The organism is Paenibacillus sp. y28 (genome assembly GCF_037137075.1).
Taxonomy (GTDB): domain Bacteria; phylum Bacillota; class Bacilli; order Paenibacillales; family NBRC-103111; genus JBBBNV01.
The window spans coordinates 325,279-555,964 of sequence record NZ_JBBBNV010000001.1 but is presented as its reverse complement, the minus strand read 5'-3'; the positions used below and the strand labels follow the sequence as shown (position 1 = coordinate 555,964).

Annotated in this window: 219 protein-coding genes, 1 tRNA gene and 2 pseudogenes (1 of these 222 cut by a window edge); 182 read left to right on the top strand and 40 right to left on the bottom strand. The window is 52.8% G+C overall.

The genetic code is table 11. From position 1 onward, the window contains the following. The 45 genes from plsY to WBG83_RS02290 all read left to right on the top strand — a co-directional run. Positions 1-215, top strand: partial view of a glycerol-3-phosphate 1-O-acyltransferase PlsY gene (gene plsY, locus WBG83_RS02510; RefSeq protein ID WP_336742381.1) — the 3' end only. Its footprint begins 397 nt before the window's first position; 215 of the gene's 612 nt are visible here — the last part of the coding sequence; its start codon lies beyond the left edge, outside the window; its stop codon occupies positions 213-215. A gap of 6 nt (positions 216-221) precedes the next feature. After that, complete coding sequence (locus tag WBG83_RS02505) at positions 222-1,265, top strand: NAD(P)H-dependent glycerol-3-phosphate dehydrogenase (RefSeq protein ID WP_336742380.1); 1,044 nt, start codon at positions 222-224, stop codon at positions 1,263-1,265. A gap of 111 nt (positions 1,266-1,376) precedes the next feature. Further along, complete coding sequence (locus tag WBG83_RS02500) at positions 1,377-1,652, top strand: stage VI sporulation protein F (protein WP_336742378.1); 276 nt, start codon at positions 1,377-1,379, stop codon at positions 1,650-1,652. 361 nt (positions 1,653-2,013) lie between these two features. After that, complete coding sequence (locus tag WBG83_RS02495) at positions 2,014-2,193, top strand: DUF2768 family protein (RefSeq protein ID WP_336742376.1); 180 nt, start codon at positions 2,014-2,016, stop codon at positions 2,191-2,193. 11 nt (positions 2,194-2,204) lie between these two features. After that, positions 2,205-2,501: a 2Fe-2S iron-sulfur cluster-binding protein gene (locus WBG83_RS02490; RefSeq protein ID WP_336742374.1), complete on the top strand. Its 297-nt coding sequence runs from the start codon at positions 2,205-2,207 to the stop codon at positions 2,499-2,501. A gap of 3 nt (positions 2,502-2,504) precedes the next feature. Beyond that, positions 2,505-3,116, top strand: coding sequence for a nucleotidyltransferase domain-containing protein (locus WBG83_RS02485; RefSeq protein WP_336742372.1), 612 nt, complete (start codon positions 2,505-2,507; stop codon positions 3,114-3,116). 4 nt (positions 3,117-3,120) lie between these two features. Beyond that, positions 3,121-3,465 (top strand): 2Fe-2S iron-sulfur cluster-binding protein, encoded by a 345-nt coding sequence (locus WBG83_RS02480; protein WP_336742370.1) that lies wholly within the window; start codon positions 3,121-3,123, stop codon positions 3,463-3,465. Next, on the top strand, positions 3,459-4,196 hold the full coding sequence (locus WBG83_RS02475; protein WP_336742368.1) for a hypothetical protein: 738 nt from the start codon (positions 3,459-3,461) through the stop codon (positions 4,194-4,196). The genes WBG83_RS02480 and WBG83_RS02475 overlap by 7 nt, the downstream gene beginning before the upstream one ends. A gap of 253 nt (positions 4,197-4,449) precedes the next feature. Then, entirely contained in the window at positions 4,450-5,928 is a 1,479-nt protein-coding gene (gene spoIVA / locus WBG83_RS02470) for a stage IV sporulation protein A (protein ID WP_336742366.1), read from the top strand. 153 nt (positions 5,929-6,081) lie between these two features. Beyond that, positions 6,082-6,354 (top strand): HU family DNA-binding protein, encoded by a 273-nt coding sequence (locus WBG83_RS02465; protein WP_336742364.1) that lies wholly within the window; start codon positions 6,082-6,084, stop codon positions 6,352-6,354. A 165-nt stretch (positions 6,355-6,519) separates the two neighbouring features. Further along, positions 6,520-6,596, top strand: a tRNA-Pro gene (locus WBG83_RS02460). A gap of 159 nt (positions 6,597-6,755) precedes the next feature. Beyond that, complete coding sequence (locus WBG83_RS02455) at positions 6,756-7,676, top strand: phosphatase PAP2 family protein (protein ID WP_336742362.1); 921 nt, start codon at positions 6,756-6,758, stop codon at positions 7,674-7,676. 106 nt (positions 7,677-7,782) lie between these two features. Further along, complete coding sequence (mtrB, locus tag WBG83_RS02450) at positions 7,783-8,001, top strand: trp RNA-binding attenuation protein MtrB (RefSeq protein WP_336742361.1); 219 nt, start codon at positions 7,783-7,785, stop codon at positions 7,999-8,001. Between the two features lie 72 nt (positions 8,002-8,073). Then, positions 8,074-8,610, top strand: a complete 537-nt coding sequence (locus WBG83_RS02445) for a hypothetical protein (RefSeq protein WP_336742360.1) — start codon at positions 8,074-8,076, stop codon at positions 8,608-8,610. Positions 8,611-8,706: 96 nt separating this feature from the next. Then, positions 8,707-9,570: a heptaprenyl diphosphate synthase component 1 gene (locus WBG83_RS02440; RefSeq protein ID WP_336742358.1), complete on the top strand. Its 864-nt coding sequence runs from the start codon at positions 8,707-8,709 to the stop codon at positions 9,568-9,570. Between the two features lie 11 nt (positions 9,571-9,581). Further along, positions 9,582-10,310 (top strand): demethylmenaquinone methyltransferase, encoded by a 729-nt coding sequence (locus WBG83_RS02435; RefSeq protein WP_336742357.1) that lies wholly within the window; start codon positions 9,582-9,584, stop codon positions 10,308-10,310. Between the two features lie 4 nt (positions 10,311-10,314). Next, positions 10,315-11,187: a UbiA-like polyprenyltransferase gene (locus tag WBG83_RS02430; RefSeq protein ID WP_336742355.1), complete on the top strand. Its 873-nt coding sequence runs from the start codon at positions 10,315-10,317 to the stop codon at positions 11,185-11,187. Then, positions 11,184-11,789, top strand: coding sequence for a UbiX family flavin prenyltransferase (locus WBG83_RS02425; RefSeq protein WP_336742353.1), 606 nt, complete (start codon positions 11,184-11,186; stop codon positions 11,787-11,789). The genes WBG83_RS02430 and WBG83_RS02425 overlap by 4 nt, the downstream gene beginning before the upstream one ends. Positions 11,790-11,793: 4 nt before the next feature. After that, positions 11,794-12,657, top strand: coding sequence for a menaquinone biosynthesis protein (locus WBG83_RS02420; RefSeq protein WP_336742351.1), 864 nt, complete (start codon positions 11,794-11,796; stop codon positions 12,655-12,657). Beyond that, positions 12,654-13,628, top strand: coding sequence for a polyprenyl synthetase family protein (locus tag WBG83_RS02415; protein WP_336742349.1), 975 nt, complete (start codon positions 12,654-12,656; stop codon positions 13,626-13,628). Before WBG83_RS02420 ends, WBG83_RS02415 begins: the two co-directional genes overlap by 4 nt. A 74-nt stretch (positions 13,629-13,702) precedes the next feature. Beyond that, complete coding sequence (gene ndk / locus WBG83_RS02410; protein ID WP_336742348.1) at positions 13,703-14,146, top strand: nucleoside-diphosphate kinase; 444 nt, start codon at positions 13,703-13,705, stop codon at positions 14,144-14,146. An 80-nt stretch (positions 14,147-14,226) separates the two neighbouring features. Further along, entirely contained in the window at positions 14,227-15,006 is a 780-nt protein-coding gene (locus tag WBG83_RS02405; protein ID WP_336742346.1) for a CheR family methyltransferase, read from the top strand. A 155-nt stretch (positions 15,007-15,161) separates the two neighbouring features. Beyond that, a complete protein-coding gene (locus tag WBG83_RS02400) occupies positions 15,162-15,323 on the top strand; it encodes a hypothetical protein (protein ID WP_336742344.1) in 162 nt (53 codons plus the stop codon). 260 nt (positions 15,324-15,583) lie between these two features. Beyond that, a complete protein-coding gene (gene aroC / locus WBG83_RS02395; protein WP_336742341.1) occupies positions 15,584-16,744 on the top strand; it encodes a chorismate synthase in 1,161 nt (386 codons plus the stop codon). A 3-nt stretch (positions 16,745-16,747) separates the two neighbouring features. Continuing rightward, positions 16,748-17,842: a 3-dehydroquinate synthase gene (gene aroB / locus WBG83_RS02390; protein ID WP_336742340.1), complete on the top strand. Its 1,095-nt coding sequence runs from the start codon at positions 16,748-16,750 to the stop codon at positions 17,840-17,842. Between the two features lie 3 nt (positions 17,843-17,845). After that, positions 17,846-18,220 carry a chorismate mutase gene (gene aroH / locus WBG83_RS02385; RefSeq protein WP_336742338.1) on the top strand — a complete coding sequence of 125 codons (375 nt, stop codon included), beginning with the start codon at positions 17,846-17,848 and terminating at the stop codon, positions 18,218-18,220. A gap of 542 nt (positions 18,221-18,762) precedes the next feature. Continuing rightward, positions 18,763-20,298 (top strand): anthranilate synthase component I, encoded by a 1,536-nt coding sequence (gene trpE, locus WBG83_RS02380; RefSeq protein ID WP_336742337.1) that lies wholly within the window; start codon positions 18,763-18,765, stop codon positions 20,296-20,298. Positions 20,299-20,322: 24 nt separating this feature from the next. Further along, positions 20,323-21,363 (top strand): anthranilate phosphoribosyltransferase, encoded by a 1,041-nt coding sequence (gene trpD, locus WBG83_RS02375; protein WP_336742335.1) that lies wholly within the window; start codon positions 20,323-20,325, stop codon positions 21,361-21,363. Beyond that, positions 21,353-22,159 (top strand): indole-3-glycerol phosphate synthase TrpC, encoded by an 807-nt coding sequence (gene trpC, locus WBG83_RS02370; protein ID WP_336742334.1) that lies wholly within the window; start codon positions 21,353-21,355, stop codon positions 22,157-22,159. The genes trpD and trpC overlap by 11 nt, the downstream gene beginning before the upstream one ends. Positions 22,160-22,164: 5 nt before the next feature. Beyond that, entirely contained in the window at positions 22,165-22,860 is a 696-nt protein-coding gene (locus WBG83_RS02365) for a phosphoribosylanthranilate isomerase (protein WP_336742332.1), read from the top strand. Beyond that, a complete protein-coding gene (gene trpB, locus WBG83_RS02360; protein WP_336742331.1) occupies positions 22,853-24,058 on the top strand; it encodes a tryptophan synthase subunit beta in 1,206 nt (401 codons plus the stop codon). The genes WBG83_RS02365 and trpB overlap by 8 nt, the downstream gene beginning before the upstream one ends. Then, positions 24,045-24,851 carry a tryptophan synthase subunit alpha gene (trpA, locus tag WBG83_RS02355; RefSeq protein ID WP_336742330.1) on the top strand — a complete coding sequence of 269 codons (807 nt, stop codon included), beginning with the start codon at positions 24,045-24,047 and terminating at the stop codon, positions 24,849-24,851. Before trpB ends, trpA begins: the two co-directional genes overlap by 14 nt. A 27-nt stretch (positions 24,852-24,878) precedes the next feature. Beyond that, positions 24,879-25,979, top strand: a complete 1,101-nt coding sequence (hisC, locus tag WBG83_RS02350; protein WP_336742329.1) for a histidinol-phosphate transaminase — start codon at positions 24,879-24,881, stop codon at positions 25,977-25,979. Positions 25,980-26,109: 130 nt separating this feature from the next. Next, positions 26,110-27,201, top strand: coding sequence for a prephenate dehydrogenase (locus tag WBG83_RS02345; protein WP_336742327.1), 1,092 nt, complete (start codon positions 26,110-26,112; stop codon positions 27,199-27,201). Positions 27,202-27,666: 465 nt separating this feature from the next. Next, positions 27,667-28,299, top strand: coding sequence for an RNA polymerase sigma factor (locus WBG83_RS02340; protein WP_336742325.1), 633 nt, complete (start codon positions 27,667-27,669; stop codon positions 28,297-28,299). 8 nt (positions 28,300-28,307) lie between these two features. Further along, positions 28,308-28,910: an anti-sigma factor family protein gene (locus tag WBG83_RS02335; RefSeq protein ID WP_336742323.1), complete on the top strand. Its 603-nt coding sequence runs from the start codon at positions 28,308-28,310 to the stop codon at positions 28,908-28,910. 147 nt (positions 28,911-29,057) lie between these two features. Further along, positions 29,058-30,176 carry a hypothetical protein gene (locus WBG83_RS02330; RefSeq protein ID WP_336742321.1) on the top strand — a complete coding sequence of 373 codons (1,119 nt, stop codon included), beginning with the start codon at positions 29,058-29,060 and terminating at the stop codon, positions 30,174-30,176. A 76-nt stretch (positions 30,177-30,252) separates the two neighbouring features. Further along, on the top strand, positions 30,253-30,774 hold the full coding sequence (locus WBG83_RS02325; protein WP_336742319.1) for a gamma carbonic anhydrase family protein: 522 nt from the start codon (positions 30,253-30,255) through the stop codon (positions 30,772-30,774). A gap of 46 nt (positions 30,775-30,820) precedes the next feature. Then, positions 30,821-31,003, top strand: a complete 183-nt coding sequence (locus WBG83_RS02320) for an IDEAL domain-containing protein (protein WP_336742318.1) — start codon at positions 30,821-30,823, stop codon at positions 31,001-31,003. Positions 31,004-31,348: 345 nt separating this feature from the next. Further along, positions 31,349-31,762, top strand: coding sequence for a DUF2487 family protein (locus WBG83_RS02315; protein ID WP_336742316.1), 414 nt, complete (start codon positions 31,349-31,351; stop codon positions 31,760-31,762). 247 nt (positions 31,763-32,009) lie between these two features. Continuing rightward, entirely contained in the window at positions 32,010-32,555 is a 546-nt protein-coding gene (locus WBG83_RS02310) for a QcrA and Rieske domain-containing protein (RefSeq protein WP_336742313.1), read from the top strand. Between the two features lie 15 nt (positions 32,556-32,570). Then, positions 32,571-33,242 carry a menaquinol-cytochrome c reductase cytochrome b subunit gene (qcrB, locus tag WBG83_RS02305; RefSeq protein WP_336742311.1) on the top strand — a complete coding sequence of 224 codons (672 nt, stop codon included), beginning with the start codon at positions 32,571-32,573 and terminating at the stop codon, positions 33,240-33,242. A gap of 22 nt (positions 33,243-33,264) precedes the next feature. Beyond that, positions 33,265-34,140 (top strand): c-type cytochrome, encoded by an 876-nt coding sequence (locus WBG83_RS02300; RefSeq protein WP_336742309.1) that lies wholly within the window; start codon positions 33,265-33,267, stop codon positions 34,138-34,140. An 86-nt stretch (positions 34,141-34,226) separates the two neighbouring features. Continuing rightward, a complete protein-coding gene (locus tag WBG83_RS02295) occupies positions 34,227-34,853 on the top strand; it encodes a DUF1405 domain-containing protein (RefSeq protein WP_336742307.1) in 627 nt (208 codons plus the stop codon). A gap of 45 nt (positions 34,854-34,898) precedes the next feature. Continuing rightward, a complete protein-coding gene (locus WBG83_RS02290) occupies positions 34,899-35,756 on the top strand; it encodes a sporulation protein YpjB (protein ID WP_336742305.1) in 858 nt (285 codons plus the stop codon). Positions 35,757-35,764: 8 nt separating this feature from the next. On the opposite strand, the gene WBG83_RS02285 is transcribed toward WBG83_RS02290, so the two are convergent. Further along, a complete protein-coding gene (locus WBG83_RS02285; protein WP_336742303.1) occupies positions 35,765-36,631 on the bottom strand; it encodes a YitT family protein in 867 nt (288 codons plus the stop codon). A gap of 123 nt (positions 36,632-36,754) precedes the next feature. Between WBG83_RS02285 and WBG83_RS02280 the strand changes: the two genes are divergently transcribed. The 14 genes from WBG83_RS02280 to WBG83_RS02215 all read left to right on the top strand — a co-directional run bounded on the left by WBG83_RS02280 (position 36,755) and on the right by WBG83_RS02215 (position 50,275). Next, on the top strand, positions 36,755-37,090 hold the full coding sequence (locus WBG83_RS02280) for a nucleotide pyrophosphohydrolase (RefSeq protein WP_336742300.1): 336 nt from the start codon (positions 36,755-36,757) through the stop codon (positions 37,088-37,090). 61 nt (positions 37,091-37,151) lie between these two features. Further along, positions 37,152-37,667 carry a tetratricopeptide repeat protein gene (locus WBG83_RS02275; RefSeq protein ID WP_336742298.1) on the top strand — a complete coding sequence of 172 codons (516 nt, stop codon included), beginning with the start codon at positions 37,152-37,154 and terminating at the stop codon, positions 37,665-37,667. A 45-nt stretch (positions 37,668-37,712) separates the two neighbouring features. Next, positions 37,713-38,516: a 4-hydroxy-tetrahydrodipicolinate reductase gene (gene dapB, locus WBG83_RS02270; protein WP_336742295.1), complete on the top strand. Its 804-nt coding sequence runs from the start codon at positions 37,713-37,715 to the stop codon at positions 38,514-38,516. Between the two features lie 77 nt (positions 38,517-38,593). After that, positions 38,594-39,022 carry a methylglyoxal synthase gene (gene mgsA, locus WBG83_RS02265; protein WP_336742294.1) on the top strand — a complete coding sequence of 143 codons (429 nt, stop codon included), beginning with the start codon at positions 38,594-38,596 and terminating at the stop codon, positions 39,020-39,022. Then, positions 39,006-39,713 carry a bacillithiol biosynthesis deacetylase BshB1 gene (gene bshB1, locus WBG83_RS02260; RefSeq protein WP_336742292.1) on the top strand — a complete coding sequence of 236 codons (708 nt, stop codon included), beginning with the start codon at positions 39,006-39,008 and terminating at the stop codon, positions 39,711-39,713. The genes mgsA and bshB1 overlap by 17 nt, the downstream gene beginning before the upstream one ends. A gap of 28 nt (positions 39,714-39,741) precedes the next feature. Beyond that, entirely contained in the window at positions 39,742-40,896 is a 1,155-nt protein-coding gene (gene bshA / locus WBG83_RS02255; protein WP_336742290.1) for an N-acetyl-alpha-D-glucosaminyl L-malate synthase BshA, read from the top strand. 14 nt (positions 40,897-40,910) lie between these two features. After that, complete coding sequence (locus tag WBG83_RS02250; RefSeq protein ID WP_336742289.1) at positions 40,911-42,242, top strand: CCA tRNA nucleotidyltransferase; 1,332 nt, start codon at positions 40,911-40,913, stop codon at positions 42,240-42,242. Between the two features lie 18 nt (positions 42,243-42,260). Further along, positions 42,261-43,241 carry a biotin--[acetyl-CoA-carboxylase] ligase gene (locus WBG83_RS02245; protein ID WP_336742288.1) on the top strand — a complete coding sequence of 327 codons (981 nt, stop codon included), beginning with the start codon at positions 42,261-42,263 and terminating at the stop codon, positions 43,239-43,241. Between the two features lie 367 nt (positions 43,242-43,608). Next, positions 43,609-44,490, top strand: a complete 882-nt coding sequence (gene panB, locus WBG83_RS02240; protein WP_336742286.1) for a 3-methyl-2-oxobutanoate hydroxymethyltransferase — start codon at positions 43,609-43,611, stop codon at positions 44,488-44,490. A gap of 1 nt (position 44,491) precedes the next feature. After that, positions 44,492-45,382 (top strand): pantoate--beta-alanine ligase, encoded by an 891-nt coding sequence (panC, locus tag WBG83_RS02235; RefSeq protein ID WP_336742285.1) that lies wholly within the window; start codon positions 44,492-44,494, stop codon positions 45,380-45,382. Positions 45,383-45,399: 17 nt separating this feature from the next. Further along, positions 45,400-45,792: an aspartate 1-decarboxylase gene (gene panD, locus WBG83_RS02230; RefSeq protein WP_336742284.1), complete on the top strand. Its 393-nt coding sequence runs from the start codon at positions 45,400-45,402 to the stop codon at positions 45,790-45,792. 242 nt (positions 45,793-46,034) lie between these two features. Next, positions 46,035-46,754, top strand: coding sequence for a tetratricopeptide repeat protein (locus tag WBG83_RS02225; protein WP_336742283.1), 720 nt, complete (start codon positions 46,035-46,037; stop codon positions 46,752-46,754). Between the two features lie 48 nt (positions 46,755-46,802). Further along, a complete protein-coding gene (dinG, locus tag WBG83_RS02220; protein WP_336742281.1) occupies positions 46,803-49,655 on the top strand; it encodes an ATP-dependent DNA helicase DinG in 2,853 nt (950 codons plus the stop codon). Then, positions 49,655-50,275, top strand: a complete 621-nt coding sequence (locus WBG83_RS02215; protein WP_336742279.1) for a redox-sensing transcriptional repressor Rex — start codon at positions 49,655-49,657, stop codon at positions 50,273-50,275. The genes dinG and WBG83_RS02215 overlap by 1 nt, the downstream gene beginning before the upstream one ends. A 62-nt stretch (positions 50,276-50,337) precedes the next feature. Here the strand turns inward: WBG83_RS02215 and WBG83_RS02210 are convergent, their stop codons facing one another. Beyond that, positions 50,338-50,958, bottom strand: a complete 621-nt coding sequence (locus tag WBG83_RS02210) for a DUF47 domain-containing protein (protein ID WP_336742277.1) — start codon at positions 50,956-50,958, stop codon at positions 50,338-50,340. A 246-nt stretch (positions 50,959-51,204) separates the two neighbouring features. Between WBG83_RS02210 and WBG83_RS02205 the strand changes: the two genes are divergently transcribed. Further along, positions 51,205-52,476, top strand: coding sequence for an amidohydrolase (locus WBG83_RS02205; RefSeq protein ID WP_336742619.1), 1,272 nt, complete (start codon positions 51,205-51,207; stop codon positions 52,474-52,476). Continuing rightward, entirely contained in the window at positions 52,476-52,964 is a 489-nt protein-coding gene (locus WBG83_RS02200) for a hypothetical protein (protein WP_336742276.1), read from the top strand. The genes WBG83_RS02205 and WBG83_RS02200 overlap by 1 nt, the downstream gene beginning before the upstream one ends. Before the next feature lie 106 nt (positions 52,965-53,070). On the opposite strand, the gene WBG83_RS02195 is transcribed toward WBG83_RS02200, so the two are convergent. Then, entirely contained in the window at positions 53,071-54,816 is a 1,746-nt protein-coding gene (locus WBG83_RS02195) for a methyl-accepting chemotaxis protein (RefSeq protein ID WP_336742274.1), read from the bottom strand. 344 nt (positions 54,817-55,160) lie between these two features. On the opposite strand from WBG83_RS02195, the gene WBG83_RS02190 reads away from it, so the two are divergent. The 5 genes from WBG83_RS02190 (at position 55,161) to WBG83_RS02170 (ending at position 60,245) form a co-directional block, all read left to right on the top strand. Continuing rightward, the gene (locus WBG83_RS02190; protein ID WP_336742272.1) at positions 55,161-55,691 is read left to right on the top strand and encodes a hypothetical protein; all 531 of its coding nucleotides are present in this window, start codon (positions 55,161-55,163) and stop codon (positions 55,689-55,691) included. Next, a complete protein-coding gene (locus WBG83_RS02185) occupies positions 55,684-57,189 on the top strand; it encodes an AAA family ATPase (RefSeq protein ID WP_336742270.1) in 1,506 nt (501 codons plus the stop codon). Before WBG83_RS02190 ends, WBG83_RS02185 begins: the two co-directional genes overlap by 8 nt. Positions 57,190-57,345: 156 nt before the next feature. Next, positions 57,346-58,221, top strand: a complete 876-nt coding sequence (locus tag WBG83_RS02180) for a 3-hydroxyacyl-CoA dehydrogenase family protein (RefSeq protein ID WP_336742268.1) — start codon at positions 57,346-57,348, stop codon at positions 58,219-58,221. Further along, positions 58,218-59,429 carry an acetate/propionate family kinase gene (locus WBG83_RS02175; protein ID WP_336742266.1) on the top strand — a complete coding sequence of 404 codons (1,212 nt, stop codon included), beginning with the start codon at positions 58,218-58,220 and terminating at the stop codon, positions 59,427-59,429. Before WBG83_RS02180 ends, WBG83_RS02175 begins: the two co-directional genes overlap by 4 nt. Before the next feature lie 147 nt (positions 59,430-59,576). After that, positions 59,577-60,245, top strand: a complete 669-nt coding sequence (locus WBG83_RS02170) for a DnaD domain-containing protein (protein WP_336742265.1) — start codon at positions 59,577-59,579, stop codon at positions 60,243-60,245. Positions 60,246-60,375: 130 nt separating this feature from the next. Here WBG83_RS02170 and WBG83_RS02165 read toward each other — a convergent pair whose 3' ends face one another. Both WBG83_RS02165 and WBG83_RS02160 read right to left on the bottom strand, forming a co-directional pair. After that, complete coding sequence (locus WBG83_RS02165) at positions 60,376-61,587, bottom strand: MFS transporter (RefSeq protein WP_336742264.1); 1,212 nt, start codon at positions 61,585-61,587, stop codon at positions 60,376-60,378. Between the two features lie 20 nt (positions 61,588-61,607). Continuing rightward, on the bottom strand, positions 61,608-62,186 hold the full coding sequence (locus tag WBG83_RS02160) for a TetR/AcrR family transcriptional regulator (RefSeq protein WP_336742262.1): 579 nt from the start codon (positions 62,184-62,186) through the stop codon (positions 61,608-61,610). Between the two features lie 179 nt (positions 62,187-62,365). On the opposite strand from WBG83_RS02160, the pseudogene WBG83_RS02155 reads away from it, so the two are divergent. After that, positions 62,366-63,011, top strand: a pseudogene (locus WBG83_RS02155) (ABC transporter ATP-binding protein); the annotation flags it as partial. Between the two features lie 329 nt (positions 63,012-63,340). Here WBG83_RS02155 and WBG83_RS02150 read toward each other — a convergent pair. Then, positions 63,341-64,558 carry a nitrate/nitrite transporter gene (locus WBG83_RS02150; protein WP_336742259.1) on the bottom strand — a complete coding sequence of 406 codons (1,218 nt, stop codon included), beginning with the start codon at positions 64,556-64,558 and terminating at the stop codon, positions 63,341-63,343. Positions 64,559-64,998: 440 nt separating this feature from the next. On the opposite strand from WBG83_RS02150, the gene WBG83_RS02145 reads away from it, so the two are divergent. From WBG83_RS02145 to WBG83_RS02110, 8 genes are all read left to right on the top strand, one after another. Next, positions 64,999-66,264: a molybdopterin molybdotransferase MoeA gene (locus WBG83_RS02145; protein WP_336742257.1), complete on the top strand. Its 1,266-nt coding sequence runs from the start codon at positions 64,999-65,001 to the stop codon at positions 66,262-66,264. Positions 66,265-66,296: 32 nt separating this feature from the next. Then, a complete protein-coding gene (locus tag WBG83_RS02140; RefSeq protein ID WP_336742255.1) occupies positions 66,297-66,443 on the top strand; it encodes a hypothetical protein in 147 nt (48 codons plus the stop codon). Beyond that, positions 66,437-67,057 (top strand): molybdenum cofactor guanylyltransferase, encoded by a 621-nt coding sequence (gene mobA, locus WBG83_RS02135; protein WP_336742253.1) that lies wholly within the window; start codon positions 66,437-66,439, stop codon positions 67,055-67,057. Before WBG83_RS02140 ends, mobA begins: the two co-directional genes overlap by 7 nt. 64 nt (positions 67,058-67,121) lie before the next feature. After that, the gene (gene mobB / locus WBG83_RS02130; RefSeq protein WP_336742251.1) at positions 67,122-67,625 is read left to right on the top strand and encodes a molybdopterin-guanine dinucleotide biosynthesis protein B; all 504 of its coding nucleotides are present in this window, start codon (positions 67,122-67,124) and stop codon (positions 67,623-67,625) included. Positions 67,626-67,960: 335 nt separating this feature from the next. Further along, positions 67,961-69,016 carry an ABC transporter ATP-binding protein gene (locus tag WBG83_RS02125; RefSeq protein ID WP_336742249.1) on the top strand — a complete coding sequence of 352 codons (1,056 nt, stop codon included), beginning with the start codon at positions 67,961-67,963 and terminating at the stop codon, positions 69,014-69,016. Beyond that, entirely contained in the window at positions 69,016-69,825 is an 810-nt protein-coding gene (locus WBG83_RS02120) for an ABC transporter permease (RefSeq protein ID WP_336742247.1), read from the top strand. Before WBG83_RS02125 ends, WBG83_RS02120 begins: the two co-directional genes overlap by 1 nt. A gap of 7 nt (positions 69,826-69,832) precedes the next feature. After that, positions 69,833-70,657 carry an ABC transporter permease gene (locus tag WBG83_RS02115; protein WP_336742245.1) on the top strand — a complete coding sequence of 275 codons (825 nt, stop codon included), beginning with the start codon at positions 69,833-69,835 and terminating at the stop codon, positions 70,655-70,657. 15 nt (positions 70,658-70,672) lie between these two features. Then, complete coding sequence (locus WBG83_RS02110) at positions 70,673-71,206, top strand: copper amine oxidase N-terminal domain-containing protein (protein ID WP_336742243.1); 534 nt, start codon at positions 70,673-70,675, stop codon at positions 71,204-71,206. Between the two features lie 39 nt (positions 71,207-71,245). Here the strand turns inward: WBG83_RS02110 and WBG83_RS02105 are convergent, their stop codons facing one another. From WBG83_RS02105 to WBG83_RS02065, 9 genes are all read right to left on the bottom strand, one after another. Beyond that, entirely contained in the window at positions 71,246-72,271 is a 1,026-nt protein-coding gene (locus WBG83_RS02105) for a hypothetical protein (RefSeq protein ID WP_336742241.1), read from the bottom strand. A gap of 374 nt (positions 72,272-72,645) precedes the next feature. After that, complete coding sequence (locus WBG83_RS02100; RefSeq protein WP_336742239.1) at positions 72,646-72,984, bottom strand: L,D-transpeptidase; 339 nt, start codon at positions 72,982-72,984, stop codon at positions 72,646-72,648. A 318-nt stretch (positions 72,985-73,302) separates the two neighbouring features. Beyond that, on the bottom strand, positions 73,303-73,974 hold the full coding sequence (gene mtnB, locus WBG83_RS02095) for a methylthioribulose 1-phosphate dehydratase (protein ID WP_336742237.1): 672 nt from the start codon (positions 73,972-73,974) through the stop codon (positions 73,303-73,305). Continuing rightward, on the bottom strand, positions 73,971-74,633 hold the full coding sequence (locus WBG83_RS02090; RefSeq protein ID WP_336742236.1) for a 2-hydroxy-3-keto-5-methylthiopentenyl-1-phosphate phosphatase: 663 nt from the start codon (positions 74,631-74,633) through the stop codon (positions 73,971-73,973). Before WBG83_RS02090 ends, mtnB begins: the two co-directional genes overlap by 4 nt. Next, positions 74,630-75,910, bottom strand: coding sequence for a 2,3-diketo-5-methylthiopentyl-1-phosphate enolase (locus WBG83_RS02085; RefSeq protein ID WP_336742235.1), 1,281 nt, complete (start codon positions 75,908-75,910; stop codon positions 74,630-74,632). The genes WBG83_RS02090 and WBG83_RS02085 overlap by 4 nt, the downstream gene beginning before the upstream one ends. Before the next feature lie 36 nt (positions 75,911-75,946). Next, positions 75,947-76,870: a pyrroline-5-carboxylate reductase gene (gene proC / locus WBG83_RS02080; protein WP_336742234.1), complete on the bottom strand. Its 924-nt coding sequence runs from the start codon at positions 76,868-76,870 to the stop codon at positions 75,947-75,949. A 26-nt stretch (positions 76,871-76,896) separates the two neighbouring features. Then, the gene (locus WBG83_RS02075; RefSeq protein ID WP_336742233.1) at positions 76,897-78,144 is read right to left on the bottom strand and encodes a glutamate-5-semialdehyde dehydrogenase; all 1,248 of its coding nucleotides are present in this window, start codon (positions 78,142-78,144) and stop codon (positions 76,897-76,899) included. Continuing rightward, positions 78,141-79,274 carry a glutamate 5-kinase gene (proB, locus tag WBG83_RS02070; RefSeq protein ID WP_336742232.1) on the bottom strand — a complete coding sequence of 378 codons (1,134 nt, stop codon included), beginning with the start codon at positions 79,272-79,274 and terminating at the stop codon, positions 78,141-78,143. The genes WBG83_RS02075 and proB overlap by 4 nt, the downstream gene beginning before the upstream one ends. Positions 79,275-79,658: 384 nt before the next feature. Further along, a complete protein-coding gene (locus tag WBG83_RS02065; RefSeq protein WP_336742618.1) occupies positions 79,659-80,861 on the bottom strand; it encodes a pyridoxal phosphate-dependent aminotransferase in 1,203 nt (400 codons plus the stop codon). Between the two features lie 221 nt (positions 80,862-81,082). On the opposite strand from WBG83_RS02065, the gene WBG83_RS02060 reads away from it, so the two are divergent. After that, complete coding sequence (locus WBG83_RS02060; protein ID WP_336742230.1) at positions 81,083-81,880, top strand: carbon-nitrogen family hydrolase; 798 nt, start codon at positions 81,083-81,085, stop codon at positions 81,878-81,880. Here WBG83_RS02060 and WBG83_RS02055 read toward each other — a convergent pair. Beyond that, positions 81,877-82,776 (bottom strand): LysR family transcriptional regulator, encoded by a 900-nt coding sequence (locus WBG83_RS02055; RefSeq protein WP_336742228.1) that lies wholly within the window; start codon positions 82,774-82,776, stop codon positions 81,877-81,879. The genes WBG83_RS02060 and WBG83_RS02055 overlap by 4 nt on opposite strands. Positions 82,777-82,899: 123 nt before the next feature. Between WBG83_RS02055 and leuC the strand changes: the two genes are divergently transcribed. The 15 genes from leuC to gyrA all read left to right on the top strand — a co-directional run bounded on the left by leuC (position 82,900) and on the right by gyrA (position 106,754). Continuing rightward, positions 82,900-84,327 (top strand): 3-isopropylmalate dehydratase large subunit, encoded by a 1,428-nt coding sequence (gene leuC / locus WBG83_RS02050; protein WP_336742227.1) that lies wholly within the window; start codon positions 82,900-82,902, stop codon positions 84,325-84,327. A 23-nt stretch (positions 84,328-84,350) separates the two neighbouring features. Beyond that, a complete protein-coding gene (leuD, locus tag WBG83_RS02045; RefSeq protein ID WP_336742225.1) occupies positions 84,351-84,956 on the top strand; it encodes a 3-isopropylmalate dehydratase small subunit in 606 nt (201 codons plus the stop codon). 277 nt (positions 84,957-85,233) lie between these two features. Next, complete coding sequence (locus WBG83_RS02040; protein ID WP_336742223.1) at positions 85,234-86,757, top strand: N-acetylmuramoyl-L-alanine amidase family protein; 1,524 nt, start codon at positions 85,234-85,236, stop codon at positions 86,755-86,757. 4 nt (positions 86,758-86,761) lie between these two features. Next, a complete protein-coding gene (locus WBG83_RS02035) occupies positions 86,762-87,295 on the top strand; it encodes a GerMN domain-containing protein (protein WP_336742221.1) in 534 nt (177 codons plus the stop codon). 139 nt (positions 87,296-87,434) lie between these two features. Further along, positions 87,435-90,116 carry an S-layer homology domain-containing protein gene (locus tag WBG83_RS02030; protein ID WP_336742219.1) on the top strand — a complete coding sequence of 894 codons (2,682 nt, stop codon included), beginning with the start codon at positions 87,435-87,437 and terminating at the stop codon, positions 90,114-90,116. Positions 90,117-90,385: 269 nt separating this feature from the next. Next, a complete protein-coding gene (gene nth, locus WBG83_RS02025; RefSeq protein WP_336742216.1) occupies positions 90,386-91,057 on the top strand; it encodes an endonuclease III in 672 nt (223 codons plus the stop codon). Between the two features lie 20 nt (positions 91,058-91,077). Further along, positions 91,078-91,350 (top strand): NAD/NADP transhydrogenase alpha subunit, encoded by a 273-nt coding sequence (locus WBG83_RS02020; protein WP_336742214.1) that lies wholly within the window; start codon positions 91,078-91,080, stop codon positions 91,348-91,350. Positions 91,351-91,394: 44 nt separating this feature from the next. After that, on the top strand, positions 91,395-95,126 hold the full coding sequence (locus tag WBG83_RS02015; protein WP_336742212.1) for a dynamin family protein: 3,732 nt from the start codon (positions 91,395-91,397) through the stop codon (positions 95,124-95,126). A gap of 367 nt (positions 95,127-95,493) precedes the next feature. Next, complete coding sequence (locus WBG83_RS02010; RefSeq protein ID WP_336742210.1) at positions 95,494-97,308, top strand: ABC transporter ATP-binding protein; 1,815 nt, start codon at positions 95,494-95,496, stop codon at positions 97,306-97,308. Next, on the top strand, positions 97,305-99,176 hold the full coding sequence (locus WBG83_RS02005; RefSeq protein WP_336742208.1) for an ABC transporter ATP-binding protein: 1,872 nt from the start codon (positions 97,305-97,307) through the stop codon (positions 99,174-99,176). The genes WBG83_RS02010 and WBG83_RS02005 overlap by 4 nt, the downstream gene beginning before the upstream one ends. Positions 99,177-99,381: 205 nt before the next feature. Next, a complete protein-coding gene (locus WBG83_RS02000) occupies positions 99,382-100,167 on the top strand; it encodes a GDSL-type esterase/lipase family protein (RefSeq protein ID WP_336742207.1) in 786 nt (261 codons plus the stop codon). Positions 100,168-100,216: 49 nt separating this feature from the next. Further along, positions 100,217-101,227 (top strand): ABC transporter ATP-binding protein, encoded by a 1,011-nt coding sequence (locus WBG83_RS01995; protein ID WP_442955780.1) that lies wholly within the window; start codon positions 100,217-100,219, stop codon positions 101,225-101,227. Then, positions 101,220-102,218: an ABC transporter permease gene (locus WBG83_RS01990; protein WP_336742204.1), complete on the top strand. Its 999-nt coding sequence runs from the start codon at positions 101,220-101,222 to the stop codon at positions 102,216-102,218. Before WBG83_RS01995 ends, WBG83_RS01990 begins: the two co-directional genes overlap by 8 nt. Before the next feature lie 84 nt (positions 102,219-102,302). Continuing rightward, the gene (gene parE, locus WBG83_RS01985) at positions 102,303-104,306 is read left to right on the top strand and encodes a DNA topoisomerase IV subunit B (protein ID WP_336742203.1); all 2,004 of its coding nucleotides are present in this window, start codon (positions 102,303-102,305) and stop codon (positions 104,304-104,306) included. Between the two features lie 6 nt (positions 104,307-104,312). Further along, positions 104,313-106,754: a DNA gyrase subunit A gene (gene gyrA, locus WBG83_RS01980; RefSeq protein ID WP_336742201.1), complete on the top strand. Its 2,442-nt coding sequence runs from the start codon at positions 104,313-104,315 to the stop codon at positions 106,752-106,754. Here the strand turns inward: gyrA and WBG83_RS01975 are convergent. Continuing rightward, complete coding sequence (locus WBG83_RS01975; protein WP_336742200.1) at positions 106,745-107,008, bottom strand: hypothetical protein; 264 nt, start codon at positions 107,006-107,008, stop codon at positions 106,745-106,747. The two genes, gyrA and WBG83_RS01975, sit on opposite strands and share 10 nt — an antisense overlap. A 191-nt stretch (positions 107,009-107,199) precedes the next feature. Here WBG83_RS01975 and WBG83_RS01970 point away from each other — a divergent pair, with 191 nt between their 5' ends. Next, complete coding sequence (locus tag WBG83_RS01970; protein ID WP_336742198.1) at positions 107,200-107,610, top strand: MarR family winged helix-turn-helix transcriptional regulator; 411 nt, start codon at positions 107,200-107,202, stop codon at positions 107,608-107,610. A gap of 108 nt (positions 107,611-107,718) precedes the next feature. Here the strand turns inward: WBG83_RS01970 and WBG83_RS01965 are convergent, their stop codons facing one another. Continuing rightward, a complete protein-coding gene (locus WBG83_RS01965) occupies positions 107,719-108,579 on the bottom strand; it encodes a class I SAM-dependent methyltransferase (RefSeq protein WP_336742197.1) in 861 nt (286 codons plus the stop codon). A gap of 302 nt (positions 108,580-108,881) precedes the next feature. Here WBG83_RS01965 and glgB point away from each other — a divergent pair, with 302 nt between their 5' ends. The 23 genes from glgB (at position 108,882) to WBG83_RS01850 (ending at position 132,674) form a co-directional block, all read left to right on the top strand. Continuing rightward, positions 108,882-110,798, top strand: a complete 1,917-nt coding sequence (gene glgB, locus WBG83_RS01960) for a 1,4-alpha-glucan branching protein GlgB (protein WP_336742196.1) — start codon at positions 108,882-108,884, stop codon at positions 110,796-110,798. After that, the gene (locus WBG83_RS01955) at positions 110,795-111,949 is read left to right on the top strand and encodes a glucose-1-phosphate adenylyltransferase (protein WP_336742194.1); all 1,155 of its coding nucleotides are present in this window, start codon (positions 110,795-110,797) and stop codon (positions 111,947-111,949) included. Before glgB ends, WBG83_RS01955 begins: the two co-directional genes overlap by 4 nt. Next, the gene (gene glgD, locus WBG83_RS01950) at positions 111,946-113,061 is read left to right on the top strand and encodes a glucose-1-phosphate adenylyltransferase subunit GlgD (protein WP_336742193.1); all 1,116 of its coding nucleotides are present in this window, start codon (positions 111,946-111,948) and stop codon (positions 113,059-113,061) included. Before WBG83_RS01955 ends, glgD begins: the two co-directional genes overlap by 4 nt. 175 nt (positions 113,062-113,236) lie before the next feature. Beyond that, positions 113,237-114,667, top strand: coding sequence for a glycogen synthase GlgA (gene glgA / locus WBG83_RS01945; protein WP_336742191.1), 1,431 nt, complete (start codon positions 113,237-113,239; stop codon positions 114,665-114,667). Positions 114,668-114,756: 89 nt separating this feature from the next. Continuing rightward, positions 114,757-115,287 carry a hypothetical protein gene (locus tag WBG83_RS01940; RefSeq protein WP_336742189.1) on the top strand — a complete coding sequence of 177 codons (531 nt, stop codon included), beginning with the start codon at positions 114,757-114,759 and terminating at the stop codon, positions 115,285-115,287. 386 nt (positions 115,288-115,673) lie between these two features. Further along, on the top strand, positions 115,674-116,507 hold the full coding sequence (locus WBG83_RS01935) for a class I SAM-dependent methyltransferase (protein WP_336742187.1): 834 nt from the start codon (positions 115,674-115,676) through the stop codon (positions 116,505-116,507). Between the two features lie 43 nt (positions 116,508-116,550). Continuing rightward, positions 116,551-116,793 carry an acyl carrier protein gene (locus WBG83_RS01930; protein WP_442955774.1) on the top strand — a complete coding sequence of 81 codons (243 nt, stop codon included), beginning with the start codon at positions 116,551-116,553 and terminating at the stop codon, positions 116,791-116,793. Beyond that, a complete protein-coding gene (locus tag WBG83_RS01925; RefSeq protein WP_336742185.1) occupies positions 116,790-118,154 on the top strand; it encodes a hypothetical protein in 1,365 nt (454 codons plus the stop codon). Before WBG83_RS01930 ends, WBG83_RS01925 begins: the two co-directional genes overlap by 4 nt. 25 nt (positions 118,155-118,179) lie before the next feature. Further along, positions 118,180-119,322, top strand: coding sequence for a UDP-glucuronosyltransferase (locus WBG83_RS01920; protein WP_336742183.1), 1,143 nt, complete (start codon positions 118,180-118,182; stop codon positions 119,320-119,322). Next, positions 119,312-120,421 (top strand): radical SAM protein, encoded by a 1,110-nt coding sequence (locus WBG83_RS01915; protein ID WP_336742181.1) that lies wholly within the window; start codon positions 119,312-119,314, stop codon positions 120,419-120,421. Before WBG83_RS01920 ends, WBG83_RS01915 begins: the two co-directional genes overlap by 11 nt. Positions 120,422-120,459: 38 nt before the next feature. Further along, on the top strand, positions 120,460-121,650 hold the full coding sequence (locus WBG83_RS01910; RefSeq protein WP_336742179.1) for a radical SAM/SPASM domain-containing protein: 1,191 nt from the start codon (positions 120,460-120,462) through the stop codon (positions 121,648-121,650). 22 nt (positions 121,651-121,672) lie between these two features. Then, positions 121,673-122,680 (top strand): Gfo/Idh/MocA family protein, encoded by a 1,008-nt coding sequence (locus WBG83_RS01905; RefSeq protein WP_336742178.1) that lies wholly within the window; start codon positions 121,673-121,675, stop codon positions 122,678-122,680. A gap of 161 nt (positions 122,681-122,841) precedes the next feature. Next, a complete protein-coding gene (locus tag WBG83_RS01900) occupies positions 122,842-123,846 on the top strand; it encodes an ABC transporter ATP-binding protein (protein WP_336742176.1) in 1,005 nt (334 codons plus the stop codon). Beyond that, positions 123,821-124,630, top strand: a complete 810-nt coding sequence (locus WBG83_RS01895) for an ABC transporter permease (RefSeq protein ID WP_336742613.1) — start codon at positions 123,821-123,823, stop codon at positions 124,628-124,630. Before WBG83_RS01900 ends, WBG83_RS01895 begins: the two co-directional genes overlap by 26 nt. 6 nt (positions 124,631-124,636) lie before the next feature. Further along, the gene (locus tag WBG83_RS01890) at positions 124,637-125,437 is read left to right on the top strand and encodes an ABC transporter permease (protein WP_336742174.1); all 801 of its coding nucleotides are present in this window, start codon (positions 124,637-124,639) and stop codon (positions 125,435-125,437) included. Positions 125,438-125,480: 43 nt separating this feature from the next. Then, the gene (gene rfbF / locus WBG83_RS01885; RefSeq protein ID WP_336742172.1) at positions 125,481-126,266 is read left to right on the top strand and encodes a glucose-1-phosphate cytidylyltransferase; all 786 of its coding nucleotides are present in this window, start codon (positions 125,481-125,483) and stop codon (positions 126,264-126,266) included. Positions 126,267-126,268: 2 nt separating this feature from the next. Next, the gene (locus WBG83_RS01880; RefSeq protein ID WP_336742170.1) at positions 126,269-127,360 is read left to right on the top strand and encodes an NAD-dependent epimerase/dehydratase family protein; all 1,092 of its coding nucleotides are present in this window, start codon (positions 126,269-126,271) and stop codon (positions 127,358-127,360) included. After that, on the top strand, positions 127,357-128,619 hold the full coding sequence (locus WBG83_RS01875; RefSeq protein ID WP_336742168.1) for a UDP-glucose dehydrogenase family protein: 1,263 nt from the start codon (positions 127,357-127,359) through the stop codon (positions 128,617-128,619). Before WBG83_RS01880 ends, WBG83_RS01875 begins: the two co-directional genes overlap by 4 nt. A gap of 7 nt (positions 128,620-128,626) precedes the next feature. After that, positions 128,627-128,899 carry a phosphopantetheine-binding protein gene (locus WBG83_RS01870; protein ID WP_336742167.1) on the top strand — a complete coding sequence of 91 codons (273 nt, stop codon included), beginning with the start codon at positions 128,627-128,629 and terminating at the stop codon, positions 128,897-128,899. A 25-nt stretch (positions 128,900-128,924) separates the two neighbouring features. Continuing rightward, positions 128,925-129,917, top strand: a complete 993-nt coding sequence (locus tag WBG83_RS01865) for an LLM class flavin-dependent oxidoreductase (RefSeq protein WP_336742166.1) — start codon at positions 128,925-128,927, stop codon at positions 129,915-129,917. A 22-nt stretch (positions 129,918-129,939) separates the two neighbouring features. Then, a complete protein-coding gene (locus tag WBG83_RS01860) occupies positions 129,940-130,959 on the top strand; it encodes a BtrH N-terminal domain-containing protein (protein ID WP_336742165.1) in 1,020 nt (339 codons plus the stop codon). A gap of 150 nt (positions 130,960-131,109) precedes the next feature. Next, a complete protein-coding gene (locus WBG83_RS01855) occupies positions 131,110-131,379 on the top strand; it encodes an acyl carrier protein (protein WP_336742163.1) in 270 nt (89 codons plus the stop codon). A 269-nt stretch (positions 131,380-131,648) separates the two neighbouring features. Then, complete coding sequence (locus WBG83_RS01850) at positions 131,649-132,674, top strand: hypothetical protein (RefSeq protein WP_336742161.1); 1,026 nt, start codon at positions 131,649-131,651, stop codon at positions 132,672-132,674. Between the two features lie 448 nt (positions 132,675-133,122). Here the strand turns inward: WBG83_RS01850 and WBG83_RS01845 are convergent, their stop codons facing one another. The 4 genes from WBG83_RS01845 to WBG83_RS01830 form a co-directional block, all read right to left on the bottom strand. Continuing rightward, positions 133,123-133,254 (bottom strand): hypothetical protein, encoded by a 132-nt coding sequence (locus tag WBG83_RS01845; RefSeq protein WP_336742159.1) that lies wholly within the window; start codon positions 133,252-133,254, stop codon positions 133,123-133,125. A gap of 5 nt (positions 133,255-133,259) precedes the next feature. Beyond that, positions 133,260-134,648 carry a class II fumarate hydratase gene (fumC, locus tag WBG83_RS01840; RefSeq protein ID WP_336742157.1) on the bottom strand — a complete coding sequence of 463 codons (1,389 nt, stop codon included), beginning with the start codon at positions 134,646-134,648 and terminating at the stop codon, positions 133,260-133,262. A gap of 380 nt (positions 134,649-135,028) precedes the next feature. Continuing rightward, complete coding sequence (locus WBG83_RS01835) at positions 135,029-136,312, bottom strand: type II restriction enzyme (protein ID WP_336742155.1); 1,284 nt, start codon at positions 136,310-136,312, stop codon at positions 135,029-135,031. Continuing rightward, positions 136,299-137,144 carry a DNA adenine methylase gene (locus tag WBG83_RS01830; protein WP_336742153.1) on the bottom strand — a complete coding sequence of 282 codons (846 nt, stop codon included), beginning with the start codon at positions 137,142-137,144 and terminating at the stop codon, positions 136,299-136,301. Before WBG83_RS01830 ends, WBG83_RS01835 begins: the two co-directional genes overlap by 14 nt. A gap of 206 nt (positions 137,145-137,350) precedes the next feature. Here WBG83_RS01830 and WBG83_RS01825 point away from each other — a divergent pair, with 206 nt between their 5' ends. The 24 genes from WBG83_RS01825 to WBG83_RS01710 all read left to right on the top strand — a co-directional run bounded on the left by WBG83_RS01825 (position 137,351) and on the right by WBG83_RS01710 (position 161,832). Further along, positions 137,351-139,192, top strand: a complete 1,842-nt coding sequence (locus tag WBG83_RS01825; RefSeq protein WP_336742152.1) for an HSP90 family protein — start codon at positions 137,351-137,353, stop codon at positions 139,190-139,192. Next, the gene (locus tag WBG83_RS01820) at positions 139,189-140,247 is read left to right on the top strand and encodes a hypothetical protein (protein ID WP_336742150.1); all 1,059 of its coding nucleotides are present in this window, start codon (positions 139,189-139,191) and stop codon (positions 140,245-140,247) included. Before WBG83_RS01825 ends, WBG83_RS01820 begins: the two co-directional genes overlap by 4 nt. A gap of 145 nt (positions 140,248-140,392) precedes the next feature. Continuing rightward, complete coding sequence (locus WBG83_RS01815; protein WP_336742149.1) at positions 140,393-141,448, top strand: hypothetical protein; 1,056 nt, start codon at positions 140,393-140,395, stop codon at positions 141,446-141,448. A 293-nt stretch (positions 141,449-141,741) separates the two neighbouring features. Beyond that, positions 141,742-142,008, top strand: a complete 267-nt coding sequence (locus tag WBG83_RS01810) for a hypothetical protein (protein ID WP_336742147.1) — start codon at positions 141,742-141,744, stop codon at positions 142,006-142,008. Between the two features lie 220 nt (positions 142,009-142,228). Then, positions 142,229-142,918 carry a hypothetical protein gene (locus WBG83_RS01805; protein ID WP_336742145.1) on the top strand — a complete coding sequence of 230 codons (690 nt, stop codon included), beginning with the start codon at positions 142,229-142,231 and terminating at the stop codon, positions 142,916-142,918. A 6-nt stretch (positions 142,919-142,924) separates the two neighbouring features. Further along, the gene (locus WBG83_RS01800; RefSeq protein ID WP_336742143.1) at positions 142,925-143,113 is read left to right on the top strand and encodes a hypothetical protein; all 189 of its coding nucleotides are present in this window, start codon (positions 142,925-142,927) and stop codon (positions 143,111-143,113) included. A gap of 1 nt (position 143,114) precedes the next feature. Beyond that, positions 143,115-143,519 (top strand): metallophosphoesterase family protein, encoded by a 405-nt coding sequence (locus WBG83_RS01795; RefSeq protein ID WP_336742141.1) that lies wholly within the window; start codon positions 143,115-143,117, stop codon positions 143,517-143,519. An 89-nt stretch (positions 143,520-143,608) separates the two neighbouring features. Next, the gene (locus WBG83_RS01790; protein ID WP_336742139.1) at positions 143,609-144,226 is read left to right on the top strand and encodes a hypothetical protein; all 618 of its coding nucleotides are present in this window, start codon (positions 143,609-143,611) and stop codon (positions 144,224-144,226) included. Between the two features lie 18 nt (positions 144,227-144,244). Continuing rightward, on the top strand, positions 144,245-144,628 hold the full coding sequence (locus WBG83_RS01785) for an immunity 22 family protein (protein WP_336742137.1): 384 nt from the start codon (positions 144,245-144,247) through the stop codon (positions 144,626-144,628). 16 nt (positions 144,629-144,644) lie between these two features. Further along, the gene (locus tag WBG83_RS01780; protein ID WP_336742135.1) at positions 144,645-145,274 is read left to right on the top strand and encodes an SMI1/KNR4 family protein; all 630 of its coding nucleotides are present in this window, start codon (positions 144,645-144,647) and stop codon (positions 145,272-145,274) included. Positions 145,275-145,331: 57 nt separating this feature from the next. Beyond that, on the top strand, positions 145,332-145,832 hold the full coding sequence (locus WBG83_RS01775) for an SUKH-3 domain-containing protein (RefSeq protein WP_336742133.1): 501 nt from the start codon (positions 145,332-145,334) through the stop codon (positions 145,830-145,832). A gap of 49 nt (positions 145,833-145,881) precedes the next feature. Next, positions 145,882-146,073 carry a hypothetical protein gene (locus WBG83_RS01770; RefSeq protein ID WP_336742132.1) on the top strand — a complete coding sequence of 64 codons (192 nt, stop codon included), beginning with the start codon at positions 145,882-145,884 and terminating at the stop codon, positions 146,071-146,073. A gap of 135 nt (positions 146,074-146,208) precedes the next feature. Beyond that, positions 146,209-147,048 carry an STM4015 family protein gene (locus tag WBG83_RS01765; RefSeq protein WP_336742130.1) on the top strand — a complete coding sequence of 280 codons (840 nt, stop codon included), beginning with the start codon at positions 146,209-146,211 and terminating at the stop codon, positions 147,046-147,048. 2 nt (positions 147,049-147,050) lie between these two features. After that, a complete protein-coding gene (locus WBG83_RS01760) occupies positions 147,051-148,322 on the top strand; it encodes an STM4014 family protein (protein ID WP_336742128.1) in 1,272 nt (423 codons plus the stop codon). Next, complete coding sequence (locus tag WBG83_RS01755; protein ID WP_336742126.1) at positions 148,319-149,104, top strand: STM4013/SEN3800 family hydrolase; 786 nt, start codon at positions 148,319-148,321, stop codon at positions 149,102-149,104. Before WBG83_RS01760 ends, WBG83_RS01755 begins: the two co-directional genes overlap by 4 nt. A gap of 27 nt (positions 149,105-149,131) precedes the next feature. Continuing rightward, positions 149,132-150,496 carry an STM4012 family radical SAM protein gene (locus WBG83_RS01750; RefSeq protein WP_336742124.1) on the top strand — a complete coding sequence of 455 codons (1,365 nt, stop codon included), beginning with the start codon at positions 149,132-149,134 and terminating at the stop codon, positions 150,494-150,496. Continuing rightward, complete coding sequence (locus tag WBG83_RS01745) at positions 150,493-151,353, top strand: STM4011 family radical SAM protein (protein ID WP_336742122.1); 861 nt, start codon at positions 150,493-150,495, stop codon at positions 151,351-151,353. Before WBG83_RS01750 ends, WBG83_RS01745 begins: the two co-directional genes overlap by 4 nt. A 534-nt stretch (positions 151,354-151,887) precedes the next feature. Then, on the top strand, positions 151,888-153,411 hold the full coding sequence (wsfD, locus tag WBG83_RS01740) for a glycan biosynthesis hexose transferase WsfD (protein ID WP_336742120.1): 1,524 nt from the start codon (positions 151,888-151,890) through the stop codon (positions 153,409-153,411). After that, on the top strand, positions 153,381-154,220 hold the full coding sequence (locus WBG83_RS01735; RefSeq protein WP_336742118.1) for a GGDEF domain-containing protein: 840 nt from the start codon (positions 153,381-153,383) through the stop codon (positions 154,218-154,220). Before wsfD ends, WBG83_RS01735 begins: the two co-directional genes overlap by 31 nt. Next, positions 154,210-155,886, top strand: coding sequence for a hypothetical protein (locus WBG83_RS01730; RefSeq protein WP_336742116.1), 1,677 nt, complete (start codon positions 154,210-154,212; stop codon positions 155,884-155,886). The genes WBG83_RS01735 and WBG83_RS01730 overlap by 11 nt, the downstream gene beginning before the upstream one ends. Positions 155,887-155,891: 5 nt before the next feature. Beyond that, a complete protein-coding gene (locus tag WBG83_RS01725) occupies positions 155,892-157,154 on the top strand; it encodes a glycosyltransferase (RefSeq protein WP_336742114.1) in 1,263 nt (420 codons plus the stop codon). Between the two features lie 10 nt (positions 157,155-157,164). Then, complete coding sequence (locus tag WBG83_RS01720) at positions 157,165-159,285, top strand: cellulose biosynthesis cyclic di-GMP-binding regulatory protein BcsB (protein ID WP_336742112.1); 2,121 nt, start codon at positions 157,165-157,167, stop codon at positions 159,283-159,285. Between the two features lie 5 nt (positions 159,286-159,290). Then, entirely contained in the window at positions 159,291-160,352 is a 1,062-nt protein-coding gene (locus WBG83_RS01715; protein WP_336742110.1) for a glycoside hydrolase family 113, read from the top strand. Positions 160,353-160,641: 289 nt separating this feature from the next. Then, complete coding sequence (locus WBG83_RS01710; RefSeq protein WP_336742108.1) at positions 160,642-161,832, top strand: hypothetical protein; 1,191 nt, start codon at positions 160,642-160,644, stop codon at positions 161,830-161,832. Between the two features lie 287 nt (positions 161,833-162,119). On the opposite strand, the gene WBG83_RS01705 is transcribed toward WBG83_RS01710, so the two are convergent. Next, positions 162,120-163,043, bottom strand: coding sequence for a response regulator (locus tag WBG83_RS01705; RefSeq protein WP_336742106.1), 924 nt, complete (start codon positions 163,041-163,043; stop codon positions 162,120-162,122). Beyond that, the gene (locus WBG83_RS01700; protein ID WP_336742105.1) at positions 163,043-164,383 is read right to left on the bottom strand and encodes a sensor histidine kinase; all 1,341 of its coding nucleotides are present in this window, start codon (positions 164,381-164,383) and stop codon (positions 163,043-163,045) included. The genes WBG83_RS01705 and WBG83_RS01700 overlap by 1 nt, the downstream gene beginning before the upstream one ends. Positions 164,384-164,519: 136 nt before the next feature. Here WBG83_RS01700 and WBG83_RS01695 point away from each other — a divergent pair, with 136 nt between their 5' ends. The 8 genes from WBG83_RS01695 (at position 164,520) to WBG83_RS01660 (ending at position 173,680) form a co-directional block, all read left to right on the top strand. Next, on the top strand, positions 164,520-165,794 hold the full coding sequence (locus WBG83_RS01695) for a cation:dicarboxylate symporter family transporter (protein WP_336742103.1): 1,275 nt from the start codon (positions 164,520-164,522) through the stop codon (positions 165,792-165,794). Between the two features lie 211 nt (positions 165,795-166,005). Then, the gene (locus WBG83_RS01690; protein ID WP_336742102.1) at positions 166,006-166,518 is read left to right on the top strand and encodes a DUF4241 domain-containing protein; all 513 of its coding nucleotides are present in this window, start codon (positions 166,006-166,008) and stop codon (positions 166,516-166,518) included. Between the two features lie 308 nt (positions 166,519-166,826). Then, complete coding sequence (locus WBG83_RS01685) at positions 166,827-167,270, top strand: hypothetical protein (protein ID WP_336742100.1); 444 nt, start codon at positions 166,827-166,829, stop codon at positions 167,268-167,270. A gap of 279 nt (positions 167,271-167,549) precedes the next feature. Next, positions 167,550-168,272 (top strand): SMI1/KNR4 family protein, encoded by a 723-nt coding sequence (locus WBG83_RS01680; protein ID WP_336742098.1) that lies wholly within the window; start codon positions 167,550-167,552, stop codon positions 168,270-168,272. 104 nt (positions 168,273-168,376) lie between these two features. Continuing rightward, a complete protein-coding gene (locus WBG83_RS01675) occupies positions 168,377-169,471 on the top strand; it encodes a lipocalin family protein (protein WP_336742096.1) in 1,095 nt (364 codons plus the stop codon). A gap of 168 nt (positions 169,472-169,639) precedes the next feature. After that, positions 169,640-170,029 (top strand): hypothetical protein, encoded by a 390-nt coding sequence (locus tag WBG83_RS01670; RefSeq protein ID WP_336742094.1) that lies wholly within the window; start codon positions 169,640-169,642, stop codon positions 170,027-170,029. A gap of 246 nt (positions 170,030-170,275) precedes the next feature. Beyond that, complete coding sequence (locus WBG83_RS01665; protein WP_336742092.1) at positions 170,276-171,187, top strand: methyl-accepting chemotaxis protein; 912 nt, start codon at positions 170,276-170,278, stop codon at positions 171,185-171,187. A 60-nt stretch (positions 171,188-171,247) separates the two neighbouring features. After that, complete coding sequence (locus WBG83_RS01660) at positions 171,248-173,680, top strand: EAL domain-containing protein (RefSeq protein ID WP_336742090.1); 2,433 nt, start codon at positions 171,248-171,250, stop codon at positions 173,678-173,680. A 121-nt stretch (positions 173,681-173,801) separates the two neighbouring features. Here WBG83_RS01660 and WBG83_RS01655 read toward each other — a convergent pair whose 3' ends face one another. From WBG83_RS01655 to WBG83_RS01635, 5 genes are all read right to left on the bottom strand, one after another. Further along, the gene (locus tag WBG83_RS01655; protein WP_336742612.1) at positions 173,802-174,683 is read right to left on the bottom strand and encodes a peptidase domain-containing ABC transporter; all 882 of its coding nucleotides are present in this window, start codon (positions 174,681-174,683) and stop codon (positions 173,802-173,804) included. Positions 174,684-174,716: 33 nt separating this feature from the next. Beyond that, on the bottom strand, positions 174,717-175,514 hold the full coding sequence (locus WBG83_RS01650) for an ABC transporter transmembrane domain-containing protein (protein ID WP_336742088.1): 798 nt from the start codon (positions 175,512-175,514) through the stop codon (positions 174,717-174,719). A 63-nt stretch (positions 175,515-175,577) separates the two neighbouring features. Beyond that, entirely contained in the window at positions 175,578-176,870 is a 1,293-nt protein-coding gene (locus WBG83_RS01645) for a cyclic nucleotide-binding domain-containing protein (protein WP_336742086.1), read from the bottom strand. Positions 176,871-176,893: 23 nt separating this feature from the next. Beyond that, positions 176,894-177,157 carry a peptidylprolyl isomerase gene (locus WBG83_RS01640; RefSeq protein ID WP_336742085.1) on the bottom strand — a complete coding sequence of 88 codons (264 nt, stop codon included), beginning with the start codon at positions 177,155-177,157 and terminating at the stop codon, positions 176,894-176,896. Between the two features lie 355 nt (positions 177,158-177,512). Next, complete coding sequence (locus WBG83_RS01635) at positions 177,513-178,541, bottom strand: LacI family DNA-binding transcriptional regulator (protein ID WP_336742083.1); 1,029 nt, start codon at positions 178,539-178,541, stop codon at positions 177,513-177,515. Between the two features lie 491 nt (positions 178,542-179,032). On the opposite strand from WBG83_RS01635, the gene WBG83_RS01630 reads away from it, so the two are divergent. Genes WBG83_RS01630 through rbsD form a run of 5 tightly spaced genes read left to right on the top strand, consistent with a single transcriptional unit; the run spans position 179,033 to position 181,983 of the window. Continuing rightward, positions 179,033-179,371 (top strand): UxaA family hydrolase, encoded by a 339-nt coding sequence (locus WBG83_RS01630; protein ID WP_336742081.1) that lies wholly within the window; start codon positions 179,033-179,035, stop codon positions 179,369-179,371. Continuing rightward, on the top strand, positions 179,368-180,531 hold the full coding sequence (locus WBG83_RS01625) for a UxaA family hydrolase (RefSeq protein WP_336742079.1): 1,164 nt from the start codon (positions 179,368-179,370) through the stop codon (positions 180,529-180,531). The genes WBG83_RS01630 and WBG83_RS01625 overlap by 4 nt, the downstream gene beginning before the upstream one ends. A gap of 52 nt (positions 180,532-180,583) precedes the next feature. Beyond that, positions 180,584-181,378, top strand: a complete 795-nt coding sequence (locus WBG83_RS01620; protein WP_336742077.1) for an SDR family NAD(P)-dependent oxidoreductase — start codon at positions 180,584-180,586, stop codon at positions 181,376-181,378. A gap of 12 nt (positions 181,379-181,390) precedes the next feature. Then, positions 181,391-181,600 carry a hypothetical protein gene (locus tag WBG83_RS01615; RefSeq protein WP_336742075.1) on the top strand — a complete coding sequence of 70 codons (210 nt, stop codon included), beginning with the start codon at positions 181,391-181,393 and terminating at the stop codon, positions 181,598-181,600. Then, the gene (rbsD, locus tag WBG83_RS01610) at positions 181,597-181,983 is read left to right on the top strand and encodes a D-ribose pyranase (protein ID WP_336742073.1); all 387 of its coding nucleotides are present in this window, start codon (positions 181,597-181,599) and stop codon (positions 181,981-181,983) included. The genes WBG83_RS01615 and rbsD overlap by 4 nt, the downstream gene beginning before the upstream one ends. 171 nt (positions 181,984-182,154) lie before the next feature. Here rbsD and WBG83_RS01605 read toward each other — a convergent pair whose 3' ends face one another. The 3 genes from WBG83_RS01605 to WBG83_RS01595 all read right to left on the bottom strand — a co-directional run bounded on the left by WBG83_RS01605 (position 182,155) and on the right by WBG83_RS01595 (position 184,964). Further along, positions 182,155-184,056 carry a glycosyl hydrolase family 18 protein gene (locus WBG83_RS01605; RefSeq protein WP_336742071.1) on the bottom strand — a complete coding sequence of 634 codons (1,902 nt, stop codon included), beginning with the start codon at positions 184,054-184,056 and terminating at the stop codon, positions 182,155-182,157. A gap of 195 nt (positions 184,057-184,251) precedes the next feature. After that, on the bottom strand, positions 184,252-184,530 hold the full coding sequence (locus WBG83_RS01600; RefSeq protein WP_336742069.1) for a YxcD family protein: 279 nt from the start codon (positions 184,528-184,530) through the stop codon (positions 184,252-184,254). After that, complete coding sequence (locus WBG83_RS01595) at positions 184,530-184,964, bottom strand: hypothetical protein (protein WP_336742067.1); 435 nt, start codon at positions 184,962-184,964, stop codon at positions 184,530-184,532. Before WBG83_RS01595 ends, WBG83_RS01600 begins: the two co-directional genes overlap by 1 nt. 144 nt (positions 184,965-185,108) lie before the next feature. Here WBG83_RS01595 and WBG83_RS01590 point away from each other — a divergent pair, with 144 nt between their 5' ends. The 8 genes from WBG83_RS01590 (at position 185,109) to WBG83_RS01555 (ending at position 194,557) form a co-directional block, all read left to right on the top strand. Next, positions 185,109-185,663: a DUF309 domain-containing protein gene (locus WBG83_RS01590; protein ID WP_336742065.1), complete on the top strand. Its 555-nt coding sequence runs from the start codon at positions 185,109-185,111 to the stop codon at positions 185,661-185,663. Then, positions 185,663-186,397 carry a response regulator transcription factor gene (locus tag WBG83_RS01585; RefSeq protein WP_336742063.1) on the top strand — a complete coding sequence of 245 codons (735 nt, stop codon included), beginning with the start codon at positions 185,663-185,665 and terminating at the stop codon, positions 186,395-186,397. Before WBG83_RS01590 ends, WBG83_RS01585 begins: the two co-directional genes overlap by 1 nt. Next, positions 186,394-187,890 carry a sensor histidine kinase gene (locus tag WBG83_RS01580; protein WP_336742061.1) on the top strand — a complete coding sequence of 499 codons (1,497 nt, stop codon included), beginning with the start codon at positions 186,394-186,396 and terminating at the stop codon, positions 187,888-187,890. The genes WBG83_RS01585 and WBG83_RS01580 overlap by 4 nt, the downstream gene beginning before the upstream one ends. Positions 187,891-188,272: 382 nt before the next feature. Continuing rightward, on the top strand, positions 188,273-188,815 hold the full coding sequence (locus tag WBG83_RS01575; protein ID WP_336742059.1) for a hypothetical protein: 543 nt from the start codon (positions 188,273-188,275) through the stop codon (positions 188,813-188,815). A gap of 39 nt (positions 188,816-188,854) precedes the next feature. Further along, entirely contained in the window at positions 188,855-190,525 is a 1,671-nt protein-coding gene (locus WBG83_RS01570; protein WP_336742058.1) for an efflux RND transporter periplasmic adaptor subunit, read from the top strand. After that, positions 190,506-191,252: an ABC transporter ATP-binding protein gene (locus tag WBG83_RS01565; RefSeq protein WP_442955779.1), complete on the top strand. Its 747-nt coding sequence runs from the start codon at positions 190,506-190,508 to the stop codon at positions 191,250-191,252. The genes WBG83_RS01570 and WBG83_RS01565 overlap by 20 nt, the downstream gene beginning before the upstream one ends. After that, entirely contained in the window at positions 191,249-192,433 is a 1,185-nt protein-coding gene (locus tag WBG83_RS01560; RefSeq protein WP_336742054.1) for an ABC transporter permease, read from the top strand. Before WBG83_RS01565 ends, WBG83_RS01560 begins: the two co-directional genes overlap by 4 nt. A 36-nt stretch (positions 192,434-192,469) precedes the next feature. Further along, positions 192,470-194,557 (top strand): hypothetical protein, encoded by a 2,088-nt coding sequence (locus WBG83_RS01555; RefSeq protein ID WP_336742052.1) that lies wholly within the window; start codon positions 192,470-192,472, stop codon positions 194,555-194,557. Between the two features lie 163 nt (positions 194,558-194,720). Here WBG83_RS01555 and WBG83_RS01550 read toward each other — a convergent pair whose 3' ends face one another. Beyond that, complete coding sequence (locus tag WBG83_RS01550) at positions 194,721-195,047, bottom strand: iron-sulfur cluster biosynthesis family protein (protein ID WP_336742050.1); 327 nt, start codon at positions 195,045-195,047, stop codon at positions 194,721-194,723. A gap of 153 nt (positions 195,048-195,200) precedes the next feature. On the opposite strand from WBG83_RS01550, the gene WBG83_RS01545 reads away from it, so the two are divergent. From WBG83_RS01545 to WBG83_RS01515, 7 genes are all read left to right on the top strand, one after another. Further along, positions 195,201-196,718: a carboxypeptidase M32 gene (locus WBG83_RS01545; protein ID WP_336742048.1), complete on the top strand. Its 1,518-nt coding sequence runs from the start codon at positions 195,201-195,203 to the stop codon at positions 196,716-196,718. Positions 196,719-196,914: 196 nt separating this feature from the next. Continuing rightward, entirely contained in the window at positions 196,915-197,715 is an 801-nt protein-coding gene (locus WBG83_RS01540) for an alpha/beta hydrolase (RefSeq protein WP_336742047.1), read from the top strand. A gap of 184 nt (positions 197,716-197,899) precedes the next feature. Further along, on the top strand, positions 197,900-198,298 hold the full coding sequence (locus tag WBG83_RS01535; RefSeq protein WP_336742045.1) for a DnaJ family domain-containing protein: 399 nt from the start codon (positions 197,900-197,902) through the stop codon (positions 198,296-198,298). A gap of 245 nt (positions 198,299-198,543) precedes the next feature. Further along, entirely contained in the window at positions 198,544-199,554 is a 1,011-nt protein-coding gene (locus tag WBG83_RS01530; protein ID WP_336742043.1) for an ABC transporter substrate-binding protein, read from the top strand. A gap of 25 nt (positions 199,555-199,579) precedes the next feature. Continuing rightward, entirely contained in the window at positions 199,580-200,389 is an 810-nt protein-coding gene (locus WBG83_RS01525; protein WP_336742041.1) for an ABC transporter ATP-binding protein, read from the top strand. Continuing rightward, positions 200,386-201,234 carry an ABC transporter permease gene (locus tag WBG83_RS01520; RefSeq protein ID WP_336742039.1) on the top strand — a complete coding sequence of 283 codons (849 nt, stop codon included), beginning with the start codon at positions 200,386-200,388 and terminating at the stop codon, positions 201,232-201,234. The genes WBG83_RS01525 and WBG83_RS01520 overlap by 4 nt, the downstream gene beginning before the upstream one ends. Positions 201,235-201,289: 55 nt before the next feature. Next, complete coding sequence (locus WBG83_RS01515; RefSeq protein WP_336742037.1) at positions 201,290-202,252, top strand: aromatic acid exporter family protein; 963 nt, start codon at positions 201,290-201,292, stop codon at positions 202,250-202,252. Between the two features lie 75 nt (positions 202,253-202,327). On the opposite strand, the gene WBG83_RS01510 is transcribed toward WBG83_RS01515, so the two are convergent. From WBG83_RS01510 to WBG83_RS01500, 3 genes are all read right to left on the bottom strand, one after another. Next, positions 202,328-202,531 carry a hypothetical protein gene (locus WBG83_RS01510; RefSeq protein WP_336742035.1) on the bottom strand — a complete coding sequence of 68 codons (204 nt, stop codon included), beginning with the start codon at positions 202,529-202,531 and terminating at the stop codon, positions 202,328-202,330. A gap of 435 nt (positions 202,532-202,966) precedes the next feature. Further along, on the bottom strand, positions 202,967-204,634 hold the full coding sequence (locus WBG83_RS01505; protein ID WP_336742033.1) for a GMC oxidoreductase: 1,668 nt from the start codon (positions 204,632-204,634) through the stop codon (positions 202,967-202,969). A gap of 17 nt (positions 204,635-204,651) precedes the next feature. Beyond that, a complete protein-coding gene (locus WBG83_RS01500) occupies positions 204,652-206,121 on the bottom strand; it encodes a GMC family oxidoreductase (protein ID WP_336742032.1) in 1,470 nt (489 codons plus the stop codon). A gap of 83 nt (positions 206,122-206,204) precedes the next feature. Between WBG83_RS01500 and WBG83_RS01495 the strand changes: the two genes are divergently transcribed. Then, on the top strand, positions 206,205-207,086 hold the full coding sequence (locus WBG83_RS01495) for a sugar phosphate isomerase/epimerase family protein (protein ID WP_336742030.1): 882 nt from the start codon (positions 206,205-206,207) through the stop codon (positions 207,084-207,086). Between the two features lie 71 nt (positions 207,087-207,157). On the opposite strand, the gene WBG83_RS01490 is transcribed toward WBG83_RS01495, so the two are convergent. From WBG83_RS01490 to WBG83_RS01475, 4 genes are read right to left on the bottom strand one after another with little or no spacing between them, the layout of a single operon-like run. Then, positions 207,158-208,255, bottom strand: coding sequence for a GerAB/ArcD/ProY family transporter (locus WBG83_RS01490; RefSeq protein ID WP_336742029.1), 1,098 nt, complete (start codon positions 208,253-208,255; stop codon positions 207,158-207,160). A gap of 45 nt (positions 208,256-208,300) precedes the next feature. Continuing rightward, positions 208,301-208,528: a hypothetical protein gene (locus WBG83_RS01485; protein ID WP_336742027.1), complete on the bottom strand. Its 228-nt coding sequence runs from the start codon at positions 208,526-208,528 to the stop codon at positions 208,301-208,303. Between the two features lie 36 nt (positions 208,529-208,564). Next, entirely contained in the window at positions 208,565-209,737 is a 1,173-nt protein-coding gene (locus WBG83_RS01480; protein ID WP_336742025.1) for a Ger(x)C family spore germination protein, read from the bottom strand. Positions 209,738-209,741: 4 nt separating this feature from the next. After that, positions 209,742-211,235: a spore germination protein gene (locus tag WBG83_RS01475; RefSeq protein WP_336742023.1), complete on the bottom strand. Its 1,494-nt coding sequence runs from the start codon at positions 211,233-211,235 to the stop codon at positions 209,742-209,744. Between the two features lie 312 nt (positions 211,236-211,547). On the opposite strand from WBG83_RS01475, the gene WBG83_RS01470 reads away from it, so the two are divergent. The 14 genes and pseudogenes from WBG83_RS01470 to WBG83_RS01405 form a co-directional block, all read left to right on the top strand. After that, positions 211,548-213,533: a methyl-accepting chemotaxis protein gene (locus WBG83_RS01470; RefSeq protein ID WP_336742021.1), complete on the top strand. Its 1,986-nt coding sequence runs from the start codon at positions 211,548-211,550 to the stop codon at positions 213,531-213,533. 417 nt (positions 213,534-213,950) lie between these two features. Further along, entirely contained in the window at positions 213,951-214,514 is a 564-nt protein-coding gene (locus WBG83_RS01465; RefSeq protein ID WP_336742019.1) for an outer spore coat protein CotE, read from the top strand. A 121-nt stretch (positions 214,515-214,635) separates the two neighbouring features. Beyond that, on the top strand, positions 214,636-216,111 hold the full coding sequence (locus WBG83_RS01460) for a putative amidoligase domain-containing protein (RefSeq protein WP_336742017.1): 1,476 nt from the start codon (positions 214,636-214,638) through the stop codon (positions 216,109-216,111). A 117-nt stretch (positions 216,112-216,228) separates the two neighbouring features. Beyond that, a complete protein-coding gene (gene mutS / locus WBG83_RS01455; RefSeq protein WP_336742016.1) occupies positions 216,229-218,931 on the top strand; it encodes a DNA mismatch repair protein MutS in 2,703 nt (900 codons plus the stop codon). Between the two features lie 170 nt (positions 218,932-219,101). Further along, positions 219,102-220,541 (top strand): S41 family peptidase, encoded by a 1,440-nt coding sequence (locus tag WBG83_RS01450; protein ID WP_336742015.1) that lies wholly within the window; start codon positions 219,102-219,104, stop codon positions 220,539-220,541. A gap of 4 nt (positions 220,542-220,545) precedes the next feature. Next, positions 220,546-222,636 carry a DNA mismatch repair endonuclease MutL gene (gene mutL / locus WBG83_RS01445; protein ID WP_336742013.1) on the top strand — a complete coding sequence of 697 codons (2,091 nt, stop codon included), beginning with the start codon at positions 220,546-220,548 and terminating at the stop codon, positions 222,634-222,636. Then, positions 222,637-223,410, top strand: a complete 774-nt coding sequence (locus WBG83_RS01440) for a class I SAM-dependent methyltransferase (protein ID WP_336742011.1) — start codon at positions 222,637-222,639, stop codon at positions 223,408-223,410. Then, positions 223,407-224,396 (top strand): tRNA (adenosine(37)-N6)-dimethylallyltransferase MiaA, encoded by a 990-nt coding sequence (gene miaA / locus WBG83_RS01435; protein WP_336742009.1) that lies wholly within the window; start codon positions 223,407-223,409, stop codon positions 224,394-224,396. Before WBG83_RS01440 ends, miaA begins: the two co-directional genes overlap by 4 nt. A gap of 4 nt (positions 224,397-224,400) precedes the next feature. Further along, positions 224,401-224,646, top strand: a complete 246-nt coding sequence (gene hfq / locus WBG83_RS01430) for an RNA chaperone Hfq (RefSeq protein WP_336742008.1) — start codon at positions 224,401-224,403, stop codon at positions 224,644-224,646. Between the two features lie 163 nt (positions 224,647-224,809). Next, positions 224,810-227,539, top strand: coding sequence for a transglycosylase domain-containing protein (locus WBG83_RS01425; protein ID WP_336742006.1), 2,730 nt, complete (start codon positions 224,810-224,812; stop codon positions 227,537-227,539). A 109-nt stretch (positions 227,540-227,648) separates the two neighbouring features. Continuing rightward, positions 227,649-228,320 (top strand): peptidylprolyl isomerase, encoded by a 672-nt coding sequence (locus WBG83_RS01420; protein ID WP_336742004.1) that lies wholly within the window; start codon positions 227,649-227,651, stop codon positions 228,318-228,320. Between the two features lie 4 nt (positions 228,321-228,324). Beyond that, positions 228,325-228,984: an alpha/beta hydrolase gene (locus WBG83_RS01415; RefSeq protein WP_336742002.1), complete on the top strand. Its 660-nt coding sequence runs from the start codon at positions 228,325-228,327 to the stop codon at positions 228,982-228,984. A 122-nt stretch (positions 228,985-229,106) separates the two neighbouring features. Continuing rightward, a complete protein-coding gene (locus WBG83_RS01410; protein ID WP_336742000.1) occupies positions 229,107-230,084 on the top strand; it encodes an AAA family ATPase in 978 nt (325 codons plus the stop codon). A gap of 107 nt (positions 230,085-230,191) precedes the next feature. Next, positions 230,192-230,686, top strand: a pseudogene (locus tag WBG83_RS01405) (GTPase HflX); the annotation flags it as partial.

Below are 230,686 nucleotides of genomic sequence, written 5' to 3'. Positions count from 1 at the left end.
CTATTTTATCGATCGTTATTACCCGCTATGTTTCTTTAGGCTCACTGCTTTTTACGTTGTTCCTGCCGATCTTTATTTTGCTGATGAAGCAATCGGTTGAAATTTTGCTTTTGTCGATCGTTCTGTTTATATTTGCCGTCGTACGCCACCGTTCGAATATCAGGAAGCTGCTTACCGGCCAGGAAAACAAAATCGGACAAAAGAAAGAGGGATAATCAGGTATGAGCGTACAATCACCTCGAATTTCCGTTTTGGTGGCGGGAAGCTGGGGAACGGCGCTCGCAGCCGTATTGGCCGATAACGGCCATCATGTGCTGATCTGGTCCAGGAATGCGGCTGAAGTGGAGGATATTAACCTTCGCCATCGTAATTCCCGGTTTCACGGGGATGCACCGCTGCCGCCGCTGCTTCAAGCTACGGGAAGCATAGAAGAAGCCGTGACCGATGCAGATTTGCTTGTGATTGCTGCGCCTTCTTCCGCTATGCGGGAGGTCGCCAGGCAAATCCGGCCCTTCGTCAAACCAGGCTGTATTGTTGTACATGCGGCCAAGGGCTTCGAGCAGGATACCCTCAAGCGGATGAGCACGGTGCTGGCTGATGAGCTTCCGCATATCGATGCCCGCCGTATTGCCGTATTGTCTGGCCCAAGCCACGCAGAAGAGGTTATCCGGCGCTCCTTGACCACTGTTGTGGTTGCTGCGGAGCATCTTCAGGCGGCCGAAGCGGTTCAGGATTTGTTTATTAACCATTATTTCCGGGTGTATACGAATCTGGATGTGATCGGTGTAGAAATCGGAGGCGCTCTCAAAAATATTATTGCCCTCGGCGCAGGTCTGACGGATGGGCTTGGCTTCGGCGATAATGCGAAGGCGGCGCTGCTTACGCGCGGCTTGGCGGAGATTTCCAGGCTGGGCATGGCGATGGGGGCCAATCCGCTTACCTTCTCCGGACTGGCAGGACTCGGGGATTTGGTCGTCACCTGCACCAGCCGCCACAGCCGCAACTGGCGGGCTGGCTACGCCCTTGCTCAAGGAAAAGCGTTGTCGCAGGTGCTGGAGGAAATGGGGATGGTGGTTGAGGGGGTAAAAACAACACGCGCCGCCTTCAGCCTGTCTCAGCAATATGATGTGGTCATGCCGATTACAGCGGAGCTGTTCCGCACCTTATTTGAGGGGAAATCGGTACAGACTGCCGTCCAGGACCTGATGGGACGAGCCAAGACACACGAAATGGAAGAGCCGTCGATTAATGTGCCGCTGAAATAGCCGGCCGCCTACACCAAGTAAGACGGGCGCTCATACAATACCGTAAATCCCGTTTGACATCGGCTTGCAGTTTGCAGCGCCTTGTCAAGCGCACTTGGGAGGAGGCAAGGTATGAGCGGCAAAAACATCCCGAAGGATGTACTCCAGTCCATTCAGAAAAAAACGGGAAAGAAAATATCTCAAAAGGATATTAACAAGCTTGCCAGCGGAGTTAAACCGTCTACGCTGCAAAGTGATACACAGCTTCGCCAGCTGATTAAGCAGGTGTCGAGCATGGCGAATATACCGGTTTCTGAATCTACGGTAAATGACATTATTAAAGCAGTCAAAAGCAGCGGCGTACAACCGAACAGTCTTGAACAGCTGATGAAGCTGATGAAAAAGTAGAACAGCTATTCTTTCTGGACTAGGCGTGTGAAAGCAGATAGCGGTGATCCTGAGTGAAGTGAAGGGGCGGTTCTGGTAATAGCTAACAGCTTGGTTTAGCTGCAGGAGTATATGGGACATTATCCGCTGCGCGTGCAGTTGACCGCTGTTATGAACGCAGAACACGCTGGGAGATACGCTTAGATGCGTCAAGCAACAAAGCCGGATGCAGGCCCAGGGCCTGTATCCGGCTTTGTTTGCTTGGCGGCAGACAGCAAGTCACAGCTTGGACTGCTTTTCCTCCTTAAGCCGGGGATGCTATAATGAAAGTTATAATTTATGCTGCCATGAGCGGCACATGTACAGGGGTTGAATTCGAGAAATGAGCAGTATGGACAAAATGTGGGCCTCCTTTATTGCAATGGGCCTGATGGTGCTCTCTTCCTTCATTATTTCTTATGCGCGTTCCCGAAACCAACGTGTTTTCCGATGGGTGCTTTCGATTGTAGCTTATCTGATGCTGCTAGTATCTATACTTTACATGATTACATCACTGCTGTAGGAGGAAAGTTCATGCTAGTCGAGCTAAAAGGACGTTCTATACATAAAACCGTGCCTACGCAAATCGGCAAAACGCTCCTGGATTTGGCGCTGCAGCATAAGGTGGACTGGAATTTTTCCTGCAACCGCGGAACTTGCGCCCGCTGCCGCTGCCTGGTGACTGAAGGCGGGCAGCGGCTTAGCGAGCCTAGTGATGCGGAGCTGGATTGGCTTGATGACGAGGAACTGGACATGGGGTACCGGCTCGGCTGTCAATGCCGAATCCGCGAGGAGGGCCCCATCCAGGCCGTACTCAAGTCGAATTTTTGAGGTATGAATAAAACGAACCATTTACTGAAGGCAATTCTTACGCTGGAGAAGGAGCTTTCGGCGAAGAACGGACTCCGGTGGCTTGTCGGCGGAAGCTGCGGACTGCTGCTTCAAGGCGTGCCGCTTGTGAACCTGCCGCGAGATTTGGATGTCTATGTTGATGCCGATCAGGTGGATGCTGTTTATGAATGTCTGCGGCCGTTTGCTGTTGATCAGCCTCAGCTCAGCACTACCGGCATGTATTCCTCCTGCCTGAGCCACTACGATCTTGATGGGGTGTCTCTGGAGCTTGTGGGCAGCTTGAAGGTGAATTCGGCGGGCAGCAGCTATGAGGTTCGTATTCAGGACGGGCTATGGCCGTTTCGCGTGGAGACACGGATTGAGAATAAGAGCATTGCTTTAATGCCGCTTGCCCATGAACTGATTTTCAATATGCTCCGCCACAGGCCTGATCGGTACATCGCTATTGCCGGAATGATCTCCGGGCATTTGCGCAGGCAGCTGCCTCCCTTGCAGTATGTGCTCCAGCACAGCGAGATAAGCGAATTGCTTTTTGAACGGCTGAGCCGGGTGCTTCAGCATCCGCCGGGCCTGTCCGTCATGAGAAAGGAATAGAGCCATGGGGGTAAAACTAACATTTTTACCGGATAACAAAACGATTGAGGTTCCGCCTGGAACATCTGTGCTTCACGCGGCCCGCAAGGCGAACCTGATCATACGTTCCCGCTGTGCGGGCAATGCCGCCTGCCTGATGTGCAAAGTCACTGCGCTGTCCGGGCAGGGCTTATCGCAAGTACAGGATAAAGAGGCAAGAAAGCTCGGACCACTCGTTAAGCAGAATGTGCGATTGGCCTGTCAGGTGAAGATTATCGGCGATGCCCAAGTAGAAGTGCCAGAGGACCCGCTCAAGGCGGTAATCCGGGCCAAGCTGAGGGAACAGCAGGAGGAGGACAAGCTTTGGTAATAAAACGCTTTAACCGTCAAGCCGTGGTTCTTACGGCGGTCATTATGGCCCTGCTGCTCAGCGGCTGTATGTATCCGAAGGAGCTGCGCAAAGAAAATGCAGTAGCGCTGAAAGAAAGCGTCTTGATTGTACAGACGGCTATCCAGCAGTACCAGCAGCAGACGGGTGTGCTGCCCATCAAGAATTTCACGGAGAGCACGCCTCTCTACGAACGCTACGTGATTGATTTCAGCAAAATGATTGCGAAGCAAACACTCAGCTCCATTCCGGCAACAGCCTATGAAAAAGGCGGCAGCGCTGTATTTGTGCTGACGAATGTGGAAGAAAGCCCCCAGGTGAAGCTGATGGATATCGCTTCCGTTCAGCAAATCAATGAAGTCCAGAAGTGGGTGGATGACTACCGGGCCAGCCGGCAGGGCGCGCTGCCAAAAGGCGCTCAGATCGCTCCGTCCTTCTATTCCATTGATTTTAAGGCTCTGGGCCAGGAGAGTCAGCAGGTGCGCAGCCTGTACTTCACTCAGCTCAATTCGCTGATAATTAATGAAGCTGGTCAGGTTTTCGTGGATTATGGATCGGATATTGCCCAGCTTATTCAGAAAAAGGGCATGCCAGCGCCGAATCCGGATACGGACCTTCGTCAGCTGCTGGTTGATGATGGCTTGTATGTACCTGTTAAATCAACGGCATATCACTGGCAAAACGACCAGCCTGTCGCTATTCAGCCGCTCTGAGCTTCCGTATGGAAGCCTCAGGGCTTTTTTTATTGCTGCACGTGCAAGCCGGTCTATCCTCGAAGGCGGGAGAATATACTGACAAAGGATTGAAAGAAGCGCATCAGGGGCTTTCCGCTATTTCGAATGAAAAAAGAAAGCCGCAAGCAAATCTATTATAGCTAGTAGTTATATTTTCTATCCGGGTACATATATTGTTAGTAGCTCAGAGCATGTACGAATGTGGTTACATCCTGTCAGGAGGGGATCTCAATTGGAAAAAGTCGATATCTTCAAAGACATTGCCGAGCGGACCGGTGGAGACATCTACATCGGAGTCGTAGGCGCTGTCCGTACTGGTAAATCAACCTTTATTAAGCGGTTTATGGAATCGGTGGTACTGCCGAACATCCAAAATGAAGCGGACCGGATTCGGGCGATCGATGAGCTCCCGCAAAGCGCCGCCGGCCGCACCATCATGACGACAGAACCGAAGTTTGTGCCGAACCAGGCCGTTCAGCTGCGAGTTGCTGAAGGATTGGATGTGAATGTCCGCGTCGTTGATTGTGTCGGATACACCGTGGAGGGCGCTAAAGGCTACGAGGATGAGAATGGGCCGCGTATGATTTCAACACCGTGGTTCGAGGAGCCGATTCCGTTCCAGGAAGCGGCTGAAATCGGAACGCGCAAGGTCATTCAGGAGCATTCCACGCTTGGCATCATTATTACAACAGACGGCTCCATTGCCGAAATTCCCCGTTCATCGTATGTTTCCGCCGAGGAGCGGGTGGTTGAGGAATTGAAGGAGGTCGGCAAGCCGTTTATTCTTATCGTCAACTCGACGCGCCCGCAAAGCGAAGAGGTGACTGCGCTCCGCGGCGAGCTGGCTGCCAAATACGACATTCCGGTCATTGCCATGAGCGTGGCGGCCATGAATGAAGAGGATATGTATCAGGTGCTGCGGGAAGTGCTGTATGAATTCCCCGTGCATGAAGTAAACGTCAATCTGCCAAGCTGGGTTATGGTTTTGGAGGAGAGACACTGGCTTCGTTCCCACTTCGAGGATTCTGTCCGCGAAACCGTCAAGGATATCAGGCGGCTCCGGGATGTGGATCGGGTGGTCGGCAATTTCAGCGAATACGATTTTATTGAACGGGCGGCCCTGGCCGGGATGGATATGGGGCAGGGCGTTGCGGAGATCGACCTGTTTGCGCCGGATGAGCTGTATGATAAAATTTTGATGGAGGTTGTCGGGGTCGAAATCCGCGGCAAGGATCATCTGCTCCAGCTGATGCAGGAATTCACTCACGCCAAGCGGGAGTATGACCGTTTTGCGGAATCGCTGGAGATGGTCAAAACGACAGGATACGGAATTGCGCCTCCGACTCTCGCAGATATGTCGCTTGATGAGCCTGAGCTTATCCGCCAAGGGTCCCGGTTCGGTGTGCGCTTGAAGGCCACGGCGCCTTCGATTCATATGATTCGCGTGGATGTGGAATCGGAATTTGCCCCGATTATCGGGACGGAAAAGCAGAGCGAGGAATTGGTTCGCTATTTAATGAGCGACTTCGAAAGCGACCCGCTAAAAATCTGGGAGTCGGATATTTTCGGCCGCTCGCTGCACTCCATCGTAAGAGAGGGTATTCAGGGCAAGCTCGCGATGATGCCCGACAATGCCCGCTACAAGCTCCAGGAAACCTTGGGCCGCATTATCAACGAAGGCTCCGGCGGACTCATCGCGATTATTTTGTAGCATTTCAGGCCATTTACGCTCAAAAGCACTCCCCAAGAGTGCTTTTTTTGCTGGCTCCCCTTGAAAATACGGGGCGTATCAGGTATATTTTTCACTGAAACGGTAAGACAGAGTAGTAGGAACACGACCTGCTTTCGGGGGGAGGTGAATCACATGAACAAAACCGAACTGATTAATAAAGTCGCTGAATTGACCGAGCTGTCCAAAAAGGATGTCACCAAAGCGGTGGATGCCGTATTTGATGCCATTTCGGAGGCGCTGCAAAATGGCGACAAGGTTCAGCTTGTCGGCTTTGGAAATTTTGAAGTGCGTGAACGTTCCGCCCGTAAAGGACGCAATCCTCAGACCGGAGAAGACATTGAAATCCCGGCCAGCAAGGTGCCTGCCTTCAAAGCAGGTAAATCGCTTCGCGACGGAATTAAATAAGGCTGCGCCGCACCCGGCCGGCCCAAGCACCCTTTTTAGCGGAAGGGTGTTTTTCTATATAATCCCTTTACAAATTGTCGCAGACACCTTATAATCACTTGTAGCAACGCAGTTGGTCATGCGGGATGTATCAGCAGATGTGCTTTTTACAGAGGAGCTTTACATCGGGGTATAGCTCAGCCTGGTAGAGCGCACCCTTGGGGTGGGTGAGGTCGCACGTTCGAATCGTGTTACTCCGACCATGAACAAGGCATCGTCAGGACGGTGTCTTTTTCTTTTGCCCAAATTCCTGAACCTGCTTCCTGTATTGTAAATATTTCTTTAAGAATTTTCATTTCGTTTTTGCTATACTGTAGTGGTTGAGCGACAAGATACATCGTGCCGGAGGGGCGGGACATAGGTTGGAACAGAAAGGGAATTCGTGGTTTAGCAGTCAGGATTGGACAATGTACGGAATTATTGTATCGATATTTTTGATGTGGCGGATCGGGACCGTCGGGAACTGGTCGACCGAATGCTGGATTTTGCTGATGATTTGTTTGCTTGGTGTCCGGAGAGACCAGATTGATCAGGACTGGAAACGGTTTTTTTTGATCGGGATTCCGCTGCTCGGCGTTTTTTATTATTTCTACGGCTCGGGGAACGGTCTCTGGTGGCGGATTGCCAATTGGATGTTCGAGAACAATAAGCATCCTTGGCAGTGGGATCAGGTTATGATGAGCATTCCGTTTAATGACGGGGCATGGGCGCGCGCCATAAATACGCCGCTGCTTGATCGGGTGATGCGCTGGGTATATAATTACGGCTTTGTGCTTTCCTTGTGGATTTGTATCCTGCGGAGCTACTGGACCAGAAGCGTGAAAAAAATGCTGTCCTACGCATTGTCCGGACATATGATGCAGTTTCCGCTGATTCTGCCTTTTTATAATTTGATTCTGCTTCGGGAAGTTTGGTTTGTTAAGCAGCAGCCGGATTTGCTGCTTCGTACCTTTGCAACCGAGAATGACAAGCTGGTCGCTGTAATGAACTGCATGCCGAGCATGCATACCTCCATTTCATTTGCCATGCTGCTGCTTGCGCTTCGTGAGAAAGACCGGATTTTCAAGTATATGATGGTGACGTACTGCGCTGCGATTATTTTCTCTACATTGTACCTGCAAATTCACTGGGTGCTCGATGTTGTGGCCGGGATGATTTTTGCGTTCCTTGTTGTGAAGCTGTCCGATTTTATTATCGGGTTCGTATCGGAGAAGCTGCCCGGCAAGCTGAAGCGTTTCTACAAAGGAAAGCGGACGAAGCCGGAATCCGCTGTGGCTGCCTAAGGGCAGCCTTTTGTTTTTTCTAAAAAGAACGTGCTTAACGTTGACAAGCACCATCCGTTTAACGCATGATTAGGGGATAAACGGATTCGTGAAAGGAGCTGTTTCCATGGAAGGAAACAATGATTATTTTGTGATTCGGGCAAAGGAAAATGGCGTTCAGGTGATTGGACTTACCCGCGGCCAGGATACCCGGTTTCATCATACAGAGAAGCTGGACAAGGGAGAGGTCATGATCGCCCAATTTACAGAGCACACCTCAGCGGTCAAAATCCGGGGCAAAGCGGTTGTCATGACCAAATACGGTGTCGTGGATACAGAGGAATAATTTTGCAGGCATAGCCTGCTTTTTTCATATGTACAATGAGGATATAGGTGCTTGGCAGAGGAGGGAAATCTCTTGTCCTGGTTCACGCGTATCCTCTTAACTATGCTTGCTTCGTGCGGTCTGGCTATCGGACTAACGCTGGTGCTGCAATGGAGCGGACTTGAATTAAATAAGGGCAGCGAGCTGCCGGTAATGCGTGCTGTCAAAACGGAAAGGATTGATGAAGCGGGTGTAGTCGACCTGCTGACCCAGGTTCGGCTGCATGCGGACATCCTTCGCGTCGATTGGCGGGATTCGATTATTAGCCTGGATTTGGCGGTAAACCCTGCACAGAGCGGGAAGGAGCTCATTTACGAGGACTTGTACAACCTGGTTAATCACAGCTTCAACCGGACCGCGAATGTGAAGGAAGTGATGGTTCGTGTGATGGAACGCGGCTCTGGCGCGGTGAAGCCTTCTTCGATGACCCTTCTGCTTTCCATGGATGCCCAGCGGCGCTACATGGGGGAGCCTGACAGCTGGAATGAAGCCCTTACGCCCGAGGTTTTCGTGCGCAGCCGGTTTCAAATGAATTTTACGCCCAAATGGAGGCAAAAATACGGCTTGTAAGCCGCGCAAGGAGTTCAGGAGTTTGCCATGTGCGCAGACAGTCCGGTTGTGATATAATAGTTGCGATTGTTTGTTCTATACGCAGGAGGCCTTTGCATGAACAGTTACCGTATCCCTGAGATAGCCAAGAAATATACCGATTACGATATGATTCAAACCAATACCGAGCTGCCGGAATTTCCGCACTATCGGGTACGGCTTTTATTCGCCTTTTTGAACAAAAGCGGATTGCCACAAGAGTCCACGGAATTGTATGCTCTCGTCACTTCACTCGCTCAGATGGGGCTGGACACACATCAGCTGGTCAGTGAAACCAACGATGTAAAAGAGACCAAAGCGGCTCGTTCCAGGCAGCTGCAAGTATTGGCCGGCGACTACTTCAGCAGCCGGTTTTATCAATTGCTCTCACAGGCCGGGCATACGGAAATGACACGGCAGCTGTCCGGGGCGATTTGTGAGGTCAATCGACTGAAAATGAGCTTGTATGTGAGAATGAAGCAGTTGAAATGCTCTGCCGAGGAGTACTTGCAGGAAACTGTAAACATCCGCATGCAGCTTTTTTTGCTGTTCGGACGGTGGATGAAGGACATATACAGCATCCAGTGGGCGGAAATACTGGAGGCGTTTACCCGCTGTGAGGTGCTTATTCATGAGATAGACCGCAGTAATTCCTTGCAGGAACTGCAGGGCAGTTGGGGATACTGGTATATTTTGCAGACCGGCAGCAAGGAAGAGAAGAGGCAGCTTAAGGGGGAACAGGGGGACGGCGGCAAGCTTCGTTCACTCTGGCTGAAACACAACGTAAAAGCACAATTGTATCAGATGCTGCAGCAGCAGCTTGCACTGGTACAGGACAAAATCGGACACTTGGGTTCGGAGAAGCTGACGGCGGAATTGGCCGCGATCGGGGAACCGCTGGTGCGTTACCTCTCTGCGCCCAAAGTGCTGGAAGAAATTTGAGGTGAAGTGATTTGACTACGGACGCTACACAGAAAGAAAAGTTCGTACACGGTGTTTTCGAGAGCATCGCACATAAGTATGATTTGATGAACGATGTGCTGAGCTTTCGCAGACACAAGGCTTGGCGTAAATTTACGATGTCCAAAATGAATGTCCGGCCCGGAAGCACGGCGCTGGATGTTTGCTGCGGCACCTGCGATTGGGCCATTAGCATGGGACAGGCCAGCAAAACCGGACGAGTTGTTGGACTTGATTTCAGCAGAAACATGCTGGATTTCGGCCAGTACAAAATTGATAAGCTCGGCATGGAAACACAGCTTGAGCTTATTCAGGGCAATGCCATGCAGCTGCCGTTTGAGGATAATACGTTTGATTATGCCACCATCGGCTTCGCCCTGCGCAACGTTCCGGATATTGAGCAGGTGCTGAGTGAAATGCAGCGGGTCGTCAAGCCGGGCGGGCTTGTCGTCTCGCTTGAGCTGTCTAAGCCGACCTGGCAGCCATTCAAGTCGCTGTATTATTTTTATTTTAATCATATTCTTCCTCTGGTCGGAAGGCTTATGGCCAAGCGCTATGAGCAGTATAAATGGCTGCCGCAATCATTAGTAAATTTCCCTGATCACAAGCAGCTTGCGGAAATATTCCGCAGGACAGGGCTTGCCGAGGTGGAGGCGTACCCGTTGACAGGGGGGATCGCCGCTCTCCATATTGGAAAAAAAACGCAGCCAGGAGAGAATTGAACTTATGCTACGTAAAATAAAAGTATTTTTGGAAATGATTAAGATAGAGCACACTTTATTTGCTCTTCCCTTTGCATTTATGGGAGCAATTCTCGGTTCGATGATCGTCAAGCACCAGCTTCCCTCATGGGCGCAAGTCGGATGGATTTTGCTGGCAATGGTTGGTGCGCGAAGCGCCGCCATGGGATTGAACCGGGTAATTGACAAGGTGATTGACGGCAAAAATCCGCGGACTGCGATGAGGGCGATTCCAGCAGGCCTGATTTCTTCGAAAGAAGCCATTGTTTTTATTATCGTTTCCTTCGTCATGCTGTTTGTCGCCGCATCCCAGCTGGAGCCGCTGGCGATGAAGCTGCTGCCGATTGCAGTTGTGATGCTGGTGCTGTATTCGTACACCAAACGCTTTACTTGGCTGTGCCATGTGTTCCTTGGCTTTACGATTGCCTTGGCACCTCTGGGCGGCTGGGTAGCCGTAACAGGCATGGTGGATACGACGGCGTTTATATTTTTTATCAGCATTGCGCTGTGGACAGCAGGTTTTGATATCATCTATGCCTGCCAGGACATCGATTTCGACCGGAAGGAAGGGGTATACTCGATTCCGGCCCGGTTCGGGATTGCCCGCTCGCTGCTGATTGCACGTTATATGCATATCGTGACCGCCATCGGCTTGCTTTCTTTGTTCTTTATGACCGATCTCAGCTGGTGGTATTTTGCGGGCCTTATTATTTCATATATTTTGTTGTTCTATGAGCACCGTATCGTTACACCGGAGGATTTGTCCAAACTGCAAACCGCGTTTTTTACGTTAAACGGTACGCTCAGTATCGTTATGTTTGTCTTTACACTTGTTGATTTGGTGGTGCATTCCGGATGAATGCTGTTGTACAAGCACCCCGTTGGATAGTCGGTATCACCGGCGCCAGCGGGGCGATTTATGGAATCACCCTGGTTGAGGAGCTTCTGAAGCGAGGCGTATACGTTCACCTGCTCGTAACAGAGGCCGGCTGGCGGGTATTGAAGGAAGAGCTGGACTGGCCGGCCTCCAAACGAAGCGAGGCGCTGTCCGCCCGGTTTGGCGAGCATGGCGAATTGCTTACCGTTCATCCGATTCAAGATATCGGCGCTAGCATTGCCAGCGGCTCCTTCCGCGTGACGGGGATGGTCATCGTACCCTGCTCGATGGGGACCTTGTCCGGCATTGCTCACGGAGCGTCGGACAACCTGCTCAAACGCGCGGCCGACGTGATGCTCAAGGAAGGACGGAAGCTGCTCATTGTTCCCCGTGAGACTCCGCTTCATGCGGTACATCTGGAAAACATGCTGAAGCTGGCCCGGATGGGGGTTAAAATCATTCCGGCGATGCCGGCTTTTTATCAGCGGCCCGAGACGCTTCAGGATATTGTCCACTTCCTGGTAGGCAAGCTGCTGGACAATATGGATTTGGACCATCAATTATTTCCGAGGTGGGGAGGGTAATCGAATGGCTAGCTTGGAAGGAGCCCCAATCCGTTTAGGCCGCATCTTGTACAGCAATGTATGGCCGGTCTTTCATTATTTTCCCGAGCAGCAGTTTGCAGGCCGGGTGGACATCGCGACCCAGGTGCCTTCTGGATTAAACAAAGCCATGAAAAACGGCACCATCGACCTGGGCCCGATGTCTTCGTTTGCGTATGGCGAAAACGCGGAGCATTATATGCTTATGCCTGATTTGTCGGTTAGCGCGAACGGCCCGGTCCACTCCATTCTGCTGTTCCATCAAAAGCCCCTGGAGCAAATCGTAGACGGTACGATTGCGCTGCCGACAACGTCAGCCACTTCAGTGAACCTGCTCAAAATTCTGCTTCAAACATACGGCGGCGGGAAGCCGCAATATTTTGACGCGGAACCGGATTTGCCTTCTATGATGGCCCGGGCGGATGCGGCGCTGCTTATCGGTGACGATGCGATTCGTGCCAGTTGGTCGGACAGCGGGTACCATGTGACGGATTTGGGGGAGCTGTGGAAGGAAGCGACGGGCGAGTGGATGACCTTCGCTGTTTGGGGAGTACGCCGTCAGGCAGTCCGTGAACAGGAAGCGCTTATCACCGAGCTGCATCAGGCTTTCCTCGAGAGCAAGCGCAAAGGTCGCCAGGACGTAACGCCGATTATTCAGGCTGCTGTCGAGCGGATTGGCGGCAGGCCATCGTATTGGCAAATGTATTTCGATAAGCTGAGCCACGATTTCGGGCTGGAGCAGCAGCGGGGGTTGCAGCGTTATTTTGACGAGGCGTGGGCGCTTGGCCTGCTCTCCCACAGGGTGCAAATGGAGCTCTGGAACACTACAACGAGCCGGGTGAATAAATGAAACTGCTGGACATTTACGCAAGACTAAAAAAAGATATGGCCTACATAGAGAAAGAGCTTGAAAAAAGCGTTGATTCAGAGCACGCCATGCTGAGAGAGACATCAGCCCATTTGCTGAAGGCAGGGGGGAAACGCATCCGTCCTGTCTTCGTGCTGTTAGCCGGCGAATTCGGAGCCTATGATTTAGAGCGGCTAAAGCATATTGCTGTCTCTCTGGAGCTTATTCACATGGCGTCGCTGGTGCATGACGACGTCATTGACGACGCGGACACCCGACGCGGCCAGCTGACGGTCCGCTCCAAATGGGACAACCGGATTGCGATGTACACCGGAGACTACATATTCGCCAAAGCGCTGATGGTGGCCACCGAGCTTGCTGAACCGATTATTCATCAAGTGCTGTCCCGGGCTATTGTGCAGATGAGCATCGGGGAAATGGAGCAGATTCGATATTTTTATCAGCCCGATCAATCGGTCCGCAATTACCTGCTCCGGATTCGCCGCAAAACAGCGCTGCTGATCGCCATCAGCTGCCAGCTGGGGGCTTTGGCCGCCGGCGCTTCTGAAAAGGTATGTTCAAGGCTGTATTCTTTCGGTTACAATGTAGGTATGGCTTTCCAATTAAGGGATGATGTTCTGGACTTGACAGGCACGGAAAAAGAGCTTGGCAAGCCGCCGGGCAGCGACATTCGTCAAGGAAATGTTACTCTTCCCGTCTTGTATGCGCTTCAGGAGCCTGAGCGGCGCGCCGAGCTGCTGACAGAGCTGAAGGCGATTGAGCGTGCGGACGGGCAAGCCGATGTATCCCGATGTTTACAGCTGATCCGCAGCAGTCACGGCGTAAATCGGGCTACCGAGCTGGCCTCCAGATACATCGACAAGGCGATCGGCGCTTTGTCCGGACTGGAGAATATTCGCGCCAAGGATGATTTGATTCGCGTCGCATACTTTATTGGAAACCGTTCGTACTAATAGGTATAAGAGGGCACAATGGTGTCAACAATGGAAGCACACTCAAATTGGATTAAGAAGGGGGACGCAGCAATATGGACAGAACGTATATTATGGTAAAGCCGGATGGTGTGCAGCGCGGTTTGATCGGAGATGTCATCCACCGCTTTGAGAGCAAAGGATTCCAACTGCTTGCGGCGAAGCTGCTGCATATTTCCAGAGCGCAGGCTGAAAAGCATTATGCAGAGCATGTTGGACGCCCCTACTTTGAAGATTTGGTCAATTTCATTACCTCCGGCCCCGTGATGGCCATGGTTTGGGGGGGCGACCAGGTAGTGCCGATTTCCAGGATGATGATTGGGAAAACGAACACATTGGAAGCGCAGCCGGGCACCATTCGGGGAGATCACGCCGTACATACGAATCGCAACATTGTACACGGCTCCGATTCTCCGGAAAATGCGGAACGCGAGATTGCCATCTTCTTTACACCGGAAGAAATCATGAGCTATGAAAAAGTAATTCAAAAATGGATTTAAATCCAGCAGGATTTTCGCTCCGGCATATGGAATACAACATATGACAAAATTCGGCAATATGGCTGGAGCGTGATACTGCAATGGTAGATCGGGATTTTGAGTTATTCGTAAAAAAAGTAAAAGACCTTACCTCAATTGATTTGTCCCAGTACAAGGAAGCACAGATGAAACGGCGGCTTACAACGCTGCGGATCAAAAAAGGCTATGATTCCTTCGATGCCTTTTTTACCGCGATGAAGCAGGATAAAGAGCTGCTGTACGAGTTTTTTGACAGGATGACCATTAACGTATCGGAATTTTGGCGCAATCCGAACCGATGGGAAATGATTGAAAAGCAATATTTCCCTCAAATGGCTGCAAAGAACCGCAAGCTGCGGGTCTGGAGCGCGGCGTGCTCTACCGGCGAGGAGCCTTATACGATTGCAATGATTTTGGCCGAGCTGGGCGTCCTGCAGGATACTTACCTGCTGGCTACGGATATTGACGACGGTGCGCTGGAGAAGGCCCGCAAAGGCGTTTATCTGGATCGTTCCGTTCGGGATGTCCCTGCTAAATATGTACGCACTTATTTTCAGCAGGATAATTTGTTGTTTCATATCACGGACGATTTGAAAAAAGCGGTCCGTTTTCAAAAAGGCAATCTGCTTACCGATACGTTCGAAACAGGCTTTGACCTCATCGTCTGCCGGAACGTAATGATTTATTTTACTGAAGAAGCCAAGCATGTGCTGTATCATAAATTCGCCAAGGCGTTAAAGCCGGGCGGGCTTCTGTTTGTTGGCAGCACAGAGCAAATATTCAGTCCGGGCCAATATGACTTGGAGTCGGCGGATACGTTTTTTTACCGTAAAAAGGGTTAGTACAAAGCTTAAGCTCACTCTTGTAATCCGAGCTTGTGGTGAAGCAGTTAGGTTGTTTGTTCAAGCAGCCGAAGGACTGACTTTGTACCAGGTATACCGTCTGCCATTCCTGTCCATAATGAAGATAGGGTAAAGCCTAATTTCAGGAGGCTGTTATGGATAAAAGGAAGGTTATTACCGCTTACCGTCGCGGGTTTATTACAATGCAGGAGTGCGCGCAGATACTTGGTATCGAGGCGACGCAAATTCTGGGCATGGTAAACGACACGAAGCTGACCGAGCCGTCACGGCCGATTCAGCAGCCTGTCAGCAGCTGACAGGGATGGAATCCGGAATACTGTAATGAAACGCGCTGCCATTATTGGGCGGCGTGTTTTTTTTGTGGAGACAGCAAGAGCACCGCTGCGTTGGAATGCCTGGGTATGGCGGGAGGGAAGATACACCGGCCTGCAATACCGGAACACACGGGTGGTTTTCCTTGTCAAAGCGGCACTGCTGTACTATAATTAGCACAGGAATTGAGTGCATCAAAGCACTAAAGCGCGGAGCGCGTGTAACAGTTGAAGGAGGATACTTCGTGAGATATTTAACTGCTGGAGAAACACATGGACCGCAATTGACGGCCATTATTGAGGGTATGCCGAGCAATGTGCCGCTTATTGCGGAGAAGATAGATGAGCAGCTGCACCGGAGACAAAAAGGCTATGGCCGCGGCCGACGTATGCAAATCGAGAAAGATACGGTTAGTCTCGTAGGCGGTGTCCGTCATGGGAAAACAACCGGAGCCCCGATCGCGCTGGTCGTCGAGAACAACGACTGGAAAAACTGGACCCGCATTATGGGTGCCGAGCCGCTGGAGGATGAAGAAGCTAAACGCCGTGTTAACCGTCCGCGTCCGGGCCATGCCGATTTGAACGGCGGATTGAAATATAATCAACGCGATATGCGCAACATTTTGGAGCGCTCCAGTGCCCGCGAAACAACGATGCGTGTTGCTTGCGGAGGCGTAGCGCGCCAGCTGCTTGCTGAATTCGGCATCAAGGTAGCCGGACAAGTGCTGCGTATTGGCGATGTAGAGGTAAACCGTCAAGAGCTGCCGATTGATGAGCTCATTCGGATTACCGAGGAGTCGCAGGTTCGTGTAACGGACAAAGAAGCGGAAGCGAAAATGATTGCTGCTATTGATGCTGCCAAGGAAGAGGGCGATACGCTTGGCGGTATTGTAGAGTGTATCATTGAAGGCTGCCCGGTAGGTCTGGGGAGCCACGTGCAATGGGACCGCAAGCTGGACGGCCGGATCGCACAGGCGGTTGTTTCGATTCAAGCCTTTAAGGGCGTTGAATTCGGGATCGGCTTTGAAGCTGCAGAACGCCGCGGTTCGAAGGTTCACGACGAGATTAAATACACTGAAGAACGCGGTTATCATCGCGCCTCTAACCGTGCAGGCGGTTTCGAAGGCGGTATGACGACAGGTGAGCCGATTATTGTACGCGCAGTGATGAAGCCGATTTCGACCTTGTATAAGCCGCTTCAAAGCGTTGACATTGATACGAAGGAAGTATTCACAGCCCAGGTGGAGCGTTCGGACACTTGCGCCGTTCCCGCTGCAGGCGTGATTCTGGAGAATGTAGTTGCTTGGGAGGTTGCGGCTGCATTTATGGAGAAATTCGGCGGAGATTCCTTGGAGGAAATCCGGGCCAACTATGAAAGCTATCTTGCACAGGTAGGACGGTACTAGTCTATGAGAGAACTTACGGTTGATTTGGGGGAGCGTTCTTACCCGATTTACATCGGGGACGGGATTCTCGGCGAGATAGCCTCCATTTTTGACAAGCATGAGCTGAGCAAGCGTTCCCCATTGCTGATTGTGACGGATTCGAATGTGGGTCCGCGTTATTTGGAGACCGTGCGAGAGCTGCTTGAAGAAGGCGGCTACAAGGTAACCACTGCTGTTGTTCCTGCCGGAGAACCATCGAAGTCGCTTGCCAGGTTGGAGGAGCTCGTTTCGGTGGCATTGGAAGCGGGCCTGGACCGCAAATCGACCGTGGTCGCATTGGGCGGCGGTGTGGTTGGAGATTTGGCCGGCTTCGTGGCGGCGAGCTATATGCGCGGCGTCCGGTTTGTGCAAATCCCGACGACTATCTTGGCGCATGACAGCAGTGTGGGCGGGAAGGTGGCCGTCAATCACCCGCTTGCCAAAAATATTATCGGCGCCTTCCATCAGCCGGAGCTGGTTCTTTACGATATTTCCACCCTTCGTACATTGCCGCCGCGTGATGTGCGTTCGGGCCTTTCGGAAGTCATTAAGCATGGGCTGATTTGGGATCGCGACTTCGTGGACTGGTGCAGCGAGCATGCCGCAGATTTGCTCTCGCTTCAGCCGGAAGCGTTGGAGCATGCGCTCTATACCGGCTGCAAAGTGAAAGCGGCTGTTGTATCCGAGGATGAGACCGAGCAGGGCTTGCGGGCGATTCTTAACCTTGGTCACACGATCGGTCATGCGCTGGAGGCAGTTGCAGGCTACAATGAGCTGCAGCACGGAGAGGCGATCTCGATTGGAATGGTCGGTTCAGCCAAGCTGGCTGTGCGGCTGGGGTACCCTCAGGAAATTCTCGACACGACCAAGGCACTGATGAAGCAGTTCGAATTGCCGGTTCAGGTACCGGCAGATTACGATACCGACAAGATTATGAGCGCGATGATGCACGACAAGAAGTTCAAGGAAGGCCGCATGGTCTTCGTCATTCCAACCAGCATCGGCCAAGTGGAAATCAATAAAAAGGTTCCTGTGGAGTGGGTCCGAGAAGTGGTGGAACAATTGAAGCGGGAGGCGTAACAAATGGTAGTGCGCGGAATTCGCGGAGCCATTACGGTTCAGCATAACGAGGAAACGGAAATTTTACAGGCGACAAGAGACATGCTGCATCAAATCGTGGTGGATAATGAAATCAAGCCGGAAGACATCTGTAGTGTTTTTGTTACCGTGACTCAGGATCTGGATGCAGCTTTTCCGGCGAAAGCGATCCGGCAATTGCCGGGCTGGGAGCTTGTGCCGCTGATGTGTTCGCTGGAGATTCCGGTAGCCGGCGGTTTAAAACAATGTATTCGTCTGATGGTGCATGTGAATACAACCAAGTCCCAGAGCGAAGTCATTCACGTCTACATGAATGAAGCGGTGAAGCTTCGTCCTGATTTAACACAGGCAGCGAATTAATCGGTCTTTGTGGAAAGCAAGGAAAGCAAGTTTAAGTTGACCGCAAACAGCACTTATTGTATAGTGTAATCAAGTTATTTTAGCTGAGAGTTAGAGTAGTGAGACTGAGTGTTTGAGCCAAGATGAGAAGAGTAGAGCCTGAGCAGAGATGAGCGTTTGCCAAACGAAAGGTTTATTTGTCGTTGGCTATAATTTGGTACCGTTATTTTCGTGTCCATATTGGCACATAATAGGTACTGTTGTCATCGTTTGCCCATACAACCTCTACTTCGCGGTAGAGGTTTTTTTACTGTGCTGGACCTTGTCCAATGCTGGAGCTTGTCCAAAGCGACCACAGTAACTAGACGTGATTTAACCAGCAGATAAGCGGTTAGAACGCTTGAGCTGGTTGAAACGGTACGTGTGGAACGCCGCGCTTCTGCCTGAGGCTCGAAAAAATCGTATAAACGGCGCCGGGTCCCCGGGAATAGTAAAAGGAGCCGTTTATCTGGTGTCTCGCCTGCTGCTGCAAACAATCAAATTTGTTAAAGGAGAGATTGCCAATGTACACACCGGAGCTGAATGAAATTATCCGCTTGTCCAGGCAGTATAATCTGATCCCGGTTGTCCGTCACCTGCTGGCGGATACCGAAACGCCGATTCGCGTATTCCAGCATTTCTATGAGGATCAGCGCGCGTTCTTGCTGGAAAGTGTGGAGGGCGGTGCCCAGTGGGGCCGGTATTCCTTCATCGGCACCGATCCGTTCCTGATTATCCGGGGGAAGAACGGACGGATGGAAGTGGAGGTCGAAGGAACGAAAAAGGTTCATGATGAAAAGCCTTTAGAGCTGCTTAAGGCGTATCTTCGTTCTTATACAAGCCCGTCCCTGCCGGAGATGCCGCCGTTTACCGGAGGGGCTATCGGATTTTTCGGTTACGATTTGCTGCAATATTACGAGAAGCTTCCGCCTCATCGTATCGACGATATGCAGACCGATGACATTCATTTCATGTTCTGTGACCAGATTATCGTATTTGACCACTTCAAGCAGCAGATGAAGGTCATCGCCAACGTGCATATTCCGCCTTTTGCTACCGATAGCGATATTGCCGCGGCATATCAAACCGCCTGCTGCAAAATTGATGCGACCATTGAACGCATCAGCAAGCCGGTCGCAATGGCCAGTGCCGCTGCACCGCTTCCGAACAAGGTGGAGCTTGGCGATGTTCAATCGAATTTGACCAAAGAGCAGTTCATTGACAATGTAATTAAATCCAAAGAATATATTCGCGCGGGGGACATATTCCAGGTTGTGCTGTCCCAGCGCTTTCATATCGATACCGAGATTTCGCCGCTCAAGGTGTACCGGGTGCTGCGGATGATGAACCCTTCCCCTTATCTGTATTACTTGAAGCTGGATGATGAGGTTATCGTCGGCAGCTCGCCGGAAGCGCTGGTGAAGGTCGACAACGGGAAGGTGGAGACGAGACCGATCGCAGGCACGCGGCCGCGCGGATCGACCGTGGAAGAGGATTTGCAGCTGGAGAAGGAGCTGCTCGCCGATGAGAAGGAACGTGCGGAGCATCTGATGCTGGTCGACCTGGGACGCAATGATATTGGCCGGGTGTCCGAATTCGGCTCCGTCAAATGCGATTCCTATATGCAGATTGAGCGTTATTCTCACGTGATGCACATTGTATCGAACGTTTCCGGTAAGCTCCGTCAGGATAAGGATTTCTTTGATGCGTTTATTTCGTGTCTCCCCGCAGGTACGGTTTCCGGCGCCCCGAAGCTGAGAGCGATGGAAATTATCGCCGACTTGGAAAAAGAGGCCAGAGGCGCTTACGCGGGTGCGATCGGTTATCTTGGCTTCTCCGGCAATTTGAATACTTGCATCACGATCCGCACCTTGATTTTCAAAAACGGCAAAGCCTATGTGCAGGCTGGCGCAGGGATTGTATGGGATTCTGTTCCCGAGAAGGAGTACGAGGAAACAGTCAACAAGGCCAAAGCGCTGCTGGTATCTGTCCGGACAGCGGAAGCGATTTTTCCTACTACGGTTCAGGAAGCGAGAGTTATCAATTCGGATTACATGTAAGCCGGGAAGAAAGGGGAAACGGAAATGCATAGCAAAATGACCCTGCAGCAGGCCATCTCACAGGTCGTCAGCGGAAACCATTTATCACAGCAGGAAGCACGGGATGTTATGTCCTTTATTATGGAAGGCGAAGCAACCTCCGCTCAAATCGGCAGCCTGATGACGGCGCTGCGGATGAAAGGGGAAACGATTGAGGAAATCGCCGGCTTTGCCGAAACGATGCGGAGCAAGGCGAGCCGGGTGGAAGCCGAGCAGCAGCATTTGCTGGATACATGCGGAACGGGCGGCGACGGAGCGGATACGTTTAACATTTCCACTGCCTCGGCGCTTGTGGCCGCAGCGGGCGGCATTCGAGTAGCCAAGCATGGGAACCGGGCGATGTCTAGCAAAAGCGGCAGTGCTGATGTTCTAGAAGCGCTGGGGGTTCATATTGAATTGACACAAGAGCAGGCTGCCCGCTGCTTGAAGGAAGTCGGCATTTGCTTTATGTTTGCCCAGCTGTTTCATCAATCGATGAAGCATGCGGCGGGCCCGCGTAAGGAAATCGGAATTCGGACCGTGTTCAATCTGCTTGGGCCGCTTACGAATCCTGCGGCGGCGGATCGCCAGCTGCTTGGCATTTTTGACCGTACGCGGACGGAACAGATTGCACACGTGCTGCGGCTGCTTGGGCTGAAACGAGGGCTCGTCGTCGGCAGTCTGGACGGACTGGATGAAATCAGCATCTCAGCGCCGACCCAAATCACAGAGCTGAAAAACGGCGATATTCAGACGTTTATTGTGACACCGGATGAATTGGGACTCCGCAGTCATTCCTTGTCCGCTGTCGTTGGCGGGGATGCGGCTCATAATGCAGATATGATTCGCCGTATTTTCTCGGGCGAACGGGGGGCACCGCGCGACATTTTGCTGGCTAACAGCGGCGCGTGCTTCTATGTGGCGGACCGCGCAGCCACGCTGCAGGAAGGAATCAAGATGGCAGCAGATATAATTGACTCGGGGAAAGCGCAGGAGAAGCTGGAGCAGCTGGCCCGATATACAGGAGCGATGAAACATGTATCTTGACCGAATTGTGGCTACGAAACGAAGCGAGGTTGATCATCTGAAGCTGACGACACCGCTTGGCGCGCTGGAGAAGCAGATTGCTTCCATGCCGGCATGTCTAGGCTTTGAAGCGTCACTGAAGCAAGACGGCCGGAAGCGGCAAATCGGCCTGATTGCGGAAGTGAAAAAGGCTTCCCCCTCCAAAGGGCTCATTCGCCCGGATTTCCATCCGGTTGAGCTTGCCAAGGCGTATGCGTCAGCCGGAACAGATTGTATTTCCGTGCTGACAGACGAGCAGTATTTTCAAGGAAAGAACGAATACTTAAGCGCTATCCGTGAGGCGGTTCGAGTTCCCTTGCTGCGCAAGGACTTCACGATTGACGTGCACCAAATTTACGAGGCGCGAACGCTTGGTGCGGATGCCATTTTGCTGATTGCGGCGATACTAACTACGGATGAGCTGCGCCTGTTCCATCAAGAAGCGAAGGCTATCGGACTGGATGTGCTCGTTGAGGTGCACGATGAAGCGGAGCTGGATCGTGTGCTTGAACTGGACGCGACGCTCATCGGGATCAACAACCGGAATCTGCAAACATTTGTGACTGACATCCAAACAACGGAGAAGCTGATTGGACGTATCCCCGGAAATCGGGGCATTACTGCGATAAGTGAAAGCGGCGTATCTACGCCGGAGGATGTGGCGTATTTGCAATCCGTAGGATCAGATGGTATTCTCGTCGGGGAAAGCTTAATGCGTAAGGATGATGTGGGCGCCGCTGTGGTAGATCTGCTAGGGCCAGTTCCGACTGGAGTGTGAGCGGGATGACAAGCGCTTCTCCGGTGAAGGTTAAAATATGCGGCATTAAGGATGACGCTACGCTTGAGGGCTTGCTGAAGCTGGATGTGGATTATATCGGCTTTGTATTTGCACGGAGCAAACGCCAGGTGCAGCCTGCCGAGGCTGCGCCGTGGATTAAGCGAATCCGCGCATACCGGGCGGATGCTTCCGGTCGCCCTTTGAGTGTGGGCGTGTTCGTTGATACGACAGAGGAAGAGCTGGCGAGCCTGCTGCAGGTGGCGCCGCTGGATGTGGTGCAACTGCATGGTGGCGAATCAGCGGAGCTATGCGGCCGAATCAAGGCCGCTTTTCCGGTCCGTGTTTTTAAAGTGCTGTCCATACAGCAGACGGAGGCCCGCAGCGAGGCGGAGATTGACAAGCTGCTTGCGGCTTATGCCGGCGCTGTGGACACTATTTTGCTGGATACTCATGATCCGGTGTATGGCGGGGGCAGCGGCAAAACGTTTCATTGGGACATTATCCCGCTGTATAAGCGAATCGCCGTAGCACATGGGCTTGAGCTTATCGTGGCGGGCGGCCTGAATGCGGACAATGTTGGAGGTCTGCTGGATAACTTCAGCCCGGATGGGGTCGATGTGTCCAGTGGGGTGGAAACGGATGGCAGCAAGGATATGAACAAAATTATGTCTTTTGTGAAAAGGGTGAAGCGCAATGACTAATGTACCAGATCAGTATGGCCGATTCGGTCCCTTCGGCGGCCGGTATGTGCCGGAAACACTCATGAATGCGCTGCTGGAGCTGGAGCAGGCGTACAAAGAGCATTCACAGGACCCGGCGTTTCAGTCAGAAATCCGGGAATTGCTGGTGGAATACTCGGGGCGTCCAACGCCTCTTTATTATGCCCGGCGCTTAAGCGAGCAGCTTGGCGGAGCGCAAATTTATTTGAAGCGGGAAGACCTGAACCATACCGGCGCGCACAAAATCAACAATGCCATCGGTCAAGCGCTGCTTGCCAAACGGATGGGAAAAACGAAGGTTATCGCAGAAACGGGAGCCGGCCAGCACGGTGTAGCTTCAGCTACCGTCGCTGCTTTGTTCGGCATGGAATGCAAGGTGTTTATGGGGGAAGAGGACACTCGCCGTCAACAGCTGAATGTTTTCCGGATGAAGCTGCTTGGGGCTGAGGTTGTTCCGGTGACCTCGGGTACCAAAACGCTGAAGGATGCGTGCAACGAGGCGCTTCGTTATTGGGTAAGCCATGTCGATGATACGTTCTATATTCTTGGCTCCGCTACCGGACCACACCCATATCCGATGATGGTCCGCGACTTCCAGCGCATTATCGGCGACGAGTCCCGCCAGCAAATTCAGGAGCTGCTTGGGCGGCTGCCCGATGCCGTAGTTGCTTGCGTTGGCGGCGGCAGCAATGCCATCGGGATGTTTTATCCGTTTGTTGGGGATGAAGGCGTCAGGCTGATTGGAGTTGAAGCTGCGGGTAAAGGCGTCGAGACCGACAAGCATGCGGCAACGATGACTATGGGGCGTCCTGGTGTATTCCAGGGATCGCTGAGCTATTTGCTTCAGGATGATTATGGGCAAGTACAGGAGGCGCATTCTATCTCCGCGGGTCTGGACTACCCGGGTATCGGCCCGGAGCATTCCTATTTGAAGGATAGCGGGCGTGCGGAGTATGTTCCGGTTACGGATCAGGAAGCGCTTGATGCTCTAAAACGCCTCAGCCAGACAGAAGGCATTATTCCAGCCTTGGAAAGCTCGCATGCGATCGCACACACGCTGAAATTGGCTCCAACCATGAAGCCGGATCAAGTTATTGTTGTGAGCCTGTCCGGCCGCGGCGATAAAGATATGGAATCGGTGATGACATATTTGGGAGGTGAATCCGGTGAACGCCATTGATTTGAAATTCAGCCAGCTGCGCGAGCAGCGGCAAACCGCACTAATTCCTTTTATTACAATCGGTGACCCGGATACAGCAACCTCCGTGGAAATTATTAAACAGCTGGAAGCGGCCGGAGCGGATATTGTAGAGCTTGGCGTGCCGTATTCCGATCCGCTGGCTGACGGTCCAGTCATTCAACGTGCCAGCCAGCGGGCTCTTCAGCACAAAATCACGATCCGTGATTGTATGGAGACGGCCAAGCGGGCTCGTGAAGAGGGCGTGACACTGCCGTTTGTGCTTTTTACTTATTACAATCCGGTGCTTCAGCTTGGGCTGGAGAACTTTTTCGAGCTACTGAAGCAAAATGAAATCAGCGGGATGATTATTCCTGATTTGCCCTTGGAAGAGGATGGTCCTGTACGGAAGCTTGCGGTACAATACAATATTCATCTGATTCCGCTTGTGGCACCGACATCGCATGCCCGGATTACGGCTATCTCAGCCCAGGCGACCGGATTTGTGTACTGCGTCTCCTCCTTAGGCGTGACAGGTGTCCGTTCGGAGTTCTACAGCGGTATTGATGATTTCCTGAAAACTGTCAAGGAAGCGACAAGCCTGCCGATTGCCATTGGCTTCGGTATCTCCAATCAGGAGCAGTTCCGGAAATTTAGCGGTACTTGCGATGGGGTAGTGGTGGGCAGCGCGATTGTCCGTCAAATCGAAGAAGTGCTGCCGCAGCTGGCTGACCCAGCGACAAGAGAAACGGCGCTCTTGCAAATCCGGCAATTTGTGGGTACATTTAAAGGATAGACTTCATGACGGGAGGAAGCAGCACAAATGAAACCGAAATCCAATATTATGCATTTGCCGGTATACCAGCCGGGGAAACCGATTGAAGAGGTGAAGCGAGAGCTGGGCTTGAAGGAAGTTATCAAGCTGGCTTCCAATGAGAACCCGTTCGGGTGCTCACCAAAAGCGAAGGAAGCGATCCGCTCCGAAATCGAGAACGCCAGTCTTTATCCTGACGGGGGCGCTGTTCAATTGACGGCTGCTCTGGCGAAGTTTACGGGCGTAGATACGAACCAGATTATTTTTGGAGCCGGCTCTGATGAAGTCATTCTGATGATTGCCCGCGCTTACTTGGTGAAGGGCGATGAAACCGTCATGGCCACGCACACCTTCCCGCAGTATAAGCACAATGTGGAGATTGAGAACGCGACAGCGGTTGAAGTGCCGTTAAAAGACGGTGTTCACGATCTTCCGGCTATGCTGGCCAAAGTAAACGAACGCACCAAAATCGTATGGATTTGCAATCCGAATAACCCGACCGGCACGCTGCTCGGACATGAAGAGATTGAATCCTTCCTGAAACAGGTTTCTAAAGACGTGCTTGTAGTCTTGGATGAAGCGTACTATGAATACAACACGACATCGGATTATCCGCGCGGTTTGGAGCTGCTGAAGCAGTATCCGAATTTGATCCTGCTGCGCACATTCTCCAAAATTTACGGACTGGCTTCGCTTCGCATCGGTTACGGCATCGGCAGCAGCCAGGTGATTCACGCTATTAATCAGGTTCGTGAACCTTTCAATACTTCCCGTTTCGGTCAGGCGGCTGCATTGGCGGCTCTGGCTGATCAAGATTTTGTGAATGAATGCCGCGAGCAAAATGCCCAAGGCGTCGAATATTTGACGAAGCAGTTTGAACAACGCGGCTTGTTCTACTATCCGACGGCAGCCAACTTTATTATGGTTGATGTCAAGCGTCCGGCCAAGGATGTATTTGATGCCCTGCTGCGTCAAGGTCTTATCGTCCGCGGCGGGCATGCGCTTGATTTTCCGACTATGATTCGGGTAACCATCGGCAGCCAGGAGCAAAATGAAAGGTTTATTCAGGCTTTGGACCACGTGCTAAACGAAGTGGCTGTACAAGCCTAAAGAAGTCATGCGTGCAGGAAGCGGACTCAGCGGCAGTTTTCCGGGCTATGTGCGGCCGGAAGGAGCGGGCCGCCGGGAAAGCCTCCGTGAACGCAGGTTTTCTAAAAACTAACGGTAAAGTGAGAATAACATGATCAAAATCGCCATTTTTGGTGTCGGTCTCATTGGCGGCTCGCTGGCCCTTTGCTTTAAAGGCAAACCGGGCTTGCGGGTTGTTGGTCATTCCCCGCGCGAGCAATCCGTCCGGAACATGCTGGAGCGTGAGGCGGTGGATGAGGCCACGACGTCCATTTCAGAAGCCGCGCAGGATGCGGACTTTATATTTTTGTGCACACCGGTAGGCACACTCAAGGATTACCTTCAGGAGCTGCAGGGGCTGCCGCTTAAGCCGGGCTGCATCATCACCGACGTGGGCAGCACGAAAGGCAAGCTGGCCGACCAGGCTTCTCAGCTGACGTTTCCGGGCAGCTACTTTATCGGCGGGCATCCGATGGCCGGGAAAGAGAAGTCCGGTCTTGAGGCGGCAAGCTCCCTGCTGTTTGAAAATGCTTATTATGTGCTGACGCCCGATCACAAGGTGCCGGAGGAAGCGACCGGCCGCTTGAAGGAGCTGTTGAAGCATACGCGAGCTCATCTGGTGTCGATGGACCCTCATTTCCATGATGAGGTTGTCGGGGCTGTAAGTCATCTGCCGCATATTATTGCGGTGGCTCTGGTCAATCAGATCGCCGGCTACAACGAGACTAATGAAATGTATCAATATTTGGCGGCCGGAGGCTTCCGCGATATAACGCGCATCGCATCCAGCGAACCGATGGTATGGCGCGATATTTTGCTCAGCAACCGTGAGGTGCTCCTGAAGCTGCTGCAGGATTGGAACAAGGAGATCAGCAGCTTTACCGAAATGCTGGAGCGTGCGGATGCCGAAGGAATTACGAAGGCGTTTCAATCAGCCGGTGTGTTCCGCGGCGGGCTGCCTGAGCGCCGTAAAGGCGTGCTTACCTCGTTCTTTGACATTTATGTTGATGTACCGGACCATCCGGGCATCATCGGGCATATCGCCAGCCTGCTGGGGGATGCCGGAATTAATCTGAGCAACATTCACATCATCGAGAGCAGGGAAGAGGTGCCCGGCGTGCTTCGATTGTCGTTCCGCAATCAACACGATACAGACGGGGCCTTGAAGCTGCTGCGGCAAAATGACTATAGTGTTCATTTGTAATTTATGTAAAAACAAGCATAGAAACCGCTTTCAAAATCCTTGTTGACAAAAGAAAACGGTTTCAATATAATAAAAGTACAGTATGGTTTCTCTCCACTCCTATCCGAAACTAGCACTCTGTGCAGCCACCCAATTGGGTGGTTCTTTTTTTTGTTCCGGGATGCTTGTACCATAGAAGCAAAGAGAATGAACTTTGTGTGAAATTGTGGATTTTTAATTCCTTTTCCGGCGGTTGTGCTAAACTAAGGATTGATGCGGGATGTAAACGCTTCGCTTAAACCGATGGAAGAAGGAGAAATCCTTTTGTCGAAAAAGAGGATTTACTGTAGGTCATATGGAATGTAATACAAATAATCAAGCTTTAAACTTTTTTAAACGGGCTCCGCAACTTTTCATTCCCGGTTTAGTAATAACTATTGAAGTTAACTGGGAACTAAAGCATGGAATCGCAAGGAGGGTCATCGCATGACCGATTCCCAGTTAATAAGAGAAATCAAAGACGGCAACGTGCAGCTCTATGCAGAGCTTATGCAGCGTTACGAGAAGAAAATCTTATCCTTTATTTATCATATGCTCAAAAGCTCCCGCATGGAGGCACTTGCGGACGACCTGTGTCAGGATACGTTTTATAAGGCGTACCGCAGCTTGACCACCTTCCGGGAGGTAGAGGCCTCCTTCTCGACGTGGCTTTATACCATCGCGCGTAATACCGTGCTTAGCGAGCTGCGCAAGCAGAAAAACCTCAAGGTATCGCTGGAGCAGTCGGGCCACACGCCACAGGCGGGAAGTGAAACCGAGCCGGAACACTCGATGCTGCGCAGCGAGAAGGTCAGTATGGTCCGTGAGGCGATTAACAGCTTGCCGGAGAAGCAGCGGGCGGCGTTAATTTTGCGTGAATACGACCAAATGGACTATCAGGAAATTGCCGGCATTCTCGGTCAGTCGGTCAGCGCGGTCAAATCCCTGTTATTTCGCGCGCGGGCAAGCGTCAGAGTACAATTAGAACCTTATTTCGCTACGACGGAGATGGTTCATGCACATATCCTCCACCACGAAGGTGAATGGGATAATCGTTATTTGAAAAGCATGAAGGGATGAATTTAACGATGAACTGTAACGAGGCGCAAGAACGACTCGGTGAATATTGGGATCTCAAGGCTGGTGACCCGCTTCGAAAAGAAATTGAGACTCATCTGCAGCATTGCAAATGCTGCAAGGATGAATACGATATATGGAAAGAAAGCGTGCAGCTCATCCGCAATGCGCATGAGGAGACACCGGAAGCGGAGCCGGTTCCCAATACCACCCGAGTGATGAAGCGTATTTACGAGGAAGAGCGCTGGCGGATGCCTATTGCACAACGGGCCTATGAGATGTCGTCTTTAGTACGCAAATCATTGACGGCTGCTTTTGCATTTGGCGTTGTATTATTTGTATTTAGTTTATTTTACCATGCGGGGAACGGGCAGGAGGACACGCTCACTCAGGCCAGTGCGATGAATTTCGGGCTTCAGCCGGTTGCAGTCGCTTCCGGCCACGGAACATCGGTGCAAAGCGGTGTATTGACAGCCAGCTTAAGCCCGCAGGACCCGGTTATGCTGAAGGTCGTCGAAATGAAGCTGCACCCTGACTATCTTGTTGCGTTATCTGTGGTCGGTATGATTTGTATGCTTTTATTTATAAGCTGGTTATCTCGAACAAGAGCCTGAAAGCAGGAACAGGCACGGGCTGAAGGATAGCCATACATAGGAGAAGCCCCAAAAAAACTGTCTGAATGCCGGGCAGTTTTTTTGGGGCTTTGGTTTATTTTTCCGCAAAGCAGCAATACTGGTTAGTAAGTTTAGGAGGTGAGCGGCATGAATTTGGCGGATATGTTGTGCTATGCGGACATTCATGAGCTGAGCAGAATCGCTCTGAATTATGAGTGCGAATGCAGCAGCCATTCTAAGCATGAACTGATTCAATCCATTCTGATGAAGATCGGCAGGCGCGATGTGTTCGATGACCAAATCCGCTGCTTGTCTATCGCTGAGATCCGCTTTTTAAACACGCTGATGTTCGAGCCAAAGTCCCTGTTCAGCCTGGAGGAGCTTCAGGCCCGTATCAAGCAGTCCGATTTCGATAAGGGCGAGACGGACGGAGTAAATCCTCGAGAGGTGATTAGCAGATTTAAGCAGCGCGGCTGGCTGTTTAACGGCTTCTCCCAGCAAACCCGCTATTTATTTCAGACGCCTCAGGATGTGCTGCGCAAATCAGCGGAGACGCTCATGCACTATTTCAGCGAACAGCTTCATTATACGAAGGAGCCAGCGGTTTACCGGGAAGAACACCAGCTGCTGGCGGAGGATATGCGTACATTTTTGAAGCTGATCCGGAGCGAGCCTGTGGCGCTTGCTGCTGATGGAACGATGTATAAAAGAAGCCTTCATTTCATATTGAGCCAGCTGGCGATCAAAGAAGAGCCGCTTGCCAAGGGCGGCTGGCGCTTCGGATACGGGCGTCATTTCAAGGAATATCCGAACCGGTTCTCGCTTCTCTACGATTATTGCATGTACAAAAAGCTTGTGGAGGAAAAGGAAGGCCTCTTAATCATTAGCGAAACGGGGGAGGCCAAGCTGGCGGAGCAGGTATCTGCAGATGCAGCGGATTTAGGCAGGTATTGGCTGCGGTTGTACAAGGGGCCGATCCCCAACTTGTCATCGCTGGTTTACTGGGCCATCCGTCTCAGCAGCCGGTGGGTTAGCCGGGAATCGCTCGGCAAGGTGCTGCTGCCTCTCATCAAGCCCTATTATTATGATACGGCGGACTCGATCCTGAATCAGCGCATTTTGCATATGCTGCTGCATCTGGGCCTCATCCGATGGGGGGAAGAGGAGCAGTCCGGGCAGGTCCTTCAGGCGACACCGCTTGGGAAAGCGCTTATCGCCTCCTCCACGGCATCCGTGTTGGGTGAAGGTGGAGCTGCCTGCCGGTAATTCCGTGATTTGACAGTCTTGACGACGGATTGATACGATCTGCATATCGACTGATTGTCAAAGGAGGAATACACAAATGCTGCATCATTACGCACAGTTTTTCCCGCGGCTTCACACAGGTGTTTATACGGCTGCAGGCGCACAAATTATCGGGGACGTATCTATCGGGGAGCAGTCTTCTGTTTGGTTTAATGCCGTGCTGCGAGGCGATTTGGCTCCGATCCGAATCGGCTGCCGCACGAATTTGCAGGATGGCGTGATCGGTCATGTGAACACCGCGCAGCCTTTACTTGTTGCGGATGAGGTGTCTGTAGGGCACGGGGCTATTATTCATGGCTGTGAGATAGGTAAAGGCACATTAATCGGCATGGGGGCCATTGTACTTAACGGAGCGAGCATAGGTGAATATGCTTTAATAGGTGCCGGTTCCCTTGTAACAGAGAACACCGTGATCCCCCCGTACACCTTGTCGCTAGGCACACCCGCCAAAGTGGTGAGGGAGCTGCGGGAGGAGGATTTACTCCGGATGAAGCGCACGATGGAGAATTATGTTCATAAAGCGAGTGAGTTTATGGCCTTGCACGGCTCACAAAATTAAAACAGGGCAGTCGTTGACGGGCTGCCTGTTGTGGGAGGGTGGTCCGATGGAAAAAATGAATGATGCCTATGCCGTGACACGGGCGCTTTATGCAGAGATGATCTGGGATGAAGCGATCCGGAAATACAGGGAGCAGCTGCTTTATTCCCAAATTGACGGCGCGCTGGCCCAGGGAGACGCCGAGGCGTTTTATGCGCTGACGAGTGAGCTGAAGCTGCTTCTTTCCTGAGGGCCTGCGGGCTGTGCGCATAGGGCGCTGTCTTGCCTGATAGCCGGGCGCGAAGCGAACCGCATCGTCGTATAGGAGTGCAACCGCACCTTGTGCAAGGAGGCGCATCAAGGCGTCCCGCCTGCAGGAGAAGGTCAGCCGGCACAAGCTGGCTGGCCTTTTTGTGTTCGGTCGCCCCGTTATTTTTATCAAAGCGCCTGCATTTGGCGCCCATTCACAGAGAATACCTTTGCAGGAAATTCAGTTCCTGAATGAAATGCAAGATTATGCAAGGACATATTGTTTATAGATGGAAACAGATTTGATATACTAAAGGGTATTGCGTACAGATGGGAAGTGTTGGGTGTGAAATTTAGCGATTTTGGAATGCAGCAGTGGGAGGAGCTTCGGCCGTACATGGATACGTGTCTGCTGCCGGTTACGGGCATGAGCGGCCTCGAATCCCCATGGGAGGCAACAGCCAAGCTGGAGAAGCTTCGCGATGTGATGCTGGAGCTGGAGAACCCTTATAAAGGTAGGATCGTGACGTACCCCGCCGTCCAATACAGGTCCGGAACGGAGGAAGAGACGACGGCTCATGTCAACCAAATCTGCAATCATTTGAAATCGGGTGCGTTCCGGTTTGTCATTGTCGTTACGGCGGATCCGGATATGGCGGCTATGCGGTTCGAGGCGGCGGACCTGCAGGTTGGCCCTGAACCGGGCGGCCCGCGGCTGGAGGAACAGATTAAACAGCTATGGCTGACGGACAAGCAATAATGTTTCAGGAAATCCATGTATGTTTGTCATGAAAATGGAGTAATCTAATATTCGCAAGACACATTTCACATGATTGTGACAAATTGGTTAATTTTAGACGCAGCGCTTCCAATCGCGTCAGATAATGTTGTGAACAATTCTTGACGCTCTACGGGACGTAAGCTATTATATTTAATGTCCTAGTGTTATGTGTATCGTTGTGTCGAATGTGACTTGAAATATGTAGGCAAAAGGGGGTAGAAGAGAGATGCGCGATGACAAGAGTCAAGGTGGGCACTCTTCCGAACACAAGCCGGTTCGTCGAGAAATGTCCCGCCGTCAGTTCCTGTCCTATACCCTGGGGGGAACCGGAGCATTCCTGGCAGCAATGCCAATCATTCCGATGATTCGCTTCACTGTTGATCCTTTGCTGCAATCCAAAGGCGACTCCGGATATACAAAAGTCGTTGAGGTTAGCAAAGTGACCAATGAGCCGCAAGAAGTGAAATTCACGGCGAAGCAGGTTGACGGATGGTACGAGAGCGAACCGGAATTCTCAGCGTTTATTGCCAAGGACGATCAGGGGAACGTATTTGCCCTGTCGCCGGTCTGTAAACATCTGGGCTGTACCATTGGGTGGAACACAGAATCAAAGTTCAAAGACGAGTACTACTGTCCTTGCCACGGCGCCCACTATACGAAAGACGGCAAGCAGCTAGCTGTAGCCTCGGCGCCACTGGATGAGTACGAAGTCAAAGTCGACAACGGGATTGTGTACCTCGGTAAAGTGAAACCGAACACAAGAATCAAATAGGAGGCGAAGAATCGGATGTTGAAAAGTATCTACAACTGGGTTGACGAACGTCTCGATCTCGCGCCGATCTGGAGAGACGTTGCCGACCACGAAGTACCGGAGCATGTTAACCCGGCACACCATTTTTCCGCGTTCGTATACTGTTTTGGCGGATTGACGTTTTTCATTACCGTCATTCAGATTTTGTCAGGGATGTTCCTGACGATGTATTACGTGCCGGATATTGTGAACGCTTATCACAGCGTTGACTACCTGCAAAACAAAGTCGCGTTCGGCGTTATTGTACGCGGTATGCATCACTGGGGTGCGAGCCTCGTAATCGTTATGATGTTCTTACATACCTTGCGTGTATTCTTTACGGGTTCTTACAAAGCGCCGCGCGAGATGAACTGGGTCGTAGGAATGCTGATTTTCTTCGTAATGCTCGGTCTCGGCTTCACCGGATACCTGCTTCCTTGGGATAACAAAGCTTACTTTGCAACCAAGGTAGGTATTGAAATTGCGGCATCGGCACCATTTATCGGCGAATATGTCCGTACCTTCCTGCAAGGCGGAGATATCGTTGGTGCGCAAACGCTGACACGCTTTTTCGCCTTGCATGTATTCTTCCTCCCGGCTGTTCTGCTTGCCTTGTTAGGAGGACACTTCTTCATGATCCGCAGACAAGGTATTTCCGGACCGCTATAACATTGAGAGGAGGAACACGAACGTGGCACATGGTAACAACCAAAACGAGAAAGTGGTTTACGTCGGTGACTCCCGCGTAAAAAAACGCGAGAACAAGCTCTTGCCTATGGATTACTCCGCCTATCCAGGCAAATCCGAAGCGTTCATTCCGAACTTTCTGTTGAAAGAGTGGATGGTAGGGGCTATCGTGCTTGTAGGCTATATGGTGCTTGTCATTCAAGAGCCTGCACCGCTCGGCTATCCTGCTGACCCGCTGACCGCCGGCTTTATTCCGATGCCGGACTGGTATTTTCTATTTATGTATCAGCTGCTGAAATATCCGTATGCTTCCGGCGATTACAAGGTGTTCGGTACCGTTATTATGCCGGCGCTGATGTTCGGCGCCCTGCTGCTTGCTCCGTTTCTGGATACTGGCAAAGAGCGGCGTTTTTACCGGAGACCGATTGCTTCATCGCTAATGATTGTCACTTTGTTAGCGGTCAGTTATTTGACGGTCGTTTCCTGGTCCCACTACCAGCATGAGCTGAAAGCAAAAGGGATTGTTCCTGAACATCTGAAGCGGGAAGAAGAACTGAAGGAAGCCAAGCTGGCGGGTAAAGAGCCTGCGTCTACCAAAAAGACGGAATTGGCGATTGTGGATAAGGATAATGCGGCAAACACGAATATTTATCAAAAATCGACCTGCGTAAGCTGTCATGCCAGTGATTTGAAGGGCGGACCGGCAGCTCCTTCTCTGCGCGGCGTTGGGGATAAACATAGCAAGGAAGAAATCTTGAACATTATCAAAAATGGTCAAGGCAATATGCCGGCTATGTATGACGCCAATATCGCAAAAGGCTTAACAGCTGCTGATATTGACGCTATGGCGGACTGGCTGTCCAAACAAAAGAAAGAATAGCTCCTTTGAAAAACCTGACCCGCGGTCAGGTTTTTCTTTTCACAAGCAGGCGGTGTAAGCTTAAGTTCTAGTCGGAGGCGGTTGATTTGCGGCTTTCATTTTGGTGGAGTGATTTGTTTCTGCGCAGCCGGGTTATGCTGCTTCTGCTGTTGGCGGTCAACCTGCCAGGCACGGTATACGGATATATATGGTATGGGGATCAGTTAATCGATACTTCTGCGGAGGCGCCCTGGTGGGTGCTGCCCTTTGTCCCGGATAGTCCGACGGCCAGTTTGTTTTTTACGATGTCCCTGGTACTCCTGCTGTTTCAGGTGAGGTCCTCGTTTCTAGTCAATCTGATTCATGCTTTCGGCGTCATTACGTGTGTCAAATACGGTGTCTGGGCCGTGGCGATGATCGTATTCGGCTGGATGCAGGGGGATAGTATGGTATGGCAGCAATGGATGCTGATCTTCTCTCATCTGGGCATGGCCCTTCAAGCGCTGCTGTATCTCCGTTTTTTTCAGCTGAAGGCGGTGCATTATGTGCTTATTACTGGCTGGATGCTGCTGAATGATGGCATGGACTATCACGGGTACATGGTATTTCCTCGTCTGCCTCGGGTGCTCTGGGATGATCTCGGCTGGATTGAACGGTTGACGATTGGCCTCAGCATACTGAGTACATTGCTGGCGCTCTGGCTTCAAAAATATTATCGCAGACGAACGGTCTAAAGCAGGACATCCCTCCATATCATGAGTGATAAGGAGGGATGTCCTATGTTTTGGACAAAGCAGGTCCGGATCGGACTGTCGGTATGCTTATTAGGGCTGGGGCTGTTATTGGGGGGCTGTGGAAATAAGCAGACGGTGATAAAGCATGAGCCGGCAGATCAGGAAACACAGGTGAAGCTGGAGAAGTTAAACGCCACCGCCGATCAGATGTACAAGCTGCTCACAGAAGGACAAGTTGTGGAAGCACGGGACAAGCTGCTTGATATCGGCAAGCAGGTGACATCAATCCGGTTTGACGGAATGGTTTCTATAGAGGGAGTGACGGCGCTCAACGAAACGATTTTGTCTGCCCAAAAGGTGTTTAACGCAGTGAAATTCTCCACACAGGACGGCCAGCTGGCCGCCGCCAAGGTGCGTCTGGTTACGGATGCGCTGACTCATGCGAACCGGCCGATGTGGCTGCAGTATGAAAAAGTGCTGATGGATGATAACGCTGCGCTGCTCAAAGCGCTGGAAGGGACCAATAAAGCGGAGGCGCTCAAGCAGCTCGAAAAGCTGGAGGCCCATTATTTGGTCATCCGCCCCTCTGCGCTTATTAGCCGGGAGCCGTATCGGATAGAAAAGGTTGATTCGTTGTTTGTGTTTCTCAAAACACAATTACAGCTTAAATCGGTTCAATTCCCGCAAACCGCAGACGGGGCGAAGCAGATGCAGGAGGCGTTCGATGAGCTGTTCCATAATCAGGACAGCGCCGCCTTTGTGCCCATCATTGACAACGAGCGGCCTATCGTCTGGTCACTTGGCATTTTGTCTGTCATCGTAGCTGTCCTGGCTTTTGCGGCCTGGCGCATGTTCGAGGTAGAGCGCAATATAGTACCTGTGCGGAAGAGGCCGGATGAATAAGAACGGGCTCATTTCCCGCGGAAGCCTTCTCCCACGACACTATGAACATCATTAATAATCATAAATGCTTTCGGATCCAGCTGGTGTACGAGTGTTTTCAGCCGCCTCATCTCGTTGCGGTAGATGACACAGTACACCACTTCTTTTTGTTCGCCCGAAAAAGCACCTTTTGCCGTAAACAGTGTTGCGCCCCGGTCAAGCTCGCGGGTGATGCGCACAGCAATCTCAGGAGCGCTGTCCGTCATAATCATAAACGCTTTGGCTGCATACGGCCCCTCCGTGGCCGAGTCAATGATTTTGGAGGCGACAAATACCGAGACGAGGGTGTAGAGCACCTTTTCAACGGGCACAAAAAATAGGGATATGCCGATAATAAGGGCGTCTATGAATAAAATCGTCCTGCCCATGCTGAAGCCCTGCCCATGCTGGAGAATGCGGGCGACAATGTCCGAGCCGCCGGTGGTGCCCCCGAATCGGAATACAAGGCCCAGTCCTGCACCGAGAGAAATACCGGCATACAAAGCGGCCAGAAACATATCCTCTGAAGCATAAAAGGGCTTGAATTGCCCGTGGGCAAGCAGGAGCTCCATGATCCACAGGCAGAACGAAAGGGATAAGGTTCCGAAAATGGTGTACCCCATGGCCCGCAGGCCGAGCTTGTAATAGCCGAACACGAATAGCGGGATGTTGATGAGCAGCGTCGTGATTGAAGGAGGGAGCCTGTAAGCATAATTAAGCAGAAGGGCCACGCCAGTAATGCCGCCTTCCATCAATTCATTGGGAATAATAAAGAAATGCAAGCCAAAGGCATAGAGCGCAGTGCCTATAAAAATAGGGACTGCGGTCTTCACACGGGCGGCCCATCGGATACGCATGGTCCCACTTCCTTATTGAGGATACGTATAGCTTTTCCATTTCGGCTCAAAAATTCGCATTGTGTTCACGGATCGTTTGCGATAACATACATGTAGAGCTCTACAGGATGGAGGATAGCATATATGGAACCAAAATCATTGAAAGCCATGCAGCAGGAAGTGGATCAATACATATCCCAGTTCAAGGAAGGATACTTCAAGCCCCTCTCTCTGCTGGCCAGAATGTCGGAGGAAGTCGGTGAACTCGCCCGGGAAGTGAATCATCAGTTCGGGGAAAAACCGAAGAAGCCGGATGAGGCTGAAAACAGCATTGAGCTGGAGCTCGGCGATATTTTGTTCATCACGATTTGCTTCGCCAATTCGCTTGGAATTGACCTGACCGAGGCGCATGACAAGGTGATGCACAAATTCAACACGCGCGATGCCAACCGCTGGACCAAAATAAACACCAAGCCTTAGCCGGCTTCATACACTGTACCATCTGCATGCTTTTTGGAACCCGAGAAGGCGGTGGTCAGTGATGAACGGTGAACAATATATACGTCATGCGTACCAAGCCATCTTGCGCCATGATTTTGAACAGGCTGTGGGGTGGTTTGAGCAGGCGATTTCGCTTGAGCCGGATAATGCGTCGTATCATTATAAGCTGTCAATCACTTATGCGCGCAGCGGGAAGCTGGCTAAAGGGCTTGAGCATGCTCAGCGGGCCGTGCGGCTGGAGCCGGATCGTGAGCTGTATCGGTATCATGTGCAGCATCTGCAGGCGAAGGAGCTTGCCCAGCAGGCCGAGAAGCTGTTCGCCCAGCTGCCTCCGGAGGCGAGTCTTGGCGTAGCCTTGCTGCAGGAAGCGGTGCGTCTGGACCCGCTGGCGATAGAAGCTTACTTGCTGCTGGCACTCGGATATGACCTGCTTCAGCAATATTTGGAGGCCCTTCAAGCCATAAATGAACTGTTAAAGCTTGATCCCGAGCATGAAATTGCGCATAATTACCATCAAGAATTAAAAGAAAAGCTGAAGCGATATTTACAAACCTGAGCAGCCTGGCTAGGCAGCGGATCGTTTCATACAGAAAGGGAACAGGTGAACCTGATGATAAAAGTAGCAGTAGCAGGAGCAAGCGGACGTATGGGCCGGGAAGTTGTAAAAATGGTGCTGGAGGACCCGGAGCTTCAACTGGTTGCGGCCGTTGCGCGTGCAGCGGAAGGCAGTGACATCGGGGAGCTCGTTACCGGGAAGCCGTGTGGGGTCAAGGTGACGAACGACCTGGAGCTGGCTATTATGGACGGGCAAGCCGATGTGCTGGTTGACTTCACCACACCGCAGCTGGCCGTAGTGAATACAGCCATTGCCATTAAGCATGGCGTTCGTCCTGTTATGGGGACAACCGGCTTCTCGCCGGAGGACATCGCAGAGCTGGACAAGCAGTGCCGGGAGCGCGGCATTGGCGGCTTGATCGCGCCGAATTTTTCCATTGGCGCTATTTTGATGATGCAGTTTTCCGCCCAGGCGGCCAAATATTTCCCGCATCTGGAAATCATTGAATATCACGGGGATCAAAAGCTGGATGCGCCGTCCGGTACGTCAATTAAAACAGCGGAGCTAATTGCTGAAGTGCGCCAAGAGCTGCGTCAAGGGAATCCGCATGAGGAAGAGACGATTCCAGGGTCCCGCGGGGGCGAGTACAGCGGATTCCGCATACATAGCGTCCGCTTGCCGGGCGTGTTCGCCCAGCAGGAGGTTATTTTTGGCGCATTCGGCCAAACGCTTAAAATTCGGCATGATTCTTATGATAGAGCCGGCTATATGCCCGGCGTAAACGTAGCCGTCAAGAAGGTCATGAATGTGACCGGCATGGTATACGGCTTCGAGCATTTCCTGGATTAGGCTTATAAGCTTTGAAACAGTGCTGAAGCGCGCCTACAGACAGAAAAGGACGCGCACAAGGAGAGGGGATGACAGCAATGAACATCGCACTTATTGCCCATGACCGCAAAAAAGAAGAGATGGTTAATTTCGTAACGGCCTATGAAGGTGTATTCCATGGCCATCAGCTGTATGCCACAGGCACAACGGGACAGCGGATTATGGATGCCACGAGCTTGAAGATACACCGTTTCATGTCGGGGCCGCTTGGAGGAGACCAGCAAATCGGGGCGCTGGTTGCCCAGAATGAAATGGATCTCATTATTTTTCTGCGCGATCCGCTGATGGCTCAGCCGCATGAGCCTGATATCATTGCTCTGCTCCGGCTTTGCGATGTGCAGGGGATTCCGGTGGCTACGAATATCGCTACAGGTGAGCTTCTGGTCAAAGCACTGGACCGGGGGGAATTTGCTTGGCGCGATTTGGTTCACAAATACAAGCCGGGTGAAAATGATGTCCTCGGTTAATTCTCTTGATATTTTAGTGTTCGGCGCCCACCCCGACGATGCGGAAATCGGGATGGGGGGGACGATCGCCAAGCATAGCCGTGCGGGCTATAAAATCGGCATTTGCGATTTGACGTTTGCTGAAATGTCCTCGAACGGCGATATCGAAACACGCAAGCTGGAAGCAGCCCGGGCCTCGGAAATTCTTGGTTTGGCCGCCCGTACGAATCTGGGGCTGCCGGATCGGGGGCTTCGGGCGGAGGCGGCGGTAATCGAGCGAATCACAAACGAGATCCGCAAATTCCGTCCGCGGATCGTTTTTGCGCCTTATTGGCAGGACAGGCACCCGGATCATGTGGCATGCAGCCACTTGGTACAGGAAGCGATATTTAATGCCAAGCTGCGCAGGTATATTCCGGATACGACGGCTCATACTGTGGAACAGAACTATTTTTATTTTATCAACGATGTGTATGAGGCCGGACTTATTGTGGATGTAACAGGCTGCTACGAGCAGAAGCGCCAGGCGCTTAAGGCTTACGGCACTCAGTTTGAGGCTGCCGCTGCCGGGAACGATTTTGTGACAACTCCGATTAATCAGGGCTACCTGGAGCGGGTGGAGATGCGCGACCGGCTGCTTGGCCAGAAACGGTCCATGGAATTTGCGGAGGGCTTTGTGACGAAGCTTCCTTATCCGGTCGGGATATTTTAGAAAAGCATAGGTATGGAGGGAACACGGGATGGGAGAACGTTTGAAAATCGGCATATCGTGTTACCCGACGCTGGGCGGGTCCGGTGTAGTGGCGACCGAGCTCGGCAAGCTGCTTGCGGAGCTTGGGCACGAGATTCATTTCATAACACACAGTATGCCGTTTCGTTTGGGGAAATATCATAAAAATATTTTTTATCATGAAGTGGGCGTGACCGATTACTACGTTTTTAAATATCCGCCATACGACTTGTCACTGGCAACCAAGCTGGCCCAGGTAGCCAAGATGGAAAAGCTGGACCTGCTGCATGTGCATTATGCAGTGCCTCACGCAGTGTGCGCCCTTTTGGCCAGACAGATGGTCGGGAGCGACCTGAAGGTGGTTACGACACTGCATGGTACGGATATTACCGTGCTTGCCCAGGATGAGTCGCTGAAGGATTTAATCCGGTATGCCATTAACGAGAGCGACGCCGTGACTGCCGTTTCCAATGATCTGATTCAAGAAACAAAGCGGACCTTGGACATTGAGAAAACGATCGATCTCGTCTACAACTTTGTCGATAAGCGGGTTTATTACCCCCGGGACGTGTCCGGCTTGAAAAAAGAATTTGTCGACCGCGGCGAGAAGCTGCTGATACATATTTCAAACTTCCGTCCGGTAAAGCGAGTTTGCGATGTAATAGATATTTTTGAACGGGTGCAGCGGGAGATTCCTGCGCGCTTGCTGCTGGTGGGAGACGGTCCGGATTTAGCCAGGCTGATGAATGTCGTGAAGGATAAGGGCTTGTCGGAACGGGTCACCTTCTGCGGGAAGCAGGACGATGTGGCGCAGGTCATATCGCTCGCCGATGCGATGCTCCTGCCTTCCGAGAAGGAGAGCTTCGGCCTTGTAGCGCTGGAAGCGATGGCTTGCGGCGTGCCGACCATCGGCTCCAATGCCGGCGGCATTCCCGAGCTGATTACACACGGCGAAACCGGCTTCCTCGCTCCGATCGGAGATACGGAGCAAATGGCGAAATACGCCGTTCAGCTGCTTGGGGATGAAGAACTGTATGAAAAGGTTTCCAAGGCTTGTCTGGATCGGGCAAGAAACGAGTTTTGCAACTTCAACATTATGCGTCAGTATGAAGAGATTTACTACCGTGTGCTCGGGCGTGAGGCCCGGCAGACGTCAACGGTTTGAAAGCAGGAATGACGATGGAACAAGACGTTCGGGTAAAGCAGCTTATAGAAGAGGGTCGCAAAGTCCTGCAGCGCCTGCAGGAAGCGGGGCATGAGGCTGTGTTTGTCGGCGGCTTCGTACGTGACACGGTGCTGAAGCGCCCAGTGAAGGACATTGATATCGCGACCTCCGCTCTTCCCGAGCAGGTCATTGCCCTGTTTGAGCGCACAGTGCCAACCGGCTTGCAGCATGGGACGGTAACCGTGCTGATGAACGGGCACAGCTATGAGGTTACCACCTACCGCAAGGAAACGGCTTATACCGCTTTTCGCCGGCCGGAGACAGTCGAATATATCAGCGACCTTCGCGAGGATCTGCAGCGCCGGGATTTCACCATGAATGCGATGGCTATGGACTCGACCGGGGCTGTCATTGACCCGTTCGGCGGCTTGACCCATTTGCGTGAAGGCCGGCTGGCGTGCGTGGGGAATCCGGCCGAACGATTCGGCGAGGACGCCCTGCGGATACTGCGCTGTGCACGCTTTGCCGCCGATTATGGCCTGAAGGTCGATCCGCCTACCTGGGAGGCCTTGCTGCTGCAGCGCCCGCTTCTGAAGCATATCGCAATGGAGCGTGTCCGGGTGGAGATGGAGAAGCTGCTGGAGGGGCGTGGACCTGACTACGGTCTTCGCCTGCTGGCCGACAGCCGGCTTTTGGCCTATGTGAAGGAGCCGGCGCTGCCGCTTGACAGCTCCATTCTGGCTGGCTCTCCGCCTCTTGACCAAGCGGTAAAGGAAATCCCTTCTGCGGCAGGACGCTGGGCGTACTGGCTGATTCGAGCCGGTCTGCATACGTCGGAGGTGCCGGATGTCCTGCGGCGCTGGACATTTTCTGCAGCGGCAGCCAGCCGGATTGTCCGGGTGATGCGGCTGCATGAGCTGCTGCGGGAGACAACCGGCAAACAGGCTTCGTCAAGCGGCGGAGAGGATACGGCTTTTGAAGCTATCAGCACGGCATTCTCCCTTTTTGCTGAACCCGAACAGGAGCGAATTCACTTTGTACAAGCTGTGATAAGCTGTTCGCCCGAAGCGGTAAAAACCTGGCTGGAGTTTCCTGAAGCCCTTCGTTCAGAGGCAGGTCCGTCGGTGCTGGCCCATAGTGCAGAGTGGCTGAAGGCGATGCCGGTTTGGGAGATACGCCAGCTTGCGATTGATGGGAACCAGCTGATGAACCGGCTGAACCGGTCTGCGGGCCCGTGGTTAAAGCAGGTGCTTGAGAAGCTGCTTGTGGAGACGGCGCTCGGCATCGTGCCCAATGAAACCGCTGCGCTGCTGGACAGGGTGCAAACGAAATATGAGATGACATAAAAAGAAGCGGATGAGACGATGAAGGAAGCATTGCTGGATACTTTATTGGGGCTGTTTGATGCAGCCGGGCAAGGGGCTTATGTTTCCGGCGAGCAAATCAGCGAACGGCTCGGCTGCAGCCGGGCTGCGGTCTGGAAGCATATTACCGCTCTGCGCGCGCAAGGCTATGAGTTCGAAGCGGTATCGCGCAAGGGCTACCGTTTACTGCAGAAGCCGGAACGGCTGACGGAAGAGAAGCTCTTCTCCGGCCTGAAGACGAAGAAATTCGGACATGTATTGAAGCTGCTGGATACCGTTACTTCCACTCAGGACATTGCCAAGCAAATCGTCCGCGAAGGCGCGCCCGAGGGAACGGTTGTTCTGGCGGAGGTTCAGACAGCCGGACGGGGACGGATGGGAAGGGCATGGCATTCTCCCGCGGGACACGGCGTGTGGATGAGTCTCATTCTCCGTCCGCCGATCCCGTTGCCGCTAACTCCGCAGCTGACCCTGCTCACAGCCGTTGCCCTATGCCGGGCCATACGCACCGTAAGCGGTGTGCACGCTGTGATCAAATGGCCTAACGACATTTTGGTCGAAGGCCGCAAGGTCAGCGGCATTTTGCTGGAATCCACTGCGGAAGACGAACGGCTGAGTGAAGTGATTGTCGGCATGGGAGTCAGCGTAAATTTACGCGAGGAGGATTACCCTCCCGAGCTGCTGCTGAAGGCAACCTCCCTCCGAATCGAGGCTGGCCGCATCCTGAACCGGATTGAGTTGATTCAGGAAATTTTGCATGAATTGGAGCAGCTTTACCAGCTGTACCTTACCGAGGGCTTTGCGCCAATCCGGCTGCTGTGGGAAGCCCTCACCAGTTCGCTGCACCGTCCGATTCGGGTTCACACGGCCCGCGGCGTAGTGGAAGGCACAGCGGATAGTATAGATGAACTGGGAGCCCTGCGGGTGCGTCAGGCAGACGGAGAGCTCAAGACCATATACTCGGGGGACATGGAGTGGTAAGGGCTGAAGAAGCCGATCCGGTCCGAACGATTTTGTCAAAATTTTTGGTGTAATCGTGTGCGCAACTCTGGTATACTACAACTGTGGCGATATCGTGAATACGAATTGCACACCCTGTAGGAATCAGATCTAAGGAAGAGTAGCAGCTTTAGCATTTCCTTGTTGGATTCTGCTCTGAGCCGTAAGGACCGAGACAGAACAGACATCGGAACGTACAATTGCCATGTCTATTTCTTGTCGAAATATGGGCCTTTTAGCGACTTGGAGCTAGAAGGTTTTTTCATTTTATTCGGGTCCGGCAATGAACCGGCCTTCACACGAAGGCAGGGTTCTTTTAGCCGGCACCTGTGGAAAGAAGGTAGACGGAATGGCCGTTTCCAGAATGACAACAGCAAAGATGAAGAAGATGAAAACCGAAGGGATTCCGATTTCGATGGTCACGGCCTACGATTATCCTTCCGCCAGGCTGGCTGAGGAGGCCGGGATCGATGCGATTTTGGTCGGCGACTCGCTAGGCAATGTGGTGCTCGGCTACGATTCTACCCTGCCTGTGACGCTGGACGATATGATTTATCATACGCGGGCGGTTACCAGAGCGGCGCAGCATGCTTTCGTCGTGACGGATATGCCGTTTATGACCTATCACGGCAGCATTGACCAGACGCTGACGAATGTGGGCCGGATTATGCGGGAAGGGCTGGCCAAAGCAGTGAAAATGGAGGGCGGCCGGGAAATCGCCGCGGCTGTTGAAGCCTGTACGAAGGCCGGAGTGCCGGTGATGGGGCATATCGGCTTGACCCCTCAATCGATTCACCAAATCGGCGGCTACAGAGTGCAAGGGAAAAACAGCGAACAGGCGCGCGAGCTGCTGGAGGCTGCGAAGGCTATTGAACAGGCGGGGGCTTTTGCCATTGTTCTGGAGCTGGTGACCGAGGAAATTGCCGAGCTGGTGACGAAGCAATTGTCTATCCCGACGATTGGAATCGGTGCGGGGGCTGTATGTGACGGACAGGTGCTCGTTTTTCACGATATTCTGGGGTACAGTTCTGAGGATGCGCCTAAAAAAATGGTGAAAAGCTATGCTAATATCGGCAGCCAAATTCGCAGTGCCATCGCTCAATATGTCACGGAAGTCAAAGGACGCCAATTTCCGGGAGCGGAGCATACGTTCCATACGGATGCCGATTTAGGCCAGCACTTGTACGGCGGAGGAAGCTCCGATTCAGACAATGAAAGGGCGGGGAACTAGGATGCTGATGACGACACAGGCAGTCACCACCATTAGCCAGCTTCGCGAAGCCGTGCGATCGTTTCGTGCGGCTAATCCGGGTCAGCAGGTCGGATTTGTTCCGACGATGGGATATCTTCATGAAGGACATGCCAGTCTAATTGAACGCGCCCGCCGGGAAAACGGCTTGGTTGTGCTTAGCATTTTTGTCAATCCGCTTCAATTTGGCCCGAATGAGGATTTTGACAAATATCCGCGCGATCCGGAGCGGGACTTGAGAATTGCCGCGGCGGCCGGAGCGGATCTTGTTTTCCTTCCGGAGGTGGCGGAGATGTATCCGCAGCCGACCAAAACGACAGTCTCTGTGCGTGACGTTTCATCCGGCCTGTGCGGGGCGTCGAGACCCGGCCATTTTGACGGCGTGTCTACGGTCGTGACCAAGCTGTTTAACATGGTACAGCCGGACAAGGCCTACTTTGGCTTAAAGGACGCCCAGCAGGTGGCGGTCATCGAGCAAATGACAGCCGATTTGAATATTCCGGTTCAAATTGTACGCTGCCCGACGATGAGGGAGACTGACGGTTTGGCCAAAAGCTCCAGAAATGTATATTTGTCACCGGAAGAGCGCAAGCAGGCCATTGTATTGAATGAAGCGTTAGCTGCGGCGGAGCGGGCGATTCAGGAGGGACCGGTAACGACATCCCAACTGGATGCTTTGCTGCGCACGCGCATTCAGACAGCGCCGCTGGCTGAAATAGATTATGCCGAAATTGTTTGGTATCCGTCCATTGAGCCGGTGGAGCTTTCTTCCCGGGAGGCGGCAGGGAGAGAGGTTTTGCTTGCCCTGGCGGTCAAATTCGGCCGGACAAGACTAATTGACAATCGAATTGTAACGATACCAACGAGACAGTAAAGTGAGGGTGAGCCACTATGTTCCGTACGATGATGAAGTCGAAATTGCACCGGGCCACGGTTACCGAAGCCAACTTGAACTACATTGGCAGCATTACCATCGATGAAGATCTGATGGATCTGGTCGATATTCTGCCTAATGAAAAGGTCCAGGTTGTCGATAATAACAACGGAGCCCGATTGGAAACCTATGTTATTCCCGGACCCCGCGGCTCGGGTGTGATTTGTTTAAACGGCGCTGCAGCGCGTCTGGTGCAGCCTGGGGATACAGTGATCATTATTTCCTACGCGATGATGACAGAGGAGCAGTCCCGGTCATATCAGCCGCGGATTGCTATTTTGGGACCGAACAATCAGGTCCTTGATCAATTGCATACAGAGCCGCATTCCACCGTTCTGTCAAATTCATAATTTCTGTCAAATTCATACTATTCATCCTACACATACAATTCCGATTCAGCGTGCAAGCGGGAAGGATTATCCCGTTGTCTCAGCAGCCCTGCTGAAAGTTACCGCGCATGAACAAGGCGCCGCTGACGCACAATGAAGCTTAACCGAATGGCCGACAGGCTGCTGCGGCCGATAGGGACAGAAAAGCGATGAAGGCTTAGCGTTTCACGGCACTTGATTCTAGCGCAGGGTGGGATGCGTCGATGATTAAGCAATGCTTCGCCATTATGAATGAAATGCTGGATGAGCTTGTGTCCCGCTATGGCAGTGCCGGGGACGAAGAACAGCGTGATCTTCAGGATCAGCTGAGCGCGCTCAAGCAAATGAGTGACGGAATTGTGGAGGAATGGCTGTTATTTGAAGAGAAATTTAACCAGGTCTGGACTGAATGCCAGTGTCCGTCCGTGGGCCAGCAGCCTGAAGAAAGCCCCGCGGCGGAAACAAATGCATTCGATAAGAGCCTCAAGGCTGAAAATGTGGTACAATCATTAACTGGAAGCACTGTTTGTGAAAAACAGCAGGGTCCTTCTGAACAGCAAGCAGTATCGGAATATTTCATCAAGGGTCAGGGCTATTATCAATTATTCATGCTGGAAGAAGCGATTGAGCTGTTTGAGCGAGCCGTTCGGGTGCAGCCGGATTTGTTGCTGGCGAAGCTGTATTTGGCCATGAGCTATATGCGGAAAGGCGAATATGCGGAGGCATACGGGTTATTCCAGCTAATTGCCGCTTTGAATGAACAGCCTGCGGTTCAGGCGGTTGTATACAATGCAATGGGCTGCATTCAGGTTTTGAACCGGAATACAGAAAAAGCAATTGATTATTTTAAAGAGGCGCACCGCTTTAATCCCGAATACCGGGACCCGCTAGTGAATATGGAAGCGTGCCTTCAGAGCGGCAAGCAGACGATGCGGCCGCATTAATCCGATCCTTTCCGCGGGAGAGGAAAAGGAAAGGACGAGATACGTTTCATGAATTTCGCAGTACTTGATTTTGAAACAACCGGGAATCAGCCTGGCGATCAAATTATTCAAATCGGTCTCGTTCTTGTGGATGGCGACCAAATAACGGACAGGTATACGACTCTCGTTCAACCGGGAATGCGTATACCTGATTCCATTTCCAGACTTACTGGCATTACGGATGAAATGGTGGAAGAGGCGCCTGCTATCAGCGAGGTCGTCCATGAGATGGTTTCAAGAGTGGCGGGACGGATCATTGTGGCTCACAATGCGGCATTTGATGTTGGTTTTTTGCAAAAGGTGCTTGCTGAGGAAGGTTACTTGCCTTTTGATGGCAGAGTGCTTGATACGATGGATCTGCTTCGCATATTATATCCGACCATTTCCAGCTACCAGCTTTCCCTTGTGAGCGGTGCCTTTGGCATTTCCCATGATAGGCCGCACCAAGCGGACAGCGATGCCGAGGCAACGGCTCACATTTGGCTCAAATGTCTGGACAAGCTGCAGAGCTTGCCATTATTAACCGTGCAGCGTCTGGGCCATTTGTTTCGGCATGAGGCCGGCGATTTGGGCTGGTTTTTGCAGGAGCAGGCGCGCCTGAAAGAGCTGCAAACCGCTCTGGATGAGCAATCGGGTTCTTACTTCCGACAATTCAGCATTCATGTTCAGGATTGGACTGATCTGGAGCCTCTTCGGGAGGAAGGGGAAGTTCCGCCTGAAATGAATCAGGAATTTGCCCCTTTTTATGAAGCCGTCAAGGACGGCCTACGAGCCAAATTCGGCGATTTTCAAGTGCGGGAAGCGCAAGAGCAGATGCTATCAGAAGTGGAAGCGGCTTTTGACCAGAAGCAGCACCTGATGATCGAAGCGGGAACAGGAACTGGCAAATCACTTGGTTATTTGATCCCCTCCCTTTATTATGGCATCCGCGAGGGCCGCAAGGTTGTTGTGAGCACGCATACGATAAATTTGCAGGAGCAGCTGCGCCAGCGGGACATTCCGCTGCTTCACGAGATTTTTCCTGTTCCGTTTCGGGCGGCCATTATGAAGGGACGTAATCATTACCTCTGCTTGCGCAAGTTTGAGCAGCGTGTCATTCAGCTTGAGCTGGAAACGGATAAGGAAGAGCGAATCAGTGCGGCTCAGCTCATCGTTTGGCTCGGAGAGACCGGGCATGGTGAAGACGACGAGCTTAATTTGGCTGGCAAAGGACGCCACTTGTGGCAAACAGTAGCCAGTGATACGGACTCCTGTCTGAACCGGGCATGTCCATGGTTTAAGAAATGCTTCTACCATCGAGCCCGGCAAGAGGCCAATACAGCTGATATCGTCATTACGAATCATTCCCTCCTGTTTACCGATGTGAAGGCTGAAAACCGGCTGCTTCCTTCGTATAAGCAGCTTGTTATCGACGAGGCCCACCACTTCGAGGAGGTAGCCAGCCGCCATCTCGGTCAGGAAGTGTTTTATGGCACCCTGGTCAATTCCCTGGTGTGGCTGTATAAGGACAGCAAGACCGGACTTCTGCCGCAGCTGCGCATCCGCTTGATGAAGGAAAACGGGACGGAGAAGCTGGAAGCCTGGCTTGCGGAGCTGGACCGCCTGAGTGAGCTGACCATTAAAATTAAGGAGCAATGGGATCAGCTGACCGAGCAGCTGTTCACAGAGCTGAAGCCGCAAATGGACGGACTAGGGGAAAACAATCAGCTTGTCCAGCGGATGAAAAAAGAGCTGCTTCCTGAAAAATGGGACGATCTGCTTATTATGGAAGATAATATATATATGGATTTAAATACGCTCCTGAAGCAGCTGGACCGTCTGACCGGCGAATGGAAGGAAAATCAGGAGGAGCTGTCGCTGCAAAGCCTTGTTACGGATGTTTCCGGCGTATGTAAAGATTTGCAGCGGACCCGGGATAACCTGCGGTTTTTCATGAAAATGAATGACAATAATTACGTCTACTGGCTGGAAGCAAGCCCGTTTCTGAAAAGCCGCTCGATTCATCTCAACTGTGCGCCTGTGGATGTCAGCAAGCTTCTGGGTGAATATATATTCGAGCCAAAAGACAGCGTCATCATGACATCGGCGACGCTGTCGGTCGATAAATCGTTCGCTTACAGCTGCGAGCAGCTTGGCCTCGATGCCGCTCACGCCTCAGGAAAGCTGAAAACCGTCCAGCTGCTGTCTCCGTTTAATTACCGGGAGCAGGCGTTGGTTATCGTTCCGCGTGATTTTCCGAGTGTGCGGGGCACTGTGGCGGATCAGCATTTCCTGAATGCGCTGGTAGGCTCTTTAAAGGACATTGCAGTTGAGATGCAGGGCCGGATGCTGGTGCTGTTCACCTCGAACCGGATGCTGAAGCAGGTGCACGCCCCGCTGAAGGAGCAGCTGAGCGAGCACAATATTAGCGTGCTGGGGCAGGGGGTGGATTCCGGAAACCGGACCAAGCTGACCAAGCTGTTCCAGAATCAGCCGCGTGCCGTGCTGCTCGGAACCAGCAGCTTCTGGGAAGGAGTCGACATTCCCGGGGAAGCGCTTAGTGTGCTTGCTATCGTGAGACTGCCTTTTCAGCCGCCGACACACCCACTGGTTGAAGCCAAGTGCGAACGAATAAAACAATCCGGCGGGAATCCCTTTATGCGGTATTCGGTCCCGCAAGCGGTTATCCGCTTCAAGCAGGGCTTTGGCCGTCTGGTCCGGAAGGAAAAGGACAAAGGGATTGTCATCCTCTACGATACCCGGGTTATCGAGTCATCATACGGCAAATATTTCTTGTATTCACTGCCTAAGCCCAAGATTGAGCATATGCCGACCGGTCAGCTTGTTGGGCGTATCAAAGAATGGATGGGGGAAACCGTCTGATGAAAACGCCGAAAATTTCCGAAGCCGTCGTAAGGCGGCTGCCGGTATATCTCCGGTTTTTGAATGAATTGCAAAAAAATGATATCCATACCGTGTCATCGCAGGATTTAGGCCAGCGCCTTGATTTGAATCCGGCTCAAATCCGTAAGGATTTGGCGTATTTCGGGGAGTTCGGCAAAAAAGGAATCGGCTATGACGTATCGTATCTGATTGAAAAAATAAGCCAGATCCTGAAGCTTGACCGCACTGTCCATGTCGCTTTGGTCGGAGCGGGCAATCTGGGCCGGGCGCTGTGCAATTACAACGTCTATTCTCAAGACCGGATGCAGATCGTGGCCGTTTTTGACGCGGTTCCGGAGAAAATCGGTGAAATGATTAGCCATTTGAGGGTTCAGCCGATGCAGGAGCTGCAGGAAACCATCAAGCGCCAAGAGGTTCGAATCGGCATCATTACGGTTCCTGCGGTGGAAGCGCAAAATGTGGCTAATCAATTTGTGGAGGCCGGTGTAGAGGCGATTTTGAATTTCGCGCCGGCGGTCATTAAGGTGCCGGAGCATGTTCGGGTTCAGTACACAGACCTGACAACAGAGCTGCAAAGCTTGGCTTATTACCTGGATTGAGTATGCCAGACATAAAAAAAGACCAGCTGCCGTAGGCTTGCCGATCATGGGTGTGATGCATATTAGGAGTAACGGAGCACGACGCTTTCGAGAATGTTCGCTACGTCCTCGCAGGCGTCCGTCGTTTCCTCCAGGCGCTCATACAATTCCTTCAGCTTGAAGTCCTCATAGGGATCGCGCGGAGTGGTGAAAATTTCGCGGATGCCTTCACGCATCAAAGCATCAGCGTCATTCTCCAGGCTGTTGATAATGACGGTATGCTCTTGAAGCTGGATGTACTTCTTCTTCGAAAGCAGCTTGAAGGCTTCCAGCATATGCTCGCAGGATTTGACGATGACTTCGGAGAAATCACGCATGTATTGATTTGTAAAATCGATGTTCAGGTAGTCGAAGCGAGCAATGGTCGCTTCAATGCCGTCCATGACGTCATCCACCTTGGCGGCGAGCTCCATAATGTCCTCCCGGTCCAGCGGCGTAATGAATACTTTATTCAAGCCCTTCATAATCGCGTGCGTAATGGAGTCGCCTTTGTGTTCCAGCTCCTTCAGCGCTGCATAGTAGGTGGCAGGCGGCTTGTCGCCCATCATTGCGCTTCGGAACATCTGCGACGCTTTAAGCGCGTTTTCTGCGGATTGAATGAGCAGATTGAAAAAATCGATGTCTCCTTTTTTGTTAAACAGCATCGTTAAGAAACCCCTTTCGTACCAGTCCGGCTGTTAGCTTACATAAGCAACCAAGGATAAAAATAGCATATCCGCGATTAGCTTGGCAATCAAAAATTTACAAAATCTTAACCTAGTTTGCCCTGAAAAGAGTTGTTTATTGTGAAGCTGTGCTGATTTTCGTATACTATATTGAAGAAAGCGAGGGTAAATGTGGTGACGACTTTATTGACAAAAACACTAATTGAGAACGCGCTGGTGCTGACTATGGATGAGCAGAACCCATTTTTGCGCGGCGTTATCGTTTTAGACGGGAACCGGATTGACTTTGTCGGGGAGCAGGCTCCCGAGCCGAGAGAAGCGTACAAGGAAATTATTTCAGGGAAGGGCAAGCTGTGGATGCCCGGCCTTGTCAATACGCACGGACATGCAGCGATGTCGCTGCTGCGGGGCTATGGGGATGATTTGGCGCTGAAGGTTTGGCTCGAAGAGAAAATGTGGCCGAACGAAGCGAAGTTTACAGGCGAGGATGTCAAATGGGGCACGCAGCTCTCGATTCTGGAAATGGTGAAGGGCGGAACGACGAGCTTCGTGGATATGTATGATCATATGGATCAGGTCGCCCAGGCTGTTGAATCAAGCGGCTTGCGCGCCTGCCTGACACGCGGTGTGATTGGCAATTGGTGCCCGGAGGAGGTTGCCCAGAACAAGCTTAAGGAAGCTGCGGAATTCGCCCGGAATTGGCATGGCGGGGCAGGCGGCCGTATTACGGCAATGATGTCTCCGCATGCGCCTTACACATGCTCTCCCGGCTATGTGGAGCAAATCGTGCAGGTGGCGCACGATCTGAATTTGCCGCTGCATACACACATGTCCGAAACACTCCAGGAGGTGCTGGCAAATGAGCAGGAATACGGGTTGCGTCCGGTTGCCCATCTGGAGAAGCATGGCTTGTTCTCGCGTCCGGCGCTTGTTGCTCACGCAGTGCATTTGACGGATGAAGAAATCGCCATTTTGAAAAAATACGACGTTCGCGTCTCGCACAATCCGGGCAGCAACTTAAAGCTTGCCAGCGGTGTGGCCCGGGTGCCGGATCTGTTGAAGGCCGGAGTGAAGGTATCGCTTGGCACGGATGGCCCTGCCAGCAATAACAACCTGGATATGTTTGAGGAGATGCGTCTGGCGGCGCTGATCCATAAAGGCGTATCCGGGGATCCGGTTGCCGTGCCTGCAGTAGAAGCGCTGAAGATGGGAACCGTGGTCGGCGCGCAGTCGATTTGGCTGGACGATGTAGGCGTGCTGAAGTCTGGAATGAAGGCTGATTTAATCAGTCTGGATGTGGAGCAGGCGCACTTTTATCCTCGTACGGATTATGCTTCCCATGTCGTGTACTCCGCAAGCGCCAAGGATGTGGCGGATGTGTGCGTAGACGGCAAATGGCTGGTTCGCGGCGGGGAATGTCTGACAATTGACGAAGAACGGGTCCGTTACGAAGCGCAGCGCTGCTTTGAAAGGATTACAGGAAGCGCGGGTGTCTGATGAAGGCCAAAAAAGCGGCGTTGTGGACGATTGTCATTGTGGCGGCGCTGCTTCTTGTCATGCTGCTTGTATATCGCCATATTCAGCAGGGGCATTGGCTGGAAGAGCATCATGCCGTTCAGACTGTGACTGAAAATGTATACGGGCTTCAAACCGTCAGTGAAATTGAACAGTTCACGATGGATAAGCATTACACGATTATTTATGGCACGAAGGATGATCAGCCGGCAATAGTCTGGTCCAGCGATGACGAGATTCAGGTCGAATACGCCTCCAGCGGCGTAAGCAAAGATCAGGTCCGGGGCTATGTGCAGAGCGCCCACCCGGAAGCGGAGGTGCTTCGGGTGACAGCAGGCAAGTGGGAGGGCCAGCTCGTCTGGGAAGCCTTCTACAAGCTGAAGCAGCCCGAAGGCGAACGCTACTACTATGACTTCTATTTGTTCAAGAACGGACAAAAGCTGGACACCTTCACCTTAAGCAAGCGGTAATTCATGAATGAAGAAAACAAGCCGTCTATCCCTTTCCGGGGGATGACGGCTTGTTTTTGTAGATTAAAATCCAAGAAGTCCTTACATGCAGAACAGAAGCCTGGCACTACAATTTGAAGAAAGAAATCGATCGGTTCAGGCTTTGAACAACGCTTTCAAGCTGTTCCGCGGCGGCCGCGATATTCTGCATGAGCGCAAGCTGTTCCTCGGTTGCGGCCGCGACGCTTTCCGTTCGGCCGAAAGTATCCTGCGCCGACATTGCGGCCTGCTCCATAGAAGCGGCAACCTGCTGGGAGCTGGCGGAGATTTGCTCCGTGATCGCGGACGTTTCATGCACCTGGGTCACAATTTGTTTGACCGAATGCAGTATCGCCTCGAAGCTTGCATGAACCTCCTGAAGCCTCTCGCTGCTGCGATCTGTCTCGGACAGGCTCTGGTCCATAAATTCCGCCGCCGTTGTAATGTCCTTTCTTGTTTCTTCAATCATTCCGCCGATCACTTCAGCGGATTCCAGAGAGCTGGCCGCCAGCTTGCGGATTTCGTGGGCCACGACTGCAAAGCCTTGTCCATGTTCGCCGGCGCGCGCAGCTTCAATCGATGCGTTCAAGGACAGCAGATTCGTCTGCTGGGCAAACGTCGTAATATTGATCGCAATGTGCCCGATTTTCTCCGACCGCTGCTGCAGGGCTGCGATGGTTTGCGACAGGCTCCGGACCGAGGCTGTCATTTCGCCCATTTGGGTTATCAGATGCTGGAGATGGTGATTGCCGTCCTCCGCTTGGTTCATCGTATGCTCCGACTGCTCCGCAATCACAATGGTGTGCTCTGCGATCCGCGAAACGCCATGCGCCATCTCTTCTGTGGCCCGGCTTGCTTCGGAGGCGCTGCGGCTTTGAATTTCCGTGCCTTGGGTCACCTCTTGAATGTTCAGGGCGACATGCTCTGCGGCGGCCGCGGACTCCCTGCTGCTGGAGGATAACTCCCCGGCCGCAGATTGCACATGCTGTGCGCTGGAGGTGATGTCCCGAATTAGACCGATCATTTTCGTCGTCATCTCATCCACAGCGTATGTAATTTTGCCCAGTTCATCTTGATCATAAACGGTTTGCTTCGGCATCTCCAGGATGCCCTCTGTAATTTGTCCTGTTTTAAACCGGATTGTATGAACTGTTTTCATAATTTTTCGATAGACGAAGAAGCCGACCAGCAAAATAACGAGATCAAACACGCACAACACAATCGTGAGCGTTTGTCTGGTTTGCTCAGACTGTTCTGTCAGTGCTGTTATGGACTGCGCAGCATAAGCATCCAGTGCTTCTCCGAGTCCGTTCAGGCCTTCGCGACCCTTTTGGAACGCGGCGAGGAGCTGATCTTGATGGATGAGGTCTGCGTTTGACCGGGCTTGTGACAGGGAGGAGGCTTCTTTTGCCCACTGGTCAAAATAGGTGTGATAGTCCTTCAGGACAGCTTGGGCGCTTGTTCCTGTTTGGGTATAGATTTTGGACAATAGCTGGTGCTGATTCAAGATCGCCTCGGCCTTCGTGATTCTTTCATTAGCTTGCGCAATGTTTTGAGCCAGATCCCGGCTCCAGGCTTCCGCTTGGTTGGGCGTCAACGCTCCTGAGGCGAGAAACTGATAGGCAGTCAGCGCTTGATACATATCCCGATCCGCATTCAAAATAAGCGAAGTGGTTTGATTCGCGGTTTCATACACCACCTTGGATAGCTCGGAGATGTTTCTTTCATTGGCTTGCAGCAGGGTGTAATTGGTACACTCGAACAGCAGAAGCGGAAGCACAATCAGGATGATTAGTTTTACTTTGAGAGAAAACACACGAGATAAAGCTGGCATTTTCGAACAACCCCTTTAATCAAGATGTACGATGTATAAGTAAAGGCAGACCGGCGGCGAGATGCGCAGGTGAAGCGCAAGGCTTGTAAGGACTGCTCGAAAACAAAGGGGGCGAACGCCTGCCCATTCTAAGTATGCGGGGCAAAATTTTGTTATTCAATATATGAATCGTCAAAACGGTGAAAATATTTTAATAACATTGTCGAAAGTGGAAAAAGCTAGTCGAATTTATCTTTCCAACCATTGCATCGCCAGCTGCCAGCTCAGATGTGCTATACTTTGATATATCATTTACGTATATCAATCCGATGTATTCTTATAGAGAAAGAGAGGGGATGATCGCAGTGAAACTGCGTCTGATTCCAGTATTCGTATCGGTAGCCATTACGTCTCTCCTGTTGTTCGGCAGCTGGTTTGTGTATGACAGCTATGCGATGGAGACACCGCTATTGAAGCAAATTCAACAGCAATCCGGTGTGGAGCAAGCGGAGCTTGAGATGAATAATGACCGTATTGTGGTGCGGTTAACCTTAAATAAAGATGCGAATGTCCGTGAAATATATGATGCCATTCAACAGCAGGGCACGATTGTTAAAAAACGCAGCGTGGAGCTGATTACCAAGAGCGATTCTTCTGCGGAGCTGGATAGCTGGTGGTCACGCAGTCTATTTGCTGTAGCCGGCGCCATGGAGACGAAGCAGTATGATTTGATTCCGCAGAAGCTGAGCGAGCTGGCCGAATCTGTGCCGGGTCTTGAGGCTGCTGCCGAGATGGATGCGAAGTATGTTTATGTACGGCTGACAGACGGAACGCACAGCAAGTTCGTGCAGCTTCCGCGCGACTCTTCCAAGCTGGGGGTGTGGCCGAATGAGTAAATACGGCAAGGAAATCATCATTGGCGTTGTTCCGGTTGTACTTGCGTTTCTGATGTATATAGGCATGAACGTTCTGCCGATACTGCTGATAGGGGTGATTGGCTTCTCCCTTCTATATATGGTGCGAAGCAAAGGGACGATCGGCTTCGGAGCAGGCGGCGGCAAAGCCAAGTCCAAAGGCGCGCCGAAGTATATGACCTTTGAAGAAATCGGCGGGCAGGAGCGGGCCAAAAGCGAATTGAAAGAAGCGCTTGATTTCCTGATTCGTCATGAGGAAATTCAAAAGTTCGGAATTCGCCCGTTGAAGGGCATTCTGCTGACAGGCCCGCCGGGAACAGGCAAAACGCTGCTGGCCAAAGCGTCGGCGCACTATACGGACTCTGTATTCGTGTCGGCTTCGGGCAGTGAATTTGTCGAAATGTATGTCGGGGTCGGTGCGAGCCGAATCCGGGATTTGTTCAAGGAAGCCCGCACGAAGGCTGCAAAGGAAAACAAGGACAGCGCGATTATTTTTATTGACGAAATTGATGTTATTGGCGGTAAAAGGGAAGGCGGGCAACATCGGGAATACGATCAGACGCTGAATCAGCTGCTGACCGAGATGGATGGCATTCATAGCTCGGATGCGCCGCGGATTCTGATTATGGCTGCCACCAACCGCAAGGAGATGCTGGATAGCGCGCTGCTGCGTCCTGGCCGGTTTGACCGTCATATCGGGGTCGATCTGCCGGATAAGAAGGGGCGTCTGCATATTTTGCGTATCCACGCCAAAAATAAACCCCTTGCGCCGGGAACAAGTCTGGAAAGGGTAGCCTCCGAGACGTTTCATTTTTCCGGCGCGCAGCTGGAGAGCCTCATGAATGAAGCAGCGATTTATGCGCTGCGCGACGAACAGGAGGAGGTGACCCAGGAGCATTTATCGATGGCGGTTGATAAGGTGTTGATGGGCGAGAAAACGGACCGGGAAACAAACAACGAAGAGCGCCGGCGTGTTGCCCTGCATGAGCTGGGCCATGCGATTTCCGCCGAGCTGGTCCGGCCGGGTTCGGTTTCCCAGGTATCTCTTGCGCCCCGCGGCGGCGCCCTCGGTTATGTGCGCCATCAGCCGCTGCAGGAACGCTATTTGTACACGAAGGATTTTATTGAGGATCAAATCGTGATTGCCCTTGGCGGCGCAGCGGCGGAAGAAATTTTCTATAATGGCCGCAGCACAGGCTCACGCGGGGACTTTGAGCAGGCTCTGCAGCTCGTTGGCAATATGATTGAATCCGGCTTAACCTCACTGGGCATTGTGGAGCGCCAGATGGTTACCCGTGAAGAGTGGACCAAAGCAAGCTCGGGGATTCTGGATGAGCTGTTCGAGCGCACCAAAACGATGCTTCTGCCGCTTCGGTACGTCTTCGAGCAGGCGGTAGATACGTTAATTCAGGAGGAAATGATGACCGGAAGCCAGTTCCGGGAGCTGCTGCGTCAGTTCAAGACGCCAACATCGGCATAACCAATGAATAAAAGTGAACATTTTTTTAACAACTTTCAGGATTAATTAGCTCCAATCCTTTTTAAAAGAGGATTGGAGTTTTTTCATATCGAATAACATGGTATGATGTAAATGACACAATGATATTTATTCTCAGTGAGAGTAAGGGTGGTAGGAGTGAAGTTTAAAAAGATAGCCGTTATCGGCGCAGGAACCATGGGACAGAGCATTGCCGAAATGCTGGCCCAAAAAGGCTTGGAGGTGCTGCTGGTTGAGCGTTCTATGGAGAAGCTGGATCAGGGGTACGGCATGATTGAAATGAGTCTCGACAAGCAGCTCGAGAAATGGGCGATTACTGTCGCCGAGAAAAAATTAATTTTATCCCGTATACATAAAATGGACGATATTCACCGGTTATCCGAATGTGAGCTCGTCATAGAAACCATTACTGAAGATTTGGAATTGAAGGAAGAGGTATTCCGGAAGCTCGACGAGGTTTGCCAGCCTCATTGCATCTTGGCGAGCAACACCTCTACGCTTAGCTTAACCGAGCTGGCGGGAACAACCGCCCGTCCGGAACGTGTCATCGGCCTGCACTTTATACATCCCGTTAATAAGATTGATTTGGTTGAAATTATCCGCGGACTGAAAACGTCCGAGGAGACCTTCCAGGACATGCGATACTTTGTGGAAGAGACGCTCGAGAAAAAAAGCGTAAAGGTGTATGAATCCCCGGGCTTTGTTACGACCCGGCTGATTTGCATCCTGATCAACGAAGCCCTGCATACGTTATCGGAAGGAGTTGCTTCCGAGGAGGATATCGATACGGCGATGCGGATCGGATATGATTTCCATTACGGACCGCTCGAAATGGCGGATCGCTTCGGTCTGGATTCCGTGCTTGCTGCGATGGAGCGGATGTTCCGTGAATTCGGAGACATTAAATACCGCCCGTCCTTCTTGCTCAAAAAAATGGTGCGCGCAGGACATCTCGGCGTGAAGTCGGGTGTCGGATTTTTCCGCTATGACAAGGATGGTGACCGGATCTCATGAATATTCTCGTGATCAACGCAGGCAGCTCCTCGCTCAAGTATCAGCTGTTTGATATGCAGAACGAGTCGGTGCTGGCCAAAGGAAAAGTGGAGCGGATTGGCATGGACTCGGCGATTTTGAGCCATGAGCCTGAGGATAAGCCGGAGGTGCGGGAGGTCAGCGAAATTCTTGACCACACAAACGCAATCCGCCGCGTACTCGATATGCTGGTACATAAGGATCATGGTGTGATTCAAGGCATGAGCGACATTCATGCCGTAGGCCACCGTGTTGTGCATGGAGGCGAGTCGTTCGCGGAGTCGGTTATTGTCACCCAGGAAGTGAAGCTGGAAATCAAGAAGCTGTTCGACCTCGCGCCGCTGCACAATCCTGCTCATATGATGGGGATTCAGGCGGTGGATACAAACCTGCCCGAGGTGCCTCAGGTTGTTGTGTTCGATACGGCCTTCCATCAAACGATGCCTGCTGCCTCATATTTGTACCCGATACCGAAGCTGTTGTACAATAAGCATAAGATTCGACGCTACGGGTTTCACGGCACCTCTCATATGTATGTAAGCCGGCGGGCGGCAGCGGTACTGGGACAGGCCATGGAGGATTTGAAAATGGTGACTTGCCATATCGGCAACGGAGCCAGCCTGTGCGCGGTGAACCACGGCAAATCGTTCGATACAAGCATGGGGATGACCCCGCTGGAAGGGCTGATGATGGGTACGCGCAGCGGCGATATTGATCCCGCGATTGTGCCGTATACCATGGCCCAGGCGGAGCTGTCCATGAGCGAAATCAACTCCATGCTCAATAAGCATAGCGGCTTGCTCGCCATCTCCGGCCTCAGCAGCGATATGCGCGAAATTGTCGATGCTGTCCGCGAAGGAGATAAGAACGCTACGCTTGCCTTCAACATGTATGAATACCGTCTGCGCAAATATATCGGCGCTTACGCCGCGGGCATGAACGGGCTGGACGTGCTCGTATTTACGGCAGGCGTAGGCGAGAACAGCGCCTTTTTGCGCAAGTCCGTGTGCGAGCAGCTGACGGTCCTCGGCGTAGAGCTTGATACAGAGCGTAATGAGTCAAGCAGCCGTGAGGATCGTATTATTTCCAGCGATGCTTCACGGGTGAAGGTGCTAGTTATTCCAACCAATGAGGAGCTGGTGATCGCCAGAGACACTTATCAGCTCATTAAACAATCGCCAGCGAAGTAATTGCCGCCGCTTGCAGCTTGCTGAGAGAAGCTTAATGAGCCATGTCCCGCGAGCGGGCCTGCGACCTGCGGGTTGCCAGGCTTGCGTCAAGAGCATCGGACGAAGCGATCGAGGCGTCATCACAGCTGCAAGAGGAGGTTTAGCCCCATGAAAAAAAACGAAGTCAGGCATATGGAGGACGGTCTTCTCGCGGCCCTGCAGGAAGGGAATGTCTCCGTTCCGGCGATTTTGCTCAAGGCTTACCGGAAGCTCGATTTGAGCGATTCGGAGGTCCTGCTTATGATTCACCTGCTGGCGTTCAAAGAACGTGAAAATAAGGAATTTCCGACGATTGAAGAGCTGCAGGAGCGAATGTCGGCCACGCCGGAGCAGGTTATTGTGATGCTTCAAAAGCTGATGAAGCAAGGACTGCTGGCCATTGATGAGGATGTGGACGCATTGTCCGGGGTCCGGTATGAGCGTTACAACATGCTGCCGCTTCTGGCAAAGCTGGCTGAGGTGTGGACGAAGGAGCTTCTGGAGCGGGAGGAGCAATCGGAGGAGCCGGCCGGCAAGGATCGGAAAGACGTATTTTCATTATTTGAAAAGGAATTCGCCCGTCCGCTGACTCCGATGGAATTCGAGACGATTTCCGGCTGGCTGGATCAGGATCGTTACCCGGAGGAGCTGATTTTGACGGCTCTGAAGGAAGCGGTGTTTGCCGGGAAGGTTCATTTCCGCTATATTGATCGGATTTTGTTGGAATGGAGCCGCAATCGGGTATTCACGGCGGAACAAGCCAAGGAATACGCCCAGCGGTTCCGCGGAGGCCGTTAAAGCGGACGCCGACCGGAGCATCAACTAAAAAAGCGCCCTTGCAGCTCATCCAATGAGGCTGCGGGGCGCTTTTTCTATCCATCACGAAGGGGGCAAGTTTGCATTACAAAAGAATGGCGGTATATACTTGTCAGCCCTCTACCGCAGCGCTTTGTTTGTTTCGGCGGACCCAGAGCTCACCGACAGTATAAATAATAAGAAAGGCCGCATAAAACAGGGTAGAGAAGCGGTACATCACCGCGTAATTAGTCAGGCTCGCCAAAATCCCAAGCAGGAATGCGCCGCCGCCGATGCCGATGTCAAACAGATTATAGAAGGTAGCAGTCGCTGTACCTCGGCGGTGGGCGGGAGCCTCGTTAATAATCCAGGCCTGCAGAGCCGGAAACATTGCGCCAAAGCCGGCGCCATAGAACATGGCGGCAACAAGCAGCATCTGAAGCCCGGTGGAATACGACAACAGCAAATTTCCGATGATTATGAGCAGCAGGCATGGGAACAGAACCCAGAAATGTCCTTTGGCGTCGAAAACCTTGCCCGAAACAAAACGAATCAGAAATTCGCTGATAGAAATCACAAGGAAAAAAATACCGATATTGGCCACGCCGATTTCTTTGCCATACAGCGTGATGAAGCTAAGAATGCCGCCATAGCCAAAGCCGGACAGCATCCCCAGAAACGACGGGTACAGCGCCGTGCGTTCAAACAGATGAGAGGCTAAGGCCGGTTTGGAAGCCGGGACAGGCGCAGCAGGCTCGCCGCGGGGAAGCTGCTCGGCAGTCCACCTTTTAAACGATACGAATAAGGTCAAGGTCAGGGCCACAACCAGGCAGAAAACAGCCGAAGCGAACAAGCCGAAAAAATCGATTTGTTCCATCAGCAGCACCCCGAGAAACGGACCAACGGACAAGGCAATCGTGGACCCGAGTCCGAAAAAGCCCATGCCTTCCCCGCGCCGGGAAGCCGGAATAATATCGGAAGCGACCGTGCCGTACAGGGTTGTAGCTATTCCGAAGCCGACCCCGTGCAGCAGCCGGACGACGATAATCCAAATCATCGTTACGGCAGCACCATAAAACCCGGTAGCCACCAAGCAGCCGGCGGCTCCGAGAGCAAGCATCGATTTTTTGCCGAATTTGACGGCGGCCGGCTCGGAAAACGGGCGGATTAATACGGCCGTGACTGTGAAAATTCCCATCATGAGACCGATTTCCGTATCGCTGCCGCCCTGCTTGGCTATGTACATCGGCAGGGTCGGCATTAACATTTCAAATCCGAGAAAAAGGAATAAATTGGATAACGATAAAAAAATGAAGTTCTTCGTCCACAGCTGTTCTTTGTGCATGATGTCCTTTCCGCTCCGCTTTACTTGCAAAGCCCGCGCCAAAAAATGCTCCATGAGCAGGTAAGGCGTTTCTCGTAATGTTTCGAACCGACATAGACGAGCTCCACAAACATGCCTTCAATCAAATTCATATAGGCATTCATAGCTGTCTCGGGGTCTACACTTAACGTTACCCCGGCTTCCCTGCTTATCCTGTCCAGTACCGCCTTCCGCTTGTGGCTGACGTAACGGGAGACATGCCCATTGATTGCGTCATGCAGGGAATGGGGGATTAGAAAGCCCAAATACAGAAAAAGCCGCATATGCAGCACGCTTTCGTACCGTTCTTTATAAACAAGAATAAAATCATACAGGGTTTCTTCGAGGGAAGCGGCCTGCTTTTCGTTAAAAAATTGATCCAGAAAGCGAATTTCGCTCGCAACCGCCTCCTCAAAAATTTGAATGCAAAGCTGTTCCTTATTTTGAAAATGGCCGTAAATGGACTGCTTCTTGATGCCGACCTCGCGGGCGATGCTGTCCAGGGACGTGGCTTCATAGCCGTTCAAGGCAAATTGCCGCAGGGCGGCTTCCTTAATACGGAGTGCTGTACTCAGGTTCATCCATCCTTCCTGCCGAACGTTCGTCAGACAAGCTCCATCTTAGCGGATTTGTCTTCATTTTTCAATCTTCATGTTCAAAAAAATGTTGCCTGATCCGTATATGCTTCTTTAAAGTATGAATTGCACTGTGATTGATAACCATTCCCATTACAAAATGGTTTAGAAAAGGGTGATGACACATATGCTTCGTCGGTCCGTCCGGTGCGGGGAAAACAACCATCTGCAGCTTGCTGCCGCGGTTCTATGAAACCGATTCAGGCAGCATTACGATTGACGGAATCCATATTAAGGATATGACCCTTTCTTCGCTGCGGCGTCAAATCGGGATTGTGCAGCAGGAGGTGTTCCTATTCTCGGGTACGATTCGCGAGAACATTGCTTACGGCAAGCTGGAGGCGACCGAAGCGGAGATATGGGAAGCGGCAGGGCGGGCACAGATGGAAGTATTCATCCGGCAGCTGCCGGAAGGAATGGAGACGGTCATCGGCGAACGGGGCGTGAAGCTGTCCGGCGGCCAGAAGCAGCGGCTCGCTATCGCCCGGATGTTCCTGAAGAACCCGCCGATTCTGATTCTGGATGAAGCGACCTCCGCACTGGATACGGAAACGGAAGCGGCGATCCGGCAGTCGCTGGCCGAGCTGTCTGTGGGACGGACGACGCTTGTCATCGCCCACCGTCTGGCTACTATCAAAAGCGCCGATCGTATCATTGTCGTCAATGAACAAGGTGTTGCAGAGCAGGGCAAGCATCAGGAGCTGGTAGCCGCGGGGGGGGGGGATTTACAGCCGCTTGCACCAGGCGCAATTCGGCAGCTTCAGCAGCTGACTGCAGTGTGTACGATAATCTCGACGGAGGTCTCGGGAGAGGGGCCTGCAGCGCATGTGACAGCGTAAGTAATCGGCCGGCCATGCGATGCACCACAGCACTGTACGCCGGGAGATGTACGAGGTGCGAAAGCGTTCGTCATGAATGCAAAAACAGCTGCTCGCAAGGGGTGACCCTAGGGCAGCTGTTTTGCTTGCTGAATGACAGGAGACGACGGTATCATCCGCAAAATTTCATTATAACTGATACTGCCGATTCGTATCGACGCCGGAAGCTGCGCGGCTGCGCTGCATGACGTGGTCGGCCGTGTCTTGCTTGTGCGGGGGTTGTTAAGCAGGCTCGGCAATCGCTTTGCCGCTTCGGCTGAGCCAGGTTTTTCGCCAGCTGATTCGGATAATAGCCAGTAAGGCCACGGAACAAATCGCGATCAGGCTAAGAGCCAGGAAGCCGGGGGTATAGGAGCCGGTCGTTTTGTACAATTGGCCGAGCAGGAGAGGAAGCACGTATCCCCCAAGTCCTCCCGCCGCTCCGACAATGCCTGTCATCAGTCCGATCTCGTTGCCGAAGCGCTGAGGTACGAGCTGGAAGACGGAGCCGTTTCCTGCCCCGAGGCACATCATTCCGATAAATAACAGGGCGATGACGACAGGCAGCGGAGGCAGCATGGCGACGGAAGCCAGCATCATTCCGGCCCCCAGATAGAGAAAGAGCAGGATGCGCGTGCCGCCAAATCTATCGGACAAATATCCACCTACGGGACGGAAGAAGCTGCCGGCAATAACACAGAATGTGGTGAAATCCGCCGCCCGCACAGGGGACAGCCCATACTGGGTATTGAAAAAGATTGTTAAATAATTGGAAAGCCCGACAAAGCCGCCGAACGTCACACAATAGAAGGCGCAGAAAATCCAGGTGTCTCTTTGGCGCAGTACCTTCGCATAAAGGGAAAGCCGCTTCGGTTCCGGCCGGGTGGGGCTGTTGCGGGCCAACAGAGTGAATAGAATGAAGACGACAACGATGGGGATGATGGCTAGACCGAATACAACCTCCCAGCTGCCGAAATGCTGGGCTATACGGTTTGCGAACAGGGTGGTCAATACGGTCCCGCTGTTGCCTGCCCCGGCGATTCCCATTGCAAGGCCTTGATGCTCTTTGGAATACCACTGGCTGGCCAGCGGCAGAGCGGCTGCAAACGATGCTCCGGCTACGCCGAGCAGTAGGGCTACAATATACAGCTGGTCAAGAGAATGGACCCACTTCCAGCCCATCACCAAAGGAAGCAAGGTCGTGATCATGCCAATTTGTCCAGTCAGCTTCGGGCCGATGTAGTCGGCAAGAAAACCCAGCACTAGGCGCAAAATGGAGCCGCCCAAAATCGGCAGGGCCACCAGATTGGCTTTTTGAACCGGATCCATGGGATAATCGTTCGCGATGACGACGGCAAGGGGCCCGATAAGCACCCAAATCATGAAGCTAATGTCAAAATACAAAAAAGCGCTGAACAGCGTCGGCTTATGCCCGCTTTGCCAAAATCCTTTTCTCTCCATCTTGTTCTCTCCTTCTCCAATCCATGGTATGCTGCACGTCAAGCCAACAGCAGGTCGTTTTCTCCCGGTTGCACAAAGCGATAAGGCGTAAAAAGGCCGCAATTCGCCCTTAAAAGGAAACGAGCTGCGGCCCCATTGCCGATGGCGGCACGTCATTGTGCCTGCCTGGTGGTTGAATTCATCACCTCGAGGTGAATTTCAATCAAATTATAAAGAATACACGAAATAAATGTCAATATAATTAACATAAAAATCTGAAAAATAAATACTAGTAATTTTTAATGTAATATATATTGACAATTTGAGTTATATAAAATAGTCTGATGATAGGTAATTCAGTACAACGATGTGCTGAAAATGGCGATGAAGCCCTTTTTTCCGATTGGAAAAGGGGTTTTTCTGTTCATTAGCAAATACAGGGGAGTAAGGTGGCGGCGGCGATGATTCATTCTCTTGAAATCCGGGATTCTGCTACTGTTGATCGGGCAGGCCAATTGCTTACAGACTTTATGAAGCTTCCTTCAGAGGAGAGCGTACCTCTGGAAGAAGCCGCCGGGCGGGTGCTGGCCCGGGATTTGGTCAGCCCGTTCCCGCTGCCGCCATTTCGGCGCGCGGCGATGGACGGCTATGCCGTGCGTTTTGATGCAGTCAGGCTCGCCTCCCCCCATACACCGGTTCAGCTTACAGTTATAGATGAAATTAAACCCGGCTCCGGCATTGACTTGGCAGCAGCTGCTCCGGGGAAGAACACCGCGCTTCGCATCTTCACTGGCGCCCCTGTTCCTGACGGGTATGATACTGTCGTCATGCAGGAGATGGCGATGTGCGCCGGAGGGCGCGAGCAGCTTCGGCGGATTCGATTGGATCGCCCTTGCCGGGCGGGCCAGCATGTGGCGGAAAGCGGGGAGGATGTACCGGAAGGGGAGATACTGCTAACCCAAGGCACCAGGATTGGAGCGAAGGAAACCGCAATTTTGGCTTCATTTGGCTTGTGTGAGGCCGTCGTGTACAAAAAGCCGAAAGTGTCTATTATTCCTATCGGGGATGAGCTTATTGTCCCTGGCAAGAAGCTCGCCTGGGGGCAAATTTACGATGCCAACGGCTTTATGCTTGCGGCCCGTTTGAAGGAGCTTGGCGCAGCTGTCACCCGGCATGAGCCGGTAAGGGATGAACTGCACAGCATCAAGGCGGCCATTCGGCAGGCGGCCGTGGAGGCGGATGTGATTGTGACGACGGGCGGAGTTTCCGTGGGAGATTATGACTTTGCGAAGCAGGCCGCACTTTCCCTCGGGGGCTTGCCGCTGTTTACAAAGGTTCTGATGCGTCCGGGCACGCCGACCTCCGCCTTCAAGCTCGGTTCCCGGCCGCTGCTCTGCTTGTCGGGAAATCCGTCGGCCTGTTTTGCCGGTCTGGAGCTGCTGCTCTGCCCTGCTGTGCGAAGGGCTTCCGGACTTCGTGAATACGAACTGAACTGGAGAGAGGGCCGGTTAAGCCGATCAATCAACAAGCCTTGCCCATATCCGAGATATATCCGGGCTTATGTATCCGTCAATGAAGAAGGACCATGGCAGGTGGAGCCGCTCCCGAATGATAAATCAGGCAATGTCGCTGCCTTTGGCAGGGCCAATGCGCTGGCCTGTATTCCGGCTGGCGGAGGCGGTGCCGTACAGGGCCAGAAGGTACGATGGCTGTCTTTATCGATTTGACTCATGCTTATCGAAACTGAGGGAGTGATACCATGAACCATCAGAACGCTGCCGGTCCGGCCAGCAAGACAGAGAAGCGTCTTGCTGCAATTGAAGAGCTTGCTTTTCAAACCGGTACGGATTGTTCCTTCGGCAGCAGTTACTGCTCATGGAGAGCGGCTGGGGGCGGCTTATGCTGAAAGCGGATTTGGCTGGCATTATTCTGGCTGGCGGGGAGAGCCGCCGGATGAACAGGGTAGCGAAGGCGCATTTGCAAATGAACGGCAGTGAGTTTATAGACCGGATTTGTGCCGAGATGCGGCAAATTTGCGGGGACGTGGTTGCGGTAATTGCTACGGAGCAGCAGAGGGCGGCTTTTCAGGGGAAGGCGCTGACGGTGGTAAAAGAAGAAATTCCCGGTCGCGGTCCTTTGGGCGGGCTGGAGGTTGGCTTCGGTAGTTGCGGCAGTCCGCTGGTGTGGCTATCCGCCTGTGATATGCCGTTTGCTTCTGCCCGGGCCGCAGCCTATATGTCGGAGAAATTGAGAGGCCGCAGCCGTTGTCTGGCGGCCGTCCCCTTTGTAGCAGGCCGGCTTCATCCCTTGCAGGCGGTTTATCGGAGGGAGTGCTTACCGCATATTATTGGCTGCCTGGAAGCGGGAGAACGGCGGATGATGGCTCTGCTGGGCACGCTTCATCTCATCCAGATTACTGAAGCAGAGCTTTCAGAAGCCGGGATAAGCAGCAGCAGGCTTGTCATGAATGTCAACTGTCCGCAGGATTATGAGCAGGCTTGTCTGATGGACAAAGCCTGAAGGATTGAAGCACTTGTGAGGCTCGGGGGGATCGGATATAAAACAGCCATATATTTTTCAAATTGTGGGCTACAAGAATTCTGGGAAAACGACGCTGGCCTGCCGGTTGATTAAGCGATTGGTCACCATGGGGCTGCAAACGGCTGTCATTAAGCATCACGGGCATGAGGCTGAAACGGAGCCTAACGGCTGCGATACGAGGAGACAACGGGAGGCTGGCGCGGTCTGGAGTGCGATAGCCTCTCCGGTTCAAACTGCGATCGTGCATGAAGCGCCATTTTCTCTGGATATGCTGATTCGTCAGGTACCGCCGACGATAGATTTTATATTGGTGGAAGGCTTTAAAAGGGAAGCCTACCCGAAGCTGTTATTGGCACGGGAAAGCTCCGATTTGCAATTCATCCATGAGCTGAAGGGCTTGACAGGCGTCGGGCTATGGCCGGAGCTGTATGCACGGCATACGGAGCTCTCGCTGCCGGAGGGGCTTGCTGTTTTTCATATTGAGGAACCGGGCTCCATTGCGGCGCATGTTCTGCTGCAATTCCCGCAGCCCCTAACACCAGCATGATGCCTGCACATCTTGATTCAATCTGACGATGCCCTCTTCGGGCTGGTCCCGGAGCGGGGCTGAGGCACAGTCTGAATAAATAAATCGCTTGCTGCAGTACGTGAGGAACGACCGACGGCCGTTATGCAGCAGGCTCCGTGCGCTGGGAGCTGTGCGCAGTGTGGACTTGACCGGATGTAGGGGGTCAGGTTCTTTTTGCTGCGTGGAAGAGCTGGCAGGGGGACATAAAATGTGTTCCACAACTTTTTAAATTTCTGTTATAATAATCCAACACTGGCTGCAAGCGATTACTGTAAAAAGACATGAGAGCGGATTAAGGGGGGGGGGGCAAGCAAATGGCATTGATTGAGGTGCAGGAGCTGCAGAAGCAATTTAAAACTAATGTCCGGCGGGAAGGCCGCTTTGGTACGCTGCGCAGCTTGATTTGGCCGCAAACACGTACAATTACAGCGGTAGAAAACATTAGTTTTCTTATTGAGAAGGGAGAAAGTGTTGCATATCTGGGACCCAATGGAGCTGGAAAATCAACTACCATCAAGATGCTGACAGGAATTTTGGAGCCCAGCAGTGGAAGTGTACGGCTTGGAGGTATTGTGCCGCAGCGCAATCGTAAGGCTGTCAGCTACCAAATTGGCGTTGTTTTCGGACAGCGCAGCCAGCTTCTGTTTGACCTTCCGGTGAAGGATTCTTTGGATTTGCTGCGTTATATGTATGGACTGTCAGCTGCACGATATCGCAGTAATCTGGAGGAGTTTGCCGGGATCTTGGAAGTGGAGTCTCTGCTCAACCGTCCCGTTCGCACACTGTCGCTTGGACAACGGATGCGCTGTGAGATGATGGCGGCGTTAATGCATGATCCGGATATTTTGCTGCTGGACGAGCCAACGATTGGACTCGATGTGATTGCCAAGGAACGCATTCGGACGTTTATTGAGAGGATTAATCGTGAAAAAGGGGTTACACTTCTGCTAACGACGCACGATATGCAAGATATCGAGCGTTTGTGTCCAAGGGTCATCATTATTGATAAAGGCCAGCTTATTTATGACGGCAGTCTGCAGTATATCCGCGACCGGTTTGCGACAGAACGGCAAATTCGGATTGTCCTGGCTGATCCGGCAGCAGCAGCATATACTGCTTCACAGCTTGAACAGCGGCAGGAGGGGCTTCTTATCCGTCTGGAGGAGCAAACCCTGCAAATTACATATGACCAGAGAAAAATTGATACCTCGGATTTGCTGCGTCTTGTTCTTGATCAGGCGAACCCGCGCGATTTAGTCATGAAGGACGAGAGCATTGAGATGCTAATTGGCCGGATTTATCGGGATGGAATCGATCCTGAGCGGGAGCGGTCGCTGGTGGAAGCTGCGGCTGGAAGGGGAACGAATTGATGGGAACAGCAGCCAGATTATCAGGTATCATTCTTATTGCAATTCGAGAACGGCTGCAGTTTCGATTTGAGTTTTTCATGACTCTGGTTTCTACGCTGATGTACAGTGTGATGTTTTATTCGGTGTGGAAAGCGATCTATCTGTACTCGGAGACGCAAACGATGCCATGGCAGGAGCTTGTTACGTATATCATGGTAGGACAAGCGATTAATTTTGCGCGCTGGTCCCCGGCAGAACGTAATATGGTTTATGGCACGGCTGAGCGGATTCGAAGCGGGGATATTGCGGTTGATCTGATTCGTCCGCTTCAATTCCAAACCCGCCGTTTTTTGGAGGCGACAGGCTTTTTCGCAGTGGAAATGCTCTGGGTCAACCTTCCGGTGATGGCTCTGCTTCTGTTAGTACTGAACGTAAGCCCTCCGTCAGGAGTGGCTGCAGGAATCGGCTTTGCGATCAGCTTGATAATCGCTTTTCTGGTATCATTCTGCCTGAATTCCATCGTGATGATGCTTTCATTCTGGACCGGGAATGCCATGGGCATTCAAGTAGCGAAGCGGGCCATCGTGGATGTTTTTGCCGGTGCGTTTATCCCGTTTGCCTTTTTTCCGGACTGGTTGCTTCCCCTTGTGCAGCACCTTCCTTTTCAGGCTATGGGTTACATTCCTCTTTCTATCTATACCGGAAAAATTGAAGGCTCAGCAATGCTGGGAGTGCTGATAGAGCAAATCGGCTGGGCCTTGCTTATGTTTGTCATCAGCCGGTTCATGTGGCGGCTCGCTTCACGCCGAATAACTGTGAATGGAGGGTGATCGGGAAGTGCGGATACCGAAACGAAATGCGGGGCAAACGATCATGTACTGGATCGGCTTGTATAGGTTGTATTTGCGGATTTATTTTCGCACGCTGGCTGAATACCGGGCCGATACCCTGATTGCGCTTGGCGGCGGAGTATTGGCGCAAGGCAGTACCTTGCTGTTTTTGACGGTGATTTTGCAGCGTGTTCCACAGCTTGCGGGCTGGGGCTTTTACGAGCTGGTATTTTTGCTGGGGATGACTAGCGCAGGCCGGGCATTAAACATGGTGTTTCTCAATGCCCCCTTTACAATTAGCGGCTTGGTGCGGCGTGGGTTGATTGATGTATTGATGGTCAGACCAGTCGGAGTGCTGTTTCAGGCTGTGGGCATCACCCAGGAGATAAACGGCATCGGCCAATCTATCACGGGGATTGCAATTATGGTTTATGCAGCCTGGCATATGAATATCGATTGGACGGCCTGGATGGTGCTATACGCCGTTATCGCGATGGTCAGCAGTATGTTTATTCAATTTTCCATCCAGCTCTTTATTGTTGTCGCATCATTTTGGGTGCAGGAAATCCGTTCCGTGATTTATCCGGCTACATGGGTATTTGATTTTGCTCGTTATCCGATGGATATTTTTGGACCGATTGTTCGAGGCTTTTTGACTTATGTGCTGCCATATGCTTTCTGCAGCTTTTATCCGGCTGCATATCTTCTTCGCTCCGATTTAGAGTACGCTTGGGCTGCCTGGGGGGTTCCGCTTTTGGCTGTGCTGATTACCTTATTTGCCTATCGTTGGTGGTTGTTTGGGCTGCGACGGTATAGCAGTGCTTCTGGATAAGGAAAGGAGCTACTAATGCGAAGGTGGAAGATTGGGTTTCTGTGTGTGACAGGAGGCTTGCTGTTGTTCGGCTCCGGTGTCCTGGCCGGTACATCAGGGGCGTTCATTGAAGTCTATTACTCGGTGAGAGGAATCGAAGCAAAAGGAAAGAAGCTGGATCTGTCTGATAAGCCGTTTATTTATAATGGAACCGTGTATGCTCCGGTACGAAGTGTGGCGGAGCATCTCGGCCAGAAGGTCGTTTGGGATGAAGCTTACCGAACCGTGGAGCTTCATTGTGGAGATGGCATACAGCCTTATCGAAATTCGCGGGAAATTTGTATTCGAGATCGTAATGTTATTTTGCCTGAGGATGTTTTTGTGATGGGAGAGGCGATTGAAGGCGCATGGCCTATTAGTCTGGTGCTCAACCGGGGTGAGGAATTTATAGCCATTCAACCTCAGTCAGGTGTTGTTTTTCATGCTTCTGAGCACGGGAAGGAAGCGTTTGAATTCCTTCTTCCCTACATAACAGCTTATTTTATTGATCAGGTTTGGAGTGTAGAGTAAGTCGTTATGATAGCGTGCCGCCAGGCACACGATCCCAGATTAGCTGCTGTTCAGCTCATAAGGCCATGCCCTTGCAAATTCGTGCGGCCGGTCTATGTGCAAATAAAGCCGGTCTACCTTTCTTTGAACACCGAACCAGCCGGAGATAGCGGTTTTCGCTGTTAAACAAATCCGTACATTCGGTTCAACGGCAATGGGAGTAAAGGCGGCGTTAAGCTCATTTTTGTCCAGGCTTGCAGGGCTGACTACGGAAATCGACTCGATTTGCTGCTGCTGCAGGTCAACCGACAATTGCAGGCCGTATTGAATGTGCAGGCCTTCGTTGGAAACGAGGATCGGGTTTAATTGAAGGGCCCGGTAATCGGCAAGCAACAGCGCAATAAGATAAACATTTCCCAGTGAAATCAGCCAGGCCGCAAGATGGGACCAGTGCATCAGCAGCAGGTGGATGGCGATTCCTTCGATGAGCAGTATTTTGGAAAGGACCAGCACGATGATGAAATAATTAGAATGAATATGGGTGGTAAAGGCAACGGAGTTTGTCCGCACATACGGGGAATTCCGCCAAGCCAAGAAGGCGAGGTAGAATACGGAAACATCATGCGAAAGCAGGGCTGTCCATTTGGATGAGCCGAGCTCGGAGGCCACGCTTTGCCGGATTGTATCCAGTGGTGCAGCTCCATGAATCCGGCGTGCTTTGAATCTGCGAATGAATTGAACAAGCTTAACGGTTTCATATCCCAGAAAAAGCAGCTCCAATGGAATAAGCGCGTACATGAGAAACGTAAGAATAGGCTGGGCGGAAGCGGGAAGCACCGCATGAAGCGCCGCGTACCCGGCTAAAGCAAACGGTATAATCCACAGGACTGATTTTTTATGCTTGCGCAAAGCAAGGAAATACAGAAGCAGAGGAATGACAAGAACAAAATCCAAAGCAATTCCAATCGATAACCATTGAATATCATGTTGAAATGGCGTGTACCGGATGGCGGCGGCATCGAAGCAGAAAATGAACAGGCAGGCGAGAATGGCGAAAAGAAGATGGTTTTTACGAAGCTGAAGCATGAATTCACCCTTTCTTTCCAAGTGGTAGTCGTAATGACCTGATTATACCACATCGACCATCGCCTAAGAACGGTTGGAACCGCTGCCGCATTCAAATCGTTGTTTACGGTGAATTTCAAAATAGCCGCTCCCCGCCAAGCTGTCCTCGGTTTCTCTTGTTGTCATGTCACAATTCCCTTACTATCCCGTCAACATAACGCCGGCAGCCCGGAGGTTCGGTTCTTGCTCGGTTTATTCCGGTTTGCCGGCAGCTGGACGTCTGTTTGGACATGTGCATGAACGGGATGGTTTAAGCGAGGAGTTTTGTTCCGCTAATAATGGAGCAGTGGCTTTTTGCCTGGAGCCGTTCGAGAAGACGTGTGTCCGCTTCCCGGTTAGGGCCGGATGGTCACTCTGGTATGAAGCGGCACGAGCGCGGCCAATTGCAGCACATCCTCGTTATACATCCGGATACAGCCATGGGAGGAGCGCTTGCCGATGGACGAAGGATCGTTTGTTCCGTGAATGCCGTAATGGGGCTTGCTCAGTCCCATCCAGAACACTCCGAAAGGCCCGCCGGGATTGGGGACTTTGTTCACAATATAATATTCTCCTGCAGGTGTTTCGGTCAGCAGCTTGCCAATCCCGACGGGAAATTCCCGGACGACTGTGTTTTCATCGAGCAGATACAAGCGGAAATAGGATAAATCCACGATAATACGGTAATTAGGCATAGGCGTCACCTCGGGTTATACTATGCGCTTGGCGGAGTAGATGCGATAGGCAAGGCAATATGGGCACAGGAATCAGCTCTTGTTAACCGCCTGCCACCCGCACGCTAACTCGGTCGATTCGGACAGGGTCACTCTGTGTGCGGCATATTTGCAGGCTATTGATTGTTGTTAAAGAAGGGGGCTGCCCTCCTCCAATAGCATTATCTCCTGACTGACTGCTTTGCAAAGCTCCGGTACCACGGGTTCATTTCCCTATCCTCCAAATAAAACAACAAAAGCTGCGGCAACGGGCCGCAGCTTTTGTTACAATCAATCATTTTATTTATGCAGCAAGTGGGAGCGGTATACATATTCGAACAAAAATTCGAAGGCTTCCAGATGGCGTTTGGCCTCGAACGCGTTGGCGCCCCATGCATAGATGCCGTGCTTGTGCAGCACAATGCCTGGAACGCGCGGAACGATGGCGTCCTCTACCAGCTCTGCAATACGCGGGATTTCTGCATAGTTAGGCAGGATCGGAATGCGGATTTCGGCATCCTCCTCCCAAATATTAAAGCCTTTAATCAGCTCTACGCCCTGTACCGGGATGTGTTTTTCCGGCCAAAATATTTCGGTAGCCAGGTTATTAAACACCGTATGCACGTGAAAAATAGCGCCGCAGCCTGTCAGGCGGTAAATTTCGCAGTGAATCAAAGTTTCTGCCGACGGCTTCAGGCTTGTTTCCGTCAGGGGCTTGCCCTGCTGGTCTACGAGCAGGAAATCCTCAGGGGTCTCCCGGGATTTGTCTTTTCCGCTGGCCGTAATGGCAAAAGCGAACTGCTCCGGGCTGAAATCGCCTACGCGAATCGAAAGATTGCCGCTGGTTGCCGGGAACCAGTTTCTGGCCGCGAGGGTGGCTTTAATGTCGCGCAGCTCAGCGAAAGCATGTTGAATTTGCTCCAGGCGAATACCCGCAGGAACAGGCGGCAATGACGAGGATGGCGTAGTCATGAGTGAGAATGTACCTCCTTCAAATGGCGTATAACATCGTAGAAATCGTGGTATGGCGCAAAAGGCAGGCCGGTTTCCTGACACTGCTGCTCCAGGTGGGAGCGGGCGTACACCATATCGGCCAGCTTGGCGCCTTCATAGTCGGTAACACTATCCCCGATCAAAATCCGGAAATAGTCTTCCTGCGGATAGCGCCGCATAATCGTCGTTTTGCACATGCCGCAGTCATTGGAGCATTGTCCGTCACACGGATGAGGCCATGTAATGCGCACCTGTTCTCCGCTGAAATCGGCGCTGTTGCAATAAATCCGGTTCGGATCAATGCCGAACGGAGCGAGCAGGGGATAGACAAAGAAGTCGATCCCGCCGCTTGTGACCAGAAATTCAATCTGCTGCGAACGGCAGTAGTCCAGCAGCTCCTGAAAGCCGCCCCGGATGCGGGCGTTTTCGATGGAAAAACGAATGATCTCTTCCCGGTCGGCCGCAGGCAGCAGGGCGAACAGGGCGCCTACACCGTCCCTGACGCTGCGCTTGCGGGTTATGGTTTCTTCAACCAGTGTTTCCCAGCCGGGCGGGGAGAAATGCTTAATGATCGCGATAATGTTATCGTTCTCGGTAATCGTACCATCGAAATCGCAAAAAATAATCGGCTTCCTCATGCCTTGACACCCCAAGCGTCAATGGCGGCCTTCAGCTCCGGCTGGTTTGCCGCGGCTTCGGTCAACGGCACTCCTGCCAGTGAGGCGGCGATAGCCTGCTTAAACGCGCGTCCCCCGGCTGCGGTTCCCATCGGATGGCCGTGTATACCGCCTCCGGCATTGACTACGACCTCTTGTCCGAAATCGCGGAGCAGCACCGGCACGAGACCGGGATGAATCCCCGCAGATGGCACAGGTACGCTTGGCGCGAGTTGGATATTTCCTTGACCTGATCCGGAATAAATGTAATCGGCGGCCAAATTTTCGGTCAGCAGCACCTGCTTGACGGCAAGATTCTCCTCCTTAGGCATCACAACGGAGCCGTAAGGCGAAGGGAACAGAACCAGATCGGCACCGGCCAAGCGCATCAGCTTGCCGAGCAGAACTGGTGCGGCAATACCGTAATGGGCGGATTGATAATAGGCGCCGGCCATTGCCGGATGAGCGGCGATCGGAACGGTAATTTCAGGGTCCTTGGACAGCTCGTGCAGCACATCGAAGCCGTAGGCAAGCACGTTGAACAGAAGCGCGTTCGCTCCGGCTGCTACTGCTTTGCGGGCCTGCTCATGCAGCCTGGAGGTTGGTCCGGTCAAGTTGACGGCATACAGCAGCTTTTGCCCTGTTTCCGCTTCCGCGCGGCGAGCGGCGGCCATGCACGCTTCTACCCGTTTTTCAAGCGGGGTCAACGGATTCTCAAACAAAATTTCATCATCTTTAATCAAATCCACGCCGCCCAGGGCTTGCTGATAAAACTGCTCTGCAAGGGCGGGGAGATCATGGCCGATAACAGATTTGAAAATGCTCATCAGCAGCGGGCGCTCCGGGACGCCAAGCAGCTTGCGGACGCCGGGGAGACCGAACTTCGGCCCTGGGAATGCGCTCAGGAACGGTTCGGAGAATTTCAGATCCAGCAGCTTAATTTTTCCGTCCATGGACAGCTTTCCGAACACGGTAACGAGCAGGGCTGGAATGTCCCGGCTGAAATTGACATCGGGGTAGGCGATTTCAATATCTGCGTACCGCTCTGCAGCAAGTGATCCTGCCGCTGCGCCGGCTTCCGGCTCATGTACGGATACAGACAGGACGCGGCCCAGATGCTTCTCCATCTCGGCCTGCCGTGCGGCGGGAAGGTCCGTCCAGCTGCCGACCGTCAAGCCGACGGCGATGCCGAGCGCTTTTTTATCGAAATCCGCCTTGGCATCAAAGGAGCGGTATGTAGCTACACAATAGGAACTCAATGTAAGGGCACCTGCTTTCGGAGAAATTAGTTCAAGCTAACTGTTTTGCTTTGTTTGTACATCTGCCGCGAGCAGGGCTCCCAGCTCGCCAGCGCGTTCGGCTGCGCGAAGCACGGCCGCTTGTACGCCTGCGGCAAATCCGTGTTCATCCAAGGTTTTGATTGCGGCCTCGGTCGTTCCATTAGGGGATGTAACCTTGCGCCGCAAATCCGCCGGATTCTCGCCGGTAATTTGGACCATACGCGCCGCCCCAAGAACAGTCTGAACTGTCAAATCGCGAGCTTGCTCAGGGGTGAGCCCGCCGGAGACGGCGCCTTGAATCATGGCTTCCATCATATAGTAAATATAAGCGGGACCGCTCCCGGACACGCCGGTCACGATATCGAGCAGCCCCTCATCGACGATGCTGGCGATGCCCGTAGCCGAGAACATGGCCAGCGCAAGCTGTCGCTGCTCCCCGGACACGGCGGAAGAGAAGCTGATCCCCGTCACGCCAAGCCCGATGGTGCAGGAAGTATTGGGCATCGTGCGAACAACAGCGGCAGAGCCGCCAAGAAGAAGCTCGATGGTGTTGATATTCAGGCCTGCAATTAAGGAAACAAGGAGCTGGCCGGGGCGAAGCGTGCTGCGGAGCATGTGAATTGCCTCTACAGCATCCTTGGGCTTCATGCCGAGCACGATGATGTCGGCTTGCTGCAGAGCGAGCTGCTGCGCTTCGCTGTCATAAGCAGGCTGAACGCCATATTGCTCCTGGAGCGCCTCCAGACGTTGTCTGTTTTGCCGGTTGAATACGGCGATTTGTGCGGCCGGGGCTGCTCCGGTATCAATCAGGCCGCGGATGACAGCCTCCGCCATAGCGCCTGCTCCGTAGAAGCAGATGCGCTTATGCTGCAGGCCGCCATCAGGCAGATTCGCCCCGGATGCCGTCACGGCATCGTTTAAACTGCTGACACTGCTCATTTGTGGAGCCTCCTCTTTTAAAATCGTTAGCCTCTGATTTGCCCGTTTCCGGTTACGATATATTTGGTCGAGGTCAGGGCAGGGAGTCCCATTGGACCGCGAGCGTGAAGCTTCTGGGTGCTGATTCCGATTTCTGCGCCGAAGCCGAATTCGAAGCCGTCCGTAAACCGGGTGGATACGTTGTGATATACAGCGGCGGCGTCGACTTCCTGCAGGAATCGGTCGGCATGCGCTTGATTCGGGGTAACGATACATTCCGAATGCATCGTGCCATACGTGCGGATATGCTCCAGCGCCTCATCAAGCCCGCTGACAACCTTCACGTTCAAAATCAAGTCATTGTATTCTGTACTCCAGTCTTCCTCACTGGCTTCCTTCATGTCCGGGACAATCGCCTGGGCGGCTGCGTTGCCGCGAAGCTCAACGCCTGCGTTCACGAAGGCTTCTGCCATGTGCTTCAAATGAGCGGCTGCGAACGCTTCATGCACCAGGAGGGTTTCCATCGAGTTGCAGACCGAAGGACGCTGGACCTTGGCATTGAGAGCGATTTGCTCGGTCATCGCCGGATCGGCATCGGCATCGGCATACGTATGGCAAACGCCTGCACCTGTTTCAATGACAGGAACGGTGGCGTTTTTCACGACATTCTGAATGAGTTCTTTCCCGCCGCGCGGGATGACGATGTCCAGCAGACCGTTCAGCTTGAGCATTTCATCGACGGAGCTGCGGTCCGAGCTTTCAATGATTTGCACAGCTTCAGCCGGTACATCTGTCGATTGGAGCGTGTTGTGAATGATTTGGATGATACGGCGATTTGTTTCCAGGGCGGCCGATCCGCCGCGCAGGACAATGGCATTCCCGGTTTTCAGAGCCAGTCCGGCGGCATCGACCGTGACATTCGGACGCGCTTCATAAATCATACCGATGACGCCGATTGGCACCCGCAGCTTGCGGACCTGCATGCCGTTCGGACGTTCGAACTGCTCAAGCACCTCTCCGATCGGGTCCTGAAGCTCAACGATTTGGCGCAAGCCCTCGGCAATGCCTTCAATCCGGGACGGATTCAGCGCCAGCCGGTCCAGCAGGCTTTCGGACAGCCCGTTTTTGCGGCCCCGGCTGATGTCACTCTCATTAGCGGCAATAATCGAAGCCTGCTCCGTCACCAGCTTATCTGCGATGAGGGCAAGCGCATTGTTTTTTTGGCTTGTGGTTAAAATCGCCAGCTTGCTGGTCGCTTGCTTCGCCAGCTGCGCCTTTTCTCTAACTTCACTCATGTGTTTACGCCTCCTTGGGGAATGTAGGTTGTCAGCCAATCATCGCGGTGGATGACCTCAATTCGCGGCACATCCATCCGCTTCTGTACTTCGTCGGTCGTGAGGCCAGCGGAGGCCTGGATTTGCCAAAGTGTATAATTCACTACGCCGCGGCCCAGCGCTTCACCGGTCAGGTCCACGACCTCAACCACATCACCGGGGTGAAAATCGCCTTCCGCATCGCGTATTCCGGCCGGAAGAAGGCTTTTGCCGCCGTGCAGGAGCGCCTGCGCGGCTCCTTCATCCACCGTGATTTTGCCGGCCGGTGTGGAATAATAGCCGATCCATTGCTTTCTGGCAGGCACGGTCTGGAGCAAGGCGTCAAAATAAGTGCCCTTGCCGTCGCCGCGCACGGCCAGAAGAAGATCGCCGGGCTCGGTAGCCCGGCCGACAAAGACAGGGACGCCGCCGCGTGTGGCAATCCGGGCCGCTTCAATCTTGGAGCGCATGCCTCCCGTGCCGACCGACGAGCCTGCGCCTCCCGCAGACCGGAATACATCGCCGGTAATTTCCGTTACCCGTTCAATACGTACGGCGGCCGGATTTTTGCGGGGATCATCGGTGTATAGGCCGTCCATGTCCGTTACGATGGCGAGGGTATCCGCCTTGACCATGTTGGCCACCAGAGCGGACAAGGTATCATTGTCGCCGAATTTCAGCTTTTTCAGCTCATCGACTGCGACGGTATCATTTTCGTTAATAATTGGCACAACGCCATGCTTCAGGAGCTCTTCGATCGTCCCGGAAGCGTTATGCATGCGCCGCCGTTCGGAAAAGTCCATCCGGGTCAGCAGGATTTGGGCTACACTATGGCCGTAGCGGGCGAAAGCCTCATGATAGGCCTGCATGAGCAGCGCCTGTCCGACCGCCGCGGAAGCCTGCTTTTCATGAACGGCCTTAGGGCGCTCCCGGTACCCGATTTGGGTGAAGCCGGCTGCTACGGCCCCTGACGTGACGAGCAGGACCTGAATGCCTTCCCGCCACAAACCCGCCAGTTCAGCGGCGAAATAATTGATTTGCTCCCGGTTCAGCCCGCCTTCGGGACCGGTCAGGGAGCTGCTGCCGATTTTGACTACGACTCGTTGCTGCATGGGTTCTCACACCTTATTTTATAAACTTAGGAGGGCTGCTTTCCCCACAAGCCGGAGATAGAAAAAAAGACCATCGCCCCTTACTGAAACAGTAAAGGACGAAAGTCTGGGCTTCCGCGGTACCACCTTTATTGATGATTGCTCATCCGGCTTGTGTCCCTTATAACAGGAGGGTCCTGTTCAACTCATCGTTGACCGTTCCGGGGTGGGTTCGGTAAAGTCCTCACGGTAAATTCTTTCAGCCGGCGGTCACCGGAATTTACTCTCTGGCATGGGGGGCTTTCCTACTGGTCCCTTCACAACGTTTGCACTTTTTTCTAGCATACCATGGGGGTACGGCTTTGTAAAGAAAGGCGGGAGCGGTTTATGGCGCTGCGCCTGATACTAGCGGAACAGTCCGAGCTTGCCGATGCGCTCCGCGGCCTCAACAAGCCGATCTTCGTTAGACAATAGGCCCATCCGCACATAGCCTTCGCCGCTTGTTCCAAAGCCGATGCCGGGCGCTACGACCACATTGGCTTCCATCAGCAGCTTATCGGCAAGTTCAGCCGAGCTGTAGCCCTTCGGCACAGGCAGCCAGGCAAAAAAGGAGCCCTGCGACGGCGTCGCCTTCCAGCCGATACGGTCCAGCGCTCCGAAAAGCGCATTACGACGGCTCTCATACACGCCGACCAGCTCCCGGACACCATCCTGCGGACCGGTCAGCGCTTCAGCCGCCGCCGCTTGAATGCCGCCGAACAAGCTGACGTAATAATGGTCCTGCATCAAATTGATGACGCGGATAACTTCTTCGTTACCCAGCGCGAAGCCCACACGCCAGCCGGCCATGTTATAGGTTTTGGAAAGTGTATAAAATTCTACGCCGACCTCTTTGGCGCCGGGAAGCTCAAGAAAGCTGACGGGCCGTTTACCGTCAAAGCCTACGGCTCCGTAAGCAAAATCGCTTGCAACGACAATGCCGTGCTTCTCCGCAAACCGGATTGTATCTTCATAGAACGAAGCTGGCGCCGTAGCGGCTGTCGGATTGTTGGGATAGTTGATAAACATCAGCTTGGCCTTCTCGGCGTCAAGCGGAGAGATACTGGAATAGTCCGGCAAAAATGCATTGCTTTCCAGCAGCGGCATAAACACCATGCGTCCGCCTGCAAGCTCAACACCGGACCAATAGTCCGGATAGCCCGGGTCCGGCACGAGGCACACATCGCCGGGGTTAAGGAAGCATTGGCTAATTTCCACAAGACCTGTCTTGCCGCCGAACAGAATGGCGACTTCTTTTTCCGGATCGAGGGTTACGCCGTAATCCTCCTTGTAACGCTTCACGATGGCTTCCTTCAAAAATCCGAATCCGCTAAATGGCGGATAACGGTGATACAGCGGATTGGGGGCCGCCTCCTGGAGCGCCGATACGATATGGGCGGGCGTCGGCCGATCGGGATTGCCTTGACCGAGATTAATTACATCGTAGCCTTCGGCAGTACGGGCGTTAGCCTTTTTAACCAGATTGGCGAAGAACTGGACCGGCAGGGTTTGCATCCGCTGCGCAGGTACAATGGGAAACGCGGAGGTCCGCGCTGTAGTTGGCTTCATCATGTTCAATTTCACTCCGATTCTCCAGTAATACAATGAGATTACTTTATCACGAATCGGTGACTGTGTATAGCAGTGCAAGGCTTTCCCGCGCCCGGATGTATGATATTGCGGCAAGGCATCCGTCCGGCCTGCGGTTTCCACCTGCCCCCATTGTGCAGGAAAGCAATTTCTTCTATAGTGAAGAAGGAACAAACGGCTGAGGCCGGAGAGGAGAAATCATGGTGAGTGAACAGCTTCGTATAACACTGCTGCAAACGGATATTGCGATCGGCCAGCCGGACGCGAACTTTGTCCGCATGGCCGCCAAGCTGGAGGAGGCGGTCAGCAGCCCGGACAAGCCGGACGTTCTCGTGCTGCCGGAGATGTGGAATACCGGTTATGCGCTTGATGAAATCGGCGAGCTGTCCGACGAACGGGGGGAGCGCACGGCTGCGCTGCTTTCCGAATTTAGCCGCAAGCATGGTGTTGTTGTGGTAGGCGGCTCAATCGCCGAAAAGCGGGAGGACGGCGTATACAATACAATTCTTGTGTTTGACCGGGACGGCCGCCGCATAAGCGACTATTCCAAAATTCATTTGTTTCGCCTGATGGACGAGGAGAAGCATCTGCAGGCAGGGGACAAGCCCGGTTTGTTCGAGCTGGAAGGGGTGCCTGCGGGCCTGATGATTTGCTATGATATCCGGTTCCCCGAGCTGACCCGCAAGCTGGCCTTGGCCGGGGCGCGCATCCTGTTCGTGCCTGCGGAATGGCCGCATCCGCGGCTGCATCACTGGCGCACGCTGCTGCAGGCCCGGGCCATCGAGAACCAAATGTATGTTGTGGCCTGCAATCGGGTCGGCACTAGCGGAACCACCCATTTCTTCGGACATTCCATGATTATTGACCCTTGGGGCGAGGTGCTGGCCGAAGGAGGGGAAGAGGAAGCGCTGCTTTCCGCGGAAATCGATTTGTCCAAGGTGACGGAGGTTCGCGGCCGTATTCCGATCTTCGAGGATCGGCGTCCTGAATTGTACTAGTGCCGCTCGCTTTTGATGACTTCCCGAACGACGGACATGAAGGCTTCCGCCGCTTTGGACAAGTAACGTCCCTGCCGGTAAGCGATAACAAGCGTTCGCGTGGGACGGGTCGATAAGGAAAGATAGGACGGCGCCAGCGGACTGCCCTTGCTCCGGGCCACCATCTGCGGCACGAAGGCAATCCCCATGCCTGCGGCAACAAGGGATTGCACCGTCTCAATGTTGCTGCTTTCAAACACGATGTCCGGAGCGAAGCCGGCTTGGGCGCACAGGTCGAGCGCAATTTGCCGGAAGCCCTGCCCCTGCTTCAGGACAATGAACGGCTCCGCGGCAAGCTCGGCGAGCTCGACCGGGCCGCAGCCCGCAGCAGCGAGCCGGTGCTGGGGCGGGATAGCGAGGCAAATTTCTTCTTCTATAATACTTTCATAGCTTAATACGTTTTCCTCCAGGGGCAGGGAAAGCAGGCTGATATCGGTTTGGCCGCTGGCGGTCAGCGCCTCCAGATTTGCCGAGGTTTCTTCGACCAGGGCGATTTCGATTTCAGGGTACCGTGCTTGAAAGACAGGCAGCACCAGCGGCAAAATATGCGCTCCCGTCATCGGAAGGCTGCCGACCGACAAGCGGCCCTTGCGCATCTGAGAGATGTCTTCCATTTCCTTTTTGAGCTGGCCGACCATGTCGATAATTTTTTGAGCCCGGTCTACAAACAGGGCGCCGGCATGGGTAAGCTCAACGGAGTTGGTGCTGCGCCGGAACAGCAGGACCCCAATTTCCTTCTCCAGCTTGGAAAGCTGCTGGCTAAGCGAAGGCTGGGCGATATGCAGCTTTTCAGCCGCGCGCGAAAAATTTTTTTCCTGTGCGATTTGCACGGTATATGTAAGCTGACGAAGTTCCATCGTAGCGCCTCCTATAATTTTTGCCTATAGCATTTATAGATATTATATCTTGGAACAATGAATAAGAACATGTTATATTATATTCAGCCAACAGATTTGCCAAACATGAAGAGGTGAACCGAGATGTCTAAAAAGACAATGTTTGAAAAGATTTGGGACAACCACGTGATTCATCAAGAAGCAGGAAAGCCAAGCATCATTTATATTGACCTGCATCTCGTGCATGAAGTAACGTCCCCGCAAGCGTTTGAAGGCCTGCGCCTGAGCGGCCGCAAAGTACGCCGTCCGGACCTGACCTTTGCAACAATGGACCACAATGTACCGACGAAAGATCGGTTCAACATTGCCGATCCGATCTCCAAGCAGCAGGTGGACACCTTGTCCAAAAACTGTGCTGATTTCGGCGTTATGCTGTTCGACCTGAACCACGTAGACCAAGGCGTCGTGCACGTTATGGGTCCGGAGGTAGGTCTGACTCACCCGGGTAAAACGATCGTTTGCGGCGACAGCCACACATCGACTCACGGCGCCTTCGGCGCACTGGCCTTCGGGATTGGTACAAGTGAAGTGGAACACGTTATGGCGACACAGTGCTTGCAGCAAGCCAAGCCGAAAACGATGGAAGTTCGCGTTAACGGCAAGCTGAAGCCGGGCATCACTGCCAAAGACCTGATTCTGGGCATCATCGCAAAATACGGCACTGACTTTGCAACAGGCTACGTTATCGAGTACACGGGCGACGCGATCCGCAATTTGACGATGGAAGAGCGTATGACAGTATGTAACATGTCCATCGAAGCAGGAGCAAGAGCAGGACTTATTGCACCGGACGAAACAACCTTCAACTATCTGCGCGGCAGAGACTACGTTCCACAAGGCGAAGCATTCGATGCGGCTGTCGAACAATGGAAGCACTATGTAACTGACGAAGGCGCCGAGTATGACACGCTGGTTGAATTTGATGCCGAGACATTGGTGCCGCAGGTGACTTGGGGAACAAGCCCGGGCATGGGTACCGACGTAACCGGCCTGGTTCCGAATCCGAAGGATTTCGCGACCGAGAATGAGCGCAAAGCAGCGGAAAAAGCAATTGAGTACATGGGTCTGACTCCGGGAACTCCGATGACAGAGCTGCAAATTAACCGGGTATTCATTGGTTCCTGTACAAACGGACGGATTGAAGACCTTCGTGCCGCGGCGGTAATCGCCAAAGGCTACAAAGTTTCTCCAAACGTAGAAGCGATTGTTGTTCCTGGTTCGGGACGCGTCAAGCTGCAGGCGGAAAAAGAAGGTCTCGACAAAATTTTCTCGGAAGCCGGTTTCGAATGGCGCGATGCAGGCTGCAGCATGTGTCTGGCGATGAACCCGGACGTGCTGAACCCTGGCGACCGCTGCGCATCGACTTCCAACCGGAACTTCGAAGGCCGTCAAGGCCGCGACGGACGTACGCATCTCGTATCTCCTGCTATGGCGGCTGCCGCAGCAATCGCAGGTCATTTCGTTGACGTGCGCGATTGGAAAATCAACGAGGAAGCTGTCGCTTCCAAGTAACATAGAGAGGGGATACACACATCATGGAACCGTTCAAACAGCTTAACGGCCTCGTGGCACCGGTAGACCGGGTTAACGTGGATACTGACGCTATTATTCCTAAACAATTCCTGAAGCGCATCGAGCGCTCCGGCTTCGGTCAATTCCTGTTTTTCGAATGGCGCTTTGACCAAAAGGGCAATGTGATTCCTGAGTTTTCCTTGAACCAGGAACGCTTCCAAGGGGCTTCGGTACTGATTTCCCGCGCCAACTTCGGCTGCGGCTCCTCCCGTGAGCACGCGCCTTGGGCGATTCTCGATTACGGCTTCAAGGTCGTTATCGCGCCGAGCTATGCGGATATTTTCTATAACAACTGCTTTAAAAACGGCATTTTGCCGTTGAAGCTGAGCGAGGAGCAAGTAGAAGATTTGTTCCAGCGCACAGCAAAATATGAAGGCTACAAGCTGAATGTGGATCTGGAGGCCAAAACCTTGACCGACGATTACGGCCTGCACATTGCCTTCGATTTGGATGAGCACCGCCGCCAGTTCCTGCTGCAGGGCTTGGATGATATCGGCTTGACGCTGAAGCATGCGGATGCAATCTCTGCATACGAAGCCAAGCACGAAGCCCGTCTGGCATACAAGTAAGTTTTTCCTGCTCTCACAATCTTTGCTTTACCTCCAAATCTCTCACAATCCTCCGCGGTTTGTGAGAGATTTTTTCGTCTGCGGCCTGTAACTTTTCGTGGTTTCTGCCGTCTAATACTGCACATGTTTGTTTGAGGTTGTCAGGCTTTGCAGCGGGAGGGGGAACGGAAATCCATTTGCGGAAACGGCAATCTCATAATATGTCTATGTTTTGTAAACAAGTTTTGCTAAAATAATAGAATAGCGTGGGCTAGGGCCTATACATATGAGGTGAACTATGAAAACGGTAAAACTATGGCTGCTGCTTGTGCTGCTGCTCATTTGTCTGCCGCAAACCGGATGGGCGGCCGAAACCCCGATTCATTTGTTTTTAAATGGCCAAAAGCTTGCTCCTGAAGTGAATCCCCAAATCGCAGGTCAAGGCGTGACACTGGTGCCGGTCCGGATTGTGGCGGAGGAGCTCGGCGCCGGGGTAAAGTGGAATGAACAAGCCCGTACAGTCACGATTGAGCAAAATGCAAAAAAAATTGTACTGAAAATTGACAGCAGAAATGCAGAGGTTGACGGCAAGGCCGGCATCCTGGAGGAGCCAGCCACGATCGTTGGAGGAAATACGCTGGTGCCTGTCCGTTTCGTCAGCGAAGCGTTAGGCATCGGGGTGAAATGGGATGAGGAAACCCGTTCGGTTCACCTGTTCAAAAAGGATGAAGCCGACAGCGGAAGCCCGGTGTCCTCCGAATCCGGGGCTGGAAGCGGTGCGGCCGGACCCAATTCGGGGTCTGCGGGAAATGGGAACAGCGGCGGGACTACGAAGCCTAACGGCTCCTCCGCCAGCGGTTCAAGCGGCTCCCAGACGGGGGCAGCCACCGGGGGGCCGTCTCCGATTGGAACAGCGGACGCTCAATTGGCGCTGATTAGTAAAATTTCAGCTGAAACCGACAAAATTACGGTTCAGGCCAGTAAACCGCTGATAGCGAACGCTTTTGCCCTGGACAAGCCGGACCGGATTGTCATTGATCTGCCGGGTGCAGGCTGGGCGAAGGTGTTAAACGGCACTGTGCCGGTACAAAACGGCGAAATCGAGTCCAGGCATCCTGAAATTCTCAAAATCCGCTATTCTCTTTTTTCCAGTGAGCCTGCTATTTCACGAATAGTGATTGATCTAAAGAGCAAGCAGGACTACACGATTACTTCAGACAAAAACACGGGTCTGCTGACCATTGTGCTCAAGAAAGAGGAGCCGAAGCTGCAAAAGAAATACACGGTCGTGCTTGATGCGGGACATGGCGGAACAGACCCGGGAACCCGCAGCGTGGACGGCAAAAATGAGAAGGACTTTACGCTGCCGATGCAGCAAAAGGTCGCTGCGCTGCTGGAAAAGGACCCGAATATCGAGGTTCAGGTTACCCGGACAACCGATGTGAAGATTGAACTGAGCGACCGGATTGCGCAGGCGAACAAAATCAAGGCCGACTTGTTCCTGTCCATTCACGGCAACAGCTTCCCCGACAACCGTGCTATCAGAGGAACAGAAACATACTTTTATTTGCCTGACGGGCGTCTGCCAGCAACGATTCTTCACAAGCATGTGCTTGAAGCGACCGGGTTTCCCGACCGCAAAGTAAAGCAAAACAACTATAAGGTGCTTCGGGAGGCGGAGGTGCCGGCGACGCTTCTCGAGATCGGATTTTTGTCCAATCAGGAGGAGAACAGCCTGATATGGTCAGAGGCTTTCCAGCAGAAGGTTGCTGAGGCTATTGCAGCCGGAGTCAAGGAATTTCTGAGCAGCAAGGAGGAATGAAGCCATGAGACACCTCACCAGAAGCTTGCTAATTATGGGGCTGTGCATAGCAGCGTTAACCGGTTGTAATTCCGCCAGAACAGAGGTCAACCCGGCGCAGCAGGCTGTGCCGACCCCGGCTCCGGCAGCTGATAAAGAACTGCAAATCAAGACGTTCTATACGAATTCGGAGCTTGAGAAGCTAGTCGAGCAGCAGACCACCATTCGATTCCGGCAGGATGAGGACAAGTACGCCGCCGCGCTGACAGCACTGAGGACACCGCCATCGGGGGAATTGCTTTCCTTGGTTAGCAAGCTTCAATTTAAAGAAGTGAAGCTGAATGAGGGCAAGCTGCGTATTAATCTAACGATTCCGAATGAGGCACGGCTTGGGTCAGGCGGGGAGCTGCTCATGCTGCAGGCCATTTCAAAAACCGTCTTTCAGTTCCAGGAGGTGGCTTCCATGGAGCTGCTTGTTGACGGGAAGCAGGTTGAAAGTCTGATGGGGCACGTAGCTTTGCCGTATCCAATTGTCCGAAACACAGAGTTTATGGAATAGCACAGCCGCAAGTATGACCGGTGGAAGAGGCGCCTGGAAAGCAGGTGCCGGAAGCCCGCCCGCAACGGACGGTTACATATTTTCGGTCTTAGCTGCACTTATTGGCTTGTTTTCATGAGAGAGGAGACTTGTTTAAGCTATGAAACGACGCTTGCCATTAGTCAAACAACTTACGGCCGTTACTTTGGCCGCAGCAATGCTTATGCCGGCCGGTATCGCCGGAGCGGAAACATCCTTGAAACAAAGCTTTCCCGATGTAAAAAGTGATCACTGGTCCCTGAAATATGTGACGAAGCTGGCTTTGACCGGTATCGTACAAGGTGACGGGGCCGGAAATTTCAATCCGGATCAAAATGTAACGCAAGAGGACGCCGTCATTATGGCGATTCGTATGATGGGTCTTGAAGATGAAGCGAAAAGCGCTAAAACCGAGTACATACTCCCGGTAACGGTCCGGGCGGATGCCAAGCCGTATGTGAACATGGCGTTTGATCGCGGACTGATCCTCCCCAGTGAAACCCAAGAGTCTACCGGAAAAACCTGGGGAAGCCAGCCTGCCACCAGGGAATGGGTAGCCAGGCTCGTTGTGCGTGCAATGGGCAAGGAGTCCGATGCAGAGAAGCTTGTCAATACTCCGAGTGTATTTACGGACAGCAAGGAGATGACGCCGGCGAATGTAGGCTATATTAATGCCGCTGCTGCGCTGGGCATCGTCAACGGCTTTGACGACGGATCGTTCCAGCCGAAGGTATCGGTTACCCGCTCGCAGATGGCGGCTTTCTTAAGCCGTGCGGACAGTTATTTACCTTCGCACTCCTCGCGTATGATGAACGGGTACGTAGTGGATATGAATGATAAATCGATTACGATTCAAAGCAAGGACGGACAGGTTACATCGCTGGAGCTTTCCGGAAGCGCCGTTTACTTCTCGCCCAAAAGCGAAAGCAAGCCGACTGACCGATCTGCGGTGGAGCCTTCGTTCGAGGTAACCGTTATTCAGGAAAAAGGCGTGGCTTATTATGTGGAGGTTACCGACGATCAGGTTCGTGTAGATACATATGAAGGCAAACTGACGGACGTGAACCTTTCAACTCAAAAAATTACGCTTAACATGAACGGCGCTTCCGAAGTCTACGACATGGAATCGTTCGTATCCGTCGTGGATAAAGAGGGCAAAGGGCTTTCCCTCGGCTCCCTTGTGAAGGGCTCGCTGCTCCAAATCAAGCGAAACGGCATGGTGCAGGGCGCAAAGATTTCGCAAATTATTGTAAAGCAGGAGCCGACGCTCCGCAAAATCGAAGGTTTCTTTGAAGAAACGAAGGCCGGAGCCATTATTGTTTCGAATAAAGCAAACGGAAATCTGGAGGAGTACACGCTTTCTGAGGATGTGCCTGTGCAGCTGCTGGATCAGCCTTCGGTATTGACCGCTTTGTATAAGGGAGATGAAGTTACGGTACATGTAATGGACGGTATCGTGACGGCCATTTACATTACTTACAAGGCTGTTGATGCTGTCGATGAAGGCAAGCTGGTACAAGCCGACGCCTCGAAAATGATCGTGACGGTACAGAAATCGGACGGCAAATTTGCTACCTACAATTTCAGCGATTCCATCAATGTCGTCATTCAAGGTCTGGCACTGCCGGGGTTGAAGGATCTCGTTGCCGATAGCGACAATGTCAAGCTGGAGCTGAAGGAAAACCGCGTCGTCCGGATTATCGTGCAGAACCGGAATATTCAGCCCAATGTGGTTGCAACGGTAATCAGCTTTGACAGCAAGGAAAATGTCGTTACTGTGAAGGATGAATACGGGGCTTATAAAGCGTATCAGCTATCGAACAGTGTAAATATCGAGTATGATGAAATGGTCGTTAGCGTTGCTAATTTCCTGGACAGCTTCCCCGTAGGAACGAAGGTGAACTTGACCATCAACGGCGATAAGCTGCTTGCGGTGAAGGTAGCGACCAAATTTGAAGGTGTGGTCAGCGCCAAAACGGTCAGCGGCATTACGATCACGGACGATGCTACCGGTACATCGATGTACTTTAAGCTGGACACGCTTCCGGTCGTGGATGTGGCCTACAAAACAACGGCAACGATAAGCGATATCAAGGTCGGCGATCCGGTCCGTGTGCAGTTGAATTATGCGAAGGATGCGGTTGGCCGCATCCAGCTGAAGAAAACGATCCAGTATAAAATTTACAACAAGGATGCAAGCGCAGGCACATTGAAGCTGGTGGATGCCGACGGCAACGTGCAATCCTACAGCACGAAGGACAAATATTCATTCACCAAAAAGGATGGCAAAGCGGTCAAAATCGAGAACGTGAACATCGATGATTATGTCCTTATCAACTATGTGGGTTCCACCATCGACAGCATGATCTCGCTGGATACGGTAGTCGGCAAAATAACTGCGATTGATAAGGCCGCGACGGAGATGACCGTGGAAGGCTATAACGGCACGAAGGAAGTGTACAGCCTGAAGTCCGGTGTTAAAGTAACGTTGAATTCCAATGTATCCACCTCAATCAGCGCGCTGGAAGTGGGCAACCGGGTTCAGTTTTTTGAAGAGAGCAACGGAGCGATGAACGTGACGGTTCTGGCCGGAGAGAAGCGTTCGGTATGGTACTATGAGCCGTTGACACGCAATATCTCCTTCAAAAGCCGTACGTTAAACGATACCGTGACGTACAAGCTGCGGAAGGATGCCTATATTCACCAAGGCACCGAGCTTTTTGAGCCGGGTTATTTGGTGGAGAACGACACTGTAACGGTGTATGTTCTTGGCGGGGACATCATCGAGTTGGAAAAAAATTAAGCCGGTTCTCTACTTAGAATATGCCCGATGTCCCGCATGATTTCGGGAGATCGGGCTAGTTTTTCAAGTCCGTTGTGCAGGAAGCTTCTTGCTAGCAGCGGCTGCCGCGTGAGAATCGGCAGGAAATGCAATGAAATTCGACATCAAGAAATAAAATAATTTGAAAATCGTTATAAAAGTTTCATTGTTTTCCCCATTCCGCCATTGATTCCGGCGGCATGTTCCGCTAAACTGAGAAAATCGGCTACTGCAAAAGAGAGGAACAGAACATGAGCACGAGGGTAAGAACGATATTAGATACGATTGCCGGCATGTTTCCGGATGCACACTGTGAGCTGAATCACAGTAACCCGTTTGAGCTGACAATCGCTGTTCTGCTTTCCGCCCAATGTACAGACGAAACTGTGAATAAAGTGACGGCTTCTCTGTTCCCAAAATATAAGACGCCGGAGGACTACCTGAGCGTACCGCTCGAGGAGCTGGAGCAGGACATTCGCCGTATCGGCTTATTCCGGAACAAAGCAAAAAATATCCAGCTGTTATGCCGTATGGTACTCGATAAGTACAACGGGGAAATCCCTCAAAAGCATGAGCAGCTTGTCGAACTGCCGGGTGTTGGCCGCAAGACCGCCAATGTTGTGGTGTCTAATGCATTTGGTGTTCCCGCTATCGCCGTGGATACTCATGTCGAGCGCATTTCCAAACGGCTTGGTCTAGCCAAGGCGGAAGACAGCGTATTGGAAGTGGAAAAGAAACTGATGCGCAAGGTGCCAAAGGATGAATGGACGATGACGCATCACCGACTCATTTTTTTTGGAAGATATCACTGTAAGGCGCAAAATCCGCAGTGCGATATTTGTCCGCTCCTGGACATGTGCACGGAAGGCCGACGACGTATGAAACAGCCTAAAAAAAGGAAGCCTACTACAAGCGCCAACTAGAGAAAAGGATGGGATTTAACATGAAATGCATCTCGGTATACACGAACAATTTTGAGCTGTTTTCGGACATTTACGAAACCATTCTCAGCACGCCGCTGGCTGAAAATGAAGAAAAGGAAGTAGAAGGCGTAACCGTCAGCGAATCAGGTGAAGTGCCTGAAAATTATTTGGACAAGATGAAGGCCCGGCCGGATGTGGTCGTTATGAGATTAAAGGACCGCGATATCACCATTTTGCAGCATGGCTCCGTATTCGAAATTTTTATCCCTGAAACCGAATCTGTGGTACACTAGAAACCGGAGAAATTCGGTTTTTTTTGTTGCGGAGGGAAGAAACGATGGTAGAGATGGAAGAGAGAGAAACGATAGGACCGCTGGAGACGCTGGCGCAGCGCTTACAGGAGGCCGGAGACGGCCAGCATGCGGATAAAGTTCGGGATTTGACAAATAAATGGGGGACAGGCAAGCTTGTGGCTGCTTTTTGCGGTCATTTCTCTGCCGGCAAATCAAGTCTGATTAATGCCTTGTGCGGCGCGCAGCTGCTGCCTTCCAGCCCGATTCCGACAAGCGCCAATGTGGTATCCATCAGCTGGGGAGAGCAAGCCAAAGCGAAGGTTACCTTTGCTGCGGGCGGGCCGCAGGGAGGGGAAACCGCAGAGGTGGATTTGGAGCGGCTGCCGGAAGTATGCCGCAACGGTGAAGTGATTGAAACCGTGCATATTGAATACCCTTCCGACTTTTTGAAGGGCGGGCTGACGCTGCTGGACACGCCCGGCATTGATTCGACGGATGATGCACACCGGTTGTCTACGCAATCCGCGCTTCATCTGGCCGACGTCGTATTCTATGTCATGGATTATAATCACGTACAGTCGGAGATTAATTTCGATTTCACGAAGCGCCTTCAGGATTGGGGAAAGCCGCTTTATCTGATTGTAAATATGATTGACAAGCACCGGGAGGCGGAGCTGCCGTTTACGAAATACGCCCATGAGGCGGAGCAGGCGTTCCGGCAATGGAATATTGAGCCGGACGGGCTGATGTTCATTTCGGTGAAGCAGCCGGAGCATCCGCATGATGAAAGCGGCATCTTGCGATGGCTGCTTGGAGAGCTTGTCGGGGACAGCGTGATCTTGCGCAAGCGCAGCGTATGGCAATCGGCGCGTCATCTGATTGGAGAGCACGCGGCATGGCTGGAGGAACAGCAAGCGGACCGGCGCCAGGCTCTGGAGGACAAAATGGGAGATGAGGCGGAGGTTGCCGCCCTGCTCACCCGCCACGGGGAGCTGGAATCTCAGCTTCGCGAGCTGCTGGCGGAGCCTGAGCGCTTGCTGCAGCGGTTGAAAAAATCCTGTGAAGAAATTATCGAGCATGCGGCGATTACGCCGGCTTTGACGCGGGATGCTGCGGCTCTGTATTTGGCAAGCCGGAAGCCGGGCTTTAAGCCAGGGTTTTTCAGCACGAAGGCGGCGGTGGAGCGGGAACGCGAGCAGCGGCTCAGCGCGTTCCATACGGATTTTGCGGAGAAGGTGCGGACACAGCTGGAGTGGCATCTAAGCGACCTGCTGCAAAAAACAGCGGAGCAGGTTGGTCTGGATGCCTCTGCTGCGGCAGAAGGGCTTCAAGAGGCTTCCCGGTATGTGAACGCTCAATGGCTGGCTGCACAAGTAAATGAAGGAGCGGTAGTATCCGCTTCCGGAGAATATGTGCTGAATTATTGCAAGCAGGTTGCCGGAGAAGTGCGGTCGCTGTACCGCCGCGCTGCGCTGGAGCTGGCAGAGCGATTTGCGAAGGAAGCGGCTGTGCGTGCCGAGGCACAGGCTGCTGCTCCGCGTGGAGAACTGGCCGCGCTGGAGATACACCTGTCGGCATACCGCAGTCTGGAGGCGCTGGCCGCAGAGGTGAAGGGACGCGAGGACGAGCTGCTTGCGCTGCTTCCTGAGCTTGAGGAAGAGGCGTGGTCGCGTCCGGACCTGGAGAGCGAAGAAGCTGTGCAGCATGCCGGCTTGGGCGACGGTCAGAAAGCAGAGGCCGGAAGCAGGGGGACGGGACAGACGACTGCTTCAGAACATACGGGCAGCGCGGTTATGCTGGCAGCGGCTGGCAGTGCCCCGGCCTCGGGCAGTCAGAGTTCGCCGGCAGGAGACGCAGCGTCAACCGCATGGGAGGAACAGCGGCAGCGGCTCAGCCGGGAGGCTGAACGTCTCGATGCGGCGGCCGGGCTTCTAAAGGGGATTCCTTCGCTGGAAGCAGCGGCGGACTCTCTCCGGGACAAGGCGCAGCGGCTGGCGAACCAGCGGTTTACTATCGCGTTGTTCGGTGCTTTCAGCGCGGGCAAGTCTTCCTTCGCCAATGCGCTGATTGGGCGCCGGCTTCTGCCGGTGTCGCCGAATCCTACGACAGCGGCGATTAACAAAATTATGCCGCCTTCTGAAGAGTGGCCGCACGGTACGGTTCGCGTGACCATGAAGACGAAGGAAGCGGTCACGGCCGACATCCTGTACTCCTTGGAAGCGCTGGGCCGCCCGACGGCGGATTTGAAATCCGCGCTTGCCGCTATCCGCAGCCTGTCGCCGCAGGATGTCAGCGGAAAAGGGAAGCCGCATTACGCATTTTTGAAGGCGGTTGAGCAGGGCTGGGCCGAGCGAGAGGCGGAGCTTGGCAGTGAGCTGCGGGTTGATTTGGAGCAGTTCCAGGGCTATGTCGCAGAAGAGAGCAAGTCATGCTTTGTCAGCCATATTGAAGTGATGTATTCTTGCCCGCTCACCGATCAGGGCATCGTGCTTGTGGATACGCCCGGAGCGGACTCCATTAATGCCCGTCACACCGGGGTTGCCTTTGATTACATCAAAAATGCGGATGCCATTTTATTTGTGACCTACTATAATCACGCCTTTTCACAGGCCGACCGTGAATTTTTGCTGCAGCTCGGCCGGGTGAAGGATACCTTTGAGCTGGATAAAATGTTTTTCATTGTGAACGCCGCTGATTTGGCGTCCTCCAAAGAGGAGCTTGACGGGGTTGTCAAGCATGTAGGGGATAATCTGCTGCAATACGGCATTCGTCAGCCGCGCATATATCCGATGTCCAGCCTGACGGCGCTTGAGGGACGTTTAAGCGGCTCTGCATCACAGCTTGCCGCATCGGGGCTGCCTGTGTTTGAAGAGGCGTTTATCCGGTTTACCTTCGAGGAGCTGGGGGATATTGCCGTTCATGCGGCAGCGGATGAGCTTCGCCGCTCGGAGCGCTTATTGGCCCGCTGGATGCAGCTGGCCGCCGAAGGCGAGCAGCAGCGCGCACAGCGCAGCGCCGATCTGAGGGAAACGGCTGGGCGAATACAGGCTCTGCTGAATAGTGAAGCCGTAAGCGGACAGCTGCAGCTGCAGCTTCGCAAAGAAATTGACGAGCTGCTGTACTACATCAAGCAGCGTTCCTATTATCGCTTCGGCGAATTGTACACCCTGGCCTTTAACCCCTCCACGTTGAGGGAGGACAATGGACAAATCCGTACAGCGCTTTTAGCCGCTGCTCATGATTTTATTGGACTGATCTCTTATGATGTATCCCAGGAAGTGCTGGCAACCACACTGCGGGTGGAAAAATCTATGCACAAGCTTTCCCGTGAGCGGCTGGAGCATTGGTCCGGCCAAATCAGCGGCTTGCTTCCCGACTACGCCCCGGCGGCGTACCCGGATGGGGGCTTTGTGACGCCGCAGGTGGCTGAAACGATTGAAAGCCCGGCGTTTGACAGCAAATGGCTGCTCTCCCGCTACAAGAACGGGAAATCCTTCTTCGAAGGGGATGGCAAAGCGAAGCTGCGAGCGGAGCTGGAGCAGCAGCTTTCGCCTCTCGTTGCGAGCTATCTGGAGCGGCAGGCCAAGCTGCTTTACGATTCATACGCAGGGCAGCTTGAGGCATGGCTGCAGAAGCTGGTCAGCACCCTGCAGGACAATGCGCAAGCACAGGTCAACGGCCAACTGGCAGCGCTTGAAATGAAGCTGGATATGGCGGTTCTGGAACAGAAGCGGGCGGATTTGGCACGGTTATCGGGCACTTCCTCGGCATCATAAATAAAGCAACACGTCCATCATGGCGGATATGATCCTGCCATACCCGATTTCTAAAGGGAAATATGCTGCATGTGAACGCACGAGCCTCTGCCCGGATATAATGCCGGACAGGGGCTCGTTTTTTTGCTGGAGCGCCCCATGGCTCGAGTCTGAGATGAACGCGCGTTCATCGTTTTTCATGGAATCGCTTTCATTGGAATGAAACCGGAATATTTGCAAGAATCTCTTTGATTAGTTGCAGGTTATCTCCGTTTATGTGGAAAAGCGCCCGGATTTGCCCGGATTCCCGCACTCTCTGAATTGCTCATGGGAGACGACGGTGTTAAGATGCATAAAGATTTGAAAACGCCATCACAGGAGGTTTCCCATGTATGTTCTGCGGCAACTCAAGGACTATTATTGGCAAGAACGCCGGTATTTGTACTTGGCGCTGTCAAGCCTGTCACTAGCCACAGTGCTCGGACTGGTGTACCCTCATCTTTTGCGTTACCTGATTGATGAGGTGATTAACAAAGGAAGGTTTGATTTGGTTCCGGGCTTGTCTCTGGCGGTGGTAGCCGTAACTCTGAGTAAAGCCATGTTTCAATTCGGACAAGGGTTTTGCAGCGGAAGGCTGGGCAACAAGGTCGCGTTTAATTTGCGGGAGGCGCTGTACAGCAAGCTGCAGCATGTTTCATTCCAATACTACGATAAAGCCAAAACGGGGGACGTAATGTCCCGGTTGACGGCTGATTTGGAGGGTATTCGTAACTTTATCGGCTTCGGGTTTGTGCAGCTTGTGAACGTCGTTCTGATGTTTACCGTCGGCATTGCGATGATGCTGAGCATGGACTGGCAGCTGACTCTGATAACGATGATTACCATGCCTTTTCTCGCTTACACGGCGTTGCGGCTGGAAAGCCGGATTCATCCTGAATTTCGCCAAATCCGCAAAGCAATGAGCAGTCTGACCACCGCAGTTCAGGAGAATATTACCGGCGTGCGGACGGTCAAATCATTTGCCCGCGAGCCTCATGAAGTAAACAAATTTTTGGACCGGAACAATGATTATCAGCAAAGTCATGTCGATTTGGCGTTTACATGGGGGAAGTTTTTTCCGCTGCTCGAATTGTTCTCCAGCCTATGTCTTGCTATTCTGCTGGCGGCCGGCGGCTGGTTTGTCATTCAGGGCACGATGACGGTCGGGGAATTAGTAGCCTTCTTCAGCTTTGTGATGTACATTGTCATTCCGCTGCGTGACCTTGGATTTCATATCAATAACTATACCCAGTCCAAGGCTTCCGGCGAGCGGGTGCTCGAAATATTGCATATGCATGTGCATGTCAAAGACAAACCGGACGCGAAGGAGCTGGACCCTCAGCAGGTAAAAGGGCATGTTCGCTTTGAAAAAGTAACCTTCGCTTATCCGGAGAATCCGCCGGCCCTGCAGGATATAGATCTTGATGTCGCACCCGGCAAAGTTCTCGGTTTACTCGGAGCAACCGGAGCGGGGAAATCGACCCTGATCCAGCTGCTGCTGCGCGCTTACAATATCAAAAGCGGCCGTATTACGCTGGACGGCATCGACTTGCAGGACATTCGGCTGCAAAGCCTGCGCCGGCAGATGGCATTAGTTTTTCAGGAAACGTTCCTGTTCTCCTCGTCTATTCGCAATAACATTGCTTACGGCAACCGCGAGGCGACGATGGAAGAAGTAATCTACGCGGCCAAGCTGGCGAAGGCGCACGATTTTATTATGGAGCTGCCGCTTGGCTACGATACGATTGTGGGGGAGCGCGGGCTGGGCTTGTCAGGGGGGCAGAAGCAGCGGATAGCGATAGCCCGCGCATTTCTGCGTAACCCGAAAATCCTCATACTTGACGATGCGACCAGCGCCGTCGATATGGAGACGGAACAGCAAATCCAAGCGGGCTTCCGGGATTTAATGCGCGGCCGGACAACGTTTATCATTGCGCACCGGATTTCATCCCTGCGGTATGCCGATGAAATCATTGTTCTGGAGAAGGGGCGGATTGTGCAGCGCGGCACGCACGATGAGCTGCTGGGGCAAGAAGGGCCGTATAGGGATACATATCAGATCCAGTATGCAGATTATGATCAGGTGCAGCGTAATCAGGGTATGCTGCAAGACGAGGCGGAGAAGGAAATTTCATCCGAGAAGCGGAGGCTGGCCAGCTTATGACTACCCAAACAGGGCCGCAGCAATCCTCAGGCACGGTGCATTCCGGCCGGAAGGAGCAGGCGAGGTCGACAAACGAACGGTTCGTGTATCAGGACGATGAGTTAATCGATAAGCCGTTTGACTGGAATCAGATCCGGCGGATGGGGAAATTTGTCATCCCTTACCGGAAAAAGCTGCTTCCGGTAATATTGCTGACGATGGTGCTCGGCACACTGACGAAGCTGTTTATTCCGCTTTTAATCAGCTACGCGATTGACCACGCCTTGAAGCCGGGCGATCCGAACGCGAAGCTGCTGTTCTCCTGTGTCGGAGGCATGGTCCTGCTGTATGTCATGCAGTGGGCGATTAACACGTACCGGATTCGCACCGTGAGCATCATCGGGCAAAATATTATTTTTGACCTGCGTCATGCGTTGTTCCGCCATATCCAGCAGCTGTCGTTCCGCTTCTTCGATAAGCGCCCCGCCGGATCAATTCAGGTGCGGATTACGAACTATGTCAATTCCTTGCAGGATTTGCTGACCAACGGCGTAGTCAATCTGATGATTGACTGTGTGCAGCTCATCGGGATTATCATTATTTTGCTGTCGCTGAACTTTCAGCTGGGGCTGGCGATTATGGTTACGGTGCCGCTGATGTTTGTTGTATCCACCTCGCTGCGCGTGCGGATTCGGAGAGCGTGGCAGGTGGTGTCCATCAAGTCCTCGCGCATCAATGCCCACTTGGCAGAGAGCATTCAGGGCATCCGGGTTACTCAGGTGTTCACACAGGAACAAGAGAATAAGAGCTTTTTCGTAACCATGAATCAGGATAATCACAAGGCCTGGAACAAAGCATCCGCCATGAACCAGGGCTTCGGACCTATTATTGAAGCGACGGCGGCTATCGGTACAGTGATTTTATTCTGGTACGGTACAACCCTGGTGCAGAGCAACGTGATGACAATTGGGCTATTGGTCGCTTTTGCCAACTATATCGGGAATTTCTGGGAGCCGATTAATCGGCTCGGCCAGATGTATTCCCAGATGCTGATTGCCATGGCTTCCTCGGAGCGGATTTTCGAATATCTGGACGAGCAGCCGAATGTGGCGGAGCAGAAGGATGCCAAGGAGCTGTCGGGCATCAAGGGCGATGTCCGCTTCGACAATATCGTGTTCGAGTATGAGCCGGGCCGACCGGCGCTCAAAGGCTTCGATTTGTCCGTGCAGGCAGGCCAATCGATTGCACTCGTCGGCCATACAGGCTCAGGCAAAAGCACCGTCATGAACTTGCTGTGCCGGTTCTATGACCCGGTACAGGGGCGGGTTCTGATTGACGGGGTGGACATTCGCGAGGTGACTCTTTCCAGCTTGCGATCCCAGATCGGGATCGTGATGCAGGACACCTTCATTTTCTCCGGGTCTATCCGGGACAACATTCGCTTCGGGCGCCTGGATGCGACAGACGAGGAGGTTGAAGAAGCAGCAAAGGCGGTCCATGCCCATGATTTTATTGCCGCCCTGCCTCAGGGTTATGATACTCAGGTGGAGGAGCGGGGCAATGTGCTGTCCATGGGCCAGCGCCAGCTGCTTTCCTTTGCCCGCGCCCTGCTTGCCAATCCGAGGGTCTTGATATTGGATGAAGCGACGGCCAGCATTGATACGGAAACGGAGCTGCGCATTCAGGAGGCGCTCAAGACGCTGCTGAAGGGCAGAACCTCCTTCATGATCGCGCATCGGTTGTCGACGATTCGCAGTGCGGACAACATTGTTGTGCTGGATCATGGTACGATGATGGAGCAGGGCAATCACGAAGATCTGATGAGTAAGCAGGGCATTTATTATGGTCTTATTCAAGCGCAGTACCGGCTGCTTTCGGAGGCCGTCTGACAGGAGCGACCGGGTTTGGAGCAGACAGGCAGGAGCTTCCCTCACACCATGTTGTGGGGGAAGCTTTTTTTATTCCCCGTTTATCCGGATTATGCCTGCCGCGAAGAAACGATTTTTGACAAATTCGGCGGAAAACACCACCGAATTTGCAAATTGTCTTTTTTACGATTAAATTAATGACAGAAGGAATGAGGGGGAGTGGCAGATGAAAGCAACGACATTATGGCGTATTACCGGGGCGAGCGCTTTGCTTTCCACCGCACTGCTAATCGGCGGGCTGGGCTATGGCGTGAAGGATGTGTTGTTTCCGCAAGAGAGTCAAATCACCCAAGCGCCGGCCGCGGAGGAGCAGCCGTCAGGAGTGCTGGCTCAGGATCGTATCGATATTGTCGCATTTGGGGATTCGCTGACCAAAGGCACCGGGGATCAGACGGGGAAGGGCTACGTCGGCGGAGTGAAGGAGAAGCTCCAGCAAGCGACGGGCAAGCCTGTTTTTGTAACAAATAATATGGCCATTAACGGCTATCAGGCGAAGCAGCTGCTGAATGATCTGGAGACCAAAAAACCGATGCGGGACGCCATCGGACAAGCTCATCTCGTTCTGTTGACCATCGGCGGGAATGATTTGTTCCATTTGGGGCAGGAGGAATTGGCGCCGGAGACGAGCCGTGCGCGAATGAAGGAAACCCTTCCGACGATTGAGAAAATTATCGATATGATTGCCAAGGCGAATCCGAATGCGACGGTCATGTATGTCGGCTTATATAACGCATTTCTTGATTTGGACCCGGATCGCCAAGCCTCTCTGGTGGTACAGGAATGGAACGACAGTGTGTTTCAGATTACGAACCGGTACCCGAACGTCGTTTTTGTGCCGACGGCCGATTTGTTTCAAATGCAGCTGAACAAATATTTATATACGGACCATTTCCACCCGAATCAAGCAGGCTACGAACGGATTGCCGACCGGATTGTACAGGTGCTCAATTAAAGGGCGTCTGCGAATGGAAGAGCATGATAAGGTGAAAGGGGAGCGTTTTATGAACCGGATTGTTACGGAACAAACTCAGGCGCCTGCCGGAACCCAAGAGAGGCGGCGCAGCGGCGAGGTGGTCCTGGCAGTAAAGGATGTCAAGAAACGAATCGGCCGCAGATGGATTATAAAAGGAGTCAGCTTCGATATCCGCGCCGGGGAAATCTTCGGTTTTCTCGGGCCGAACGGCTCCGGGAAGACAACAACCATACGCATGCTGGTCGATTTGATTAAGCCGACCGAAGGCAGCATTTCGATTTGCGGTTATGATGTGCACCGTGAGCATAATGAGGCCTTGCGTCATGTCGGGTGCATCGTCGAAAACCCGGAGCTGTACTCGTATTTGACCGGCTGGGAAAACCTGGAGCATTTTGCCCGGATGCTTCCGGATGTGGGTCAGCAGCGGATTCGGAAGGTGGCGGAAATTGTCGGCATGGACCAGCGTATTCATGATAAGGTCAAAACCTACTCTCTTGGCATGCGCCAGCGGCTCGGCATCGCGCAAGCGCTTCTCAGTGATCCGAAGCTGCTTATTCTTGATGAACCCACAAACGGTCTGGACCCGCAGGGCATTAAAGAAATGCGGGAATTCATCCAGCAGCTCGCCGCAGGCGGGCTTAGCCTGTTCGTCTCCAGCCATTTGCTGAGCGAAATTCAGCAGCTCTGCGATCGTGTCGCGATCATCAGCCAGGGCAGTGTTATTGCCGTCGGGGACGTGGATACCTTGCTGTCCCAGCATGCCAGCTTCGTGGTCTGGTCGGTGGACCAGGCGCAGGCGGCCGCTGATTTGCTTGCCGCCGAGGGGGCGGAGGTGCTCGCTGTTCAACCCGATGAAGAGGCTGCGGACAAATCGGCGGATTCATACCGGACGGTGACGGTTCAAATCGATTTGGACCGGATTCCTGAGCTGAACCGGCTGCTTGTGCAGCGCGGGCTTGGCGTTTTCGGCATCGAAGTCAAAACGCCGACGCTGGAGGATTTATTTTTGCAGCTGACGGGAGGGGAACGAATTGGCTAAAGTCGGGGTTTTACCGCTTGTTCAGAATGAAACGATTAAGATTTTGAAGAAACGGCGGTTTCTGGTCGTGCTTTTGATTCTTCTGGTCCTCATTCCGATTTTTACCTATGCGCAAATGAAGGTGTCGCAAAACAACCGGAAGCAGTTCGGCACGGACGACTGGCATAAAATTATTCAGCAGCAAATTACGGATTCCCAGAACCGGCTCGGTTCGGCTCGTGTGCCGGAGGAATGGAAGCGGATGATTAAGGTGCAGGTGCTTCAGCTGCAGTACTATTTGGACCGGGATGTTGACCCTTCCTCGCCGAACGCGGTAACCTTCACGAGGGAGTTTATGGAAAATGCAGTAACCCTGTTCATTCCCCTGATGGTGATGATTATCGGCTCGGACCTGGTGTCGTCGGAGCATTCCAACGGCACGATAAAGCTGCTGCTCAGCAGGCCGGTCCAGCGATGGAAGGTGCTGCTCAGCAAGCTGCTTGCGCTCACGCTGTTCGTTTCCCTGATTGTCGTCTGCACAGCGGCGATGTCCTATCTCATCTCCGGGCTCGTGTTTGGCTACGGGGGATGGACGATGCCGGTGTTCACCGGCTTTCAGATCAACGGATCGGATGTTGATTTCAAATACGTGAAGGCCATTGACCAATGGCTTTACCTGCTCATGGAGCTGGGACTGGTGTGGCTTTCGGCGTTTGTCGTCGCCTGCATGGCGCTGATGATTTCAGTGCTTGTGCGCAGTACGGCGGCGGGCATGGGCATTATGCTTGCTACGCTTATCACGGGCTCGATTTTGTCCAATATGGCCTCTTCGTGGGAGAGCGCCAAGTACCTGTTTATGCTGAATTTGGAGCTGACGAACTACTTGTCCGGAAGCCTGCCGCCGATTCCGGGGATGACGCTCGGCTTTTCGCTGACGGTGCTTTTGGTATGGACGGCGGGCGCTATCATTACATCTTTTTGGGTTTTTACTAAGAAAGATGTGTTAAATTAATGGAAAACGATGCTATAATGCTAAATAGGCGAACGAATTACGAACAAAAACTGATCGCAGAAACCAAGTTACGGGGGCTCGTGAATGGCGGAACAGACTGACTTCTTTGCAAATGAAACAGCCGCGAAGGCAGGGGAGGCGTCCGCTGCGGCGGCGCCTTCAGACTACGGCGCGGACGATATCCAGGTGCTGGAAGGGCTCGTGGCGGTACGTAAGCGCCCGGGCATGTACATCGGTTCAACGGGCAGCTCCGGCCTGCATCATCTGGTCTGGGAAATTGTTGACAATGCAGTAGACGAGCATCTGGCTAAATATTGCTCTCAAATCGATGTCATTCTTCATAAGGACAACTCGGTCACTGTCCGCGATAACGGGCGGGGGATTCCGACCGGCATGCATAAAATCGGGATTCCGACCCCGCAGGTTGTGTTCACCATCCTGCATGCGGGCGGCAAGTTCGGTGGCTCCGGCTATAAAAAGTCGGGCGGACTGCACGGTGTCGGCGCGTCTGTAGCCAATGCCTTGTCCGAATGGCTGGAAGTGGACATTTACCGCGAAGGCAAAATACATAAGCAGCGCTTTGAATATTGGGTCGACGCCGACGGCAAGGAGCATGTCGGTGAACCGATCTCCGGGCTGGAGATGACAGGCAAAACGAACAAAACCGGAACCAAGGTTACGTTTAAGCCGGATAAACGGGTGTTTCAGGCCGGTATTGCGCTGAACTACGATACATTGGCCGAACGGCTGCAAATTATCGCCTTTTTGAATTCGGGCCTGCGGGTGACGTTGAAGGACGAACGTACGGGAGCCGAGGATACCTACGAATACAGCGGGGGCGCGAAGCAGTTCGTCCAGTTTTTGAACGAGGACAAAGCGGTTCTTCATGATGCGATTCATTTCGTTGCGGAAAAAGACGACATCGAAGTTGAAGTGGCCCTGCAATATAATGACGGTTATACGGAAACGCTCGCGTCTTTTGTAAACTCGATCCCTACCCGGGGCGGGGGAACGCACGAAACAGGCTTCAAAACGGCATACACGCGGATCATGAACGATTATGCGCGCAAAGCGGGCCTGATCAAGGAAAAGGAAAAAAATCTGGAGGGCGTCGACCTCCGTGAAGGCATGATGGCTGTGATCAACATCAAGATGGGCGATGTGGAATTCGTCGGACAGACGAAGGATCAGCTGGGCAGTGTTGCCGCCCGCAGTGCGGTGGATGCCGTCGTGTCGGAGAAAATGGCCGTTTTCGTGGAGGAAAACCCGCAGGTGGCCCAGCAGCTGCTGAAAAAGGCCGTACAGTCCGCCAAGGCTCGTGAGGCGGCTCGTAAAGCGCGTGAGGAGGTGCGCAGCGGCAAAAAGGGCAAGGGCGAAAGCTCCAACCTGAACGGCAAGCTGACGCCGGCCCAGTCGAAGGATTTCACCCGCAATGAGCTGTTTATCGTCGAGGGGGACTCGGCGGGGGGCTCGGCCAAGCAGGGACGGGACTCCAAGTATCAGGCCATATTGCCGCTGAAGGGAAAGCCGATGAATCCGGAGAAGGCCCGTCTCGGGGACATTCTCAAAAACGATGAGTACCGCTACATCATCTCGGCGATTGGAGCCGGCGTCGGCCCGGAATTCGAGCTGGATGAGACCCGTTATGCGAAGGTGATCATCATGACGGATGCGGACTACGATGGAGCGCATATCCAGACGCTGCTGCTGACCTTTTTTTACCGTTATATGAAGCCGCTTATCGATGCGGGCAAGGTATACATTGCCCAGCCGCCGCTGTACAAGGTTACCAGGAAGGCCGGTAAAAATACGGTCAGCAAATACGCCTATTCCGATGATCAGCTGCAGGACCTTATGAAGGAGCTGGGGAAGCAGGTTGAGCTTCAGCGTTACAAAGGGCTGGGCGAGATGAACCCGGAACAGCTGTGGGAAACGACTATGGACCCGTCAACACGCACGCTGCTGCAGGTGCAAATTGAGGATGCCGCGAAAGCGGAGCGGCGTGTATCTACGCTGATGGGGGATAAGGTTGATCCGCGCAAACGCTGGATTATCGAAAATGTTGATTTCACGGAATACGAGGAGTAAACCGATATGAGCACATTGGAACAGTTTCTTCCCGCGTTTTTAGAGGAAGTTGTAGGAGACCGGTTCGGCCGGTATTCCAAATATATTATTCAAGACCGCGCCATTCCTGATGTGCGCGACGGGCTGAAGCCGGTGCAGCGGCGCATTTTGTACGCGATGTACGATGCGGGCAACACCCCGGATAAGCCGTACCGCAAATCAGCCAAAACCGTCGGAGATGTTATGGGTAATTATCACCCGCACGGAGACGCCCCTATCTATGAGGGGATGGTACGTATGGCCCAGCCTTGGAAAATGGGGCATGTGCTGGTAGACGGTCACGGCAACTGGGGCTCGATGGACGATGATCCGGCAGCCGCGATGCGGTATACCGAAGCCCGCCTGTCGCAAATCGCGATGGAGCTGCTGCGCGATATCGAGAAGCGGACGGTGCTGTTCAAGGATAACTTCGACAACACCACGAAGGAGCCTGTTGTTTTACCCGCACGGTATCCGAACCTGCTGGTGAACGGGTCAAGCGGGATTTCCTCAGGCTTTGCGACCGAAATTCCGCCGCATAATCTTCGGGAGACGGTCAACGCCTGCATTGCTTTAATGGATAAGCCGGACATCACCTTGGAGGAGCTGATGCAGTATATCCAAGGGCCGGACTTCCCGACCGGAGGCATCATTATGGGGGATGAAGGCATCCGGGAAGCGTACCGGACCGGGAAAGGGCGCATTTACCTTCGGGCCAAAACGGCGATTGAGGAATTGCGCGGAGGGCGTAGGCAAATTGTTGTAACCGAAATCCCTTATCAGGTCGTCAAGTCACGCGTGGTAACCGCTATTGAAAACCTTCGCATCGAGAAGAAGCTTGAGGGTCTTGCCGAGGTCCGCGACGAGAGCGGCCGCGAAGGCTTGCGTATTGTCATTGAGCTGAAGAAGGATGCCGATGCGCAGGGTGTGCTGGCGTTTCTGTTCAAAAAGACGGACCTGCAGGTAACTTACAATTTCAATATGGTTGCTATCGTCAACAAGGCGCCGAGACAGTTCGGGTTAAAGGAAATGCTCGAAGCCTATGTCGTGCACCAGAAGGAAGTTGTAACCTTCCGCAGCCAGTATGATCTGGAAAAAGCACTCGACCGGGCTCATGTGCTGGAAGGGCTCGTGAAGGCGCTCAACATTCTGGATGAAGTCATTGCAGCGATTAAAGCCTCCAAGAACCGCCAGGACGCTCAAAATAATTTGGTCGCCCTGTTCGGCTTTACCGAGCGTCAGGCGGATGCGATTTTGACCTTGCAGCTGTACCGGCTCACGAATCTGGAAATCACGTCGCTGGAGAAAGAGCTGCATGAGGTACAGAAAACCATTGCGTACTTGCAGGGGATTCTGGGCAGTGAAAAGAAGCTCATCGGCGTAATTAAAAACGAGATGAGCGCCATTCGCGACAAATACGCCATCGACCGGCGTTCAGTCATTCAGGGCGAGGTTGAGGAGCTGAAGGTCAACCTTGAGGTGCTGGTTACGGCGGAGGATGTACTGGTTACCTTGTCCCAGGACGGTTATATCAAGCGGACAAGCAAGCTGTCATTTACGCGCTCCGGCGGGGAAGTTGAGAACAGCGGGGTGAAGGAAGGCGATTTCATCCGGCATGTGCTGGAGATGAATACCCTGGATCAGCTGCTCTTGTTTACGGAAAAAGGGCAAAGCTACTGTCTTCCGGTTCATTTAATCCCCGAGTTCAAGTGGAAGGACAACGGCACGGCGATTGTCAATGTCATTCCGCTGCCGAAGGAAGACCGCATTGTCAGCGTTCTCCCTTTGAAAGCCGGGGAGGCGGAAGGAAAAAGTGTCGTATTCATTACCCGGGGCGGACAAGTCAAGCGGACGGACTTAAAGGAATATGTAACCAGCCGGACAACCGGCATCGTAGCGTGCAAGCTTGGCGACGGGGACGAAGTGCTGCTCGTTCAGCCTAGTGACGGCACGAAGGAGATTTTGCTTGTCACCCAGCTTGGCATGAGTATCCGCTTCAAGGAGGCGGAAGTGAATACCATGGGCCGGGCGGCCAGCGGTGTCCGCGGTATTCAGCTCAGGGACGACGATCAGGTTGTCGCTGCCGAATGGGTGGAAGGAGAGGAAGGCGAAGTCTTCGTCATCTCCGACCTCGGCTATGCCAAAAGCTCGCTTCTGCTCGACTATCCGGTTCAAGGGCGCGGGGGGAAAGGCATCGTCACCTTCGAGTTTAAAGAGGGCAAGCGTGTGAAGCCGAACGGCTCTGTACTGCGCAGCGCCTTCTTTGTGAAGCATGCCATTCAGCTGTCCGCGTATTCATCCAGTGGTTCGGTGTACAGCTTTGCCAGCGAGGCGGCCCCGATTGAAGAGCGTAAAGCAACAGGGAAAGCAGTCGTTCAGCTGGCCAAGGAAGAACGGATCGTATCGGTTCACAAAACGATTCAGTCGTAAGTAAAATACGAAGGCTCCGTTTTATCCATCACCCGCAATAAGCAATCCAGCAGGACCCACATCGGCACCGGCTCATTAAGCCGCTCCAGCCACTGTGGGTCCTTTAATATGCCTTCCTTCAGGGCGCGCAGCGCCGTTTCCTGCTTCCATGCTTCGCTTGGCCCGGCTGCTCTGTCAGCCTGCTCCTTTTGCCGGGTATGGACAGTCTCGGCAATCAATTCCAGTGCCTCCTGCAAACGGTGTTCCCGTTCCATAAATGGTTCACACTCCTCCGTGCATCTTGTCCGAGTCCATTCGTCATCGTTTTCATACCTGTAATCGCAGTATATGTAGAGGAGTGTCAGGTAGTTCCGTTTCTTATCGATTAATGTCTTAAAATATTAATTAGATTAACCTTTTCAATGGGGAAATGCCGTGTTATACTGGAAGCAAGAGGTGATTGAACATGATTTCCGATCAATTTGCTAAATTATGGAGCAAACTGAGCAAAGAAATGAAGACGCATATGGAGACAGAGCTAGCCCCGTCGTTGACTGAAGGACAGCTGCATGTTTTGGAGGTACTGCTGTTTAGTGAGCAGGAACGAATGAAGCCGTCGGATTTGCTTGGACACCTTGATACTACACCTGCCGCGGTAACGACGCTGCTCGATCGCATGGAAAAGAACGGACTTATTCAGCGTGAACGCGACGAGAAGGACCGCCGTATTGTATGGATACTCGTTACCGACAAAGGAACGGAGGAATGCCGGCGCGGCCTGGCGATCCGGGAGCAGTTTTTAACCTATCAGCTCAATAAAATTTCAGCGCATAACCAGCAGCTCCTCGTATACCTTCTTGGCAAAATCGCCGGCTAGGGGAAGTGCTTACGCCATAAAAAAACCACCTGCGTACGTCCGAAGACTTCAGCAGGCGGCGGGCAACATGCTTTTTTAAACCCTAAACCCAGGTTCTTACACCCCTTATTACGATTCCCACCGGGCCAAAATTCCGGCAGGCAGCGTCAAGCCTGAGGCTGTAACCGGCAGGCCGATCTCACCTGCAGTAATATGCCCTTTATACCTGGCGCCGAGTGTCATCAGCAGCATATTGCTGAGAACGGTTGGCGAAATGCCGGTCGTATAGGAATTAATCAGGAAAAACAGCGGCTTGTCCGTCAAAATTTCCGTACAAAATTCAAAGAACGGATATAAGTCGTTTTCCAGCTTCCACATTTCGCCATTGGGACCGCGTCCGTATGAAGGCGGGTCCATAATGATGGCATCGTAGGTTTTGCCCCGCTTTTTCTCGCGCTGCACAAACTTGAATACATCATCGGTAATGAAGCGGACCGGCTTATCGCGAAGTCCCGACAGCTCCAGATTTTCTTTGGCCCACTGCACGACGCCCTTGGAGGCATCGACATGGCAAACCTCAGCGCCCGCACTTGCGCAGGCGACAGTAGCTCCGCCTGTATAGGCGAACAAATTCAAGACCCGAATTGGTCTTCCGGCCGCCCGGATTTTATCCATCATCCACTGCCAGTTGACCGCCTGCTCCGGGAATAAGCCGGTATGCTTAAAGCCGGTCGGCTTAATATGAAATCGCAGATCCCCGAAGCCGATGGTCCACCGCTCCGGGATGGGCTGCCTGACTTCCCACTCTCCGCCGCCGGAGGCGCTGCGGTGATAATGGGCGGCTGCTTTATTCCACAGCGATTGCTTATATACCGGCCACATGGCCAGCGGATCGGGACGGCGCAGCACAATGTCGCCCCAGCGCTCCAGCTTTTCGCCGTTACCGGTGTCGATACATTCATAATCATTCCATAGATTGGAGACAAACATTCGTACAATTCCTTTCTGTTCTTGAGGTAGAATTATTCGATTACATGGATTCCTTCCTCATTCTACATCACGTCCCGTGCAGATTCCACTTTTCTGTCGTTTTTCATATGTTTTTTGCAGAAATAAAAAGGAATACAGCGGCGGCTGTAGAAATAAATGTAGTAGTTCTTATTATGGAAAGAATCTTCTCATTAACATGACACGCTTCTTAGAACATGTATGGACAGGAAATCCGCCGGAACACCGTGGCTGCTGTTCAACCTCAACCTGCTGCACCATTTTTGCTGAAAAGGATGATGCGCATGATTCAAACCGTTCCGAGCGATCATGACTTGTATTTATTTCATCAGGGGAGCCTGCACCACAGCTATCGTTTGCTTGGGGCTCATGTTATCAGGGAAGCAGGCCAGGATGCCGTTCGTTTTGCCGTATGGGCACCGAATGCCCGTGACGTCCGGGTTGTCGGCGATTTCAACGGCTGGTGCGGCGAGCATCACCGTATGCAAAAGGCTTCTGCCGGAGGCATCTGGCACCTGAGCATTCCGGGACTCCCTGAAGGAACCGTGTATAAGTATGAAATTCACACCTTGTATGGTGAAGTGCTGCTGAAAGCCGATCCGTATGCATTTCGTTCCGAGCTTCGTCCCCGTACAGCCTCTGTCGTCACCTCCTTAGACGGCTACTGTTGGAACGATTCTGCCTGGCTTCGTGCCCGCAACCGCAACACGCCTTACAATCGGCCTCTCCTCATCTATGAAACTCACCTTGGCTCCTGGAAAATAAAACCAGACGGGCAATTTTACACCTATGAAGAGCTTTCTATCGAACTTGTAGATTACGCCGTTGAAATGGGATATACCCATATTGAGCTTTTGCCGCTGTCGGAGCACCCGCTTGATTTGTCGTGGGGCTACCAGATTACCGGTTATTTCTCGGCAACAAGCCGATACGGGACACCTCATCAGCTGATGAGCTTTATTGACCAGTGTCACCAGAAGGGCATTGGTGTCATTATGGACTGGGTGCCGTCCCATTTTTGCAAGGATGCGCACGGCCTGCGCCGGTTTGACGGGTATCCGTTATATGAATATGCGGATGAGCGTAAAGCCGAGAAGCCGGAATGGGGGACATTAAGCTTTGATTATGGCCGCCCCGAGGTCATCAGCTTTCTTATATCGAACGCTTTATTCTGGATGGATGTGTACCATATTGACGGGCTGCGTGTAGATGCCGTCGCCAGTATGCTGTATTTGAACTTCGGCAAGCCGGAATCGATGTGGACCCGCAACGGGAACGGCGGTTATGAGAATCTGGACGCCATTGCCTTCCTGCGCAAGCTGAACGAAACCGTATTCCATTATTACCCCCATGCGCTGATGATGGCCGAGGATTCTTCCGACTGGCCGCTCGTTTGCGGTCCGACGGATAAGGGCGGCCTCGGCTTCAATTATAAATGGAACATGGGCTGGATGAACGACATGCTTGAATATATGGAGTTGGACCCGATTTACCGGAAGCATCATCACCAGCTGCTGACGTTCTCCTACATGTACGCCTGGTCAGAAAACTACGTCCTCCCGTTGTCTCATGACGAGGTCGTTCACGGCAAAAAATCGCTTCTGGATAAAATGCCGGGAGATTACTGGCAAAAATTCGCCAGCCTAAGGCTGCTGTACGGCTATATGTTTGCCCATCCGGGTAAGAAGCTGCTGTTTATGGGCGGGGAGTTCGGCCAATTCGCGGAATGGAAGCATTTTGAAGGCGATCAGCAGGACTGGCACTTGCTTGGCTATGACATGCACCGGAACATGCAGGGTTATGTGCGGGAGCTGAATCATTTCTATCAGTCGCAAAAAGCGCTATGGCAACGGGATCACGACCCGTACGGCTTCGAATGGATTGACCCCCATGATACGTCCCAGAGCATCGTTACCTTTATACGCCGGGGAAAGAAGAAAAAGGATGAGCTTGTTATCGTTTGTAATTTCACGCCGATGGTTTATGGCGATTACCGGATCGGTGTTCCGAAGTCCGGAAATTACAAAGAGGTGTTTACTAGCGACGATGTAAGGTTCGGCGGCTCCGGTGTCCAGAATGCCGGTCTGCTGCCCAGCGAGAAGGTGCCTTGGCACGATCGGGAGCGAAGCATCCGTGTTCGCATTCCGCCGCTCGCTGTGGCGATATTTCAACGAACTAGCGAAAGGGGCACAAGCCGATGAGACAAAAAGAAATCGTAGCGATGCTGCTGGCCGGAGGAGAAGGACGGCGGCTGGGGGCGCTGACAACAAACCTGGCGAAGCCTGCGGTGCATTTTGGGGGCAAGTACCGCATTATCGATTTTACACTGAGCAACTGCACGAATTCCGGCATTGACACCGTCGGTGTATTAACCCAGTATCAGCCTCTTGTGCTCAATTCCTATATCGGCATCGGTTCCCCTTGGGATTTGGACCGGATGAACGGCGGTGTCAGCGTGCTTCCGCCGTATGTAAAGCAAAAGGGCGGTGACTGGTATCGCGGTACGGCGAATGCCATTTACCAAAATATAGATTTCATCGATCGTTATAATCCAAGCTATGTGCTGGTTATTTCCGGAGATCACATTTACAAAATGGACTACGCTCACATGCTGAAGTACCACATGGAGCAGAAGGCGGATGCAACGATTGCCGTCATTGGCGTGAAATGGGAGGAAGCCAGCAGGTTCGGGATTATGAGCACGGACGAGAACCGGCGCATTACCGAGTTTGCGGAGAAGCCGAAGCAGCCCAAAAGCAATCTGGCCTCGATGGGCATCTATATTTTTAATTGGGATGTGCTGAGAAGCTATTTATTGAAGGACGAGACGAATCCGATGTCCAGCAACGACTTCGGCAAGGATATTATTCCCGCGATGCTGGAGAGCAAGGAGCGGATGTTCGCTTATCCGTTCGAGGGGTACTGGAAGGATGTCGGTACCATTGAGAGCCTGTGGGAAGCAAACATGGATTTGCTTGAACATGATCCCAAATTCGATTTGAATGACAGGGCTTGGCGTATTTACTCCGTGAACCCTTATCAGCCGGCCCAGTATATTGCGCCGATGGCCAGGGTCAGCCGCTCCCTTATTAACGAAGGCTGCTCAGTGTTCGGAACAGTAGACCATTCTGTGCTGTTCTATGGCGTTAATGTTGGCGAAGGCTCGGTCATCCGGGACTCGGTCATTATGCCAAATGTCAAAATCGGCAAAAACGTCACCATTCAAAAAGCCATTATCGGCGAGGACACCATCATTGAGGATGGAGCGGTAATCGGTTCGGCAGCAGGGGACATTGTTCTGATTGGCGGACATCAGACGGTTCAGGCCGTGAGGGAGGAGCAGGCGCTATGAATCAATTAATCGGCGTAGTCAACCTAGTAAATGAACCGGACGACTTGGAGGAGCTGACCTATTCGCGCTGCGTCGCTTCCGTACCGTTCGGAGGCAGATACCGGCTGATTGATTTCACACTGTCCAATATGGTGAATTCCGGTATTCGCGATGTGGCTATTTTTACGCATCATAAATACCGTTCGCTAATGGACCATCTCGGTTCGGGCAAGGAATGGGACCTGGATCGGAAAAGGGGCGGGCTGTTTGTGCTGCCCGCTGTTCATGACGAGCCGAACGGGCTGCTGAAGGGCGACCTGTTCCAGTTTTATTGCCACCGCGATTATTTCCTTCGTGCCGCCGGGGAGTATGTGCTGATCTCCCGCAGCCACATGGTTTGCAATATAGACTTTCGTCCGGTGCTGGAATCCCATCTGGAAACAGGCGCTGATGTTACCGTGGTATACAAAACGCTGGACGAGGAAGATCTGCTGCACAGCAAGTACCGCCGCATTGCCATTAAACCAAGCGGCCAGGTCACTTTGATGGAGGATTACCGGGGGTCGCTGCGATCCAGTCAGGTCAGCATGGAGATGTATGTCATGCGCAAATCGCTGCTGCTTGATATGGTGGAGACCTGCCTTGGCCAGGGGCACGATCATTTTGTGCGCGATGGAATAATGAAAAACATCGACAAGCTGGTTGTTTACGGCTACGAATTTAAAGGGTATGTGGGCATTATCAATTCGATCACAGGATATTACCGGAACAGCATGAGCTTGCTGCAGCCGCATTTGTGGCGGGAGCTGTTTTTCCAGGATCGGCTCATCTACACGAAGGTCAAGGACGAGCCGCCTGCCAAATATTTCGAAGGCGCCCGCGTCGGCGGGAGTCTGGTTGCCAATGGGTGCCTGATTGAGGGCACTGTCGAGAACAGTCTGGTGTTCCGGGGCGTGAAAATTCACAAGGGCGCCGTCGTGCGCAATTGTATTTTATTGCAGGGCTGCGAAATTGGGCAAAACGCGGTGGTGGAGAACACCATCTTGGATAAAGAGGTCCGGATTCAAGCCGGCAAGCGGCTCTCGGGTGATCTCGGCGCGCCATATATTGCGGCTAAAAACAAGGTGATCTAAACCGTTCCGCTAGTGCGATGACCGGGTAGCCCTGTGGCATCGCATGGCGGGATCGAGCGCCGGATACGGATGACCAAAGGGAATGGACTTTTTACAGGCCGATGTGTAGGTTATCCGTGCGCAATTGAAATACGTCATCACACATATGCTTAACATCAGGGGGAGAGCATTCATCATGAACATCCTGTTTGCTGCATCGGAAGCAGTGCCATTTGTCAAAACCGGAGGGCTGGCCGACGTCATCGGGGCCCTTCCGAAGGAGCTGCGGCGCCAGGGTGCAGATGTGCGCCTGGTTTTGCCGAAGTATGCGGATATTCCATGGCCCTTGCAGGAGCAGATGCAAACCATTGCGGTGCTGAATATTCCTGTCGGCTGGCGTAATCAATATTGCGGCGTGCAGATGCTTGAACTGGACGGGGCGCTTGTTTATTTTCTGGATAACGAATATTATTTCCGCCGTCATGGGCTTTACGGTTACGAGGATGATGCGGAGCGGTATGCTTTTTATTGCCGGGCGGTGCTGGAAGCCTTGCCGCACCTGGGGTTCCAGCCGGACGTCATTCACTGCCACGACTGGCAGACGGGCCTCATACCGGTCTTCCTGAAAGCATTATATGGAGGTCGGCCAGGCTACGGCGGGATGAAAACCGTCTTTACCATACATAACCTGAAATACCAGGGTGTGTTTCCGTCAGGCGTGTTGCAGGATATTTTCGGACTGCACGATTATTACGAGTGGCAAAATCTGGAGTATTACGGCGGCGTTAACTGCATGAAGGGCGGCTTGCTCTACAGTGACCGGATTACGACGGTCAGCCGGACATATGCCGGAGAAATTCAAACCCCTTATTACGGAGAAGGCATGGATGGGCTGCTGCGCCAGCGCCAGCATGACCTGCACGGTATTGTAAACGGCATTGACTATGAACTGTATGACCCGATGCAGGATGAGGCATTAGCGGTGCCGTTCCGCAGCTCGCTCGCCAAGAAGCGGAGCAATAAAGCCGCCCTGCAGGATTTGGTATCCTTGCCTCGGGATGAGAATGTGCCGATGCTTGCCCTGATTACCCGGCTGGTCCATCAAAAGGGCCTGGATTTGATTGCCGCGGTGCTGCCGGAAATTCTCGATATGGGTGTTCAACTGGTTGTACTCGGCACAGGAGAGGGCCGCTATGAAAGCCTGTTCCGTGAGGCAGCCGCCCGTTACCCGCAGCAGGTGTCCGCCCACATTACGTTTAATGACGACCTTGCCCGCAAAATTTACGCGGCTTCCGACTTGTTCCTGATGCCATCTCAATTCGAACCGTGCGGTATCGGGCAGCTGCTGGCCATGCGCTATCTCAGTGTGCCGATTGTACGGGAGACAGGCGGGCTGAAGGATACGGTTATGCCTTATAATGAGTACACAGGGGAAGGCTGGGGCTTCAGCTTTGCCGATTACAATGCTCATGATATGCTGTTTACTATCGGCCGGGCGGTGTATTTCTACCGGGAAGGCAAGCATTGGGAGCATCTGATTCACAATATGAGGCAGCTGGATTACAGCTGGGTAGCGTCCGCCAAAGCGTATTTGGATTTGTACCGGGAGGTTAGCGGAAAAGCGTAGACCGGCAAAAAGCAAGGTGATAGCCGCTATTTTCATGGAATCACGGATTCCCGCATCCTGTCATAGGCTAATGCAGGAGGTGCGGGTTTATGGTCAAGGTAGCTTTAAGGTACAGCACCAAGCAATTGAAGTCCTTTATTACAGCGGCGGAGACTGCATGGCTCCATGTATTTGATTCAGGCAAAGAAATTGACGGCTCGGACGAGTGGACGGACGAAGGGGTACCGATGGCTCTGCTGCCCCCGAGGTTCCAATCCAAGAGAAGCATTTACCTGTATTTCCGGCGCTGGTGGAGCGCACAGTATGCGCGCCGGATGGTCTGCAATATGCCTTTTTATATACGGAACGGCAAACGGTACGTCAAGCTGTATGATCCGCCTGTATTTGACCCGACAGCCACTGAGCTGGAAATTCTGAAGCAAACGGATCGGGTGCTGTGGCTCAGGGTGCGGCTGGGCAAGAAGGAAGACGAGGACATCTCCGAGGTGGTCCGCTATCGTCTGGCCCTGACAGAGGCTGGACGCAAGATGACGATTACGCTGCGCAGCGGGGCGGCCCAGGATTTTCGTTATCAGCCGTGTGAAGGCGATCGGTTCGCTGAAGAAGCTCATGAAGAATAACCAAAAGCCATGCCAATCGAGGCATGGTTTTTTGCTTGCAGCGTGCCCGGCCAAGAGGCTGCTTCACGGTGAATAGACTTACTCATTGTACAAGCTTTATATTGACGAAGCTGGCGGGCGGGCCTGTTAGTCGGTTAGCAACTTGTGCTGTAAGCAGCCTCATTCGATTTTAAAAAAGTGGAAATGATCCGGTTCGACCAAGCATAGCATAGACTCAGGCCCCTTGAAGAAAAGTATTAGTCGTGCAAAAATGTATAATTTGACAAAATCGGAGGCGCAAAAAAGTATTATTGCCCTTTTACCGGTGTTGTCTCTATGATCGGGGTACGCAGCAAGAATCGGCATACTCTATATCTACCATACGATAAGGAGGGGAATAGAGATTCATGTTATGGAACGATGTACACCAAGGCCAAGGAATTGAACATCGCATCCATCCCGGCTATCATCCGCTGCGGATTAGACTGCTTCAGTCGATGTATGTCGTGTACTTTGTTGTGTTGTACCCGTTCTATTATGTTTGGAACAAGCGTGATTTCATGAAGAACACGAAGAAAAATCCGTTTTATGTCAGCAAGCTGGTTCGGCTTATTGAACGAAATCCGTGGCTGTATGAACTGTCGATGTTTGTGCTGAATTTCCCCAGACCTACCTCAGTCTACGACTTTTTCCCCCCGCTTCAAGGGGATGTGCTTCAGGTTGGCTGTGGTACGGGCCTTCTGAATAAGCACAAACGGAACGAAACGGCCGCAAGTATTTTAAATTTGGATATTAATGAACGGTATTTGGAGTATGGCATCAAAAAAGGACGGTACGAAAATGTGCTTCATTCCGGCATTTATGAAGTGCCGCTGCCTGACCAAAGCTTGGATATCATTATTTTTGCCCGCTGCTTCCATCATATTCGCCATCATAAGAAAGCGTTTGCAGAATGCTGTCGTCTGCTGAAGGACGGCGGACAAATCTGGATTGCTGATCCTGTCATTTTAGAGGAGCAGGGCTCCGGCAAAACGATGCAGGACGGCTATATGGCGAATTCCTCGATTGACGGCGTCATCTGGAGATTTACAAAAGCGTCGTTTCTTTCCCACATTATGAAATCACTTCCACCTGGGCTTAAGCTGGTTTCCGTTACGGATCACCGGCAGCTTCATCTTACAAACTACAACCTGAAATACCCGCAAACAGACATCCTGGCCGTTATTGTCAAAGCGTGCTGAGCCGGCCGTCATTCATACTACGGAATTCAAAGGAGAGAGAATGATGATTCAGCAAAAAGTGATTGATATTATCAGCGAAATTAAAAACGAGCCTGAATTGGCGGGCACACTGAATGCTTCATCCGATCTTCTGAATGATGGAGGCTTGGATTCCCTGCAGCTGATTAATTTTATTTTGCGCGTTGAGGATGAATTCGGCATTGAGATTGATTTTGAGCAGTTTGACATGGAGCATTTGAATTCCATCGACACCTTCTGCACCTTCATTCAAGCCAAGAGCGCATGACTAACACAGCGGCGGTTCCCAAAATTCATTGCGGCACATTTGACGCCGAAACCTTGTGGCGGGATGAGCGGCTGGCAAAGCTGCCGGCGCTCCCGGATGCGCAGTCCGGCCGAATCGTGCAGGCAATGGATGAGCTGTTGTTTCTGTTTAGCCGGGATCAGGATGTCGTTTTAACCCGTTATCCGATGAACGAAGCACATGTGCACTATTTGCGTGATTTGGGCTTTCAGTTTTCCTGTAACCGCGATCCGCTTGCAGCAGGAAGCCCGGATTCTCCTGCGCCGGATAAGAGGAGTGACGCGGCAAGCAATATATTTCACCAGCTTACTGCCTCGTTTGAAAAGCTGAGCGGTCAGTCGCTGATTCCGGCTGGCGCGGTGCTGGAGCCGTTTGCGGTTATTGACGGCCTGGATGCTGTCCGCAAGCAGTACGGGCTTTTGTGTGACGCGCCGTCCCTGGAAATCATGAGGCAGGTCAATTCGAAGCTGTATTCGACACAGCTGAAGGATACGCTGGGGATTCCGAATATCAGCAGTATCGTCACTAGCATGGAGGAGCTGGAGGAGGTAGGGAATCGGCTGATTGCGGGAGGGCCGTTTCTAATTAAGGACACCTTCGGCGTATCCGGCAAGGGGAATTTGCTCATCCAGACGCCGTCCATGCTGCAGCGGATGCTGTCTTACCTTCGCGGCCAAGTGACGTCCGGCAAGGAGCTTCTGTTTATTTTAGAGCCGCTGCTTGATAAAAGAACGGACTTTTCCTGCCAATTTTATATTGGCATGAACGGCTCCTTTCATGTGCTTTCGGTCCAGCAGGTGCTGAATACGGCTTTCGCTTATTTGGGCTCGGTGACTGCTTCCGGGGAGCTGCTGGAGCAGCTGGAGGCCGGAGGCTATTTCGAAATCATGCGCCAAACCGCACGTCAGCTGCATAATAGCGGCTATTTCGGGCATGTGTGTGTCGATTCCATGCTGCTTGCCGACGGGGAGATTGTGCCTTTGGTGGAGATCAATGCAAGGAAGTCGATGAGTCTCCTCAAGCGCCAGGTCGATTTGTTCCTTGCCGGGGCGGGCGCCTCCTGTCAGCTGTCGCACGTGTCTGTTATTGGCGGCTCAGGCCGCGCTTCGTTTGAGGATGTGCTGTATGCGATGAAACGCAGGGGCATGTTGTTTGACCGCAGCCGGGAGCGTGGAATTATTCCGCTGAGCGCCAATACGCTGACTGTGAATCAAGACCAGGCGGAACGCTGCAAAGGGCGTTTGTACGTGGCGCTGGTTGATCCGGAGGCGGAAGGCCGGGAACAGCTGCTTGAACAGCTGAAGCACCTGCTGCAGGAGAACGCTTATCATCCGGCCAATTAACGAATTCAGGTGAGGGGGTAGGGCGTTGAAGCCAAGGCTTGTCACCATTTTATGCTCCGGCTTCGGACTGGGCTTCTATAATCCGGGGCTGATTGTCAGCAGCCAGCTGCGCGGGCAGGGGGTGCCGACAGAGGTGCTTGTTTTTGAGTCCTTTATCGAGCAGGAGAAGCAGGACAAAATTTTGGACAGCAAAAAGGCGTATCATGACAATTTCTCCGTCGCTCTGATGGCCACGAAAATTCCAAGAGATATCCGGGACAGCCTGGATTTTGACAAGCTGGATTCGCTGCTCGCAGAGTGGAGCGAGCAGAACCGGACCGATTTTATCGTTCTGTCAGGCCACTGGGTATATGTGCTGGATATGTACAGGGCGAGGCTTGGGGAATCCGGCAAAGCGGTACAGGCGGATATGCTGTATGTCGATTCCGATTACTCCCCTTCCTGGAGGAGCCTGCGCAAATATAACCCGGATTATACACAGCATTACCGGGACGCATGGCTGTACCACGCTGGAAGCAGGTCCATAAATTGCTACATTCCTGTCGGGCCGCAGGAGCCTATAGCGCTGGGGGATCGCCCGAATCGGTATGTCATCCATGGCGGGGGCTGGGGAATGGGCACATATTCCAGTAAAATTCCCGAGCTGGAAGCTCGCTGTCTGGAGCTGGATATTGTTGCTTACGAGCTGGAAGAAGCCCAGCGGGACGTGCCGGGCAACCGGATATTCATGAACGATCCGGGCTGGGTCGCCTGGCGCAAGGGGCCGAGCGGAGAGCACGAATTTCCGTTGTTCGGGGAAATTGTCAGCGGGGAGCAGCCTTGCTTTGCCAACGGAACGACACATCACGGACTCTATGATGTTATCCGGCAGGCAAAGGCGATCATCAGCAAGCCCGGCGCCGGCACATTGATGGATTCGCTTGCTTCAGCGACACCGGTTATTATGCTGGAGCCCTTTGGTCCGCATGAGCGCTGTAACAGCGAGATCTGGGAGGAAGCGGGACTTGGAATTTCTTATGAAGCGTGGAAGCAGAGCGGGTTTGCTGCGGCGCCTCTGGCACAGATGCATAAGCGTCTGCTGGAGCTAAGGAGCTCTTTGCCCTCGTATACGGACGTTTTTCTACAAACACACGGAATCGGAAAGGAGGGGGGCATTCATGTTAAATAAGGCGCTGCCAGTGGACAAAGCGGCTCCGATGCTGGATACGAGCACGCCCAAATGGGTTTTTCTTCAGCTGCTGGAATCCTGTAACTTACGCTGCAAAATGTGCTTCGAGTGGGGGGACAACGGCTCCTACAAGGATAAACCCGAGCTGAAAAAGCTGGATTCGGGCATTGTGATGCAAATTATCGAGGATTTCAAGGAATCCCGGCCCTATTACGAGCTGTATGGCGGAGAGCCGCTTCTGTATCCGCAAATTGATGAGGTTTTGGCCGCCATCAAGCATTATGGGAGCGGGGTTCATTTCCCGACCAACGGGACGCTGCTGGAGCGGCACGCCGAGATGCTGGTGGAGCATGCCCCGGAACGAATTTGGGTGTCGCTTGACGGCCCGGAGGAAATTAACGATGCCCAGCGAGGAGCGGGCGTTTTCCAGAAGGCCATGCGCGGCATCAGGAAGCTGTATGAGCTGCGCGAGAGTAAAGGGGCGATGTATCCGAAAATCGGAATTAGCACGGCGGTGACGCCAATCAACTGGAAGCACCTGGAACGGTTCTATTTTGAAAGCCTGGATCTCTCCATGCTGGACTGCATCAGCGTAGAGCTCCAGCAGTATGTGACGCAGGAGCGGTATGAGGCGTATGCGTCTCTGCTGCACCGCGAATTCGGAGTGCCGTGGGCGCCGATTGCCAGAGGCTTCATCTCGGACCCGGCCCGATTCAGCGAGATTGACCCGGCGGAGCTGGCCCGGCAGCTGAAGCGGATCGAGCAGCACTGCGGAGAGCGGCAGATGTATTTTAATGCCTATCCGAAGGTCATCAGTGAGGAAAATATCCGCAATTACTTCACGGCCAATTGGCACAAGGTCACAAACATGAAGAAGCGCTGCGTGTTTCCGTGGATCAGCACGGAGGTGAACGCCCGCGGTGAAGTGACCTCTTGTCATAATTTCTATGACTTAACCCTCGGCAACGTGTATGAGCAGAGCTTGAAAGAAATTTGGAACGGCCAGCGCTATAAGGAATACCGTGATTATTTACGTAAAAACCTGTTTCCGATATGCCCGGGCTGCTGTCTGTATTACAACGAAAAGCCCCGCATATAGCTCGGGTCAACCGACGATGAAAGGTAGGGAAGAACGTCATGCAGCCGAGAACGAATATCAAAATGGATGAGAAATCGTTCGATATACTGAAACGCACGATTCGTAACATCGCGGTGCCAATGCGGGAGAAGCAGAACAATCCCCGGTACAAGACCGAGCTGCCGGAATTCGTCGCCATCAAGCTGACTAACCGCTGCAACCTGCGCTGCAAGCACTGCTACCAGTGGAATGAGGATGGCTATCACCATCATATGGACAGCGACGAGCAAAATCTTGACATCGATGTCAGCATCGTCAAGCAGCTGTTCGACGATACGAAAACGGTCAAGTCCCGCCTCTATCTATGGGGCGGCGAGCCAATGTACCACCGGCGGTTCGGAGACATATTGGACATTCTCAAGGAAGACCCGCGGGAAACGACGATCTGCACCAACGGGCTGCTTGTGGATAAGTATATGGACGCGTTAAACGAGGTATCCGAGCATCTGGAGCTGCTGATTGCGCTGGAAGGCTTTGAGAAGGACCACGATCTGATCCGGGGCAGGGGCTCGTTCGGCAAAACGATGGACACGATCGACAAGCTGATGGGCTTGCGGGAGCAGGGCAAATTCAAGGGGCGTATCTCCGTGCACACGGTTATCAATAACGCCAACATTTCCTATTTGTATGATCTGATGGACAGCTTCGAGCAAAAAGGAATCGATTTGGTCCTGCTGACCTTCCCGTGGTATATCTCCAGCGAGACTTCGGCCAAAATGGACGATTATTTCGTCCAGCACTTCGATTGGCTGCGTCCGCTTGCCGAGGATCACAAAAACAGCTGGCACGCCTTCAAATATAAGGTGGAGCCCAAGCACATTCCAGACCTCATGGAGCAAATGCGTAAAATGAATGACCGGGTATGGAAAACCCGTCTCCGGTATCAGCCGGGACTGGAATTCGATGAGATTGAAGCGTTCGTGACAGGTGAGGAAATGACCAGCCGCTGTGCGACGGATTGCTTGGCGCTGGCAACCCGCATTGATGTCACGCCGACGGGGAATATTTCGGCCTGCAAATTTTTCTCGGAATTTTCTGTCGGCAATTTGAAGGAGCAGCGGCTGCCGGAAATCTGGAATTCGGAAGCGTATGACAAAATCCGGGAAACGGTCAACAACGGTCTGACGCCGGCCTGCTCCAAATGCAATGTGCTGTATCTGCATGGGGTTTCTGCGTTAAAGCATATTTAAAACCGAGGGAGTGCGATGCAGCATGGATACACTCCGGCTAGGTATTCTGGGCTGCGCGGACATTGTGCGGCGGGCGGTGTTTCAGCCGCTGCCGCAGCTGTCCGGCATTCAAGCAGCAGGCATTGCCAACCGGACGCGCAGCCGGGCTGAACGGCTCGCCGCCGAGTTCGGCATCGAGCAGGTGTTTGAAGGACTGGAGGAGCTGCTCGATTCCCCTGATCTTGATGCGGTGTATATTGCATTAAGTAATGAGCTTCATGCGGAGTGGGCGATTCGGGCGATTCAGGCGGGCAAGCACGTGCTGGTAGAAAAACCGCTGGCGCTGCATGCGGCCCAAGCCAAGCAAATTGCTGAGGCGGCCCACAGCAGCGGCCTGCATGTATGGGAAGCGCTGATGGTGCGCCACCATCCCTGGCAGGCTGAGCTGCGCCGGCTGCTTGAAACAGGGCGCTACGGTCAGGCGCTGCGCTTGCATACGGAGCTGAACATTCCCGCCAAGGCCGATTCCTTCAACAATTACCGCAGCTTTCCGGACAAAGGCGGCGGTGTCTTTTATGATCTCGGCTGCTACTGGCTGCAGTTTATTCAGGCGATGTTCGGGCTGGAGGACGCGCGGGTTGCGGATTGGGGAGGACGGTCTGATTTCGCGGGCCCAAGGGGCTGCGACTGGTCCTTCGTCTCCTTCATCCGTTTTACCGACGGGCCGTTTGCCGCATTTTCCGGCTCCTTCGAGAAGCCGTACCGTGCTCGTCATGTGGTGGAGACCGAAGGAGCGGTTCTGACGATAAATGATTTCTTCCGGGCCAATGTCGGCCGGTATAAAATCACGATCAAAGTGGAGAACCGCAGCGGACAGCTGCTGGATATGATCGAATTTGAGCCGCAGCACTACTATGAAAACCAGCTTGGCCATTTCCGGGATGCGGTTTTGTACGGACATCCGCCCGATAAATCGCTGTACGAAGCGCTGGAGCGGGTCCGGTGGATGGAGCTTATCCGACAAAGCGCTGTTCTTCAGCACAAAAGCTGAGCAAGAAGAAGCCAATAGGCGGACCTCAAAACGTGCGGTGAAAACAAAGCCGGAGGACGGGATAGAGCGGAGCAGCGAGAGCGGTCGCCTTGCAGGCGGATTCCCACGTCCCGGCCGGAGGCACATCTGTTTTTCACCGCACCCTTAAAGGAGACCTGACGATGATTATCCAAGTCGACAAGCTGTCCAAATCGTTCAGCTACTACAACAAGGAATTGGGCTTAAAAAGCTCGTTCAAAAATTTGTTCCGCCGCGAAGCATTAATTAAGGATGCGGTCTCCGACATTTCGTTTGAAATCGAGCAGGGGGAGATTGTCGGGTTTCTCGGTCCGAACGGAGCGGGAAAGACAACCACGCTGAAGATGCTGTCGGGGATTTTGTATCCGACCAGCGGAAGCGCGACTGTGCTGGGCTACACCCCTTGGGAGCGCAAAAATGATTTCAAGCGGCAGTTCTCCATCGTCATGGGGCAAAAAAATCAGATGTGGTGGGATTTGCCTGCGAATGAATCCCTCTATTTGAACAAATGCATCTATGAGGTGGAGGATCGGGAGTACGAGCGCACCCTTGGCGAGCTTGCAGAGCTGCTCGATGTGAAGGATCTTCTGAAGGTGCAGGTCCGCCGGCTGTCCCTGGGTGAACGGATGAAGATGGAGCTGATTGCAGCGCTGATTCATAAGCCCAAGGTATTGTTTTTGGATGAGCCGACGATTGGCCTCGATATATTATCCCAGCGCAAAATTCGCGAGTTTTTCAAAAGCTACAACCAGGAGAAAAAGACGACGATTGTGCTGACAAGCCACTACATGAACGATATCGAGGACTTGTGCAAGCGCACCATCATTATCAATCGCGGCAAGGTCATGTTTGACGGGAGCCTGAGCGAGGTCAACGATATTTTTGGTCATAAAAAAATTATGAAGCTGGTGCTGTCGGACCCGATTGAGGAGCGGGTGCTGCAGCAAATCGGCAGTGTGAAGGAAGTCAAGGATCTTCAGGTCAAAATTGAATTCGAGAAAAACGATATCAAGCGGCTGTCGCAATGGGTGCTGAATCACCTGCCGGTAATCGATTTCACCATTGAAGACGTTCCGATTGAAGAGGGAATTGCGATGCTGTACCAAAGAGGCGGTGAAGAAGATGCTCGTGCCGAGCAAGTATGTTAAATCGTTCTCGCTGGGCGTGCAAAATTCGATGGAATACCGGACGAACTTCTTCCTGAGCCTGTTCAGCTGTATTTTTCCCATTATCATTCAATGCTTTTTCTGGCGGGCGGTGTTCCTCAGCTCAGGCAAATCGGATGTGTTCGGCTATTCCTATAACCAGCTGATCGCCTATTCGATTCTGGCCGTCTTGATGTCGAAGCTGGTCGGCACCGGCTTTCAATTCGAAATTGCCCGGGACATCAAAGACGGCGGCATGAACAAATACATCGTGAAGCCGATTGGTTATTTTGCCTACCGGATCAGCTGCTTTCTAGGGGAAAAAAGCGTCCAAATGTCGATCATACTGAGCATTTCGGTGCTGGTGGTGTTCGTATTGAATGCGCTGCTGGCTTTCCCGGTCCGGGCGGAGCAGGTGATTTTGTTTTTGTGTGTCGTTCCGTTTGCGCTGCTCCTGAACTTTTTCATTTATTATTGCCTGAGCGGAGTGGCATTCTGGTTTCATGAAGCCAACGGCGCGTTCCGTACCTTTGGCTTGCTGGCCAACATTGCCAGCGGGGGGCTGTTTCCGCTCGATATTTATCCCCCGCTCATGCAATCGGTGCTGCACGCGCTTCCGTTTAATTACGTCGTCTATTTCCCGATTAACGTGCTGTGCGGGAAGCTGTCGCTTCTGCAAATGCTGGAAGGCATCGGAATGCAGGTGCTTTGGATTGGTGTTTTTGCGGCGCTGTCCAATCTGGTGTGGCGTACGGGCTTCAAAAAGTACATCGCCGTGGGAGGCTGACGGGCCATGAACACACTGAGAAAATACGGGTTTATTTACTGGGTTTTTTTCAAAAACTGCTTTATCGCCCAGATGGAATACCGCATCAATTTTTTGTTCGCCAATACAATTGAAATTGCGTATATGTTCATCAAGCTGCTGTATGTACTGGTTGCATTTCGCATTGGGGTTGAAATTAACGGCTATACCGCAGATTCATTGCTCATGTACGTAGGCTCGTTTACGATGATGACCGGCTTTTATTGCTTTTTCTTTTATTCCAATTTCATGCTGCTGAGCAATCATGTGCGTGACGGCACGCTGGATTTGCTTATGACGAAGCCGGTTTCCCTGCAATTCATCGCCACCCTGCGCCGCATCGACTTCGGCTATTCCTTTTCCAACATTGTGGGCGGCATCGTTATGATTGTGATCGGCTGGTCGCGGCTGGGCATTCCGGTGACGCCGGTGAAGGTGCTTGGGTTTGCAGGATTCATTTTTCTGGGTGTGGTATTGAAGTACGCCATTTTCCTGATCCCGTCGCTGATTTCATTCTGGACGGTGAAGACAGCAGCAGTGAATGAAATTTCCACAAACCTGTGGGACATGAACCATGTGCCGATGAACATCTATGGACGGAGTATTCAGCAGGCGGGCATTTTCCTGTTTCCTGTATTCATCATTACCAACTTCTCCACACTGTTTGCGCTCGATAAGCTCAGCGTTTCTTATATGGTCTGGTTTATTGCCGCACCGGTGCTGTTCCTGTTTCTTTCGCGCAAGCTGTGGAACATTGCTATCCGCAATTACACCAGCGCCAGCAGTTAAACGGCTTATCCCTTTATCCCTGTGGCTTGAAAGGAGGAGAATTATGACCAAGGTGGTATTGTTTGCAGGCGGTTTCGGCACCCGGCTCGGCGAAGAAACGGTTGTCAAGCCGAAGCCGATGGTGGAGATTGGCGGCATGCCGATGCTGTGGCACATTATGAACAACTACAACGCTTTCGGCTTCAGGGAATTCATCGTGGCACTCGGCTACAAAGCAGAGGTTATCAAGCAGTATTTCCTGAACTACGCTTATTTGCAGAGCGATTTCTCCATTGACATGTCCCGGGCGGCAATCGATGTAACACAGCGGCGTGCGCTGGATTGGAGCGTGCATCTGGTCGATACCGGACTGCATACGATGACGGGCGGGCGGCTGAGGCGTTTAAAGGATCGGCTGCAGGAAGGCACCTTTATGGCAACCTACGGCGACGGGGTGAGCGATATTGATTTGAAACGGCTGCTCGATTTTCATCATTCCCACGGCAAGCTGGCCACCGTTACGATCGTCAGACCGCGGGCGAGGTTCGGCACGGTGGATTTGGAGGGCGATCAGGTCGTCTGCTTTAAGGAAAAGGTGGCTGTGGACAGCTGGATTAACGGCGGGTTCTTCGTTTTCGAGCCCGGTGTGCTGGATTATGCCAACAAGGACGAGGATGTGCTGGAGAGCCATATCCTGACCCGGCTTGCCGAGGACGGACAGCTGATGGCTTACCGCCATGCCGGATTTTGGGAATGTATGGACACGATGCGGGACAAACAGTATTTGGAGCAGCTGTGGGCTGCAGGCGGCGCCCCCTGGAAATGCTGGGCGGACCGGAAGGAGGGCTAGCAGTGACGGAGAATGAGATTATGCGGGAAGATATGGCTTATCTGCGCAGCAAGCTCCCTCAAGCGGAGCGGTTTGCGGGGAAAACCGTTGTGATTACCGGCTGTGCGGGCTTCATCGGTTTTTATATGACGCATTTTTTTGCGGAGCTGCTGCGATCCGGCGTTCCCATACGCTCGTTGGTGCTGCTGGACAGCTTCCTCCTGGGCAAGCCGCGCTGGCTGGAAGTGCTGGAGGCGCAATGGGATCAGCTTGAAGTCATTTCCTTCGACATCGGCAAAGACCGGCTTGAGGATGTCAGATCCGCCGGGGCCGCCGATTATGTGCTGCATATGGCCTCCATTGCTTCGCCTTCCTTTTACCGGAAATATCCGATTGAAACGATTGAAGCGAATGTATTTGGCTTGAAAAATGTGCTGGAGTTTTACCGGAAACGCCCCTTGGAAGGTCTGCTCTTCTTCTCCAGCAGCGAGGTGTACGGCGATCCGCAGCCTGAGCACGTGCCAACCCCGGAAACATACTGGGGGCATGTCGCGAGCATTGGGCCGCGGGCCTGCTATGATGAGTCGAAGCGTATGGGGGAGACGCTTTGTTATGTATACCATCAAACCTGCGGTCTCCCGGCCCGCATTGTAAGACCGTTTAACAATTACGGACCCGGCATGTCGGTGGGCGACAGGAGGGTGCCGGCGGATTTCGCCCGGGCGGTGCTGCAGGGGGAGGATCTGGTCATTCATTCCGACGGCACGCCGACCCGAACGTTTTGTTATATTGCCGATGCGATTGCCGGCTATATTCAGGTGCTGCTGCATCACGAATTTGACTGCTTCAATATCGGCATGGACCAGCCGGAAATTTCCGTACGCGAGCTGGCCAGCTTGTACGCTGAACAGGCCGCGGGCTTGTGGGCGTATCAGGGCCGGGTCCGTTTTGAGCCTTCCGCTGAACCAAACTATATGACGCATAATCCGGTCCGCCGCTGCCCGGATATCGGCAAGGCCCGCCGGCTGCTCGGCTTCCGGCCGGAAATCGGGGTTGCGCAGGGCATCGGGCGGTATTTAGCCTACTTGCAAAAAGAGCAGGTGCTGCAGCCATGATTGCCATTATCGGACTCGGTTTTGTCGGATTAACAACCGGACTCGGCTTGGCACACCGGATCGGGGCGGCGGTCTACGGCTATGAAGCGGATGGACTTAAGCGGGAGCAGCTGAAGGAAAAGCGGGTTCCTTTTCACGAGCCGCATCTTCAGGATTATTTGGGGCGGTACTTGGATCGGCGGTTTTTCCTGTGTGATTCGCTTGCGGAAGCAGTACATCAGGCACGGTACATTTTTTTGTGTGTCGGCACGCCGGCCGGGCCGGAGGGAGAAGTCGATTTAACCGATTTATGCGAGGCTGTCAGGCAGTGCACGGCAGAGCTGGACCGGCAAACGGCCCGGATTGTGGTCATCAAATCTACTGTTCCGCCGTCTACGACGACGGAGGTTATTAAGCCTATGCTGGAAGCGGCAGGGCTAACCCCTGGCGAGACGGTCGGTCTGGCCAGCAATCCGGAGTTTCTGCGCGAGGGTGCGGCCTGGTCGGATTTCATTCAGCCGGACCGGATTGTAATCGGGGCGGCGGATACGATGAGCGGCCCGCTGCTGCAGCAGCTGTACGAGCCCTTTGGCGTCCCGGTTCATGTTGTATCGGCACAAACGGCGGAGTTTGTAAAATATTTGTCCAACTCCATGCTGGCTTCGTTTATCAGCTTTGCCAATGAAATGGCGATGCTGGCGGGGCATATCGGGGACGTGGACACCGCCAAAGCGTTCCGGCTTGTGCATGAAGACAAGCGCTGGAGCGGGGAACCGGCGCGTATGACGGATTATTTGTTTCCCGGCTGCGGCTTCGGGGGCTACTGTCTGCCGAAGGACAACCGCGCGCTGCTTCATACTGCATCCGCCAAAGGGTACGAGGCATCTCTGCTGAGAGAGGTATTATCCGTGAATGCGAAGGTGAAGCGGCACATTGTCGCTCAAATCAGCCGTGCGGCGGCAGCGGACGCGGCGATCGGGGTGCTTGGCTTGGCGTTCAAGCCCGGCAGTGACGATGTGCGGGGGACCGTATCCCGCGACATTATCGAATTGCTGCTGGAGCAAGGATACAGCCGAATTACAGCTTATGATCCGATTGCGTCGGGCGCGTTCCGCACAGCTTACCCGCTGCCGATTGCCTATGCAGAGTCGCTGGAGGAGCTTGTAGAGAACAGCGGAGTTGTGGTGATCTTGACGGCTTGGCCGGAATTCCGGGAGAAGCAGGAACTATACAAGGGCAAGCCGGTTATCGACGGCCGGTATGTCCTGGAAACGGGGTGAAGTCGGGATGGCGACCGAATTGGAAATCGCAGGTATAGTAGCCGGCGTGCTGAAGGTGGAGCCGGAGCAGGTGATAGCGTGGGGCTGGGATGCAAATTTAACGGATTATCAATTGAGCTCTGTCCTTGTTGTCGAGCTTGTAGTGGCGCTGGAGATTGAGTTCAATATCGCGGTCGACGATGATGATTTGCTGACAGAGAACGTGAACAGCATTAATAAAATCAAGCAGCTGGTGGAGAAATATGAATCCGGCTGGACCAATGAACAGACGGCGGGGTGAAGGGATGGGGCTGGAGTTTTGCTGGATGCTTCCCGAAGGAGACACGGATCGGATTGTGCGGCAAACCAGACTGGCTGAAGAGTATGGCTTTAACGCTGTGCTAGTGATTAATGCCAATGAATACATGGATCCGTGGATTGTCGCCACGATCCTTGCCGGACAAACGGAACGGCTGCGCATTTTGGTTGCGCAAAATACGAGCTATACCTTGCCCACCACGATGGCCAAAGCACAGCAAACCTTGAATTTGCTCACCGGTGGCCGTGTCGATGTCAACATTGTAACGGGCAGCTCTGCGATTGAAATGGGCAAAATGGCTAAAACCGCAGAGCATTCCCTTCGCTACCGGCGGACCAAGGAATTTTTGACGCTGTATTCCAGGCTGTTGCAGGGCATTACGAATTTTCAAGGGGAGTTCTTTGAGGTTCAGAATGCAGATTTGCATCCGAAGACCGATACCCGGGGCTCCGTTTTTCTTGCCGGCAGCTCGCTGGATGCAATGGAGGCTGCGGCGGCGCACGCCGATTATTATTTGGTTTTCGGCCATGAGTTTGAGACGATCCGGGGGCAGTTTACCGAATTTCAGGGTCTCGTCTCTTCGCAGCGGGCCCGCCCGAAATGCGGCATCATGATTGATGTTATCGCCAGGGAAACCTCCGAGGCGGCATGGGCCGCGGCTCACCGGTACGCAGAACAAACAAGCCCGTTCCAGAAACGGATGAACCGACTGTTCCGCAACAATTGCGACAGCGTGGGCATGAACCGTTATCATGACTACTATAAGGGCATTGCCCAGCCGGAGTCCTCCACGCTATGGGGAGGCTTGTCCCAGCTGAATACGTCTAACGGCATGTCCATTGTCGGCTCCTATGAGGAGGTTCGGGATACCTTGCTTCGTTATCACGAGCTGGGGACCCATTATTTTATTCTTTCCGGGCTGGCGGGGCCGGAGGAAATGAAGCATATCGGCGAGCATGTTCTTCCGCTGGTCGAAACGGACCGGGCGCAGGTATGCTGAACGAAAGAGGGGAGAGGTGCAGATGAACCATCTCGTGTCGCCTGACTTCATCGCCCGTACGGGCTATCACTGCCTGTTTTCCGGCCTGCTGCACATGTTGAAGCGTGAATACCCCGATATTGCTGCGGATGAGGCGGATGTGTATTTGCAAAGCGACGGTTTGAATGTGGAGTTTCATGGTGATATGCGGACGATGTGGCTGGCTTCTCAAGAGCAGATTGCCCGGCGCTTTGCAGACTGCTATGGATTTAGCGCCGATTACAGATTTGACCTGCTGAACCGGGGCGAAGAGGCGCTTCCGGCGCTGCGGGAGACACTGGCGGATAACCGGCTCGTCCTGCTGTTTATGCGGACCAAGCAGCTTCGGTATCATGACATTTTTCAGGACGGCGAAGAGCGCAATCATATTATATTGCTGTACGGGCTGGACGAGGAGGCAGGGACGGCCTATGTCGCGGATACGTCCTTTTATGATGTTTCGGGCCAGCTGCTCTCCTATCAAGGACCGCTGCCCCTGCACAACGTGACGGCCGGCTTGTGGGGCTTTGCCCGGTTTAAGCCGCAGCCCGGCATGGCGCCGAAGCCAGAGCCGGAGCGGTTTGCCGCAGCCTGCAGCCGGATACGTGATTTCGTCTCAGGCACTGCGCTGGACGGAGAACGCTACCAGGGAATGCTGGCTTACAAAACGTATACGGATGCGTTCACTGGCCTAGCCGAGCTGGATAAGGAGCAGTTCTCCGCGACCTGCAAGCATGTGTACTACTGCCTGCGAATCGGGGGCATTATGCATCAGATTGACTATCTGGAACGCTTTGTGACGCTGCATGCTCACCGGTTGACGCGTTCGGCCGATCTGGCGGCAAGCTGGAACGAAAAGCGGGAGCTATGGCGCAAAACCTTGTACCAGCTGTACAAAATTGCGCTGTCCGCCCGGCCGGAGAAGCTGGCGGCTGTGCAGCAGCAGTGCAGGATCTTGCTGGAAGACCAGGAGCGTCTGCTGAACATGCTGCTGGAGGATGCGGCGGTGACGGCAGCCGGCTGACGCTCCACTTGTGTACCCTGCCAATGAGCGGGCTGCGGATTTTTTTACGATGTTTATGGACAACAGGCGGGCTTGTCGTTCCTGTACTGGGGGCTTTATTTTTAACCATTCGTTTAAGGTAACTGGCACAAAGGTCAAGAAGGGGGAAGCATGATGGAGCAATCTCAGGCATGGAGCAGGGAACTGATCGGCGGTCAGGTACAGGCCCGGGTACAGGAGCTGCTGGGGCCGGACGAGGCCTTCGACTGGCAGGAGGACCTGGCCGTTCATGGTCTGGACTCAATGGCCACGATGAATCTGATTATTGAATTTGAAGGCTTGTTCAATGTTGCGTTCGAGGACGAGGAGCTGCTGTTTGAGAATTTCTCGACGATTGAGAAAATGGTGAACCGTATTTTTGCCAAACGGGTGCCTGCATAAGCTGTGTCTATCGCCTGATTGCAGCTTCGGATACATGCCATCCGGACACCGTGGCGAGGCACAGCTTACAGCTAGAAAAGACTGAGCTGGAATGCCCGCAGAATGATGAGCCGGAGATAGCTGCAGCTCCACAGGAAGGCGCAGAAATCGACATGCGGCATGGCACTGCTTCTGCAGGCTGGCCGCATGTCGATTCCCCGCCTGATTGACTTGCGATCGCCCGGCCGACAGGCTGCTTTTTTATCAAATCTGAAGCAGGAGAGGTGCCCATGAGTGTAAAGCTGCCCGTATCCTACCCGCTGATTACCTCGTATCCTTCGTTGGCTGATTTCTTGTCTATCGCTGCTTCACATCCCGATTATGAGGCGTGGCTGAACTCCAATATGATTCAGCTGTTTTGTGTGAAGAAGTTTGGCAAGGGCTGCGAGCTGAAGTTTTATTTCCCGTACCTCTTCAATCAGTGTGCGCTTATGAATGGCGCTGCGCTTCCCCGCCACACGATGGCGCTATTGGAGCCTGATCCCGTAGAAATGTTTATTAAATGCATCGATGGCGGCAATTACGTCATTATCTCGGCGGACAGCTATCATATTTCGGCGTATAAGCCCTACTACCAAAAGCAGATCCGGCCGCATTTTATGATGGTCTTCGGCTATGACCGGGAGAACGGCACGTTTGATATCGCCGATTTCTTCGTGGGCCGGTACGAATATACGACGACGACCTTTGAGGAGCTGCGCGCCGCTTATGAGGCGATTCCGTGGGATACGGACCGGGTTCAGGTCAAGCTGCTTAAGCTGGAGCCCCGGGTGCGCTATGAATTTGACAAGCAGCATGTGTATGATTTGCTGTCGGAATATTTCCACGGGTTCAATACGAGCAGAAGGTACGGCAGCAACTACAATCCCTCGCAGCATCTCGTATACGGCATGGACATTTATCCGAAGCTTCAGGAGTTTATCCCTTTGGTTGGCGAAGGAATTTGTATTCCGGACCGGCGGCCCTTCCATGTCATCTACGATCACAAGCGGGGAATGAAGCAGCGGATTGAATATATGGTGGAGCACGGCCACATTCCATCCTCCTGTCTGCCCCTTAGCCAGCAATACGCGGATATGACCGACAAATGCCAAATGATGCGAAATTTGATTCTAAAATATGAGGTCGTCCGCCAGCCCGACATGCTCCTCCGTATTTCCGACTACGTCAAGCAGCTGGAGCAGGAGGAACGCGAGGTGCTGAAGGAGCTGCTATCCGCTTTGAATCCGGCCTCTCATGATACGGCAAGCGTATAAAGTGCGCTTCAACGGGGTTCTTGCGGCTTGTGCAGCCTGATGAGCATTGCTGGACAGTAACATCAACCGGGAAAAATGTAAGGGATCGCCTAAAAATGAAATGCTCCGAAGCCGATGAATCTATTGTGATCTCATCGGCTTTTTTGCCGCGACAGATTTCGACCCTGATGATCCATGGTATTCTTTATGCTGCGATATCACCGGAGTCAAGATACAATTTATTCATGAGGAACAGGAGGATGAAAATATCATCAGCTTGGGGAGAAGGGGCGTCTGACCGAGGAGCTGTCGGAGCAGACAGGGTTTGCCGCTGCACAAGAGGTGTTTGTGTACGAGAAGGTGGACGGGGAAAGGGCTGAGGAGCTCCGTCCCGGAAAATCGCAAGTCCCGCAGAACTCCTCCATGATCGGGTTCTGCGGGACTTCTTTAGTTAAATCGCACATGTTGATTAGAAGCATGTCCATATTTTGAGAAGGCTACCCGCATCTTCCACATAGGCAGTCGCCGCCCACTGCTCCGCATGGCCCTGCTCATGCTGAAACACATACAGGCTGGTCGATAGGGGAAACGCATTCCACATGCGCATCACTCCTTCGGATGAATCATTTGCTCGGGCCGTACGACCTGATCAAACTGCTCTTCGGTGAGCAGGCCGCTTCGCAGCGCGGCTTCCTTCAGTGTTAAGCCTTCCTTGTGTGCCGTTTTGGCGACACGGGCGGCATTCTCGTAGCCGATATGCGGATTAAGCGCAGTGACGAGCATCAGGGAGCGCTCCAGATTGCTCTGGATCACGGCATGGTTCACCTCGATGCCTACGGCGCAGTTCTCATGGAACGAATGAATGACATCGGCCAGCAAGCGGGCGGATTGCAGGAAGTTGTAAATGATAACCGGCTTAAACACATTCAGCTCAAAATTGCCTTGGCTTGCCGCAAAGCCGATAGCCGCATCGTTGCCCATCACCTGGCAGACGACCATCGTCATCGCTTCAGATTGTGTCGGATTGACCTTGCCCGGCATAATGGAGCTGCCCGGCTCGTTCTCCGGAATCGTCAGCTCGCCAATTCCGCAGCGCGGACCGCTGGCCAGCCAGCGCACGTCATTGGCGATTTTCATCAAATCAGCCGCGAGCGCCTTGAAGGCTCCGTGGACATAGACAAGCTCGTCATGGCTGGTCAGAGCGTGGAATTTGTTTGCGGCTGTAATGAACGGCTTGCCGGTCAGCCGTCCGATTTCGTCGGCGACGAGTGCGCCGAAGCGGGGATGCGCGTTAATTCCCGTACCGACCGCAGTGCCGCCAATCGCAAGCTCCCGCAGGCTGTCGGAGCTGATACGAATCATTTGCTCGGTTTTCTCCAGCATACGGTGCCAGCCGCTAATCTCCTGACCGAGTGTCAGCGGGGTGGCATCCTGCAGGTGCGTTCGTCCGATTTTGATAATATCCGCAAATGCCGCACGCTTCTTCTCGAGGGTTTCCTTGAGCACGGCAATAGCAGGAAGCACTTGGTCCTCAACGGCCATCAGCGCTGCGATATGCATCGCTGTAGGGAATGTATCGTTCGAGCTTTGCGAACGGTTGACATCATCATTGGGGTGCACGCGCAGCTCGCTGCCCTGCTTGGACAGCAGGTCGTTGGCACGGGCTGCGATGACCTCATTGACGTTCATATTTGATTGTGTGCCGCTGCCGGTTTGCCATACGACCAGAGGGAAATGATCATCCAGCTGTCCGGCGATGATTTCGTCCGCTGCGGCGATGATGGCTCCGGCCTTTACCGGATCGAGCTTGCCGAGATCGCGGTTTACAGCAGCAGCGCTTTTTTTCAAGATGGCAAACACCCGGATTAAATCAAGCGGCATTTTCTCGGTGCCGATGCGGAAGTTTTCCGAGCTGCGCTGGGTTTGTGCGCCCCACCATTTATCTGCGGGCACCTTTATTTCGCCTATCGTATCTTTCTCAATGCGGTATTCCATTCTGTCCCTCCAAGAAATTAATAATGATAATCAATATCATTTATTCTATCATGAATTACCGCTGTAGAAAAGCGGGGCTGCTTGTAATTTAAGCCAATCGGCCTATTTTTATACCGGAAAATGGAAAGCGGAATAGAAAGGGACGCTGGTATGAAGCCGGAGATATGTACTTGCCGTGTTTCCATGGATAAGCTGATAGGGGCTAATAATAACGGAGAGATTTCAAAAAAAATGGTGAACAGCAAAGCCGGCTCCTCCTGTTACCAGGACTGGGCCGGCTTTGCTGTGCTATGTGGTCGAGGACCGCCGCCATGCAGCGAAACACCGTTGCGCTGGAAGCTGCGCGCGGTGCGGCTCAATACGTGGCAGAGCAGCTGCCATCAATAAATTTCCGGCAGCTTCAGCAGCCAATCGACCCACCTGCGAATGGTGGACGATCGTCTCACATAGGTGCTTTCGGATTCTACCTGATACAAGTCACAGCTTTTCATAATGTCTACGATACGCTGCTTGTCCGGTGCGGCCCCTGATTCCAGCTGCTCCTGCAGGACGAGCCGGAAGGGGGCATGGGCGACAATACAGCTGGCCAGAGACAAATATTTCTGCTTAAGCGGCAGCCGCATCAGCCTGGCGCCATGGGCAGACAACCGGAATTTGACCTGCTTCGAAGCGGCATCGGCATACCGCTCCACAAGACCCAAATACATTGCGGCGCTGGTATAGTAGTTCGTCTGCCTGCTGTCAAAATCGTAATTCAAGGTGAAGTGCTCCTTCGTTATATCCGCCTCATACAGCAAGCCCAGCAAATCCACAATACGCGGGAAGGAGTCCGCCTGCGGAAACGGAATTTCCGGCTCGGCCTCCGGCTGTACCGCAGTCAGCAGGGACGTGATATCCGCCAGCTCGATTTTCTCATGCGCGATGACGTAATCCCGCTGCTCAACCAGCTCCAGGGAATTGTACTGCATCGGGTCGGTGAACCGGTACACGAAGAAGCTGAATATATCGTTGGAATGTGTGAAGAACACCGGTATGACCTCTTTGGAGGTCTGCTCCTGCCATAAGCGGTACGGGTAGTACAGCTGCCGCACGAGGAAATCCTCCACGGCTTCCTTCTTGGCCTCCACAATCATAAACCTGGATTCACTTTCATAGCCGCCGTCAATCTCCACTTGGGCGTTTTTAATGCTGACGTGCTGGTCGATTCCTTTTTTGGTCCGGATCGTGAAATCAAACTGCTTCGAGGACATGCGGCCCGAGATAGTCTGGACAGCAGGCTCTCCCAAAATATCGTCAATCATGCCGGACACCATCGCGCAGTGCAGCGCGGAGCTTTCCGAATACAGGTTGGCCGGATCGAGGGTCGTAATGTGCTTCGGCAGACTCATCGGCTTCGGCTTGACCTTGGCGCTGTATTTCACCTTGGCGTACACATCGAAGTCTCCAAGAATGTAGCTGGACCGGGTTAGCGGCAAAATCGACAACCCTTGCTTCGTAAACAGCTCCGGCAAATTGCTGCTGTGATCAAACTTGGCCATCAGACGCGGCTCCCGCACTTCCTTGATGGTTTTGGCCTGAATGACGTATGATCCGTGCTGTTCAATTTCCTCTAAAATGCCGTGGCGCTCGAACAGCGTGTTCCAGGCTTGATCAGTCAGATTCATAATTCATCACCAGCACCTCTTCAATTTTGCCGCGCCTTGCCGCATTGGAATTAATATTCCGGCTGGCCGATACGATTCGGACGGTATACGAGCTGTACAGGTCCTTGATATAGTCGGTGGCCGAATTGCTGAGAAGCACCTTACAGCCCCGGCGATCCAGCTCCGCAAACGTATCCCGCAGGCGCTCCTGGTCTTTTTTGCCGAAGCCGTTCAGACTGTAGCTTGTAAATGAAGCTGTATTCGATACCGGGTCATACGGCGGGTCAAAATAGACGAAATCTCCCGCTTTGGCTGTGCTGACCGCCTGCTCGAAATCACCGTTTAAGATGGTAAAATCATTCGTGCTCAAATAGTCGTGCACCGCCCGCAGCACGGGCTCGTTGACGATTTGAGGATTTTTGTATTTGCCGAAGGGCACGTTAAATTGGCCCCGGCTGTTGACGCGGAACAATCCGTTGAAGCATGTTTTGTTCAAGTAAATAATCCGGGACGATTTCTCTACGTGAGAGAGACCTTTGAACTGCTCCTGACGGTCCAAATCACGGATGCTGTAAAAATACTCCTTGTCGGCCTGATGCTTCTTCAAATCCGCGATTAGCTCGTCTACATGATCCCGGATTACCTTGTATGTATTGATGAGCTCTGTATTCACATCGTTAATGACGGCTTTTTGCGGCTGCAGGTCAAATAACACGGCGCCCGCACCGACAAACGGCTCGTAATAGGCGGAATAATGCTGTGGAACGTATTTGCGGATTTCCGGCAGAAGCTGCCGTTTGCCGCCTGCCCATTTCAGGAACGGCTGTAAAAGTGATGGCTGTGCTGACAACATGTTCTCTCCTTAAAAACTGCGGTATTGTGAAGGGCTTGTTCCACTTCATATTATAGCCATTATAGCAGATCCTTCAAAACAAGTGTTCTTGTTCTGAAAAGTAGGACATAAGGCGGACTTTTTGGATAAAGGTAGAAATGGATACACCTTCAATAGTAAAATCAGGAAAGCTACTGTAAATTACTTCTAAATTAAAGGAGATTCATATGAGCAATTCCAATATGAACGAATACCGCTTCCAGGTGAATTTGAGCGGCATGATTACGATATTATCCAATCATTTATACAGCAGTCCAAAGGTGTTTTTGCGCGAGCTTCTTCAAAACGCCACCGATGCGATCACAGCCAGAAAGAAGCTGGACCCGGCCAGCGCGGGCAAGATCCAAATCGAGATTACAGGCACCGGCGCAGACGCGGTTATGGTGGTGGAGGACAACGGGATTGGCTTGACCGAAGAAGAAATTCATGAATTCCTGGCCATGATCGGCCATTCCTCCAAGACAGGTACGGAATTTTTGGCAAAAGAAACCTCATTTATCGGCCGTTTCGGAATCGGGCTGCTGTCCTGCTTCATGGTAAGCGATGAAATTGTCATGCTGACCCAGTCGGCCAAGGGCGGGCCTTCCATGGAATGGCGCGGCAAACCGGACGGCACCTATACGATACGCCGTCTGGAGACAGCGCTGTCGCCGGGAACGAAGGTTTATTTGCGCTGCAAGCCGGGGTGCGAAATGTATTATTCGCCGGATGCAGCCGCAGAATCGCTGTTTTATTACGGGGCGCTGCTGCCATACCCGGTTACACTCCGGGCGGACGAAACCAGCCGGGTCATTCATGCCGATGTGCCTGTGTGGATTGCAGAGCCGGAGCTGGCCCGCAGCCGCAAGGCGGAGGTGCTTGCCTTCGGGGAGAAGCTGCTCGGGGAGCGCTTCCGTGATTTTATTCCGCTTCGTACGGCAGGCGGACGCACCGGAGGAATCGCCTTTATTCTCCCGCATTCGGTCAATTTGAACGCGAAGCGCACGCACCGGGTGTATTTAAAGCAGATGCTGGTTTCCGAAAAAGCGGAAAACATTTTGCCGGACTGGGCTTTTTTTGTCAAAAGCCTGATTTGGACAGATGAGCTTCAGCCGACTGCATCACGCGAGCATTTCTACGAGGATGAGCGGCTGGAGGAGGTGCGTCATGAGCTGGGAGAGTCGATTCGCAGCGAGCTGCTGCGTATGGCTGAATATGATCCGGACCGGCTTCAAAGCATCATCAGCCTGCACGCCTTGTCAATGAAAGCACTGGCGGTGGAGGATGAAACGTTTTACCGGATTATTTACCGCTGGCTGCCTTTCGAGAGCACCTACGGCCAGCGGGAGCTGGGGGAATTAATTCAGGAGCGCGGAACGCTGTACTACACCACAACGCTCGATGAATATCGGCAAATTACCCATGTGGCGGCGGCGCAATCCTTCCTGGTCATCAACGGCGGTTATATTTATGATGCCGCACTGCTGGAAAGCCTGCCGTGGATATGTCCTGAGGCGAGGACGGAACGGCTGGCGCCGGAGGACGTGTCCCTGTCCTTCACTGACTTGACGCTGGAGGAGCGAAACCGTTACTACGACTTCGTTCGTACTGCGGATGTGACGCTTCAGCGCTTCCGCTGCCGGGTGCAGCTCAAGCGGTTCAAGCCCTCGGAGCTGCCGGTTCTGTTTACGCTGTCCAAGGAATCATCTGCATTCCGCTCACTTGAAAAGGCCGGGGAGGAAAGCACGGAGCTGTTTTCTTCCGTTCTGAACAGTCTGAGCGCCAGCTTCAACGAAGCGGCATACTCGACCTTATATTTTAATTTGGACAATCCTGTCATTGAACGGGTATGTTCTGCAAACCATCCGGCTATGGTCCCGATTGCGGTAGAAATGCTGTATGCCAACGCGCTGATGATGGGCCACTATCCCATGAACCGTCAGGAGCTTGCCGTGCTCAATCAGGGCATCGTCCGGTTTATTGACTGGGGGTTGTCCGCGGGTTCCGGGAATGGAGAAGCCTCCGTATGAATCGTGACTTGGAACGGCTGATGATGGAAGCATCGAAGCTGCCGGACGGGGAAGCCAGGCTGGGGGTGCTGGAAGAGGCCGCAAGGCTGGCTGATATAACCAATCATGCCGAGCTTGGCTATGAGGCGTGTTCCGAAATGGTGGAGCTCGCATGTAAGCAAGGCTTCCCGATGAAAGCCATCACAGCCTTTTCCCGGCTGCTCGGACAATATGACAAACAGCCGGAGCTGTATGACAGCGATGAGCTTTTGTGGAGATACAAATGGATTGTGGGCAAGCTGCTGTGCTTCCCGGAAATATCGCGTGAGCAAGTAGAAGGACTTCTGGAGGATTTGCACAGACGCTGCGTCAAACAGGGGTACAGCGCCCGAACCTATTATTACTACCGCTTTGGGATGGCTGTCCTGTATAAAGACAAAGAGGAGGCGGGCCGCTGCCTCCCGCTGTTCCGGAGTCTGGACACGGACAAGATGAGCGATTGTACGGCCTGCGAGCAAAATACGCTGGTTCTTTATTATGCCATGCTGGAGGATGATGTAGGGCTGCTGAAGGCTGCTGATCCGATCCTGACCGGACGAATGAGCTGTGCTGAGGTGCCGAACTTGACGCTGTCCAAGGTGCTGCTTCCGCTTTATCGGCTGGGACAGGCAGGAAAAGCGCAGCACTATCATCGTCAAGGATATCCGTTAGTAATGAACAACCGTTATTATTTAAGCAATGTCTCGGAGCATATGGGGTTTCTGGCATTGACCAGCCCGCTAAAGGGTGTAGAGCTGTTCGAGCGGCATCTCCCGCAAACCTTTGATCATGAGGACCCGTTGGATAATCTGAGATTCCATTTGTATGCGGCTCTGTTGATGAAGAAGCTGGCGGAAAAGCAGATACAACGCCAGCTACGCCTGCCGGCGGCATTTGCAGGCAAAGAGGATGCGGCGGATGTTGAGAAGCTGGGGAAACGTTTTGCCAGGCTTGCACAGGCTGCAGCGGATCAATTTGACCGCCGCAACGGCAATCCTTATTATTCCACGCTCGTACAATCCACGCTTACCTATTGAGAACGGCTTCAGCCTTTTTTTGCTACTAAAGCAATAAATTTCGTTGGCTATACACACCTGCTGATGGATCTCATACACAGCCCAGTCCTTCGAAGAGGACGCTGAAGCTGTTGAACCGTTATCGGCAAAGACAGGAGGAATGAGCATGAGCTTGGATTTTGAAGAATTGATGGACGAGGCATACGCTCTGCCCAACGGTGCGGCCAAGATTGCGTTATTAGAGGAAGCAGCCCGGCTGGCTGATTCCGGGAATGATATTGAGCAGGGCTATGAAGCGCGCACCCAAATTGTGGAGGCGGCCAGCTTCGGCGGGTTTCCGATGAAGGCGATTGTGGCCTTTTCCTGGCAGCTTGGCCAATTCGACAAGCAGCCGGACCTGTACGACAGCTACGATTTGCTGTGGTCTTACAAATGGATTTTGGGGAAGGTGTGCAACTTCCCGGAAATTTCCTTGCAGCAGATTGAAAATTTGCTGGAAGACCTGCGCAAACGATACCGTGAAGCCGGCTACAGCGATCGCACCTATTACTATTACCGCTTCCGGATCGCCATGGATTTGGGAGACGGGGCAGCCGCCGGCAAGTATTTTGCTCTGTTTTCCGAGATGGAACGGGATTTGATGAGTGACTGCCGGGCATGCGAGCAGCAGCAGATTTACCATTATTACGTGATGATTGGTGAGGATGAGCGGGCGTTGAAGGCGGCTGAGCCGATTCTTGCCGGACAGATGAAGTGTGCGGAAATTCCTCATATTACATTGGCCGAGGTTCTGGCTCCGCTGTACCGTCTGGGACGGACGGAGGAAGCCATTGCACACCAGCGTAAAGGCTACCGGCTGATCAAGGGCAACCGGGATTTTCTGAATAATATTGGTGGGCATATTCATTTTTTGGCTCAGACAGATCCACTAAAGGGCCTTGAGGTGTTCGAGCAGCACGTTGCCCAGACCCTTGATCATGAAGACCCGTGTGACAAAATGATGTTTTATGCCTATTCGGCGGGCCTGTTCCGCCGTCTGGCCGAAAACGGTCAAGTCAAGCAGCAGCCAAGACTGCCCGAGGCGTTCCCTTATCTGGAGGATGCCGCCGATTTCCGGCGCCTGTCCGGGCGATTCGAACAGCTGGCTAGAACGGCTGCGGACCAGTATGACCGCCGCAACGGCAACAGCTATTATTCCACGCTGGTTAGCGCTGCGGTGTAACACATCACAATGAAAGGGCGGCAGAGGACTGCCGCCTTGTTTCCGTCCAGACATCCCTTCAACATGCAAGGCGAGGAGAATCGAACAATACAATAGGCTTGGGGAGGGAGCTAATTATTTGGCGCAGCCCCCTCCCAGCGCTTCAGGCGCTGACTGGCAATGATTGCAGCAAGCAGCAAATCCTTATGCAAATACTTGAAATTTTAACTCGTCATCAGGTCACTGTCATTTTCGAGCCGTCCGTTTCCCTGTAAATCTATAGTGATTGTGCATGTCCGAGAAAGGAGCCTGCGATGAAGCGGATAATGATTATCGGTTCCGGCGGTTCGGGAAAATCGACGTTCGCCCGCAAACTGGGAGCGCTTACGGGAATTCCGGTTTATCATCTGGATGCTCTGCACTGGAAGCCGGGCTGGGTGCCGACCGCAAACGATGAGCGGGATTTGCTCATGAATGGCCTAGTGGAGCGGGAGACCTGGATTATCGACGGCAACTACAGCCGGACGATGAATGGTCATTTTTGGCATTTATTCAGGGATTTACAAAAGCTCCTTTGCTGAATTGGCTTTTAATTGGAAGGATTGCTATGATATCAATTTATATCGTCCTGGTATCCGCGCGATACTCATCAAGTTTGGTTTGACAAAAGGGCGGGATTGTTCCCAGCCGGGCCAAGTGATGCGTATGACTGCCAGCGCAACCATGATCGATTCATTACGTCTTAAAGAGTATGAATACATTTGTTGTTGGAGTGGACTCATCTGGAAAGGATGAACAGCCATGCAGGCTTTATCTGACCGGGCTGCTGAAATGCTTAGCAGAGGGAGGACGATTGCCCAGCCCAAGCAAGCCGATGAAATTGTACAGCTTCTTAATCGGCACGGATATCCGTACAACGAGAGCTTTATCCGGTATCAGCAGCGTTTTGGCGGAATCAAATACCGCCCGCGGGGATTGTATCACGGCATGGAACACCAAGGGGTCGACCTTGTAGCGTTTGAATATGATCCTCGAAACGGCTATGTCATGGAAGCGGAGGAAATTGAAGGCCGGTGGTATTATACTTGTGCAGATTATAGTTATTCCCACTTGTTTTATGCGATAGTGATGGATAGTGAGGGCCGGATTTATGTCAGGCCGTATGATAGAGACGATCGTCCGATTCTCGTCGCACAGTCGATCGAAACATTTGTGGAACGTGATGCGGTACAGGACGATTTTTATTTGAGGCGGGAGAATTGGTTGGCGGCCCGGTTCCATGCGGACCGGCTGGAGATATGGAAAAACGACAGCAGGCTTGGCCTTCAACTGATAGCGGAGGCAAGCGACAGCTGCACAACTTGGTGGCGTGGTCTGGACGGCCATGTTTTTGTTGAATGTCATGCTTTGGAACGGCTGGGGTTCTTTAATCAGGTTTATGCTGCATCGACCAAAGTGCTGAAGCAGCTGCAGCTGCCCGCAGGAGGTTGAACGGACATGCGGATACTGGATATTCAACCGGAGCCGCTGGAACGCTTCACGTATTGGACAGTATCCAGCGGGGATGGCATAATCGAGGCGCAGCTTCCGGTATATGCGGGGCATATCGCAGGATTGCCCGATTCCACAGATGCGCTTATTGTAACCTCTGATTTACAAGGAATGATGAGCATCGGGCAATCATGATTTGCTGGGCACGGATAAGCAGCAGAAGCTAAGCCAGCAAACGAATCTTTGTTTTATTGACAGCCCGGGTATTCGTGAATTTGCCGGCGTACGCTGGGGCGGTCTGGGAGGAATTATAGGCAGACCGGATAAGCCGAGCCGGATGACGGAAACGGAATTTTTGCGTAGGCTTCGCAAGCTCGCGGAGCACGAGCCGCAGGGGCTGCTAATGCATCAGAGCCCGGATGTGCCTGAGCTAGGCTGTGAAGGGAGTGCGGACATTCGCAGAACACTGGAGCTGGGGCCGCCAGGGCTTGTTTTTTGCGGGCATTCTCACTGGGACAATCCGCTGGCAGAGCTGGCGAACGGAACGCAGGTGCTGAATGTGGACGCGAAGGTTTGTATTTTGACAAGACCTTTATTTTAAAAGTCAAATGTAGAATGAAGAAAAGTGGATGAAACCGAAGTGGAGCCTGACCTCCACCACGGTTCAAATGGCAGAAGGAGTGGAGTCGCATGAGTGAATTTACAGCAGGTATTTTGTTTCGGAATACGAAATTAAAGTCCGTTCAAGCCGCTGTCCAGCCGCTTTCGGAGGATTTTCGGACAGGCAGCTTGAATGAGGATTGGGGCGTCATTCTGCTTAAGGATGAATACTTGGAGAGCCCGGAAACGGTGGAGACTGTTAAAAAGCTGTCTGAAGCCGCGCCGCTTCTTCATTTTCATAATGCGGAGGATCACGGCTGGGGTTATACGATTTTCAACGAGGGCCGGATTACAGCCTCCCTTTATTTGAGCTATGAAATGGAGGACCGTTTTTTCCTGGATCTGGCGCAGCAGAAGTACCCTGATCGCAATCCGCATCAGCTCGGGGAAGACATAACCGTGCAGCTTTGCGAGGAAATTAAAGCCATGCCGGAATACCAGGAGCAGTTCACCCGTCAATTCAAGTCGCTTCATCTGGATCAGTTCCGTTTATTTCAGGTGGACGTGGACGATCTGGAGGGAATTTTTGATTTGGAATACATTGATCAGCTGGAATATAGCCAGGATCTGGTCGAGGAGTTTAAAGGAATCGTAGAAATCCAAGAAATGACCTGGATTAATTTTGAGACGGACCTGGACAATCAATAGCAAGGGAGGACGGCATCCATGGAGAAAAAAGGATTTGTTTCTTTGTGGCTGGGAACGGCGGGGAGTGAAGAGGAGCTTGAAGCGTATGTGACAGCCCCTTACGACGAGGAGGGGGATGCTTTGGACTCCCCCTTCATGGCGGACTTCGGTATTGAAGACGAGGATGAGGATTTCAGAGAAATCCAGCTTCTGGAGCAGGCTGCTCAGGAGATAGCGGTTATCCTGTCCGGCCACTCCTACGATGACGTCATCATTCCCCGCTTTCAGGAGCTGTCTGGCCCCGTTCTGAATGAAGCGGTGAATGCGGTTATTTTACTGTACAACTTTGCCTATTCCGGTCAGGCTGGGCGCACGGCTTCGGGCATGACCTTTATTGGTACAGCGAGCTATGAGGACAAGTGAAGAGGGGCAGAACGATATGGAACAGCAAATTACATTGATGAAAGAGAAGCTGGACTGCCTTCGGGCCCGATTTGCGGATTTACAGCTAATGGACGTGGAAGAAAACGTGCCGGAGGATATGCGGGTCGGCAGTGTGAATGAGGATGGCTGGGTAGAGTGGCGGTTCATTGACTCCACGATTACTGAGGAGGAAATACAGGCGCTTGAGCGCCGGTTCGAAGTTGAGCTTCCCCCATTGTTCCGGGCGTTCCTGAGGACCTATCATTTCACCGAGCTTGGATTCCAAAATGTGGAGCTGGACGGTGAATATCTTGGGGACTGCCGCTTTATTTCCATGCCCTCGATGTCATCCGGTAATCGGCTGGAGGATCTGGAATATCAAATTCAGTGCTGGGAGCCGCTGCTTGCGGCGGGCTATATTCCGTTTGCCGAATGCGAGGACCAGCAAGGGCCCGTCTGCTTTGATACGCTGGGAAGAAATAGCTCCGGCGACTGCCCGGTGGTATGGTTTTTACACGATGATTTGCATGATTTGGGTGAGGAGAAGTGCAAGACAAGAGAAAATTTGCTCCCGTATGTAAATCAATTATTTGATTCGTTTGAAAACATGGTGACCGTGCTGTGCAGTGAACCGAGCGCTCAATAGAAATAGGCTCAAACGAAAAGGGATTTTGCCATCCGAAAACTCGCAGTGCCGAAACAGATGCCTTGGATTAAAAATAGTTATGATGAGCGGGAGAAGTGGGCGATGAACGGGCTGACACCAACGACTAGAAATATTCTTGCCCAGGCTGGCTGGCGCCCGGATCGGAGTGCGGAGCATACGGCAGCGGCTTGCCGTTTTTTAGAAGCCAAGGGCTATGAGGTGTTCCCCTGCGTCAAGGAGGCGCTTCACGAGCTGGGCGGTATGGAGATTCAATTTGAGCGTAACGGGAGCCGGGAATCCTTCTATATAAATCCGGAGGAAGCCTATGGGGATTATTATGATCAAGAGGATTTCCAAGATTTGGAGCGAAGGCTTGATGAACGTATTATTCTCATAGGGCATGTCTTCCGCAGGAATGCGCTGATGTTCATGTCCGAATCCGGCAAAGTCTACGGTTATATGGACGACTATTATACCTGGATATTGGGAGATCATCTTGCGGACGCCTTAAACAATCTGTGTGATACATATAACGTAAAGCTTATTCATGACTTGTAGAACCAAGTGCCGAGTGGGGTAAAGTGGAAAATCCGCAGCCGATGAGTAGGTGCCTCCGTGTATCGTTTATTGGCCGGATCAGCTTGCTTACCGGATGGAACAGATGGTGGAGATTGCTGCTTATCACGGCCTGTATGAGCTTCATTTTCCATTTGCAGTCCCTGATATTCGTACGGAGTATCTTGTCGAGCATCAGGCGGATGGAACAGCGAAGGTCAGAAAAACAGAAACCGCTTGCTGAGGTGCCGTCAGCAGTTTATAGTCTTTTAGGCCCCTGCATTTTACCTGAATTTAGGTGATTTGAAGGTGGTTTTTGGTTGTGCCGTCAGTATACCATTAAAAGCAAAGTCTACTATTTCGTCAAGGAGGAATAACGATGTCCGAAGTCAAGCTGTCTGTAAGTTATGATCAATACGAGGAAGGCGTGACGATAGCAAGCTTAATTGAGCAGCTGTCCGGCCAGCCGCAAAGCCAAGAGCTGGAGAGTCTCATTATTGGGGATTGGGGCGGTTCCTACGAAAATGATTCCAGCCAAGCGGTAGAGGCGCTTGTGCGGTTGAAGGACTGTTTTCCGCAGCTGCGCCGGCTCTTTATCGGCGATATGAGCTTCGAGGAATGTGAAGTGTCGTGGATTATGCAGTCTAATCTAGCACCGCTGCTGACCGCATACCCGGAGCTTACAGCCCTGACGATCAAGGGCAGCGGCGGCCTGGAGCTGGACCCTGCAAACCATGAGAAGCTGGAGGAGCTGACCATTATTTGCGGCGGCCTCGGCAAAACGGTGCTTGCCAGCATCGAGCAGGCCCGTCTTCCCCGCTTGAAAAAGCTGGAGCTGTATCTCGGCGTGGATGAGTACGGGTTCGATGCGGATCTGGAGGATGTGCTGCGGCTGATAGAGCCGGGCAAATTTCCGGAGCTTACATATCTTGGGCTGAAGGACAGCGAAATCCAGGATGAAATTGCAGCGGCGCTGGCGAATGCGCCGATTCTGGACCAGCTGCACACGCTGGACTTATCGATGGGCACGCTGTCTGACGAAGGAGCCGAAGCCCTGATTTCCAGCGAACGGGTCCAAAGGCTGCAGCGGCTGGATTTAAGCTATCATTATATGTCGGAGGAAATGATGAACCGCTGGAGACAGACGGGACTCAACGTGGATATGAGCGAGGAGCAGGGAACGGACGACGATTTCCGGTATCCGGCATTAACAGAATAAGGATGGAGCAGCTTATCTTAATCGGTAATCCGGATAACCGCCGCACGGTACGGCTTCAAGAAGCGAGGAAGCGTCTTGGCTTGCCGCCGGCCTACGTGCTTTCCTATCTTGAGCTGCTTCGCGGCGATCAAACTCTCGCCGGTGCCGCAGAACCATTCAAAGGGGCCGGCCGGCCCCTTTTGCTGAGGCTTGATGCGCCGGGAGAGCATTTTGAGGTGGAGCGCCTTCTTATCGCACTGGGCGCGCCGGATGCTCCCGAGGAGCAGCGGGATGACGGACTGCTCCCATTCGGGTATCGAAGTGACCCTCAGCCGATGTCGGTTCGTACAGCCTTAGCGCTTCAGGAGCAGCATGGCCGTCTCTACCATCCATCGCAGTGGTTCCGCGGCTACGGCCGGCTGCTGGCCCGTCTGGAGCGTGAAGCCGGTCAGCTGTGGCCGGCAGCGCGGTGGATGAACATGCCGTCGGATGTTATCGGCATGTTCGACAAACGGCACACGCACCGCGTGTTGTCTGGAGCGGGAGTGCCTGTTCCGCGGCTGCTGTCGTTCGCCGAAGCGATTCCGGATTATGAGGAGCTCCGGGAAACGATGCACCGTAAGCGGCTGTACCGCGTATTCGTGAAGCTGGCCTCAGGTTCCGGAGCATGCGGTGTCATCGCTTATCAAATCAACCCCGCCACGGATGCGGAGCTTGCAATTACGACCATCGGCTTCGAAAATTATGTGGCCCGGCCTCCGTTATATTACAATGCGATCAAGCCGCGCCGCTATACCGAGCGAAAAACGATTCGGCAGCTTATCAACTGGGTGCTCCAGCACGGAGCGCACGTCGAGCAATGGGTAGCGAAGGCATCCTATGGGGAACGCACCTTTGATATCCGGCAGCTTGTAGTGGGTGGTGAAGCCTGTCACAGCACAGCCCGGCTAAGCCGGACGCCGATTACAAACCTCCACTTGCGGAGCGAGCGAATGAGCCTCGATGACGTTGGCTTGTCCGCAGAAATTCAGGCAGCAGTCCGGACTTGCGCGGAGCGAGCAGTGTCCGCTTTTTCCCACTCCTCCGTGGCCGGTGTCGATGTTTTGCTCAGCAGCGGAACATACGCCCCCTGCGTGGTGGACGTGAATCCGTTTGGAGACCTGCTGTATCATGTTTCCTATGAAGGCGCCGATACGTATGAATGGGAAACCAGGCGCCTCGGGGGAATCCCTGTCCTTCAGGGCGATCTCAGTATGGATAGCGCTGCGCCGGACAGGAAGGAGCAGCTGCTGTGATAAATATGAATCAAATCGTGGGCAGTCATGACATCCTCATGATAACACTGGACACCCTGCGTTACGATGCCGCCGTGCTCGAACAGGATAACTGCCCGAATTTGTGCGGCAGCGGGCCATGGGAGAAGCGCCATACACCCGGCAGCTTCACTTATGCGGCGCACCACGCGTTTTTCGGCGGTTTTTTGCCGACGCCCGCCACAACGGACAAGTCCGGGCATGTGCGGCTGTTCCACTCCAAGCATACCGGCTTGAAGACGCATCCGAACACTTGGCTGTTCGACACGCCCGATATGGTGTCCGGGCTGGAGTCGGAAGGCTACCGGACCATCTGTATCGGAGGCGTTATCTTTTTCACCAAAAAGGTTCCGCTTGCCCGTGTACTGCCCGGATACTTTCAAAAAAGCTACTGGCGGATGACCTTCGGGGTAACTCATCCGCGGTCGACAGAGCATCAGGTTGATCACGCTCTGAAGCTGCTGAACGATATCAGCCAGGAGGAACGGCTGTTTTTGTTTCTGAATGTGTCGGCGATTCACGGCCCGAACCACTACTTCGTGCCCGGGGCGAAAAAGGATTCTGTTGAGACACAGCGGGCTGCGCTGCGTTATGTGGACGGACAGCTTGGCCGTCTGTTTGAAGCATTCAGAGCGCGCAAGCGGCCTGTATTTTGCATGGCGTTCTCCGATCACGGCACAGCCTATGGAGAGGACGGCTATGACGGACACCGCCTTGCGCATGAAGTGGTATGGAACGTGCCGTATCGCGAATTTATAGTCTAGATTTTACCGGAAAGGTTGTGTTTGCTGATGACGCATTCTCTTGGTTCTGCTATCACGGATGAGGCAGCCATCGGCAGCTGGAAGGAACAGCTGAAACTAGACCCGTACCGGTCGTATTTGTATTCGTACCCGCACAAAACGGCGTACCGGGAGCTGGACCCGGTACGGCCCTTGGCGGAGCTATGGCACGGGGAAGCGGCGGAAACCTTTTTCCTGTATATGCACATCCCGTTTTGCGGGGCCCGCTGCGGCTTCTGCAATTTGTTTACCCTGCCCGACAAGCGCTCGGACGTGCATAAGCAGTATGTCGATGCGCTAGAACGTCAGGCCGTACAATGGGCGCCCCACGTCGGACGTAAACCGTTCGCCCGCTTTGCGATAGGGGGAGGCACGCCGACATTGCTGGAGGCGCCGCTGCTGGACCGGCTGTTCCGAATCGCGGAGGACGTGATGGGGCTGGACCCGGCACAGGCATCCATTTCCGTGGAGGCTTCGCCGGAAACCGTAACCCCCGAACGGCTGTATATTCTTCAGAAGCGCCGGGTGGATCGGGTCAGCATGGGAATTCAAAGCTTTGTTGAAGCGGAGGCCTCTGCCATATACCGCCCGCAGAAGCCGCTGGAGGTCGAGCGGGCGCTCGATTTGCTTAAACAATACGATTTTCCTGTGCTGAATCTGGATCTGATTTACGGACTGCCCGGGCAATCGGTGGATTCTTGGCTGTATTCGCTCCAGTGCGCGCTTTCCTTTGAGCCGGAGGAAATATTCATTTATCCGTTGTATACCCGGGAGCATACGATCGTGAAGCCGGAGGAAGTGCGCAGTAGCGGCGAGGATACCCGCATGGCCTGTTATGCTGCCGCCCGTAATCATTTGCTGGCCAGAGGCTACAAGCAGTATTCCATGCGCAGGTTTGCCAGGGAGAATGCCGCTTCCGGCAAGAGCCTGCTGCCTTACGGCTGTCAGGAGGAAGGAATGGTCGGTCTCGGCTGCGGGGCCCGCTCGTATACGCGCAGTGTGCACTATGCGACCCGCTATGGTGTCAGCAGACAGGCGACAGAAAGCATTATTGCCGACTTCGTTGCCGCTGAGCGGCATGACCTTGCCGGGTATGGATTTGTTCTGAACGAAGAGGAGCAGAAGCGGCGGTTTATTTTGAAGGCGATATTGCACTGGGAGGGCTTAGAGCTCTCTGCGTATACAGACCGGTTCGGAAGCGGCGCCCTTGACGATTTCCCTGAGCTGAATTTACTGCTTGAGTCTGGTATGGCAGAACGTCCGCCCGGGGTGCTTCGGCTTACCGAGGAGGGTCTCGCATACTCCGATGCCATCGGGGACTGGTTCATTTCGGCGGAGGTGCGCAAGCGGATGGAAGGGTTCGTGCTCCGATGAAGGCAACGCTGTACTACCGCGGAAGCTTGTCTTCCTGTAATTATGATTGCCCGTACTGTCCGTTCAGCAAAAACAAAGACAGCGCGCAGACGCTGGCCAAGGATCGGGCGCAGGTGAATGCTTTTGTCGGCTGGGTGCGTGATCAGGCCGCTATCGGCCATCGGCTCTCCGTGTTTTTCAATCCGTACGGCGAGGGCTTGACGCACCGCTGGTACTGGCAGGCGATGACGGAGCTGTCACACATGGAGCACGTGGAAAAGGTTGTCATTCAAACGAATCTGTCCGCCCGGCTCGATTGGACCGAAGCGCTTAACCGGGAGAAGGCCGCCTTCTGGGCAACCTATCATCCGGGGCAAACGACGGAAGCGGCGTTCTTGGTCCAGTGTCTATCACTGCATCGCCGAAGCATACCATTCAGTGTAGGATCCGTCGGGGTAAAAGGGGCATTTGAAGCTATCGCCTCGCTGCGGGCTGCGCTGCCGAAGGATGTATATATGTGGGTGAATGCGTTCAAAGATAAAGCCGATTATTATTCGGATCGGGATCGCGCTTTTTTACAAGGCCTTGATCCGCACTTTGAACGCAATGTACACGATTACGAAAGCGCAGGCAGAAGCTGCCGTGCGGGAGAGCATGTTTTTTATGTGCAGGGTCCGGGTCTGGTTAAACGCTGCTATAAGGACCGCCAGGTTATCGGGCATTTGTACCGTGACGGGCTGGAGGCGCTTTCGAAGCCAAGGCCCTGCAGAATGACGTGCTGTGATTGCTATATTGGCTATATTCATATGCCGGAGCTGCAGCTGGCGCAGGTGTATGGGGACAGATTGCTGGAGCGGATCGCGTCTTCTCCCCAATAACATCAGGAATAAGCACCCTGTACGCTTGATTTTATCGCGTGTAGGTCGAACGGACTAAGAGTCCCGGAGTCCAAGAGACTAGGAATGAAGAGGTAATGTTTGACAAAGATGAGCTAAAACGACGTTCGGCTTGAAGCCGGGGGTCGTTTTATTGTATGCGGCTTACAATCCGCAATTCAGGTTCACCTGACCAATGTACTCCCGCTTTGTAAACCAGTCGGGGCCTCTCTTTGCGCAGGAAAATGAATGATAAGGATGTATAGAATTTGTATAGAAGAATTTGATATGCTAGAGGCTGGAAACGATACGACATCGTTCGACAAACATCAATTAATTAGCTAAAAAGTCCTAAAAATGACATGCGGGAGAGCGGCTGGGAGTAGGCGAGTGTCAACGAGTTTGATATAATGAAGCTGCAAGTATTCGAAAAAGATGTAGGAACTTGCAAATTTGACAAGAAATTGGAGAATGAACACCACATTGAGAAAATCGAGGAAATCGAGAATATCGCGGGAAACGACGATGCATAGGAGGGTGTCGGCCAACGAGGCGATGGCCCGATTGAGTCAGGTGATGAGCGTCAGGCAGCTGGTTATACTTGGTACGACGATTGCCGCCGCCGTCATCATCATCTCGATATTGTTCGTGCGACCGCTTATCGGCATGGCTGACAACGGTGATTTTTTCAGAGAGATTCATAATATGGGATTATACTATTTGACCGACAATTTCGATGACCGTCATTTTAGCTATTTTAATAAGGATTTCGGCATCAGGCAATATCCGTACGATCAGAATACGCTTTTTATTTCCTCTCTGTCTTTGTTGATTCGGATGGGGTTGACACTGGATTTGTGGTTCACCCCTGATAACTTGTTTGATATCCGGATGCTCGCTGTCATCTACGTCATTGTATTTCTCGCCGCCTTCTATATGCTGTTAAAGCAGGCTTCCGAGTATTTGAAGCTGCCGATTCTTATTCTGGCCTGCATGGCCGGGATCTCTGTTTTCGGTGATGTCGGCTACGTTGCTTACTTTAACTCCTTTTACGGGGAGCCTGCATCCTACGTATTTTTGCTGCTGATGCTGGCGCTCGTGTTCCGAATGCTGCAGAAACAAACCCCATCGATTCCTGATTTTATCCTTTTTATGGTATCTGCGACACTGTTTATCAGCGCCAAGCAGCAGAACGCCCCGATGGGTGTGTTTCTTGTTTTTCTGTGTGTCCGGTTCATGTTTCTCCGTCAGGATAAGCGGTGGAAGATTGCTGTGATTACTTTAACGGCTTGTCTTGTTGCGTCGGCCGCCCTTATTTACGGGTCCATGACGGACGATATTAAGCATATCAACCAGTATCATGCGGTTACGAGGGGGATTCTGGAAAACTCGACAAACCCGGAGCGGGATTTGGAGGAGCTTGGTCTTGACCCGAAATTCTCGATCCTGGCCGGAACGACCTATTACGATCAATATGTGATGGAGCATACGGAATCGAAGCTGCTGAACGAGGAGTTTTATAGCAAATACGGCTATGGCACAATCATCAAGTATTATGTGCTTCATCCTGACCGGGCCTTTGAGAAGCTGGATTTGGCCGCAAAGCATGCGTATGCGATCCGCCCGGAGGTCATTGGCAACTATGAGAAGTCGGCAGGGCTCTCCCCTGGTCAGAAGACGACTATCTTCTCCCTCTGGAGCAGCGTGAAGCTCTTCATATTCCCTGAGAACTTCCGGTTTATTCTGCTGTTTTATGCAGTCTATTACGGCGGGCTGACCAAGCTTTATATCACCCGTTTCAGAAAAGGAGAGGCAAGGGGGATGATGGGGCTGGAGGTTCTCGCCTCTATCGGGCTTATCGGGCTTTCCCAGCTGGCGGTTTCATTCCTTGGCGCGGGGGATGCCGATCTGGCCAAGCATTTGTTTTTATTTAATGTCAGCTTTGATCTGATGTTTGTGGCCATGCTGGTTTACGGGTTGAATCAACTGTATGTCAAACTGGATATCGCACAAAAGGTAGGTGTATTTCGTTGGAAGCAAAAAAGATCGATATCTGGGTAATCGCACTAACCGTCTTATTGTACGGAGTCGTGAATTTGTTTATTTTGCTGCCGAAGGATTACTTTTTTGAAAATATGATTATGCTGAGCATGCTGTTTGCCATCGGCGTGTTATCGTATTTTTCCGGCATTGTTATTGCCCTGGGCATGGCGGCCGTCGCGATCTTCTTCTACGGCAGTTACGTCATGTACGGCAATGTGGTGCTTGGAAACGGTGTAGAATCCCATGTGTACTACTGGATGGTGCTGCTTCCAGCCATTGCTGTTATTGCTGCGACGATCGGCGGTAAGATCCGGGTCATGCAGGATGAGAACATGAAGATGAAGCAGGAATACTCCGATTACGTCACGGTGGATCAAAATACCGGACTGGATAATGTGAAGGTGTTCTACGGTGTGCTGAACCAGTACATGGGCTTATCCCGTCGTTACAAGCTGCCGCTTAGCCTGATGATGGTCAACGTGATGTATTTCGACGACATCCGCGGTATTGTCGGACAGGAACGGATGAGAGATCTGCTGAAATCAATCGGCAAGCAGATTGTCAACTGCACCCGGACTGAGGATTGCAGTTATATGCTGGAGGACGGACGTACCTTTGCCGTCGTGCTGGTTGGCGATGTTGAGGGGGCCCAGGTCGTCAAAAAACGCTTGAAAGAAAGCATCCGGCAGATGAATCTGGACAATGCCGTGAAATCGGTGGCCATTAAGCTGGAGCTTAGAATCGGGATCGCTCAATACACCGAAGAAATTCAAGATGTAATTGGAATGCGCAAAGCGGCGGAGAAGGACATGGAATATGACGTTTAGCCCGTTCCAGGCCAAAATCATTTCGATCCTTCTTGTTTTGGCTGTGCTGCTTCCATCAACCGGCAGCGCATTTTATGTTGTGCCTGATTCGCCGGTCAGCCCCGCAGCAGTCCCGCAGACGGAACGCTCCGCTGTTCTGCTGTACGGCAGCTTTGATCGTCCCAAGGAAAGCCGAACCGAACTGATGGCGCTTTACAGCCTGCTTCGCTCCTATTGCAATAAAGTGAGCTTTGTCCAAATCGATCATTACAAGAACGGGCTGCTGAATGACGCACAGGTCGTGGTTATAGCAGGGGCCGGCCAGTCACAGGTTCAGGCATCGCTCGGACAGGACCTCCAGAGCTTTGCGGGCACGCTGATTTGGATCGGCGGAGGTATTGAGCGCTATGCTGCCTATGGTCTGACCGGCGGCTTTCAGGTAAACGGCTATACAGATGCAATAGCCAAAATGGTATATCCGCTGCAAGCCGCCGCTGATGAAGTATCCGTTCTGACCGGATCGACCGGGCAGCTGCCGAAGCTGGCGGTTACAAATGAGCAGTCTGCCCGGGCATGGGGAAGCATGACCGACGGCATCGATCGCTTTGCGTATGCTGTACAGAGCGGAAACCGCTGGGTAGTCGCCAAGCTGGGCAGCACAGGCCCGGACAATCCTATATTCCGCGATTTGCTTGGCCGCATATTCGGTCATGTCCCGGAACGGCTGCCTCAAGCATATGTCAAGCTTAATGAGGTCAGCCCGCTGATGGATTTGGACAAGCTGGAGGAGCTGGCCGGATGGCTGAATGAGCAGGGAGTGCCGTTCATTGTGGAGCTCCGTCCGGTGTTTTTCAATACCGAATACAAGGCCATGCTGCGTTACTTCAAGACGGTCCGGCAGCTTCAGAAGCTCGGCGGCACGCCGGTGCTCGGCAATCTGGAGGGCTGGAATCCGCCGGACGAGTGGAGCTCCTACGTGGAGGGCTACAAGCCCGCAGGGGAGGAAGGGTTGATGAATCCCGCGAAGCTGATGGATGCTTCGATGCGGGCGTACCTCCAAAATAATATATACCCGCTCGGATTTTCCGGGCTTCCGGATGCATTATTCGACCCCGCCTTGTCCCGGGCGACCGCTTATTTCTCTACTTTTGTGCAGAATGGCGCTTGGCAAAGCTACTCCCGCGATGTGGGGCCGGATAAGGCCTGGACAGGGACCTATATTCCCGAATTGCTTCCGGTTACCGCCGGTACAGGCACGGAACAGCCAGAGACGTCATTTCCGGCTCTGGACCGGGCGGAAAGCACACCGGTATTAAGCTTCGACAGCACGAAGGATCAGAGGCTGCTTCAAGAAACCGTGCTGCGTCTGAAGCAGACCGGGGTTACCTTTAAAGATTTGCGCACGCTGGACAGCCATGTGTCATTCGGAGATATTGAGGTGGCTGCCCGGAACGGAATCGTTACCGTCAATGGCAAAAGGCTGAGCTGGCTGGACGGCACAGTAAGCCGGGACACTGAAGCTGAGGATGACAGCAGCACCGAAGCCGAAGCCGAGCTGACCGGTGTGAACAAACGGATTAAACAGACGATGGTGTTTGTCCTGGTGCTGGCAGGGGGCTTCGTCGGCCTGTTCCTCGTGGCATTCATTGCAGGCAAGAGAATCGACAGAAAGAAGCATTTGAGGTGAGCGGAATGGCTGAACAGCTTGGAATTGTGGATTACTTGTTCCTTTACTGCATGATTTGTATCTGGGTGATGCTGTTTGTAAACATTGTGCTGACGGTTGGCGGGTATGTGTATTATCTCAAGACGCTGAAAATGAATCTGGACGACCCAATCGAGCACTATCCTTCTGTTTCCATTCTCATTCCCGCCCATAATGAAGAGAAGGTCATTGAGCAGACCGTAACGGCGCTTATTGCGCTTGATTATCCGCAGGACAAGCTGGAGATTATCGTCATTAACGATAATTCCTCCGACAAGACGGGAGAAATTTTGGCCAAGGTGCAAAGGAAGCATCCAGGCTTTAACCTTACGGTGATTACAACAGATAAGGTTACGGGCGGAAAGGGCAAATCCAATGCACTCAACATCGGCATCCAGTCCAGCAAAGGAGAGCTGATCGCTGTTTATGACGCGGATAACACGCCTGAGCGGACGGCCCTGAAATACTTGGTGCACACGCTGGCCCGGGATGCTTCGCTTGGCGCGGTCATCGGCAAGTTCCGGACCCGGAACAAGAACAAAAATCTGTTGACCAAGTTTATTAATATCGAGACGTTAGGCTTTCAGTGGATGGTACAAGCCGGGCGCTGGCAAATGTTTAATCTGTGCACTATTCCCGGCACCAACTTTATCGTGAGAAGAAGCATCATCGACGAAATGGGCGGCTGGGATACCAAGGCCATTGCCGAGGATACGGAAATCAGCTTCCGAATCTATCGGCTCGGGTACAGAATCAGATACATGCCGCTATCGGTTACGTGGGAGCAGGAGCCGGAGTCTATCCCGGTCTGGATTCGGCAGCGCAGCAGATGGGTGAAGGGCAACGTCTACGTGCTCGTCAAAAATTTCAAGCTGCTGTTTTCCCGGGATTCGAAGCACATCCGCTTTGATTTGCTGTATTTCTCATCGGTGTACTTTTTGTTCTTAAGCTCCGCTATTTTGTCCGATGCGATTTTCATTTTGGGAATTTGCAACCTGATTGAATATAAAGTGGCCGGCAACACGGCGCTGCTGTGGGTGATGGCGTATCTGGTATTCGTTCTGGAGATGGCAATCGCCCTAAGCATGGAAAAAGGGGAAAGCAACCCGAGAAATATACTGCTGGTCGGTCTGATGTATTTTACCTACTGCCAGCTTTGGCTCCTGGTTGCCTTGAAGGGCGTATGGCAATACGCCAGAGACAGTATTTTGGGCCTGGAAGTGAAATGGTACAAGACGGAGAGGTTTTAGGAGGATAACCATGAAGGTAATGAAGCACGTGATATGCATAGCTGCGGTTGCAGCGGTGGTCCTGTCCTCTTCCTTCACAGTCCGCGCCGCCCAAGAGGAGACTTCAGTGCGGACAGAAACGGCTGCTGCAGGACAAGCCCTATCCAAAAATATTTTCTTGAACCGGGATATTGAATTTCGCGGGGGATACGGATCGGACCGGACCTACATAACGGTTGATGATCACTGGAGGGTGAACGGCGCCACGCTGCATCTGTCGTTATCGATTAGCCAGCTTACCAAGTCCTCTGTGCTTACGGTGCTTGTCAATGACAAGCCGGTGCATTCGGAAATGCTGCGAGGTGATGTTGAGCGCAAGCGTGTGCTCGATTTGAATTTGCCGCTGGATGCTTTGAAGAAGGGCAGTAATGAAATCCGCATGGAAGTAAGCCAGGCGGAGGGGATTCCGGTATGTGTCCGCGACCGGAATGACGGGAGCTGGGTGCTGATTGACAAAACCTCTTATATCCACCTGGCTGTGGAGGAAATGGCTGCAACGGAATTAATCAATGAATTTCCATATCCGTTCCTGAAAGCAAGCGCGTCCTCCGGCAAGCAGGCCAGCTCGATAGTCATCCCGGATCAGGCGGAGGAGGAGGAAATGGCGGCGGCGCTTCAGACTGCGGCGAGTCTGGGTGCCCTGTCCAAGGGTGAGGAAATGGATTTGAGCACCATGACCTATTCCCAGCTGATGGCAAGCGACCGGAAAACCGGCGATCTCATTTTTGTCGGCAAATGGAAGCACTTGCCCGAGGAGATTCGCGCGAAAACGCCTCAGGAGGTTACTAACCGAGTCGGGGAGGGGGCGTTCCTGTACCGGATTCAATCGCCCTACAGCGCAGGCAAGCTGGTGATGGGCATCGTAACGGACCGGGAGGACGGGATGCTGGATACTGCAGCGAAGCTGCTGCTGAATCAGGATATGGTTTCCCAGATAGATTCGAATGTGGCCTTCATCCGGCCTGGCACCAATGTCAGCCTGACACAGAAGCCGGCATCCGAGCAGGTCACGCTGAAGGAGCTTGGCTACCAGGGCGGAATACATTTCAAGGGTCCCGGGCGTCAGCAATCCTCCATCGGGATAAACCTGCCGTCCAATCGTTTGGTGCTTCCGGGGGCCAAAGCCGCACTGCAAATCCGCTACGGTAAAAATATCGATTATAATAAATCTCTGGTTACGGTTTATGTCAACGGGACTCCTGTCGGGAGCAAAAAGCTGGAGCCGGATAAAGCCGACGGGGATACGATCGAGGTCAGCATTCCGAGCAGTACCGTGACGTCGCATTATGTGGAGCTGAGCGTCGCTTTCGATCTGCAGCTTACGGACTATAACTGCACCGGTCTGGAGCTCGAAACGCCGTGGGGCTTCGTGGGCGGCGAATCCACGATATACTTGCCGACGCAAGGGGAGCGGGCGTTGCTGCTGGAGAACTACCCGTGGCCGTTCATGAAGGACGGCAGATGGAACGATACCGCTGTTGTACTGCCGAAATCAGGCGCATTGGAGGAGCTTGATTACGTTGCCGATTTAATCGCCTATATGGGCCAAAGCCTGCAGGATAACACAGGCACGCTTCGCGTGATCAAAGAGGACGGCTTCAACGAACAGAATAAGGACAGCAACATGATTATGCTGGGCACACCGGAGAAGCTAGGGGTCATCAAGACGGTGAATGACAGCTTATGGTTTAAGTACGACAGCGGCTTCGGATATTTCTTGTCCAATGAAAAGAGAAGGCTGATGGAGGATTTCTCCGGCAATCTGGCTTCGATTCAGCTATTGCCTTCACCGCTGAACAGCGAGCGGGGATTGCTGGTGATCACTGCGCCGAAGGCGGATCATTTGGCGCGGGCCGAGAAATTTCTCACGGAATCCAAATTTATTTCCACGCTCGTGGGCAATGCATTGCTGATTGACCGCTGGGATAACGCGTTAAACCATTATTTTGTGCAGGGAGATAACCTGGCCTTGACGGAGAAAGTCAGTATGAGCAGTCCGCAATTGAAAATATTCGCAATTTTATTCGGCACGGTCCTGCTGATCCTTATTGTCGGTATGGTTTTCTATTTCAGGAAATATAGAAGGGGGTAGCTGCCGTGCCGTCTGGCAAGGCCCGGATATGGGCATGGGCTGCGGCAGCCGCCGCGGCAGCGCTTCTTATGGCGATTTGGCTGGGATTGAATACGGGCGGGAGCACGGAGATGCTGCAGCAAAAGGTGAAGTCCGGCAATTTGTCCGTAGATTATTCGGTTCAGCAAGCGCTCTCCGATGCGGAGCAGCTGTCCTTGAATACGGTGAATGTGCCGGTCATGGTTCTTGTCGATTCGCTCCGTTCCAGCACCATGAAGCTGGATCAGGCTAGTCTGGACAAGGCGCGCACGATGATACGGGAGTTAAAGAAACGAAACATCCGCATTATTTTGGAGCCGTATCCGTGGATCGCCTCCGGGGAGCTTTACGAAACCGAGTGGAATCCCGACGATATTCCCGCCTTTTTCACCCACTGGAAAACAGCCGTTTTGAACGAATTGATTCGTCAAGTGGCGGTGCCCGAGCAGGTGGATGTTTTGTGCATCGCCTCCAATTTGAGCTATTTGGAGGCCTATGATGACCAATGGCTGTCTGTAGCGGAACAGGCTAGAGCGCAGTTTGACGGGCTGATCACGTACAAAACGAATTGGTGGTATACCGCCGTGTGGGATGAATCCAGCAAGCAGGCGTTTCAAGCGAAGCTGGAGCGTCCGATTTTCGGCAAGGTGGATTTTATCTCGGTGGGGGCCTATTTTGAACTGTCCGATCAGCCGGAAAATACGGTGGATCAACTGGTCGAGGCGTTATACGGGACAACCGTTTTCGACCGGGAACAAAATGTGGCGGGCGAGCTGGAGCAGCTGCACAACCGCTGGAATAAACCGATTTTTATGGGGGAGCTCGGATTTCCGAAACGGAACTATGCTGCGATGTATCCCTGGAATCCTTCGCCCTCCGATGTGGACAACGGGAAAGAGCAGGCCAGAGGATTTGAAGCCTACCGGCGCGTATTTACGCAGGATTGGTTCCTCGGGTTCTCCGTGTTCGCCATCGGCGAGAATGGAGAGGACAAGCACTACTATCCTTCCCGGGAAAGTGTGCATGTCATTAAAGAATGGTTTAAATGAGCATGATGATGCCCGATGCTTGGCGGGGGTGATCATGCTTTTTGCGTCGGCCCATGGACCGGAAACGGCTCGGCATGTGCACATGCGGATCAGGATGGAAGATTATTTTTCAAGCGATGATCCCGTATGGATTAGGCCCTCAACTGCTGGCGCATATAGTCCTTCGGTGTTGTTCAATAAGCCCGGAGTCTTGAAAATTGTTGAAATTCCCTGTGCATATTCGACAGAATATGTTAAATTAATACAAGGATTGGTGTATACATTGGGAATCTTAAAATCGGGGGACAGCATGAAAAACATTGTACCGGCAGTTGTAATTGCTTCTTTACTAGGAATCAACGGTGTTGTTGGCTACATTTGGTATAACAAGGCACAGGACAGGTCCCAGGTTCCGTCTGGTGGCGTCAACGATGTCAAAACGGAGCTGGCCTATGATCCCCTAGACCCTGCAAATCAAACTCACAATACATCAAGCGGATCAGAAGCCTCTTCAACAGTATCGGTACAGCCTGAATCGAATCAGCAGCAGACAGCCGAAGCTCAAACGGCGGCCGCCACAGTCCAGGCAGCTGCTCCGGCAGTAACGACCGCGGCTGCTCCAGCACAGGCAAAAACAGAAAAAACGAAGGCACAGCCCGTTGTTTCCGAAACAACGGCAACCGTCATGCATGAAAAATTTAAGTACATCGGAGAAACGGTCAATGGGGCGGCGAATGGACAAGGTACGGCTTACTACAAGAACGGGCAAAAGCGCTATGAAGGAGAATTCCGAAACGGCAGCGCCAACCTCGTAGGCAGGTCCTATTATGAAGACGGGGCATTGCGGGGTGACGGAAAGCGGGCCAACGGGAAGATTCAAATCGTGACATACAATGAAGACGGAAGCAAATATTCTGATCGAAGTCACGCGGAGAATAGTAAGCTGGGCACAGCTACCATTTATTACCCGGGCGGAAGCCTGATGTATTCCGGTCAAGTGTCGGCAGTAACGGGTATTCCTGAGGGGCAGGGCACGGAATATTATGAGAATGGCACCAAGCGGTATACCGGAACGTTTAGAGAAGGGCTATTTCACGGTACCGGCACCTTTGTAACCGATGACCAAGCGGAATATTATGAAGGGCAATTCACAGACGGCATGTTGAACGGGTACGGCAAGTTTTATCTGGACGGCACGATGTATTATGACGGGGAACACAAGGAAGGCGTTTACAATGGCAAGGGCAAGTTTTATATGAATGGCGCTATCGCATACGATGGGGATTTCGTCGATGGAAATGCAAACGGCTATGGCAAATTGTATGATAACGGCAAGCTCGTATATGACGGTGAGGTAATCAACAACATGCCGACCGGAAATGGAACCAATTACTTGGGTACGGGTCCGATTAACATTCAAATTACAATTACAAACCCATACAAAAACTCATCTTCGGTCAAAACGTTCAATATGCCTCATGGAGTTAAGGTTACCCGGTAATCGAGAGGGAGCCAGCGCTGGAGGCGGGGACATCAAAACGGCACGTTCCATGCGGTTTTCATTCCTTTGTTAAACGTGATATGCTGCGCTGGCCAATCTGATTGAGCATCAAAGCACGCTTTGGCGGGTAAGGCGGTGGGCGCTGATTTTGCTGCTGCGGGAGCTGAAGCATAGACCGGCAATCTACATGAGGCATAGGCATACTATACCTGAGTCCTGAATTTTGAAAAAGGCAGTTCATCCGCTCTCTAGGAGCGGACGGGCTGTCTTTTTTGTTGAACTATCCACTATCCCATCAGTTGCTTGGCTTCCCAATACAGCACCTGAATAAATTTTTTGAGGTTGAGCCGGACCTGGGACTGCTTGGGGGCAAGATGGCTTTCAAGCTCCAGCATTTTTTTCCGGACCTCCGTAAAATCAAAAAATTTGGAGGCGTAATTTTCAAATTTGACATTGGAGTAGTCCGTCAGTCCGAGGGAGGCCAGATGGTTCAAGGCTTGCAGAATTACCCGTCGTATCCGCTGCTCGGCGGCTTTGCATTCTTTTTTTACGCTGTCGGGGGCGGCAGCTTGTCCTAATTTTTTTCTGGCGATTTGCTCAAACAGCAGCTGGAGGGGAGGAAAGCCCTGTTCCAAGGCCTCCTGTTTGTGATGGGCATCAAGAACCTCCAGCATATCCAACAAGTCCTTGCAGCCGGCCTCTCCAAGCATGCCAAGCTCCGCCAGCAGGAAGCTGCCGGGGGTCTGGATGCTTTTGGCCTCTGGGGGCGGGGCAGCGGCTCCAAGACCGGAAGGGATACCAAGGCCGGCCAGCGAACGCTGGATTTCCTGAATGGAGTTTTGAAGCTTCATCCGTTCAATGACCTTCTGAAGTACCCCGATTACCTCCAGCCGGTTGATCGGCTTCGTCACATAATATTCGATTCCGAGGGCATAGGCGCTGCCCACCATGTCCTTGGATTCAACCTGGGAGATCATAATTATTTTGCCGCGGAAGCCTCCGTTCAGGAGACGTACTGTTTCGATTCCATCCCGGAGAGGCATGAGCAGGTCAATAAGGAGAATATCGATGTCCTTGGCGGCCAGCAGGTGGCTGTCTACGTACATGCCGTCTATCGCTTCGCCTGCGACCTCTCCCAAATCGGCTTCCTCAATAATGTGCGTGAGCATGGAACGAATCGCGGCATCGTCATCGGCAATAAAAAAACGCATCACGTGTCATCCTTTGTTTGATGGAGTAGGTTATTTAACGGAAGCCGGAGCGTGAAGCAGGTTCCTGCTTTTCCGTCCGGGCTGCTCTCAAAGCGAACCTCGCCCTGCAGGCCTTCCGTCAGCTCACGCACATAATACAGTCCGATACCCGTGGAGGCATTTCCTGATGCGTCGTACTTTGTTGTAAATCCGGGCTCGAACAGGGCGTGGTGAATTTTCGGCGGAATGCCGGGACCGGTATCCTGCACCTGAAGCAGCAGCACTTCTTCTTCTCGCGCGGCGGACAAGGTAATGCTTCCAGTGCTGTTTATAGCTTCTACCGAATTGGCCACCAGATTATTTAGGAGCGACAAAAGAGTATTTACCGGATACAACGGGTGAACACCATGGGTTTGAAGCTGAAAATCGATCGTTTTTCCAAGCATACGGGCGTATTTCCGGTTTGCTTTGATGACAAGCATGCCAAGCTCCTGAATCGGCATGACATTCGTGACGCTTTCGCTGGAAATAATGTGGGCGATTCCGGCATGTATCCGCTGGTGATCCTTTTTAATCTCATGAATTTGCCCTGCGATTTGCAGTGCCATTCCGGCTAGATCATCCCTTCCGGTTAAGCCGGTTTCCAGCTGGAGCCGCTTGTATAAGGAATAGCTGTCCCTTGTAATCCGCTCGGCATCCTGCTGTGTTTTTTTCAGTTGAACGGCTTCCTCATACAATTGGGAAATGAGCAGCAGCATTTGCTCATACTGCTGACGCCGGAGCCGATCGGATAGCTGCTGCTCCCGGTGCTTCAAGAGAATGAAAAGGCCAATGACACAGTAGCTGCGGAAAATGGCAATAAGCACAATTTCATTGACTTCGGGCAGGGTGAGCCCGGCAAAGGTTGCAGGGAAGCGGGCCCAAAGCTCGGCGCCATTTGCCCCAATCTCGGTTATGGCGGCCAGCAAGCCCATGACAAGCGGACGCTGGTGGAGCCGGTCAATACGCAGCAAATAAAAGAGCGCTGTATAGGTGACGTAATAGAAAAAGACGGTATGATGAGACTGAAACGCTTCAGCGCCGGGAAGCTTATGAAGAAGAATATCGAGACAGATACGAAATGCAGGGACTGTAACGGCAGTTGTCAAGCCGAATACAGGTACAGGAACGTGCCGGTTCCACAGCAAAAAAAAGAGAAATGCCGGGGTTGCCATACTAACCCGAAACGGGTTGTAAAACGGGTAAAACTTGAATTCTCCGGCAATTGCGACGATAACAGCCATAAATATGAGAAGCAGCAGCTTTTTTCTCAGTCGAATCGACCTTTCCGGGCTTTTTCTTACTATCTCGGAATGCTTCACGATCTATACGCTACTATTCCGCACAGAAAAAAGTGTAGGTTTTTATAGAATTTTATAGGTGCGGTTATATGATCACTCTACAGTGCGGTCAATTAGAAAGCAAGCGCTTATAGCTGATGAGTGGGGTGACACACCTATGAAGAAATTTGGATTGGCGGTACAGGTATTTATCGGGCTGGCGGCGGGCATTGCGGTCGGGGCGATTTTTTATGGAAATCCTGCGGTGGCAGCTTACTTGCAGCCGGTCGGCGATATATTTATCCGGCTGATCAAAATGATTGTCGTGCCGATCGTTCTATCCTCCCTGATTGTCGGAGTGGCCGGTGTCGGGGATATGAAGAAGCTGGGGAAGCTCGGCGGAAAAACGCTGCTATACTTTGAGGTCGTAACGACGATCGCCATCGTGGTCGGCCTGCTGATGGCCAATGTGTTCCAGCCGGGCGCGGGCGTCCATCAAGAGCAGTTGCTCAAAACCGACATCACCAAGTATGTTTCAACGGCTGAAACGGTACAAAGCCACGGCTTTGCCGACACGTTTGTGAATATTGTGCCGAACAATATTTTTGAGTCGCTGGGTAGCGGAAACATGCTCGCTATTATCTTTTTCTCTATTATGTTTGCGCTGGGCATTGCGGCAATCGGGGAACGGGGAAAGCCGGTGCTTGCTTTTTTCCAGGGCGTGTCGGATGCGATGTTCTGGGTAACGCATCAAATGATGAAATTCGCTCCTATCGGCGTATTTGCCTTAATCGGGGTCACGGTATCGAAGTTCGGTATTTCCTCGCTGATCCCGCTGGGCAAGCTGATTCTTACGGTCTACGGCGGGATGCTCCTTTTTATATTCGTGGTACTCGGTCTTATTGCAAAAATGGCAGGCACGAGCATTATCGCGCTGATTCGGATATTGAAGGATGAGCTGGTGCTGGCCTATTCCACTGCAAGCTCGGAATCCGTACTGCCGAGACTCATGCAAAAGATGGAGAAGTTCGGCTGTCCGAAGGCGATAACATCCTTCGTCATTCCGACAGGGTACTCCTTTAATCTGGACGGCTCCACGCTGTATCAAGCCATTGCGGCTATATTTATCGCCCAGATGTACGGCATTCATTTGCCGCTTTCGACCCAAATTACGCTGGTGCTTGTGCTGATGGTCACCTCCAAAGGCATTGCAGGCGTACCGGGCGTTTCCTTTGTTGTGCTGCTGGCGACATTGGGCTCAGTCGGCATCCCGGTCGAGGGCTTGGCCATTATCGCCGGGATTGACCGTCTCCTGGACATGGCCCGCACCGTGGTAAACGTGCTTGGCAATGGCCTCGCGTCCGTTGTCATGTCCAAGCTGGAAGGCCAGTATGACAAGGAGCAAGCCAATACGTATTTAAACTCCATCCAAAAGCTTGATAAAGCGGCCTGAATATAACGGGCCTTCGCGCTCGATAGAGCGGCAGTGCCGTGTTATCGGGGAAGAGCGCGGCTACAATTCCGCGATAAACCGCAAGCGGAGCCGCCGCTTATTCCCGAAAAGCAGCCCTGTAAAGCAGTCTTCTTTGCTTTACAGGGTTGTTTTTTGTCCGCAGGTACGGGTAAAATTTAACAGGAACAGAGATCATCAGGGAGGCTGCGGTATGATTATCCAATTAGGCACATTTGAAGTCACATCCGGTAAAGTGGTCGTTACGGACCCTTGCTACGAGCTGGGGAAGGAAGCGATTTTTATGGGCACCTTGGATCATGTGCTGAACGGCACCTGGTACGGCGAAGTGGAGAAGACAGAAGTCAACCATTGGGGCGAGGTTTGTGCGAAGCTGCTTGCTTTTCATTCTTCTTTCCGGGACCCGCACGATGCTTCGTTATGGACCAGATGCGATTTTATGGTTAGCGTGGACAGCGGTCAAGCCGGCGTATTCGATATTTCCAAGTATCGGGTGCCTGATACCGGAACGGAAGCCGCCGATCCGGCAGCGGACAGCGACTGGTATTTGGCCTGCTGCGACATCACGGAGGAAGGCGAGGAAGCGGGAGTTATTGACGGCGGCGTAGTATCCCGCTCGGGAATGGGTGACGGGGGCTACAAGGCGTTCGTGGCCCTGAATGAAGACCGGCAGGTGATCGGTGTCAAAATCGTGTTTATACAGTAACACAAGGAACCGAAGAGCTTCGGATACCAGGACAAGCATGACTGCTTATCTGCGGACTTGAGCTGGGGAGCGTGAGCTGCATGGGAGTGGCCTACAAAGCTTGTTGCAGGCATTGTTCATTTCAACGTGATATATATTGGGGCATTGGTTTTATTTATTTCGATTTGAAAGCATTAGCTGATTCGATTCAGGAACCGGAGGTAAAGCAGCGTGTCCTGCTGTTCGCAGCGGATGAAAGCACCGATCATAACTGCTATGACGCATTGTATGTTTGCCGGGAGTGAGAGCTTGCAAGTGTTGATTTGGAGTTGTCCGGGCCAGCGCTGCCGGAGGCTCTGGAGCTTGGCTGGGATGATCAGGCGCATTTTCACCCTTATGTATTCCGCTGGGAGGAGCTGGAGATTATTTGCCGGTACTTGGGCAAACGTCCGGAGTTTATAGTGAATCCGGTAGTTCCTCTGCTCCTTCTGTACCGGTTCGCCCCGGTTACCGCGGCGGATGATGAAGCGCGCATTAGGCAGCTTTTGAAGGCGGCTTGGTCTTCGCTCGGCTTATTTACCGATAGTGAAATAGAGACGATTATTGGGAAAACAGTTCCTAAACGCGGCGATTTGCACTGGGCTCCTCATGCCGAGTTCGGATGGGTGCTTGAAGGAGAAGCTGCGTATTCCTTACGCTGGGCGGAACATGACCGGTTTCCGTTTGCCCAGCTCCAGGAGCTGGTGCGGGGCGCGGGAGATGGGTTTGAATGAGCGGGTGCTCCCATCACGCACCTGAGTCGGCTGGTGTTCGGCTAACCGAATGGAACAGTAAAACAATCTCTCTTGGCAGTGGAAGCCGTGTGTTTCTGGTGCGGGAGAGATTTTTTCTGGAACAATAACCCATATTAAGGTAAAATAGGGCAGTAGACCCATGATCGCGAATGTATGAGTAGGCATTCAGACAGGCTGGAACAAAAAAGCAATTTTTTTACAATAAATGTGTATATTTTTACTAAGTCTGGATCAGGCATAAAGAAGAGGGGCGAAAGTATGTATATGGTTTCCGGGCTGCGGTCCGTGGTGACGGATGGGGAACTGAATGACACGGAACAACGAAGCGGGGTTCGGTTGCCGGAAGCCTATCGTCGTTTTTTGACAACCTACGGCGAAGGCACATACCGGGGAGTCTTAAATATAACGCGTCCTGATACAGGAGTGCTGGGTGAGTTTGCGGAATATGAATTTTGGGAGCACGATGAAAAAAGCCCGATTTCGCGGGAGCAAATTGAACAGTGCGTTGTGGTGGGCACATCGATTGACGGGGATTTCCTGGCGGTTTCGTCCGAGGCAGACGGGCTGCTTTGGCTTCCGCGGCATAGCGACCGTATCAGTCTCGATCAGGTACACGAATTGGAGCTATTCCAAGCGTTTCTGAACCGGAAGATTGCAGAAGTATACGAAAGCAGCCCTGCAGAGCCGGCGTACTTTGAGCCATGGCACGGCCAAACGCAGCACGCCTTTTTTCTGCTCGACAAGTACCGCTTTACCTTGCCCGAGCTGGCTCCTCTTGTCAAGGCGCAGTTCGGAGCGGATTTATACATTTCCGATGAATACAGCGCCCAAATTTTTTTACAATCCCTTGGCGGTTATCTCCGTTTGAATTATGCCAATGGAGTGGAGGTCGCGGTTTTTTATGAGCAGGGGAGGGAAACGTTGTTTCAGCAAATCGCGGATTTTCTGGAGAACCACGGCTGCAGGGAACATCGGCAATGAAGTAAAAACGGCAATGATGTCATGAAGGCTTCATAATTATAACAAACAAGCTGCCCATCAGGGCGCACGCACATATCTTGTAAAAAAAGATAGGTGTGGGGCTTGTGAGTCACGACAGAAGCTTGATTTCGTTCCCCCAGGCTGCGGCGGACCGTCCTGCCTCCAATCTGGAATGGTGGTATTGCTACGCATTCCTTACGGGGAGCGCGGGGCGCCGGTATGCCGTTATGGTATCCTTTTTCCGGGTCGGGGAGCTGCCGGTTCATAAAGGCCATTATTTAATTTCTTCGTTTACCTGTCTGGATGAGCGGAAGGTTCAGGCCAGATCCTATTTGGATCGAAGGCTGATTCATCAGCTGAAGGGCTTTTACTTTCCGGCTTATTTCCTGCTGAATCCCGGGGACCGGAGCATGTGGAAGCAGTACTCAACGCTGCTGGCCGGCAGCCTTCCATCCCCTCATCTTCGGATGGGCCCTTCATCCGTGCAAGCGAAGCCGCCCCGGCTCATTTATGGAAATTATGAATGGACCTTTCCCCATGAGGAGAAGCCGGATTTTGACTTGTTGATCCAGGAACGCTCCGCCCGTCTTCACTTGAATTTCACGCCGGTGAAGCCGGCTTCCCTGATTGATGAGCACGGCACGATAAATGGCTTCCGCTATGCTTCTCTGACGCGCAATCAGGTGACGGGAGAGCTGCAAACCCCGGACGGGCTTCAAACCGTCTCTGGTGAAGGCTGGTTTGACCGCCAATGGGGGCGAAATTATGGCCTGCTGCTGGGTACCGGCTGGGACTGGTTCGGATTACAGCTGAAGGACGGACGTGATCTGCTGATCAGCCGTCTGCATCCGGCGAATTCCGAACTACCGGAGGAGCCTGTAGCCAAGCTAATTCATACCAATGGCGAGATTGTCACAGTGGGGCGAGTCGGCTTGCAGCCGCTGCGATATTGGAAAAGCCTGTATACGGGAATGAAGTATCCCGTCGAATGGCAGGTGGACCTGCCTGATCTGTCCATAAGCTTACATGTCGCCCCGCTGTTGAATCAGCAAGAAATGCCGATCATCGGGCCGTTGCGGGCGATATGGGAAGGAGCCTGCACGGTAACCGGAGAAAGCCGGGGGCCGCAAGCGGCGCGAGTGCGCATTCGAGGAAAAGGGTTCATGGAGCTCGTCGGATATACTGAGGGCTCAGCTTAGAGGCTGTGCTTTGGGTTCTCAGGCTGGGAGAGGGATGGGCGTATTTCCGGGCAGCCGCCATTGCGAGCTGATGATCCATTCCTGCTGCAGCAAGCAGCGGCTACCAAGCGTCTTAATCCCGCTGAATAAGCGGATACATGATGAAAGCAGCAGGGGGATAGAAAGGCAATGAAGGGGAATGGAGATGCTGCAGCGGCACTTGCCGATTATGTGTATAAGCTGGAAAGCGTCGAACGCGTGAATACGCTTCGGCCCTCATTTTATCAGCAGAAAACCAGGTACGGCCTGCTGCTGGTGCGCGAAGGGGACGGAGAGCTTGTCATTGCCGGAAGGAGCTACTCTTTTAAGCGGCACAAGGCCTTCATCCTTCCCCGGGCAGCCTGGTTGTGCTGCGTCTGGCTTCAAGCCGTCCGGGGGATTTTTATTATATGCAGTTTTATGCGCTGCAAGCCGCGGCGCAAGGCCAGTTCGAGCCTGCTCTATGATCAGATTTCTCCGCAGGGCGAATGCTGTACCACTTGTCCGAAGGTCAGAGAACAGGACGGACGAACCTCCTAATGATGAAGACGCAGCAGCTCCTACAAGGGGCTGCTGTTTTTGTAGGTAGCCCGAAGGATGTTGTCAAGATGACTGGTTATGTGGCATCGAAGCGCCGGCTTGCAGCAATATTCCCGCCTTTGTCTGGCGCGTCGCATTCGGTTGCTGTATACTACAGGAGGATTTATGTATCTTGCAGCTTCTAAAACTGTAATTATTATAATTTCAATTTAATGAAAATAAGTTAATAATTGGGAGGAAGCAGGCATGCTGCATCCAGAAACTGAACATCTTTCGACCGATTTGGTGCTTAAATCCGTGGAAAGAAGCGTGGCGATGATACGCTTTGATGTCAATCGCCAAGTCACCTATGTCAATGAAATGTTTGCACATACGATGGGCTACAAGGAAGAAGAAATGCTGGGAATGCACCACAAGTCGTTTTGTTTTCCTCATTTTGTGGAGAGCCCGGGCTATGAGCGGTTATGGCAAAGCTTATTATCGGGTACAAGCTTTCAGGATAAGATTGAAAGAATGGATTCAAAAGGAAATACGGTCTGGCTTGAAGCGACCTATGCGCCCATCTTCGATGAAAGCGGCGAGCGTGTTGTAGGCGTTGTTAAACTCGCTACGAATATTACAGCACGGCAGCAAGCCATTAGTGATGTCGTCAAGAAGCTGCAGGGGATGTCAGAGGAGCTCAATCAAAGGGCGGAAGCAGGGATGAAGCGGAGTCAGGAATTGCTGCAGAGCATCGGCAATATCGCAGGGGTCGCCAGCGGAAACAGCCTGACCTTGACGCAGCTGGAGCAGCAGGCAGCATCTATTCAAGGGATTGTCGACACGATACGCGAGATCGCGTCGCAGACAAATCTGCTTGCCTTGAATGCGGCTATCGAAGCGGCCCATGCAGGGGAATACGGCCGGGGCTTCGATGTGGTTGCCAAGGAGGTCAAGAAGCTGTCCCTCCGGGTTCAGGAGTCGATTATTGAGGTCAGGGACAGCGTGAATGCAATCACAGCCGAGATCGGCAATATGTCCCAAGGGACCAGGCAGGTGCAGCAATATGTTGAAAAATGCCGGCAGCAGATTGAAGTGGCTATGGATGATTTCAGGACAATTACATCTTCGGCCCGGCAGCTGGATCGGCAGGCAAATGGAGTCACGGACATCCTATAGTCCGTCATTCCTTTCACCAGGCTGTCTCATGCTCTGACTTTGCACCCAGGGAGGAAAAAAATGCTGTTTTCTACCTTTATCACGGATACAAAGCATCCGTTATCCGCGCTGGATGAGTCCTCTATTATTTCCGTTAGCGACATGGCGGGAGTCATTACATATGTCAACCGCAATTTTTGCTCCATATCCGGATATGCTGCTGAAGAGCTCATTGGAAAGACATATCAGGTCATTGACTCCGGTCACCACTGCGAGACGTACTTTAAGCAGCTGTGGGAGACGATAAGCCAAGGAAGGGTATGGAAGGGAGAAGTGAAAAACCGGGCCAAAAACGGCACGGAATACTGGCTTCATCTGACCTTGGTGCCCTTTATGTCTTCCGAGGGCGTGCTCTTTCAATATGTTTCCATCGGGACGGACATTACGAAGCGCAAGCAGATGGAAGAAGCGCTCACGCATACCGTAAAGGATCTGCGAGATATAAAAAACGCACTGGATGAATCTTCGATAGTCGCGATTACAGATAATCAGGGCGTCATTACCTACGTAAATGATAAATTTTGCGAAATATCCAAATATACGCGTGAGGAGTTGCTCGGAAAAACGCTTCAGGTACTAAACTCTAATTACCACCCGAAATCCTTCTTCAGGACGATGTGGAGGACCATCAGGCAAGGCGCAGTGTGGAAAGGGGAAGTGAAGAACCAGGCCAAGGATTACAGTGGATATTGGATGAACACGACCATTGTCCCGTTTCTGGATGATCAGGGCGTCCCGTATCAATACGTTTCCATTGGCACGAATATTACCGATCGGATTAAAGCGGAGACCGCCTTGACCGAAGCGCTGCAGAGCGATTTCCGCAGAACAGTGAAAAACCTTCAAAACTGCATTTTCAAAATCGTTACGGAGCAAGGGGGCAGCATCACGTTTACGTTGTGCGAGGGGAAGATTGCCGAGGAGCTTGGCCTGACCACAGATCGGGTTTTGGGCAAAACCTCGCGTCAAATGTTCCCTAATGAAGCGGCGGAGCAGCTAGAAGCCCATTTCTGCAAGGCGTTTGACGGAGAAATCGTAAACCTGGAGCTGGAGCTTGCCGGGCATTTTTATTTCATCACTCTTTCACCTATTCAGGAAAATGGAAACATCCTGGAGGTCGTCGGCTCCATGAGCGATATTACAGCGCGGAAAAAAGCCGAAGAGACGATTTATTATATGGCCCATTACGATTCTTTGACCCGGCTGCCGAACCGGCTGCTGTTTCATCAGAAGCTGAGAGACGCGCTGCTTCGGGCGAATCGGAAACGGAAAAAGCTGGGTGTCATGTTTATTGATTTGGACCGGTTTAAAAATATTAACGATACTCTGGGCCATTCCATCGGCGATGTGCTGCTGCAGGAGGTCGCCGGAAGGCTGACCGGATGTCTGCGCAAAGAGGACTGCATCTCCCGTCTGGGCGGGGATGAATTTGTTATTTTTCTGACCGATATTACAGCAGTGGAAGCGGCCGATATCGCGGAGCGGATCATTGATGCAATGTCCAAATCATTCGCTCTTGGGCATTTGGAGGTATACATTACACCGAGCATCGGTATCAGCATGTATCCAGAGGACGGACAGGACTTCGAAATTTTGTTGAAAAACGCGGATGCAGCGATGTATCTCGCCAAAGAGAAGGGGAAAAACAACTATCAGTTTTTTACCTCGGAGCTGCATCAGGCCCTCTCCAAAAAATTGAAGCTGGAAAGCGATCTTCGCAAAGCGCTGGGCCAGAATCAGTTTATGCTTCATTACCAGCCTAAAATCAACATGGAATCCGGAAGGATTATCGGAACGGAAGCGCTTATCCGGTGGGAGCACCCGGAGCACGGCTTAATTCCGCCCGGACAGTTTATCCCGCTGGCGGAGGAGACCGGGCTTATTAACCCGATTGGAGAATGGGTGTTACGGACGGCGTGCCGGCAAACCAAAGCGTGGCAGGAGGCCGGACACGAGCAGCTCACGGTGGCTGTTAATATTTCGATGCGGCAATTGATGCACAATAATCTGATTGAGATGATTCAGCGAATCCTGGATGAAACAAAGCTGCCTCCCGCTACGCTGGAGCTGGAAATTACGGAGAGCATGGCTTTGGACGTAAGCTATACCATTCGGGTGCTGAACAAAATCAAAAGCCTCGGCGTCAGCATCAGCATTGATGATTTCGGAACCGGATACAGCTCTTTAAGCTATCTCAACCAATTCCCTATCGACCGGCTGAAGATTGACCAGTCCTTTATCCGGGAGCTGAGCATAAGCAATCAGGCGATTATCAAAACCATCATTGATATGGCCCATAACATGAATATTGCGGTTATAGCCGAAGGGGTGGAGACCCAGGAGCATGTAGATTATCTGAAGCGGCTCCGGTGCAATGAGGTGCAGGGTTATTTCTACAGCAAGCCTTTGTCTATAAAGGAAGCAAATGTATTATTTCCTAGCCTGCTCGGTTGAGGACGGAATACAAATTCCGGCTGTATCTCCCGGGTATGGCTGCCATACCCGGGAGATACAGCCGGATGTTCTTGCAATTTCAATGGCATATAGCCTATGCGGCGCCAGGCTCCATCCACGACTACAAGGACTGCTGATGAAGCAGGTGATGGTAAACCCCTTTTCGTTGAGAAAGCTGCTCATGCGTGCCGCTCTCGACCACGGTTCCCTGATCCAGCACGACGATCAGATCGGCTTGGCGAATTGTACTCAGCCGGTGCGCGATAATCAGCGTCGTCCGTCCTTGCAGCATCTCGCCCATATTCTGCTGGATAATCCTCTCCGATTCCGAATCGAGCGCGCTGGTGGCTTCATCGAATATAAGAATTCGCGGATTGTTTACGAGCGCGCGCGCAATAACGATACGCTGGCGCTGCCCGCCGGACAGCCGGATGCCGCCTTCGCCAATCATGGTAGCGTAGCCGAGCGGCAGAGCTTCGATGAACTCGTGGGCACCGGCAAGCCTGGCGGCCCGTTCGATTTCATCGATGCCGATATTTTCCCCGTCAGGAGCGATATTGTCCCGCACCGAGCCCCGGAACAGCATGGTTTCCTGCTGAACGACGCCCACCTGCCTGCGGATGGAGGAGGCATGCACCTCGCGCAGCGGATAACCGTCAACATAGATGGTCCCGCCCGAAGGTTCCAGCAGCTTCAGCAGCAAATTGGCAAGGGTTGATTTGCCCGAGCCGCTCCGTCCGACAAGCGCTACCGTTTGTCCGGGCTTCAGCTCCAAATCGAGGTTCTGCAGGATCATCTTCCCGCCCCGGTAGTACTGGAATGACACCTTTTCGAAGCGGACATGGCCTTGAATCGACGGAAGCAGACGCATATGGTCCGGCCGGAGATGCTCCGGTGTCGATTCGTAGACATCGTTCAGCCGTTCCATGGAAATGCGCGCTTCCGAGAGCTCGCCCCAGCGCTGCGAAATCATCTCCAGTGCGAACATAAATGAGGTAAACATCACCGTGTAAGCAACAAGCTCCCCTACGCTAAGCTAGCCCTCCAGAACATAGCTTGCGCCAGAATAAAGCAGAGCCGCATGGCTTAAGGAGCGCAGTGCGGATGACACCGCTTTAGCTGTCGCCTCCAGCCGGTTGCCCTCCAGCCGCAGCGCGAGCAGGCGGCTTAGCTTGTTTAACAGCTTCCCGCGCACCGTTCGTTCCATGGACAATCCTTTGACGGTTGCGATGGTATGCACAGCTTCTACAATCTGTGTCTGGGTTTCTCCCTCGGCAATAAGCTGCTTGCGGAGATTGCGGCGTATTCTTGGCAGCATGTAAGCATAAAGGCCGATATACAGCGGCATGAGTGCGAAAGAGATTAACGCCAGGCCGGAATGATAATAAACCATCAAGCCACCATACACGAGCAGGGTCAGCAAATCCAGCAGCAGCTCAATGGCATGGTCGGTTATTAATCTGCGAATCTTTTCGTTCTCGTAAACCCGTGTCAAAATGTCTCCCGATGTTCGTTTTGTAAAATAGGAATAAGGCAGGCGGAACAGATGACGGTAGAAGCTGTCCAGCATCGAATGATCGATTATATAGGCAATCCGTCCGATTAGCGCCTGCCGAATGGCGGTACTAACGGTACTAAAGCAGATAAGCACAAGAATGACGGCCATCATGATATGAAGCAGCGGCCAGTTTGCCGTGTCCAGAACGCGGTCGAAAATGAGCTGCGTCACCACCGGAAAGGCAAGAGAAATAAGCTCGATGGCTACGGATAGCCCGAATGCCGACAGCAGCAGCTTTTTGGATGGATGGAGGTAAGCAAGGTAACGTTTCCACAAAATTTCCTTGTCCTCCAATGGAGCGAGCCGCCCGGCCGGCTCTATGGCGACGGCTAACCCGGTCTAATGTTTGCTGAAAGCCTCCAGCGTCACGGTATCAATGTAACCCAGAGCCGGATCGGCCACAACGACTTCATGCTCGCCGACCTCATAGACGACAAGGTAGTGATTGCCGTTCCAATGCGCAATGAAAGGAGTTGGAAGCTCTTTTAGGAGGCTGATCGTCGTATTCAGGCCTTTAGCCGTAAATCCGAGCGATTCGAGGGTTTCGATCAGCCCGTGCATAGAGGTTCCTTCAGCTCCCACATTGCATCGCTCACGCATCCGGTTCACGCTGGCGTTCAAGCCGTAATAACGACAGATCATGGTTAGACATGCAGGGCCGCAGTCCATCTCGCTCTGCTGCATAATGACAGGGAATTTGCGCCGCCACTTCCAGGTCCTCCACGGTTTGGCAGCATGCCTGTCGCCCGCCTCATGTTCAAAGGCGTTGTCCGTCTCGCTCACGATCGGAATGGCCTCATCGGCTTCCTCCGGGGGCGTGACCATAACCATCGTGTTGGCTGTGTAGTGGGCGGATATACGGCTAATGGATTCCAGAATCACTGGATAGGTTTGGATCAGCTCATCAAAATCCGTCTTTGACAAGCGGGAGGCGGTCAACGTTTCAGCGGCTCGAATCGTCGCTTTGCGCGGCTCGCCCGTCAATAATGCCAGTTCCCCAAAAAAATCCCCAGGATACAGCCGGTTCACGATCGCAGCCTCCGGGCCTTTCTCCACAACCGCCGATCCGTCTTTCAATATATAGAAGGAGTCGCCGGCCTCTCCCTCCCGAACAAGGCAGGAGCCGGCCTCGTACCTGCGGGCTTCCAGCCGGACGAGCAGCGAACGAAGAGCGGCATGGTCTACATGGGTAAGCACGGTGCTGTTTTTCAGAAATGTGCGCATGATATCCGAGGAAATATATTGCCTGAAATAGTTCTCCATAGCTGGATGCTGGGCTACCATATCCTGGAATTGCTGCCGGTCAAGACGCAGCACTTCAAGCGAGGTAGATGCGCGGATCGTGAAGGGGGAGGCAGCCTCTCCTTCGAGCAGACTATGCTCGCCGAAATGCTCCCCCGGATGCAGCAAGCCAAGATTCGTTTCCTTGCCTGCATGGTTGACTCCCACTTTTCTGGCTTTGCCAGATACGATAACGTAGAAAGCATTCGCTTTGCTATTCCGGTCGACGATCGTTTGACCCATGGTAAAAGCTTCCGATTGCAGCTGTTCCGCCAGCAGTTGCTTCTCTTCCGCGGTAAACACATCGAACAACGGAATTTGATTCAGATCATGTAGACCATTTCCTTTCACTAGCTCCCATCCCTCATCTACGTTCATAATTCTGCATGAATGTCGAGCGTACTCAAGTAAGCATCCAGCTTAGATTGGAATAGCTGTTCACGAATGCTCGCTTTGATGGCTTCGCTTAGTTCCCCGGGATACAGATTTTCTACCAGAATTAAGCTATATTCACGTTTCCGCTCGAATGGGCCAAGCAATGCGCCTTTGCCAGCGTTAAATACTGCGGCGGCTATTTCGGGTTCCAGATCTCCCCGGCTTATGAAACCGGCGTACCCGCCTGCTTTGGCTGTTGCCATAGGTTCCAATACAATTCCCAGGGTCCGTTCAAGGAAATGATCCCGTCCTCCTGAGGGTTCCAGTGCTGCAAGTCCTGCGCATTCGAGGCCGCATAGGATTCGTTTGCTTCTGCCCCGACGGATGCTGAGGCAGTGCAACAAAGGATCAGAACCATTAGCCAACAAGCAGCGAAAGTTTTCATGCCCACTCCCCAGACTAGCACAATTTGGACCGATCACAGCCGGTCCGTCTGCCACGTCAGCATAGAAACATCATCTCTATGCTGATGTTCCTTCTCATGAGACTCGCTCAGGTGGATTATCGCAAAAAACGAATCGGATTTGAAGCGAGAATGCTTGCAGATTACGGGAAAAATCAGGGCAACGGTGCGGCTGAGCGGCGGGCGATGATTTCACAGGGAAGAATGATTTTTTTCCAGGGGGCGGCGCTTTGATCGGGGCCTTCGCCTGCAATCCGGTCCAGCAGCAGCTGAATGCCGAGCTCGCCGAACTGGTAGGCAGGCTGGGCGGCAACGGTCAGAAACGGATCGATGAGGGCCGCCGGGTCCAAATCGTCGAAGCAGACGACGGACATCTGCTCGGGTACGGCCACGCCCAGCCGGTTCAAGGCCCGGATAAGCGCCAGCGCCAGGAAATTATTCGCGGCAAAAATCGCGGTCGGACGCACAGGGCCGCTAAGCAGTCGTTCTGCGGCGGCAAGTGCAGTTTGCTCGTCCAAACGTCGATAACCAATCTCCATATACAGATCGTCCATATACGGCAAATCTCCCAGCTTAAGCGCATCGGCGTAGCCCTGCTTCCGGTGCCGGGCCGTCGAGGTGCTGCTCAATCCGTTGACGAATGCGATTCGGTGATGTCCGAGTGAAATCAAGTATTCGACCAGCTTTCGCGCGCCTTCGCGGCTGTCCCCGAGCACCATGTCGCTCTCCGCACCAGGCACCTCCCGGTCCAGCAGCACGAACGGAATGCGATGCTGGCGCAGCTTATGCAGATGCTCCAGGGACGCGTCGCCGGATGGAGCCAGCACGACACCGTCTACACGAGCTTGCAGCACCATGTCGATATATTCCCGTTCTTTGTTCAGGTCCTCGTCGCTGTTGCTGAACAGCAGCCGGTAGCCGCTTCGTTTGGCAGCGTCTTCCGCACCTCGCGCCAAGGTTGTATAGAAAGGATTCGTAATGTCCGTAATAAGCAGGGACAAAATTTTCGTCTCCTGCACGACCAGACTGCGGGCCGCCGAATTCGGGATATAGCCCAGCTCGTCCATAACCGCCTTAACCCTGCGGCGAGTGCTGTCGCTGATACGCCCTGTGTTATTGATAACTCTCGAAACGGTCATCGCCGACACTCCGGCCTGCCTGGCAATATCATAGATGGTTACCATCTCAAAAACTCCTTTAACCGGTATCGCTCAAATACTGCTCAGAAGCTCAAAACAGTCGTGTATTGAAAAAAGCCTTCGTATAACCGCTGCGCGCGGCGGTCTGGTCAGCCTGCGGCCAGTACAAGCTCACGACGGTCCGAGAAAAGCGCAAGGCATTCCGGCGCAGTCAAGTAAGCGGGATGCCTGCAATATGGGGGTCCTGGCGGCTTCCACCCAAGGCATGTAGGCTCCGCAGGTGCAGGATAATTGTACGGACATCACATCGTCATACCGGTTTCAGGCATGTGCAGCTGCATGGCGTGTGTAATCCGGCAAGCTGATTTTATGCCTCCCCAGGAGAGGAAGTTGTCCTTATCCGAGACGGGGCGGCGGGATAGTTTAGGTTATATTGTAGCCGAAATCAATCGTTGACAGCAAGCAAATGAATTGATATTTTAGAGTTATCGGTAACTCAACATTCATATTCCAATACTTCAGGCGGTGGTCTAGAAATGGCAGGAAATATTGAAGCCGGGGCGGAAGCGCTGGTGATGGACGGCAGGGATCATGTGGCGACGGCAATTAAGGATTTGGCGGAAGGTCAGCAAATTCGTTATCTTGTCGGCGGCGAGGCTCAGCAGTTGACCTGTTTGAATGCGGTCCCATTCGGTCACAAAATTGCAATTGCTCCGATCCAGGCCGGCGATCTGGTGCTGAAATACGGTGAGGTCATCGGCCGGGCAACGGCTGCAATCGTTCCGGGTGAGCATGTTCATATACACAACGTGGAAGGCATTCGCGGCCGGGGCGACCAGGCGAAGCCGGAGCCGGTGAAGGAGGAGAAAGCATGACAAGCACCATTATGGGATACCGCCGGGACAACGGGACATTCGGCATCCGCAATCATCTGCTGATTATGCCGACTGTCATCTGTGCCAATCAGGTCAGCGTGCGCATTAGCCAGCTGGTGCCGGATTCGGTGGCGATTCCGCATCAGCACGGATGCAGCCAGATCGGGAACGATGTGACGCGAACCTTTGATACCTTGGCAGGCACAGGGAAAAATCCGAACGTAGGCGCAGTGATCGTCATCGGCCTTGGCTGCGAGGTTATTGATCCGGAGGCGCTGGCCGCTGAAATCCGCAAGACGGGCAAGCCGGTGGAGGTGCTGGATATTCAGTCCTGCGGCGGGTCCATCAAGACGATTCAAGAGGGGGCGGCGATCGCCAAGCGGCTTCGCGCCCAGCTGGATGCGCTGCCACAAACGCCGATCCCGCTGGAGGAGCTGATTGTCGGCGTCAAATGCGGCGGTTCGGACGCGACGAGCGGACTGGCCTCCAATCCGGCGCTAGGTGTAGCGGCCGACAAGCTGATCGAAGCGGGCGGCAGCATCGTTATCGGCGAGACGACGGAAATTATCGGTGCCGAGCATATACTGGCCGAGCGCTGCCAGACGCCGGAAACCGCAGAGAAGCTGTATCACATTGTGAGCCGCTTCGAGCAGGAGGTCGAGCGCATGGGGGCGGATATGCGGGGCGGCAACCCGAGTCCGGGCAACATTGCCGGGGGCTTGACGACTATTGAAGAGAAGTCGCTCGGCTGCATCAGCAAGTGCGGAACCGCGCCGATTGCCGGAGTCATTGAATATGCCGAGCCTTTGACAGGCAAAGGCTTATATTTTATGGATTCGCCGGGCAATGACATTGAATGTGTTTCCGGTATGGCCGCCAGCGGCGCGCATATCGTGTGCTTCACGACCGGGCGGGGAACGCCGACAGGATCGGCGGTTATTCCGGTTATCAAAATAACGGCAAACGGCCGGATGTATGACAAAATGTCCGACAATATGGACGTCAATGTTAGCCCGATGCTGGAAGGCACAATGAGCCTGGAGGAGGCCGGTCAGCTCATTTGGGACGAAATCCGTGACATCGCCGGCGGCAAGCTGACCAAAGCCGAGATTCTCGGCCATCAGGAATTCAGCATTAACCGGATTGGACCGAGCTTGTAGGGCTTAGAACCCGGCGATGAAATGGCGGCATTTTTAAAAGGGGAGATTCTAAATGGGAAGATTGCAGGGTAAAATCGCGCTGGTGACGGGAGGCAGCCGGGGAATCGGTGAAGCGGTCGTTATCCGGCTGGCGGAAGAAGGCGCGCACGTGGCGATTAATTTCACATCGGATTCATCGCGCGATAAGGCGGAAGCGGTGCGCAAGCAGGCGGAAGCGCTTGGGGTGCGCGCCATGACGGTCCAAGCCGATGTCGGCAGCAAAAGCGAAGTGCTGAGCATGTTTGATGCGGTGGAGCGGGAGCTCGGCCCGGTCGAAATTCTGGTCAATAACGCGGGCGTTGCACCGTTTGAATCGTTTCTGAAAATAAAAGAAGAAACGTGGGATCGAACCTACAATACAAATGTGAAGTCGATTTTTCTGTGCTCGCAGCGCGCAGCGTCTTCCATGATTGAACGCCGCTACGGCAAAATCGTCAATGTTTTGTCGACTGCCAGTCTGGTCGTTACCAGCCCGGTCATTCCGCACTATCAATCCTCCAAAGCGGCGGCCCATATGCTGACCAAGGGCATGGCTATTGAGCTTGGCCCGTATAACATTAACGTGAATGCAGTCGGGCCCAGCACGGTGGATACGGACATGTGCACGGACTTTTTGGCCGCTCCCGGCATGCGTGAGAAGGAGATGAACGCCAATCCGATGAAACGGCTTGGCACCGCCCGCCAAATCGGGGATGCGGTCGTGTTCCTCGCATCCGATGAAGCGATGCAGGTCAACGGGCATCTCCTGATGGTTGACGGCGGTTTGACGGTGAAGGCGGCTCAGCCGGATGATCAATTGGAGCGCTAGGGGGATTCAGTCATGGCGGCAGTTTTATGGGAGTATTATATCGGTACGAATCGGTCTGAACTGGCTTCACTTGGCGAGGAGGGCTGGGAGCTTGTCAGCGTCGCGGTGTGGAACGGGGAAGAAACATTTTATATGAAGCGGCCTGCCCCAACCTTGCGGGAGCAAATCACGCTTTCGCAGCGGGATCATGTGCTTGTGCAGCAGAAGGAGGCACAGTCATGAAGCGGAGAGGAATTTTGAATCCGGCGTTGAACCGGGTGCTTAGCGAAACAGGCCATACGGACATTATTACAATTAGTGACCGGGGGTTTCCGGTTCCGATGAACGTGGAGCGGATCGATTTGGCGCTGACGGATGATTTGCCGACAGTGCTGGACGTTCTGACCGCCATCCACGGGGAATTCATTATCGACACGATTATCGTGACGGAGGAGATGGCCGCCGCCAGTCCGGAGCGGCTGGAGACGATGCGGCAGAGGTTCCCGGAATTGAAGTTTATGGTCATTTCCCATCAGCGGTTTAAAGCCATCTGCCCGGAATCCAGAGCAGTGATTCGCACGGGGGACACAGTGCCTTACGCCAACATTATGATTATTTCCGGTTAACCGGCAAAAACCAGGTACATGCTGTCCGAATGACGGCGCTGTACCTGGTTTTATTGTTACATCAAGCAGCTAGAAGCTAGACGCAGTGATTGAAAATGAGGCTCAGGTCATCACTGTGAATAACATCATACATGATTTTTGTAGTAAATGTAGTAAAGGATAAGAGCGGATTTATTTCTCCTGCAGCAGCATCGTCCATAAATCGGACTGCTCGTAGCCCAGACGCCATGCGGCTACTCCGGCGAGCTCATATTTCTTGGCAATGGCCAGCCGCGCTTTGACGGTTTCCTCGGTTTCCATCCACAGCACGAAGGTATAGCCATCCTCTGTGTATTCCGCTTTGTATTGCCCGTAAGTGCTGTCCCAGGTGAGCTTCGCATTTTTGCTTTTGATCAGATCGGACAGCTGCTTCATCAGGACGGCGCGGCTTGAGACCAGACCGCCGCTACTGTCGATTTTCCATTCCCGCACATAGAACGGGATGCCCATAATCAGCTTGTCGCGCGGAATGCCGTAAGACAAAAATTCCTGAACGCCTTGCTCCACCCAGTCCAGTCCGGCTACCGATCCCGCGGTCGGCCCGGAGGACCAGTTCTGATCATAGGTCATCGTGACGATGTAATCGACCATGGCTCCAAGCTTCTCATGATCGAAGGCTGTCAGATGATTCCATTTTATACTGCCACGCGGTAAATCCACGGACACCACCAGGCCCTTGGCATGGGCGCTGTCTGTCAGCTTTTTCATAAAAGCGGTGAACGCCGCGCGGTCCTTTCCGGCCAAATTCTCAAAATCAATGTTGAGTCCATCGATGCCAAGAGCGGCGGCCCGTTCCACAAGATTGGTTACAAACGATTGTACAGCGGCGTCATTGGCCAGAAACGCGCTGGTCAGCGAAGCATCGAATTGATTATGGACCAAGGCATGCACCTGATGGCCCCGCTGCTTCAGGTAGGCGACCATATCCTTGCTGGAATTGTCGGTAAGCTTGCCGCTTGCGTCAGCGAGCTGGAACCAGGTCGGAGAGTTGACATCGAGTCCTTGTACAGCAGAGAGCTGCGTCTTAATCGTATCTGCGGATGAAACCCCGTTCCAGCCCCATAGCTGGAGCTTGCGGAAATTGTTCCACAGCTGCTTGCCGTCAAGTGTGGCGATCGACGCATTGGCGTACCCGGCAGCATAGCCAAGAGCCGCGGCAACCGTGCTGTATTCTCCGATCAGCGTATCATTTTGATACACTTGATAATAAGGCGAATTCGTCCAGATGGTGCGGCCGTCAGTGATGACGCGGGCATGGCCCCACTGCTTGGCATAGGCGATTGCTGCATCGAGACTGATAAAGGCATCCAGCGTCTGGCTATTCTGAAGGACAATATACGGCGCATCATTGCGGTAAACGGTTTGTTTCGTATCTTCCCGGACCACGCTGGAACCGGCCCAGCTAAGCGCCTCCTGCACGGCATCCTCCAAATAAGCGAAGGTCCAGCTGTCTTGGGTATAGCTGCCCTGCATAACACGATAGGTTTTGTCCCCGGCGCGAAGGGCGGCTTTTTGGGTAGCTGTTATGTTATCCCAAATCCAGGTGTTGTTGGCCAAATCGATAATGTGAGCGCCGGACCATTTGGCCGCCTCGGCCTGGGCCTCCTTCAGCGTCTGAAATTCCCAGCCGTCGAGCGTCATATCCCCCTGATACAACCGGTAACGGGGGTAATTGTTCCATTCCCACCCGCTGGATTGCAGGTCCCGGATGCTGGCATGGCCCCATTTCTTGGCCTCTTGGATGGCTTCGGCCAAGGTTTGGAATTCACCTATGCCGGCATCATACTGATATACTTTGTACCGGGGCAAATTGTCCCAGATCCACGTACGCGTTCCGATTTCCTCTACGTGGCTGCTGGACCACCGGCGGGCATATTGTATTGCACTCGCAGTGCTGTTGAACTCCTGCAGCAGCTGGTCGTTTTGATACACACGGTATTTGGTCGTTTTATCCGCTGCAGCCGCAGTCAGCACAGTTCCCTGCATCATGAGGGCGAATGACAGTGCGGCGCTAATCCATCTTTTTTTACTCATTCCTCCTGGTTGTTCCTCCTTCTATTAATCTAGTAATCTATACTCTACGAAGGAAGAAATAGTTGCGGTTTTGAGATATCCTTTTTTTGTAAATCACGAGAATGGGCAGGGGCCATGTGAGCATAAAAAAGCAGCCCCCGTCCGAAAACGGAGACTGCTTATGGTTGGTTGTTGCAGCACAGCACGGTGCTTAAGCTATGCGGTAATCCGCGCGAAGATTTCGTCTTCCAAATCAAGCTCGATTTGGCTGCGGTACACCCGCTGTCCATGCACGTTCAGCATGTAGCGTTCAATGGCTTCCAGCAGGTTGGCCTGTACCAAATATTGGCTGCGGCCCTCAACGACAACCTCGGCCGAAAAGCCGAGATCCTCGCTCCAGTGCAGCTGCACTTCCACAGCCGTAGGCTGTACCTGCTTGCGCTCTGCCATATTCAGGCATACTGCGTTGATGATTTCCTGCTCGTTTAATTGCATTATGGCTGATACCTCTCTTTAGTGCGCTTGCGTTTATCCATAAAATAAACGACAATTTTACGGATAAGCATGATGACAATCACAATGGCTGCCACATTGATGAGCAGGCCGAGAATGTTGCCGAGGAAGCCCATGTCACCGAACAAGCCGCCGAACAGCATGCCGGCCAGACCGCCGATGAGAAGTCCTTTCATTAAACCGCCGCTGAAAAATCCGGGCTTGGTGGCGGCAGGCGTTGTGGAGCCTGTCGTGCCTTGCTTTGTCGGCTCGGTCTTGGTCACGCCGCTATCTTTGTTTTGCGTCGTGTTCGAGTCGAACGATTTCTTCGGCGAAGAATACGAACCGCCGGATTTCGGCTTCGCTTCAACTGTCGCTGAAGTGCTGAAAGCAAATGCAAGAACAATTGCCGTCAGCAGAAGTGTCCACTTTTTCATTGCTTGTTTGCCTCCCAAAGAGTATTTTTACTATATTGGTACAATAGTTTACTACGTAACACCGAGCTATCGGTTTCACCTGTTTACATCATTTTCTAATCTTGCCGGGTTTATTCCTCAGTTTGTCGGCAGAATGGGGGAAGCATGACACAAATTCATTATCCAGCGGAATATATTACGTTCCTGGCTCATTTTCACGGGGACCGGGATTTATTCGAATGCCATGAGGTTTTGGAGGAATATTGGAAGGAAGAGCCAGATCATCCGTATCGGGAGGCCTGGCTCGGCTTCATCCAGGTGGCGGTCGGTCTGTATCACCAGCGGCGAGGCAACGACGCGGGAGCGGAGAAAATGCTCGCCGCCGCAGTCCGGCACTTGCATGTGGAGCAGCTGGAGCAGCTCGGGGTAGACAGCTCTGCGCTGCATGCGGGGCTGCAGGATCGGCTAATTCAAGTGAAATGCAGCAGGGGCACCGGGGAAAAGGCAGCCTACTCCGATTTTGATATTCCCATTCGCGATCCGGAGCTGCTAAAGCTGGCACAGGCCCGCTGCGAGAGTCTGGGCGTAAGCTGGGGCGCGCCAAGCCGGATGAACGATCCCCAGGTGGTCCATCGTCATACGCTGCGTGACCGTACGGAGGTTATCGAGGAACGGCGGAAGCAGCTGGATAAGCGGCGTCTGGAAAGAGGGGAAGCCTGATGAGCGAGAACGCCCCGATTTTTATTGTGGATGATGAGCCGCATATTTGCGAGGTCATCCGTCTGTATGTCCAGCATGCAGGCTTCAGCAGCGTCGTGTTCCACCACGGGCTGGATGCGCTAGCGCAGGTGGAGGCACAGGCGCCTCAGCTGCTGCTGCTGGATGTTATGCTCCCGGAGCTCTCGGGCTTCGACATCTGCGAACGGCTGCGGGCAATGAAAGCGCCGGTGAACCAGACACCGGTCATTATGCTTACCGCCAAGGGGGAGGTTACGGACAAGCTGCGCGGCTTTAATCTGGGCATTGACGACTATATTGTAAAGCCCTTCGATCCGTATGAGCTGATGGCAAGGATGAAAGCGGTGCTGCGCCGCACCCGGCAGCAGCTGTCTGCCGATCCGGTGGATGCTGCCCCTCCGTCGGCCTCCGCCAGAGTTGTCGATTACCGGACGCTGCTCGTTGATTTGGACCAGTATAAGGTCATGGTCGATGGGAGGCGGCAGGATTTAACACTGAAGGAAACGGAGCTGCTGTACTTCATGGCGAGCAGTCCGAACCGTGTATTTTCCAGAGAAGAGCTGCTTGCGCATGTATGGAACTATGATTTCCAGGGAGGTACACGCACTGTGGACGCTCACGTCAAAAATATCCGCAAAAAGCTCGGCAGCCACGACGGCTGGCGCATTGAGACGTACTGGGGCGTCGGCTACAGCTTCGAGGTGCATAAAGGATGATCAGGCGCCTGCAGCTTGCCCTGTCGGCCGCTGTCCGTGCCTTGAAGCAATCCAAATGGCTGCGAAGCTTTTATGTGAAAGTGTTTATGTCTTTTTTGCTTACATGCGCTATTTTCTTTGTCAGCCTGGTCGCGTTCTGGAATTATTATTTCACAGATCTGGTCTATAAGGATAAAATCGAGCTGCTTTCCTCGCGTTCGGAGGAAGTGGTCAAGCTGCTCTCCTCACAGGAGGAGGGCTCGTTGTCGGTTCGTGAGCTGAAGCTGGGCGTCCGGTTAATCGGCCGCAGCTTCACCGGGTTCGTGTGGGTCGTTGACGAGAACGGGACGCTGGATTCCAGCACGAATGACTCGCCCAATACGGTAATCCCCAAGACGCTCGATGCCCCTTTCATGTGGGCGCTGCGCGGTGAATCCGGCCATACGATTGTACCGAAGCTGGACGAGAAATCCCCGGATACGAGCTTTTTGGTCTATTACAAGCCGACCGCGGTCAACGACAAGCGCTATATTATATTCATGCTTCTCCCTGTCAGCGAGATTAGCTCGGCCATCAGCGCGTTCCGGCTTAATTTACTGCTCCCGCTGGTTTTCTCCCTGCTTGCTGTCGCATTCATTTTGCTGTTGATTTCGCGCCGTCTGGCCGGGCCGCTCCGGCGAATGAATTTGGCTGCGGAGGCGATGACCCAGGGGGATTTTACGGTGCGGGTTCCGGTCCAGTCGAAGGATGAATTCGGCAGCCTGGCTCGCAGCTTCAATGTGATGGTGGACCAGCTTCAGCAGTGGGAGGATACTCGCAAGGAGTTTCTGGCGACGGTGTCGCACGAGCTTCGATCGCCGCTGACCACACTGCGCGGGCTGATTGTAGCGTTATCCGACAAACTCGTGCCGGAGGATCAGGTGGACCGCTACTTGGCTATTTGCCATGGGGAAGTGCTGCGCCTGCAGCGGCTCGTGACGGATTTGCTGGATTTGGCGCGCATCCAGAACGGCGGCGGAGAAGAGCGGCTGGAGCGGGTCCGCTTGGAGGAGAAGGTAGGCGAGGTGCTGGAGGTCGTCTCCACCCGGCTGCACGAGAAACGGCTGGAGCTGCGCACCATGCTTCCCGCGGCAGGGACACGTCCGCTTGTTTGCACGCTAGACCCGGATCGCTTCGTGCAAATTTTACAAAATCTGCTCTATAACGCCATTCAATTTACGCCCGAGGGAGGGACCATCCGGCTCTCCCTGCAGCAGCGGGGGGACGAGGCGGAAATTATCGTTGCCGATACGGGAATCGGTATGGACGAGGAGCAGCTGTCCCGGATTTGGGAAAGGTTTTACAAGGCGGATCAGTCGCGGGGCCTTCATACGGAAGGCACAGGTCTCGGGCTGACCATTGTGAAGCATCTGGTCAGCGCAATGAAGGGCACGATTCAGGCGGACAGCCGTAAGGGGGAGGGGACCACTTTTACAGTCAGATTCCCCTTAGTCAAGCCTGATCCGCGCCGATAGCGGATTTCACACTTATTTTACAAATTTCACATTGTTTTTTCACGATTGTTTCTTATGCTGTTTTTATAGATAGGTACGCCTGTCTCTAAAGACGGCATTTTTAATTATATAGGAATCAGCCGGGGTTCTTATATAACCGGGAAACGGCAGGGCTTTTTTACACTAGGAGCCGTACTGCTTCATCGGCTGCAGCAGCAGGACCGTACATAGGCTGACTTGTGATGTCGAATGGAACGGATTATTTCGAACTGCTTCGGAATGAACTGACCGTCCTATCGGCGTTTCATTTGACAGTAATCAAGACCTGCTGCGCATAATGGCGTTCTCTCATTAACACCTGTTCTAAGGTGGGATAGGGAGGGATAGGCATGGGACGAGGTACGTGCTGAGCGTTCTCCTGATTGGCTTCCTGCTGCTGACAGCAGGCTGCTTCCGGGCCAGCTCCCCGAGTGATCCGGAGGCCCAGACGGTAGAACTGCAAAGCCTGAACGAACGGCAATTGTTCGTGTTTTTCCATGCGCTGCTGGACATGGACCAACGTGATGGAATGAAAATTACTGCGGTTCAAGCCGGCCAGCTGCTTCCGCTTGTCAAAAAAAGCATTGAAGCAGGAGAATTGACCCAATCCGAGCACCAGCAGGCATACGATTTGCTTCAGCCGGTCCAGCAAGCATACTACGACACGATGCTGCTGAAGCAGCAAGCGATGCATGCCGGCGATCAGGACTTCAAGGCGTTCACACCGGAGGAACAGGCCCGGATCTACGAGGAGATAAGCCGCCGGAGAGAGCAGCAGGACGAAGCGGCTCAGCAATCGCTTCAGCCTGAAGCTGAGGAGCTGTCGCCGAGCGGGGTTAGCGTGGAGCAGCAGCTGCTGCAGCTGCTTGACCAGCGGGCCGGACGGGCGGAGGGCACAGCAGGATGAAGATTTTTATTTGACATGTTCGCACAAGGAGGACCACCAATGAAGTGGAGTGGTAAAAAAATCGGAGGCTTTATTCTTGCTGCCATTTTGGTATGCGGCGGCGGCACATACGCTTACATGAAATGGGGAGTCACGAAGAAGGCAGCGGCAACCACCGAGACGATTTCCGAGGTGAAGAAAGGCAATCTGACGGTTGCCGTATCGGCAACCTCTCAATTGGAAGCCCAGGACCTGCAGAAAATTACGGCGCCGTCAGCTGGAACCTTGAAGGCGCTGTATGTGAGCCGCAATCAGGAAGTGAAGAAGGACGACGTTTTGCTGGAAATCAGCAACCCTACCCTGCAATCCAATCTCCAGAAAGCGAAAAATACGCTGGCCCAGTACGAAAGCGACTTGGCCGATTTGCAGCAGCAGCTCGCCAATCTGACGGCGACCGCACCGATAGCGGGTAAAATTACACTGGCGAGCAACGTCGATGTCGGGCTCAAGGTCAGCAAAACAACCCGTTTGGCTACGATTTCGGATTACAGCCAGCTCATTGTGACGCTGCCGTTCCTGCTGGAGGATGCCGTTCAGATGAAGAAGGGCGATGCCGTTGAGCTGACCATTGACTCCTTCAAGCTGACGAAGACGGGAACGATTGAATCGATCGGCAAAGAGCCGCGCGGAGACAGCAAGGGCAACAAAGTCATTGATGTAGAAGTGCTCGTCGAGAATGACGGGTCCATGGACAGCGGGATTAAAGCGAAGGGAGCGGTCAATGTCGGGGGCCGCGATGTCGAATCGCAGGATTCGGGCACCTTCAAATTCAACAAGACGGTTAACGTGATGGCGAATATTGATGACGCCGAGATCGTTCAGATGTTTGCGAAGGATAATACCTTTGTTAAAGCCGGCGATTCTATTGCATCCATGGTGAATGAGGATATTGATCAGGATTTGAAGTCCAAGCAGGCTCAGGTGGATGAGCAGCGGCTGACTGTTCAGGATTATCAGGACCAGGTCGATGATTTAATCGTAAAAGCGCCGATTGACGGTGTTTTCTCAACAGATTTTGCCGATACGAAGACGAATGTGCTGTCCACCTTGTCCATTGGCTCCCGTATTACAAGCAGTCTGGTGTTTGGCGGCGTAGCCAGCACGACGACGATGAACATGATTATTGCGGTTGATGAGCTGGACCTGCCCAAAATCAAAACCGGGATGACAGCGACGATTACGATCGATTCCGTCACCGGCAAAACGTTCGAAGGTACGGTCAATCAGGTGTCCACAGTGGGTACGACAACGAACGGCGTCACCAACTATAACGTCATCATCGGCGTGAAGGACACGTCCACACTGAAATACGGCATGACAGGAACAGCCAATATTTTGATTGAGGATAAAAAGGATGTTCTGCTGATTCCGATCGAAGCGCTGCAAACGCAGAACAGGAAGCGGTATGTGACGTTGAAGAAAGCAGACGGCACGAACGAGCAGGTCGAAATTCAAATCGGCTCTCAAAACAAAACGAGTGTGGAAGTGACGTCCGGGCTGAACGAAGGGGACAAAATTGTGATCCCGAAAACAACAGCCAAGCAGACGACAACGCAGCAGGATATGGATAGACTTCGCCAGCAGTTCCAGCAGCAGGGCGGCGTGAGCGGCGGAACGCAGGGCGGCGGCACAAACAGAAATTCGAGTGGCGGTGGTGGCGGTGCCCGATAAAATTATTGAGCTGAAGGATATAACAAGAACGTATAAACGCGGCTCGGAAGATCTCCAGGTGCTCAAGGGGATATCGCTTACGATTGAAAAAGGGGAGTTTGTAGCCATCATCGGACCCAGCGGTTCCGGCAAATCCACCTTGATGAATACAATCGGCTTGCTCGATGTCCCTTCCAGCGGCAGCTATCTGCTTGATGGCGTAGCGACTGAGAAAATGAGCGACAATAATTTGGCGGATTTCCGCAATCAGAAGATCGGCTTTATTTTTCAACAATTTAACCTGCTGCCCAAGCTGACTGCGCTTGAAAATGTGGAGCTGCCGATGATTTACAAAGGCATTCCGAAGAAGGAACGCCGGGAGCGGGCGCTGGATATGCTTGATTATTTGGGGATGAAATCACGCGCTCATCACAAGCCGAGCGAGCTTTCCGGCGGACAGCAGCAGCGGGTGGCCATATCAAGGGCGCTTGCCATCTCGCCTTCTCTGATATTGGCTGATGAACCGACCGGGGCGCTTGACTCCAAAACCGGGATTGAAGTGCTGGAGCTTATAATTGAACTGAACAACAAGGGCAACACCATCGTGCTCATTACGCATGACCAGCATATTGCCGATCACGCCAAACGAGTGGTCACGATCCGGGACGGTGAGATTGTTAGAGACATCATCAATCGGGAACGTCCCGAGAAGGTGCTGCCGCAGCATCAGGAGGTGTCGGTCGGATGAGGTTCTCGGAATTAATCGGCATGGCGATGCGCACGGTCACATCCAGCCCGATGCGTACGTTTTTGACCATGCTGGGTGTCATCATCGGGGTTAGCTCCGTAGTCACGCTCGTTGCCATCGGACAAGGGACCTCGGATAAGGTGGCGTCCCAAATCCAGGGGCTCGGCACGAATCTGATTACTGTCAGTTTGACGGGCTTCAATAATGGACGGGCGACACAGCTTGATTATAACGAATTAATGCAGCTGGAAACTTTGCCGGAGTTCAAATACATTGCGCCTATGTTTTCACGGGGCAGCTCCAACGTGAAGTACGAGCGCACCAGCACACAGCTCACCGTTACCGGTACGAATGACCGTTATTTTCAAATTCAGGGGCTGGAGCTGGCCAAAGGGAGACTGCTTGCTCCGGCGGACCTGGAATTTCGTAACCGGGTAGCGGTTATCGGCAGCGGAGCGGCCCAAACGTTGTTCGGTTTCGTAGACCCGGTCGGCCAGGACATTAACATGGACGGCTTTGTGTATACCATTGTCGGCTTGCTGGAGGAAAAAGGCTCGAATACCAGCGGAACCTCAATTGACGATACGCTCATGGTGCCGCTGGAGACGGTCCGCAGGGATTTCAAGCTGGGCTCGATTCGGACGACTTACATCGAAGCAGCCAGCAAAGATGAAGTTACCACCGCTCAGGCGACGATGAAGCAGTATCTGGTATACAAATTCAAGAGCGAGAGCGGCTTCACCATCCAGAATCAGGATGAGATGCTGAAAACAGCGAACTCGGTCAATGAACAAATGAACTACATGCTTGTCGGCGTGGCGTGTATCTCCCTGGTTGTCGGCGGCATCGGAATTATGAATATTATGCTCGTAACCGTCAGTGAGCGGACCCGGGAAATCGGGATTCGCAAATCCATCGGAGCCAAGCGCAGAACGATTCTGATGCAGTTCCTGGTAGAGTCGGTCGTCATCAGCGGTCTGGGCGGTCTGGTCGGCCTGGGGATCGGGATCGGCATAAGCCTGCTTATTCCGGTGTTTTATGCGAACCAGGCGACCAAGCTGTCGCTAGACATCAGCCTGTACGCATTTCTGTTTTCCGTTGTTATTGGTGTCGTCTTCGGCTTATACCCGGCGAACAAAGCGTCCAAGCTGCGTCCAATCGATGCACTGCGTACAGACTGAATGCCGCACAAACAGATTTCTAGGAGGTTGAAACTTTTGAACTCGATGTCGAACCTGAAACGGCAGAGCCGACTCATCATCACGATACACTGCATGCTTATTGCCCTGCTTGTGCTGCTGGCCGTTTGGCCGGGCACGATGCGGGTCCATGCAGATAAGGAAGCTGTCTTTATTAACGATCAGGTGTATTTCACGCTGGAGAACGCGATTCTCTCCACGAATGATAACAAGCAGTCCTTCCGCTTCACCGTCCGCTTGAATAACGACGGGGCGTCAACCGTCAACTATAACCAGTATGGCGTGAAGGTGACCACTGCGGATGGAAGCTCCTTCTCGGCGCAGCTGTCTGAGCGGGTATCCTCGCTCGTCTACAGCGGTCAAGCGACCGATTATAAGTATTTCGCCGATATTCCCAACGGCCTGTCTCTGGATCAGCTTCAAGTTACTGTATTCCAATGGGATTACAATTTGCCTACCTTTATGAAGAGTATTGGCTCGCTGTCAGCAGGCGGGGCAACTACAGCTGCACAAGCGGGCAAATCGCAAGCCGTGCTGAATTTGAACAAAATCGACAGCACGCTGGCCGAAAGCGCTTATGTCACGATCGAGCCTGTACGAAGCTACATGGTTTTTAGCGGTACGCAGTGGTATTTGTACACTGATATTTCGGCCACCAACCTGTCCAGCACGACAGCTACGCTGCCGTCCGGATATCAATATGTAATCAAGGACAGCCGCGGGCTGTCGTACTCTACCACGGCTGTTAGCGGGCAGGATCAGGCTTTACTGCCGAACCAGCCTAAGACCATTACGCTCAAAACAGCGGTTTCGAAAAATTTCAGCGTAGACAGCTTCAAGCTGGAAATGCAGCTGACTAGCGATACGACCAATGTCCTGGGCACGCTCGACTTGTCGGGAACGGCCAGCCTGACTGCGCCGGGAGACACAGCCGCTTATGCGGCGGACCCGTCGAACGGACTCGAGATTAAGGTAAACGACACAACAACGAAGCCGACTACCGATGGACAGTATGTGCAAGCCATGGTGATGATTAAGAACAGCAAAACCGAAGGTGTCCGTTTGCCTTCCTTAAACGCGCTGTATCTTGTTGACGGCGTAGTAGTCTCTGCCGATGACGATGACACGCATCCGTCCTATCTGGGTGCAGGAGAGAACGAAACATACCGGCTGTCGGCAACCTTGCCGTCCGGTACCGACCTGTCGAAGGTGCAATTGACGCTGACCGAAGCCAAAGCGGCAGTCAGCTCGAGCAGCACCTCCGGTGTTGAAGTGCCTGTATTTGCAGGTCATCTGTATCAGGCAGCATCCGAGCCGGTATCTATTGATTCGTTGCCGCTGTATTCCTTGAATACACCGCTGTCTCTCAAATCGTATTCTATGGAAACCTATCAGGATTTGGAGATGAAGCTGGCCGAGTTTAGCTTGGGTGAAAATGACGACTTTGGCTACGGAACATACATCGCCAAATTCGTGCTCAAGGATACAGATAAGGAAGCACTGGCGCTGCCGGGCATGGAGATCGAGCTGGTGAACGCGGATGGTGTGGTATATTATGGCACAAAGCAGACGTCCACACTGACTACGCTGACACCGAACCTGGGCTATCTGCTCAGCTATTCCTTCGCCGTGCCGACAACAGAAACAAGCGGCAAGCTCGCCTTGCGCGTGAAGGATGAGAAGTCACAGCTTGTGCTTGCTGAAGTGCAGCTTCCACCGGTACAAGCACCGAACTTTACAGACACGATTTCGATTTATCCATTTGACATCAAAATCCAGGATCATGATTTGTCCTTCACCTATAGCTCCACTTATACGTACAATCTGGAGCTGACGACGCTGATTGAGCGTGCGGAGAACGTTGTGGTCGATTCCAACTTCTCAACCATCCGCTTTGAGATGGTGGATTCGCTGGGCCGCGTGCTGGGCTCTCAGGATATCGCTCTGACCGGAACCAGCAAGCTGCTGACAGGCAAACAAACGATCAGCTTGTCCAACATCAAATTATCACAGGCGGAAACGAACCTGACCTTGAAAATGTATGAGGTCATCGAAACGCCAAGCGGTGAAGCCAAGCGTTATATCGGCTCTTTCAAGGAACAATAATCGCAGCATAGGGCAAAAGCCTTCGCACGCCTGCAGCAATGCAGGAAAGCGAAGGCTTTTTGTAACGAAATGAAAAAAAGTGGAATCGGCAAAAGCCGTTCCACCTTCACTGGAGGTGCTTGACCCGAAGCACGGCTCCACGCGCTGCCAGGCATGGGGCTGATTAAGCCCGTTTGTCTACCAGCCTCATCCGGTTGCTGTAAATTTGGCTGCTGCTTTTAAGCACGAAAGACTGGCGCTCCGGGGTGAAATCCACCGACAGCTCATGATCGAAAAAAATCTCGTGCCGCTGCTCATAGCGGGCTTCGAACGGCGTTCCTCCGGCTTTCAAATCCTTCGTATCGCCCGGTTCTACCAGCCATAGGGTGGCAACGCCGCTCACGGAACAGCCGCAGCCCTCGGAATCGTAGACCAGCTTCAATTCAAATGGTTTGTCGCCGGCTTGGCGCTCAATTTGGGTAATCGCGGGTTCGCTATAGGTGATGTTCATCGCAGCTGGACTTCCTTTCATTAGGGACTCTAAGTTGTCATTATAGCACACCTTGTGCAGGAGTTGCGTCCGAAACAGATAAAACGTATGATCAGAAAGGATAGGTTCCCGGGCTTTACGGGAACCAACGCAGAAGGGAGCGTTACAATTCAGATGAGTGAAGCATTGACACAAACAAAGGAAGCCTTCCGCAAGCTGGTCAAAAAAATACATAGCTATCATGAAACGCTTGGTGTCCTGTACTGGGATTTACGCACGGGTGCTCCCAAAAAAGGAGTGGAGGCCCGTTCGGAGGCGATTGGCGAGCTGTCTGCGGAGATGTTCAAGCTGACCGTATCCGATGAAATGAAGGGCTGCCTGGAGGTGCTGCTGGCTCCGGCTAATCTCGGATCGCTCAGCAGGGTGGAACGCAAAATGGCGGAGGAGTGCAAGGAGGAGTATGACCGCAGCCAGAAAATCCCTCCGGATTTGTATCAAGCCTATGTCGTGCTGGCATCCCAGGCTGAATCGATTTGGGAAGAAGCCAAGGAGAACAATGATTTCGCGATGTTCCAGCCGTATCTGGAGAAAATTGTGGCGATGAAGCAGCAGTTTATTGAGCTGTGGGGCTATCAGGATCACAAATACAATACCTTGCTGGATATGTATGAGCCGGGAATGACTGTGGCTAAGCTTGACGAGCTGTTCGGCCAATTGCGGGATAGGCTGGTGCCGCTGGTGGAAGCCATCGCCCGGTCCGAGAGCAAGCCGGAGACAAAATTCCTGAAGCAAACCTTTGATGTGGCGAAGCAAAAGCAATACAGCCTCTACATGCTCGGGCAGCTTGGCTATGATTTCGATGCGGGACGGCTCGATGAGAGCGTCCACCCGTTTGCTACCGGGCTGAACCCGGGGGACGTGCGCATCACGACGCGGTATTTGGAGCATGATGTGGTCAGCGCTCTGTTCGGCACCATTCATGAATGCGGCCATGCCCTGTATGAGCAGAACGTGTCGGAGGAGCTGATCGGCACAAATCTGTGCGAAGGCACCTCGATGGGCATCCATGAATCCCAATCCCGCCTGTGGGAAAATATGATTGGCCGCAGCAAGCCGTTCTGGTCGCGTTATTACAGTGAGCTGCAGAAGCTGTATCCGCTGCAGCTGGGCGGCGTAAGCGCAGATGATTTCTACCGCGGCATTAACGTAGCGGAGCCGTCGCTTATCCGGATTGAAGCGGATGAAGTGACCTATAACCTTCATATTATTATCCGGTATGAGCTGGAAAAGGCTCTTTTCAACGGCGATTTGCAGGTCGCTGATTTGCCGGCGGCCTGGAATGCCAAGTATGAGGAATACCTCGGCATCGTACCGGAAACGGATGCGGACGGCGTGCTGCAGGATGTGCATTGGTCCGGCGGGGACTTTGGCTACTTCCCTTCCTATGCGCTGGGGAATATGTACGGCGCTCAAATGATTAAGCGGCTGCGCAGCGAGCTGCCTGAATTCGATTCGCTTATTGCAGCGGGCAATCTGGCTCCAATTCGAAGCTGGCTGATTGAGAAGGTGTACCGCCACGGAAAGCTGCTGACCCCAGGCGAAATTATTGTGCAGGTTACCGGGGAAGAGCTGAATCCGGTTTATTTGGCGGAATACTTGGAAGAGAAGTACAAGGACATTTATAGGCTGTAGGACGCAAACCGGAGTCCACTGTTTTTCAAGTGGAGACGGCTGCGCTTCAGAGCATTTTTGCCAGGCTGCGTCAGCATGGCGCCGACATGTGGATGTCGAACGGCTGGCAGAAAGTTTGACGAAGGCGCTGAGAGACGGGCACTGCACGTGTAGTTGATTCCGGGTAACCCGACATGGCGAAAGGGAGATTATACCGATGACGACGATTCCTTTATGGGAGCAAACGGTTCCAGGCTTTGATACTGCTTTATCGGAAGAAGTTCCGCGTCTTGATCTTTACTTGCTGGATAAAAAAGAGCCGCATCCGGCAGTAATCGTGTTCCCGGGCGGCGGCTACCAGCGGAGGGCCCAGCATGAAGGGGAGCCGGTGGCCCAATGGCTGAATTCGATTGGCCTGTCCGCATTCGTGCTTCATTACCGGGTAGCCCCGTACCAGCACCCGTATCCGCTGATGGACGCGCAGCGTGCGGTGAAGCTTGTACGCTACCGGGCAGCGGAATGGAAGCTTGACCCAAGCCGGATCGGCGTGCTCGGCTTTTCGGCGGGAGGGCATTTGGCCTCTACCGTCGGCACACATTTGGACCCGGCCGAGGGTTCGCTGGAGGATGCCATTGCGGCACAATCGTCGCGTCCGGACGCATTGATCTTGTGTTATCCGGTCATTTCGTTTATCGAGCATCGACACGAAGGCTCTGTTCAGCGCTTGTTGGGGGATGCGCCTGCTGCGAGACTGCTGGAGAAGCTGTCTACGGATCGTCAGGTAGGGCCGGAAACACCGCCAACGTTCCTGTGGCATACGGCCAATGACGCCAGTGTGCCGGTGGAGAACAGCATGCTGTTTGCCGCCGCGCTGAGCAGGCACCGGATTCCGTTCGATTTGCACGTATTCCGTGAGGGGCGCCATGGGCTCGGGATTCCGGCGGATCGGCCGGATATTAAGCAGTGGACAACACTATGTGAGAGCTGGCTGAATGGAATCGGCTGGACTCGGAGCTAGGCAGCCGATGCTTCATTCATGTGGCGGAGCACCGTCAAGCGACGTCACATTGCGCGCAATATGGATCTGATGATTGCGGAACATCGGTGCTGTGATTTCACGCTGCAAACGCTCGGATACACATGGTCCGGTATAACGGAAGACAGGTCCCTGCAAGATGAGAGGCGAGAAGGAGGTGGCTTGCATGGACTGGATTCAGCAGCTGGCGGAGGACAAGATAAAGGAAGCGATGAAAAATGGCGATTTCGACCAGTTTCCGGGAAAAGGAAAGCGGCTGCAGCTGGAGGATTGGTCCATGATTCCAGAGGAGCTGCGGGTTGGCTTTAAGCTGCTCAAAAACGCAGGCGTTCTTCCGGAAGAGATGCAGCTTAGCAAGGAGATGCTGACACTGCAGGATTTAATCCGAGCCTGCCAATCCGCCGAGGAGCAGGATCGCCTGAAACGCAAGCTCACGGAAAAGCAGCTTCGCTTGCAGATGCTGATGGAGCAGCGCGGGCTCAGCAAAACCGAGGCATACACCTTGTACGAAGCCAAGCTGCGGGAAGTGGGGCAGGATTCTAAGGACACGCAGGCAAAGTCCTAGAAGCATGGTGAAAAGCATACCGGAAGGCAGCCTGCCGTGCTAACGGAACTAGCATCCGTAACCTTCTTCTCAAGTATGGGTAACCGGGTCCATTGCCGATCGTTTCATGAATAAAATCGCATCAAATCACAGGCCAAGCGGGCTAACAGTCCGCTTGGTTTTTTTTCATACGTCTATTCGCGAACGTTTGGGCTTCCGCATACACTGTAAAACCATCATTTGAAAATCGCTGGAGGGACACACCCATGAGAACAAAAATTTGGCGCCGCTGGATCGCAGCGATTGTCCTGCTTGTGCCGGTCCTGCTGGCCGGATGTGCCAGAACAGAGCCTGCACCGGCCAAAATTACGATTGGCGAGGTAACGCGGTCGATTTTTTATGCACCGCAGTATGTGGCACTGAGTCAAGGCTTTTTTAAAGAGGAGGGACTGGAGGTTGAACTGACGACGACACCGGGCGGCGATAAAACGATGACCGCATTGTTGACCAATTCGATTGATATTGCACTCGTCGGTTCCGAAACCTCCATCTATGTCCAGCAGCAGGGTGCGGAAGACCCGGTTATTAACTTTGCCCAGCTGACTCAAACTGATGGGACATTTCTGGTCGCCCGGAAACCGGCTTCGGACTTCAATTGGAATCAGCTTAAGGGCCAGACGTTTCTGGGACAAAGAAAAGGCGGTATGCCGCAAATGGCAGGCGAATTTACATTAAAAAAGAAAGGCATTGATCCCCAGAAGGACGTCACGCTGATTCAAAATGTAGAATTTGCCAACATACCGGCCGCTTTTACCTCAGGGACGGGAGATTACGTGCAATTGTTCGAGCCGCAAGCCTCAGTGTTTGAAAAAGAAGGCAAGGGGTATGTCGTTGCCTCGTTTGGTGTGGAGAGCGGGCAGCTGCCGTATACCGTGTTTATGACGAAAAAAAGCTTGATTGAGAAGCAGGGCGCCACGGTTCAAAAATTTACCAATGCGGTCCAAAAAGCGCAGCTGTGGGTGCAGCAGAAATCGCCGCAGGAAATTACAGCCGCTATTTTGCCCTATTTCAAGGATACCGATCCGCAAATTGTGGAACGTGTGGTGAAGCGGTACAAGGATCAGGGCTCGTTTGCCGTGGACGCGGTCATCGATGAGACGGAATGGAACAATCTTCAAGCTGTGATGTCGGCGGCGGGTGAATTGAAGGAGCGGGCCGATTATAAAGCACTGGTTAATAACAGCTTTGCCGAGAAGGCGAAGCAGACGGTGAAGTAATTCTGGGATAGAGAGGTGAGGCGCCATGAGCGAGTCGGTACGGCTGGCGGGGGTGACCCACGTTTACGTTAGCGAGACAAAAGCATATTTGGCGCTGGACCGTATCGACCTGTCGCTGCAAACCGGCGAATTCATCAGTCTGGTCGGTCCCAGCGGCTGCGGCAAGACGACGCTCATGTCCATCGTTGCAGGGCTTATTCAGCCGACGTGTGGAGAGGTTGAGGTGTTTGGGGCATCTCCCGGAGCCAAAAACGGCAAAATCGGATACATGCTTCAGCAGGACTATTTGTTTCCGTGGCGGACGATTCTGGACAATGCCTTGATCGGCCTGGAGCTTACGGGGAACAAAACTCCGGAAAAAGAGCGCTTTGTGCGGGAGCTGCTGGAGGAAATGGGGCTTGGGGATGTGCTGGCGCAGTATCCGCGCCAGTTATCGGGGGGGATGCGGCAGCGGGTGGCTCTCGTCCGTACGCTTAGCACGAATCCAGAGCTGCTGCTCCTTGACGAGCCTTTCTCCGCACTGGACTACCAGACCAAGCTGCAGCTGGAGGATTTGGTTGCAGAGACGCTCAAGGCTCGGGGCAAGACGGCCATCCTGGTGACCCACGATATTTCGGAAGCTATTGCCATGAGTGATCGCGTGCTTGTGATGCAGCGCAATCCCGGACGTATTAAACGCGAATGGCTGGTGCCGGAGGCGATCCGGCAATCGGCGCCGTTCCATGCGCGGGAGCAGACGGATTTTCACCGATTGTTTCATGGGATTTGGCGTGATTTGGAAAATGAGGAGGAGCGGGATCAAGTATCCCCCTCGCAAAAGGAGGAGCCTATATGAGAGAGCCTGTAACGGAAAAGCCTTACCGGGCAAGCTCCTCCGAGTCTTTTCCGCTGATTGAGCATGTGCAGCAGGCTTATCTTACGGCTCAGCGGAAGCAGCGGCGGCTTGTGCTGGCTTCACAAATCTCCCTTTTGGCTCTGTTCTTCGGTCTCTGGGAGCTGGCAGGACGGCTGAGATGGATCGATATTTTGCTGTTCAGCTATCCGAGTAAAATTATAGCATTGCTTTATACGAAGCTGCTGGATGGAAGTCTTTTGCCGCATGTAGCCGCAACGGTAGGAGAAACGGTAATCGGTTTTTTGCTTGGCACGCTGGCGGGAACACTGCTGGCCGCATTGATTTGGTGGGTGCCGTTTCTGGCCAAGGTGCTCGATCCGTACATTGTCGTGCTGAACAGCATGCCGAAGGTGGCACTGGGCCCGCTGTTTATCGTAGGCTTCGGTCCGGGCTTGTTCTCGATTGTGGCGATGACCCTTGCGATTACCGTCATCATTACGATCCTGGTGGTGTATAACAGCTTTCGGGAAGTGGACAGCAATCTGGTGAAGGTCGTGCAAATATTCGGCGGGAGCAAGGGAGATGTGTTCCGCAAGGTTATATTTCCGGCTTCGATAGGGACGATTGTTTCGGCATTGAAGGTGAATGTGGGCCTGGCCTGGGTCGGGGTGATGGTCGGCGAATTCCTTGTATCCAAGCAAGGGCTAGGATATCTGGTCGTGTACGGCTTTCAGGTGTTTAACTTCACCCTCGTCATCGGGAGCCTGTTTATTATCGGGATTGTGGCTGCGGTGATGTATAAGCTCGTCTCCTGGCTGGAGGATAAAATGAACCGGCACGGTTGAGTTTGTCCCTGTCTTTCGTTACCATAGAGGGAAAATGAAAGACAGGGGGAGCCCCGTGGGAATTCGTGTCTTGAAAACAGCGCTTGCCTCCGTCATTGCCGTTTATGCCGCCGGCCTGCTTGGCTTGCAGTTCGCGTCCTCCGCCGGATTGCTGGCTATTCTCGGAGTAGACGTAACCCGCAAAAAAAGCCTCAAGAGCGTTTCTGTGCGTTTCGCTGCGGCGCTGCTGGGGTTGTTTGTGGCTGTTTTTTTGTTTATGGTGTTCGGTTACCATGCCTGGGTCATCGGCCTTTACATTGTATTGGCTTACCCTGTGCTGAGCCGCGTTCACTTGAGGGACGGCATGATTAACAGCTCCGTCATTATGTTTCATGTGTACAGCGCCCGTACCGTAGCGCCTTCTTTTCTATATAATGAAATCTTATTGCTGGTCATCGGCCTTGGTTCAGCGGTGCTGGTCAATCTTGCCTATATGCCGAAGCTGGACAAGCAGCTGCTGGAAAAACGGCATGTGGTAGAAGGGCTGTTTTCCGTGATGTTCACCCGGATTGCGGAATACCTGGATGACCACAGCAGAGTGTGGAGCGGGAAGGAATTGATTTCGGCCGAGGCGCATATTGGGCAGGGGGTGGAGATGGCCCGTAAGGCGAAGGAAAATCATTTGTTTGCCGAGGACAGCCCGTGGCTGACTTATTTTCTGATGCGCAGCCAGCAGCTGGAGTCGATTCAGCGGATGATGATGCTTGTTTCTCAAGTGGATCAGACCTTGGATCAGGGCCGGCTGATGGGAGAGATTTTCCGGGAGCTGAGCGAGGATGTGAAATCCGAGCATTACACGGGACAAGCGGAACACTACCTGGAGGAGCTGCGGAAAAAGTATAAACAAATGCCTCTGCCTGCCAGCAGGGCGGAGTTCGAGGCGCGTTCCGCGCTGCTGCAGCTGGGCGTGGAGCTGCGTTTGTTCTTGTCGATTGCCCGCAAGGAGAAGAAACGGAAGCCGCAGCATTCAGGATCATAAACTCCTGTAGATGATTTGTATTCCAGCATGATTTCTGGACTTGGAAAAAGGCTTGCGCACGGGGGGGCGGCTTGCTTATAAGGAGCCGGACAATGAATTCCGGTAGGCGCTCATCGCTTCCAGGCTGATTTGAACCGTATCGGTTTTGGGAGCGGCAGCCTCTTTTTGGGAAGAAGCCGCTTGCTGATAGGAACCGGACAAGCCGGCCCGCTGCAGTGCTCTATGATGAAACGCTTGATATTGCAAGCTGCCGATTGCAGCAGAACGGGTAACCTTCACAGCTATCATCCTTTGTGCATGGAATGGGAATTACGATGATTATAGCGGCCCGGCTTGAAATTCCGCTGAAGGCTGTCTGAAAATTGCCTGAAATCAAGGCGTGTGAATCCATGAAACGAAAAGAATGAGTTAACATTTGACAATTAACCATATTATAGTAAAATTAAACATAAATCCGGAAGCACCGGTCGAAACAGTCCCAGGGAACATCCCCGGGGCTGTTTTTGCGTATGCGCCCAGCATGGGCGTCATTTCCAGGGTAAAAGTCCCGAACGGAGGCTGACGATTGCCGGCTGTTACCAGAAGCAGGGGTGTCCGCCGCGCGGCAGAATCTGAAGGAAGCTGTAGGCAATCCGCGCTCCGATGAGGAGGAATCAACATCAGAGGGTTTGTCAACGGCCCGGGATCTGCAAGGGATATTCATTAGGGTCCATGTTAAACATTGTTTTCCTCTGCAATGTAATCGGCCGTTCGTATAGCCAAGGCGACAGCGGTCAAAGTGGGATTAGCAGCGACAGTAGTGGGAATAACGCAGTTTCCCGCCACATATAATCCAGACATCCCGTGGATTTGGCCATATAGGTTTGCTGCAGATGTTACTGGATTAATTCCCATTCTGCAGGTTCCCATTTCATGATTTTCACCGCCGGGACGCCTTAAGGTAATCGCCGGTTGGCCGTTTTTCTCGAATAATCGGACATTCATAGCTGATGCAGCCTCCCGTATCGCTCGTTCCATCTGACGGATCACAGCATAATCCTCTTCACTGTATGACAAGTGGATACGCAGCTCCGGAATTCCATACTCGTCCGTTCTATAGGGGTCTAATGTCACGCAGTTGTCAAACCGGGGCTCAACCAGCCCGGATGGAATAAATATGACCGGGACTTCGTGCTTCAAAGGAGGTTCCCTGTATTCAGAATAATTCAAATAATGGATTTGCATCTGAAAGAGACGACTCGCTGTGCGAGGAATCAAGACGTTGAGTATTCCTAAATCCTCAGGCATCTCGCTGCGCAGAGCAAGCCCGGCGGCATCCAGCCGTGAATGGTTCGTCAAATACCTGCCTATCGCTTCTCCCTGAATGCCGGAATGCAGCAAAATACGCGGTGTCTCCAGCGAGCCTGCCGCAAGAACGACTGTCTTGGCGTTCAGTGTGTACATTTTTTGGTCTGGTGAAGCCACCTCCACCCCTGTAACCCGGTTATGTGCCGTTACTACTCGAAGCGTGCGAGATTGTACAGTCAAGTCAACAGGCCGTATATTCAGTGCTGCTGCCAGGGGAATAATGGAACTGAAAAAAACATTCGAATGCAGCCGACCGAGCTGTGTCTGAGTAAGGTCAACAGCCATCGGGACGTCCATGGCTTCCGGAAATGCGCTGATTTGCAGCCGCTGAAGCATAACCTCCTGAAATGCCGAGCCTTTGGCAAACTCCTGTGTTACATTCATCATTCGTTCCGCCACATTGTAATAATTGTTCATGTCTTGCTTAGATACATGCAACCGGGATAGATCGAAGGGGAACATGCGCGGACAAGCGGCGCCCCAATGCAGTGTCTTTCCTCCCAAGACGTTGGAAATGAAATAGTCGACCGGCATAGGAGGCAAATGATTTGTGGAATACGACTCGCGGATGCGTTTCGAATAGCGGGGGTTTTTCCAGATAGCTTCCACAAGACCGAGATTATAAGTGGGGATGTTGATAAGATGCGTGGGCAGGAAAAGATCGCCAGCTTCAATCATCCCGATCTTTTTCCCATTGTTTCCCCAGCGTTGACTCAATCTCCAAAGCACGCCACCTCCGGCGGCCCCACTACCGATAATCAGAACATCGTAATCCGTTTGTGCCATTTGCTCCAATGGGGTAATGGGAATCCAGTTTTCTGCGTATTCATCGGCTACTGGAGGACCAAACTGGATGTGCTCCCGAACGGAATTGCAGGCCGGAGGGATATCCGGAATCCTGACAGACATTCCCTCGATATTGGCATCCGAATTCTGAATATGAGGATTAATGTCCATTACGGCCTTCATGTCGGCATTGTATTTCTTGGCAATCGTTCTCAGCGTATCTCCACTAGTAGCGACACAGATCCTCATACTACTTCTCCTCCCTGTTAGCGAGCTTGGCTGGCTATATAATCGGCTGTACGGATAGACAGTGCTACTGTTGTGAGTGTCGGATTCGCTGCTCCGAGAGAAGGAAGCACACTATTATCCGCTACAAAAAGTGAAGGGATTCCATGAATTTGGCCGTACGGATTTGTTGCTGAAACAGCAGGGTCCACCCCCATCCGGCAAGTTCCAGATTCATGATGCGGATCGCCTGGGGGCCTGAGACAAATCTCCTCATGGATAGCGCCTAACGTCCTGATTACCTGTTTCGTCGCAAGGGTTAATCGGGAAAGCTGCGCTTCATCGTGAGGAGAAAGGGAAAAGTGGACCTTTAACTTCGGAACGCCAAAGTCATCCCTTTGCTGAGGATCAAGCTCAACCCGGTTCTCAAACCGCGGCTCAATAGCAGCATAGCTTCTAATGAGGACCGCAATTTCGTTTTCCGAAGATTTGGCCTCCTCTTCCGAAATCATAAACTGAAAGGGACGTTGATCTGTCTGGGGGATCAGGATCCATAGGGGTCCCATATTCCGTGGGAATAAGGAGGAGCGATTCACACGGATTGTGCCCCGCAACGCAATTTGATCGAGAAGATAATGTCCGACCGCATGTCCAACAATTCCTGAATAGAGCAAAATTCGAGGCGTTTCGAAAGTACTGGCCGATAAGATGATGGTTTTCGCTTTGATTCGAAATGTAGTTTTCTCCCGATCTTTTACCTCAACGCCAACCGCCTTGCCTCGTTCGGTCAGCACTCGGGTAACACGGGCGTTGGCGGCTAAATCAAACTTGCGCAAATTCAAAGCACGCGCCAGAAAAAGAATGGAACTAAAAAAAACATCGGACTCGATTTTTCCACGTTTGACCGGATTCAGATTTAACGCTCTCGGCATTGCGCTGGCTTCAGGATAACCGTTAAGCCATAGCCGATTCAGCAGGATTTGGGTGACAGGAGCTTGCTCGGAATAGGCTTTCGTAACATTCATGACCTGCTCCGCAATATTGTAAAAAGGCTCTAATTCTTGTGGGGGAAGCGGCCAATGCTCCATTACCGACGGAAGAAAGCGCGGACAGTTCGCGTCCCAAACCAACGTTCCTCCTCCAAGTGCAATCACCTCGATGGCATTGGGGAATTGAGGGAATCGCATCGGAATGGAAACCTTGGGATTTGAGATGAATTGATCGCACCGCTCTTGATCCAGAGTAGAAATATTCCGCGCATTTGTTGGAATCAACAGGTCTCCAGCTTCCAGCATGCCGATCCTTTTGCCGCTATGCTGCCACCGCTCGCACAGCCGCCACAGGACAGCTCCCCCGCCCGCACCACTGCCGACAATAAGAGCATCATACTCCGTTTGCTGCATTTGTTCCAGGGAAGCAAGGGGAATCCATTGCTCCAGAGGCGGCAACATAGGAGGTATGCAAGTGTGAGGACGTTTCGGCATTCGTTCTTCTGTTATGCGAATTCTCATGTACTTACCTCCGATGTGTCCATGGCGTGAGATTTTTTCGTTCCAAACATCTGCTTGTGAACAAACACATACAAATGAAGAGAATGAACATTAAAAGGGAGGGGCTCGGTGAATTCAATATGATCCTTTTGTCAGGCTATGGAGATGAAATTTCACCGGATTTGGATACACAATTGGATGTTCTGGAGCAAGAAGGAATCCGTTATCTGGATTTGCGAAGCGTTGGGAGCAATGTTTTTCCTCCTGTATCTAATATGCTGGCACTGCCGGAAAAAGAAATTGTTCGAATGAAAAAAAAAATCCGCGAACGCGGATTTAAGGTCAACAGCTTGAATACCTCGATTGGGAAGTATGATATCAGAGAGCCTTTCACACCGCAGCTTCATGATTTAATGCATGCGATTTGCTTGGCTAGATTTTTCGAAACCACGAATGTTCGAATTTTTTCATTTTATGTGCCCAAAGGAGCAGACCCGCGAGAGTATCGGGATGAGGTGATATGTAGAATGAGGCTGATGGCGCAAATTGCTGAACGGGAAGGGATTACCTTAATGCTTGAGAATGATGCCCTTCTATATGGGAGCAACGGGGAACGTCTTCGGGACATTTTTCATTCAGTCCATTCCCCTTGCTTGCGCCTGGCCTTTGATCCCGCAAACTTCATTCAATCTCAGGTACTGCCTATGACGGACGCTTATTCTTATGTCTGGCCGTATATATCTTGGGTCCAGGCAAAGGACGCTTTCATAAATACTGGCAAAGCAGCTCTGATAGGAGAAGGTGACGGGCAAATCAGAGAGCTTCTTCAAAGGCTTCAAGGCAAAAAGTACGCCGGAGTTATCTCTGTCGAGTCCAAGCTCGAATCCACAAACCAACTAGAGGGCTTCACGAGAGCCCAATTGTTCATTATGAACGTTAGACTGCTAAAGAAGCTGCTTAGGGAAGAAGGGTTAAGCTGGACATAAGGAATCATGCCACAGAAGCGTACAGGACGATGATGTTCCTCTTCTAGAACCGTGAATGGCTCATGGGCCGCTTATCTTTTGAACCATTTCTTGACTAGGCATACGCCTGTGGTCACCAGAGCAGGAAGTCCAGCCGCGATAGCGACAACCAACGGCCATTGCAGCCGGATCATTTCCGCAAACTCAATCTCATGCTTAAACGAAACGAGTGTCAGAAAGAAACAGCACATCGTTAGCGGAAAAAATAAAATCCGGTCATTCTGTAAGCGCAGCAACTGCGAGCATGCCAGATTCAGTGCAAATAACGCAATGGTCGTCTTCATATAAGAAGCCACGACCAGCGCCAGACTAATCACGGATTCTACTCGTTCGACAAAGTCCTGAACGTTGATGACTCGCGCGATGAGGAAAACAGAGAACTTGACTTCGCCGGAGTACGGTCCTGCAGTCATAATGGAGCATATCGTCACAATGATGAGACTTAGTCCGTTCACAAGAAGAGCAGTTCCCATATATTTTCCTAACGCGCTTTCTTCTTTACGCTGGACAAAAGGCAGCAGCATGGCAAAGACAACAATTTCCCCATAGGGGAAGCCATACAGAAAATAAGCCCCTTCAAGAACCGGTCCGATGCCGCTTGGCATAATCGGAAGAAGGTATTCAGGATGATAGTTTGAATAGGCGAACACTAGCACGAGCATGGTAAATCCAAGCATCAGGTAGACGAGCAGCGGGAACATCCGCGCCATGACTTCAATCCCCGCACGCGCCGTTAAGCTGGCTATCATGAGAATCAACAAATGAAACACATACGAGGGGGTTTCTCTCAGCATTGTCGTTGTGAAAAATGCACCGATATCGATCACGATATACGACACCAGCAGCATTAAAAAAAGGACAAAGGGAATGAACAAAAGCATCGTGAAATACTTGCCCAGGATCTCCCGGCTATGGCCGACGAAGGTTAGCGTCGGGTACTGACGGTGCAAATACAGCATGCAAGCCAGAAACAGAAAACCAGCCGCAATCGCGATGATGAGGGATATCCATGCCCCATTCTGCGCTAGAGCCGTTATGGGAGCCGGAATGTTGATGATGGCAGATCCGGTCATAAAGGCGTAGAACAGTACAGCTAGCTGATGTGCGCTTATAGTTTCCCGTTTGTTCATACAAGCATCCCTTCGAATTCACTTCTGTCTGTTAAGAGGGTTCTTTCAAGATTTCAAAATCATCATGGACGGCTTGTCCAGCAGATCTTTGACTATGCTGGTTGGATTCGGCCAATGCAGCTTGAATACAAAATCCATTCCCAGGTAAAGCGAAGCGAGCATAAGCAGCCAGTATGCAATTCGTTCCGGAGACCGGCATTGCTTTAATCGTGGAATATCATACGCGAGTATCGAGGTGTAAACAATGAACAGTGCGATCATTTGCACAGGCATATTCGCTTCCCCCTAACTGTAACCGAAAATAGCATTCTAATGCCGGACGGAAGCTTTGCCAGATACCTTCCCGACATTATGAATCGTCACATCGACATGAATGTCAAACTGACTCTGGGCAAAATGCATATCCCAATTTTTTTTCCAGCTTTGCCATTCAGTCGGGTGGTGTCTATAGAGTTGATTGCCAATCCCAAGGACATCCGTCTTCTGTTTTTGCAGCACACGGACGGTTTCTCGTAAACGTTCCTCAACAATAGAACCGATCCTTTGGGCCAGCTTCTTCTCAGATTCCAGATCCACAATCGAAGAGCAATGAAGCTCGCCGATTGTTCCTTCAATCTCGGTTTTTACTTGAACGGTAACTTGATCCCCTTTGATCATCGGCTTCATTTTGGTTTTGAGCTCACCAACCTCAAATGCCTCCGTGAAGTGAATTCCCGTCTTTTCCAAAGCATCGCACGGGATATCGATAATCCCGCCTTCGTATTTGTCAGCCAGCATCAGATAATATTTGACTTGCTCCGGGGACAGAACAGAATCCTTCATTTTTCCATCCTTCAGCAGAGCAGCTCCGGCCAAAATGATTTGCTTTTCCTTTTTTGCGTTGCTGCTGCGCAATTGTGCGTAAGGAACGATCATGGCATTGACCTCACTTTTGGACGTGACAATGACATCCAGCAAATTTACAGACGTGGTCTTTGATGAAAACCGCGAAGCGGCTCGCTGGAGTGTTTTGACTTGCTGACCGATCGTATTCTCGACATACAGCTCAGCGTTTAAGTAGTCGCTGGCTCTGCCTTGGGTTATCGTGATGGAAATCGTTTCTCTTGGTTCGTGGTCGCGTTCGAAAAAGTCTACCAGATCGGTCATGCTGGTTTTCTTGGCCAGCTCCTCGCCAACCAGTATGACCCGCATATGACTCCACTGGGCTTTGCGTCCCAGATGGAGAGGGATATCACGGACCGCCTCGAAGACAGAATCCGCTTCCGTCCGGATGTTCATATAGGAATGACCGCCTTTCATTTGCCTCGTGATATCGCCCCCCGGCTTGTAGATATGAACATTGAGCTCAATCTTGCCTTCATCCGACCGATCGATTGCAACGGCCTGTACAAATCCCCATTCTGTCATCTCAAACTTGTTCCAGCAGCCTGCTAAAAGGATAAGCAGCGGTGTACAGATGAAAATCTTGAGGATCGTTCTCATCAGTTTATTCTCCTCGCGACTTATGCGGATAGCGTAGCATTGCTTTCATAGATGGCCGGAAAATCAGCTGCACAATTTTGCGAGGGTCAATCGGCGACAAGGTTTTCAGATATGGCTGACCCAGTGTCCGCAAGCAAGTCAAATGCAGATAGACCAACAAGCCGCCAATCATCAGGCCAAATCCACCAAGCGTTGCTGAAAGAAGCATGAAAGGAAATCTTAGAACCCGCAGGCTGATCCCGATATTGTACTGAGGGATAGCAAAGGAAGCAATTGCAGTGGAGGCGACCACAATGACCATGGCGGGTGATGCGATATGAGCCTGAATGGCAGCTTGCCCGATAACAAGTGCGCCGACAATGCTGACAGCCGACCCAATCGGCTTCGGCAGGCGGACTCCGGCTTCTCGAAGCATTTCCAGAAAAAATTCCATAATAAAGGCCTCGACCAACGCCGGAAATGGAATCCCTTCTCTGGCATCCAGAATGGTCAAGAGAAGTACCGTCGGAAGCAATTCTGGATGAAAGGTGGAAAAAGCGATATATATGCTTGGCAGCAAAAGTGAAATGAAAAAAGCAACCATTCTTAGGAATCGAATCAAACTGGAGTGAACGGTTCTTTGATAGTAATCCTCACTCGTCAAGAAGAACTCTGGAAATAATCCCGGACAAATCAAAATTGAAGGCGAGCCTTGAGTCATCACAATGATTTTTCCTTCCAATAGAGCTGCGGCTGCCGTATCCGTACGTTCAGTATAGCGGTACTGGGGAAATGGAGAGTAAGTTGAGTCCTCAATCATGGATTCAATAAAGGTGGGCTCCATGATCTCCATTGAAACGTCTATGGCTGCGATTCGTTTTTTGAATTCGCCCAAGGTTTCAGGCAGGACTAGCGTTTCCATATAGCCATACATGATCCGGGTCTTGCTGTATGTCCCGATCTGAAGCAGCTCAACCTTGAAAGCAGGACTCTTGATTCGCATCCGGAGCATCCCGATATTTTTATCCAGATTTTCAATCGTTGCCTCACGCGGCCCCTGGACAGACGATTCATTCGTCGATTCCGTGACCTGTCTGGTTTCCAGACCCAGGGCTTCATAGCTGAGCGCATGGTCCCAGCCGTCAAAAAAAATGAGGATATTTCCCATCACCACGGCTTGCACTGCTGCTTCAAAATGAGAGACCAGCTGCGCCGACTGGGCGGAGACGCCTTTTCCGCTAAAAAATTGAATAACGTCGCTGATTTCCAGCATCGTTGCGGGACCAACCTCATGCGGCACGAGATCCTGCAGCGATTCTTTCATGTAGTTTACTTTTTTCTTTAGAACGAGGGTATGCAGGTATACTGAGAATGCCTGAAACTGAAAATCAGGCCCGTAGCTCCAAGGCAGTAATGAAATATCATCGCAATGCTTGAAAATGGTCTCTATACGCAGACGATTGTCCTCGAGCACCTGCGATATTCGATCGTCTTCGGAAAATCGGGATGCTGGATCCAACACAAATCCTCCTCTCATCAGGCTTCAGTAACGTTAGGATTACCTTTATCATGTATAATATACAAAAAAAGGTCCGTGAGGTCGGTTGGACCAACTACGCACGGACGACCACCATGAAAATATGAAAATATGGTATAATAGACCTAGTTAGATCCTGATGAATTGGGATCTTGTGCCGGTTCCGGGGTCATATATACTTTCCAGATCAGTAGAGAGGAGGAACAGCTCGGCTTGCGGGGAGTGTATGTATAACCTCTTGGGCATACCTGCATTCGTTTTTATTAATACCAACCAGAGAGGAATAAACAAATCATGATCTCCTTATGGAACAGCGTGAGAAAAGATTTTAAAACAAAGCTGATTAGCGCCTTTGTTATTGTACTCATTTTGCCGGCAGTATCCGTCGGAATCTTCTCGTTCATCAGCTCCAAGCAGGAGCTGCGAAAACAAATTATGAACACCGCAGATAACAATGTAGAGATGCTTAATAAAAATATAGATGATGCCATTGCCTATAAAATAAATGATTTGCAATTTTTTTTAAAACGATTGGACCGGTTTTCGTTTGACAGGGCAACCGTTCAGTCCATGTTTGACCAATATGTCTCCCTTCATCCTGAAGTGAACAGTCTTTCTTTCGGGATGGATGATGGCCGCTATTACCGCTCGCCGAATATTGATCTTGGGGCCGATTTCAATCACAAGCATCGCGAATGGTATACACAAGCCTTGGCTGAGCCGGGCAAACACACGATTACATCCCCTTATGCCTCCGCGGGAACTGGCAGCATGGTCTTTAGTATTTCACAGGCTACCCCGGACGGAAAAGGGGTATTCGCCATAGAAATTAGTCTCAGCGATATGAAAAAGAAAGCGGAAAGCTTGAAAGTGGGTCACGAAGGTTACATGGTGCTGCTTGACCAGCATGGGAAATATATTTCGCATCCGACTGCTCTTGCAGGAACAGAAGCGTCTGAGGATTTCTGGAAGAGGTTGTATGAAAACCAGCAGAATGAGTTTGTTTACGTGTTTAACGGGGAAAGCAAAGAAATGACATATATGACGAACTCCTCAACAGGCTGGAAAATTGCTGGAACGATGTACACTTCCGAAATATCCGATGCTGTTTTTCCGATATTGAGGGAAACTGCCATTACCATCCTTATTTGCCTAGCGCTTGGAGCCGTCGTGATTTATTTCATTCTGCGTTCGATTGTTCGGCCGATCCAGCGGATGAAGCAGCAGGCAGTGCTGATGAGCCAAGGGGATTTGACACAAACCATCCGCGTTGATTCCAGCGATGAAATCGGTGCGCTCGGACAAGCCTTTGCGCAAATGCAGCAAAACCTGCGTCTGCTTGTTGAAAATGTTAATCAAAGCGCCGGTCAGGTGGCGACTGCGGCGGCGGATCTCACTGAAAGCGCCAAGCAGACCAGCGAAGCCAGCGAGCAGGTGTCCGGCGCAGTGCAGGAAATTGCGGGCAGCGCTGAAACCCAAACCGGCAGCCTGGAGGACAATGCCCGGCAGCTTGGCGATATCGCCTCCGGCATTGCCGTCATTGCGGATAGAACGGCGGCGGTTGCGGATTTGACACGGCATACCACCGATCAGGCCAGAGAAGGCGGCGAGGCAGTTCAGCAAACCGTGGAGCAAATGCAATCGATCTCCTTGTCCGTCACCAGGTCCAACGAACAAATTCAGCGGCTGCATGACCACGTACAGGAAATCGGCAACATCTCGGATGTGATTGGCGAAATCGCGAACCAAACCAATCTGCTGGCGCTGAATGCCTCCATTGAGGCGGCCAGGGCGGGAGAGAACGGCAGAGGCTTTGCGGTCGTGGCCAGCGAGGTGCGCAAGCTGGCGGAGCAGTCCCAGGATTCGACCCTACATATTAAGCAGCTCATTCAGGAAATACAGCACAATACTGCCGGCACGGTGACTACGATGGCGAAGGTGACAGGCGAGGTAGAGGACGGCCTGCGAATCTCGAAGGATACCATTCTCAAGTTCAACCTGATTGTGGATAGCATGAGGGAAACGGGTCCACTCGTGGAGGAGGTCGTTGCGGTTGTTCAGCGAATTTCCTCGGGAGTGCAGACCGTGTCCCAGGCCGCGAAGGAGCTGACATTGATTGCCACCGGAAATGCCGCTGTTTCTGAGGAAGTCGCTGCATCCGCTCAGGAGCAGCTTGCGTCCATGATAGAAATTACGGCATCGGCGGATTCGCTGACTCAAATGGCCGGGAAACTGAAGGGGCTAATCAGCACCTTTAAATATGAATCGGCTAACGATTGAATCCTGAGCATAGTCCCATATATTGCCGCGTAAATCGCGGCTTTTTTTTCATTCTGCTGACGATTGCCGGATCGCTATCTTCAGCCAGATGCAGGGCGCCCATGACGCTGATGAATTCATGATGGTCCAGTGGCTTTTCTATGAACAGGTATGCCGGGCTTGACGTTTACTTGTATTGTATAGAGGCGATCGGATGGCATGAAAGCTTGTTACCCTGAATAGGATGAGAAGGAAAGGAAAGCGGGAGACATCCTTTGCCCAGGCGCGTCATCCCCGTTTGACAAGTGTTTTCATCAACGAAGCCCGAGAGGGTTTTCCTAATATTATTTAATTGTCGTCCGCCGATTTATCAACATTCGCCTATGTCCTGCATACACTTGTAATGAATGATTGTTATGGAGGAGGTTAAAGGTGTCTATGGCAGATAGAGACTTGCAATGCAGAGAAATTATTACCAAGGCTGTATGTGGCAAAGGCCGTAAATTTTCGCAAGTTTCGCATATGGTTTCCCCGCCGCACGCGCCTACCAGCATCTTGGGCGCATGGGTGATTAACCATCAATACGAAGCGGTGAAGTCTGCGGACGGCATCGAGGTAGTAGGTACTTACGATATTAACATCTGGTATTCCTACAACAAAAACACACAAACGGACGTTGCTAAGGAAACTGTTTCTTATGTAGAGACGGTCGGGCTTTCTTACCTGGACTCCAAGCACCGCCCCGCCACAGTGGAGGTTGCTGCGGAGGCGACGCAGGAACCGAATTGTGTGGAGGCTAGCATTTCGCGCAGCGGAGGCGGCGTTGTGATCCGGGTGGAGCGGGAATTTTCGGTTGAAATGGTGGCGGAGACGAAAGTATGCGTCGTCGTCTGCCAAAACTGCGATGATTTGGCGGATAAAGAATTTGAGTTTGACGGCGGCGAAGAAACGGGCGAATTCGAGGATCTCGACCCCGACTTGCTCGATGATGAATTGAATTAGCACTTTCTACACTATATGCTCCATCGAGCAGGTTGGCAGGGGGCAAACGCCCTCTTTTTCTCTTCCTGTACCACAATTTACGATTTGGAAACACAATGTGGCGGAGGCGGGGCGACACAGTATGGAAGCCTATTTGAACTATCATTGGAAAAACAAGCCGGAGCTGCAGCCTCTGCTTGACCGGCTGCACATGCAGCATGGCAGTCAGCCGCCCCGGGGGGATTATGCCGTATTCCATTGGTCGGAGGAGGTAGAGGCTGCTGGAAGCCGCACGCGTCCGGCCGGCGGGCTGCGCTTTCATTCACCGTCCATGGTCGTCCGCGCCGGGAACGAAACGGTTCGGAACGGCCTGCTTCACATGCAGGGAATGCCGACAAGTCTTGCCCGGGGCAGGCCGGGGGAGTTGCTGGTCATTGCCGATGAATATGTAGTGCCGGTATTTCACCTGGAGGCACTGGCACTGTTTAAGAAAAAAAGCGGGCTTCACTTGGGCAAAACGCCGTTGAACGGCCCACATGCCGGAGGACGGCTTCATCTGGACTGGGAGCTGCTCGAATTGGCAGCCCCGCCCGGCACAACAGCAGGGCTGCAGCGAAGACAGCGAGGCGTCATGCAGGAGGCGGTCAAAGCGGTCTACGGTCTCGGCTTGGATGCGGGCTTGGTGCGGCTTGGGATGAGTGGAAGCCGGGCGGCCGTTCTTGCCGTAGATCCTCTTCCGCAGCTTCACGGGCAGCTAGCTGAGCTGTATGCTGAGGCGCTGCACCGTTTTGCAGCCGGTGCCGGGCAGGCGGGAAGAGGCGATCAGCTGCTGCTGGGCGCGGATCCGGAGTTCATGCTGCGTACACCGGAGGGCAAGGTCAAGTCTGCGGCGCTGTTTTTTGCGCGAAAGGGTCTAGTCGGCTGTGATGCGGTGATGCTTCGCGACCGGACGGCCTTATTTCCGCTCGTGGAGCTTCGACCCAAGCCCAGCGGCGAGCCGAAGCAGCTGATACGCCATTTGCGGCAGGCGATGCAGCTGGCTGCAGCACGCATCAATATGCCGGATCTGGAATGGCTTGCGGGCGGAATGCCGATGAAGGGTGTGACGCTTGGCGGCCACATTCATTTTAGCGGCATTTGGCTGAACAGCCACTTGCTGCGGGTGCTGGACAATTATTTGGCGCTGCCGCTGATGCTGTTAGAGGCGGATACGGCGCGGGGAAGGCGTCCCCGGTACGGCTTTTTGGGTGATTTTCGCCGGCAGCCGCACGGGGGCTTCGAATACCGGACCCTGCCAAGCTGGCTTGTGACCCCGGGCTTAACGAAGGGGGTGCTCGCTTTGGCGAGGCTGCTGGCTCTGGCGCACGCACGCCTTCACCAGCGGCCGCTGGAGGAACCGGCTTTGCGCCGGGCTTACTACAGGGGAGATAAACAGCTTCTGTATGAAGCGGGACGATCCGTTTGGGAGGAGCTGCGTCTATTACCCGAATATAGGGATGCGGCCCCGGATGCGGAGCCGCTTCAGGACATGCTGGATCGGGGAGTCAGCTGGAATGAGCAGCAGGATATTCGCAAACTGTGGCGAATCTCCCCGTTTAACCCTGTGCAGGGCTTATAATCCGTAAGCACGCGTATGCCGAGACGTAGGTTTATATGGTATAATCGGTACAAGCTGAATGCTGTCACCCGATTTCGTTCATCATGTCGGGAATTATCGATTTGCCGGAGGACCGTTATGTCAAAGTATACACCCATGATGGAGCAATATTTGTCGATAAAAGCGGAAGTGCCGGATGCATTTCTGTTTTTTCGTCTTGGGGATTTCTATGAATTGTTTTTTGAAGACGCTGTAAAGGCGGCGCAGGAGCTGGAAATTACGCTGACCGGCCGGGAAGGCGGGATGGAGCAGCGAATTCCGATGTGCGGCGTTCCGCATCATTCGGTAGATACATATATTTCAAGATTAATTGACAAGGGCTACAAGGTGGCGGTCTGTGAGCAGGTGGAGGACCCTGCCGCGGCCAAGGGTGTCGTACGGCGGGAGATTGTGCGGATTGTAACACCCGGAACCGTCATGGACGGCAAAACACTGGGCGACAGCCGGAATAATTTCATCGCTTGTCTCTATGGGGATAGCGGTGATTTTGCTATGGCTACATGCGATTTGACCACGGGCGAGCTGTATGTCACCTCGGTGGAAGGACCGCTGGAAGCCTTGCTCGATGAATTGCATGTATACAACCCGGCAGAGCTGATAGCTCGGGAGGCGCTGCTGGATGAGCTGCGCAGCAAGACGGGACCGCTTGCCCCGCGCCGCGTACTGACCGCCTGGGAACGGGTGGATGAAGGCCTGCTGGAACCGCAGTTTCCGCCCGAAACGGTGGCCGGTCTCCAGCCTCTTGTCAAAATCGGTGTAGCGATGCTGCTGACTTACCTAAGTGAGACACAGAAACGCTCACTCGGGCATATTACCCAAATCCGGACGTATGCCCCACAGCAGTACATGACCATGGACCCTTTTACAAGGCGTAATCTGGAGCTGGTGGAGACCGTTCGTGACCGGAGCAAGAAGGGCTCTCTGCTCTGGCTGCTGGATAAATCGGTGACCTCCCTCGGCGCGCGGCTTTTGCGCCGCTGGATTGATAAGCCCTTAACGAGCAAAGCTGCCATTGAAGAGCGGCTTGAGGCTGTGGAGCAGCTGTATCATCATTTGATGCTGCGCGACGAGCTGCGCACCGAGCTGAAGGAAGTATACGACTTAGAGCGTCTTACGGCCCGGATTGCTTACGGGAATGCGAACGCCCGTGATTTGCTGGCCCTTCGCCTGTCTCTGGAGCGCGTGCCTCAGCTGTGCCGGTTATGCGCTGAGTCCGGATCGTCAACCCTGCAGCGCCTCGTTGACAACGCGGATGACTGCGCGGATGCCGCCGAATGGATTCGTCACGCGATTGTGGACGAGCCGCCGGTATCGGTCCGTGAAGGCGGGATGATTCGCCAGGGTTATCATGAGCGTCTTGATCAGCTCAAAGAGGCCAGTCAGAACGGAAAGCAGTGGCTGGCCGAGCTGGAGCGGCGGGAACGGGAAGCGACAGGCATCAAGACACTCAAAATCGGATTCAATAAAGTGTTCGGCTATTTCCTTGAGGTATCCAAAGGACAAGTCAGCGCTGTTCCCAAAGAACGGTATGAGCGAAAGCAGACGCTTGCCAACGCGGAGCGCTATATTACACCGGAGCTAAAAGAGAAGGAAGCGCTTATTCTCGAAGCGGAAGACAGTATGGTTGGGCTGGAGTATGAGCTGTTTAATCAGCTGCGTGATCAGCTTGCCGCCCAAATCCCCCGTCTCCAGCGGCTGGCCGGGATACTGGCCGCTATGGACGCGCTTCAGTCCATGGCCACTGTCAGCGCAGCCGGTCGGTACGTCAGGCCGCAACTTCATGACGAATACGATTTGCACATTGTGGAAGGACGCCATCCGGTCGTCGAGGCGGTGCTGGCTGACGGGCAATTCGTGTCCAACGACTCGTCGCTGAGCCGATCCGAAGCGCGGATGCTGCTGATTACCGGACCCAACATGGCTGGAAAAAGCACCTACATGCGCCAGGTAGCCATGATATGCATTATGGCGCAAATCGGGTGCTTTGTGCCGGCCAAGGAAGCGCGGATGCCGATTCTGGACCGGATATTCACCCGAATCGGGGCGGCGGACGACCTGATTGGCGGACAAAGCACCTTTATGGTCGAGATGATGGACATTCAAGGGATGACCGCCAAAGCAACCCCGGACAGTCTTGTTATTATTGACGAGCTGGGCCGCGGAACCTCGACCGGGGAAGGCATGGCCATCGCCCAAGCCGTGATTGAGTATCTTCACCACCGGATCGGGTGCAAGACGCTCGTTTCTACACACTTTCATGAGCTGGCCCATTTGGAGGAAAGCCTGCCGTATCTCCGCAATCATTGTATGGCCGTTAAGGAAAGCGGAGGACAGGTCACCTTCCTGCGAAAGCTCATTCGCGGGGCTGCGGATACCAGCTACGGAATTTACTGTGCGGAAATCGCAGGCTTGCCGGATTCCATTATTCAGCGCGCCTACGATCTGCTGCATGCCTTTGAGGATCGCAGCCGCGAACGGCAGACGGAGATCAGCGGAGAAGCCCAGACCGTACTGCAGCTAAGCATGTTTGGTGACGATAAGCCGGTCGCTGCCCCGGCCAAGCCTGTCAAGCCGGCCGCCAAAGGGCATCCGGTGCCGGCACCGGCGGGTATGGCTCCGAAGGCTGCGGTAGCTCTGGAGGAACCGGCCGCATATGCTTCTTCCGCAGCGGACAAGCAGCTGATAGAACGTATCCAGGAAGCGGACTTAATCAATATGACGCCGCTTCAGGCGCTCAATTTTGTGTATGAATTGAAGCAATCGTTGACAAGCAAGCCGTGAGAGCGGGCGGCAGACGGCAGACACTGCATAACGATAACGCAGCAAGTCCATGTGCGTGACCACCGCCGTCACAGGCTGCACACCTCGCGCAGCATCAGCCGGAAATGCGCATGTGATGACATGGACTCCCTCCGGCAGCGATCATCCACTATTTTGAAGAAGGTGCACTTATGTTCAAAAAAACATTTTCCGTCCTGCTTGTATCCACAGTAACGGCTGTCCAGCTGCTGGTGGCTCCCGCTGCATTTGCAGCTCAGAAGCAGGAAACGGCCCAGACCCAGCTGAATGAAGTATATGAGCTGATCGGAAAGCTTCATGTGAGCGGCATTTCCAACAACAAATTAACGGAGTCGGCAATTCAAGGCATGATCAGTACACTGGATGATCCGTATACCGTATACATGAATGCGGATGAATTTAAACGATTTAACGATGATCTGGAGCAAAATTACGTCGGGATCGGCGTACGCGTCGGCGAAGACGAGCAGGGCATGTATATTACGGAAGTATTCAGCGGCTCGTCTGCGGAAGGCGCCAGCCTGCAGCCCGGCGATTATGTCACCGCTGTAGAAGGCCAAAGCGTGATTGGCCTGCCGTCGGCGGAAATTATTAATCAAATTACCGGGACGGAAGGAACCTTCGTCAATGTAACGTTTCAGAGGGGAACAGAAGCTTTTACCAAGAAGCTGGAGCGCAAGGCGGTGAAGGTGCCGGTCGTTACCTCGTCGCTTTTGTCAGGCCATGTTGGTTATATCCGGGTAAGCAGCTTCTCGCAGGATGCGGACGAGCTGTTTGCCCAGGCGCTGGCTGAGCTGAAGAAGCAGGGGGCACGCTCGCTTGTGCTGGATTTGCGCGACAACGGGGGCGGATTGCTGGATACGGCGCAAAATCTGGCCAAGCAGTTTTTCCGGGAAGGCGTTCTGATGAACACAAAGGACCGGGATAACATTGGCCAGACGGTTACGGTTTCGGGAGGACAAGACCTGGGGATACCGGCCGTTGTGCTTGTCAACAGCTACAGCGCCAGCGCATCGGAGGTGCTGACAGGAGCGCTGCAGGATTATGACATTGCCAAAATTATCGGCACCCGCACCTTCGGAAAAGGCAGCGTGCAAAGTGTGCATATGCTGTCCGGAGGAGCCGTTTTAAAAATTACAATCGAAGAATACATGACGCCTAAGCTTCGTCAAGTGAATAAAAAAGGCCTTGAGCCGGACGTCCTTGTAGAAAACAGTGAGGCGCAGCTCGTAACCGCTCTCTGGGAAGCCGGCGCCGATCAGGTCAGCGTTACAGCCGATAAGCACTATGTTGAGGTGAATGGCCTGAAGCAGCCGGACACCCGAGTTTACTTGGAGCAGGATGCTCATGTGTATGCTCCGGTTCGGCTGCTTGCAGCCCTTGCAGGCGCAACGGTGAAGTGGAATGAGGAGGAGAACGGAGTAGAGCTGCTGCTGGGAGACTCCAGCACGCTGCTGCCGATGTCTGCGGAGTATATGCAGTTTGCCTATAACGGCGCTTATATCGATGTCGCCGAGTTTGCGTCACGTTTTCCTCAGCTGGAATGGTCCAAGAACGGAGAGCAGCTGCGCCTGGCCGTGAAGGGGAAGTAACGGGATGGGAAAAATACATGTACTGAGCGACCACATTGCCAATCAGATTGCTGCGGGGGAAGTGGTTGAACGTCCGTCCTCTGTTGTCAAGGAGCTGGTGGAGAACAGTGTTGATGCGGGAAGTACCCGTATTGACGTTGCGGTGGAGGAAGGCGGCTTACAGCTGGTTCGCGTGACGGATAACGGCTCCGGGATGGAGCCGGAGGACAGCGAGCTTGCCTTCAGCCGCCATGCGACGAGTAAAATCGCGACCGGGAAGGATTTGTTCCAAATCCGCAGCCTGGGCTTCCGGGGGGAGGCCTTGCCGAGTATTGCGGCGGTGTCGAAGGTGCACCTGCTGACCTCCAGCCGCGAGGACGGACTCGGCTGCCGGATTGAAATGGAGGGCGGGAAGCTTATGGTCTCCGAGGAGGCGGCGGCCTCACGGGGAACGGACATTCAGGTCAAGGAGCTGTTCTTTAACACGCCTGCCCGGTTGAAATATATGAAGACGATTCAGACCGAGCTGGGGCATATTTCGGACTACATGTACAGGCTGTCTCTTGCCCATCCAGAGATTTCCTTCTCCCTCAAGCATAACGGACATCTACTGTTCCAGACGCTGGGTAACGGCGATCTGCTGCAGGTTATCGCGGCTATTTACGGAACGGCTTCAGCCAAAGCGATGACACAGGTGCAGGGGAACTCGCCGGATTATGCCGTCAGCGGCTATGTCAGCCGTCCGGAGCTGACTCGTGCGAACCGGTTTGCCGTATCGACGTTTGTAAACGGGCGGTATATTCGAAATTACGCACTGGTGCAGGCCATTATGGCGGCGTACCATACGCTGCTGCCGATTAACCGGTATCCGCTGGCCGTGCTTCAGCTCCAGATGGACCCGGCGCTTGTTGATGTCAACGTCCATCCCTCCAAGCTGGAGGTCCGCTTTAGCAAGGAGCCGGAGCTGCTGGAGCTGGTGCAGCAAAGTGTACGCAGCGTGCTGCAGGGCCAAATTTTGATCCCGCTGGCTGCGCCTAAAGCTCCGCCCCGCAGTACGGCAATCCAGGAGCAAATTCGTTTCGGCCGGCCGGGGGAAACGATTGCGGCGCCGGAAGTGCAGGATCAGCGCGGAGGAGACTGGCAGGGCGGCGGCAGAGGCAGTCCTGGAAGCAATGGGCCGCTTCCTCAGCTGGGGCAGTACCGTTCTGCTAGCGCCGGAAGCGGCGAATCGCTTCCTGAGGAACGGTACCCGGCCAATCCAGGCTCCAGCCCGGCTCCTTCTCTGGCCTCCAAGGCTGATGGCGTATACGCTGCCGAAGGCTCGGGGTCCAGAACGGCGGAGTCCGCCATCCGGGAAAATACGGCCGCCTATTCCCGTTCGGAAGGGGGGAGCCGCAGTTCAGCCGCGTATCCGGAGCCGCGTGAGCGGAAGCCGGCCGGCCAGCCGTATTTGACGGAGCAGCAGCTGCGGGAAATGGGGAATCCGAAGCTTCCCGCAGCAAGCGGCGGGGACCCCGGGCCTTTGATCCCGCCGTTCCCGCAGCTTTATCCAATCGGCCAACTGCATGGAACCTACATCGTGGCTCAAAACGAGGACGGCATGTACCTGATTGACCAGCATGCGGCGCATGAACGGATTAACTACGAGCTGTTCTATGAGAAATTCGGCCAGCCGCAGGAGGCCAGCCAGGAGCTGCTGCTGCCGCTCACCTTGGAGTTCACGCCTTCCGAGGCTTCGGTCATTAAGGATAAAATGCCGCTGTTTGAGCAGGTTGGGGTTATTCTGGAAGAGTTCGGAGGCAGCAGCTTCCTCGTCAGGGCATATCCCCATTGGTTGCCTTCCGGGGAAGAAAAAGATATTATCGAAGAGATAGCCGAGTGGATACTTCAGGAACGAAAAGCGGTGGATCTGCGCAAGCTGCGTGAGAAATCCTCCATCTTATGCTCCTGCAAGGCATCGATTAAAGCCAATCAGCAGATCAGCCTGCTGGAAATGGAAGTGCTGTTCGACAAGCTGGCTGCTTGCGGCAATCCGTATACTTGTCCGCATGGCCGTCCGATTGTGGTCAGCTTTTCGACCTATGAGCTGGAAAAAATGTTCAAGCGAGTGATGTAAATGCTGGTTACCACCTCCTATGACCCTTCAGAAGAACAGCTGGCGCAAGCGAAGCGCCTTGCGGCGGAGCTTCGGGCCAGGCTGGTGAGCCGCCGTCATGCATCAGTCCGGAAGCTGGTAAAGCTGCATCACGATGCCGAGCTGCTGATTGTAACGGACGAAGGGGTCAAATACGTGCGGGGCGAGGAGGCCCCGTTCTTTTATCACCCGAGCATGGCGATGGTTCGGATTAAACGCCTTGCGGCTGGCAGTATTGACCCGCTGGTTGAGCTTGCTCAGCTTCGCCCGGGTGATCGGATTATTGATTGTACGGCCGGGTTAGGCTCGGACGCGCTTGTATTTTCCTATGCGGGAGGAACGGAATGCGAGGTTACGGCACTGGAAACGGAGCCTATCCTCTACACACTGGTGAGAGAGGGACTGGCTTCCTATGTAACGGAGCTGGACAGTTTGAATGAGGCCATGCGCCGCATCCGGCTGCTTCAGGAGCACCATCTGGCTTATTTGCGCCGGCAGCCGGATCGCAGTGCCGATATCGTATACTTCGATCCGATGTTCCGGCGGCCTGTACATACTTCCAGCTCGATCGAGCCTCTGCGTCATCTGGCCAACCCTGCCGCACTTGATCCGGAAGCCGTTCGCGAGGCATGCCGCGTCGCCAGGCGCACGGTTCTGCTCAAAGAACACCGGGACAGCGCCGAGTTTGAGCGGCTCGGCTTTCCGGAGGTTTACCGGAAAGCCAACAACATCGCATACGGAGTGATTCATCTGTGAGTGCAAGTGTATCTTCAACGGCAACCGGCCGCAAGCCGCGCCTGCTTGTGCTGCTTGGTCCGACAGCTGTGGGCAAAACAGCCTTAAGCCTGCTGCTTGCCCGCCAGTTTAACTGCGAGATTATATCCGGCGATTCCATGCAGGTATACAGGGGCATGGATATCGGCACAGCCAAGGTCCTGCCGGAGGAGCAGCAAAGGATTCCCCATCATATGATTGATATCCGTAATCCGGACGAGCCGTTCTCCGCAGCGGATTTTCAAAGCATGGCCAAAGCCTGTATTCAAGATATCCATGAACGGGGCAAGCTTCCGTTTGTTGTGGGCGGAACGGGGCTTTATATTGAATCCCTGTGCTTTGATTATCAATTTAGTGAAGGGGCAAGCGACGAGGCGTTTCGCGAAGAGCAGCGGCTGTTTGCACTGGAGCATGGTCCTGAAGCGCTGCTGGACAAGCTCCGCGCTGTGGACCCGATTACCGCTTCGCGGCTGCATGTAAACGACCAGCGCCGTATAGTACGGGCCTTGGAGGTTTATCATCTCTCAGGAATTTCAATGTCGGAGCACCAGCACCGACAGAAAAAGGATTCGCCATACGAATACTGTATGGTCGGGTTGACAATGGATAGGGATTTGCTATATAAACGAATAGAAGCGCGCGTCGATATCATGCTGCAGGACGGGCTTGTAGAGGAAGTCCAGGGATTGCTTGATCAGGGCTACAGCCGCGATTTGGTGTCGATGCAGGGCCTCGGCTATAAAGAAATTGCAGCCGCTCTGACGGGAGAGATGCCGATGGATACCGCGGTTTCGCTGTTGAAGCAGGGCACCCGGAGATTTGCCAAACGGCAGCTGTCCTGGTTCAGGCATATGAAGGAAATCGAGTGGGTGGATGTTACCGAACATGCAAATTTGCTTGCCCATTTGAATACAATTAGTGGTATAATAACTAGAAAGTTCCCGAATGACGAATCCAATAGGGGGTAATGTAATGAACAAATCCATCAACATTCAGGACACATTTCTTAACCAGCTGCGAAAAGAAGGCATCGCAGTCACTGTATACTTAACCAACGGGTTTCAAATTCGGGGCCACATCAAAGCGTTTGATAACTTTACGATCATCATTGACAGCGAAGGCCGTCAACAGATGGTTTACAAGCATGCCATTTCAACCTTTACCCCTCAGCGCCCGGTCTCCCTTGTTCAGCAGCAGGAATCGGCCGCAGAAGCCTAGCGTGCTTGAAGTACGGATGATTGATGAAACTTCTTAGACTGATCGTGCGTCTAATGAAATAGAACTTATTGCCGGAACAACCCCGACATCCGTTCAGGGTTGTTCTTTTTGTAAACATAAGTTGCCGGATAAGAGTCATACAGAGAGAAGGGAGTCGGACCCGATGTCTTCATCCAGAAAATCAACTGACGGACCAGACGCAAAGGCCGGAAAGAAAAAAGCCGGAAAAAAGAAAACATGGTTTACCCCGCGAAAAATAATTACGACGTTTTTTGCAACCATTATTTTTATCGGATTATGCGTGTTTGGCGGATTCCTGGTCATTATTTTTAACGGACAGCGATTGTTGGAGCAGTATAAAAGCGAGGATAAATTGACGATGGCCGAAGCGTCGATTTTGTACGATTCGAGTGAAAAAGAAATGACGAAGCTGTTTGTCGAGAACCGGGAGCTGGTCAGCTACAACGATATCCCCAAGCTGCTGGTGAATGCGGTAAAAGCAACCGAGGATAAACGCTTTGATGAGCATAACGGTCTGGACTATTGGGGGATCGGCCGAGCCATTTATAAAGATATTTTGCACCGCAGCGCCGTCGAGGGAGCCAGCACGATTACCCAGCAAACGGCCAAAAATATGTTTTTGAGCGCAGATAAAACCTTTTTCCGAAAGGGAACGGAGGCATCCATTGCCGTGGCGATGGAGAGCCAGCTCTCGAAGGAACAGATTATGGAGATGTACTTGAACCGGATTTTCTTCGGTAATCGCGCATATGGCGTGAAGGCGGCGGCCAAGCGTTATTTCGGCAAAACACTGGATCAGCTGAGCTTGGCGGAAATCGCTACCTTGGCGGGGATACCGAAAGCACCGAGTGTATATAACCCTATCGCGAGCATGGATAAATCCAAAGAACGCCGCGCAGTTGTGCTGAAGCTGATGCAGGAGCAGGGCTACATTACGGAAGAAGAACGCAAGGCGGCGTCGGACGAAGAAATCAAGGTCATCAAGGAAACGACCAACCGGAATTATCAGACGATTACCGATATGGTTACCGATGAAGCAGAGAAAGTCGCAGGCATTACGGAAGACGATTTGAACCGCAAAGGCTACAAAGTATACACCACGATGGATTCCAAAGTGCAGTCCCTGCTGGAGCAGACCTTTGCCAATCCGAAGTTTTTTCAGGCCGACGGGCCTTCGCAGAAAATGCAGGGCAGTATGACGATCCTGGATAATAAGGATGGGGGAATCGTAGCTGCAATTGGCGGACGCGATTATCAGCCCAAAGGCTTTAATCGGGTTACTAGCGGTTATCGTCAGCCGGGTTCATCGTTTAAGCCGTTGGTCGCCTATGCGCCTGCGATGGAGAAGGATTTGACCAAGTGGAATCCGCTCAGCATGCTGTCGGACGAGCAAAAGTCGTTTAACGGATACTCCCCGCGTAACTATGACGGAGTGTATACTGGCAAAATCAGCATGGAAACGGCGATTATGAAGTCGATCAACGTGCCGGCTGTATGGACGCTGAACGAGATCGGCCTCAAGACCGGCATCGATTTTGTCACCAATATGGGCATTCCGCTGGAAAAGGAGGACAACAACCTCGCCATTGCCCTTGGCGGCTTGAGCAAGGGTGTAACGACACTGCAAATGGCGAAGGCGTACAGCGCATTTGCTAACCAGGGGCAGATGTATGAGCCGTATTTGGTTCGTAAAATTATCGATGCCAGCGGAACAGTCGTTTACCAGCATAAGACCGAAAAGCCGAAGCAGGTGATGAGTCCGACTACAGCCTGGTACATGACCAATATGCTGCAAAAGGTCGTGCAAAGCGGTACGGGAACGGGAGCCAAATTGGACCGTCCGGCTGCGGGTAAAACGGGTACCACCCAGATGACGCTGAAAGGGCTGGAGAAATACAACAAGGACGTCTGGTTCACCGGCTATACGCCAGAGTGGACGGCAGCGGTGTGGATGGGCTTCGATACGACGGACAGCAAGCACTATGTAACGATGGGCAGCGGCGGAGCGACAGCCATTTTTAAAGAGGTCGTCGGCAAAGGCTTGGCAGGACGCAAGGTCGTCCAGTTCGAAAAGCCGAAAAATGTTCCTGAAGTGAAGGAAGAGCCGGTTGTCGAACCAACCATTACAGATTTGAAGGCGGCCTATAACAAAAATAAAAGGACGGTCGAATTGACCTGGACCTCGGCTGAAGCGAGCCCGATGTTCCGGGTATACCGGAAAAGCTTTAAAGAAGAGAAATTTACGATGCTGCTGGAAACCGCTGCGGTGAACGTGTTCGACATGAAGGTGGAGGCCGGCAATGAGTACATCTACTATGTAACGCCTTATCAGCCGGACGGGGACAAGGAAGGGCAGCAATCCAATATCGCTGAGGTTCAGGTGGAAGTGGACAATGGGGGCAAGCAGGTCTCCGACCCGAATAAAGCGATGGAGGGCGACAAGCTCAATAACGAGGATAACAAAAACAATGGCTCTGATAACAAGAAGCAGGGCAATGGCAGCTCATCCGACACGAACGGGAACGGAAAGAACAATCAAAACGGCAACGGGAATGGCAATGGAAACGGAAACGGCAATAACGGAAATGGAAAAAATAATGATAAGCAGTCCGGCGGCAGCACCAGCGGGACGACAGGAACCGGGGCCCCGGGCGCTAATACGGGTTCAAAAACAAATACGGGCACCAGCACGGGAACGGGTACAGGAACAAGCACGGGAACGAATACAGGAACAAACACAGGAACAAACACGGGAACGGGTACAAGCAAACCGTCTACCGGAACTACGGGTACGACTAGCGGGACTGGCAGTTCTTCTACCGGCAGCACCGGCAATAGCGATATTAGCAGCAGCTCCATAGACTCGCGATAAAAATAAGCGGACCGGCCCAGTGCGGCCGGTTTTGCTTGTTTTTTTGGAAATGACAGGGGAGTGTGTTATAATTTTTCTCGTTAAATTAACTAAGGAGGACCAGATTTCTATGCTGCACAACCGACTGTACAAAATGGTAACGATGCTTTCCTTGACGGTATTACTGCTTGCTGCCTGTGGCCAAAAGTCTTCTGAAACAACAGGTCAGGGAACGGCATCACCCACCCCTGCTTCTTCTCCTTCATCTGCCGCGGCCGGCAATACCGGAGAAACCAAAACATGGGCTCAGCCGCCGATTATGCAAATTGATGTGAACAAAACCTATCATGCAACGATTGAAACCAATATGGGCAGCTTCAAGATCGGACTGTTTCCGAAGGAAGCGCCGAAGACGGTCAACAACTTTGTATTTCTGGCCAAAGAGGGCTTTTATAACGGCGTTATCTTCCACCGCGTTATTAAGGATTTCATGATTCAAGGCGGGGACCCGACGGGCACAGGACGCGGCGGTCCGGGCTACAAATTTGAAGACGAGCTTAAAACGCCTTACAAATATGAAGAAGGCACAGTAGCGATGGCGAATTCCGGCCCGAATACGAACGGAAGCCAATTTTTCGTGTGCACCAACTGTGCAGGCTTGAACAAGCAGCCGAACTATACGATTTTCGGCAAGGTAGTGGAGGGCATGGATGTGGTAACCCAAATTTCACTGGTGCCGACCCAGAAGGATCGCCCGGTCAATAACGTAGCGATTAAATCGATCACCATTGAGGAGAAGTAAGACGATGACCGCTTCTCGTGCGTGTCTGCTAATTCATGGCTTTACCGGGGGACCCTATGAGATTCAGCCGCTTGCGGATGAACTGAAGCAATGGGGCTGGGAATGTTGTGTTCCGCTTCTGCCCGGGCATGAGCAGCTGCCGGATTCGCTGCGCCACGTGGTTTGGCAGGACTGGGCGGCTGCAATTGATGATGAGGCTGGCAGGCTTGTGGAAGCGTACGGCGCTTTCGATTTGGTCGGTTTCTCCATGGGCGGCCTGCTTGCGGCCTACGCAGCCAGACGTCATCCGGTGAGGCGGCTTGTCCTGCTCAACACCGCGCTGATTTATTTCAGTCCGGGCCGGATGCTCCGGGAATGGAATAACCGGATGTGGGACGGGGTATGGGATTTACCCGGCAAATGGCGGACTACGCCTGTTCAGGCCGCTTGGCAGTTTACCCGCCTTGTCCGGCACATGAAAGGCGAGTTCGAAGCCATTCAGGCACCGACACTGATTATCCAGGGACAGCGCGATCAGGTCGCCCACCCTTTTGGCGCTCAATTAATCAAGCGGCGGCTGCATTGCGAGCATAAGCTAATGACCTTTCCGCGTTCGCGGCATCTGATTTGCCACGATGTGGAGGCTGATCTTGTCCATCATGCCGTACGGCAGTTTTTGCAATAATAGAAGTTCTTACGTATTTTTTTTGCTGACCGGGACCTCGTTGTCCCGGTTTTGCGGTTTTAAGACAACCCTATCCCTTCGTACACTAGAAGATAACATATTGAAGCAGCGGGGGGACAAGGATGAGTGGACAAAACGCCTCTACACACAGCCGAATTAATGTGACACAAACAGCACGTCAAATTCATGTGGTGGTTAGTCATCCCCAGCCCGCGCCCGTAGCCGATAATCCGGCTGCCGCACAAGCGCAGGCTGTCAGCAAGGCGCTGCCCCAGGAAGGGCATTTTGCAACCGCGCTGAGGGAGCTTGATCAAATGATCGGGCTTGAGAACGTCAAGACGCTGATTTTTGAAATTTATGCCCTGCTGCAAATTATGAAGCTCCGTTCGCAGGCGGGGCTGGCGCTCAGCCCGCAGGTTTACCATATGATATTTAAAGGCAACCCTGGAACCGGCAAAACGACGGTTGCCCGCATCGTCGCCAAGCTGTTTCAATCGATGGGCATGCTCAGTAAAGGTCACCTTATCGAGGTGGAGCGGGCCGATTTGGTAGGTGAGTACATCGGGCATACTGCGCTGAAAACGAGAGAACTGATGAAGAAGGCGATGGGCGGCGTTTTGTTTATTGATGAAGCGTATAGCTTGGCCCGAGGCGGGGAAAAAGATTTTGGTAAGGAAGCGATCGATGCCCTGGTCAAAGGGATGGAAGATCACAAAAATCAATTCATTCTTATCTTGGCGGGTTACTCGGATGAGATGGAGCAGTTTCTTCTGACAAATCCGGGCCTCCCTTCCCGGTTTCCGATTCAGCTGGATTTCGAGGATTATACGGTCGACCAGCTTGTGCTGATTGCGGACAAAATGATGAAGGAGCGGGAATATACCTTCCACCCGCATGCACTGATGAAGCTGAGACAGCATTTGACGGTGGAGAAGCAGGAATGCTTCCACGGCTTCAGCAACGCCCGTTACGTACGAAACATTCTCGAGAAAGCACTGCGCCAGCAGGCGGTTCGCCTCCTGCAGCAGTATCCGTCCGGGTCGCCGGGCAAGCATGAGTTGATGATGCTGCTGGCCGAGGACTTCAAGCTGCCGCAGTAGGAAACCCAGTATTCCTTGGCGGCACGGCTATGAAATTGTACTTATGCTGTCAAGTTCGTTATACTAACAGAAAACGACAGTTATTTGCCAGGAAAAGGAGAGCGCGAATGTCCAAAGAAGCAAGCTATGAGACAAAGCATGAACTGAAGGATCGGGCGATTCTGGTTAGTCTTCAGCTGAAAAGCAACCGCGACGAGTCGCTCAACAACTCGCTTGAGGAGCTCGTGCGTTTGGCCGAGACGGCGGGAGTCGAAGTGCTGGAATCGATGACACAAGCGCGTGATGCGTTTGATTCCAAATGGTTTATCGGCAAGGGGAAGGCGGAGGAGCTGAAGGCCCAGGTGCTTGCGCTTGAGGCAACCACCGTTATTTTTGATCAGGAGCTGTCCGGCGCCCAGGTTCGCAATCTGGAGGAGCTGCTGGACGTAAAAATAATAGACCGCACGCAGCTCATTCTAGATATTTTTGCCCAGCGCGCCAAAACAAGAGAAGGCATTATTCAGGTCGAGCTGGCACAGCTGAGCTATTTGCTGCCCCGCCTGTCCGGCCACGGCAAGAACTTGTCCCGCCTTGGCGGGGGAATCGGTACGCGGGGGCCAGGT

What these genes read in the sequence shown, in the direction of transcription:
- WBG83_RS02505 (WP_336742380.1), top strand. Translation starts at nt 222, where the DNA reads ATGAGCGTACAATCACCTCGAATTTCCGTTTTGGTGGCGGGAAGCTGG.
- WBG83_RS02500 (WP_336742378.1), top strand. Translation starts at nt 1,377, where the DNA reads ATGAGCGGCAAAAACATCCCGAAGGATGTACTCCAGTCCATTCAGAAA.
- WBG83_RS02495 (WP_336742376.1), top strand. Translation starts at nt 2,014, where the DNA reads ATGAGCAGTATGGACAAAATGTGGGCCTCCTTTATTGCAATGGGCCTG.
- WBG83_RS02490 (WP_336742374.1), top strand. Translation starts at nt 2,205, where the DNA reads ATGCTAGTCGAGCTAAAAGGACGTTCTATACATAAAACCGTGCCTACG.
- WBG83_RS02485 (WP_336742372.1), top strand. Translation starts at nt 2,505, where the DNA reads ATGAATAAAACGAACCATTTACTGAAGGCAATTCTTACGCTGGAGAAG.
- WBG83_RS02480 (WP_336742370.1), top strand. Translation starts at nt 3,121, where the DNA reads ATGGGGGTAAAACTAACATTTTTACCGGATAACAAAACGATTGAGGTT.
- WBG83_RS02465 (WP_336742364.1), top strand. Translation starts at nt 6,082, where the DNA reads ATGAACAAAACCGAACTGATTAATAAAGTCGCTGAATTGACCGAGCTG.
- mtrB (WP_336742361.1), top strand. Translation starts at nt 7,783, where the DNA reads ATGGAAGGAAACAATGATTATTTTGTGATTCGGGCAAAGGAAAATGGC.
- WBG83_RS02440 (WP_336742358.1), top strand. Translation starts at nt 8,707, where the DNA reads ATGAACAGTTACCGTATCCCTGAGATAGCCAAGAAATATACCGATTAC.
- WBG83_RS02430 (WP_336742355.1), top strand. Translation starts at nt 10,315, where the DNA reads ATGCTACGTAAAATAAAAGTATTTTTGGAAATGATTAAGATAGAGCAC.
- WBG83_RS02425 (WP_336742353.1), top strand. Translation starts at nt 11,184, where the DNA reads ATGAATGCTGTTGTACAAGCACCCCGTTGGATAGTCGGTATCACCGGC.
- WBG83_RS02420 (WP_336742351.1), top strand. Translation starts at nt 11,794, where the DNA reads ATGGCTAGCTTGGAAGGAGCCCCAATCCGTTTAGGCCGCATCTTGTAC.
- WBG83_RS02415 (WP_336742349.1), top strand. Translation starts at nt 12,654, where the DNA reads ATGAAACTGCTGGACATTTACGCAAGACTAAAAAAAGATATGGCCTAC.
- ndk (WP_336742348.1), top strand. Translation starts at nt 13,703, where the DNA reads ATGGACAGAACGTATATTATGGTAAAGCCGGATGGTGTGCAGCGCGGT.
- WBG83_RS02405 (WP_336742346.1), top strand. Translation starts at nt 14,227, where the DNA reads ATGGTAGATCGGGATTTTGAGTTATTCGTAAAAAAAGTAAAAGACCTT.
- WBG83_RS02400 (WP_336742344.1), top strand. Translation starts at nt 15,162, where the DNA reads ATGGATAAAAGGAAGGTTATTACCGCTTACCGTCGCGGGTTTATTACA.
- aroB (WP_336742340.1), top strand. Translation starts at nt 16,748, where the DNA reads ATGAGAGAACTTACGGTTGATTTGGGGGAGCGTTCTTACCCGATTTAC.
- aroH (WP_336742338.1), top strand. Translation starts at nt 17,846, where the DNA reads ATGGTAGTGCGCGGAATTCGCGGAGCCATTACGGTTCAGCATAACGAG.
- trpE (WP_336742337.1), top strand. Translation starts at nt 18,763, where the DNA reads ATGTACACACCGGAGCTGAATGAAATTATCCGCTTGTCCAGGCAGTAT.
- trpD (WP_336742335.1), top strand. Translation starts at nt 20,323, where the DNA reads ATGCATAGCAAAATGACCCTGCAGCAGGCCATCTCACAGGTCGTCAGC.
- trpC (WP_336742334.1), top strand. Translation starts at nt 21,353, where the DNA reads ATGTATCTTGACCGAATTGTGGCTACGAAACGAAGCGAGGTTGATCAT.
- WBG83_RS02365 (WP_336742332.1), top strand. Translation starts at nt 22,165, where the DNA reads ATGACAAGCGCTTCTCCGGTGAAGGTTAAAATATGCGGCATTAAGGAT.
- trpB (WP_336742331.1), top strand. Translation starts at nt 22,853, where the DNA reads ATGACTAATGTACCAGATCAGTATGGCCGATTCGGTCCCTTCGGCGGC.
- hisC (WP_336742329.1), top strand. Translation starts at nt 24,879, where the DNA reads ATGAAACCGAAATCCAATATTATGCATTTGCCGGTATACCAGCCGGGG.
- WBG83_RS02345 (WP_336742327.1), top strand. Translation starts at nt 26,110, where the DNA reads ATGATCAAAATCGCCATTTTTGGTGTCGGTCTCATTGGCGGCTCGCTG.
- WBG83_RS02340 (WP_336742325.1), top strand. Translation starts at nt 27,667, where the DNA reads ATGACCGATTCCCAGTTAATAAGAGAAATCAAAGACGGCAACGTGCAG.
- WBG83_RS02335 (WP_336742323.1), top strand. Translation starts at nt 28,308, where the DNA reads ATGAACTGTAACGAGGCGCAAGAACGACTCGGTGAATATTGGGATCTC.
- WBG83_RS02330 (WP_336742321.1), top strand. Translation starts at nt 29,058, where the DNA reads ATGAATTTGGCGGATATGTTGTGCTATGCGGACATTCATGAGCTGAGC.
- WBG83_RS02325 (WP_336742319.1), top strand. Translation starts at nt 30,253, where the DNA reads ATGCTGCATCATTACGCACAGTTTTTCCCGCGGCTTCACACAGGTGTT.
- WBG83_RS02320 (WP_336742318.1), top strand. Translation starts at nt 30,821, where the DNA reads ATGGAAAAAATGAATGATGCCTATGCCGTGACACGGGCGCTTTATGCA.
- WBG83_RS02310 (WP_336742313.1), top strand. Translation starts at nt 32,010, where the DNA reads ATGCGCGATGACAAGAGTCAAGGTGGGCACTCTTCCGAACACAAGCCG.
- qcrB (WP_336742311.1), top strand. Translation starts at nt 32,571, where the DNA reads ATGTTGAAAAGTATCTACAACTGGGTTGACGAACGTCTCGATCTCGCG.
- WBG83_RS02290 (WP_336742305.1), top strand. Translation starts at nt 34,899, where the DNA reads ATGTTTTGGACAAAGCAGGTCCGGATCGGACTGTCGGTATGCTTATTA.
- WBG83_RS02285 (WP_336742303.1), bottom strand. Translation starts at nt 36,631, where the DNA reads ATGCGTATCCGATGGGCCGCCCGTGTGAAGACCGCAGTCCCTATTTTT.
- WBG83_RS02280 (WP_336742300.1), top strand. Translation starts at nt 36,755, where the DNA reads ATGGAACCAAAATCATTGAAAGCCATGCAGCAGGAAGTGGATCAATAC.
- WBG83_RS02275 (WP_336742298.1), top strand. Translation starts at nt 37,152, where the DNA reads ATGAACGGTGAACAATATATACGTCATGCGTACCAAGCCATCTTGCGC.
- mgsA (WP_336742294.1), top strand. Translation starts at nt 38,594, where the DNA reads ATGAACATCGCACTTATTGCCCATGACCGCAAAAAAGAAGAGATGGTT.
- bshB1 (WP_336742292.1), top strand. Translation starts at nt 39,006, where the DNA reads ATGATGTCCTCGGTTAATTCTCTTGATATTTTAGTGTTCGGCGCCCAC.
- bshA (WP_336742290.1), top strand. Translation starts at nt 39,742, where the DNA reads ATGGGAGAACGTTTGAAAATCGGCATATCGTGTTACCCGACGCTGGGC.
- WBG83_RS02250 (WP_336742289.1), top strand. Translation starts at nt 40,911, where the DNA reads ATGGAACAAGACGTTCGGGTAAAGCAGCTTATAGAAGAGGGTCGCAAA.
- WBG83_RS02245 (WP_336742288.1), top strand. Translation starts at nt 42,261, where the DNA reads ATGAAGGAAGCATTGCTGGATACTTTATTGGGGCTGTTTGATGCAGCC.
- panB (WP_336742286.1), top strand. Translation starts at nt 43,609, where the DNA reads ATGGCCGTTTCCAGAATGACAACAGCAAAGATGAAGAAGATGAAAACC.
- panC (WP_336742285.1), top strand. Translation starts at nt 44,492, where the DNA reads ATGCTGATGACGACACAGGCAGTCACCACCATTAGCCAGCTTCGCGAA.
- panD (WP_336742284.1), top strand. Translation starts at nt 45,400, where the DNA reads ATGTTCCGTACGATGATGAAGTCGAAATTGCACCGGGCCACGGTTACC.
- WBG83_RS02225 (WP_336742283.1), top strand. Translation starts at nt 46,035, where the DNA reads ATGATTAAGCAATGCTTCGCCATTATGAATGAAATGCTGGATGAGCTT.
- dinG (WP_336742281.1), top strand. Translation starts at nt 46,803, where the DNA reads ATGAATTTCGCAGTACTTGATTTTGAAACAACCGGGAATCAGCCTGGC.
- WBG83_RS02215 (WP_336742279.1), top strand. Translation starts at nt 49,655, where the DNA reads ATGAAAACGCCGAAAATTTCCGAAGCCGTCGTAAGGCGGCTGCCGGTA.
- WBG83_RS02210 (WP_336742277.1), bottom strand. Translation starts at nt 50,958, where the DNA reads ATGCTGTTTAACAAAAAAGGAGACATCGATTTTTTCAATCTGCTCATT.
- WBG83_RS02205 (WP_336742619.1), top strand. Translation starts at nt 51,205, where the DNA reads ATGGATGAGCAGAACCCATTTTTGCGCGGCGTTATCGTTTTAGACGGG.
- WBG83_RS02200 (WP_336742276.1), top strand. Translation starts at nt 52,476, where the DNA reads ATGAAGGCCAAAAAAGCGGCGTTGTGGACGATTGTCATTGTGGCGGCG.
- WBG83_RS02195 (WP_336742274.1), bottom strand. Translation starts at nt 54,816, where the DNA reads ATGCCAGCTTTATCTCGTGTGTTTTCTCTCAAAGTAAAACTAATCATC.
- WBG83_RS02185 (WP_336742270.1), top strand. Translation starts at nt 55,684, where the DNA reads ATGAGTAAATACGGCAAGGAAATCATCATTGGCGTTGTTCCGGTTGTA.
- WBG83_RS02175 (WP_336742266.1), top strand. Translation starts at nt 58,218, where the DNA reads ATGAATATTCTCGTGATCAACGCAGGCAGCTCCTCGCTCAAGTATCAG.
- WBG83_RS02170 (WP_336742265.1), top strand. Translation starts at nt 59,577, where the DNA reads ATGAAAAAAAACGAAGTCAGGCATATGGAGGACGGTCTTCTCGCGGCC.
- WBG83_RS02165 (WP_336742264.1), bottom strand. Translation starts at nt 61,587, where the DNA reads ATGCACAAAGAACAGCTGTGGACGAAGAACTTCATTTTTTTATCGTTA.
- WBG83_RS02160 (WP_336742262.1), bottom strand. Translation starts at nt 62,186, where the DNA reads ATGAACCTGAGTACAGCACTCCGTATTAAGGAAGCCGCCCTGCGGCAA.
- WBG83_RS02150 (WP_336742259.1), bottom strand. Translation starts at nt 64,558, where the DNA reads ATGGAGAGAAAAGGATTTTGGCAAAGCGGGCATAAGCCGACGCTGTTC.
- WBG83_RS02145 (WP_336742257.1), top strand. Translation starts at nt 64,999, where the DNA reads ATGATTCATTCTCTTGAAATCCGGGATTCTGCTACTGTTGATCGGGCA.
- WBG83_RS02140 (WP_336742255.1), top strand. Translation starts at nt 66,297, where the DNA reads ATGAACCATCAGAACGCTGCCGGTCCGGCCAGCAAGACAGAGAAGCGT.
- mobA (WP_336742253.1), top strand. Translation starts at nt 66,437, where the DNA reads ATGCTGAAAGCGGATTTGGCTGGCATTATTCTGGCTGGCGGGGAGAGC.
- WBG83_RS02125 (WP_336742249.1), top strand. Translation starts at nt 67,961, where the DNA reads ATGGCATTGATTGAGGTGCAGGAGCTGCAGAAGCAATTTAAAACTAAT.
- WBG83_RS02120 (WP_336742247.1), top strand. Translation starts at nt 69,016, where the DNA reads ATGGGAACAGCAGCCAGATTATCAGGTATCATTCTTATTGCAATTCGA.
- WBG83_RS02110 (WP_336742243.1), top strand. Translation starts at nt 70,673, where the DNA reads ATGCGAAGGTGGAAGATTGGGTTTCTGTGTGTGACAGGAGGCTTGCTG.
- WBG83_RS02105 (WP_336742241.1), bottom strand. Translation starts at nt 72,271, where the DNA reads ATGCTTCAGCTTCGTAAAAACCATCTTCTTTTCGCCATTCTCGCCTGC.
- WBG83_RS02100 (WP_336742239.1), bottom strand. Translation starts at nt 72,984, where the DNA reads ATGCCTAATTACCGTATTATCGTGGATTTATCCTATTTCCGCTTGTAT.
- mtnB (WP_336742237.1), bottom strand. Translation starts at nt 73,974, where the DNA reads ATGACTACGCCATCCTCGTCATTGCCGCCTGTTCCTGCGGGTATTCGC.
- WBG83_RS02090 (WP_336742236.1), bottom strand. Translation starts at nt 74,633, where the DNA reads ATGAGGAAGCCGATTATTTTTTGCGATTTCGATGGTACGATTACCGAG.
- proC (WP_336742234.1), bottom strand. Translation starts at nt 76,870, where the DNA reads ATGAGCAGTGTCAGCAGTTTAAACGATGCCGTGACGGCATCCGGGGCG.
- WBG83_RS02075 (WP_336742233.1), bottom strand. Translation starts at nt 78,144, where the DNA reads ATGAGTGAAGTTAGAGAAAAGGCGCAGCTGGCGAAGCAAGCGACCAGC.
- proB (WP_336742232.1), bottom strand. Translation starts at nt 79,274, where the DNA reads ATGCAGCAACGAGTCGTAGTCAAAATCGGCAGCAGCTCCCTGACCGGT.
- WBG83_RS02065 (WP_336742618.1), bottom strand. Translation starts at nt 80,861, where the DNA reads ATGAAGCCAACTACAGCGCGGACCTCCGCGTTTCCCATTGTACCTGCG.
- WBG83_RS02060 (WP_336742230.1), top strand. Translation starts at nt 81,083, where the DNA reads ATGGTGAGTGAACAGCTTCGTATAACACTGCTGCAAACGGATATTGCG.
- WBG83_RS02055 (WP_336742228.1), bottom strand. Translation starts at nt 82,776, where the DNA reads ATGGAACTTCGTCAGCTTACATATACCGTGCAAATCGCACAGGAAAAA.
- leuC (WP_336742227.1), top strand. Translation starts at nt 82,900, where the DNA reads ATGTCTAAAAAGACAATGTTTGAAAAGATTTGGGACAACCACGTGATT.
- leuD (WP_336742225.1), top strand. Translation starts at nt 84,351, where the DNA reads ATGGAACCGTTCAAACAGCTTAACGGCCTCGTGGCACCGGTAGACCGG.
- WBG83_RS02040 (WP_336742223.1), top strand. Translation starts at nt 85,234, where the DNA reads ATGAAAACGGTAAAACTATGGCTGCTGCTTGTGCTGCTGCTCATTTGT.
- WBG83_RS02035 (WP_336742221.1), top strand. Translation starts at nt 86,762, where the DNA reads ATGAGACACCTCACCAGAAGCTTGCTAATTATGGGGCTGTGCATAGCA.
- WBG83_RS02030 (WP_336742219.1), top strand. Translation starts at nt 87,435, where the DNA reads ATGAAACGACGCTTGCCATTAGTCAAACAACTTACGGCCGTTACTTTG.
- nth (WP_336742216.1), top strand. Translation starts at nt 90,386, where the DNA reads ATGAGCACGAGGGTAAGAACGATATTAGATACGATTGCCGGCATGTTT.
- WBG83_RS02020 (WP_336742214.1), top strand. Translation starts at nt 91,078, where the DNA reads ATGAAATGCATCTCGGTATACACGAACAATTTTGAGCTGTTTTCGGAC.
- WBG83_RS02015 (WP_336742212.1), top strand. Translation starts at nt 91,395, where the DNA reads ATGGTAGAGATGGAAGAGAGAGAAACGATAGGACCGCTGGAGACGCTG.
- WBG83_RS02010 (WP_336742210.1), top strand. Translation starts at nt 95,494, where the DNA reads ATGTATGTTCTGCGGCAACTCAAGGACTATTATTGGCAAGAACGCCGG.
- WBG83_RS02005 (WP_336742208.1), top strand. Translation starts at nt 97,305, where the DNA reads ATGACTACCCAAACAGGGCCGCAGCAATCCTCAGGCACGGTGCATTCC.
- WBG83_RS02000 (WP_336742207.1), top strand. Translation starts at nt 99,382, where the DNA reads ATGAAAGCAACGACATTATGGCGTATTACCGGGGCGAGCGCTTTGCTT.
- WBG83_RS01995 (WP_442955780.1), top strand. Translation starts at nt 100,217, where the DNA reads ATGAACCGGATTGTTACGGAACAAACTCAGGCGCCTGCCGGAACCCAA.
- parE (WP_336742203.1), top strand. Translation starts at nt 102,303, where the DNA reads ATGGCGGAACAGACTGACTTCTTTGCAAATGAAACAGCCGCGAAGGCA.
- gyrA (WP_336742201.1), top strand. Translation starts at nt 104,313, where the DNA reads ATGAGCACATTGGAACAGTTTCTTCCCGCGTTTTTAGAGGAAGTTGTA.
- WBG83_RS01975 (WP_336742200.1), bottom strand. Translation starts at nt 107,008, where the DNA reads ATGGAACGGGAACACCGTTTGCAGGAGGCACTGGAATTGATTGCCGAG.
- WBG83_RS01970 (WP_336742198.1), top strand. Translation starts at nt 107,200, where the DNA reads ATGATTTCCGATCAATTTGCTAAATTATGGAGCAAACTGAGCAAAGAA.
- WBG83_RS01965 (WP_336742197.1), bottom strand. Translation starts at nt 108,579, where the DNA reads ATGTTTGTCTCCAATCTATGGAATGATTATGAATGTATCGACACCGGT.
- glgB (WP_336742196.1), top strand. Translation starts at nt 108,882, where the DNA reads ATGATTCAAACCGTTCCGAGCGATCATGACTTGTATTTATTTCATCAG.
- WBG83_RS01955 (WP_336742194.1), top strand. Translation starts at nt 110,795, where the DNA reads ATGAGACAAAAAGAAATCGTAGCGATGCTGCTGGCCGGAGGAGAAGGA.
- glgD (WP_336742193.1), top strand. Translation starts at nt 111,946, where the DNA reads ATGAATCAATTAATCGGCGTAGTCAACCTAGTAAATGAACCGGACGAC.
- glgA (WP_336742191.1), top strand. Translation starts at nt 113,237, where the DNA reads ATGAACATCCTGTTTGCTGCATCGGAAGCAGTGCCATTTGTCAAAACC.
- WBG83_RS01940 (WP_336742189.1), top strand. Translation starts at nt 114,757, where the DNA reads ATGGTCAAGGTAGCTTTAAGGTACAGCACCAAGCAATTGAAGTCCTTT.
- WBG83_RS01935 (WP_336742187.1), top strand. Translation starts at nt 115,674, where the DNA reads ATGTTATGGAACGATGTACACCAAGGCCAAGGAATTGAACATCGCATC.
- WBG83_RS01930 (WP_442955774.1), top strand. Translation starts at nt 116,551, where the DNA reads ATGATTCAGCAAAAAGTGATTGATATTATCAGCGAAATTAAAAACGAG.
- WBG83_RS01925 (WP_336742185.1), top strand. Translation starts at nt 116,790, where the DNA reads ATGACTAACACAGCGGCGGTTCCCAAAATTCATTGCGGCACATTTGAC.
- WBG83_RS01915 (WP_336742181.1), top strand. Translation starts at nt 119,312, where the DNA reads ATGTTAAATAAGGCGCTGCCAGTGGACAAAGCGGCTCCGATGCTGGAT.
- WBG83_RS01910 (WP_336742179.1), top strand. Translation starts at nt 120,460, where the DNA reads ATGCAGCCGAGAACGAATATCAAAATGGATGAGAAATCGTTCGATATA.
- WBG83_RS01905 (WP_336742178.1), top strand. Translation starts at nt 121,673, where the DNA reads ATGGATACACTCCGGCTAGGTATTCTGGGCTGCGCGGACATTGTGCGG.
- WBG83_RS01900 (WP_336742176.1), top strand. Translation starts at nt 122,842, where the DNA reads ATGATTATCCAAGTCGACAAGCTGTCCAAATCGTTCAGCTACTACAAC.
- WBG83_RS01895 (WP_336742613.1), top strand. Translation starts at nt 123,821, where the DNA reads ATGCTCGTGCCGAGCAAGTATGTTAAATCGTTCTCGCTGGGCGTGCAA.
- WBG83_RS01890 (WP_336742174.1), top strand. Translation starts at nt 124,637, where the DNA reads ATGAACACACTGAGAAAATACGGGTTTATTTACTGGGTTTTTTTCAAA.
- rfbF (WP_336742172.1), top strand. Translation starts at nt 125,481, where the DNA reads ATGACCAAGGTGGTATTGTTTGCAGGCGGTTTCGGCACCCGGCTCGGC.
- WBG83_RS01875 (WP_336742168.1), top strand. Translation starts at nt 127,357, where the DNA reads ATGATTGCCATTATCGGACTCGGTTTTGTCGGATTAACAACCGGACTC.
- WBG83_RS01870 (WP_336742167.1), top strand. Translation starts at nt 128,627, where the DNA reads ATGGCGACCGAATTGGAAATCGCAGGTATAGTAGCCGGCGTGCTGAAG.
- WBG83_RS01865 (WP_336742166.1), top strand. Translation starts at nt 128,925, where the DNA reads ATGCTTCCCGAAGGAGACACGGATCGGATTGTGCGGCAAACCAGACTG.
- WBG83_RS01860 (WP_336742165.1), top strand. Translation starts at nt 129,940, where the DNA reads ATGAACCATCTCGTGTCGCCTGACTTCATCGCCCGTACGGGCTATCAC.
- WBG83_RS01855 (WP_336742163.1), top strand. Translation starts at nt 131,110, where the DNA reads ATGATGGAGCAATCTCAGGCATGGAGCAGGGAACTGATCGGCGGTCAG.
- WBG83_RS01850 (WP_336742161.1), top strand. Translation starts at nt 131,649, where the DNA reads ATGAGTGTAAAGCTGCCCGTATCCTACCCGCTGATTACCTCGTATCCT.
- WBG83_RS01845 (WP_336742159.1), bottom strand. Translation starts at nt 133,254, where the DNA reads ATGTGGAATGCGTTTCCCCTATCGACCAGCCTGTATGTGTTTCAGCAT.
- fumC (WP_336742157.1), bottom strand. Translation starts at nt 134,648, where the DNA reads ATGGAATACCGCATTGAGAAAGATACGATAGGCGAAATAAAGGTGCCC.
- WBG83_RS01835 (WP_336742155.1), bottom strand. Translation starts at nt 136,312, where the DNA reads ATGAATCTGACTGATCAAGCCTGGAACACGCTGTTCGAGCGCCACGGC.
- WBG83_RS01830 (WP_336742153.1), bottom strand. Translation starts at nt 137,144, where the DNA reads ATGTTGTCAGCACAGCCATCACTTTTACAGCCGTTCCTGAAATGGGCA.
- WBG83_RS01825 (WP_336742152.1), top strand. Translation starts at nt 137,351, where the DNA reads ATGAGCAATTCCAATATGAACGAATACCGCTTCCAGGTGAATTTGAGC.
- WBG83_RS01820 (WP_336742150.1), top strand. Translation starts at nt 139,189, where the DNA reads ATGAATCGTGACTTGGAACGGCTGATGATGGAAGCATCGAAGCTGCCG.
- WBG83_RS01815 (WP_336742149.1), top strand. Translation starts at nt 140,393, where the DNA reads ATGAGCTTGGATTTTGAAGAATTGATGGACGAGGCATACGCTCTGCCC.
- WBG83_RS01810 (WP_336742147.1), top strand. Translation starts at nt 141,742, where the DNA reads ATGAAGCGGATAATGATTATCGGTTCCGGCGGTTCGGGAAAATCGACG.
- WBG83_RS01805 (WP_336742145.1), top strand. Translation starts at nt 142,229, where the DNA reads ATGCAGGCTTTATCTGACCGGGCTGCTGAAATGCTTAGCAGAGGGAGG.
- WBG83_RS01800 (WP_336742143.1), top strand. Translation starts at nt 142,925, where the DNA reads ATGCGGATACTGGATATTCAACCGGAGCCGCTGGAACGCTTCACGTAT.
- WBG83_RS01790 (WP_336742139.1), top strand. Translation starts at nt 143,609, where the DNA reads ATGAGTGAATTTACAGCAGGTATTTTGTTTCGGAATACGAAATTAAAG.
- WBG83_RS01785 (WP_336742137.1), top strand. Translation starts at nt 144,245, where the DNA reads ATGGAGAAAAAAGGATTTGTTTCTTTGTGGCTGGGAACGGCGGGGAGT.
- WBG83_RS01780 (WP_336742135.1), top strand. Translation starts at nt 144,645, where the DNA reads ATGGAACAGCAAATTACATTGATGAAAGAGAAGCTGGACTGCCTTCGG.
- WBG83_RS01775 (WP_336742133.1), top strand. Translation starts at nt 145,332, where the DNA reads ATGCCTTGGATTAAAAATAGTTATGATGAGCGGGAGAAGTGGGCGATG.
- WBG83_RS01765 (WP_336742130.1), top strand. Translation starts at nt 146,209, where the DNA reads ATGTCCGAAGTCAAGCTGTCTGTAAGTTATGATCAATACGAGGAAGGC.
- WBG83_RS01760 (WP_336742128.1), top strand. Translation starts at nt 147,051, where the DNA reads ATGGAGCAGCTTATCTTAATCGGTAATCCGGATAACCGCCGCACGGTA.
- WBG83_RS01750 (WP_336742124.1), top strand. Translation starts at nt 149,132, where the DNA reads ATGACGCATTCTCTTGGTTCTGCTATCACGGATGAGGCAGCCATCGGC.
- WBG83_RS01745 (WP_336742122.1), top strand. Translation starts at nt 150,493, where the DNA reads ATGAAGGCAACGCTGTACTACCGCGGAAGCTTGTCTTCCTGTAATTAT.
- WBG83_RS01730 (WP_336742116.1), top strand. Translation starts at nt 154,210, where the DNA reads ATGACGTTTAGCCCGTTCCAGGCCAAAATCATTTCGATCCTTCTTGTT.
- WBG83_RS01725 (WP_336742114.1), top strand. Translation starts at nt 155,892, where the DNA reads ATGGCTGAACAGCTTGGAATTGTGGATTACTTGTTCCTTTACTGCATG.
- WBG83_RS01720 (WP_336742112.1), top strand. Translation starts at nt 157,165, where the DNA reads ATGAAGGTAATGAAGCACGTGATATGCATAGCTGCGGTTGCAGCGGTG.
- WBG83_RS01710 (WP_336742108.1), top strand. Translation starts at nt 160,642, where the DNA reads ATGAAAAACATTGTACCGGCAGTTGTAATTGCTTCTTTACTAGGAATC.
- WBG83_RS01705 (WP_336742106.1), bottom strand. Translation starts at nt 163,043, where the DNA reads ATGCGTTTTTTTATTGCCGATGACGATGCCGCGATTCGTTCCATGCTC.
- WBG83_RS01695 (WP_336742103.1), top strand. Translation starts at nt 164,520, where the DNA reads ATGAAGAAATTTGGATTGGCGGTACAGGTATTTATCGGGCTGGCGGCG.
- WBG83_RS01690 (WP_336742102.1), top strand. Translation starts at nt 166,006, where the DNA reads ATGATTATCCAATTAGGCACATTTGAAGTCACATCCGGTAAAGTGGTC.
- WBG83_RS01680 (WP_336742098.1), top strand. Translation starts at nt 167,550, where the DNA reads ATGTATATGGTTTCCGGGCTGCGGTCCGTGGTGACGGATGGGGAACTG.
- WBG83_RS01670 (WP_336742094.1), top strand. Translation starts at nt 169,640, where the DNA reads ATGAAGGGGAATGGAGATGCTGCAGCGGCACTTGCCGATTATGTGTAT.
- WBG83_RS01665 (WP_336742092.1), top strand. Translation starts at nt 170,276, where the DNA reads ATGCTGCATCCAGAAACTGAACATCTTTCGACCGATTTGGTGCTTAAA.
- WBG83_RS01660 (WP_336742090.1), top strand. Translation starts at nt 171,248, where the DNA reads ATGCTGTTTTCTACCTTTATCACGGATACAAAGCATCCGTTATCCGCG.
- WBG83_RS01655 (WP_336742612.1), bottom strand. Translation starts at nt 174,683, where the DNA reads ATGTTTACCTCATTTATGTTCGCACTGGAGATGATTTCGCAGCGCTGG.
- WBG83_RS01640 (WP_336742085.1), bottom strand. Translation starts at nt 177,157, where the DNA reads ATGGCAACAGCCAAAGCAGGCGGGTACGCCGGTTTCATAAGCCGGGGA.
- WBG83_RS01635 (WP_336742083.1), bottom strand. Translation starts at nt 178,541, where the DNA reads ATGGTAACCATCTATGATATTGCCAGGCAGGCCGGAGTGTCGGCGATG.
- WBG83_RS01630 (WP_336742081.1), top strand. Translation starts at nt 179,033, where the DNA reads ATGGCAGGAAATATTGAAGCCGGGGCGGAAGCGCTGGTGATGGACGGC.
- WBG83_RS01625 (WP_336742079.1), top strand. Translation starts at nt 179,368, where the DNA reads ATGACAAGCACCATTATGGGATACCGCCGGGACAACGGGACATTCGGC.
- WBG83_RS01620 (WP_336742077.1), top strand. Translation starts at nt 180,584, where the DNA reads ATGGGAAGATTGCAGGGTAAAATCGCGCTGGTGACGGGAGGCAGCCGG.
- WBG83_RS01615 (WP_336742075.1), top strand. Translation starts at nt 181,391, where the DNA reads ATGGCGGCAGTTTTATGGGAGTATTATATCGGTACGAATCGGTCTGAA.
- rbsD (WP_336742073.1), top strand. Translation starts at nt 181,597, where the DNA reads ATGAAGCGGAGAGGAATTTTGAATCCGGCGTTGAACCGGGTGCTTAGC.
- WBG83_RS01605 (WP_336742071.1), bottom strand. Translation starts at nt 184,056, where the DNA reads ATGAGTAAAAAAAGATGGATTAGCGCCGCACTGTCATTCGCCCTCATG.
- WBG83_RS01600 (WP_336742069.1), bottom strand. Translation starts at nt 184,530, where the DNA reads ATGCAATTAAACGAGCAGGAAATCATCAACGCAGTATGCCTGAATATG.
- WBG83_RS01595 (WP_336742067.1), bottom strand. Translation starts at nt 184,964, where the DNA reads ATGAAAAAGTGGACACTTCTGCTGACGGCAATTGTTCTTGCATTTGCT.
- WBG83_RS01590 (WP_336742065.1), top strand. Translation starts at nt 185,109, where the DNA reads ATGACACAAATTCATTATCCAGCGGAATATATTACGTTCCTGGCTCAT.
- WBG83_RS01585 (WP_336742063.1), top strand. Translation starts at nt 185,663, where the DNA reads ATGAGCGAGAACGCCCCGATTTTTATTGTGGATGATGAGCCGCATATT.
- WBG83_RS01580 (WP_336742061.1), top strand. Translation starts at nt 186,394, where the DNA reads ATGATCAGGCGCCTGCAGCTTGCCCTGTCGGCCGCTGTCCGTGCCTTG.
- WBG83_RS01570 (WP_336742058.1), top strand. Translation starts at nt 188,855, where the DNA reads ATGAAGTGGAGTGGTAAAAAAATCGGAGGCTTTATTCTTGCTGCCATT.
- WBG83_RS01560 (WP_336742054.1), top strand. Translation starts at nt 191,249, where the DNA reads ATGAGGTTCTCGGAATTAATCGGCATGGCGATGCGCACGGTCACATCC.
- WBG83_RS01550 (WP_336742050.1), bottom strand. Translation starts at nt 195,047, where the DNA reads ATGAACATCACCTATAGCGAACCCGCGATTACCCAAATTGAGCGCCAA.
- WBG83_RS01545 (WP_336742048.1), top strand. Translation starts at nt 195,201, where the DNA reads ATGAGTGAAGCATTGACACAAACAAAGGAAGCCTTCCGCAAGCTGGTC.
- WBG83_RS01540 (WP_336742047.1), top strand. Translation starts at nt 196,915, where the DNA reads ATGACGACGATTCCTTTATGGGAGCAAACGGTTCCAGGCTTTGATACT.
- WBG83_RS01535 (WP_336742045.1), top strand. Translation starts at nt 197,900, where the DNA reads ATGGACTGGATTCAGCAGCTGGCGGAGGACAAGATAAAGGAAGCGATG.
- WBG83_RS01530 (WP_336742043.1), top strand. Translation starts at nt 198,544, where the DNA reads ATGAGAACAAAAATTTGGCGCCGCTGGATCGCAGCGATTGTCCTGCTT.
- WBG83_RS01525 (WP_336742041.1), top strand. Translation starts at nt 199,580, where the DNA reads ATGAGCGAGTCGGTACGGCTGGCGGGGGTGACCCACGTTTACGTTAGC.
- WBG83_RS01520 (WP_336742039.1), top strand. Translation starts at nt 200,386, where the DNA reads ATGAGAGAGCCTGTAACGGAAAAGCCTTACCGGGCAAGCTCCTCCGAG.
- WBG83_RS01505 (WP_336742033.1), bottom strand. Translation starts at nt 204,634, where the DNA reads ATGAGGATCTGTGTCGCTACTAGTGGAGATACGCTGAGAACGATTGCC.
- WBG83_RS01500 (WP_336742032.1), bottom strand. Translation starts at nt 206,121, where the DNA reads ATGAGAATTCGCATAACAGAAGAACGAATGCCGAAACGTCCTCACACT.
- WBG83_RS01495 (WP_336742030.1), top strand. Translation starts at nt 206,205, where the DNA reads ATGAACATTAAAAGGGAGGGGCTCGGTGAATTCAATATGATCCTTTTG.
- WBG83_RS01490 (WP_336742029.1), bottom strand. Translation starts at nt 208,255, where the DNA reads ATGAACAAACGGGAAACTATAAGCGCACATCAGCTAGCTGTACTGTTC.
- WBG83_RS01485 (WP_336742027.1), bottom strand. Translation starts at nt 208,528, where the DNA reads ATGCCTGTGCAAATGATCGCACTGTTCATTGTTTACACCTCGATACTC.
- WBG83_RS01480 (WP_336742025.1), bottom strand. Translation starts at nt 209,737, where the DNA reads ATGAGAACGATCCTCAAGATTTTCATCTGTACACCGCTGCTTATCCTT.
- WBG83_RS01470 (WP_336742021.1), top strand. Translation starts at nt 211,548, where the DNA reads ATGATCTCCTTATGGAACAGCGTGAGAAAAGATTTTAAAACAAAGCTG.
- WBG83_RS01465 (WP_336742019.1), top strand. Translation starts at nt 213,951, where the DNA reads ATGGCAGATAGAGACTTGCAATGCAGAGAAATTATTACCAAGGCTGTA.
- WBG83_RS01460 (WP_336742017.1), top strand. Translation starts at nt 214,636, where the DNA reads ATGGAAGCCTATTTGAACTATCATTGGAAAAACAAGCCGGAGCTGCAG.
- mutS (WP_336742016.1), top strand. Translation starts at nt 216,229, where the DNA reads ATGTCAAAGTATACACCCATGATGGAGCAATATTTGTCGATAAAAGCG.
- WBG83_RS01450 (WP_336742015.1), top strand. Translation starts at nt 219,102, where the DNA reads ATGTTCAAAAAAACATTTTCCGTCCTGCTTGTATCCACAGTAACGGCT.
- mutL (WP_336742013.1), top strand. Translation starts at nt 220,546, where the DNA reads ATGGGAAAAATACATGTACTGAGCGACCACATTGCCAATCAGATTGCT.
- WBG83_RS01440 (WP_336742011.1), top strand. Translation starts at nt 222,637, where the DNA reads ATGCTGGTTACCACCTCCTATGACCCTTCAGAAGAACAGCTGGCGCAA.
- hfq (WP_336742008.1), top strand. Translation starts at nt 224,401, where the DNA reads ATGAACAAATCCATCAACATTCAGGACACATTTCTTAACCAGCTGCGA.
- WBG83_RS01425 (WP_336742006.1), top strand. Translation starts at nt 224,810, where the DNA reads ATGTCTTCATCCAGAAAATCAACTGACGGACCAGACGCAAAGGCCGGA.
- WBG83_RS01420 (WP_336742004.1), top strand. Translation starts at nt 227,649, where the DNA reads ATGCTGCACAACCGACTGTACAAAATGGTAACGATGCTTTCCTTGACG.
- WBG83_RS01415 (WP_336742002.1), top strand. Translation starts at nt 228,325, where the DNA reads ATGACCGCTTCTCGTGCGTGTCTGCTAATTCATGGCTTTACCGGGGGA.
- WBG83_RS01410 (WP_336742000.1), top strand. Translation starts at nt 229,107, where the DNA reads ATGAGTGGACAAAACGCCTCTACACACAGCCGAATTAATGTGACACAA.